Raw genomic sequence first — 208,585 nt, forward strand, 5'->3', positions numbered from 1 at the left:
GCTCGGCACGATGCGCTTCGCACTGTGCGCGTCGCCGGAATGGGCGGACGCACCGCCCGACACCTGGCCGTTCGTCGGCTACGACGACGCGCTCGCGCAAACGCCGCAGCACCAGTGGCTCGCCCGCTTCGCGGCCGGGCGCCGTTTCGCGTTCGTCACCAACGACCTGGCCGCGCAGCATCGCGCGTGCGCGGCCGGCGCCGGCGTCGCGCTGCTGCCGCGGTTTCTCGTCGACGATCCGGCCGCGCATGCCGGCGCGCCGCTCGTCGAACTGACGGCCGCACCGCGTTGCGACATCGAGCGCGAGATCTGGCTCGTGGTCCACCCGGACGTGCGCCGGTCGCCGCGCGTGCAGCGCGTTGCCGATGCGATCGCCGAGGCCGTTCACGCGGCGGACGGACGGCTGTAGGCGACCGCCTTCGCACACGGCTTTGCCATGCGCACGGGCGCCCGGCATAGTAGCGGTTTGCATTCCGAATTCGCCGGACCCGCCGCCATGCCAACCGCCCCCGCCTGCGTCGTTCGAGACGCGACCGACGCCGACCTCGATGCGATCCACGCGATCTATGCGCATCACGTTCACCACAGCGTCGCGTCGTTCGAGGAAACGCCGCCCGACGTCGCCGAACTGCGCGCGCGCCGCGACGCGGTGCTGCGCCACGGGCTGCCATACCTCGTCGCCGAATGCGACGGCCGCGTGGCCGGCTACGCGTACGCGACGCCGTACCGCACGCGCAGTGCGTACCGCTTCACGATCGAGGATTCGATCTACATCGACGATGCACAGCGCGGGCGCGGGATCGGCCGCGCGCTGCTCGCCGCGCTGATCGAACGTTGCGAGGCCGGCCCGTGGCGGCAGATGATCGCGGTGATCGCCGACGGCGGCACCGGCGGCTCGACGTCGCTGCATCGCGCGTTCGGCTTCGAGCCGGCCGGCGTGCTGAAGGCGGCCGGTTTCAAGCACGGCCGCTGGATCGATACGGCGCTGCTGCAACGCCCGCTGGGCGACGGTGCGAGCACGCTCCCCGTGTCGCCCTATCCCGTCACGTCGCGCTAGAATGGCCGCATGTCAAAACAGACTCATTCCACACCCGACGAAGCGACGCCGGACGCCCGCAACGAGTACACGGTCGACGAACTCGCGCGCGTGTCCGACACGACCGTGCGCAACGTCCGTGCGTACCAGGATCGCGGTTTGCTCGCGCCGCCGGAAAAGCGCGGCCGCGTCGGCATCTACGACGACACGCACGTCGCGCGCCTGAAGCTGATCAACCACCTGCTCGCGCGCGGCTACACGCTGTCGAACATCCAGGACCTGATCAAGGCGATCGACGAAGGACACGACCTGCGCTCGATCCTCGGCCTCGAAAACGCGATCGGCGGGCGCTGGTCGCACGAACTGCCGAAGACCTATTCGCTTGCCGCGCTCGCGCAGATGTTCGGCCCGCAGGCCACGACGCAGCTGTCACGCGTGACCGAACTCGGCCTGCTCGAACGGCGCGGCCTGTCGTTCGTCGCCAAGAGCCCCGCGCTGCTCGAAGCGGCGGCCGCGATGACGAAGGAAGGCATTCCGCCGCGCGAGTTGCTCGACGTGATCAGCCTCGCGCGGCCGCATTTCGATGCGATCGCGCGGCTGCTCGTCGATCTCGTCGTGAAGCGGCTCGACCGCTACGACGCGGGCACGCTGCCGCCCGCCACCGACGTGCCCGAACTGGTCGACGCGATCTGGCGCCTGCGCCCGCTCGCGGCCGTGTTCGTCGAAGGCGAGACGAACCGCGCACTGGAAGCCGCGGCGAGCGCCTATCTCGGCGGCCGCGTCGCGACGATCCTCGACAAGAAGCTCAGCGACGAGGCCGCGCGGCAGTCCGGCACGCCTTCACCGGAAAACGGCAGCGACGAAGCATAGGCGCGCCGCCGTCATATTGATATCGGCAATGCTTCGTTTGCGGGCGCGATCGCCCATGCGACGATTCTTCCAACCGAGCGGCACCGCCGCTCGCCCGAAGACGTTTTGCATGGAGTCCGTTCGATGATTCGTTTCACCCGCTGGATCGCCCGCACCGCCGCCGTCACCACGCTCGTCGCTCTGTCCGCCGCATCGGCCCTCGCGCAAGGCGGCGCCGACAAGGTCGTGCGCATCGGCTACCAGAAGGCCGGCCTGCTGTCGGTCATCAAGGCGCAAGGTTCGCTCGAAGCGCGGCTCAAGCCGCTCGGCTATGGCGTGCAGTGGTTCGAATTCCCGGCCGGCCCGCAGCTGCTCGAAGCGCTGAACGCGAACAGCATCGACTTCGGCTATACGGGTGCGCCGCCGCCCGTGTTCGCACAGGCGGCCGGCGTGCACTTCGTCTACGTCGGCGCGGAACCGCCGGCGCCGCACAACGAAGCCGTGGTCGTGAAGGCCGATTCGCCGATCCGTTCGGTCGCCGGCCTGCGCGGCAAGAAGATCGCGCTGCAGAAGGGCTCGAGCGCGAACTACCTGCTGCTCGAAGCGCTGAAGAAGGCCGGCGTGCGCTACGACGAAATCCGCCCCGTGTACCTTGCACCGGCAGACGCGCGCGCCGCATTCGAAAGCGGCAACGTCGATGCATGGGTCGTTTGGGATCCGTACTATGCAGCCGCGCAGAATGCGCTGAAGGTGCGCACGCTGTCCGACTACACGGGCCTCGCGGCGACCAACAACTTCTACGAAGCGACCCGGGACTTCGCGCAGCAGCATCCGGACGTGGTCGGCGCGATCCTGAAGCAGGCGCGCGAGACGGGCCAGTGGGTCAACACGCATCCGGCCGACACGGCCGCGTTGATCGCACCGAAGGTCGGCCTGCCGCAATCGCTCGTCGAGACGTGGATCAAGCGTGTCCCGTTTGGCGCGGTGCCGCTCGACGAAAAGATCGTCGCGGCCCAGCAAGGTGTCGCCGATGCGTTTTATGCGGCGAAGCTGATTCCGCAGAAGCTGAACGTGGCCGACAACACATGGGTCGACAAAAGCGCGCAGCGTGCGCTCGCGGCGGAGTAGCGGAAACGCAGCGCGCATAGCGCCGAAACGGCCGACGGGCATACGACTCGTCGGCCTTTTGGGTTCTTGTCGAATGGTCGGGAAACGCGGGACGAACCGCCGGCGTTCGACCCGAGCACGGGTCTCGCTTTCATGTTTATCGTGGACGCCCCTGCGCGCCATGCCGCGTAGCGTGCGCAGCCAGGCAGGGCCACATCGCTTCATCCGCAAAACGGGCCGCGTCGTGAAACAGTTACAAGTTAACGATTGACGCCACCGCTGCCTAGCGGTTAATGTTGCGGTCGAAGTTCAAGAAGTCCGATTGCTGTTCATCAATTGATCGCTCCTCAGCGGTATTCGTTGTCCACTCCCTCCTTGACGCTTCATGCGCTCTTTTCAGAGCAAATCTTCACATTTTTTTCTCAAGGAATCTTCATGGATACCGGTATCGTCAAGTGGTTCAACGACAGCAAAGGCTTTGGCTTCATCACGCCCGACAACGGCGGCGACGACCTCTTCGCACACTTCTCCGAAATTCGCGCCGACGGCTTCAAGACGCTGGCTGAAAATCAGAAAGTGAGCTTCGAAACGAAGCAAGGCCCGAAGGGTCTGCAAGCGGCCAACATCAAGCCGCTGTAAAGTTTGAAGAACCCGGCCTCCCGTAACGGGCGCCGGGTTGCAGCGACATCCTCGCGGAGCCTGGTCTCCCAAAGTTGGCGCGATTGCTCTTAGCTGCCTCTGTTCATTCAGCAGCTCGCCAAGCGCCACACGCCTCGTTGCACTTCATTCCCCCTCTGGCTGCCAAGCCCTTTTTCGCTTTACGACTGCGTCAGATTCAGCTCGCAATGGCTTTGAATCGGCATACTCGTGCACATTCCGCACGGCACGCGCGCACTCGAACATCATTAAAATTAAAATGCACAACCAACAAATTCATCAATACAACGGCTATGCCGTCCAACCCTCGGCGCATCGTTTGCCCGACGGTAGTTTTTCATCCAACCTGCTGCTTGAACGCGCCGGTAGCCCTCGCACCGAAGGCCGCTACCAGTTCTATTCGCTCGACTACTTCACGAGCGAGGAGCAGGCGTTGCAGCATTCGGCCCGCTGGGCACGCAACTGGGTCGACACGCGCGGTTAAACACAACGCCCGACCCTCGATCGAGCAACACGCAACGCGCCGGCGGTCTACGCCGGCCGACTTGCTTCACTAGCCCGCCCCCCCTCTCCGCCGAACGCGCTCCGTCCGATCAGGCATGCCCAGTCCGGCAATCAGGGCGCGGCGGGCGCACATCGGGAAACACGCCGCCGATCGCTTCGGCCGCGTGTTCCAGCACGTTCGCGCGCTGTCCGATGATGACCACCTGCGCATTGCGCTGAACGCAATGCATCGCCGTGGCCGAGTCGATTCCCGTCCTGCCGCCACTCACCGATACTTGCCGATTCATCGCACCGCCTCATAGATCGTCGTTCGAAGACAACCATTCGGGTTCGTACGCACCCAGTGCGCGCGCCGGATAAAACCATCGGAGCGATGCATCGTCGATCTGCACCGGTGGAAGGAGCCGGGATGCCGGCCCCCACGACGTCGGTTCGACGTGTTCCGCACGATCACGTTCGTCGTCGGCGACCAGTTCGACCACCTCGCTCATCGGCTCCGACCGCAGCTGCAACTCGGCCGCCGTACGCGCCAGCGAAGCGCGCACCTCGGTACCGACGCCCTCTTTCATTCGCGTCGTCAGTCCGCGGATGGCGGCCGTCGCCATCAGGTAGCCCGTCGCATGGTCGATCGCCTGAACGGGCAGGTTCACCGGCTCATCACTGCCCGTCACGCGCATACCCGCCTCGGCGATTCCCGTGCTCATTTGAATGAGGCTGTCGAAGCCGCGCCGGCAACGCCATTCACCACTCCAGCCATAAGCGTCGAGCGACACGTCGATGAGCGCAGGATTCAGCTCGCGCCGATGCGCAGCATCGAGTCCGAGTCGCGCGAGCGCGTCCGACCGGTAACCGTGCACGACGATATCCGCGCTGCGGAGCAACTGCTTGAGCGTATCGAGATCTGCTGCATCCTTCAGGTTCAGCCGCGCACACCGCTTGCCGAGGACGACTTCGGGTACCGTGCCCGGCTCTTCCCAGCCGTACGGATCGATGCGCAGCACGTCGGCGCCCAGGCCCGCCAGCAACCGTGTCGCCACGGGGCCCGCGAGAATGCGCGTCAGGTCGAGCACGCGAATGCCGCGCAACGGCCGGCCTTTCGAAGGCCGCCAGTCATGTGCGACGGCATCGGTCGCGGCATGAACATGCAGCAACGGTTCGACTGCGACCGCCTTGCCCTGCGGATGCCCGGCCCACTCCTGCGCCGAGTACATCGCCGCGGCACACCCGCCGCGCTCGACGATCGCATCTTCGAGCGCACCGGCCTCCCAGCGGTTCACCGCTTGCGCGACCGACTGCGCATCGGCGGCGCAGTCGAGCACCGACAACGCGGCCAGCCGATGATGCGGCGCGTTCGTGTGCAACCGGATCCAGCGATCGCGCGCCCGATAGTTGCCGGCCACCGGATCCCATTGAGGCGGCATCGTCCAGCCCTGCGGACGCAGCGACGTGCCGAACCACAGCGACGCCATGCGCCGGTCGACCCGAACCGCCGGCAACGTCCCGGTCGATACATGCAGCAATTCGGCAACGGCCGTTGCTGCCGCGCCGATCGCCGCCGTGGCCATGTCGGTTACACGAAATGCCGAAACCAGTTCGCCCGACCCGCTGAAGCTGCACGACTCGAGAAGAGCCTGAGACCCACCCGCCGCGCGCCAGAACGCCCGTAGATGACGCGACACCCGATCGTCATCGGCCGCGGCCCGTTCCCTCGACATTTGATCGACACCCATGTTCGCCTCGCATGAATTAGTGAGGCAAAGATCGTCTCGCTCGCATTTGCTGTCAACGTTGATTATCCTGATCAACCTGTCGAACGATTCCCCCTGCGCACGATGTCGAACTACCTGAATTCGACCGAAGCCGCGGCAAGGCTCGGTGTCTCGCGGCAAACCCTCTATGCGTACGTCAGCCGCGGCCTGCTTCGCGCGGAGCCAGGCAGCAGCCACCGTGAAAGCCGCTACCTCGCGGCCGACGTCGACCGGCTCGCGGATCAACGCGCACGCGGCCGCAAGCCGAAGGAAGTGGCGAAGGCCGCGCTGAACTGGGGGTCGCCCGTGCTCGAATCGAGCATCACGTTGATCGATGGCGGCCGGCTTTTCTATCGCGGTGTGGATGCACTCGATCTCGCTGCCCGCGCGAGTCTCGAGGAAGTCGCGGCGCTGCTGTGGCGATGCGACGAGCAGACCGCGTTCGGCCGTCACGTCCCCGCTACGCCGTCGGTACTGCGGACGCTCTTCAGGCACTACGCCGGTCAACGCACCGAGCAAGCGCTGCTGCCGCTCTTCACCGTCGCGAGCGAGGACGCGCCGACGGCGATCTGGCATCACTCTGCCGAGCGTCAGGCGCAGGGCTGCGGCGATCTCGTGCGGATTCTGGCGGCATGCCTGCTGCGCACCCGGATCGATACGGCACCCATCCACGAGCAATGCGCGCGGGCATGGGGCGTCGGGCCGGCGGGCGCCGAACTGATCAGGATGGCGCTCGTGCTGTGCGCGGACCACGAACTGAACGCGTCGAGCTTCACGGGGCGGTGCATCGCGTCGACGAACGCGAGCTTGCGAGCCGTCGTGGTCGGCGGCCTGGCCGGGTTGTCGGGCGAGCGGCACGGCGCCACCACCGCGCGTGGCGAAGCACTGTGGGACGAACTGGGTAATAAGGATGTCGAGCAAAAAATGGGCGCGCGCCTCACCCGGGGTGACGGCTTGCCGGGCTTCGGGCATGCACTCTATCCCGATGGCGACGTGCGCGCGACGTATCTGTTGTCGCGGATCCTGCCGCGCCATCCTCAATGGAAAAGGATGATCGATACCGGGAGCGCGCTCGTCGGCCAGAAGCCCTCGCTGGATCTCGCGCTGGTAGCGTTGCGCCGGCATTTGCGGCTTCCCGTCGGCGCCGCGTTCGGCCTGTTCGCGCTTGGCCGCTCGATCGGCTGGATCGCGCATGGGTTGGAGCAGCGCGAGCAATCCGATCTCATCAGGCCGCGTGCGGTTTATACGGGAACCTGGCCAGATGACGCCGGCGCCGGGGCGGATCACGCCCGATCGCGCGGACGCTCGGGAAAGCAGCAAACAACACAACCTGCAGCGCCGAAAGACGACATGCTTGCGGCTTTCTTCAGGAATAGATAGTTTTTTCGCTTGATGTGATGACGTCGGCGCACATCATCAGGACTACGCCGACGCCTCGTCGGCGTACGTGAGCAGCCATCCGATGACCTGCCACCGATATCGCCAACGGATCCGCAAGCTCGGTCTGGGGAAATCCGGGAAGGCGCTCTACCGGATTCACCGGATGCAATCGGCACCCGGCATCGCTCGGGCCATGCACGCACCGCGCCAGCGGCACGCGCATGCCCGGCATGCCGACTTACTTCAGCGCCCCCGCCACCTTCTTCTGCCGCCACAGACACAGCAGATCACACGCGACATGCGCGGCCGCGATTGCCGTGATGTCCGCGTGGTCGTAAGCGGGTGCGACCTCGACCACATCCGCGCCGACCAGGTTCACCGCGCCAAGCGCACGCACGATCGCGAGCGCCTGTGCGGACGACAGCCCGCCCGCGACCGGCGTGCCGGTGCCAGGCGCGAACGCCGGATCGAGGCAATCGATATCGAACGTCAGGTACGCGGGCCGGGCGCCCACGATATCGACGATCCGCTCGACCGCCGCGCGCGCGCCATGGTCATGCACCCACGCCGCATCGAGCCGCTCAATGCCGAGAAAGTCGTCGTTCCACGTGCGAATCCCCACCTGCACGGACGTCGCCGGATCGATCAGCCCTTCCTTCACGGCCTTGTAGAACATCGTCCCGTGATTGAGGCTGTCCGGATCGTCGTCGGCCCACGTATCGCAGTGCGCATCGAAATGGATCAGCGACAGCGGCTTGCCGTAGCGCTCCGCATGCGCGACCAGCAGCGGATACGTGATGTAGTGGTCGCCGCCGAGCGTCAGCATCTTCGCGCCGGAACCGAGGATCGTGCGCGCATGCTCGATGATCGCGGGCTTGATCGACAGCGGGTTGTGCGCGTCGAACCAGCAATCGCCGTAGTCGACGGCCGCGAGATCGTCGAACGGGTTGAAACCCCACGGATACGGATGAAGCTCCGCGAGCTGCACGCTGGCCGCACGGATCGCGGCCGGGCCGAGCCGCGCACCGGAGCGGTAGGTCGTCGCGAGGTCGAGCGGCACGCCGGAGATCGCGACGTCGACGCCGTCGAGCGCGCGCGAATAGTTGCGGCGCATGAACGACAGCACGCCCGCATAGGTGTTTTCGATCGACGAGCCATACGGCGTCGTGCGACGGATCGCGCCGTCGCCGTGGAGAAGTTCGGTCATGGTCGGACCTGTTTCGTGGGGAGGCCCGCCCGCCCCGCTTCGCATGTGCGCACGGGCCGGGCACGGCTGGGATTCATCGGGCACGCACCGGCTGCGCATCCAGTCGCGCGGCCGGGCGGAACAACGACAACGACACCAACAACCACATCGACAACGGCAATACCGCGGCGATCATAGCAAGCCGAATTGAAGTCGTTGCCCCGGTTCAACCGGGGCAACGTGCGGAGAAATCCGGCGGCCGCGCCCAAGCATCGGAGCCCGGGATCGCCGGATTGCTGCGCCGGCGGGCAATCCTTGGTGCATGGCGATCCCGGTCGCTTCCTAGAAGGATTCGCCGGTTTTCGCACGCCCTTTCTTCCGGATAATGGCCGGCAGCCGCGCCCTCGACCGCGCGCCGTCCACCGCAGACAACAACAAACCGGAGACACCCGCCTTGATCGCCACGCTTCCCGCCACCTACCGCCGGCTCTGGCCGCTCGCCGTCGTCGCCGCGCTGCTGTATGGACTGTCGCTCGCCGCGGCGCCCTATCCCGGCCAGGCCGCCGCGAAAGCCACGATGGGCATCCTGCTGCTCGCGGCGGGCAGCACCTGCGCCGCACCGCGCGAACGCGCGTGGCTGTGCGCGGCGCTCGTCACGGCCGTGCTCGGCGACGTACTGCTCGCGCTGCCCGACTGGCCGCTGTCGTTCGTCCTCGGCCTCGGCGCGTTCCTGCTCACGCACCTGTGCTACTGCGCGATCTTCATGCGCTGGCGCGCGCGGCCGCAAGGCTGGCGCATCGTCGCGCTCGTCGGGCTGTGGATCGCCGCGCCGGCGTTCTACGTGGCGTTCTTCCCGCACCTCGGCGAGTTAATGGCGCCGGTCGCCGTCTACATGCTCGTGCTGTGCGCGATGGCGAGCTTCGCGCTTGCCGCCCGTACACGCGGCCCGCTGGTGGCCATCGGCAGCCTGATCTTCGTCGGCTCCGATACGCTGATCGGCGTCGGCCGCTTCCTCGGCGGCTTTCCGGGCATCGATTACCTGATCTGGGGCCTCTACGCGCTCGCGCAGGTCACGATCGTGGCCGGGGTTTTCCATGAGACGGCCGGTCGATCGATCCGTCCCTGATACCGTTTCAAACAGACCGCCACGCACCGGCGGTTTCGCCAGCGTCTTCTCTCTCCCTGTCGACGGCCCTTTCCGCGTATCCCGCAATGCGGAAACGGGCCCGTTCCAAACTCCGCTCAGCCTTTTCCCGTCTGGCTTCCGGCCCTTAGAGCGCCGCTTCTAGCCTCTTGCGGTTTCCGGGTTCACCCACTATCGTTACATCAAACAATGTAACATTCTAAAATGAGCCAAATCGGAGACACCCGGATGAATGCTCGCACGTTGCCTTTCGGTCCGCCCGGCCACGACGGCCTGGACGAAACCATCGACATCGCCATCATCGGCACCGGCTTCGCCGGCCTCGGGATGGCGATCCGCCTGCGTCAAACAGGTGTGACCGATTTCGTCGTCCTCGAGAAGGCCGCGTCGGTCGGCGGCACGTGGCGCGACAATCATTACCCCGGGTGTGCATGCGACGTGCAATCGCACGTCTATTCGTTCTCGTTCGCACCGAACCCGCGCTGGACGCGCATGTTCGCGCCGCAGCCGGAGATCCGCGCCTATCTGGAAGACTGCGTGCAGCGCTTCGGCGTCGGCCCGCACCTGCGCCTGAACCACGAACTGCAGCGCGCCGAATACGACGAGGCCGCGCAACGCTGGCGCCTCACGTTCGCGAACGGCAAGCGGCTGTCCGCGCGCGTGCTGGTGTCGGGAATGGGCGGCCTGTCGCGGGCCGCGCTGCCGTCGATTCCCGGCGTCGAGCACTTCAAGGGCCGCGCGTTCCACTCGCAGCAGTGGGATCACGACTATGCGCTCGAAGGCAAGCGCGTCGCGGTGATCGGCACCGGCGCGAGCGCGATCCAGTTCGTGCCGCAGATCGCGCCGCGCGTGAAGGAACTCGCGCTGTTCCAGCGCACGCCGCCGTGGATCATGCCGAAGCCCGACCGCAACCTGACCGGTTTCGAGAAATGGCTGTTCCGCACGCTGCCGTTCACGCAGAAAGTCGTGCGCAGCGGCATCTACTGGATGCTCGAATCGCGCGTGCTCGGCTTCGCGATCCATCCGTCGCTGATGAAGAACGTGCAGAAGCTCGCGCTGCGCCACATCCGCAAGCAGATTCCCGATCCAGAGCTGCGCAAGACCGTCACGCCGAACTACACGCTCGGCTGCAAGCGCGTGCTGATCTCGAACGACTACTACCCGGCGCTGTCGCGCAAGAACGTCGACGTGATCACGACCGGCATCGACCACATCGAAGCCGACGCGGTCGTGACGACCGACGGCAAGCGCCATGAAGTCGACTGCCTGATCTACGGCACCGGCTTCCAGGTCGCCGATCCATTTCCGCGCGGCGCGATCGTCGGCCGCGGCGGCCTCGACATCGTCGATGCATGGCGCGACGGCGCACACGCGTATCTCGGCACGACGCTGCCCGGCTATCCGAACTTCTTCATGATCGTCGGCCCGAACACCGGCCTCGGCCACAACTCGATGGTGTTCATGATCGAGTCGCAGATCGAATACATCCTCGGCGCGCTGCAGGCGATGCACCGCGAGCGCGCGGATGCGATCGAGGTACGCCCGCTCGTCGAGGCGCAGTTCAACAGCGACCTGCAGGGCAAGCTCAAGAAGGCGATCTGGTCGACGGGCGGCTGCAAGAGCTGGTACCTCGATCCGCGCACCGGCAAGAACACGACGCTGTGGCCGGGCTTCACGTGGCGCTTCCGCCAGGCGACCGCGCACTTCTCGATCGCCGACTACCACGCGTACCGCGCGCCGCAGCACGACACGGCCGCGCGGCCCGCCGCCGCGCCCGCCGCTTCCGCTTCGACTTCCCCGTCCGCCGAAGCGGCCTGAGCCAGACAAGGAGCAACCGACATGAGAGATTTCGCCAACAAGGTCGCCGCGATCACGGGTGCAGGCTCGGGCATGGGCCGCTCGCTCGCGATCCAGCTCGCGCAGGCCGGCTGCCACGTATCGCTCGCCGACAAGAACGGCGTCGGCCTCGCCGAAACCGAACGGATCGTCCGCGCGATCGCGCCGAACGTGCGCGTGTCGACGCGCGTGCTGGACGTCGGCGACCGCGAAGCAATGTTCGCGTGGGCCGACGACACCGCGAAGGAACACGGCAAGGTCAACCTGATCTTCAACAACGCGGGCGTCGCGCTGTCGAGCACGATCGAAGGCATGGAATACAGCGATCTCGAGTGGATCGTGAACATCAACTTCTGGGGCGTCGTGCACGGCACGAAGGCGTTCCTGCCGCACCTGAAGGCATCGGGCGACGGCCACGTGATCAACACGTCGAGCCTTTTCGGGATCTTCGCGCAACCGGGCATGAGCGGCTACAACGCGACCAAATTCGCGGTGCGCGGCTTCACCGAATCGCTGCGCCAGGAACTCGACATGATGAAGTGCGGCGTGTCGGCGACCTGCGTGCATCCGGGCGGCATCCGCACGAACATCGCGCAGGCCAGCCGCGTCTCGAAGAACATGGTCGGCTTCATGGTCGCGAGCGAGCAACAAGGCCGGGACACCTTCGAGAAGTTTTTCATCACGACCGCCGACGACGCCGCGCGCACGATACTCGCCGGCGTTCGCCGGAACAAGCGCCGGGTGCTGATCGGCCGCGATGCAAAGGCCGGGGACTGGATGGCGCGCGTCCTGCCGTGTGCGTACCAGGCGCTCGTCGTGCTCGCGACGCGCCGCGAGGCCGCGAAGGCCTGCCGCCAGGCCGCACGCGGCACACCGGCGCCCGCGCCGCTGCACGCCACCTATAACAATGCAGGCAACCAGGGAGGTGAACAGTCATGACGACCCCGAACATGATGCCCGTGCGGCGCGACATCCGTTTCGCGCTGCCCCCCGAGCGCGCGCGCGACTGGCACGTGCAGGGCGTACCGGTCACGCACTTCATGAACGCGCTGTCGCTGCTGTTCCCGGCCGGCGAACGCTTCTTCATGGATTCGGTGCGCAACTATCGCGACCAGATCGAGGATCCCGAGCTGAAGAAGCAGGTGCTCGGCTTCATCGGGCAAGAAGCGATGCATACGCGCGAGCACATCGAATACAACGACCTGCTGCAGGCGTCCGGCCTGCCCGCGCACAAGCTCGACAAGCGCCTGTGGACGATCCTCGGCTGGTTCAAGAAGGTGCTGCCGCATTCGATGCAGCTCGCAATCACGATCGCGCTCGAGCACTACACGGCGATCCTCGCGAACCAGTTGCTGTCGGGCCACGAGCACCGCATCGACGGTTCGGTCGAAGGCTACCAGCAGATGTGGATGTGGCACGCGATGGAGGAAACCGAGCACAAGGCGGTGTCGTACGACGTATGGGCCACCGTGATGAAGCCGGGCCTCGGCAGCTACCTGTTGCGCACGGGCACGATGCTGACGACGACCGTGTTCTTCTGGACCATCGTGTTCGACTTCCATGTGCGCCTGATGCGTGCGCACCGTCGCGAGCACGGCAAGTTCGGCGGCATGTGGCGCCTCGTGAAGTACCTGTACAGCCCGAAGCACGGCGTGTTCCCGAGCATCGCGCGCGAATGGCTCGACTACTTCCGCCCGGGCTTCCACCCGTGGGACCACGACAACCACCAGTACCTGCAGGGGCTCGACACGCTGCTCGCGAACATCGACGCGACCAACGCGCGCTATGCGGCGCAGGCCGCCCCGCGCCGCGTGCCGCTGCACCCGGTTCCGCAGGCATGACGTCATGGCGCACGCCCACGAGATGCTGACCGTCCAGTCCGGCGACGTGAAACTCGCCGTCTACGTAAGCGGATCGCGGCGCGCGCCGCCGCTGATTCTCGTGCATGGCTATCCCGACTCGGCGGCCGTGTGGGCACCGATCCGCGCGCGGCTCGCAAAGCGCTACCGCGTGATCGCGTACGACGTGCGCGGCGCCGGCGCATCCGATGCGCCGCGCCGCCGCGCCGACTACACGCTCGAGCGTCTCGCCGGCGACCTGAAGGCGGTGGCCGACGCGACCTGCGGCGGCCGGCCGTTCCACCTGGTCGGCCACGACTGGGGCTCGATCCAGTGCTGGGAGGCCGTGACCGACCCCACGTTCCGCGGCCGCATCGCGTCCTACACGTCGATCTCGGGCCCGTGCCTCGATCACGTGTTCCGCGCGAAGATGCGGCTCAAGCAAAGCCTGAAGTCGTGGTACATCGCGTTCTTCCATCTGCCGCTTGTGCCGTCGCTGGTATGGCGGCTCGGCGGGGCCGCGCTGTGGCCGCGCTGGCTGCAGCTCACCGAACGCGTGCGCGCCGAGCGCGATCCGGTGCAACTGAAGAACGCGCTGAACGGGATGCAGATGTACCGTGCCAACTTTCTCGCGCGGGCGCGCAAGCCGCGTGAACGGTACGCGCAGGCGCCGGTGCAGATCCTCGTTCCGGTGCGGGACCGCTACGTGACGCCCGACATGTCGGTCGGCCTCGACCGCTGGCTCGGCGACCACGTGCGCGAGGAAATCGACGGCACGCACTGGATCGTGTTGCGCCACCCGGACATGATCGCGTCGCGAATCGACCGCTTCGCGTCCGCGCAGGAGCGGCTGGCGCTCGCCCCGGCCGCGGCCCGGGGTCAGCGCACCGCCGGCGCCGGCAGGCGTCTGAACAGCGTCTCGTAATCGACGACGAGCCCGTCGTCGTCGATGTCCATCTCGGCCGTGAAATCGCGGAAGATGCCTTCGTAGCGGTAGCGCCGGCCCGGCTCGATGCACGCGTAGGCCTGCTTGACCGGCGTGACCTTCAGGTCCGGTGTCGAGATGTACGCGACGTCGATCGGCCGCCGCTCGCCCCGCGCGAGCCCGAGGCGGCCGATCGGCAGCGAATTCGTGAACGGCGTCGCGGCGATGTCGATGTCGATGCAACCGTCGAGCTCAGGCAGTGCGCGGCCTGAACCGTCGTGCCAGTGGCCGGCGCCGTCGCCCCGCAATTCGAGCGTGCCGCCGCCCATCACCTTGAGCACTGCATAGGTCACGCGCCAGTGCGCGTCGCACTCGACGCGATACGCGAGCCCGTATGCACGGCCGTACCGCTGGCCGACCACCGCGCTTTCGACGACGATCCCGCCGTCGCTCCGGTCGAACGTCAGATGTTCGACCCCGTCGCCTTCGAGCGACGCCCAACGCACTTCGCGCATCTCTCCGTCTCCCGGTATGCCCGATGCGAGGCATCGTCGCACAAATCGCTCGACGAAAGTGCTGGCCACCGCGAGGATTCGAGTCCCGAACGGGCAACCCCGCCGAACGTGCCGACGACGCGGCGTTCGGGCACGAACCGACCTCCGGATTCACCGTTTCGGGGCATCGACCACAAATCCTGACTATCCAGAATTCCCTATTCCGGTGCATGAGATTGTGTCCTATGCTCGCGGCTCGTCCTGTTCCGCCGCCATCATGCCTACCGCCCGCCCCGTTTCGCCGTCGATCGACTTGCGTATCTTGCTGCGCGGCATCGGGCAGATCGTGCTGCAGGCGAATGCGCTCACGGGTGCGCTGCTGCTCGCCGCGCTGGCGCTGACCGACCTGCGGCTCGCGAGCGCGGCACTGGTCGGCTCCGCCGCCGCCAGCATGACGGCCGTGCTGACGGGCGCGGAGCGCCGCGACGTCGAACAGGGGCTGCACGGCTTCAATGGCGCACTCGCCGCGCTGATCGCCGTGCTGTTCGCGCCCCATCAACTCGTTGCCGTCGCATTGGTGCCGCTGGTTTCGATCGGCGCGGCGCTCGTGCAGCGTGCGATGCGCGTGCCGCTCGCGCGCTGGCGCCAGTGTCCGTATTCGAGCCCGTGCCTCGCCGTCACCGCGCTGTGGCTACCGTTTGTCGCGCTGCAACATGCTGGCGGCGCGACGACCGGCCCGGCGCTGACGCTGACTTCCGCCGCCGACGCCCTTCTGGCAGGCGTCGCGCAAACCACTTTCGCGCAAGGCACATGGGCCGGCGCGCTGATCGTCGTCGGCCTCGCCGTCGCGTCGCGTCGCGCGGCCGCATTCGCGCTCGGCGGCGCGCTGGTGTCGACCGTGCTGCTGGTCGGGTTCGGTGCCAGTGGCGCATCATTCGCCGACGGCCTGCTCGGCTTCAACGGCGCGCTCGCCGCGCTCGCGCTGATGCCGCGCGGCCCGCGCGCGGCGCTCACGGCCGCCGCACTCGCCGCGCTGATTCAGTGGCTCGCGACGCGCGCCGGCATTCCCGCGTTCACGGCCCCGTTCGCGCTCGCATCGTGGGTCACGGTGATCGTCGCGCGCCGCTTCACCTTCGGAGATCCCGATGTCGTCATTCGCACACCGTCCTGATGCCGTGAAACCCGGCGGCCCGATCTCGGACGCCGAACGCCGGATGCGCGTCGACCTCGCCGCCGCGTACCGGCTCGTCGCGCTGAACGGCTGGGACGACCTGATCTACACGCACCTGTCCGCGACCGTGCCCGGCGAGCCCGGCCACTTCCTGATCAACCCGTTCGGCCTCACGTTCGACGAAGTCCGCGCGTCGAATCTCGTGAAGATCGACCTGGCCGGCAACCGGATCGGCGACAGCGAGCACGCGGTCAACGTGACGGGCTTCGCGCTGCATGCGGCCGTGCACGCCGCGCGCGCCGACGCCGTGTGCGTGATGCATCTGCACAATACGGCCGGCATCGCCGTGTCGATCCAGCGCGACGGGCTGCTGCCCGCGTCGCAGCACGCGCTGCGGTTTCACGGGGACCTCGCGTACCACGACTACGAGGCGCTCGCGTTCTCGCCGGCCGAAGGCACGCGGCTGACCGCGAGCCTCGGCGCGAAATCCGCGATGCTGCTGCGCAACCACGGCACGCTGACGGTCGGCCGCACCGTGGCCGAAGCCTATGTGCTGATGGATACGCTGATCAAGGCATGCGACATTCAGGTACGCGCGCAGGCCGGCGGCGGGCCGCTCGTGCTGCCCGACCCGGCCGTCGCCGACCGGACCGCCGAACAACTGCGCGACGGCGGCGCGATCGAGGGCGAACTGGAATGGCCGGCACTGCTGCGCCGGCTCAACCGGATCGATCCGACGTATCGCGACTGACGCCGCCGGCGCCCCACGCATCATTCACCCCAACCATCGGAGCACTTCGTCATGCCGACTTTCAATATCCAGCTCTTCGAAGGCCGCACCGTCGACCAGAAGCGCGAATTCGTCGAAGCCATCACGCGCGTCACGTGCGAGACGCTCGGCTGCGAGCCGGGCTCGGTCGACATCATCCTGACCGACGTGAAGAAGGAGAACTGGGCGACCGCCGGCAAGCTGTGGAGCGACGAGCGCTGAGCGTCTCCGCATTTAGACTGCGCGCCGCCGGACCACGATAGCGCGCAGCCTTCTTTTCTCTGCCGCAGGTTCGCCGTCATCCTCATCTCGCCCCATCGCATCACTTAGTTATCCCAATATATTCGTATTGACGCTAAGAAAAATTGCAAATCCACATTCGACAAACTAGCCAGCCAATCACCGTTCATCGGTGTTACCGCCAGCAATGAATCCGGCAGTACGTCCATGCCGATACTCTTTTCATCATTGCAGGTAGACACCATGAAAATCAGGACCATCAAACGCTACTCCGCCGCCCTGCTGTTTTCGTTGATTTCATTCGCGAATCCGAGCGTTGGCAGCTCAGTTTCCACACAGCCCGACACCACATCGAATCCACACTCCGTCACACTTCATGAGGCATGGAAGGCTGACGAGAACGGGACGACGTACAAGATCGTCAAGATTGCTGCGAATCGCTTCCTGGTTGTATATGGAAGCAAGGAGAATATTTCCGGATACGTCATCTACGATCAACTAGCGGGCTCAACCGGTGTCGACTATGTTCCATGGACATCGACGTCGTCCAGCATCACGATAGGCGTTCAGGAGACGAGTCGCGGATCTATCGGCGTCATGCTGGGCAGCCATGGCGAAACAACCAGCTTCGTTGCACAACCTTATCGCTCCACCCATCAGGCTCGAGGGGCCATCCATGCGGGGAAGTGGCAGGCAACTATTTCCGATAGCCTTGTCCAGCTTCGCATCGACAAAAACCTCGTGGATGCATCAGTCGATATCGGCACATGCAGACTGACGGGAAAGATAGAGCCGTTTCGCTCGGAAGACGGGTTGCGCCTGACGCTCTCTCCAGGAACGGAAGCCTGCGCGGGCAGGTTCAACCACGAATTTGACGCAACCTTGCTTTTTTCGGAGGATCTCGCCGTCATCTATACGACGAAGCGAGAATCGACGAACTTCATTTTCGTTGCACCTCCCGCAGTCGACAACGCTCCAGGCATGACACCGCAACCCAGAAACACGTCCTGTGCGCAATGGAGAACAATGTGTCGAGCCAAGTGTTCCGCAATGACTTTGCCAACCGGGAACTTCGGCTTCAAATTCTGGAATTGCGTCAACAGTTGCAACGCGTTGGCAGGATGTTAACAAGGTGAGCACATGATTACAGACAAGCAAGTCGCAACCGCCCTGAACGATATGGTCTTACAAATGGGGGCTGATCTCGATCGCTCTCTACTGGCAGTCAAGGCATCCTGCCCGGATGCCGAATTCGTTGCCTATCGCGAATTCGTTTCGTCTCTGTTGAACACGATGCTGCTTGATTTCATGAACCCGCTCTACAAACGGCATCCCGACCTGAAGCCGCCAGAACTGACCTGACCCACACGCCGCAGCACCCGCGACGGGCGCTGCACGCGGCCTCCTCCGGCCCGCCTCTCGTTGTGCGCCCGCACATCGCTTTGTCACGCATTCGGCGCATAATGCCGGACAGACGCAGCAGCCGATGGCCACCCGACGAGGAGACCGCCATGGAAGCGAAGAACGAGGAAGTCGTCGCACACCTGCTCTCGGACGTCGTCGAATTCGCGCGCGGGCGCCTGCCCGATGCCACGTTCCGGATCGTCGAACCCTTCCTGCGTCATTACTACGATTTCGCCGATGCCGACGATCTGCAGAGCCGCAGCATCGCCGATCTCTACGGCGCCGCAATGGCGCACTGGCAGACCGCCCAGAAATTCGTGCCCGGCAGCGAACGGCTACGCGTGTACAACCCGATCCTCGAACAGCACGGCTGGCATTCCGATCACACGGTCATCGAGATCGTCAACGACGACATGCCATTCCTCGTCGATTCGGTGACGATGGCCGTCAACCGCCTCGGGCTCGCGATGCATTCGGCGCTGCATCCGGTGTTCCGCATCTGGCGCGGTCGCGACGGCGGCATCGAGCGAGTCGACGCGGGCGGCGCGACGCCCGGCGACGGCCAGTCGCAGCTCGCGTCGTTCATCCATTTCGAAGTCGATCGCTGCGGCGATGCCGCGCTGCTCAACACGTTGCGCAACGACATCGCGCACGTGCTCGGCGACGTGCGCGCGTCGGTGGAAGACTGGCCGAAGATCGTCGAGATCGCGCGCGCGACGATCAAGGAAATGAAGGCGCGCGAATCGACCGCGGAAGACATCGAGGCGCGCGCCTTCCTCGAATGGATGGTCGCCGATCACTTCACGTTCCTCGGCCAGCGCGACTACGCGCTGGTATCGCACGGCACGGGCTTCGGGCTGCGCGGCATCGAAGGCACCGGCTTCGGCATCCTGCGCGAATCGCTGCGCACGTCGGGCGCGCCCGACGTCACGCCACTGCCGCAGGCCGCCGCCGACATCATCACCGGCTCCTGGCCGATCTTCCTGACCAAGGCGAACTCGCGCGCGACCGTGCACCGGCCCGGCTATCTCGACTACGTCGGCGTGAAGCTCGTCGGGCCCGACGGCAAGGTCGCGGGCGAGCGCCGCTTCATCGGGCTCTACACGTCGACCGCCTACATGGTGTCGAGCGCCGAGATCCCGATCGTGCGCCGCAAGTGCGCGAACATCGTGCGGCGTGCGGGCTTCCTGCCGAAGGGACATCTCGGCAAGTCGCTCGTGACGGTGCTCGAAACCTATCCGCGCGACGAGCTGTTCCAGGCCGACGAAGACCAGCTCTACGACATCGCGCTCGGCATCCTGCGGCTGCAGGAGCACCAGCGCACGCGCCTGTTCGTGCGCCGCGACCGCTTCGACCGCTTTGTATCGTGCCTCGTGTTCGTGCCGCGCGACAAGTACAACACCGACCTGCGCCGGCGCATCGCGAAGCTGCTCATCGATGCGTACAACGGCGTGAACGTCGAGTTCACGCCGCTGCTGTCGGAATCGGCGATCGCACGGATTCATTTCGTCGTGCACGCGGAACCGGGCACGATGCCCGACGTCGACACGCGCGAGCTCGAAACGCGGCTCGTGCAGGTCACGCGCCGCTGGCAGGACGACCTCGCCGACGCGCTGCTCGACGCATTCGGCGAAGAGCAAGGCAACCGCCTGCTGCAGCGCTATGCCGACTCGTTCCCGGCCGGCTATCGCGACGACTATCCGGCGCGCACGGCCGTGCGCGACATCGAGCTGATCGAGCGCGTGAAGGATTCGGGGCAGCTCGCGATGAACCTGTACCGGCCGATCGAGGCCGAGGCGCGTGCGTTCCGCTTCAAGGTCTATCGCGCGGGCGACCCGATCGCGCTGTCGCGCAGCCTGCCGATGCTCGAGCATCTCGGCGTGCGCGTCGACGAGGAACGGCCGTACCGGATCCAGACGCAGGACGCCGCGCATGCGTGGGTACACGACTTCGGCCTCGAACTCGTCGACGATACGGAATTCGACATCGAGCGCGTGAAGGGCCTGTTCGAGGATGCGTTCGACCAGATCTGGAGCGGCCGGATCGAGAACGACGACTTCAACCGTCTCGTGCTGCGCGCCCATCTGAGCGCACGCGAAGTGACGATCCTGCGCGCGTATGCGAAGTACCTGCGGCAAGTCGGCTCGACCTTCAGCGACGCGTATATCGAGCGCGCGCTGACCGGCAACCCGGCGATCGCGCGGCAGCTCGTCGAGCTGTTCGTGCTGCGTTTCAACCCGGCCACCGGCGACACGCGCGACGTGCAGGCCGAGCGGCTGCTGAAAGCGATCGAAGGCGCGCTCGACCAGGTGCCGAACCTCGACGAGGACCGCATCCTGCGCCAGTTCCTCGGCGTCATCAACGCGACCGAGCGCACGAACTACTTCCTGTTCGATGCGAACGGCGGATCGAAACCGTACCTGTCGTTCAAGTTCAATCCGGCGAAAGTGCCGGGCCTGCCCGAACCGAAACCGATGTTCGAGATCTGGGTGTATTCGCCGCGTGTCGAGGGCGTACACCTGCGCGGCGGACGCGTCGCGCGCGGCGGCCTGCGCTGGTCGGATCGCCGCGAGGATTTCCGCACCGAAGTGCTCGGGCTGATGAAAGCGCAGATGGTGAAGAACGTCGTGATCGTGCCGGTCGGCTCGAAAGGCGGCTTCGTCGTGAAGAACCCGCCGCCGCCGAGCGATCGCGAAGCGTGGATGCGCGAAGGCATCGCGTGCTACCAGACCTTCCTGCGCGGCCTGCTCGACCTGACCGACAACCTGGTGAGCAACGCGATCGTGCCGCCGCCCGACGTCGTGCGTCACGATCCGGATGACCCATACCTGGTCGTCGCCGCCGACAAGGGCACGGCCACCTTCTCCGACTACGCGAACGCGATCTCGCACGAATACGGCTTCTGGCTCGACGATGCGTTCGCGTCCGGCGGCTCGGTCGGCTACGACCACAAGAAGATGGCAATCACCGCGCGCGGCGCGTGGGAATCGGTGAAGCGGCACTTCCGCGAGATGGGCATCGATACGCAGACGACCGACTTCACGGTGGTCGGTGTCGGCGACATGTCCGGCGACGTGTTCGGCAACGGGATGCTGCTGTCGCCGCATATCCGGCTGGTCGCCGCGTTCGATCACCGGCACGTGTTCCTCGACCCGAACCCCGATCCCGCGACGAGCTTCGCCGAGCGTGCGCGCATGTTCGCGCTCGAACGCTCCAGCTGGGCCGACTACGATCCGGCATCGATCTCGTCGGGCGGCGGCGTCTACCCGCGCACCGCGAAGACGATCCCGCTGTCGCCGGCCGTGCAGGCCGCGCTCGGCATCGACGCGCACGCGCTGCCGCCGACCGAGCTGATCCGCGCGATCCTGCAGGCGCCGGTCGACCTGCTGTACAACGGCGGCATCGGCACCTACGTGAAGGCCGCGCGCGAGACCCACCTGCAGGTCGGCGACCGCGCGAACGACGCGGTACGCGTGAACGGCGCGGACCTGCGTTGCAAGGTGGTCGGCGAAGGCGGCAACCTCGGCTGCACGCAGTTCGGCCGGATCGAGTTTGCGCAGCGCGGCGGCCGCATCAACACCGATGCGATCGACAACTCGGCCGGCGTCGATTGTTCGGATCACGAAGTCAACATCAAGATCCTGCTCGGGCTCGTCGTGTCCGACGGCGAGATGACCGAGAAGCAGCGCAATGCGCTGCTCGCGGAGATGACCGACGAAGTCGGGCTGCTCGTGCTGCGCGACAACTACTACCAGACGCAGGCGCTGTCGATCGCCGGCCGCTATGCGGTCGAGCTGCTCGATGCCGAGGCGCGCCTGATGCGCTGGCTCGAACGCGCGGGCCGCCTGAACCGCGTGATCGAATTCCTGCCGACCGACGATGAAGTCGCCGAACGGCAGGCCGCGAAGCTCGGCCTCACGTCGCCGGAACGCGCGGTGCTGCTCGCGTACAGCAAGATGTGGCTGTACGACGCGCTGCTCGAATCCGACGTGCCCGAGGATCCGCTGGTGGCCGCGATGCTCGTCGACTACTTCCCGAAGCCGCTGCAGCAGCGCTTCAGCGAACCGATGCGCCGCCATCCGCTGCGCCGCGAGATCCTCGCGACGCACCTGACCAACGCGCTCGTGAACCGCGTCGGCTGCGCGTTCGTGCATCGGCTGATGGAGGAAACCGACGCGAAACCCGGCGACATCGTGCGGGCGTGCATCATGGCGCGCGACGTGTTCGACCTCGATGCGGTGTGGCGCGATATCGACGCGCTCGACAACCGCGTCGCCGACGACGTGCAGGCGCGCATGTTCGTCGACGTCGCGCGGCTGCTGGAGCGCGCGGCGCTGTGGTTCCTGCGGCATCTGCAATCCGGCGCGGTGGCCAATGGCGGCGTCACCGAGCTGATCGCGCGCTGCCGCGACGCGGCGGAGCGGCTTGCGCCGCAACTGCCGTCGCTGCTGCCGGCCGACGATCTCGAGGCGCTGTCCGAACGGCAGCGCGTGCTGGTCGAAGCCGGCGTCGACAGCGCGCTTGCGGTGCGCGTCGCGAGCGGCGACATCTCGGCCGCGCTGCTCGATATCGCCGAAGTAGCCGCGACCAGCAACCGCAGCCTCGAGCTCGTCGCGGGCGTCTACTTCTCGCTCGGCACGCTGCTCAATTACAGCTGGATCGGCGAGCGCGCGGCGACGCTGCCGACACCGACGCACTGGGACATGCTGGCGCGCGCGGCCGCGCTCGCGGAAGTCGCGCGTCTCAAGCGCACGCTGGCGACGAGCGCACTCGCGGAATCGCCGGATTCGACCACGCCGGAGACGATCGTCGGCGCGTGGCGCGCGCGCCGCGAAGCCGCGCTCGCGCGCTACGAGCACCTGCTCGCGGACCTGCGCGCGTCCGGCGGCGCGAGCCTCGCGGTGCTGCTCGTGGTCGTGCGGGAAATGGCCGTGCTCGAACGGGCGTGAGGGTCGCTGCGGTCGCTTGGGTTGCGACGGCTCAGACCGTCGCGACCAGCAACTCTTCCGCGTTGTTCGGCGGCCGCAGGCCGTCGGTACGATCGGCGAAGTAACGGCGCGTCAGTTCGGCGGCCGAGACGTGCGCGGCCTCTGCGAAACCGGCTTCACGCGCGAGCGCCTGGATCTGCGCCGGCATGAAGAAGCTGATGAACGGCGTGCCGCTGGCGCGCGCGCCCTTTGCGGCCATTTCCAGCCCGGGGCGCACGTCCGGATCCGCATTCTCCAGCGGCAGCAGGAACGTCATCGCGAGCGTCGAGCCCGGCGCGAGGGAGGCGACTTCGCGCAACGCGGCCGCATTCGCTTCGTGCGTCAGGTACATGCTGACGCCGGTCGATACCACGACCGCCGGCTTGCCGGCATCGAAGCCCGCGCCGACCAGCGCAGCACGCCACGACTGTTTCGCCTCGAAATCGACCGGCACGAAACGCAGCCAGTCGGGCACGCCGAAACCCAGCTCGACCAGGCGGCGCTGCTTCCAGGCCTGCGGCGCGGGCGGATCGACTTCGAAGACGGTCACGCGCGACGCCATCTCCGGCCGGCGCTGCACGAAGCTGTCGAGGCCCGCGCCGAGGATCACGTACTGGCTCACGCCGCGCGTGGCCTGTTCGACTACGAGATCCTCGATGAAGCGCGCCCGCGCGACGATCGACGCACGGAACGGCCGCGTGAACTGCGGATCCATGTCGCCGCGCTGCTGCCAGCCGGGTTCCGGCGCGAGCAGCTGCAGCCCGACTTCGTCGGCGAGCACGTGCGGTGGTGCGTCGAGTTCGACGTGCAGCGCGCGCCACAGCGCGACGCGCGCGGCCGTGCTGTCGGGGGCGCTTTCGCGGAGTTCGGTCATGGCCGCCTCACGCGCCCTGCTTGCCCGGCGCCTGCAGGCGCCACACGCGGCCGTCCGGATCGCGCACGGTCATGTCGCGCGTGCCCCAGTGGGTATCCTCGAACGGTGTGACGACGTCGACGATCGGCTGCGGCTGCACCGCCTGCTCATCCGCCACCTTGAGCACGACCTGCATGTCCGGTGTCTCACTCGGCGGCACTTCGGCGATGAACAGAAAGGGGCCGTCGCCGCTGCGCAGTTGGCCCGAGTGGTGATCGGTTTCGAACTCCAGCGTGAAGCCCAGCGCCTGGAAGAACTTCGCCGACTTGCCCCAGTTGTGCGTCGTCAGGTACACGGCTTCGATTCGCTCGGATGACATGTCACTCCTCCTTGGTGGATGGCCCTGTGCCCGGCGGCGGCGCAGCCAGGTACGCGCGCAATGCGTCGGCCACCAGCGCGGACAGCGATTGCTCCGTTTCGATGGCGCGATGCTTGACCTGCCGGATCAGGCTGAGCGGCAGGTACACGTTGAACTGCTTCACTTCTTCGTCGGTCATGGAGCTAGTATGCTAGCAATCTAGCAAATGTCAACCGCAGCCGCGGCCCGTGTTTGCGGGCCGCCGTTGGCGATCGATCGTGAGTCCGGGTTACGTCGCGGCGCGCGCCGCCAGCCGCGCGAACAGCGCGTCGAGATCGAATCCCGTCGCGTCGATGCCGATCGTGTCGCGCAGGCACGCGCCCCATGCGGCCGCATCGTCGAACGTGACGGTGCGCCCGACGCCCGCCGCGTCGCGGATCGTCAGCGTGGTGTTGCGCAGCGCCGCACGGCCGTCCGGCAGCACGCGGCAGGCGATCAGGTTATGCAGGAAGATCGATTCGGGATACGTCGACGTGAACCAGTTCGCGGCGTCGTAATCGATCCACTCGACCCGCTTCGGCTGGAAGCGATAGGTGGTCTGCCAGCCGTCGGGCGTCTCGATCTGCATCTCGAATTCACCGTCGACCGGCGCGGCGACGACGCGGAACGCGCCGTGCGGCGTCAACTGCCGCTCGTCCGGCACGAAACGCAGCGGCGCGGTGAGCGTCGCGCTGCCGAAGCCGATGTCCGCGAGCCAGGCCGCGCCGTCGAGATCGATGCGCAGCAGCATGTGCGTATGCGCGGTGGCGACTTCCGGCGGCAGCATCCAGCGCACGCGCGCGATCATCGGCGTCACGCGAAAGCCGATCGCCGTGAGCGCGGTGTAGAACAGCTTGTTGAGTTCGAAGCAGTAGCCGCCGCGGCGATGCGCGAGCACCTTGTCGACGATCGACGGCAAGTCGAGCGCGACGCGCGCACCGGTCAGCGGATTGAGGTTTTCGAACGGAATCGCCTGCGGGTGCAGCAGATGCAGCCGGCGCAGCACGTCGAGCGTCGGCTCGACCGGGCCGTCGTAGCCGATGCGGGAGAAATAGCGCGAGAGGTCAAACGAGTCTGTCATGAACCTGCACCGAAAAAAGGGACACGCCACGATAGCATCGCGCGAAATCCCCATGTTGGGCGGGGTCATCTTCGTCGTCGCGCGCGATGCCGGCACCGCATCGCGCATGGCCCCGCGCAATCTTACGGCAGCAGCTTCAGCGCGGACGATGCGACCGACGGCACCGAAATGCCCTGGCTCGTCGCGAACTGGACGGCCTGGCTGAGCGTCGTCGCGAGCGACTGCAACTGGCCCGGCGCGCTTTGCGCGATGTACGACGCAGCCTGCATGTTCTGCGGATTCAGGCCCGACTGCAACAGCGACGCCGCGCTCGTCGAACCGAGATTGCCGAGCCCCGACTGCAGTTGCGAATACTGCGTGAGCCCCTGCCCGAGCGACGCGAGGCCGTTGCTGAACGCCTGCTTGTCGATCGGGCCGTGCGTCGCCCCGCCGCTCGCGAATGCCTGGCCGAGCGCCTGCGACACCGATTGCTGCGCGCCGCCCATCTGCGACAGCGCGGCCGGCGTCAGCGCATTGCCGCCGGTCAGCTGGCTCGCGGCCTGCTGCGCCTGCCCGGCAGCCCCGGTCAGCCCCATCGCCGACGCGAGCGACGACTGGCCGGTCAGCACCTGCTGGTTCGCGCCGACATAGGCCTGCAGCAATTGCGCGACGCCGCCCTGCGTGGGCGCCGCCTGCTGCTGCCCGCCGCCGAGCAGCGATGCGCCGAGCGACTGCAGGTCGAGCTGCGCGTGCGCGGCACCGCTTGCCAGGATGCCGAACGCGATGCCTGCCGAGGCCAGGTACCGGCCCGTCGTGCGAATCTGCTTCATGTGTTGTCCTCGTGCCCGAATTGTTGAGCCCGATATTGTCGAAGCGCGCCGCGCACCGCCGCAACGACTGAAACACATCGAAACGAAATCACGCCGCGCGGCCGCTTGCAATTCCGCGACCGGCGTACGTGCTTGAGGCGATTCGTCCGCGTTTGCCGGGCGATTTCCAGGCGTGTGCCGACATTCGTTCTCGCGCCGCATCAATCGATGACGGCGATTGCCGGCTGTCGCAGGTGATGCCAAAGGGGCTGTCAGCCTCCCGTATGTCGCACTGCACATCGAACGCTTCAGCGACACGAACGGTGGCGACGCGGAACGTGCTGTCCAGCGTCAGTGACATGACGCCAGACCGTCGCACAACACGCCTGTACGCGGCGCGACACGTACCGGCGAACAATACGCTTGCGTATCAACGCAAAACGGGCGGCTTTCCGCCGCCCGCCTCTCCATCTGTCACGCGCGATCCGCAACCGGCTTCTGGCTTCTGGCTTCTGGCTTCTGGCTTCTGGCTTCTGGCTTCTGGCTTCTGGCTATCGGCTATCGGCTATCGGCTTCCGGCTTCCGGCTAGCGGCCAACGCCGCGCTACGCAGCCATCCACACCGGCAATCGCCCGCCGACCCAGTCAGCCGCCTGCTCGTAGCCGCGCGCCAACTGCAACACGGCGAGATCGGCACGCGGACGCCCGATCAGCTGCATTCCCATCGGCAGCCCCGCGTCGTTGAAGCCGACCGGCACGCTGATCACCGGGCAGCCGGCCAGCGTCCACGGCACGACCGTTTCCATCCAGCGGTGGTAGGTATCCATCGCACGGCCCGCGATCTCCTTCGGCCAGCGCTGGTCGACGTCGAACGGGAACACCTGCGCGGTCGGCGCCGCGATGAAGTCGTAGCGGTCGAAGAAGCTCAGCACGGCCTGATGCCACGCGGTGCGCTCGACGCTCGCGTCGAACACGGCCGCGCCCTGCATCGCGAGCAGCCCCTCGACCTCGTAGATCGCCTCGGGCTTCAGCAGCGCACGCCGCGCCGGGTCGCGATAGTGCGCAAGCAGCCCGCCGCCGGACAGCAGGTGCCGGTGCGCGAGCCACAGGCGCCAGATCCGGTCGGGCGCGAACGCCGGCAACGCGGCATCGACGTCGCAGCCGATCTCGCGCAGCGTCGCCAGCCCCTGTTCGCACAGCGCGAGCACACCCGCCTCGGTCGCGAGATAACCGTTCCAGTCGCCGACCCATGCGATGCGCTTGCCGCGCAGGTCGGCGTCGAGCGGCTGTGCGAACACAGCCGGATTGTCCGCGAGCGACAGCGGATCGTTGCGGTCGTAGCCGGCCTGGATCGCGAGCAGTTGCGCGACGTCGCCGACCGTACGGCCCATCGGCCCTTCGATGCCGAGTTGCTGCACGAACACGTCGACGCCCGGCCAGCGCGGCACGCGGCCCTGCGACGGACGGAAGCCGTAGATATTGCAGAACGCGGCCGGATTGCGCAGCGAACCGCCGAAATCGCTGCCGTCCGCCACCGGCAGCATCCGCGACGCGAGCGCCGCCGCCGTGCCGCCGCTGCTGCCGCCCGCACTCTTGGTCAGGTCGTACGGGTTGCGCGTCGCGCCGTAGACCTCGTTGAACGTGTGCGAGCCGAGCCCGAATTCGGGCGTGTTGGTCTTGCCGATGAAGATCGCGCCGGCCGCGCGCATCCGCGCGACGCCCACGGAATCGGCCTGCGGCACGTTCTCGCGGAAGATCGGCGAGCCGTAGGTCGTCCGCAGCCCCTTCGTCATCGCCAGATCCTTCGGCGCCTGCGGCATCCCGTGCATCCAGCCGTGGTACTCGCCGCGCGCCAGCGAAGCATCCTTTTCCGCGGCCTCGGCGAGCAGCGCGTCGCGATCGCGCAGCGCGACGATCGCGTTGACCGCGCCGTTCACGCGCTCGACGTGATCGAGGTACGCGCGCATCGTCTCGACGCACGACACGGCCTTGCTGCGGATCGCCGACGCGAGCTCGCCCGCCGACAGGCGCACGATCGGGTCGACGGGGATGGAAGCGGGAGCGAGAAGCTGCGGGGCGCCGTGCGGCATGCGGAGTCTCCTGGAATCGGAATGGAATGGCGGGCCGCATGGCGGCGGTCGCACCCGAACCGGCCGGGAGCGGCCGCGCCGCGGCCGATGCACTACTCTACGCGACGCCGGATCGGCGACCTCCGATATTTTCCGCCGCGATTCATTGCGGTTCCGACTGAATCGGGGCGGCGGCCCACGCTTCGCGCGCGCCACAACGGACCGATGAAATCGTTTATGCGCATAAACTTAAATTTCTTATATTTCTATTAGGCGCGGCAGGAGGCGGCACGTGTTGACGACATTTTTACGCGGTCGCCCGTTCTCTTTAGATCGTTCGGTCCGGCGGCACGCTACGCTGGAATCATCTCGTTTTCTGGACAACGTCCATGCTCAAGCTGCTGGTTCCGGTCGGCCACTCTCCCCGCTCGCTTCAGGCGGTTCGCCACGCAACCTTCCTGTATCGCGAACGGTGCGCGTCGGAAATCGTGCTGATCAACGTCCAGGCGCCGCTCGAATCGACGCGGCTCGAGGCCTACTATCCGCTGTCGCGGCTGCGTTCGATCGAGGAGAAGTTCGCGTCCGACGATCTGGCCATGGCCGAGCGGATCCTGCGGGAAGCCGGCGTCAAGTACAGCGTCGTGATGAAGGTGGGCCCGGTGGCCGATACGATCGCGTCCGTGGCGGCCGAGACGGGTTGCGACGAAATCGTGGTCGTCGCGCCGCGGCACGATCCGTTTCATGCGCTGATGTCGGTGTTCCGCCGCAGCGTGATGAGCCGGCTGGTGCGGATTTCGAATGTGCCGGTGACGGCCGTGCAATGACGGGGATGACGCGCGGCAGCACGTCGAGGCGCGTTCGCCGCGGGTCCCAGGTTGGCAGTGCGCGGTGCGACACGCGTGCGCGTTGCCGCCCGCACGCGCACCGACCTTCACGCAGCGCTTAATCGATGACCTTGCGCCAGAACACGAAATAGGCCGCTGCCGACGATGCAACGAGCAGGATGGCCCACATCGGGGCGAGGCTGATCAGGACGGAAGAGACGTTAAGCATTTGGATTCCTCACTAATTCGATAGCGATGTTCAACACGCACCTGCTTGCCGGAACCGATGCATGCCTCCGCGATCGCGTTCCGTCAAATCATGTATTCATGCTATCGCTTTGAACGGCTGCGCGACCGCCCGCGCCCGTCCGCACCCTGACATTCGTCAAACTCCCGTGAATCGCGCGCCGGTCGTGCAGAAATCCGTCGCGCGCATGCGTCACCGCCGGTCCGATTTGGCCGGCCAGACGCACTGAAATCGCGCCTTCCCCCCGCGCGCCAGACTCGAAAAACGGGACAGGATCACCCGGCGCGCCCGCATTTCAGCAGACGTTTACCGGGGGAACCCCCAAGTGCTTCGTCAAACGGGTCCGCGTTACGCTTGAGCCACGAGGAGACGAACCATGAGACGAGCCGTACATATCGCTGTTTTCGCACTGCTGGCGTATCTCATTGGCGATCGCGCGATCCTGCATGCGCAGGGCCGCGACACCAGCCCGCTGGCGTGCGAACAAGGTGCCGCGCAGGTGAAGGTCGATGCGCTCGGCCGCGGTTTCGGCGAAGCCGCTGCCGGCAGCCAGAGCGAAGCCTTCATGTCGGGCTGCCTGGTGACGGGGCGCGGCAACCAGGACGTCGCGCTGGCGAGCCGCTGACGGGCGGCCGGTGACGCGCCGGCCGCGTTCGGGTCACGACGGCTGAACCGGAACCGCGCACGCCTGCATCAATTCCCGCTGTTGACGGTCATTTTCTCGATCGATGTCGCGACGGATGTCACGGTCCGGACGGTGGTCACACCGAACGTCTGCGCGTAACCTGCATCGCGGCGGGGAAGACGTGTCGACATCGAGTCGATCGGCGCATCCTTGCCGTATGGCACGCACCTGACGTTCAATCGGCCTAATTTCCGGCCACCGCGTCGAGACCCCGCTGCATCTCCAACGACAACACACCCCAAGATGAGCCACCCGCACACCGAGTTGATCCAGCGCTTCTACACGGCGTTCCAGCAGCGCGACATCGACGCGATGCTCGACTGCTATGCCGATGACGTCGTCTTCAGCGATCCCGCATTCGGCGAGCTGCGCGGCGACCTCGCACGCGACATGTGGCGCATGCTGGTGGCGCGTGCGCAGGATTTTTCATTGACGTTCGGCGACGTCGACGCGGATCAACAAGCCGGGCGCGCCGAGTGGATCGCCCAGTACCGCTTCACCGCGACCGGCCGGATGGTAGTCAACCGGATCGACGCACGGTTCCGGTTCCGCGACGGACGCATCGCCGAGCATCGCGACAGCTTCGACCTGTGGCGCTGGACGCGTCAGGCGCTGGGGCTGAAAGGCGCCCTGCTCGGCTGGACGCCTTTCGTGCAACGCGCAATCCGCGCGCAGGCGCGGAAGAACCTCGACGCGTATCGCGCCAAGCGGAAATAGCGCACACCGTCATGACGTCATCGGCATGTGCTCGATCGACTGGATTCAAGGGCTCGCGGCCTTCCAGGCCATTCCTTGACAGGCAAGCGGCACGCACCGATGCCCGCTCCGTCTTTTCAAATCTGATTGAAAGTCGCGTGAAATAGAGCGTAGGCGCGCGAACGCGGCCTATATGTGACGTTTCTTGCGTGCTTGTGCAGATATATGCGCCGCCGGCAACCGGGCTCCCGAGGCTGCGTTACCGGTAGCGCACCGCGCCGCCCTCCGCACCTCCCGCGGTCCTCGCCAGAACCACCCGGAACACCTTGCTCGCATCCGCACCCAGCCGAGCCTCCGGAACACGCCTCCAAACACAGCCGCCCCGTGCCACCGCGCTTCCCCGTGTCTCGACCATCAACTCTTATATAAGACATAAGACATTTGACGTTAAAGATCATTGAGATTAGAATCCCGCTGCAAAGCAGTGTCTGGAACAGCCCCGGAGTGCCGGCAAGGCCTTCCCCTCAAACGCAATATCAGCAGGTCTCCCCATGCTTGAAAACTTTCGTGCTCACGTGGCCGCCCGCGCCGCGCTCGGTATTCCTCCCCTGCCGCTGACAGCTCAGCAGACCGCCGAACTGGTGGAACTGCTGACGAACCCGCCCGCCGGCGAAGAGCAGACGCTGCTCGACCTGATCACCCATCGCGTGCCTGCCGGCGTCGACGAAGCCGCCCGCGTGAAGGCCGGCTTCCTGGCCGCCGTGGCCAAGGGCGAGACCGCCTGCCCGCTGATCTCGCGCGAACGCGCGACCGAACTGCTCGGCACGATGCTGGGCGGCTACAACATCCAGCCGCTGATCGAACTGCTGTCCGATGAAACCGTCGCTGCCGTGGCCGCCGACGCACTGAAGAAAACCCTGCTGATGTTCGACCAGTTCCATGACGTCAAGGAACTCGCCGACAAGGGCAACGCGCACGCGAAGGCCGTGCTGCAGAGCTGGGCCGACGCCGAATGGTTCACGAGCCGTCCGGAAGTGCCGCAAAGCCTGACCATCACCGTGTTCAAGGTGACGGGCGAAACCAACACCGACGACCTGTCGCCGGCCCCGGACGCCACCACCCGCCCGGACATCCCGATGCACGCACTGGCGATGCTGAAGAACGCACGCCCGGGCATCACGCCGGAAGAAGACGGCAAGCGCGGCCCGGTCAAGTTCATCGAATCGCTGAAGGAAAAGGGTCACCTGGTCGCCTACGTGGGCGACGTGGTCGGCACCGGCTCCTCGCGCAAGTCGGCCACCAACTCGGTGCTGTGGTTCACCGGCGAAGACATCCCGTTCGTGCCGAACAAGCGCTTCGGCGGCGTGTGCCTCGGCGGCAAGATCGCCCCGATCTTCTACAACACGATGGAAGACGCCGGCGCGCTGCCGATCGAGCTCGACGTGTCGCAGATGGAAATGGGCGACGTGGTCGAACTGCGTCCGTACGAAGGCAAGGCGCTGAAGGACGGCAAGGTCATCGCCGAATTCCAGGTCAAGTCCGACGTGCTGTTCGACGAAGTGCGCGCCGGCGGCCGCATTCCGCTGATCATCGGCCGCGGCCTGACCGCGAAGGCACGTGAAGCATTGGGCCTCGCGCCGTCGACGCTGTTCCGCCTGCCGCACCAGCCGGCCGACAGCGGCAAGGGCTTCTCGCTCGCGCAGAAGATGGTCGGCCGTGCATGCGGTCTGCCGGAAGGCCAAGGCGTGCGCCCGGGCACGTACTGCGAACCGAAGATGACCTCGGTCGGCTCGCAGGACACCACGGGCCCGATGACCCGCGACGAACTGAAGGATCTCGCGTGCCTCGGCTTCTCGGCCGACCTCGTGATGCAGTCGTTCTGCCACACCGCCGCTTATCCGAAGCCGGTCGACGTGAAGACGCACCAGACGCTGCCGAACTTCATCAGCACGCGCGGCGGCATCGCGCTGCGCCCGGGCGACGGCGTGATCCACTCGTGGCTGAACCGCATGCTGCTGCCCGACACCGTCGGCACCGGCGGCGATTCGCACACGCGCTTCCCGATCGGCATCAGCTTCCCGGCAGGTTCGGGCCTGGTCGCGTTCGCGGCCGCCACCGGCACGATGCCGCTGGACATGCCGGAATCGGTGCTGGTCCGCTTCAAGGGCAAGATGCAGCCGGGCGTCACGCTGCGTGACCTCGTCAACGCGATCCCGCTGTACGCGATCAAGCAAGGCATGCTGACGGTCGCCAAGCAAGGCAAGAAGAACATCTTCTCCGGCCGCATCCTCGAAATCGAAGGCCTGCCCGACCTGAAGGTCGAGCAAGCGTTCGAACTGTCGGATGCGTCGGCCGAGCGTTCGGCAGCCGGTTGCTCGGTGCGCCTGAACAAGGAACCGATCATCGAGTACCTCAACAGCAACATCACGCTGCTGAAGTGGATGATCGCGCAGGGCTACCAGGATCCGCGCAGCCTGCAGCGCCGCATCCAGGCAATGGAACAGTGGCTGGCCGACCCGCAACTGCTGTCGCCTGATGCGGACGCCGAGTACGCGGCCGTCATCGAGATCGACCTTGCCGACATCCACGAGCCGATCGTCGCATGCCCGAACGACCCGGACGACGTGAAGACGCTGTCCGACGTCGCAGGTGCGAAGATCGACGAAGTGTTCATCGGCTCGTGCATGACCAACATCGGTCACTTCCGTGCCGCGTCGAAGCTGCTCGAAGGCAAGCGCGACATCCCGGTCAAGCTGTGGGTCGCGCCGCCGACCAAGATGGACCAGAAGCAGCTGACCGAAGAAGGCCACTACGGCGTGTTCGGCACGGCCGGTGCGCGTACCGAAATGCCGGGCTGCTCGCTGTGCATGGGTAACCAGGCTCAGGTGCGCGAAGGCGCGACGGTCATGTCGACGTCGACCCGTAACTTCCCGAACCGTCTCGGCAAGAACACGAACGTGTATCTCGGCTCGGCGGAACTGGCGGCAATCTGCTCGCGTCTGGGCAAGATCCCGACCAAGGAAGAGTACATGGCCGACATGGGCGTGCTCAACGCGAACGGCGACCAGATCTACAAGTACATGAACTTCGACCAGATCGAAGACTTCAAGGAAGTGGCCGACACCGTGCAGATGTAAGCACGCGGAGCGGGCTGCGGCGGGTGGTCGACGTCGCAGCACACCACGCAATGGCGTCGCAGGCTGAATGCCCGCGGCGCCATTTTTTTATGCGGCGCCGGGTGGCCGTGCCGGCCTCGTCAGTCGTAAAGCGCGGAAATCCGATCGACGACGTCGAACGGCAAGCCTTCGTCGTACCCTTCCTCGTCGAGATCGACAATCTCGCGGCCGTTCGTCGGCTGCAGCATCAGCGCCGGCACCGGCCGCACGACCGGTACGTCCGGATAGTCGTTCGGACCCGCGCCTTCGAAGTCGTGTGGATCGAACCAGATCCCGTGATCGGCGTAATAGCCGTCGGCATAACGCCGCTCGACCTCACGCGCCAGCCGGAACGTGTCCAGTTGATACGACGCGTCTCCCAGGTCGCTTTCGTTCGCGTACTGCACGAACCACGCGGCGCCGAGATTCCAGTAGATCAGCAACGCCGTGGCGCGATCGATGTTGCGGTTGTCGAGCAGCCAGCGCAGCGCGCGGCCGTTGCCGTCGTAATTGGAACGCGCGGCGAACCGGTGCCATTGCTCGGGCGTCGCGCCCTCGAGCCAGGTGCGCACGATTTCCCACACCTTGTGTTCGATTTTGGAATCATCCATGGATGGCGGCCTCGCGGAAATGTGAATGGTGGCAATGCGTCCAATGACCGGCGATTCTAGCGCCGCTTCGCAGCATTCACGCGCCCTCGCCGCCCGGCTCGCGGCGGATCACCAGTTCGTTGAAGCCGGTGCCCGCATCGGCTTCGCGCGAGAAACGATGCGCGGGCAGCAGCACGAGCAGAATCTCGGCCGTCGTGCGCACCACGCAGCCGCTCGCGACGTGGCCGCCGGTCACGCGGCCGGCCGAATCCGAGATCGACATGTGCAGATGCGCGCCGTCCGGCGATACCGAGCCGGCCAGCGTCAGGATTTCGAGGTCGCCGCGCAGTTCGGTCGGCTGGTCCGCGCCGGCGAAACGCAACTGCGCGACGCTCAGGCTGCCGATGCCCTGGATCACGAACGCCGCGTGCGATGCGTGGCCGCGCAACGCGTGCTCGATCGCGCCGCGCAAATCGTCGCCGGGGGAAAGACGCAGAGGATGAGCTTGCATGGTCGAGAACCTGTGGGCGGACCGTGATATCGACCAAGCGTACGTTCACCCCGTGAATCCGGCAAGTCATCCACGCTCGAGAATCCCGCGCGCCGGCCGGCGCGGCGCACGCGTCACACGGCCAACCACTCGCCCGCGAACCGCGCAGCCGGCACGCCCGCGCACACGGGCCCCTGCGGCAGGATTTCGCACCGGCCGCAGCACATCGGCCAGGGTCTGCTTGCATACGGACCGCACATGCGTTCCGCATGTAAGCAGACCCTGACGTATGCAAGAATCCGTTTCTCGAAGCAACCCCTGCTTTCTCGCCCTCCCTTTCACCAAACGCCCGTCGAATGTCCCAATACGAGAATGATTACGAGCGGTTCCACACCCCGAGCGACGACATTGCCGCGCGGGAAATCGCGGCGATGAGCGATGAGGAGCGTGCGCGCGCCAAGTCGGCGGGGAGCGTGCATGTCCGAAACTGGCTCGCCATTCTGATGTTGCCGGTCGTATTCGGGCCTGTGATCCCGGTGCTCACGTATTTGCTGGGCATACTTGCATACCGCGGAATGGTCGATCCGGCCTTTGATATGGATCGTGCGGTTGACGGAACAGTCGTCACCGTCATATGGGTCACGGCGCTCTTCATCGCAGCGTGGATCGGCCTGAACTGGTGCGTCGCGACGTACGGTACCCGACAGCGGTACTGGCGAGAAATGCCGTCCAACGGGCATGTCGAATTGGAGCGCCATACGCTATGTTCGGCAATCATCGTGTGGTCGGACGACTACGATCCGGAACCCCTCTACGTCGAGGAATGGATCGACGGCGAGCTCAGATCCAGCAGGGCCCGAGTAAGGCAGTGGATCCTGGCCCGAACGTCCGTCGGTCATTGGCTGGTGCTGGATCAGCTAATTGCGGCAGACAGCTGGTACGGGCCGCCAACGTTCCCCTCGGAGACGAAACGGTTGATCCCGGGGCGAGAATTGGCAATCGCATTTGCGCCACGCACCCCTATCCGCATCGGATTGAGATGGAGTGGACCGGCGGCGCCATTGACCGTGACGTCCTATCTGCTGTCTCGCGCCGAATGCGAGCGCCTGACTGCGGCGGCTCACCACCATGCTTTTTTTCCGCCGGCCCAATATGGCGTCGTCGATCCCTCCGAGGCAGACTGGGTCGGGGAACTCGCCGCCAAAGCACTGGAGCGCGAAGTGCCTGTCGACGTGGCGGCCGGGCGAGCGTTGACGTAATCATCGCGGGTCGTTTCAACGACGACTGCGGCCGCCACCGCGCGAAGGCGCCCGGCGGATAGTCGGAAAAGTACGCCAATTGGCGGCGACTGCATAATGACGGGGCTCAGCTCAAGGTCTTGTACACGGTCTTCCACGACGCAAGCCGTCCCAACCCGAACTCCTTTCGATGACACCGATTCCGAACCGACGATCCCGCCTGCGCGGCGGCCTGCTTGGCCTGCTGATCGGCGACGCGCTCGGCGTGCCGTACGAATTCCACGACGCCGCTTCGATTCCGCCGCCTGCAGCGATCGACATGACCCCGCCGCCGGGCTTCGCCCGCGCGCACGACGGCGTACCGCCCGGCACCTGGAGCGATGACGGTGCGCAGGCGCTCGCGCTGCTCGACGCACTGCTGCGCGAGCACGACCTGAATCTCGATACGTTCGCCGGCAACCTGCTGGACTGGTTTCACCGCGGCGCATTCACGCCGGACGGCCGCGTATTCGACGTCGGCCTGCAGACGCAACGCGCATTCCATGCACTGGCGGCCGGCGCCGCGCCCGCAGCGGCCGGGCCCCGCGACGAGCGCGACAACGGCAACGGCTCGCTGATGCGCTGCTTGCCCGTCGTGATCGTCGCCGCGTCGTATGACGACGCGATCCGGCTCGCGCACAAGCAGAGCGTCGTCACGCATGGCCACGTGCGTTCGCAGCTTTGCTGCGCGCTCTATTGCCTGACGGCGCTGAGGATCGTCGATGGCCAGCCCGCGCCCGATGCGGTGCGCGCGGCAGAGGACGAACTGCTCGCGCGCTACGAAGGCACGGCCGACGAAATCGAACTGAAGATCGTGCTCGACGGCCGCTTCGACGCGCCGCAAGGATCGGGTTATGTGGTCGACAGTTTCTGGTCCGCGATCCATTGTCTGCTGTCCACGGGCAGCTATGAGGACTGCGTGAAGCGCGCGATCGCGCTCGGCAACGACACGGATACGACCGCGGCCATCGCAGGTGGCCTCGCCGGCGCGCTGTACGGCGAACAAGCGTTGCCCGATCGATGGGTTGCAACGCTGCGCGGGAAAGACAAGGTCGAGGGCTGGCTCGCGAAGTTGTGAATACACCCTCATCGGCCGGCCGCCAAGTCGAACCTGGCGGGCCGACCCCGATTGCCCCGCGTCGTTGCATCAACGCGTGCGCGATCGTTCCTGCCGCGCAATGATCCGCCGCTGCCGCCGCATCAGCGGCGATCGCTCGCCAGCAACCCGTACAGCGCGCTGTCCGACACTTCGTCGCCGACGATCCAGCGTTCGCGCAGCAGCCCTTCCCGCACGAAGCCCAGCCGTTCGAGCAGCCCCGCGGACGCGGCGTTGCGCGGATCGATATCGGCCTCGAGCCGGTTCAGCCGCAGCGTGCCGAAGGCATGGTCGATCATGGCCGACGCCGCTTCGCGCATATATCCGCCGCGCCAGAACGCGCGCCGCAGGCTGAAGCCGATCTCGGCGCGCCGGCATGGCGCGTTCGCGTGGAACAGCACGCATTCGCCGAGCGCTTCGCCGGTTTCCCGCAGTTCGAGCACGCAGGTCAGGCTCTCCCCGCTCGCGGACGTCTGCACGTTGCGTGCGACGCGCGCCTCGGCCTGTTCGATATGCGTCATCGGCGAGAACGAGAAATAGCGCATCGCTTCCGCATCGGACCAGATCTCGAAGAAAGTCGGCGCGTCGGCGTCGCGAAGCGGCCGCAGGACGAGGCGGGACGTATCCAGCGTGACGGGTTCGAACAAAGGCATGGCGACGGTCGGTCGAAAAACAGGATCGTGAATTAGAACACGCGAGCCGCAAGTCGGCCATTGCACGCGTTCGCACGCCCCGCCCCGGCGCGGCACCCCGATCGCCGCCAGACAAAAAAGCCCGAGCATCGCCCGGGCCGTTTCACTTCATCCGTTACCGCCGCCAGCGCTTACGCTTCAAGCGCTTCGAGCACCTTGCCCTTCGTCTCGATCCCGACGAAGTGCACGGTCAGGGCCGCGATCAGCGGCACGATGCCGATCAGGTAGAACGCCGGCGCGAGATTGCCGCCGATGATCGCGTGCGGCACCACCATCGGCGCGACGAACGACGCGATCTTCAGCCATGCGCTGCCGAGCCCGCAGCCCGACGCGCGGATACTCGTCGGATACTGCTCCGGCGTATAGACGTACGCGGTAATGAACCCCGACGCCATCAACCCGAGCGACAGCGAGCAGAAGATCGACACGACGTACACCGACGACGCGTGATAGAAGCCCGCAAACGCCAGCGACAGCGCGCACAGCACGAACGACCACACGATCACCGGCTTGCGGCCGAGCTTGTCGACGAGCAGCGCCGACGCCAGCGACCCGAGCACCCCCATCACCGAGCCGATCACCGCGAGGTTCAGCGCGAGCTGCAGCGGCGCGTGATAGAAGTTCTTGTAGATCGTCGGCAGCCACGTCGACAGCCCGTACTGGATGAATCCGCAGGTCGCCCACAACGTCGCCACCGCGAGCGTGCGCTTGCGATATGCGGCGCTGAACAGGTCGCTCATCTTGCGCTTCGGATGCTGGCGCACCATCTCGTCGAACGCCGCTGCCTGCGTGACCGGCGGCAGCTCGCCGCGCACCGATGCTTCGAACACGCCGACCGCCCGCCCGGCTTCCGGGAGCCGCCCGCGCGACGCGAGCCAGCGCGGCGATTCCGGCACGAGGCGCGTGAGCACGAGCGACAGGATCAGCGGCAGCCCGCCGACGAAGTACATGATTTCCCAGCCGAAGCGCGGCACGAGCCACGCACCGAGCGCCATCGACACGAGCAGGCCGATCGGGAACACGATCTCGTACAGCAGCACGAAGCGGCCGCGGCCATGCGCACGCGTGATCTCGTTGATGTACGTCGCCGCGACCGGCAACTCGCCGCCCAGGCCCAGGCCCTGCAGAATCCGCAGCAGCACGAAGATCTCGAAGGTCGGCGCGAAGCCGCACGCGATGCTCGTGATGCCGATCACGGCCGAGCTCCACGCGATCGCCTTCACGCGGCCGTGCTTCTCCGCCAGCGCGGGAAACAGGAAGGCGCCGATCAGCTGGCCGATCGCGCCGGACGCGATCAGCATGCCGATCTGCGTCGGCGACAGCCCCCATTTATGAATCAGCAGCGGCAGCGTCGCCGCGATCGTGATCACGTCGAAGCCGTCGAAGAACGTCGCGGTGCCGATCAGCACACGCGCGCGGATCTGCATCGCGTTGGCGGGAAGCCGCTCGAGCCGCGCGATGATCGCGCCGGGCGTGGAGGCGGCAGCTTCCATCGTGGCGCGACCGGCCACGACGTTGTCGAAAGTGCTCATGCGGGGTGTCTCCTGTGTCTCGTCGCCCGGTCAGGCCAGTGTCTTGCTCGTGTCTGCCAGGGCTTCCGTATCCACTGCCCGGCCCTGGTTCATCCACTTGCGCGCGAGTTTCAGCTCACGTGCGTTGTTGACGGCGATGACACCTCTCACATGTCCTTCGCCCACGAAAAACAGCGTCGCGCGGCGCGCGGCAAGATCGCCGCGCACGACGAGCTGCGCATCGGCCGGCAGATCACCGAGGATCTGCAGGTTCACGTCGTACTGATCGGACCAGAACCACGGAATCTCCGCGTACGGCGCTCGCACGCCGAGCACGGCTTTCGCGGCCGCGATCGCCTGGTTCTGCGCGTTGGCCCATGATTCGAGCCGCACGCGCCGCTTCAGCCAGCCGTTGTGATGGTTCGCGACGTCGCCGCACGCGAAGATCGCCGGGTCGCTCGTCGCGCCGAATTCGTCGACGACGATGCCGTCGTCGATCGCCAGCCCCGCATCGCTCGCGAGCGACGCGTTCAGCGCGAGGCCGATGCCGGCCACCGCGAAATCGGCGTCGATCGTCGTACCGTCGGCGAGCGTTGCACGCACCTTCGACGCGTCGTCCGGCTGCGCGTCGAGCGAAGCAAGCGCCGCGCCGAGGCGTACGTCGACGCCGTTCGAACGATGCAGGTCGAGCAGGAAGTCGGACACGATCTGCGGCACCGAGCGGCCGCACAGCCGCGGCGCGCCTTCGACGACCACCGCTTCGACGCCGAGCTTGCGCGCGGTCGCCGCGACCTCGAGGCCGATCCAGCCGCCGCCGATCACGAGCACGCGCCGGCTCGCACGCAGCTTCTCGCCGAGCGCGGCTGCTTCGTCGAGCGTGCGCAGGTAATGCAGGTTCGGGGTCCTCACGAGCGCGTCCGGCAAGCGGCGCGACGTGCCGCCGGTCGCGATCACGAGACGGTCGTATTCGATCTCGCGGCCGCTTTCGGTTGTCACGACGCGGCGCGCGCGGTCGATCGATGCGGCGCGTTCCGGCTGCCATGCTTCCACGTTCAGCGCGTCGAATTCGTCAGGACGCACGACGCGCACGGTTTCGATGTCGGCGTCGCCGGCCAGCACGGCCTTCGACAACGGCGGACGCTCGTACGGCAAATGCGGTTCATCCGCGATCATCACGAGGCGGCCCGCAAAGCCTTCCGCGCGCAGCGTCTTCAACACCCAGCCGGCGGCCTGGCCGCCGCCGATCACGACGACCGTGCCGGGCGCGGCCGGCTCCTGTGCGTTCTCTTCGCTCACGATTTTCGCTCCGTCATGAACTTGCCTTCCGGCGCCTTCGCGTTCTTCTGCCGGCGCGTGTTGCCGTCAAGGCCGCCGTCGACGGCCCATTCGGCGAACACGGTCGGGCCCGGCTCGAATTCGCGCGGCTGCCACTCGGGCGTCAGCACGTCTTCGTCCGCGTAGTACTCGATCAGGCCGCCGGCCGGGTTCTGGAAGTACCAGAAGTACGCGGACGACACCGGATGACGGCCCGGGCCGAGTTGCGTTTCCCAGCCGCAGCGGTCGATGTGCATGCCGCCGCCGAACACCTCGTGGATGTCACGCACGGTGAACGCGACGTGGTTCAAGCCGCGTTTGCCATTCGGCAGTGCGAGCAGGAACAGGTCGTGGTGGCCGCCGTGCGGCGCGCAGCGCATGAACGCGCCGCGGCCCGGGTAACGGTCGGACGTCTCGAAGCCCAGCAGCTCGTGGTAGAACTTTTCCTGCGCATCGAGGCAGTTCGTGAAGAACACGACATGCCCGACCTCGACCGGCTCCGCGCGCGCATAGATCGGGCTCGGCTGGTCGACGCGCAGCGTCTGGCCCCACACGTTCGACGGCGAGCCCGTGATATCGAGTGCGCGCTTGCGCGTGACTTCGATGCGGATCGCCATCCCGTTCGGGTCGATGCAGCCGACCGCGTCGTCCTGCGCGTAATAACCGGGCTGGCCGGCGAGCTTCGTGCGCAGCGCGTCGAGTTCCTGCTGCGTCGCGACGCCCCACGTGACTTCACGCAGCGTCGGGCCCGCCTCGAACGCAGGCGGCAGCGCCGGATCGTCGGCCTTGACCGCCAGCACGGTGCAGCCGTTCAGCGTCTCGAAGCGTGCGCGCGCGTCGTCGTGCGAGACTTCCTTCATCCCCCAGTCGGCGAAAAAGCGCCGGCAGGTCGCGAGGTCGTCGACGCCGTACGTGATCTGCTCGATTCCCAAAATGCTCATTGCGTCATTCCCCTTCGCTCAGTTCGCCCACGGCAGCGGCGCGTCGTTCAAGCCCCAGTAGAGGCTCTTCTGCTGCATGTACTCGCGGATGCCGAGACGCCCCTTCTCGCGCCCCATCCCGCTCTCCTTCCAGCCCGAAAACGGCGTGGAGATCGAAAACAGCTTGTACGTGTTGATCCAGACGGTGCCCGTTTCCAGCGCACGCGCGAGGCGCCAGGCGCGCTTGTAGTCGCGCGTCCAGATGCCGGCCGCCAGGCCGAACACGCTGTCGTTCGCCTGCGCGATCAGCGACGCTTCGTCGTCGAACGGCATCGCGACGAGCACTGGGCCAAAAATTTCTTCCTGGCAGATGCGCGCGCTGTTCGGCAGGCCTTCGAGAATCGTCGGCTGATAGAAGAAGCCGTGCTCGCGCCCGTCGCCCGATGGCCGTTCGCCGCCGCACAGCAGGCGGCCGCCTTCCTCGAGACCGAGCGCCACGTAGCGCTCCACCGATTCGCGATGCTTTGCGGTAATCAGCGGCCCCATCTGCGTGTCGGGCCGCGTCGGGTCGCCCACGCGCAGCTTGCGTGCGCCGGCCACCAAACGCTTCATGAATTCGTCGTACACCGAACGTTGCACGAACAGCCGCGAGCCCGCGATGCACGCTTCGCCCGACGAGCTGAAGATGCCGTACAGCACGCCGTTGACTGCGTGGTCGAGATCGGCGTCGTCGCATACGATCGTCGGCGACTTGCCGCCCAGTTCGAGTGACACCGGCATCAGCTTCTCGGCCGCGATGCGCGCGATGCCGCGGCCCACTTCGGTGCCGCCCGTGAACGACACCTTCTTCACCAGCGGATGACGCACGAGCACGTCGCCGATCACCGAACCCTTGCCCGGCAGCACGCTCAGCACGCCCTTCGGCACGCCCGCTTCCTCGCAGATGCGCGCCAGCGCGAGCGACACGAGCGGCGTGACTTCGGCCGGCTTCAGCACCACCGCGTTGCCGCCCGCCAGCGCCGGCGCGAGCTTCTGCGCATCGGACGCGATCGGCGAATTCCACGGCGTAATCGCCGCGATCACGCCGATCGGCTCGTACACGCTCATCGTCAGGTAATCGCCGCGCGACGGCGTCAGTTCCTCGTCGAGCGTCTCGAGGCACGCCGCGAAATAACGGAACGTGTTCGCGGCGCTCGCCACCAGCACGCGCGTCTCGCCGATCGGCTTGCCGTTGTCGCGGCGCTGCAGGTTCGCGAGCGCCTCGTGGCGCTGCATGATCAGATCGGCGATGCGATACAGCACCTGCGCGCGCAGGTGCGGCTTCAACCCGGCCCAGTCGGCGCGGCGCCACGCGGCGTCGGCAGCCACGACGGCTTCGGCCGCGTCGTCCGCATTCGCGGTCGACACTTCCATGTTCAGCGACTGGTCGGCCGGATAGATGCTCGCGTAAGGCGCGCCACGGCCGCGCCGCCATTCGCCGCCGATCAGGATGTTGCCGTCGGGTACGAGGCTCGTATCGAAAGGAGTCATGTCACAAGTCCCACAAATCTGTCTCTGCACGTCCGCCCTCGCCGTGGCGCGGGCGGACCTTCAAGGGCCCGGTCAGATCACGCAGCGGGCCGCGCGGTTGCGCAGCGCGCGGATCGCGCTGTATGCCGTCAGCGCGGACGTCTTCGGGTTGTCGGGCAGCGGCTTGCCGCTCATTTCCAGCGACATCTCGCCGAATGCGCCGCGCGCGGTGATGCGGTGCACGTTGCGCTCGACCGCCGGATCGGCGATTAGGCGCACATGCGTCGCGTCGAGGCCGAGGCCGGCGAGCGCAACGGTGGCCGCGACGTTCGCGTTCTTCGGATACAGGCGCGCGGCATCACGCGCGCTGCCTTCGAAGATCACCTTTTCCCCGGTCATCGCACGCAGGTCGCAGAGTGCCTCGGCGGGCGTGCCGAGCCAGCCGAGCGGCGGCTTGCGGCCCACGTACAGCACTTCGTCGAGGCCGCCCTGCTTCGCGGACGCCAGCGCGTCGATCCCGCCGATCGCACCGGACAGCAGCGTGACCGTCGCGTCGCCCTCGTCGGCCGCCTGTGCGAGCACGTCGAGCAGCGCGAGATCGGACAGCGCGCCGATCGACGCGACCGCGCAATCGGTGCCGGCCTTCAGCAACGGCACGACGTGATCGACGAGCGCGCTGTGGCCCGCGCATTCGAGCGCGAACTCCGGGCGGCGGGCCAGTGCGTCGACCGACGACACGACCTCCACCGTGCCGCCCAGCACGCCCTGCACCGCCGCGCGCTGGTGTTCCGGCACGATCACGTGCGCGACGCGCAGCGACGCGTCGTGCTCGACCGCGTGGTACACGGCCGCGCCGATCGCACCGAAGCCGATCATCGCGACGTCGACGGGTGCGTGAGCCCGCTTTTGGCCGTTAAGCATATTGGCGCTCCGACGGCTCTTCCTTCTTGACCGGCGGGCCTGCGAAGTTCGACGCGAACGCGCCGACCGACAGCATGTCGACCTCGACCATCACCGGGCCAGCCTTCGCCATCCCTTCGCGCACGATCGCTTCTGCCTGGTCGAGCGACGAGATCCGGTAGTGCGTGAGGCCGAAGCTCGCGCAGAACTGCGCGAAATCGGGCTGATGCAGCTGCACGAAGCAGCGGCGGCCACCGTAATGCGCGTCCTGGATGTTGCGGATCACGCCGTAGCACTGGTCGTTCATCAGCACGATCATCACGTTCGCGTTTTCCTGCACGGCCGTGACGAGCTCGCCCACGTTGACCATCAGGCCGCCGTCGCCGACGAGGCAGACCGTCTTCGCGGCCGCATCCGCCAGCGCCGCGCCGATGCCCATCTGGATGCCCTGGCCGATGCCGCCGCCGAGCGCATGCACGCCCGAGCGCGGCTCGAAGATCTTCAGCAGGCGGTTGCCCCACGTGCTGTTCGAGATCGTCACGTCGCGCACCCAGTTGTAGTCGCGGCCCACGGCGCCCTGCAGCGTGTCGACGAGCTGCTTGTACGGCCCGAGGCCCTTCGACACGTCGGCCACCGCCTGCTCGCGGGCGGCCGCGAGATCGGCCGCGAACTGCGGATCGACCGACAGGCGGCCTTCGAGCTGGTCGGCCAGCTCGGCCAGCACGCGCTTCGAATCGCCATGCACGAACAGCTCGTTGCGATAGCCGCGGTTGTCGGCGAGCGCATCGGCGTCGATGCGGAACAGCGGCTGCGGCAGCGCGAGCTTGTACTTCAGCGTTTCGTTGCCACGCAGGCGCGAGCCGACCACGACGAGCGCATCGCAGGTCTTGTAGAACGCTTCGACGGACGCATGCACGTTGAACGCGCCGAGCGTCGCCGGGTGATCTTCCGGCAGCACGCCGCGGCCCTGCACGCTCGTCACGACGCCGAAGCCGAGCTTCACGAGGCGTTCGACTTCCTCGCGTGCGTGGCGCGCGCCGCCGCCGAGCCACAGCAGCGGGCGGCGCTTGGCCGCCAGTGCGTCGGCGAGCTTCGCGACGCGGGCGGTGTCGTGCTCGCGCACCGCGACGTGTGCCGGTGCGAGGTCTTCCGGCCATTCGATTTCAGCGGCCTGGATGTCGATCGGAATCTCGACCGACACGGGGCCCGTCGGCGCCGTCTGCGCGACGCGCACGGCTTCGCGGATCGTCGGCAGCACGGTTTCGACGGTGCGCACGCGGAACGCGGCCTTCGAGATCGAATGCAGCATCGACAGCTGGTCCGGCGCTTCGTGGATATACGCGAGATCCTGGTCGAGGTACGGCGTCTCGATCTGCCCCGTGACGTGCAGCAGCGCGGTGCCGGCCGTCAGCGCCTCGACCATCGCGCCGGCCGCGTTGCCCGCCGCCGTGCCCGTGCTGGTGAACGCGACGCCGAGGCCGCCCGACACGCGGGCCAGGCCGTCGGCCATGTTCAAGGCGCCGGCTTCGCCGCGTGCACCGACATACCGGATGTTGCCGCGCGAGTTGATCGCGTCGAGGATCGGCATGTTGTGGATCGAGATGACACCGAATGCGGTCTTCACGCCGCACTGCTCGAGAAAGGCGGCAATCAGCTCGCCAACCGTGGTTTTTTTAGACATGGCGTGCAAAGCCTCCAGAAACGTCGATATGGCTGCCCGTCGTGTACGACGACAGATGCGTTGCGAGATAAAAGAGTGCCCAGGCGGCCTCGTCAGGCTTGCCGAAGCGGTTCAGCGGAATGTTCTTCGTGCGGGCGATCGCGCCCGTCCAGTCCTCCCAGCTTTCGCCGGACTGCGACTGCGTTTCGTAACGCCGGCGCCACTGGCCCGACTCGACGATGCCGATCAGGATCGAGTTCACGCGGATGCGCTGCGGCGCAAGTTCGGTCGCGAGCGACTTCACGAGGCTCAGCACGCCCGCGCGCGCCGACGACGTCGCGACCATGTGCGGCTCGGGCTGCAGCGCGAGCAGCGAGTTCACGCAGGTGATCGTCGGCGCCTGCGCGTCGCGCAGCAGCGGCAGGAACGCGCGCGTCGGGCGGATGATGCTGAAATACTTCAGTTCGAGTTCTTCGCGCCACGCGTCGTCGGTCGTGTCGGCGAAGGTCGACACGCGGCCCTGGCCGGCGTTGTTGACCAGCATGTCGGCACGGCCGAAGCGCGTCGATACGGCTTGCGCGAACGCAGCCACATCGGCTTCGTCGAGCACGTTGCAGCGCGCGGCGAGCAGTTGCGCGCCCGGATACTTTTCAACGAGCATCGCTTCGGCGCGCGCGAGGCGCTCGCTGTCGCGGCCGCAAATCGCGACCGACGCGCCCGCCTGCAGGAACCGTTCGGCGGTCGCGAGGCCGATGCCGGACGAACCGCCCGTCACCACCGCCACCTGCCCGGTCAGATCGATCTGGATCATCGGAGTCCTAAAGCCTTGAGAAACGTGTGCTCGTCATCCGAGCGGTAATTGAGCCGCCGCGACAGTTCCGCCGCCGCGCGCTGCACCTTGTCGATCAGGCCGTCCGCGATCAGCGCCGCGTCGATCTCCGGCCTCGGCACCGTCACCGTGATGCACGCGACGATCTTCTGCGTCTCGTTGCGCACCGGCGCGGTGACCACCGAGATGCCGCGCTCGAACGACGAATTGCTGACGCCGTAGCCGCGCAGCGCATCCTCGCGGATCACTTCATACAGCGCGTCGACCGTTTCCGGCGTTGCGTTCGTCATCCGGTTCAGCGCGCCTTCCGGATACAGCGCATGCAGTTCCTTCAGCGACAGGTCGCCCATCAGCACGTGGCCGTGTGTCGTCGCATGCGCGGGCAAGCGCGTGCCGACGTTCACGCGGATCGAGCTGAACACCGGCGCCTGGCTCTGCGCCTTCGCGACGAACACCACGTCGCGGCCGTCGCGGATCACGATGTGCGTCGTGAAGCCGGTCGCGTCGCGCAGGCTCTCGATCACCGGCAGGCCGAGATCGGTCAGCTCCAGCGAGCTCAGGTATTCGAAGCCGAGCCGCAGCACGGCGATGCCGAGCTTGTAGTTGCGATCCTTGTCCGCGCGCTCGAGGAAGCCGAGCGATTCGAGCGTCTGCAGCAGACGGAACACCGTCGTGCGCGGAATGCCGAGCCGTTTCGACAATTCGGGTGCGCCGAGCACGGGCTCGCGCGGCGAGAATTCGGCGAGAATCCGCAACCCGCGTTCGAGGCCGGGGACCACGTAGCTGGCTTCGGCCTTGCCGTTTTCCTGCTCGGGTTGTTGCAGCGGTTCGTTCATGCCAGTCCCCGCTGTAGGTCGCACTGACGGCAGAACGTGTCGATCAGTGCGGAATAGACGGCCGGTGCTTCCACGTAGCCGGCATGGCCTGCTTGCGGAATCACCTGCAGCTCGACGTGCGCGGCCGCGGCGATCCGCTCGCATGCAGCGGGCGGCGTGATCGCGTCGTTCGCACCGACGGCCACGGCCGTGCGGCCGCGAAAGCCGGCGAGATCCGTTGCGAGATCGGCATTCGCAAGCAGATGCGTGGCCTGCGCGTAGCCGGCCGGCACGATGCGCGCCATGTTCCAGCGCACCCACGCCCGCGCATCCTCGCTCGCGAAACCGGACAGCATGTTGCCGCTGCGCTGCTCGGCGAGCCCGGCCGGGCCGAGTTCGGCGAGCAGCGCGAGCCGCGCGTCGCGGCGCGATTCGCGCGTTTCAGCCGGTGCGCTGCCGTAGCCGCCCGCGGGCGACACCAGCAGCAGGCCGGCGATCCGCGCGGGCATCACGCGGGCGAGACCGCCCGCGACGATCGCGCCGAGCGAATGACCGACCAGCACGCAGCGTTCGATGCCGAGTGCCTCGAGCCACGCGTTCAGCGATGCCGCGTAATCGGCGGCGGCCGGCGACGCGCCTTGCACCGGCGTCGACACGCCGTAACCGGGCGCATCCCACGCGAGCACGCGCCGCGATGCGCCGAGCGCGTCGAGCTGGCGGACCCACGATGCGGCGCCCGAGCCGATGCCGTGCAGCAGCACGACGGGCAATGCACGGCCCGCATGCTGCGCGCCGGCTTCGCGATAACCGATCGTGCCCGCCGCGCCGGCCGCGCAACGCTGTTCGGGAAACTGCCCGAGCAGCGCGGCGAACGCCGCGGTGCGGTCGCGTTCACGTTTGTCGATGACACTCATTGCTTTACCCGCTCCGTCTCAGCGCTTGATCTTCGCGAGCGGCGAATCGGGCGGATAGGTCGGCGTGACCGGCTTCGGCGAACCGAGCATCACGCACATCAGCGCATCTTCCTCGCCGATGTTGATTTCCGTGCGATACACGCCCGGCGGCACCGAGATCAGGTCGCGCTCGCCGAGGATCGCTTCCCACGTCTCGCCGTCACGCTCGCAGATCACCTTCATCTTGCCGCGCAGCACGAAGAAGATTTCCTCGACATCCATGTGGATGTGGCTCGGGCCGATGTTGCCGGCCGGGATGACCATCGTCGAGAACGTGAAGCCGCCGGCCGGCACCGTGTTGACGTCCTTCGCGACGCCCGTGCCGCCCGTGCCGACGTAGCGCATCTGCGCACGGCGGTACTTCGGGTCGTAGTCGGCCTGGAACTTCAGTGCGTCCCAGTCGTAGCGACGGGTTGCGTAGCGCGCCACGCGCCCTTCCATCCAGTCGTTGAAGCTTGCGCCTTCCGGCTGGTCCCACGACTTGCGTTCGAGATCGGCGTCCGCCATCGTCCTCTCCTTCATCAGAGTGAAAACTTCAATTCAATCAATTCATCACGAAGCCGCCGTTCACCGGCAGCAGTTGACCCGTCACGAAGCGCGCGCCGTCCGACAGCAGGAACAGCACGGGGCCCGTCACGTCGTCGGGCACCTGCGCACGCGTCAGCGCGCGGCCCTGCATGTAGAACGCGTGGCGCTCGGCCGGCACGTAGGCCGTCGCCTCGACTTCGGTGAGCCCCGGCGCGATCGCGTTGACCGTCACGCCGTGCGCGCCGAACTCGCGTGCCTGCGCATGCGTCATCGCGATCACCGCGCCCTTGCTCGCGACGTACGCGAGCAGCTTCGGCGCGCCCCACAGCGCGGTGTCCGATGCAAGGTTCACGATCGCGCCGCGGCCCGACTGCGCGAGATACGGCAGCGCCGCATTGCTGACGAGCCACAGGCCGCGCACGTTCACGTTCATCACGGCGTCCCAGGTCGACACGTCGAGCTCGGTCGACAGCTTGCCGCCCGAGTTCGTGATCGCCGCGTTGTTGATCAGCGCATCGATGCCGCCGAGCGCCGCCGCGCCCTGCGCGACGAATGCGGTGACGCTCGCCGGATCGGCAAGATCGAGTGCGAAGCAATGCGCGACATGGCCGGCTGCGGAGAGTTGCGCGGCAAGCGCGCGGCCTTCATCGGCCAGCACGTCGCCAAACGCGACCTGCGCGCCCGCTTCGACGAGCGCCTTCACGAACGCCGCGCCAAGCCCGCGCGCGCCGCCCGTGACGAGCACGCGGCGCCCCGCGAGCGACACGACCGGAGCGCGCTCAGCCATTTGCCGGCTCCGATGCGGCCTGCGCCTGCGCCGCGCGATACGCGTCGAGCGCGGAGAGATGCTCCTGCGCACGCGTGCGCAGCATCCGGCGCACGCGCGTCATGCCGACGTCGTGCTGGTACAGGTATTCGTGATCGCGCGCATTCGGCGCGAGGCTTTCGAGGACATAGCGGTCCTGCTCGAGCACGTCCCAGTGCAGGCCCTCGAGGCGGTTGCGGTACATGAAGCGCCACACGTCGCGCTGCCAGCCGCTGACCTTGCGGGTGCGCCAGAAGTAGACCTGGCAGTTGTCGCCGTCGACCGGCGTCGCGAAGCCGATGATCCCGAAGTTGCCGCCCGGGCCGAACTTCTGCTTGTACGGGATCGCGAGGCGCATCCACAGGCAGCCCGTTTCACCGAGCTCGACCCAGTCGAAGTTCACGTCGCGCTGGCCGATCTTCTCGAACATCAGGCCCGTTTCCGTCTTGCGCACGCGCATGTCGGCCTGCTTGTCGCCTTCGGCCATCGAGTGCGACGTGGCATGCAGGTACGCGCCGTGCATCGGATCCATCACGTTGTCGATCGCGTACTGGTAATTGCACTTCCAGTTCGACACGCACAGGAAGTGGCCGTATGCGTCGTCGACCAGTTCCTCGGGCAGGTTCAGCGGCGCCGGCTCGCCGTGCGCTTCGTCGCCGAACCACAGGAAGATCGCGCCGGCCTTCTCCTCGACCGGATACGACTTCACGCACTTCGTGCCTTCGAGCGGACAGTTCGATACGGCCGGCACGCGGTTGACCGTGCCGCCGCCATCGACTTCGATGCCGTGATACCAGCAGGCGATGTTGCCGCCGAGGTTCCAGCCGAGCGACAGGCGTGCACCGCGGTGCGGGCAGCGATCCTCGAGCGCGTGGACCTTGCCGTCGTGATCGCGCCACAGCACGATCTGCTCGGACAGGCGCGTGAGGCCGACCGGTGCATTCGACACCTGCCAGCTCGGCGCGACGGGATACCAGTAGTTCTTGATGCCGCGGTCGAGATAGGCACGGACCGGGTCGTGTTGTGCTGCGTGTTGTTCGGGGGACGTCATCAGTGTGCTCCGGATGCGGTTGTCGTCGGTCGGCGGTCGGCGCTCAGGCGGTCATTCCGCGAGCGAGGCCATTTCGGCGCGGAAGCGCTCAGGTGTCCATACCGTGCCGTCCGGCGCGCGGAAGCCGATGCGGTTCAGGCCCGCGACGACCTCGTCCAGCTCGACCGCGCCGGCTTCGAACACGCGTTCGAGCGCATCGCCGAGGTCGTTTTCGTACTGGGTCGGTGCGGCCTTGCGGTTCTGCCAGACCAGGTTCTCGACCTGGCCGGGGATCTCGATCTGCCCCTTGCCCGCGACGTTGTTCGGCTGCGGCGCCACCCACGGCTTCAGGAAGGGATTGAAATTCACAGTCGCTTCTTTCATGTCACTCCACCTTGATCTGGATTTCCTCGCCGGCGAGCCGCACCGCGTACTGCTTCAGTGCGCGTCCGCCCGGACCCTTCAGGCATTCGCCCGTCTTGATGTCGAACACGGCCTCGTGCAGCGGGCACTCGACCGTGCCTTCGTCGACGAACCCCTGCGTCAGCAGCGCGTACGCATGCGGGCACACGTTCTCGAGCGCATACACGTCGTCGCCGACGCGGTAGATCCCGATTTCGACGCCGTCGGTCCGCTTGAACTCGATCGGCGTGTCTTCCGACAGCGCGCCGGCGTGCCCGGCGCAAACCCATTGTTCAGACATCTCACACCCTTCCTTCTGATCGACTCTCGGTTTGTTCCGATTTGTTCCATATTCGGAACAGCAGTTTATGGATGGTGATTATAAGAGTGACTTTCCACGAGTAAAACAAAAAGGTGTACGCCCTAGGGAAAACACCGACCGCCGGGTCGACGATCACGTTCGCCTATCTCATCAAATGAAATTTTTTGTTATCTGACGGGGATTTACCGGGTTTACACGGGCTTCGCGGCCCGACGCCGGGCATCGGCCAGAAACCCATCCGTCCCGAAAAAATTATTTTTGATACGCTTCGGGACGCCTCTATACTCCATTCCATCAGAGGCACATCGTTCCTTATATGGAACATACGAATGCCCGCTCGATGGCGAACGCGCGCGACGGCCGGCCGTTCCCGCGCGTGCCGCCACGGCACGTTTTCATCAGGTTGGAGATTCAGGAGATCAAATGGTCAAGCATGCGGTAGCAGCAGCAGTGATCGGATTGGGCGCCGCGTCGGGCGCGTGGGCGCAGAGCAGCGTGGTGCTGTACGGCAGCATGGATGCGGGTGTCGCCTACGTGAACAACGTCGGCGGCCATGCGAAGTGGGCGATGATCCAGGGCAATACGCAGCCCGACCGGTGGGGCCTGAAGGGCAAGGAAGACCTCGGCGACGGCCTGTCGGCGATCTTCCAGCTCGAAAACGGCTTCTATACGAACAATGGCCAGTTCGCGACCGCGAACACGATCTGGAACCGCGCGGCCTTCGTCGGCCTCGGCTCGGAACGCTACGGCACGCTGACGCTCGGCCGCCAGACGCCGCTGTCGTTCGACTATCTCGATCCGCTCAGCACGGCCTACCTCGCGATGAGCTGGTACGCGTTCCACCCCGGCAACATCGACGGGCTCGCCGCGACCGGCAACGTGCCGTACAACAATTCGGTCAAGTACCGGTCACCGACCTTCGCGGGATTCTCGGCCGCGGCGACGATGGCGCTCGGCAACACGACGAACTTCTCGACCGGCAAGTCGGTCGGCGTCGCGCTGAACTATGCGAACGGGCCGTTCAAGGCGTCGGCCGTGTACTCGAATGAACATGACCGCTCGATCCTGATCAGCACGACCGGCATCACGTCGTTCCAGGGGCAGAACACCGCGAACGGCTATACCGCGAGCAAGGTCGAGAACATCGGCGCGGGCGCGTCCTACCAGTTCGGCGACTTCCTCGTTCACGGCCTGTACACGCGCACGAAGATGCAGTCGAACGGCTTTTCGGACACGTTCCAGAGCTACGACGCGGGGGTGAACTACCGCAGCAGCGCGTTCAACACGATCGCGGGCGGCGCGGCGACCACGACGCTGGCCGGCCGCCGCTGGACGCAGGTCGAGCTCGGCGACATCTATGCGCTGTCGAAGCGCACGCAGCTTTATGCGAACGTGTTGTACGAGCACGGCTCGGGCGGTGCAAAAGCCGCGTTCTTCACGGCAGGTGTGTCGAGCACCGCGAACCAGGTAATCGTGCTCACCGGGATCCACCATTCGTTCTGAACGACGTCGGGCGTGCGTCGCCTGAAACGACAAGAGCGGCCCGCGGGCCGCTCTCTTTCTTTCGCGCATGGCATTTGCGCGGCCGCCGGCCGCGCATCGGAACACTCAGAACATCGCGACCTTGTGGCGCGCATGCGCGAATGTCGGATCGCTTTCGAGCGGACGATAGTTCAGCCGCTGTGACAGGTCGACCGCCGCGCCGCACACGGCTTCGACGAGCCGTTCCTTCTCGCGGGCCTCGCCGATCTCCGAGCGCGGCACGGTCGCGGTGATCGCCGCGACGATCGAGCCCGAATGATCGCGTACGGGTGCGGTCACGGCCGAAATGCCGCTCTCGAACGCCGCCTCGCTCATCGCGTAGCCGAGCCGCGCGTAATGGCGCACGCGTTCGTAAAGTTCGTCGACGGTGCCCGGCGTGCGCTCGGTGAACTGCTCGAGCCGCTTTTCCGGATACAGCTGGCGCAGTGCGTCGCGCGTCAGGTCGCCCATCAGCACGTGGCCATGCACGGTCGCATGCGCGGGCAGGCGCGTGCCCACGTGCACCTTCACCGAACCGAACATCGACGTGTTGCTCTGCGCCTTCGCGACGAACACGACGTCGCGCTGGTCGCGGATCAGCAGATGCGTCGACAGGCCGGTCGCGTCGCGCAGCCGTTCGAGCACGGGCGCGCCGAGATCGGTCAGTTCGAGCGAATTCAGGTATTCGAAGCCGAGCCGCAGCACGCCGACGCCGAGCCGGAAATAGCGGTCGCCGTTCACGCGCTCGAGGAAGCCGAGCGCTTCGAGCGTCTGCAGCAGGCGGAACGTGGTCGTGCGCGGAATGCCGATGCGCTTCGACAACTCGGGCGCGCCGAGCACCGGCTCGCGCGCGGAAAATTCGGCGAGGATCCGCAGCCCGCGTTCGAGCCCCGGCACCAGATAGGACGACGCGCCGCCGGACGGTTCGTCGTCGCCGGGCGCCGTGGTTTCAGGTGCGTCGCTCATCGTTGTCTTGACCATGTGGACATGGACGGTAGGAAATCAGTCACGTAACAGGTCACGGATCGTCGTGGATATTCAGTCATGCTACCTCAGCGCGCACGGGGTTCACACCCGCGTGCATCGCCGCACCGCAGCATGCGGATCGCGACGCCGTGGAGAATCAATCACGGTCGAGAGGATAGCAGCGATGGACAGCGCCACGCCATGCCGGCATCGCGGACATCGCGGGAAGGCAGCCGCGTGCGCGGCGCGCGGCCGACGCATAGCGGCCGGCGTGGCACGCAAGGCCGGGCCGGACCGCCTACAGGCGCGACAGGTGAACCCGGATGTTCGCGCGATCGTACGTGAAGCCACCGGCCGCATCCGGCTCGAGCACGCGCGCAAGGTCGACCGCATACATCCATCCGCTGCCCAGGCGGCCGCCGTTGATCGCCCGGATCCGGCTGCCGCCGACGGCGATCGCGGCATGAAAGACCGTGCCGCCGCGCGAGAAGCCGACCGCGGTTCCCGCCGGAATGCTCGCGCGCCCGTCCCATTCACCGCCGGTCTCGAAGTTGAAACGGGTTCGCCAGTGCTGGCCGATCGTGTCGAGCAGCGCGCCGGGCGCGATCATCGCATCGCCGCGCAGCAGGTACCGGACATAAGCCGCGGCGTCGTAGCAGACGCCGCCGGAAACATACTCGTTGATGTCGGCCATGCCGAACATCAGCGCCTGGGCGTGCTTCTGCCGTTCGGCGAAACCGGACTGGGCGATATGCCCGCCTAGCTGGGAGAGTTGCATGGGTGGCTCCTGGTGAAGAAGCAGGACGTCATCGTCCCGCCAACGCAATAACGTCATATGTTATTACGATATCGAACCACGTCCGCGCACGCGCTCGGACCTCACGGCATGCGCGCCGCCGAAGCCGGCGCGGCGGCGGCGGCCGCATCGGGATTCGGCGCGAGCCGCAGGCGCACGCGCAACGGCTGCAGCATGTCGGGCGGCGGCGGCTCCGCCAGCGGGCCGGCCGTGAGCAGTTGCCGCAGCGTCGCGTCCGCGTCGGTGTCGCCAAGTGACGCGAATTCGACGCGCGTGACCGCACCGTTCGCGCCGATCCACGCGCGCACGACGATCGCGGGCGGCGGCGCATCGGCGGTCGCGTTCAGCACGCGCGCTTCGAGATAGCGGTGCAGACGATCGGCCGCGTCGCCGTCGGCTTCGAGCCACGTCTGGAACTGCTGCCCTGCGAGCTGTCCGTAGCGGATCCACGTTTGCGGCACGTCGGCCGTCTGCGCAACGGCCGCCGGCACGACGCCCACGGCGAGCGCCCATGCGACGACGATCGCCCGCCCCCCTACGGATACGCCCCACTGCTGCATTCGCTTCATTCCACCTCCCGTTTCGACGATGCGCGGTCGTGCTGCGTTGCGTCGCCCGTTCGCCCTTCGCCCCTCAACCGATCTCGATCGGCACATACAGACGCGTGCCGCCGCGCTGGACGAGCAGCGCGACGTTGCCGTGCGCGGCGTCGATCTCGGTCATCAGCGCACCGATGTTCGCGACCGGCGTGCCGTTGACCGACAGCACGACATCGCCGGGCTGCAACCCCGCGCGTGCGGCCTGGCCGCTCGCCTGCTCGACGACGAGCGCCTGGCTGACGCCGAGCCGCTGGCGCTCCTGCTCCGTCGCCGCGCGCAGCGCGAGCCCGAACCGCGCGGGCCCTTGCTCGCCGCTTGCCGACGCCGTGCCGCTGTCGAACGCGCCAATCGTCGCGCTCACGTGCATCGCCCGTCCCGCGCGCCACACGAGCAGGTCGGCTTGCCGGCCGGCTCGCATGCCCGCGACGGTGCCGAGCAGGTCTGCCGATTCGGCGACCGGCTTGCCGTCGACCGCGAGCACGACGTCGCCCGGCTGCAGGCCCGCGTGCGCGGCCGGGCCATCCGGCTCGACCATCGTGATCAGCGCGCCGTCCGGGCTGGCGAGGCCGAACGAACGCGCAAGCGCCTGGCTCACTTCCTGGAGGGCCACGCCGAGCCGGCCGCGCGTGACCTTGCCGGTTCGCAGCAACTGGTCCTTCACGTCGAGCGCGATGTCGATCGGGATCGCGAACGCGAGCCCCTGATAGCCGCCCGTCTTCGAGAAGATCATCGAGTTGATCGCGATCACGCGGCCACTCAGGTCGAATAGCGGGCCGCCCGAATTGCCGGGATTGATCGGCACGTCGGTCTGGATGAACGGAATCGCGCGCTCGCCGGGCAACGAACGCGATTTCGCGCTGACGATGCCCTGCGTGACCGTGTTCGCGAACCCGTACGGCGAACCGATCGCCATCACCCAGTCGCCCACTTCGGTGCGCGCCGGGTCGCCGGTCGCGACGACCGGCAGGTTGTGCGCGTCGATGCGGATCACCGCCACGTCGGAGACGGGATCGCTGCCGATCACGCGTCCCTTGAACTGCCGCTTGTCGGTCAGCTTCACGTCGATCGCGACCGCATCGCCGACCACGTGCCGGTTGGTCAGGATCACGCCGTCCTCGCTGACGATGAAGCCGGAACCGAGGCTCACTTCCTCGCGGTTGCCGATCACGCGCCGCGCAAGAAACGGCGCGAGCGGATGATCGGGCGCGATGCCGGGCGGCAACTGGATGCCCATCTGTGTCACTTCGCGCGTGACGCTGATGTTGACGACGGCCGGGCCGACGCGCCGGACCAGTGCGGCGAAGTTCGGCAACACGACGGTCGGCGTTGGGGTGGCCGTTGGCGTCGGTGATGCGGCACCCGCTTGCGCGGGCCGCTCGGCAGCCGTAGCCGTTGAACAACCGCATACGCTTAAGCACGCGCAGGCCAACGCTAGCCCGCCGGCCATCGCTCGCAGCGCCACAGCCAGGTTCGTGTGCCCGCCCGCTTTCATCTCGCTGTTCCTCGTCGGTTCGCGCCGGAACGCAGCCGGCTCATCGATACCTGCTCCCCACGCTCGGCTGCGTGCATTACTTCGGCGGCACCGCGACCGGCACATCGGGCCGCTGCGGCGTCGTCGACCGGCCCCAGTTCGAGCCGAAACGGTTCCGCTCGGTCGACAGGTTGAACGTGCCGAGACGGTTCGACGGCTGCTTCGACAGCCGCTCCGAATCCGTTTGCGAGGCACCCGCCTGCGGGTCGGCCTTCGGCTTCAGTTGCTGGCTGAGACAGTCGTACGACAGCGCACGCTTGCCGTCGACTTCCGCATCGACGCACACCGGCTTCGTGGCCGAACCCGGGCTGGCCGGCGCAGGCGCGGCCGCACTCGCCGCCGCGCGGCCGCCCTGCGCGTGCGCACCGGTTGCCAGCAGCAGGCAGACGATCGTCGCGATGCCGCTTCGTCGCATCTTCATGCGCGCCTCCTTCGGAAAGGACTCCATTGCATCCACACGGCTGCCGTCACAGGTGCGTCCCCGGCGCCGACGTGCGCGCCAGGAAACGCGCGAACGCCGCGCGGTCAGACTCGTCGATGGCCGGTTCCTGCGCATCGACCCGCTGAGCCCACGCGTCGCGCATGCCGTCGACCGGCTGCCACGCCTGCACCTGCGCGCCGGTCGGATACGGCGTGACGATCGGTTCGCGGTAGTCGACGCGAAACAGCGGCGGCGCGCTGCCGCCCGCCGTCCACAGATCGCCGACGTCGCGCACGCTCGCGTCGAACCAGAACCGCACCCAGCGCGCCGTCGGCGCGCGCGTGTCCGTACCCGGCGCCTCGGTGCCCAACGCGTCCGGCACGCGCAGGAAGCCGGCCAGCACGAGCAGCACGGCCGCCAGATCGTCGTCGCGCAACATCCGGTACGACCAGAGATCCGCGACGTCGGCACAGGCAATCACCGCGATGAAACGGGCGATCGTGAGCGCGGGCCACGCGCGCCGCATCAGCGTGTAATGGCGCACCCAGTGCGCCACGAAGCGCTCGCGATGCCCGGCGGCGACCTGCACGTCGCGCGAGCCGCGAATCGTCAGTTCCTCCGGCTGATACTGGCGCGTCGTGAGCACACACTGCGCGGAGCAGCGTGCGCTCCGGTGCCGCGCATAGCCGCCCGCGCCGGGCAACGGTTCCAGCGCGCCGAAGCATAGCGGGCAATGCGTGGGCCACTCGCCGGGACGGCCCGGCCACGGGTTCGCTTTCGGCATGCGCGGGCGGTCGGCGGCCGCAGCGGGGCGGCGTCGCCCCGGCGTGCGTGCATCGGGCGCGCCGACGCGCGGCGTCGGACGGAGGGTTGCCATGCGCGCGCCTACCGGGCGGAGGCGAGCGCTTTCTTCAGCGCGTCTTCGTTGATCGGTGCGTTCGCGGCGAGCTTCGCGAGATACGCCTGCGCATTCTGCTGGGTGCGCTGCGCACGCAGCATCGCGCGCAGCTGCTCCTTCACGTCGGCCAGCGGACGCGGCGCGGCCGCGCGGACGTCGATCAGCTTCACGACGTGAAAGCCGGCCGGCGTCTGGATCGGCGCGGAGACCTGGCCCGGCTTCAGCGCGTCGGCCGCCTGACGGACCGCCGGCACCATCAATTGATCGGGCACGAAACCGAGATCGCCACCGTTCGCGGCACTCGCCTTGTCCTGCGAGTTCGCTTTTGCAAGCGCCGCGAAATCGCCACTGCGCGCGCGGCTCGCGAGATCGGCCGCCTGCTTGCGCGCCTTGTCGAGCGTCGCGGCATCCGCGTTCGGCGGCACCGCGATATAGATCTGCGCGACGTGCAGCGCGCGCGGCGCGGTGAACGCCACGCGGTTCTTGTCATACGCGGACTGCAGCTCCGCGTCCGACGGATAGTCGGCCGGCGGTGCATTCACCGACGCCAGATAGCTGCGCACGACGATTTCGCGCCGCGCCTGTTCGACGGCAGCCTGCACCTGCGCCTGCTTGTCCCAGCCCTTCGCTTTCGCCTCGGCCAGCACGGCTTTCTGCGCGAGCGTCGAACGCACGACCTGGTCGAGCGCCGCGGGATCGGCTGCGAGACGTTCGCGTCCTTCCGGGCTCACCGCCTTCAGCAGCCCCGCGATATCGTCCTGCGTAACCGACGCCTGAGCGGCGTTCGCGATCACGTCGTCCTGTGCGTGCACGGCGAACGGCGCGCCCAGCGCGAGACTGCCTGCCACGATCGCCAGCACCTTCATCTTCGTCATCATCGTTCGACTGCCCTCTCGATTGCTCTTGAAATGCGGACGCCGCATCAGCGCGCGTCCGTCAGCGTCATGCGCAGGACGAGCGGCTGCGCCATCCCGCGTGGCGGCGCCACACCGACCGCCCGGCCGACGAGTGCGGCGTGCAGCGCGGCGTCGAGCGTCGGTGGTGCGGCCGCACCGCTGTCGACGCGCGTCACGCGCCCGTACCGGTCGAGCCACGCGCGCACCGGCAGCACGGGACCGTCGTCGCCGGCATCGGCACGTTCGCCGGCCCAGTGCTCGATGCCGGTGCGCAGGCGGCACACCGCTGCGTCGCCGTCGTCGAGCGTCGCCTGCAGCCACAGCGCGATGCGCTGGGCATACGCGGCCCACGCGACAGGTGCGTCGCCCGCGGCTATCGCGTCCGCCTCGCGCCGCGCGCGGCCCGGCAGCAGCGCCCGCAGTGCGGCGCCGATCCTCACTTTGCGGTGGCCTCGACCGCGATCGTGGTCGCACCGACCGACGATGCGCCTGCCTGATCACCGGCCGCCGTGCGTGCCGCCGCTTCCTGCTCGGCCATCGCGGGACGGTTGCGCAGGTGCAGCAGGAATTCCTGGATCAGGCGATCCCACAGCTCGATCGTCGAGCGCAGGTAGCGCTCGGACACGCCGCCCGCGACGACCACGTCCATCTCCAGCGCCAGAAACTGTCCGTGGCTCGCAAGACGCGCGAAGCGCTTGGTCCGGTTCCAATCCGCGACGAGCTCGGCCGGCAATTCGCCCTGCACCTGCAGCACGCACGACAGCGTGTAGTCGATGTACAGCAGCGCGGCGAGCTGTGCATCGGCGCCCTGCGGCGCGAGCGCGGCGGCCGGGTTGCCGAAGCGCACCGCGAAGCCGACGCCCTGGCTTGCGCTCATCAGTTGCACCGCGCCGTTCTGCTCGGCCGCCGTCACGCGATAGCCCGCGCGGCGCAGCACGTCGGCGAGGTGGTCGGCGCTGATCGCTTCGATCGGCGCGTCGTGTGCCGCGCGTGCGTCGCCGGCGTTCGGTTGCTTGTCTTGCATGTCTGTCTTCCCCGTATTCAACGAATCGATCGGTTCATTCCCGGCCGCGGGTCGCGCGCTCACTGCGCATTCGCCGCGGCAGCCGACGCCGATGCCGGCGCCGGCGTTGCCGCAACCGGCCGCGCGGCCGGGTCGTACTTGCCCGCATACAGCGCATCGCCGTAGCGTTGCGCGATGTCGTCGTACTTCACGCGCGCCGACTGCGCGAACGGCTGACGCGACGAGAACAGCGTGCCGAGCCCGACATGCTCGTACGCGTCGAGAATCTCGTGCCCGACGCGATACAGCTCGGCATTGTGTGCCTGGCAGGTTTTCAGTTGCGTGTCACGCGCGGCGGCATCCTTCTGCAGTTGCGTTTGCTGCGCATCGCGGGCACGCGATACGGCGAGCAAGTCCTCATAGGACGACTTGTATTTCGCCAGCGACTTCGCGCCCTGCTCGCGGCCGGCGCGCTCCTGCGCGAGCGCACGCTTCGCGGCCGCCTCGGCGCCCGAGTCGCCGCGCGCGGCCGCCAGCTGCCCCTGCATCGCCTTCAGTTGCGCGAGCGCGTCGTCGCGCTGCTTCTCGGCCGCCGCCTTGTCGCTTTGCAACTGCGCCTGGTTGTCCTGCAACTGGCGCAGCTCCTGCACGGTCGAGCGCAACTGGCTGCGCAGCTTGTCCTCGATGCTCTGCGCATGCGCGCCGCCAGCCACGAGCAGCAGCGCGCCGGCCACGCCGGCCGCAAACATCGTGCGAGTGATCGTGTTCATCCGCGGCTCCGGTCAGAAGCGAGCATTGAGCTCGATCTGCAGCACGTCGATCGATACCGGCGGCCCGTACACTTCCTTCGAGCTCAGGTAACGGGCCGACACCCACGTATCGCGTGCGACCGCATACGCGGCGCCGAACACATAGCCGCGCGCGTTGGTGCCGCCGAGATGGAAGTCGGGATCGTTGAACGCATCGAGCACGGCGTCCGGCTGCAGGTACTTGTACGCGATCGAGAAGTTCCACTGGCCCTTCTCGCGCGGTTCCGGCTCGCCGAACGTCGCCTTCGCGAGGAAGCCGTTCGGGCCGCTGCGGTAGTCGGCGCGCGTCGCGTTCACCGACGTCGAATCGTAGTTGTTGACCGGCAGCGACGATGCTGCGAACGCCTTGTTGTCGTTGTACGCGAGGTTGCGCACGAATTCACCGTCGAGACGCAGCTTGAAGCGATCGGCCACCACCGTGTCCCACTGCGCCTTCAGGTCGAGCAGCCGGTAGTTGTAGGCCAGGCCGAACAGCTGCGGCTGCGGCGTCATGCCCGGCGCGAGGTTCGGGTTCTGCACGATGTTGCGCAGCGCGATCAGCGTGTTGCCGCCCTGCATGAATGCCGGCGCCTCGTTGTCGGTGCTGCAGCTCGTCGCGCCCGCATACAGCGCGCACGGCGACGACAGCGTGCCGCGCATGTTCTGGAAGTCGTAGTACGCGACCGCGCCGCGCAGCCGGTTCTTCGCGTCGATCTTCCAGTCCGCGCCGAACTGTGCGCCGAACATCCACTTCGTGTCGCTGCCGGCCTTCTCGGTGCTGTTCGACGGGAAGTTCTCGCTCGTGTACTGGATCGGGAACACGCCGAGCGTGCCGAACAGCGTGACATCAGGATTCCACGGCAGCGCGTGGCGCAGGTTCGCGGCGAGCCCGTCCATCATCAGGTCGTCGGAGAACACCAGGTCCGACTTGAAGAACGGATTGTCGAAACGGCCGGCCGTCAGGTTCAGCCACGGCGTCGGCCGGTACGCGAAGAACGCCTTGTTCAGCCAGATGTTCTTCTTCGCGAAACCGCCGCCCGCGGTGGCCGTGGTCGACACGGGCCCGTTGTCGTTGCCGCTCGCGAGCTGGATGCCGGCGATCATTTCGTCCGACAGTGTCGCCGTCACGCCGAGCCGCGCGCGGTAGCGCAGCAGGTTGTTGCGGTTCTCCCGCGTGTTCTGCGTGGGGATCTGCGTGTTGTTGGTGTTCGGGTTGACGTCGAACCCGCCGCCCTGGTTGATCGCCGCGAAATTCGTCACGCCGTTCGTGTTGTTGCCGCCGTAGAAGTGATACTCGTCACGCACGCGCAGGTCGCCGTCGAGCTTGATGCGCGACACCCAGTCGGGGAACGTGTTCGGCTGCGCCCAGTTCTCGGCCTTCGCCTGCGCGATCACTTCCTGCTTCACCTGGTCGCGGATCTGGTCGCGCACGAGTTGCGGCACGTACGGCACCGCGACGTCGCCCGGCTGCGTCGGCGGGTTGACCACGCCGCCCGCCACGACCGGCGCGCCCGATGCGCGGGCCGACCGCGCCTGCACGGCCTCGGTGCGGGCCTCGCTGATCAGCTCGTTCGCGTTCTGCTGCGTGAGCACGCCGCGCTTTACGAGCAGGTTGATCAGGTTGATCACCACGCTCTCGGTCGGCGCGGCTTTCCCCGACGCCGCCTGCGCCTCGAGCGACTGCCCGTGCGCAGCGGACGCGCAGGTCAGCCCGAGCGTCAGCACCGCCGCGCCGACGCGCGACAGGCGCGCGGGCAGCGCGCCGTTGCGGAGGACCCCACCCCGTCCGTTCATCTTCCCAATCATCGAAGTACTCCGAACAATTTTCGTTTCTTTTCCGGCAGCATCCGTACAACGGCGCCGCCCCATGATTCTTTCGTCGTTTCGCGCACGCATCGTCATGCCGGCTTGCGCCCCTGAAGCTTGACGAGCACCGGATACGAGGTCGCCGGCGGCGGCACCTCGTCGACCCGGCCGAGCGCCTCGACCGCCGCGACGACGGCCGCATCGATCTTCGCGTCGCCGGTGGACTGCGCGATCGTCACCTTCGTGATCCGTCCCGACGTATCCATCCACAGGTTCAGGCTGCCCGCGAACCGCGCGCCGCCGGCCTCCTGCACGCCCTTGTCCTGCTCGATCGCGCGCTGCAGCACGTACACCATGTATTGCGCATAACTCGCGTTGCCGAACTTGCCGCCCCCGCCGCTGCCCAGCATGCCCGAGCCGTCGCCCGCGCCGATGCCGAAGTTGTCGGTGCCCGCCTGCGCATCGGCATTCATCGTCATCTGCTTCGGCTGGTTGTCCGACGGCTTCGGCGCCTCCGACGGCTTCGGCGCGATCGTCGGCCGGTCGACCGGCGTCTTGACCTCTTCCTTCACCTTCTCGGGCGGCGGCTTCTGTTTCGGCGGCGGCGGGGGCGGCGGCAACGGAATCACCGTCGTCACCTGCGGCGCGCTCACGCGCTTCACGCCCGCGGTGTCGCCCGCGAAACGCCAGATCAGCGCGGCTACGCCCGCGAGCACCAGCGCGATCGCGACGGGCTTCACGTAGCGGCCGGGGCCCTTGTCCGGCGGGCCGCCGTTGTAGGTCATTTCCATCGCGTCAGCCGCCCTGCTTCGCCTTGCCGGTCACGAGACCGACCTGCGACAGATCGAGGCGGCGCAGCAGGTCCAGCACGTCCATCACCTTCTGGTACTGCACGCCCGCGTCGCCCTTCAGCACGATCGGAAATTCCGGATTCGTCGCCTTCTCGGTGCGCAGCCGGCTCTCGAGCTCGTCCATCGTCACCGGGTACGCGTCGAGGAACACCTGCCCCGAATCGGCCACCGTGATCGCCTTCGTCTTCGGTTTCGCGAGGCTCGCGGACGAGCTCGCCTTCGGCAAATCGACCTTGATGCCCTGCACCGACGCGGTCGTCATGATGATGAAGATGATCAGCAGCACGTACGCGAGGTCGAGCATCGGCGTGATGTTGATGTCGTCGTACGGCTTGTCGTCGTCCTGAACCTGCATGGTGGTCTCCTGCGTGCGTCAGTCGGCCAGCACCGCGTGATCGGGCGCGCGGTGGGCTTCGGCGAGGCGCGTGACGAATTCGTCGACGAACACCTGCATGTTCGCGGTCACGTTCTTGTTGCGGATCAGCAGGTAGTTGTAGCCAAACAGCGCGGGGATCGCGACGAACAGGCCCGTGACGGTGGCGAGCAGCGCGGCCGCGATACCCGGTGCGATCGCGTTCACGTTCACGTCGCCGGCCGCCGCGATCGCCGCGAACGTGATCATCACGCCCACCACCGTGCCCAGCAGCCCGAGGAACGGGCCGCCCGAGATCGCGATCGTCAGCAGCACCATCGACTTCGACAGCCGCTGGTTCTCGCGCACGAGCGTCGCGTCCATCGACGCGCGGATCGCCTCGATCGATTCCGAGGTGATCACCGTGCGGCCGTTGTCATCCACGCGGCTGTGGATTTCATGCACGCCGGCCTTGTACAGCCGGTACAGCGACGACTGGTACAGGCGGCGGCCGTCGGCGCTTGCTTCGTCGACGTGCGCGAGACCGACCAGGTGACGCCCGGCCACTTCGCGGAAGCGCTGCACGAAATACTGGTTCGCCTTGTCGACGGTGCCGACGTAGCGCGCCTTCGTCCACATCACGACCCACGACACGAGCGCCATGCCGAGCAGGATCGTGATCACGACCCACGCGTCGACGGTCACCGACTGCACGATCACGCCGAAGTAACCGAAGCCGAAACCCGACTGCTTCTCGTCGGCTCCGTACGCGACGAGCTTCGATTCCGAGCCTTGCGCGAGCGCGTCGACTGCGATTGCCGCCGGTGAGCGCGCGATCTTCGACAGGCGCAGTTCGTCGAGCGCGCCCGAATACGCGGCGAACCCGGCCGGCGCACCCGTTGCGTCCGCACCGATCGTCGCTGCGGCATTCAGCGCGGGCAGCGTCGCCGCGACCTGGGCGGCCTGCTTGCCGTTCACGTAGACGGTGAGGCTCTTGCCATCGGCCGTGACCGCGAGATATGTCCACTGGTTCGCGGCGACCGGCGACGCGGCCGGCGTGCGCACCGGTGCCGCGCCACCCGCGACTTCCGCGAACGGCACGCCGTTGTCCATGCCGATCAGCAGCGCGTTCGCGCCGTCGCGACGGCTGTACAGCAGCGTGTTCGGCGCGAGCGCCGACGGCTTCACCCACGCGCTGAACGTGAAGCTGCCGCCGGCCGGTACGTTCAGCGACGCACTCGCCGGCAGCGTCAGCGACCCGCTGCCGTCGAACCGTGCGCCCTTGCCGACGATGCCATCCTCGACCGTCCTGAACGACGCGTTCTGCGCGTGGTTGCCGTAGGCGGTCAGGTCCTTCGGCGGCGCACCCGCCGCGCCGTTGAAGTGGTAGACGAGCGTGTAGTCGGCATCGAACGTCTCGGCCGGCTTGCTGCCGTCCGGCGCCTTCTTGTTGCCGTAGTACATCCAGATCGACTCCGCGGCGCCAGCCGGCATCTTCGGAATGTCGACCCAGATCAGCGCGACGCCGAGCACCGGATCGTATTGCTCGACGTGGTAGTTCAGCGGCGTCTTGTCGTCGGCGGCGACGAAGCGGATGTCCGCGCCGTTGTCGGCCAGCCCGTCGAACTGGAAGTTGCCCGAGTGCAGGCGGATCAGCAGCGGCACGCGGCCGGCCGACTCCGCGAGATTCGCGCCTTTCGCGCTCGCGTCGATCGTGATCGCCTTCCGGTACGACCAGTCGTTCTGCCACCATGCGTTCGCGATGCCGGGCAGCACGCCGAGCATCACCGCCAACAGGAAAATCAAGACTCGCTTCACGATCCACTCCCCGAATGTGCGGGCACCGCGCTCGTCGCATCGCCCTGGCACGATCAAAAAAAATCCGTCAGAACCCCAGCCTTACGTAGAAATCGAACCGCGGGCTGTACTGCCGCGTATAGACGCCCGCCTTCAACGGCCACCCGGCCTCGAAATCCGCGCTCGCGTACTTCATGATCTGCACCCGTGTGCCGACGCCGACGCTCATCAGGTTGAAGCGCGACGTCTGCTCCGGCAGCGGGCTCAGAAGCCACAGGTGTGCCGCATCGAAGAACGCGTGGAATCGCCATTCGTTCACGCGGCTGCCGACCGCGCCGCCGAGCCACTTCGCGAGCGACGGGCTGCGCAGTTCGACCGATGCGATCACGCCACTGTCGGCCGTGTCCTCGGCCTGCATGTAGCCGCGTACGCTGTTCATCCCGCCCGCGGCGAACTGCTCGCTCGACACGAGCGGCGAGTTCGAGATCTGCGCGTTCACGTGCGCGTTGGCCTGCATGTCGTTCGCGAAGCGCTGCGTGTGGTTGACGTCGAACTTGCCGTACACGAAATCGGGCGTCGCGTTGTAGCGCTTGTTGTCCCATGCGCCCCAGTCGCTACCCAGGCCGCGGAGGTTCGTCGTCACCGATGCGGAGAACGACGTCTGCGAATTCTTCAGGCTCAGCTGGCCGTTGTACGACAGCGTCACCGGCACGTACGTCAGCGGCGCGGTCGAGCCCGTCTGGCCCGGTATCGACACGTTTTCGTCGAAGTGCTTGCGGTCGATCTCGACGCTGACCGAATGCGCGTAGGTTTCCGTTGCCGGCAGCGCATAGATCGCGGTGAAGCCGTACGTGGTGCCCTTGCCAAGCACGTTGGTGTTCGCGACCGACGCGACGTTGCTGTCCGAATGCACGACCGTCGCGAGGAAGCTCCAGCGCGAATCCCTGATCGGCGCGAGATACGAGAACGCGTAGACGCGCGCATCGTTCGGATGCTGCGGCGCGAGCACGTAGGTGCCGGAGATCACGTGGCCGAGCTGCCACAGATTCGAGTAGCTGAGGTTCGCGGTCGTGCGCAGCGTCGACGTGCCGGGGCTGTTGTCGTTGTTCAGTTCGAGCGAGCCGTGCAGCGGGCTGTGGTCGTCGACCTTCAGGTCGACGTCGACCGTCTGCGGCAACGCACCCGGCTTGAGGATCGGAATCACCTGCCGGTCCGCCGAGCGGTTCAGGTCGGTGAGCTGCTGCTGCGCCTGGTTGAAATCGGGCACCTGGCCCTCGCCCAGCGCGGGCACCGCATCGCGGATGTTCTGCGGCGAGTTGTATTTCGCGCCGTCGACACGCAAGCGCCCGACCTTCGCTTCCGTCACCTGCAGCAGGATCACGCCGTTCTTCACCTGCTGCTGCGGCAGCTCGACGACGACCGACTGGTAGCCGCGATCCTGGTACGCCTTCTGCAATGCGTCACGCGCCGCGTTCACGTCGGCGAGCGTGCGGCCCGGCCCTTCGAACGGATATACGGCCCTTTCGATCTCGAGCGTCGGCAACGTCGTGTTGCCGCGCACCACGAAGGCATTCACGTCGAACGACTGCGGGGCGGCCGGCGCCGCTTTCGCGGCGGGCGCGGCTTCCTGCGCATGAATCCCCGGCGCGAAACCCAGCCCACCGGCCAGCACGACACCCGCCAGGCATCGGCAGTTCAGCCGCCATCGTTCGCGTGACTTGCGGTCTACTCTCGGCGGCATGCGCCATTCCCCTTTGTTGTTCCGGATCGAAGCAAAGCGCACCGCGCCAGCCGTTCGCCCCGCTATCAAATGCCTGTTTCACTTTGATGACGATTTATTCGTCATCCTTAGCATGATCTGCGCAATGCCATTTCCACTCACCGAACCGGCCTTAGCCGTGATGCATCCGCGTCGCCCCCGCATCGGCCGCACCACCGAACTGCGCACATGCAAACTGCATCAGCGTATCGACGCACGTCGCAAGCGAAGCACGACCCGTATCGATCTCGAGGTCGGCTGCCACCGGCGGTTCGTACGGCGCCGACACACCCGTGAATTCCGGCAACGCACCACACCGCGCCTTCGCGTACAGCCCCTTCGGATCCCGCGCCTCGCAGCAGGCCAGCGCCGTGCTCACATACACTTCACGGAATGTCGGCCCCACGATCGCTCTCGCTTCGTCGCGCATCGCCGCGAGCGGCGAAATGACCGCGACGATCGCAAGCGCGCCGGATTCGCTCAACAGTGCCGCGATTTCGGCAATGCGCCGCACGTTCTCGAAACGATCCTGCACCGTAAAACCGAGATCCCGATTCAGCCCCGTCCGCAACCGGTCGCCATCGAGCACGACCGGATGCATGCATCGGTCGTCCAGTCGCGCGGCCACCGCGTCGGCCAGCGTCGTCTTGCCCGCGCCCGACAGCCCGGTGAGCCACAGCACCCCGCCGGCCCGCTGCGACGAGGCTCCCCACCCTGCGCGAGCCCCGTCTATCGATAAGGACGAAACGACGCCCGGAAACCCGCAACGATCGATCTTCATCACGCCCTCTCCCCCGTATTCGCGGGTTCGTCGTCCTCGCGCGGACGCGTCTGCCAGAAGCCGCCCTGCATCGTCACGATCGACGGTGTCTCGGCCCATTGATGCGGGCTCAGGATGTCGGCACGCCGCACGTTCGGGAGCACCTGCACGTCGAAGATCTCGTCGACGCCGTTGAAGAACTGAAGGATGCCGAGCACGTCACCGGTGTTCGCGTCGAGCGCGGCCACCCCCGCGACCAGCACATCCGATTCGCTTTCGATCGGCAACCCCTGCGGGCCGCGTTTGTCGCGCAGCTTCGACAGCCCGACGAACAGCACGCCGCCGTACTCGGCAAGACCGTGCGTAAAGCCCGGCAGCTTCGCGAGCACGCGCCGCGTACCGGACTGCGGATCGATCTGCAGCACGTGGCCGCGGCCGCCTTCGAGCACATGCAGCCGCCCGCCGATCACGCGCGGCGAATGCGGCATCGACAGCCCCGATGCAACGACCCGGCCGGACGGCACCTCCATCACGATGCCGCTGCCGGCCATCCCGCTCCGCCAGCCGAACGGCTCGTTGCTCATGCCGAGCACGGTCACGAAGCGCACCTTGCCGTCGGCAAACGCCATGCCGTTCAGGTGGCAGCGATCGTCCGGCGCGGTCTCCGTCACGAACGGCGGCTGCCAGATCGGCGTGAAGTTGAAATAGCCGTCGATCACGCTGATGCACGAATAGCGCGTGTTGACCGCGAGCAGGACGTGCTTGTCGAACGCCATGTCGTGCAGGTCGAGATCGCCGGTGTAGTAGGACATGCGCGGCACGAACATCGCGTCGTAGTGATCCGGGCGAGCCGGATAGCGCGGCGCGAGCGTCGACACGTTCGCGAACACCATCAGCTCGTGCATCGTCGCGACCGCGAGCCGGTTGCCCGACACGGCCATCCCCATCGAGCGCGGCAACAGGCACGCGGACAGCGTGGGAACGCCGTCGTCGACGCCGATCACGGCGACGCCCGACGGACGGCGGCTCACGGCCAGCGAGCACTTGAGCGCCTCGAGCACCTGCAGGAAGCGCCCCGTGTCGCGCAGGTTGATGACCGGCGACAGCGCTTCCGCCTGCCGTGCCGATGCGTCGTCCGTTGGCGCGCCGCTATCGCCGGTGGGCCTGGTTTCCTCGAACTGTTCCACTGTCATGCACCTGTTGGCTTCATGCCGCCTGATGAGAAAAAATGCGCGTATCCGCGTGCTCCCGCGCGCCGGCACGGCGCATCGGTGCCGCTTGCGGCACACCAAGTCGCAGCTCCCACCTACCTAGACGGAACGAAGCGCGCATTGCCGCAATGTTTTTTTTGCGTGACGTCGATCGATCCGCCGGCACGGGCAAACGATCGACGCAAGCGGCCTGCAATGCGCGCGCAGCCGCCCCTCGCGCAAGACTGGCGAGAGGCGGCGCATGACCTTGCGTGGCCCCCGTTTCGTGTACGTGTCGTCGCCTGGCCGGCGTGCGGCGCCCGGCGGTCCGCCGTTGCGCGCGGACGGCCGGCAAACGTGTCGCCGTCTGGCCGGCCGACGCGCAAAAAGCGCGACGTGCCGGCGAGCAGCCCGACAATCCTCCGGTTTCAACCGGGAAGTTTTTGTGACATTCCGCTGAAGATATTCACGAAACGCTCGCGAAACACGGCAAGCGATCGTCGAGACCGTTTACGCGGCGCCGCGCAATCGCGAGGTGCAGCGCGGCAAACCGCCGGCACGCGCGAAATCCTGCGGCTTGCGGCTGCCCGCTTCGTCCTAGCTATTGAGACCAGAACACGTCAACGACAGGACCCTCCATGTCATTCGCCACGATGCTCGTACGGTGGCTCGCCGGGCGATTGTCCGGCGCCGCCGGAACGCCGGGCCGGCCGCTTGCGCCCGCCGCTCATGCCGCGCATGCCGCGCTGATTCCGCCGCTGCGCTGGCGCGCGCCGTGGCTCGCGTGGCAACTGCTGTCGTGGTCCGTCCTCACCTTGCTCGCGCCGCCAATCTGGATGATCGGCACGCTGCTGCTGATCAATCCGGCGAGCGACCAGCCACTGTTCTGGGGGCTCGCGATGGCGATCGTGCCCGTGGCAAACGGGGTCGCGATCGTCGCGACGAACCAGCGGCATCACCGCATGCCGTTCACGCGGCGTCCGGTGGTCGCGGCGCACATGTTCGGCATCGCGATGGCCGTCGGCTGTGCGCTGTTCGTGCTGCTGCTGTGGCGTTCGCACGCGATCGCCAGCCTGGTCGGCCCGCTGGCAAACGACGGCATGCGTCCCGCGACGCTCGCATGCTGGGTCGCGGGGCTCGCCGCGCTGTTCGGCGTCACGTCATCTGCGCATGCGAGCATCGCGCATGCGTGGCTGGCGTTCGAGGTGTGAGCGCGCCGCGCCGACAGACACTGCGGAGGCACGCGGATGCATCGATACGGGACAGGCAGGACGGCGCGCGCACGGCGCGAACGCGGCATCGCGATCGTGACGGTGCTGCTCGTCGTCGCGCTGGCGGCCACGCTTGCCGCCAGCGTGCTGTGGCGCCAGCAGGTCGCGACGCGCGACGTCGAGAACCAGCGGCTCGCCACGCAGACGATGTGGATCGAGCGCGCCGCGGTCGAATGGGCACGCGCGACGCTGCGCGCGCAAAGCGCGACATCGAACGTCACGTTCGTCGGCCAGCCGTGGTCGGCACCGGTCGCCGACGTACCGCTCTCGGACCTGCTGCCGTCCGACGCGCTGGCGGTCAACGCCGAGCTGTCGCGCGCGTGGATCTCGGGCAGCGTCGAGGATGCGCAGGCGCGCTTCAACCTGACCAATCTCGTGTCGCGCATCGCGCCCGGCAAGCCGTGGCAGTCCAGCGGCGAAGGCGTGCTGGCCTACCGGCGCCTGCTCGGCCAGCTGTCGCTCGATCCCGCGCTCGCGCAATCGACGGCCGACTACATGCTGCGCTCGCTGCGCGACACGAACGGCCCGGAGGGCTGGCCGCTGCAGCTCGTGTCCATCGACGATCTCGCGCGCATTCCCGGCTATGACGCACGCGTGATCGAAGCAATCGCGCCATTCGTGACGATCCTGCCCGACCTGACCGTCGTCAACGCGAACACCGCGGCCGAACCCGTGCTCGTCGCAGCGATTCCGAGGCTGTCGCCGAGCCAGGCCAAGCGGCTCGTCGACCGGCGCACGACAGCCTATTTCGTCAGTACCGGCGACATCGCCGAATACCTGCTGCCGGCGCAGGGCGGCAACCCGACGCTGCCGGACGGCTCGGCCGTCGGCGTGAACAGCGGCTATTTCCTCGTGCATTGCCGCGTGCATTCGGCGCGGATCAACACGCGTATCGACACGCTGATCGCGCGCTACGGCAGCGGCAATTTCGCGTGGACGTCGGTCATCTGGGTGCGACGGCTCACGAGTTGAAGCCGACGGGCGGGTGGCCTCGATGCGCACTCGGGTCTCCGCGCTTCATGCCGGAATGCAGGAGTGCCGCAACGGACGCGCTCATCCGGCAATCGATCCCGAGCAGCCGGCGCGCCAACGACCCGCGACGGACGGGCGCCCCGTTCCTTCATGTTCGTGTATCGGCAGGTATCCCGATGCCGTCGCACCGACATCCGGCCAGCGCCTGGCGCGACCGGGCCGGCACGCTAGACCCGCGACAACTCGCCCAACCCGACCGCACGCACGCCCTGCGGCGTCACCGCCGCATCGAACGACAGCCGCGTGAAGCTCGTCTCGCGCACTTCGCCGAGCAGCCGGTTCCAGTCGTCGATCGACACGAGCAGCGCGATCGGCCGGTTGTACTTCGTCACCATCACGAGCGCCTCGCCCGCATGCCGCAGCGCCTTCGACGGATTGCTGCTGAAGTCGCGCGTCGCCATCGCGATCGTGCGCAGGCTGAACACGTTGGCGGCCGGATCGTCGGCGTCGTCGTGCATCAGGCGCTCGAGCGTCGCCGCGCGCAGCAACGCCTGCGACTTCGCGGACAGCCGGTTGTCGCGGCGTCGACGCCGCTCGCTGCGCGGGTCGACGTGCACGGCGAGCATCCGCACGATCTGGCCGAGCGTCGTCGCGGGCAGCTGGTCGTAACGCTGCCACCAGTCCGGCGGCAGCGCGATCATCATGCCCGCGTAGGTCGCCGTCACGCCGTCGGCGATCAGCGACGGCAAGCGGTCGACGTCACGCGCGTCGAGCGCGAGCGCCGCCCCGACAACGCGCGTCATCACGCTGAACGCGTTGTAGGCAAACGCGGCGATCCCGCTCGCCAGCAGCGCCGCGCGGGCGGGCACCGCGCCAAACGGCGCGCCGCCCGTGACGGGCTCGAGCGCCAGCGGCAGCGCGTCGCGCCAGCGCCGGCACGACAGCGCCACGACCTGCGGTGCGTCGAACCGCTCGGCCGGCAGATCGGTCAGCAGCGTGACGATTTCGCCGGGCGTCTCCGCGCTGTGCCATTCGATGCGCCGAAACGTGCCCGACACGCCGCCTTCGCCGACCATCCCGACGGATTGTTCGCGCACGCGTCCGTCGCCGAACCCGCCGCCCTCCTGCCAGTCGCCAAGCGGCCGGCACGCGGCCGAGCGGCCGTATTCACGCAACACGAACGCGCCGCCGCGGCGCGGCCAGCCGGAAAGGAGCGCGTCCGTATCGAAGCGCCCGTCGACGATCCACAGCTCGCCGGGCCGCACCGTTTCAAGCAGCGCGCCGACGAAGGCACGCTCGTGCGTCCGGCCACGCTCGCACGGCAGCAGGTCGACGATCATCCCGAGTTCCGGATCGTAGACCGGCAGGACGCGCGCACCGCCCGCCGCCGCATCGCGCGCAGGGTCATCACATGCGCGCCCGCAGTCGCATCCGCCGGCCTGCGGTGCGCAGGCCTCGCCGGTACCGTCCAGCACACGCAGCCGCATCCCGTCGACTGCATGCACGCCGTCGACGTTGTGCGCCGACGCAACCGGCAGCAGCAGTTCGACACTGTCCCTGGCCAGCGCACGCCCCCAGCCGGCACGCCACCGGCTCATGCAATCGTGCAGTGCCGTCACGGCGGAACCCCACCCCGGCGCAGCGGCCACGCCGGCATCCGGCGTCCGCTGCCACGCGGCAATCGATGCGATCGCGTCGACGGCGAGGGCAAACAGCGCCTCGCGGATCGACTCGCCGTCGGGCTCGTCGCCGGCGTCCGCCGCGGCGCCGATCCAGTCGTCGTGCAGCGCGCATTGCAGCGCGAGCCGCGCCATGATCGTCATCGGGCTCTGCTCGACAAAGCGTTCCACGATCGTGCGCATCATCGGATGCCCCCACACTGTCTGGTTGATCGCACGCGCCGCCGCAACGGCATGCGCACGCGTGCGTCGCGATACGTTCGCACTTGACGGGTGGCCCGCGACGCCGCAGCATCGTGGGCGACCGGACCCGCGCGACGGCGCGCCGCCGCGGCGGTCCGCCCGCAATCGATGCACGAGGCACCGGCATGTACGTAGATCCCCGCGTGGCCCATGGCCGCGCCCGGTTCGACCTGAGCGGCTCCCCGCGGCTCGTCGCCGACGAGCGCCGCTGGGAAATCAGCGACGTCGTCACGCGCGGCCTCGACGATTTCACGGGCATACGCAACCGCCGCAACCTGATGCGGCTGCTCGAACGCCAGATCGCGCCGAAGCTCGCGCGCCTCGGGCTCGAGCCGTACGTCGGCGCGCTCGGTCATGCCGAAGGGTTGTTCGTCAACTTCTCGACGATGAGCGCCGAGCACGGCCTGCGCGAATTCCAGCTTCAACTGACGGTGCCCGACCTCGTGCTGCGCAGCTTCGCGTCGAACGTGATCCGGCCGCACGCGGTCGCACGCTGCATGCAGCGCAACGGCGTGATGTCGCTGGCGGAAATCGAGCATGAAACGCGCATCGCGTTCGTCGCGGCGCGCGTGATGCGCTCGCTGGCCCTCGCGGAAGGCTGGCAGCAGATCGGCGTGCCGACGCCGCACGGGCTGTTCGTCGGCGCGCTGACCGACGCGCACGACGTCGCGATGAACACCTATTTCCGGCCCGGCGACAACGACCGTCCGTCGCGCTGGAGCGGCTTCTCGGCCCTCTTCTCGTCGATGCCGGACTGGCGGCCGGAACAGGTCCGGCACGGCGGCGATCTGCTGCAATGGATGGTCAACCATATCGTGGCCCTGCAAGAATCCGCACCGTTCGTCGAACGCTTTCCTTTTCTGCGCGAGCCGCTGCGCGATACCGGCGATCCGCTCGACGCCGCCTGGAACGGCGCACGCGCGGGCCTGCAGCCCGGGGGCGCCATCCTGAATCCGGAGTCGTGAATCCGGGCTTGCGTGACGCGGCCGGCACCTCAGCGCCACACGCCCGCCGCCCTGCGTGAACGGTGATCCGGGGGCCCGTTCAGGCCCCCGTTCCCCGGTCTCCGCGCTGCAGTCCCTCTGCACAGCCCCCTCGCTCTCTCATATACAAGGTCGAAGCGGGCCCGCATAACCCGCAGACTTTCTTTCAGCGCGTGCACCGCGACGCGAGCACGAGCGCGATTGCGCACCACTCCGGTGTGCGCGCGCAAAGCCGCCGCCTCAATGCGTACGCGTCGGCCCGCCCGGCTCCTGGCGGCCGACCGTCTCCAGCACGGCCCACATCCAGATCAGCTCGCGGACCGTGCGCGCATGCTCGTCGCTCTGCGCGCGCCAGCGCGCAAACGCGTCGAGTTCCTGTTCCGTCGTGTCACCGGTGCGCAACCACAGCAACCAGCGCACGGCGCCCTCGCGGATCGCATCGGCGCGCGTATTCGCGTCGCCGGGATCCTTGTCCCGTTGCGATTCGTTCATGATCACGCCACCGCCCGAAGCTCCATCGACACACATCCCCCGCACCGCGCATCGCTGCACGGCCGGGGCGCTTGCCACCCACGCCTCGGGTCCGACGACGTCACACCGGGCCGCCATGACGGACAGCCCGGCGTTTGCCGGCCCTCATTGATCAAGTCGTATCGGACGGCCGTAACCCGCAGTGCGCGGACAGCCGCAAGCGCCGCGAACGCATCGCCGGCGGGAGGAAGAACGGAAAGTAAAGCGAGGGAAGCCGGTCAGCTCAGCAGCACGATGTTGCCGGGCAGGCGCGTGATGTGCGCGCCATACAGGCGGCCGACCATGTCGATCACGTCGTCGAGCCGCGTGATCGGGAACTGCGCCTGCATCCGGTTCTCGCCGAGCGACGCGCTGCGCAGGATGACCTTGCCGCGCCGGTAGCGGTTTATCTCGTCGACTACATCGGCGAGCGGCACGCCGTTGAACACCAGCATCCCGCGCCGCCATGCGCTGACCGCGCCCGGATCGATTCGCGACACGGGCTGCACGCCGCGATCGTCGTAGACGACCTGATCGTCGGCCGTCAGCGTGCGCGCACCGCGCGGATGCTCGAGCGCGACCGTGCCGGACAGGCAGGTCACGCAGACCTGCGAGCCGGTGCGCCGCACGTTGAAGCGCGCGACGGCCGCCTGCATGCGGCCGCCGCCGGCCACCACGGTGACGGGCTGGATCGGCGTCGCGCGGCCGGCAGGCGGCGGCGCCGCATCGATCTCCGCCTCGCCGGCGACGACTTCGACGCCGTGCGCGGCGTTGCTCGCGGCCAGCACGTCCAGACGCGTCTGCGTATTCAATTCGACCGTCACGCGCGACGACAGCGCGACGCTGCGCTGCTCGCCGGTGCCCGTGTGGTAATCGGCCGCGATATCGCCGAGCGACGGCCACAACTGCATCGGCGGGCGCACGGCAAGCCACGACGCGCCGGCCGCCACCGCAAAGCCGATGAACGCGCGCCGTCCGGTGCGCATCGTGCGCTCGCGCTTGGCCACGTTTGCCCAGGCAGCGGCCGCGCGTTCCTCGTGGGCGAGTTCGGTCGCCGCCGTGCGCAGCGCGCTCCAGGTATCGCGCAGCAGATCGGCGGCTTGCGGACGATCGGCGCACCAGCGCTCGAACGCATCGGCTTCGGCCTGGCTCGCGTCTCCCGAGCGCAGACGCAGCAGCCACGCACTCGCTTCGTCGAGTTCGTCGTGGGCAGGTTCGGCCTGGGCTTTCGTCATCGTCCTGAAGCTCAAAATTTACGCGGGCCGCCTCGCGTGCCCGTGTACGGATCGCCGTCTTCCTGCATGCGCTGCAGGCAGTACTTCATTGCCGCACTCAGCTCGCTTTCCACGAGCCGCAGCGAAATGCCGAAATGCTCGGCGATCTCGCGGTTCAGCAGGCCGTCCACGCGGGCGGCCAGCAGGATCGCGCGGCGCCGCGGCGGCAGGCCGCGCAGCACGTCCTTCAGTGTCTCGACCTTGCGGCGCGCCGCGACGATGCGCTCGGGATCGGCAAGTTCGTCGGGCATCTCGAGCAGCGTCTCGACATCGTCGTCGTGCAGATGCCGGCGTTCGCGGCGATGCTGGTCGATCGCGACATTGTTCGCCATCCCGAGTATATAAGCGTCCGCATTCGTCACCTGCGTGGAGACGTTCGCATTCTCGAGACGCAGCCAGGTTTCGTGCAGCGCGTCGGCGGCGCCGTCCTTCGACCCGGTCACGCGTTCGAGCCGCCTGACCAGATACGCGTAGCGCGTCGCCAGCAGATGCCTGAGCCCGGAGCGGTTGCTGTCGGACATGACGGCCTAGCCCCGGACGGCCGGCTGCGGCGCCGGACAGCGGAAATGCACGCCGTTGCCGGCCGGCCGCAGCAGGATCGTGACCGGCTGCGGCAGGTCCGCCGGCGGCGCGTCGTCCAGCTTCAATGCGCGCAGCGCGCGCATCACCGCCGCGTCGCGGGCGGCCGAACCGCTCGATGCCACCATGTTGACCGCCACCACCGCCCCCCTGTTGTCGATGCGCACCTGCGCGACGAGTCGATAGCTGCCCGGCACGGCCCCCGGCTGCGCGCACAGCGCATCGATCAGATGCGCCTGCAGCAGGCCCGCGAACGCGCGCCGATCGCCGGAATCGCCGATCCCGTCGATCGGCAAGGCCGCATCCGCCGGCGTGTCGGCCGTCGCGGGCGCCTGCTCGGCGGCCGGCTGCGCGACGATGATCGCTTCGTCCGGGCGCGAGAATTCCGCACGCAACCCCGTTCCGGCCAGCATCCGCTCGAGCGCGGCGCGCGGCGCGAATTCGCCCTGGACCGGCGCACTCGTGCGCCCGTCAAGCAGCGGCGCGGGCGCCAGTACGATCAGCTCGGTGAGCCGCGCGAAGTCCTGCAAGCTCTTCGCGAGCGGCTGCGCGGGCAAATCGAAGCGCATCGCGCTGCCCGGCTGGCGGACGATGGAACCGGTCTCCTGCGCGTGTATGCCGTGCATGCACGGCACGACGAACGCCAGCCACGCGACGAGCGCCAGGACACCGGTCGGCGCCCGTGAACGAGTCATGAATCCCTGGACGGAAGTGGAGTTGCACGTTGCCGGCGAAACGCGCCCCCCCGTGAGCGGTTCCGCAGCAAACGAACGTCAGATTGTGAGCGGGCACTATGACAGTCCGGTGAAGCGTGCAGCGATGCGATTCAATCGCGGCGCGTTCCCGCATGGCGGGCATGCCGGGCGCCGAACGTCGCTCACGGCCGGCGCACGACGAAGTTGCCGATGCCCGTGCCGACGACGGCCATCCGCACGTCGCCGGACCACAGCGTGATCGTCACGGGTACGTCGATGCCTTCACTGCCGAGCACGACGCGCGACGGGACTTCGCCGCCGCCGGTGTACCGCACCGACACGCCCGTCACTTCGGCGCCCCAGCGGCGTGCGCGATACAGGTCGTCGGTCATTGGCGCCCAGCCGCCGCTTTCGGTGCGCTGCACGAAGCGATAGCCTCCACCGACCGTCTGCCACGCGATCGGGATCGACCGTACCTGCGCTTCGTCGCCGGCCGATTCAAGCAGGTTCGCCAGGCGCTGTGCCTCCTCCGCCAGATCGGTGCGGCGATTGCGCGACGGTGCGAGCGTCACGACCGCGACCAGCAGCCCCACGATCACGAGCACGACGAGCATCTCCAGCAGCGTGAAGCCCGCCGACGTACGACGCGCGACGCGCGTGTGTCGCATGCGGCGGCTCACGATGCGCACGCCGTCACTGCCACGAGCCGATATCCGCATCGTTCCCCTCGCCGCCCGGTTTGCCGTCCGCGCCGTAGCTGAACACGTCGATCGCGCCATGCGCACCCGGGTTCAGGTATTGATACGGGTTGCCCCACGGGTCCTTCGGCAACCGCTCCAGATAGCCGCCGTCCTTCCAGTTGTTCGGCACCGGATCGGTGGCCGGCTTCTGGACCAGCGCGGTCAGCCCCTGCTCCTGTGCCGGATAGCGGCCGTTGTCGAGGCGATACAGGTTCAGCGACTGCATCATCGTGCCGATGTCCTGCTTCGCCGCGATGCGGCGTGCCTCGTCCGGACGGCTCATGATCTTCGGCACGATCAGCGCCGCGAGAATCCCGAGGATCGCGACCACCACCATGATCTCGATCAGCGTGAAGCCGCGTTGCGGGTGTCCTCCCGCGTGACCGGCGAATCGCGTTCGGGTTTCATTGGGCCCCGTCATCATGCATTCACCCTCGCAACAAAGAATGGAAAACATCTTCTGTTCATCGCACCGACCTGTCGCCATGAAACCGTTCGACCTGCTTCGCATCGCGCCGTCGCGCGCCGATCTCGTTCCACTCGCCGCGACGCTCGCTGCCGCGGCCGCACTCATTGCCGTGTCGCTGTGGGCTGTGCGCGTATTGAGCGCTGCTGATGCGCCGGTCGCGACACCTGCGCCGCCGCCCGCGCCGATCGACATTGCTGCCGGCGCGCGGCTGTTCGGTGCGAAACCCGACGACGGCCGCGATGCCATCCAGCTGCTCGGCGTGCTCGCGTCCGATGCGCGCCGTGCGGCCGCGATCGTCAGCGTCGGCGGCGACGCCTCGCGCGTCGTGTCGCTCGGTGCGTCGATCGGCGAAGCCGCGAAACTGGCCGAGGTTCGTGCGCGCTCGATCGTCGTCGACCGTAACGGGCTGCATCGCGAGATCGCGCTGCCCGCCGCGGAGAAGGCCAACGCGTACGTGCGCTGAGCCGCGCATTACTGCACCATGTTGTTCAGCTCGATGATCGGCATCATCACCGCCAGCACGATCACGAGCACCACCCCGCCCATCGCGAGAATCAGCAACGGTTCGAGCAGGCTCGTCAGGAACATCGTGCGGCGCTCCAGCTCGCGCGATTCGCCTTCGGATGCGCGATCGAGCATCGTCGTCACGTCGCCCGTCGCCTCGCCCGAACGGATCAGGTGCACGAGGACCGGCGGAAACGTCTTCGTATGCGCCAGCGCGCGCGACAGTGCCGAGCCCTCGCGCACGCGGACGATCGCATCGTCGACGTTCGCACGCATCGCACGGTTCGACAAAGTCTCGCCGGCCGCCTGCAGCGCGCGCAGGATCGGCACGCCGGCCGCGGTGAGAATGCCGAGCGTGCTGGCGAAGCGCACCGTGTTGTAGCCGCGTACGAGCTTGCCCGCGAGCGGCGCGCTCAGCAGCCACGTGTCGAACCTGAGCCGCGGCGCATCGCGCGACAGCACCTTGCGGATCGCATGGACGAGCACAGCCGCCGCCGCGAACGACGCCCACCACCAGTGCCGCACGAAGTCCGACAGCGCGAGCATCACGACCGTCAGCGTCGGCAGCTGCTGCTTCGTGCTGGTGAACACGTTCGCGACCTGCGGCACCACGTAGCTCAGCAGGAACGTGACAATGCCGAACGCGATCAGCGTGACGATGCCCGGATACGTAAACGCCAGCAGGATCTTTTGCTTCAGTGCGTTGCTTTGTTCGATGTAGTCGGCCAGGCGCGACAACACGATGCCGAGCTTGCCGGTGTGCTCGCCGGCCGCGACGAGCGCGCGATAGATCTCGGGGAAATCGCGCGGATGCTGGCTCAGCGCGTTCGCGAACGAATGGCCGCCGACGACTTCCGCGCGGATCGACGCCATCAACTCGCGCACGTAGTCGCGCTCGGCTTGCTCGCTCAACACCGACAGCGATTCGTCGAGCGGCAGCCCTGCGACCAGCAGGCTCGCGAGCTGGCGCGTGATGATCGCCTGCTCGCGCTGCGACAGCTTGCGGCCGAGCGACAGGCGCTGATGACGTTCGCCGTGCAGGCGTTGCGCGGCCAGCTCGACGATCAGCGGCGTGAGACCTTGCGTGCGCAGATGGCTGCGGCCTGCGCGCGCGCTGTCGGCTTCGAGCACGCCTTTCAGCGTGCGGCCGGTGGGATCGATCGCTTCGTAGCGGAATGCCGACATGTCAGTGCCCTCGTGTCACGCGTACGACTTTTTTCGGCGACGGCGCGCAATGTGCCGGACGGAGTCGCCGGGGAAGACTACGGAGCGAACCAGCGCAGATTTGTGACGGATGTTGGGCTACCTTTTTGGGCGGGGTTTATTACATTGAGTCGTTATTCTTATAACGCAAAAACGATTTCATGTTTATTTCTCCGATTGGTCTATCACACATTAACTACAGGATCTTTTGTCGGCCTTACATTTACGGAATAACACATCCAATGGAAGGGTTTCATCAAAAGAGCGGATATTCGTCGATGCACTGAATGTTCCGTAACATCCGCCACAAAACCGTCGTGAAATTGGGATAGCACCGCTTAGGTTCGCGTGCGACGTGGTGGTCCGAACCATGCCGGATGCGGGCTCTGGCGCGCGGTTCGTCGGAGCATCGTCCGGCCGAATCCCAATATCTGGAAGCTCCGACCTGTACCGAATAACGCTCCAATCCGCGCTTTATCAATTCGAATAACGCAATGGCTTATTCGATAAAAATGTTACGCACCATTCGTTATGAAAAATTCACACGCGTCACTCGTATTTCCCCCTACATTTAGCCGGCGGTCCACAAGCATTCCAACCGCAGTAGCAGGGGTTCCCGTTTATCTTCGTTCAAGGAAATTTCTCATGAAATCCAGCAAGCGCAAGATCTGTCAAGTCCTCGCTCTCGTTGTTTCGGGCATGGGCGCATCGCTCGCGATGGCCGCAGGCCCCGTGATTCAAGGTGGCGGTTCGTCGCTCGTCGCTCCGACCATCGGCGCCAATTCGCCGGCTTCCGGCGAAATCGGCCTGTACAGCACCGCCAACGCCACGTTCACGTACTACTCGGTCGGCTCGGGCGCCGGCCAGAACGCATTCCTGAACAACCAGCCGACGTTCTTCGGCGCGGGTGTCACGGGCACGGTCCACTTCGCGAACAGCGACGCGGCACTGGCGGCTACGCAGATCTCGACGTACAAAGCTGGCCTCGGCACGACCAACGGCCCGCTGATCCAGATCCCGTACATCGTCACGCCGATCACGGTGCCGGTCGTCAACGGCCCGGCAGTGACGAGCACGACGACTCCGCAAACGACGCCGGGTCAAGCGCATAGCATCGCGCTGAACGACGACGATCTGTGCGGCATCTTCTCGGGCAAGCTGACGAACTGGAACCAGGTCATCAACCCTGAAACGAACGCGGCTTATACGACGAGTGCACCGATCAAGGTCATCTATCGCTCGGACGGCAGCGGCACGACCGAACTGCTGACCCGCCATCTGGCTGCTGTCTGTACGACCGGCAACACGGCCTCGGGCGTATCGTTCGTCGATTCGCTGACGTTCACCGCTTCGTTCCCGGGTGGCGTGCCGGCGAACTTCACGGCGGCCTCGGGTAGCGGCGGCGTGCGCACGCAACTGGTGAGCCTCCAGTCGGCCGGTACGGCTGCTGTCGCTTACCTGAGCCCTGACTACACGAACACGTTCCTGGCTCCGCAAAGCACGGTCGTGACGTCGGCCGGCGCATTCCAGCTGCCGATTGCGAGCCTCGTGAACAAGGTCGACAGCAAGTACTACGCGCCGACATATGCGAATGCGTCGACGGCCCTCGGCACGGTTGCTCCGCCGTCAAACAAGCTCGCGGCGTCGAATCAGGCCAACTGGGTGCCGAACGCGGGTAACCCGGCATCCGGCTATCCGGTTTCGGGCACGAGCCAGATCATCCTGAGCCAGTGCTACGCCAACGCGGCCGTCAAGACGAACGTTCATGACTTCCTGAACAATCACTTCACGAACGCCAGCTACGCGTCGGTCGTTCACGGCAACGGCTTCGACACGGTTCCGTCGTCGTACCAGACGGCCATCTCGAACGACTTCCTGAGCAACGCAAGCGGCTACAACCTCGACATCGGCAACACGAGCGTCTGTACGGGTACGGTGGTCGGCCGCTAAGCGGTCGGCAACCTTTTCGACTGACGTCCAAGCGACTGCGCCCCTGGGACTCCAGGGGCGCAGTTTTTATTTGTGTCCACCGTCCGCACTATGCGCGACTCCGAAATTTCCAACTTGCCGTGACACTACGTTAACGCATCAACAGGAACATCTCATGGGACTGCATCAGCGCAAACTCCACCAACTCATACGCTCGCATTTTCCAGCGTGAGTGCCACGGCCGTGATGGCTACTCCCAATATACAAGGCGGCGGCTCGTCACTAGTCGCTCCAGCAATCGGCGCGATCAGCAACGCCGCGACCGAAATAGGCCTGTTCGGCACCGTCGAAGGCCGCCAATACTGCAGGGGGTGTCACCTTCGTCGATTGGCTGACGTTCACCAGTTCGTTCCCAAGCGGGGTACCGTCGAACTTCATTGCTGCCTACCGAGACGGGGGCGTGCGAAATTCACTTTCCTCGCTCGCATCCGCCGGCATAGCTGCGATCGGATCCCAGCAAAAAATTACGCCCTTGAGAAATCTGGGACGTAGTTCTTCGAGATAACTTTCCTGCCTATCTGGCATAAAATTTCCGAACGCATCTGCCCTAACCTGGACCGAAACTCGATCTGTAAGAATCTTCCTAATTCTCAATCAAGTGACAAGAAACCGCCAAAGCGACCTCTGTCACGGCAGCCATTCATTTCGGTTTGCCAATCAATTGTGGCCTAGTTGCTTGCAGCCACACGCCCTTGCCGCATTACTTGAATCGATCCGTAATAAGCAGGACGCCTCTAGGTAACCCAGCGCCCTGCAATTTCCTCGTCGTACCCCGCCTCATATCTTGCCCAGTTTTTCACGCTCATCCGTCGTCAGCACCGCACGCTGCGTAACGCCTGCAGAACCGAAACCAATCACTGACACCGCATTCGACGGGTCATAACCGACCTGCCTGTGCTTCTTCAGGTTGTCGTCACCAGCGTTGCCGAATCCCTCGACCTGCACCGAGATCGTCCAGCGCCGTACCGTCCCGCCGGATGCATTGCTCTTCGCCATGTCCTGCGCGACCTGAGTCGCAGCCGATGCAGCCGCACTCGCAGCGGTCAACGCACCGGTGTTCACCGCCTGCACCAGCGGGATGCCGGATGCTTTACCCGTCACCTGTATGTTGTCCGCGTTCACCACGCGCAGCGCCGCAACGTTAAGGTTGCCCGCGCGAATACCCGCATCGCCGGCGTCGACAGTGCCACGAGGCGCGATCAGGTTGATCGTGCCCAGTGGAATGCCGGGCACACTCTGCAGCGTCGCAATACCTGCACCCGTGACTTGCCCGCGCGCATCGACCGTACAGTAGTGGTTCGGATCGCAAACATACTGAGGTGCCGGCGTATCGGCCGACGATTTCGCGCCCTTGCCGGCGTTGATGTCGCCGTTCGAGCTCCATATCGTCATGTCGCCACCCTGCTCGGTAAATATCCGGCTTTGCGCGAGCAACACGCTGCGGTCCGTGAAAATATTCACGTTGCCCTTCTCGAGCGTCAGGATACCCATTGCGCCGGGACCGACGATTACGTTGCCGCTTGTATCCGCAATCTGCGGGGGCGCCGATGCGCTGCCGACCAGAGCCTGTCCGCCGGGGCCCAGGATCGAGATGCTTCCGCCTTGTTGCGTCTGGATCGTCGTGTTCCGGATATCGAGATCACCGGTATCGATTGCCTTGTTCGTACCGTTTCCACCGCCCCCAAGATTGTTCGCCGTATAGCCGAACGACGCAGGGAACAATGTATTGATTGCCTCGTAGCCGCGTGCGTACTTCTGGAAATAGGGACTCGCCGCATTGTTGTAATCTTCGCCGACCCGAGTCAACACGTTGAACAACACCTGTTCCGCAAAGATCTGCTGAACGTACGTGGGCAGGTTCTTGAATTTCGACCACGCCTGCATCGCATCCAGTGGTTCGATCGCACGTTGGTCCTTGACTAATCCCGTATCTACCACGCTGCCTGCTTCGTACTGTTGTACGAAGGCAATGAGATCGGACGCCGCACCCGGCACGCCCGCGATCGACGCGGCTGGATCGATGTACTTCGAGATAAACGTGCCGGTATCGACTCCCGGACTGACGCCGAACAGGATATTTACGTTCGCACTGTCGTGCGGCAGGTTCGGGTTCGACGCATTTCCGGTCGCGTTAATGCCCGTCAACAACCCGGTCTTGGGATACGCACTCGTCAACGCGGCGTAGGCCTCGGACTGGCTAGTCAGCGGACCGATGTTTCGGCCGGCCTCGATATCGAAGTATCCCGGTCCGCCCAGCGTCAGCGCAGGCACCACGGCTGCATTGTGAACCAACGGCGTATCGTAGATGTCGCGTCCGGCCACGATGCGGGTGACATCCGATTTGCGCAGATTCTGCCCCTGGAACGACAAGTTCACGATGTCCTGCCCCGCCTGGATCATCGCCGGCTTGTCGATCACGACCTGCATGAGCTTGTCGTAGAAGCCTGCCCCTCCTCCGCTCGACTGCAGTGCACCACTGACGATATCGCCATTCAGGCTGTAGATGCGTGCCGGTACCGGATCGTCTGCATGCAACGCATTGGCGGCGTGAGCAGCCGTCGTCAGGTCGGTGAGCGACGCTATCGTTGCAAACGGATTCGTGGCGGAGGGCATCGCCGATGGATCACTGTCCGACATCCCGAATACTGGGCCCGTCTCCCCACCCCCGGCCACATTCGCAAGATTGATAGAGCGATCGGCAATGAGACTCAAATTACCTGATGTCGACGGGAAAAGCGCCCCGCCTGACGCAACATCGATGCCTCCCGAAAACGCCGTCACATTCACGGTCGCAGGCAATACGGACGAGGGATCGATAGCCGCTCCGCCTTGAAAGCTCCCCCTGAGCACTTGTTTCGACGCCAGCGAGTTCAGCACCACATTGCCCGTAGTAGCCATGACGTTCACGACCGAATCGGACGAATAGGCCTGTGCGTCGGCATATTGCTTGTACTGACTTTGAAGGTTATTGCGTCCGATCTGAAGATAGGATGGGTTGAATACGCCGCCGATATCCGCTCCTTGCCGTGCAAAGACGTCGATGATGCCGTCCTGAGTGGCCAGCAAGGTCGAGACCGACACCGGGACTTGCCCCGACGTCAACCACGGCTGCACGACAACGTCCGAGCCTATGCGCCCCCCTGCCGCGATCGCACCCGTTCCTTTCGCGACGAAATAGTTGCCGCTCAAGATGTCGCCGCCCGCCCTCACAGTCAAATTTCCACCACCGGTCGTGACAGGTGTACCACTGGCGTCCTTGTACCACGTGGTCGGCAATGACACGCCCAGATCAGCGATATTGCCGCCAGCATTGATCATGACGTTACCGCCAGCACTCATCACCCCCTGATCGAATGCACCGAAATCGATGGACGTCCGGTCGAGCGCCACGAATTTTCCGCCGTCCAATAACGTCGGCTTGGCCGTCACCTGCATCCATTGCCACCAGAACTGCCCGATTGGAGTCCCGGCCTGCCCTGTAATCGCACCGTCTGCATCAACGACATTTTCAATGCCGGTGATATTGCCTCGAGCACGAATCGAAATATCACCGGCGGCTTCCGGATTGACAACTGCCGTGACAAGGATGTTGCCGCGTGTACTGCTGCCCCCCTGCACTATCGTGGTGTTGTTTGGCGCAAGTGGCCCTCCCGACGACGGAACGCCCGCCGTATAGATGGCGCCGGGGACAATCGTAACGCCCGAATCCTGCTGCTTCGACGGGTCGAACAGCGACACGTTGCCCGCAGCCGATACATCGATGGCCCCACTGCCTGTCCGAATCAGCGTAGGCGCAATCACGGCCAGACCATTCGGAGTATCGAGATTGGGATTCGTTGCGTTGTTGTATTCGAAGTGACCATCGAGCGTCACATTTCCGCCACTCCCGGTGGGCGACGACGACAAAAATGCCTGAGCGGGCCTCAGAGCCTGAGGATCGGTACTCGAAAAATCAGCGCCAGCCACGATCCGATACGAGGAACTGGCGCCCGCGACTAGCGATGCCGAGGCCAATGGCAATGCATTGCCTGCCATGGCTACCGGCGCAGGCGTGTTGTCGGTCACAGGCGGCGAGACGACAACGGATGTCGTCGTCAGCACTGGGCCAAGCACGGAAGGTGGGGGTAATAGCGCCTCCAGATGCGGAGCGATGCCTGTTGACTTGTAGAACTGGATCTCGCTGTCCACATAGCCGTTATAGGCGGCCAGGTACCGGAGATAGGCTGCCGCGTCGGACTGTGCGTCACCCGTTGGGTATGGAACAGCCAGTGTCGGCTGATTCGGCGCCATCGGACGGGTCGCCCACGTGCGCATGTTGTTGCCGTAATACGCAAACAGATTGAGTACCTTGCCGACGACTACGCCCGGGAAACTTTTTTGAACCGCATCTGCCGGCGATAACAGATAGTCGAGATACGCGCTGTAGAGGCCGTAGTACTGCCCAATCTCCGCGGGGTCGCCTGATGTGAAGTTATGTGGTCTCTGCGCAGGCGACGGTAATCCCTGGTTGAGGTAATACCCGAAGTAGTAGTAATTCGCCGGCCCCAGCAGCACACCGTTTTGCACCGCATATGTCGACGACGCAGGCACGTTGATCGAAATACCCGTACCCGTCGGATTCGCGATCTGGAAAAATCCATCCGACAAACTCGCCCTGACATCAACGTCATTCTCCGCCCGCAGCGTAACGATCGGCGCCTGCCCATTGAACCGGAACGCCTGATTTGTCGCCGACGTCCCCGCTCCGAGGTTCCAGTTTGTCAGTACTTCGATGTTCCCGCCGTTGATCGCCGGACTCGGATTGTCCAGCTCGATACCCGGAACGATGCGCGCATTCGCGATTCCCGTACCATCGAACGGATTCTTCAACGCATCCAGCCCGTGCTGCACGAAACCCATCAGCGTTCCGGGCGCAGCCGTCGTCGCATTTCCGTCCTGATACCCGTAGAACGTCTGGTGATCCGTGTTCGAACCACCCGAAACCGGCGCAAAGAACATGCTCTGCAGCCCGCCGAAGCCGATCGTGCTGGATCCACTCTGTAGTTGCGCCTGCGTCACCGTCGACGTTGCGCCCGTCGTATTGTTCGTCACGGTGCCGCCACCGCTTCCATCCGGCGTGAACGTAAAGGTCGTCGGCGTGCTGGACGTGCTCTGTGCGGTAAAGGTGCCAGCCAGCAAGTGACCGCTGGCGTCGTACCAGCCCGCAGGGTCGACGATGCCGTCGAAATGCTTCGCGCCCGTCGTCGCATCCGTGGTGCTCCACGTCGCATATGCCTCGAGCGTCGTCGCGCGTGCACCCGCGATGCCTTTGCCCGCTGCGAACCCCGCAGACGGCAACGCCACGTTCACGGTGCCGTCCGACAACAGCGGCGCACGGAAATTCACCGTGCCGCCCGACAGCCCGCCGGCTGTTCCGCCCGAAACGTCGATCAACGCGTTCGCGCCGACCCGGATCAGCCCGGCGCGCGACGGATCGATGTTTTCGTAGCCGTAAGTGGCATTGTACGGATCGGCCACGCCTGGATCGAACACGCCGCTCGTCCCGATATCGACCCTGCCGCCGCGCTGTTTCGAATCCGAGCCGCGTGCCAGCAGCGTGCCCTCGACGTCGACACCGCTACGCCCGTACAGCGCGATCGCACCACCGGCCTTGCCGGATGCATCGATCGTGCCCGACACGTTGACGTTGCCGTTCGCCGTGTCCAGTGCGTTACCCGCGCCGCCATCCGCTGTCAGCGACACCGCATGCGCGGTGAGTGTGTTGCCGGCCGACAGCGCAAGATTGCCCGACCGGGTGTGGATCGCGATGGCCTGGTTCACGCCGCTCGATGCGAGTGTCTTCGCGAGGGCGTCGAGATCGGCGGCGCTGCCCGTGTCGAGCGACAACGAACCACCCGCATAACCGCTCGCCGCCCCTCCCTTGATCGTGCCGTTCAGGTTCACGACCTGCTTGGGCGCCGACAACGTCAGGCTGCCCGCCGCGCCACCACCCTTCGCACCCGAAAAGTCGAGCGTCGAACCGGCCTGCACGTCGACCGTGCCGACATCGGCCGTCAGCGTAATCGCACCGGCCGGTGCGTATTGCACGACGTCGAAGAATTGCTTCGACACGCCGGCTGCGCTCACGGTCGAACCGCTGCCGATCGTCAGGTTGCCGCTCGTCGCCTCGAGGCTCACGTTGCCCGCCGGTGCGGCGATCGTCGCGCCGTTGTCGGCGATCATCCCGCCGATGAAATGCCACGCGCCACCTACTGGTGTCGTAGCCAACGCGGTGCCCGACGCACCATTCAACGTCAGTGCGCCGGTCGTTTTCATGGTCGATGCCGAACTCGTATCGGCAAGATAGACGGGTGCATTCAGCGTCACCGGCAGTGCACCGAAGTCGAACGTGCCCGTGCCCTGCCCGACGATGCCGCCCGACGCGGTCATGCTCGCGGAGCCGAAACCGCTCGCCGTCTTCGTTCCCGAGCCGAAATCGATCTCCTTTGCAGTGACCGTCAGCGTACCGCTGCCCGATCCCGCCGTACCGTTCGGCGCCCCCGTTTCGTTCGAGAACGCGATCCGCTGCGCATTCAGCGTCACGCGACCGCCGTCGCTCGTGAATGTCCCGGCGCTCAGGTTCACGCTGTTGCCAAACGTCGCATTCACGTCGCCGACGAAACCGATGGCGCCGTAGCTGCGCAGCGTCACCTGTTGCGCGCTGCCAAATTGCGCCAGCCCGGCCGGATCGATCACGAAGCCCGGCAATGCGGCGGCAGCCGCGCCGTTCGCACCGGTGAACGTGATCGCCGAGCCGTCCGCCGTGATTGCCGTCGCCGACAGTACGGCGCTCGGATCGACCTTCAGGTTCCCCGACGAATCCAGCGTCAACGCCTGCCCGCCAGCCAGCCTCGCGCCGGCGCCGACGGTCAGTGCGCCACTGCCGGTCGAGCCCGTGCGCGTGAGCGGTGCCATCGCGCCGTTCGACACGCGCAGCAGCGCACCGTCGCCTGCGATTGCAATCGGCTGGTCCTTCGCCGCCGGATAGTCGCCGGACGCCGCGATCGATGCGCCTGCGTCGATGCGCAGGCCATTCACGGCATTCGGATCCGTGCCGCTCGCGTCGGCTTTCGTGACGAGAAGGATCTCCGGGCCCTTGAGCGCCGTGTTGCCATCGTTCGATACGATCACGCTGTTCGCGATCGGCGTGATCGTCACGCCGTTCGTCGTTGCCGCACGCGTGCCGCCGATCAGCAGGCTGCCTGCATTCAGCGAATCGAGTGCATCACTGCCGATCTGCAGATAGCCCTGCAACGCGGTCCCGCCATTGCCGACGACCTGAATATCCCGGGACGCAATATCGACTTCCGCCGGCGCCCCCCCGCTGCCGGCAGCCGTATTCAGCGTAGCGCCGAGCGTCAATGCCTTGGTCGCGGCCAGCACGAGTTGACCGCCGTCCACCGGCGACGGCGGCGTCACGTTGCCTTTCTTCGCGGCCTGCGCGGCAAAGAAGGCGTTCGCGCCCGTCAGGGTGTACTGAGAGTACTGCTGCCACACCGGCCCGGACTGCACGTTGAATAGCGTCGGCGTCGCGCTGCGGCCGCCCGTCAGTGCATCCGCGAAATAACCTGCCGTCATCACAGTGCCATCCGGCAGCACCTGGCTCGCCCCCGGTGCGACATTACCCGGCGCGCTCGCGAGCGTGACGCGATACGCCCCTGGCAGGGTCGCGTACTTGCCTGGAAGCAGCGTGTAGTAGCCGGCCGCCAGCCCCGGCACCCCGGAGAGATAGACGGCCTTGCCGACCGGGTCCTTCAGGCCTGCTTGACCCAAGCCGAGCGATACGGTCGTGCTGACCGTCGAACCGTCCACCGACGGCTGCACCGAGTGCGCGAACACCGGATCGTAGGCCGCCACCGGCGATTGCGCGCCAGGTACGATCGCATAGACATTCGTCGCACCTGGGTTGACCGGTACCGTCGCCCCGGCGGGGTTGTTCGCATAGCTGACGTTGTATTGCGACAGCACGTCGCGCGTACCCCCCGTACCCGGCACCCACTCGACCGCCTGCAGGTCGCCGCCGCCCGAGAGGTCAATCTTCGCGCCCTTGTCGAGCGCAACGCGGGTGCCATTGACGCCGATGTATTTCGCGGATGGCGCAGTCAGATCCGGCGCCGTCGCGCCCGTGGTCGGATTGAACTGCCACTCGACGCCATCGACCGTCGTGCCATAAGGGATCACGAGACCGCCGTTCGATACCGACGTCGTACTGCCATTCGCGAATGTCACCGAATCGGTCGCGACCAGCGGCTGGCCGGCGAACTGCGCCTGGGTCGCGGCGTTCGACGGATCGCCGACGCCGAAGACGATCGTACCCGACGGTGCGCGCACCGTACCGCCCTGCACGATATCGGTCGCATCGACGAGCAAGGTGCCGCCTGCCGACAAGGGTGTGCCTGATGCTCCGTTCGACGCGAACGTGACGGTCGTCGGCGCCGGCTTTCCCGTCGCCGGATCGATCGGTCCGACGGCATCGACGATGAACGTGCTGCCGGTGGCCGGATACAGGTCTGCGGCCCTGAACGACACGTTGCCAGGCGTGTAAAGAATGCCGGGGCTCAGTGCCGTGCCCAAGGAATTCGCATTGGACGAGCTCATCCGAATATCGCCTGCACTGACGAAGTTCGCATGTCCGATGTTGTTCAGCTGAAACTGATTACGCAGATCGATGAATGACCCGTTCACGTTCAGCGTCGCATCGGACAGGGTCGCGACCGGCGCAAATGCCAGCGACTGCGCCGTCAGCGTCGGCCCGATCAGGGCGACGTATGGCACATCGATCTCGATCGTAGTGCCGGACGGCCGCTGCGGCGGCTGCGACAGCAAGGTCTGAAGAACCGAGACCGGATTCGTACTGCCGTTCGATTGCGTTGCAGGCGTCGACAGCAGGGTCGCGAATTGATCCATGCCCAGCGCCGCGACGCGCCCGGTATTCAACGTAACCGATTCAGGCAGCGCCAGTTTGACGTCGCCTGCGAACACAATTGGTGGCACTTCCATGGCTGCCGTCAACGGCGTGGCGTCGCCGAGCACGAGATTCGCGACACCCGACCCGTCAAGGCGGTCAACAGAGAATTGAATCACGCCGGTCGGCTTGCCGATCGGCAAGCCGGTCGTCGCGTCGATGGCGGTCGCGAAACTTTGGCCGGCCCCGAGGCCCACCGGCGTCAGTTCGCCACTTTGCCGGATGACCAGCGCGGTCGCGCCGGTTGCGCCATTGTTCTGATGCGGCAGGATCGCCAGCGTGCCGCCGCGCCCCTGCGGAGCGCCCGCGTGCGCAGCGAGCGTCGCGTCCGCAAAGAGGCCGTACGCGGCAGACAGTGTGATCGAGCCCGCGTCGCTCCAGACCGGCTGCGACGCGTAAGTGCCGTTCGCCTGCAACTGATCGAAGTTCGCCGATGCACCGGACACGTCGATCCGCGATCCCGGCTGGGCAACCACATAACCCGCATCGCTCGACAGCGTGACCGAGCCGCCCGGCAGGACCTTGCCGGTGTTCGGCACGACGGTCGTCGTCCCGATCCTGACCGGCGGCGCGGCGAGCGGATTGGCAAGCGGGGTGCCCGACACATCGAGCGCCGCGTCCGCACCGAGCCAGACCGATCGGCTATCGCTCGGTGTGAATATGCCGTACTGGCCCGTCTGACCGAACGTGCCGCCCGAATCCGCACTGAGCGTGATCGACCCGCCTGGCGCGACGATTGAGCCAAGCACGGTCACCTGTGTGGGCGAGCCGAACCCGACGCTCGCACCGGCATCCGCGTGAATCGATGCGCCGGACGACAGCGTGACCGCCCCCGTCACGCCCGGATACGACGGCGCCGTATTCCCCGCGGTCAGCCATGAAACATAGTTGCCGCCCGTCAACACGAGGCTGGTCGACTGCCGGTGGTAGTCGTCGAGTCGACCGGAGGTCGTCAGCCCCGCCGTCGACAGGTTGGTACCGGTGGTCGCCTGCTGCAGCGCAAGCGCATCCGGAATCAGATTGCGCTGAGTCAGCGCGACAGTCGCACCGGGCGCGACCGTCGTGTCGTAGTAGGCGTTCAGTACATACTTTCCGAAGCCCTGCTGCGCGAAGAAGCTCTCCGGCAGATAGACATCCCACGGTGCGGCGCCCTTCTGATCGCCGCCGATCCTGAAGCCGAGCGCCTGCAACGTCAGCGTGCCGCCGCCCGAAAAGCCATCGCTGAGAATCGTGCCACCGAGCGCAATGGTGCCGTTCGCGGGTTGCGTCGTAGGCAGGTTCGGGCCGCCATCGCCTATATGGCCGAACTGCTTTGACTGAGGAGCGACATAGGTCTGCAACGATACGTTGCCGCCACGCCCGACCGGAATACTGTTCTGCATCAGCAACTGGCCGCCGGACAGCAATTCGCCGCCGCTCGACACATCCAGCACACTGCCGGGACGCAACAGAATCGCTCCTGTCGTATCCGTGAAACTTTCACCCACGTGTCCGATCGACTGCTCGCTGGTCGCCAGCGAAATGTTGCCGCCATTGACGAACTGGGTATTGCCCGGCGTCGTACCCGGCGCAGCCTGCACGTCGTTGTTGACCCATTGGCCGGCGGCACTGAGCACGGCTTGCGGGCCGACGACGATATTGCCACCGCTCGTGATGGAGATCGATCCACCCGGTGCGGACAAACTGCCCGCCACATTGACGTCCGCACCGCCGGTCGCGCTGTTGAGCGCGATGGAGCCGCCCGGCTGCACGTTGAGGCGGGTATCCTGCGCGACGACAATTCCCTTGCCGCCGTGCGTATCCTGCGTCACGTTGACGTTCGAGAAGCCGCCGGCGTTCAGCGCGTCGACCGGCACCACCATCGTGGTCAGCACGTTGTGCGGATCGGTCGCGGCGACATTCTGCAGCGATGTCTTGTCGATCGGTGTATTGCTTGAGAAGCCCGGCGCGAGGTCGTCGAGCTGCGGCGCCTGGCCTTGCAGAATCGTCAATCCCGTGACGCCGGTGGGCGCCGCATTCGAATTGTTCCACGTCAGGCTGGCGAGCGTGCCGCCGGTGAGCTTCGCATCTGCACCGAGATTGAACGTCCCGCCTGCAGGCAGGCTGTTGCCCTGCATCTGTTTCGCGCCGCCGAACGACTGCGCACTGATGTCCCCATCGAGCACGAGCGCAGAGGTCGCGAACAGATCGAGCGTGCCTGCGTTGCCACCCACGATATAGTCGCCCTGATACGAACCACCCGTCAGCAGCGGGTTGTACCACGTCTTCGTTACGCCCCAGCGCGGATGGTTTTCGACGAACTGGCCGGCAATTCCGACGTAGGTTTCGTACTGGCTCGCCTGCCCGATCGGCACGATCGCACCGTTTGCATCGACGAGTCGCGTCGTATTGACGATCCCGCCGTCGACATGCACGTACCCGCCGTTCAGGTTCAGTGACGAACCGCGTGCAGTCATCACCTCGTTGCCGGACAGCGTGATCGTCCCACCGTTGGTCAACAACTGATCGACACTGCGGGGAATCAGGTTCACATAGCCCGACAGATTCAGGATCGGGCTGCCGACCCACGACACGCCATCGCTGCGCGTACCCGTCAGCGTGCTGTCCACGACGACGTTCTTCAGCCCCGCGAGGAAACTGTCGCGCAGCAGCGGCGAATCGGCCAGTTCATTCTGGCCGATTCGATCGACCGTCACGAGCGTCTGCGCGATCGGGATTTCGACGTTCGCAAGCCCGGACACGTCGATCGTCGATCCCGCATCCTGATAAATGCGACCGGGCGCCGAACCCTGCTTGACGTCGGGCGTATAGGCCGTCACCGACGGCGAAAGCGCGGTCACCGACACGTTCGAACCCGGCGCCTCGATCAATGAACCGCCCTGGAACCACACTGCACCGGCCGTCATCGCGATGCCGCCCGGCGTGAACGTCGTGCCGGGCGTCGATGTCGCCGTCTGCCCGCTGTTGTCCGGTAGCACGGTCGTCGCCGAGCCCGGACCGAACGTAAGCAAGCCCGACCGTTTGGCGTTGTCGGCATCGCCTCCGCCCGTTACAAGCGTTGTCCCCGGATACGCGTTGCCGAGCGGATCGTTCGACGTGTATTCGTCGGCCGTCGAAATCGTGATCCGGCCCGGCGTATTGACGCTCGTCGTCACGCCTACCACGCCATTCTGCGCGACGCGGCCGCCGAGGAGGTTCACGCTGCCGCGCGAGGCTTGCACGATGCCCGTGTTCGTCAGCGTGCCCACCGGCGTGAGGTCGACCGTCGTACCATTCTGCGTCGTGACGATCTGACCGCTTAGCTCGGGCAACAGCAGTTGCGGATTGTTTTTCAGGCCACTGTTCGGCCGCAAGCTCACGCCGACACCCGCGGCCAGCACGACCTGGCCGTCGGTCGCCGTGATGCTGCCGCCATTCGTCACGTTCGGCGCTGCAACGAGCACGAATCCGCCGTCGCTGACCGTGCCGTTCGTATGCGTCACAATTGACGCACCCTGTTCGATCGTGATGTCGCCCGGGGCCTGATAGCTTCCATTCGTTTTCGCGACGTTGCCGAGCCCGAGTATCTCGTTGGGGCGACTCGACGATCCCGCCACACCGCTTGAACTCCCGGACTCCGGATACGCCAGCCCGCCGGTCGTGCCGGCAGGCAAGCTGAGGAACTGCTGATTGCTCGCAACGATGCCGTCGGGCGTCGGTACGATCTGGTTCCTCATGTCCAGCAGGTTCAGCGACGACGCCACCAGCGAATGCACATTCACCTGCGACCCGGCACCAAACAGCACCCCATTCCGGTTGATCACATACACCGCCCCTTGCGCGGTGATGTTCCCCAGAATCTGGCTCGGCCTGCCGCTCGGATCGTTGATCCGGTTCAGCACGGCCCAGTTGTTCGCGCCGTTCGTCTGCGTGCCGCCCGACTGGTCGAAGTTCAGCGTCGTCTGCCGGCCGACGTTCATCGTCTCCCACGTCAGCACCGCATTCTGCCCAGTCTGCTTGACATCGACGTTCACGTGGCCATTCGCGTCGGTATTCTGCGTCGGCGCGTTCGCGTTGACCCACAGCACCGGATTGTTCGTATCGCCCGACGCGCCCGCCGCGACCTGCAGCCCGCCCGGCGCCAGCCCGTTCGGCACGGTCGACGGCAGCTTTGCCGCGGCCGCCGCCGCATTCTGCTGCGCGGCGATCTGCGCGGCGATCGCGTGCGCCGCATAGCCGAGGTTGCGGATCGACGGCTGGCTCGCCTGCAGCGCCTGCTGCGGCGACACGCCGAGATTCGGCAGGCCCGGCACGCCGCCGGCACCGCCCGCGCCGCCGCCCGCCGGGCTCGCGGCCACGTGACCGAGGTTCATGATGCCCGCCGCATGCGCGTGGGCGGACACGCCCGCCGCGAGCATCAGCACGACCGCCCGGTAAAGCGGGCTCAGCTCCGATTTCAGGACCGACCGCGAGGCCGTTGCGCGAAGTTGTCGTTCCGTACGTGCGCGTGCTGCCATTCTTGCCACCCCGATGCTAGGAATTTGCGTGCGGCGCCGGTCCGGCACCGTACAAGTCGTTGCGCCTGAAGCAGGCCGCTGGAATCCGAAGACCATACGAAGTGCAAATGGCAGCGACATGGCGACTGTTACGGACCATTCCGGCCGCCGCGAAAAGGTCCGTAGCTTTTGTCATGGAAGGCCGGTCACGCCGCCACGGCGGGCGTGCGGCGCACCGCGTCGAGTGCGTCGGCCACCCGGCCGATCACGGCCGGCCAGTCTCCGGGCCGCGCTTGCCGGAACAGCCGCGCGGACGGATACCACGGACAGTCGTCGCGCTCGAGCAACCAGCGCCAATCCGGTACGCGCGGCAGCAGCATCCACACGGGCCGCCCGAGCGCGCCAGCCAGGTGCGCAACCGACGTGTCGACGCTGATCACGAGATCCAGCGTGTCGACCAGCGCAGCCGTTTCGGCGAAATCCGTGAGCGTGTCCGCGAACGACAGCACGCCGCTCGCGGCAAACGCGTCGGCGTCGCGTGCGCGTATCTGCGGTTGCAGGCTCACGAACGTCGCGTCGTGCGCTGCAACAAGCGATAAAAGCGCGGCAAACGGTATTGAACGGCTTTCGTCGTTCGCGTGACGCGGGTTGCCCGACCATACGAGCCCGACTCGCAACCGGCCCGACGGCGAAATCGCATCGAGACGTTGTGCCCACGCGTCTCGCCGCGACGCATCGGCGCGCAGGTACGGCACGTCGGCCGGCACCGTATCGAGCGTCGTACGGAATGCATACGGCAAGCTCATCAGTGGGCACTGCAGGTCGAACGCCGGTAGCGGCTGCCCCTCCGTGACGACCCGACTCACGCCGCGCAGCGTGCCGAGCAGTTCACCGAGCGCGGTCGGCACCTCGACGATCACGGTCGCGCCGGCATCGTGCGCGAGGTTCGCGTAACGGCCGAACTGCAGCGTGTCGCCGTAACCCTGCTCCGCATGCAGCAGCAGCGTGCGCCCGGCGAGCGGTTCGTCACCGGTCCACAGCGGCCGGTCCGCATGACGCCGGTGCAGCATCACGTCGGCCGCATCCCAGCGCGCCTCGTGCTGCCGCCACCCCGTGTCGAAATCGCCCATTAACAGCCGGCAGAACGCCTCCGAACGGCGCGCGGCGCCGTGGTTCGGGTCGCGCCGGCGTGCGTCGGCGTAATCGGCCAGCGCTGCGTCGTCGTCGCCGAGATGCTGGCGCGCGAGCGCACGCGTGAACAATGCCTGCGCGGTGTCCGCCGGCGCGGCCGCCGCGGCGGCATGGCTCGCGAGCGCGTCGTCGTAGCGGCCGAGCTGCTGCAGCGCGAGCGCGCGGTTGTAATGCAGTTCCGCATGCGGGCCCGTCAGTGCCAGCGCCGCGTCGTAATCGGCGAGCGCATCGTCGAACCGGCCGAGCGCACGCAGCGCAGCCGCGCTGTTGCGACGCGCGTCGATATCGTCGGGATTGCGCGCCAGCGCTTGCGCGTAGGCCTCGGCAGCTTCCGCATGACGTTCGAGCCCGAGCAGCGCATTGCCGCGCCCGACCCACGCCGCGACGTTGCCGCGATTCAGCGCAAGCAGCCGGTCGCAGCGCTTCAGCAATTCGTCGCGGGCGTGCAGCAGATCCAGCGCGACGCAACTCGCGTACAGCAACTGCTCGTCTTTCGGCTGTCGTGCGAGCCCTTCGTCGAGACACGCGAGCGCGTCGGCCGGGCGGCCCAGTTCGGTCATCACGACGCCGCACGCGTAGACGAGTTCGGGCGTCTTGCCACGCACGACCATCGCGAGTTGATAGCTGTGCAACGCCTGCTCGCGATGGCCGAGTGCGCGCAACGCATGCCCGCGTTCGATGTTCGCGGCCGCATCGCCCGGGTCGAGCCGCAACGCACGCTCGACGCTGATCAGTGCGTCCGCGGGTCGTTCAAGCCAGCGCAACGTCTCGCCACGCTTGCGCCACGCCGCGACATGGGCCGGCTCCCGCACGAGTGCCCGATCGTAGGCCGTCAGCGCCGCGTCGTATTGCCCGAGCGCGAGCAGCGCATCGCCGCGCGCCGCATGCGACGGCGCATGGTCCGGATCGGCTGCGAGTGCGCGATCGGCAAGCGCGAGCGCGTCGCGATGGCGGCCGACGCCCGTCAGCGCGGCCGCATGGTTCGCCAGATTCCACGGCTGGCTCAGCCCGAACCCCATCGACCGCGCGATCAGCGGCTCCGCCCGTGCAGGATCGCCCAGCTGCAGATACACGAGACCGAGCAAATGCAGCGCCTCGACATGGTCGGGCGCCATCGTCAGCACGCCTTCGTAGAGCCGTCCCGCCCCGGCGAAATCGCGCAGTTCGAGCCGTGCGCGCGCATTGCGCAGCGCATCGTCGAGCACCGCGCGCAATGGCGCGGCCGTTGCGCCGGGTCCGCCGCCGGTCAACGGTGCACCCTCGCGGCGCGCACTCATGGCGCGCCGCCGACGAGCGTCGGCAACCCGGACGCGATCCGCTCGACGACGGGTGCCCACTGCCCGCCCTCGGGCTGGCGGAACAGCCGCGCGGATGGATACCACGGGCTGTCGTCCCGCTCGAGCAGCCAGCGGAAATCGGGCGTATGCGGAATCATCAGCGCAAGCGGTCGGCCGAGCGCGCCGGCGAGGTGCGCGACGGACGTATCGACGCTGACGATGCCGTCCATCAGCGCAGTCAGCGCCGCCGTATCGGCGAAATCCGCGAGGTCGTCGCCGACAAAGCGGATCGCGCTCGCGTCCAGCACCGGGCGATCCTCGTCACGGACCACCTTCTGCAGGCTGATCCACTCGTAACGGTCGTCGAACAGCGGCAGCAGATCCGCAAGCGTCATCGAGCGGTTGCGGTCGTTCAGGTGCAGCGGATTGCCGGACCACACGAGACCGATCCGCGGCCGCGTGGCCGCGCCGAGCCGTTCGCGCCACTGCGCGACACGCACGGGGTCGGCAGCGAGATACGGTACGCCGGCGGGAATCGACGCCAGGTCCGTGCGGAATTCGAGCGGCAGGCTCAGCAGCGGGCAATGCAGGTCGAACGGCGGCAGCGGCTCGCCACGCGCGACGAGCGTATCGACGCCGTCGAGCGTCGCGAACAGCGCCTTCAGCTCGACCGGCGCTTCGAGCACGACGCGTGCGCCGAGCGCTTTCACGAGCGGGACATAGCGGCAGAACTGCAGCGTGTCGCCGAGCCCCTGCTCCGGGTACAGCAGGATCGTCTTGCCGTCGAGCGGCATCCCGTGTGTCCAGCGCGGCTGGGCGAACGTGCGCCGGCTCGCATCGAGCTGCGTATCGCGCCAACGCCATTCATACTCCGCCCACCCCGCTTCGAAATCACCGATCGACAGGCACAGGAACGCACGCATGCAGTGTGCGAGCACGTAGTCGGGATCGATCTCGATCGCGTCCGCATAGGCCTGCCGCGCGGCGTCGTGCTGCCGCAGCGCACGCAGGGCGTTGGCTTTATGAAAATGCGCGAGCTTGTCGTGCGGCGTCGCGTCGATCACGCGCGCGAAATCGTCGAGCGCGGCCTCGTAGCGGTGCGTCTCGAGCTGCACCCGGCCGCGCGTGAACCAGGCGGGCACGTAGCCCGCATCGAGCGCGAGCGCACGGTCGCACATGTCGCGCGCATCGTCGTGGCGTTCGATGCGCATCAGTGCGCTCGCGTAGTTGCACAGCACGCCGGTGCTGCGCGGTTCCACGTCGAGCGCACGCGCATAACTGTCGGCCGCGTCGCGATAGCGTTCCAGGTGGCTGGCCGCGTTGCCGCGGTTCGCCAGTGCCCGCGCGTGGCGCGGATCGATCGCGAGCACGCGGTCGCAGCGCATGAGCGCTTCGTCGTGCCGATCGAGCTGCTCGAGCGCGATCGAGCTGTTGAAGATCGCATCGATGAAAGTCGGGCTCGCCGCGATCGCCGCATTGAAATCCGCGAGCGCGCGCTCAGGATCGTGCAGATCGAGATACGCGACACCGCGCAGGAACAGCACTTCGGCGCTGCCGGGCGTCTGCGCGAGCGCGTAGCCATAGCTGTCGACTGCCTCGCGGAAACGGCCGAGTTCGCGCAGCGCGAGACCGCGCCCGCGCATCGCATCGAACGAACGCCCGGCCAGCGCGATCGACCGATCGCAATCGGCAAGCGCTTCGTCATGACGGCCGAGCGCGCGCAGCATGTCGCTGCGCTTCACATAGCCGTCGGCAAAACCGGGCGTCAGCTCGAGCAGCCGATCGTAGACCGTACATGCGTCTTCGTACCGGGCGAGCTGCCCGAGCAGGCCCGCGCGCTGAAACAGCACGCGCTGATGCACCGGGTTGATCGCGAGTGCTTCGTCGAGACGCGCGAGTGCGTCGTGCTCCCGCCCGAGCCCGGTCAGCACCGCCGCGTAATTCGCGAGCGCGAGCGGCACCGGCCGGCGCTCGATCGAGCGCCGCATCAGCGGCTCGGCCTCGCCGAGCCGCCCTTGCTGAAAGCGCACCGCGCCGAGCAGGTGCAGCGCCTCCGGATGCTCGGGATCGAGTGTCAGCAATTCGGTATACGCGTGTTCCGCATGCTGCAACGCGCCCTCGTGGTGCGCCTTGCGCGCGCGCAAGAGCAGCCGTTCGAGTTGCGCGGTATCGGGCGGACGGCGATCCGGCGCGACCGGCGCGCTCGCGAGTGTCGTCCCTTCCCCGTTCGGTGTCATCGTGTGGCCCCCACTTGTCGCTGTTGGTATCGCGTGTCGTGTCTAACGTGTCATCGGCGCGATCGCGGCACGCACCGCATCGATCGCGCCCGTCCAGTCCCCCGGCGCCGCCTGCCGGAACAGCCGCGCGGACGGATACCACGGGCTGTCGCCGCGCGTGCGCATCCAGCGCCACTCCGCCGGATCGGGCAGCAGCACCCAGACCGCGTGGCCCAGCGCACCCGCCAGATGCGCGACGGCGGAATCGACCGCAATCACGAGATCCAGCGCGCCGATCAGCGCGGCCGTGTCCGCGAAGTCGCCGAGTTCGTCGTCGACGCGCAGCACCGGCGCAGCCGAGAGCAGCGCCGCGTCGCGTTCGCGCACGGGCTTTTGCAGACTGATCCAGTCGACATCGAGATCGAACAGCGGCGCGAGCCGCGAGAAATCGATCGACCGGTTGTGATCGTTCCGATGCTCCGGATTGCCGGCCCATGCGATCCCGATCCGCGGCCGGCGCCGCTCGCCGAGCAGCGCTTCCCACTGGCGCGTGCGCTGCGGGTCGGCATGCAGATAAGCGCCGGATTGCGGAATCGTGGCTTCTTCCGTGCGAAACGCGTGCGGCAGGCTCAACAGCGGGGCCTGGCAGTCGAACGCCGGCAACGGTTCGCCGCGCGCGATCACGTGGGCCGCGCCGGACAGCGACGCCATCAGCGCGCGCAACTGCGGCTGCACCTCGAACACGACCCGCGCGCCACGTTCAGCCACCAGGGGCACATAGCGGCAGAACTGCAACGTGTCGCCGAACCCCTGTTCCGCATGAATCAGCACGGTCCGGCCGTCGAGCGGCGTGTCGCCCTGCCACGCCGGCTGCATGAACGGCCGGTAGTGCCGCGCAAGCTGCGCATCGCGCAGCCGCCATTCGTACTCGGGCCAGCCGCGCGCGAAATCGCCTTCGATCAGATACAACGACGCAAGTGCGAAATGCGCTTCGGCGTAGTCGGGTTGCAGCGCGATCGCGCGATCGTATGCGGCAAGCGCATCGTCCGTGCGCGCCGTTTCGAAATGCAGGTTGCCGCGGTTGAGCCAGTTCGTCGCGTGATCGGGACGCAGCGCGAGCGCACGGTCGAGCGACGTCATCGCTTCGTCGTAGCGATGCAGGTCCTGCAGCACGCTGCTGCGGTTGGTCCACGCTTCGGCGAACCGCGCGTCGCGCGCAAGCGCGGCGTCGTAGCTGGCCAGCGCTTCCTCGTAACGCTTCAGGTAGCGCAACGCGGTGCCGCGATTGCACAACGTCTCCGCCGAGTGCGGATCGAGCGCCAGCGCACGCGCATAGGCAGCCAGCGCGTCATCGTGGCGCTTGAGCTGCAGCAATGCGTTGCCGCGGCTCGCATGGGCGCGGACATGATCCGGATCGAAACCCAGCACGCGCTCGCATCGGGCAAGCGCTTCGTCCGCGCGGCCGAGCCGCTCGAGCGCGACCGCGCTGTTGTACAGCACGTCGATCCGCGCGGGATCGGCGGCGATCGCTTCGTTGAACGCGTCGAGCGCCTCGCCCGGCCGATCGAGATCGATCAGCGTGCGGCCGCGCTCGGCCATGATCGCGGCCATGCCGGGCCGGATCGCGTTGGCGCGCTCGAAGCACTGCAGCGCATCGGCCGGCCGCTGCAGTTCGCGCAGCACGAGGCCGCGGTTGAACCACGATTCGAACGAACGCGGATCGACCATCAGCGCGCGATCGTAGGTATCGAGCGCCTCGTCGAAGCGACGCAACGCACGCAGCGCGCTGCCGCGATTGCACAGCGCATCGAGCACCAGCGGCGACACCGCGAGCGCGCGGTCGAACGACGCCAGCGCGTCGTCATGGCGGCGCAGCCCGAGCAGCGTGTTGCCGCGGCGCACGAGCGTCTGCACGTCGTCGGGCGTGGTTCGCAGCGCGGCCGCGAAATGCTCGAGCGCCTCGCCGATGCGGCCGCGCTCGCCGGCGATCGCGCCGAGATCCGACAGCACGCGCGTGCCGGGTGCGATCGCGATCGACTGGCGCAGCAACGCTTCGGCGTCATCGACCGCACCGCGCTGGAACTGCAGGATGCCGTACAGGTGCAATGCCTGGGGATTGTCCGGCTCCTTCTCGAGCACCGCGAGATATTCGCGCGCTGCGTCGTCGAATCGTCCGGCGCTGTGCCAGTTTTGTGCGCGGCTCAGGATCGCCGCCGATTGCCGTTGTCCGCGCGCGTCGAGTCCCGACGCGCCCGCGTGTGCATCATGCCGGTGCTCGACCGTCACGTTCGCCCCCTTCCCGTTTGCCGATGCCGCCGCTGATCCGGTTCGATGGAACCGGTCGCGGCGGCCATGCTCGTCACGAGACTAACGGACGGGCAATAACAGACGTATGACGAAAGTTACGGACCATTTTGTCCGGGGGACGGAACACACGCCGTGCCGGGGCAGCGCACACCGCCGTCACTGGCCGATCGGAATCGTCCGCACGTATTCGACCGCGGGCGCGCCCATCGTGACCGAGAAGCGCACGCCGCGCGGCACCGGCACGCCGATCGACGTGAAGTTGCTGATGCCATGCTGCGCGAGAAACTGCGCATAGGACTGTTCGATGGCGGCCTGGCTCGTCGTCCATCCGCCGGGCGGGATCCACACGGAAAGCTGCATCGAGCGCGCATCATTGCTGACCACCACGCGCGCGAACGCATCCATGTGATGCAGCGCGTCGTCGACCTCGGCCAGCGACGCGAGCGGCTGCGATGCGCTGCGCACGAGCTCGCGCCCCTTGAGCTGGTAGCGCACGACCTGCATCTGCGTCGGCCCGCCACCGACGCCGAGATGGCGCACCATCACGAGTTCGCCCGGACGGATACGCAGCGGCGGCCCGAACACTTCGTCGGGCGTGACGAGGTTCGTCAGGTCGAACTGCAGTTGGGAGAAGTAGCGGCCGAGCAGACGCGTTTGCGCCAGATTCGACGCGATATCGTCGCGGCCGCGGATCGTCGCATCGAGGCCGCGCCACGACAGCAGCGCGATCACGGCGAGCAGCGCGATCGCGACCAGCATCTCGATCAGCGTGAAGCCGCGGGCACGGGCGCGCGCCGCCACGCACGGGTCAGTGGCGCGCTTCATTCTGGATCACCGTGACGACTTCGGCCAGCACGTTGCGGCTCGACGCGGACGAATACACGCTCACCGTCACGCGACGCACGAGCGGGCTCGGCAGCGCGGCCACCGACTGGCGGCACACGAACCGGTAGCGCCCCTGCGGGCAGGCAAATGTGTTGGAGCCGACGGACGGCCAGGTCGATGCAATGCGGATCTCGCCGAGCGCGTTGTCGGCGCTCCACAACGCGAGCAGGCGCATGCGCGCCATGTCGGTATCCGACGCGAGCGCGCCGATCGCGCGCATCACGGCGCCCAGCGCCACGGCGACGATCGCCAGCGCGATCAGCACCTCGATCAGCGTGAATCCCCGTTCCGGCGCCCGCGCCGTGCGCGATCCGCCGCGCGCGTGGCGGTGGTAGTCGGTTCTGTCGTCGCACATGACCTGCATTCTTGTCGATGGGTCGGCGTCCGGCGTTCGAGTCGCGGCGCGAAGCCGCATCGCCGGCGCGACGGACGCCGTGCAGGGACGTTAAGCGTGGCGTATGGCACACACGTGTCGAATGGTACGGACCATTTGGCGCGGCGAGCTCGGGCGAATGGGCGAACGGGCGCGCAAGCGCGCCGCACGCACGGTCGCGCGAAGCGCGACAGGCGACGGAAAACGGAAAACGATCGGAAAAGCCACCCGGCGGCGGGCGGCAAGCGATGAAGACGATCCTCGGGCGGCGGGATCGACGCGACGGCGTCAGGCCGTCACGGCGGCGTCATACGCGGCGCGGGCAAGCTGGCCGGCGGCGTAGGCCTCGGCTTCGCCGCGAAAGCCTTCACGGCTGAACGCAACGACTTTCACGCCAACGCCGGTCGCCCGCTTCACCGTCAGCGCCCATTGCCATCCGCCGTCTTGTTCAAAGACGTGCAGCGAGGGTTCGAAGGAAGGGTCGAATACGGTCACGCGTTTTGCTCCTGCCCCCTTGCGCGCCGCATCGGCAACGCTTGGGGCATGTCGAAAGGATCGCGCCGGGATGCGACGCGTTTCTGCCATTCGACAGTCTAGTCAAGGATTGTTGCGACGCACCATCAGAGGTTTCACTCATCTATCGAAACCGGGCGGTCGATCAAATTTTCCAGAAACCCTTATGGCACGGGCCTCAGCGCCGTTTCAGCGCGCACGGTTCAGCGCTCGTGCGGCAACGTGCCGCACACGCGACGGCTTGCCTGCGTCGATCACCCATGGATCGCAAAAACGGGGCGCGAATCGCCCGGCGAGCCAGGCACGTCGGTGATGGGCGTGGTTACCGGCCCGTACCCGCCGGCATCACTCGCCGAAACGTCAGGTTCACACGCTCGCCCTGCACGCCCGGCGCCTTCGGCACGCGATGCTGCCATTCAGCCTGTGTGCGGCCTCGCATCACGAGCAGGCTGCCATGCCCGAGGCGATACGCATGCGTGACACCGGTCTTGCGATGGCGAAGGTCGAACACGCGCATCGCCCCGAGGCTCACCGATGCGATCACCGGCGCATCGCCAAGCTCGGGCTCGTTGTCCGCATGCCAGCCGAGGCTGTCCTGCCCGTTGCGGTAGCGATTGAGCAGCACGCTGTTGAAGCCCGCGCCGCACGTCGCCTCGACCGCGCGCTTCAGGTCGAGCACGGCCGGCGTCCACGGCGCCGGCACGTTGCGGATCCCCGAATACACGTAGACGGCATCCGGCTCGCCCTGCCATGCGGTCAGCCGCGGCAATGGAATGCGTCCGCGCGGCGTGCGGATCGTGTCCTGCTGCCACGCGACCTCGCCGATCAACGCGGCCAGCGCGCGATCGGCATCGGACGGCGCCAGCCAGTCCGGGTACCAGTCCACGTCGGGGGCGGGCGTGTCAGCGAAGAGATCGGGTGTCGACATGGCGGGAGGAACGGGCGAAGAACAGGGCGAACGGTGCATGCCTGCATACTAGCCAACGGCGTCGCACACTGCCATGCGCTGTCATTCGCGGATAAAAGGTAGCCGCGCGCGCACTCGGCCTCGACGCGGGCCCGATGTCCGGCTTCGACGGCGCGAAGGTCGATGCCGCGCTCTTCGCGGGCATCGCGATCAAAAGCAACTTCCTCGTGAATCTCGGCGACGGCGATCCGGCCGGCCTGTTCCCGCGCAGCCCGCGCTTCGATTTCGACGACATCGCCGCATCGAGTGACGGCCGATGGCCGGCGCCGGCGCCCGTTGATCTCGGGCTGGCGCCGGCCTTTTCCAGACGAGGGAACGTGCGCTACCCGCCGCGCGTCAGCCGGATCAGCGTGATCTCGGACGGCACGCCGAAGCGGTTCGGCGGCCCCCAGTATCCGGTGCCGCGGCTCGTATAGAGCCACAGATCGCCGAAGCGGCTCAGCCCGCCGATCACCGGCTGCTGCAGCCGCACGAACGGTGGCCATGGCAGAAACTGGCCGCCGTGCGTATGCCCCGACAACTGCACGGTAAAGCCGGCCCGATTCGCCGCTTCCGCGCTGCGCGGCTGGTGCGCGAGCAGGATCTTCGTGCCGACGTCGCGCGGCGCACCCGCCAGCGCCTGCACGGGGTCGCTGCGATGGGCGGGATCGAACCCGCCCGCCGTGAAATCGGTGACGCCCGCGAGCACCGCGTGCGCACCGTCATGTTCAATGAGCACGTGCTCGTTGAGCAGCACTGTCAGCCCGATGCGCCGGAACTCGTCGATCCACGCATGCGCGCCCGCGTAATACTCGTGGTTGCCCGTCACCAGGAAGCTGCCATGCCGCGACTGCATGCGGCCGAGCGGCGCCGTGTGGTCACGCAGGCGCTGGACCGAGCCGTCGACCACGTCGCCCGTCACGACGACGAGGTCGGCATCGAGCGCGTTGACCGCGCGCACGATCCGTTCGACGTAGGGCCGCTTGATCGTCGGCCCGACGTGGATGTCGGACAGTTGCACGATCGTCAGCCCGTCGAGCCCGGCCGGCAGCCCCGCGACCGGGATGGACACGCGCTTGACCGCCGCCGTACGACGCGCACCGACGAATCCGATCACGGTGACGAACACCGCACCGGCCAGCACGCCGATCGCCGTGTCGGTCGCCGCGCCGGGCCACGCGCCGTCGTGCCCGAGATGCCGCCATCCGAGCACGCCGAACAGCACGAATTCGCGGAGGAACGTCAGCAGGAGCAGCGACGAGAAGAAGCCCATCACGAGCGAGCCGGCCCAGCCGACCAGCGTCGCGGCCCAGCCTTCGTCGAAGCGGCGCGAGAACATGCCGACCGGGATCAGCACGACGAAGCTCGCCAGCACGAGCGCCGCGATCGTGCGCGCGACCGGCGACGTGAATGCATCGGGAATGATCCGAATCCCGACGTACAGATGGAACAGCACGCCGATTGCAATGAACCGGACAAAGAAACTTCGCATGGAACACTCACCTTCGTTGCGATACCGCCTGACCGCTTCCGCGCCGCCATCGCACGAGGCCGTGAGGCTCCGTGCCGCGCGTCGCGCCATACGTACGATGGTACACAGATCGCGGCTGTGACGACCGGTCGCCAGCGAGGCTTCGACGCCGCTCGGCGCACCGCTCGACCATGGTTTCGTCGGCCTGCCCGATGCGAGCGACGTACAAGCTTTCCCGAAGCCCGTCGTTACCGACACGCAGCGCACGCCGCGCTTGCCCATCCCGGTCAGCCACTTCGAGAACGGCGGCCGGATGATCAATGCGAACGTCCGCGTCGTGCCCGAAGGCACTGCGCGTCGTCGCCCTCGCGGGCGAGCAAACGAGCAGACAACTCAGGCCGAACGCCCGCCGCAGATCTGCGTCACCGATCGCGACACGCTGCCGCGCTTCATACGCAATCCGGTCGGCCCTCTCGTCAACATCGCTCCCGATCCGCCGGATCGACCCACATTCCTCTGCGTTCGAACGGCAATCGGCCGTTTCCGCCCCGATTCCGCGCTGTCGACAGGACAAATCGGCCGCCCTTCGTTCGTCTGACGATCCTTTACAGTCCGTTAGCAACCCTACGTGAGCTTGCGCTGGCAGAATCGCGACGGTCCGACCATCATTGCAGAAACGCGGTGCCGAACGTGCGGACACGCCCCCCCCGACCGGTAATACCCCCCCACGGTGCACGGGGCGGGTGGCTGGCGGTCCGCATCGCGCTGATTTATTATCGGCTCCGTATCCCGGAATCGTCGTCGCGGCCCGGCCGGTCGCGACGATCCACATTGCGCCGCGCCCGGCACCCACCCCCACCGTCGAGCTCGTCACACCATGAGAAAAACAATGCCGCGCGCGCCCTTGCGCGTCGCCGCCGTCCTGGCGCCAGCCCTGCCGCTCGCGGGCTGCGCATCGCGCGGCGCTCCGTCGTACGTCCTGTTCGGCGCATATTTCCCGCTTTGGCTCGTCAGCGCGATCGTCGGCGTCGTCGGCGCGATCGTCGCGCACCGCGTATTCGTCGCGACCGGCTGGGCCGCCACGGTCCCCTACCAGTTGGCCGTCTGCACCGCGATCGGGCTTGTGGTCGCGGTGATCGTGTGGCTCACCGGCACGGGGCCGTTCGCATGAAGGCCGCCGGTATCGCCCGCCCCTCCGTCAAAGGCCGCGTGATCGCACTGGCGATCGTCGCGCTCGGCATCGCGGCACTCGTGTACGCGTACTACCGCACGACGGCCTACCCGTCCACCGACGACGCATCGATCGACGCGGACGTCGTGCACGTCGCGTCGCCGGTCGGCGGCCGCATCGTGCAGCTCGCGGTGCATGAAAACCAGCGCGTCGCGAAAGGCGACCTGCTGTACGTCATCGATCCCGTGCCGTACCGGCTGACGGTTGCGCAGGCGCAGGCCGACCTCGAACTCGCGCGCGCATCGCTCGACACCCGCCGCCGCTCGCTGATCGGCGAGCGCTCGAACGCGGCCGTGGCCGCCGAGCAGGTCAAGCGGGCGACCCAGAACAGCGACCTTGCCACGCGCGACGTGAACCGGCTCGCGCCGCTCGCCGCGCAGGGCTACGTCAGCGCGCAGCAGTTCGACCAGGCGAAGGTCCGCCAGCGCGACGCGGCCGTGTCGCTCGCGCAGGCACAGGAACAGCAGCGCGCGTCCGCGCAAACGATCGGCGACGAGGCCGACGCGATCGCGACGCTGCATGCGCGCGAGGCCGCGCTGGCCCGCGCGCAGCATGCGCTCGAAGACACCGTCGTGCGCGCGCCGCACGATGGGCTCGTCACGGGCCTGAGCGTGCTCGCCGGCGAAACCCTTGCGCCGAACCAGTCGATCTTCACGCTGATCGACGCAAGCGAATGGTTCGCCGTCGGCAACTTCCGCGAGACGTCGCTGAGCCGCATCGAGGTCGGCGACTGCGCGACCGTCTATTCGATGATCGACCGCAGCCGTCCGCTGACCGGCAAGGTCGTCGGCGTCGGCGCAGGCATTGCCGACAGCGCCCGCATCAACCTGCCGCGCACGCTGCCGATCGTGCAGAACTCGGTGAACTGGGTGCACGTCGCGCAGCGCTTTCCCGTACGCGTGAAGCTCGACGAACCCGACGGCAAGCTCGTGCGCGTCGGCGCCAGCGCGATCGTCGAGGTCCGGCATGGCACTGCCTGCCGCTGAGGTTCGCTCGCCGGGCCCGCGCGAAGTCCTGCGACTGCTCGCGCCGTTTCCGGGGCGCACGTCGATTGCCGTCCGGGTTGCGCTGATCTGCGCGCTGACCGCGCTCGTGACGGCCGCCTACGGCACGCCCGAAGCCGCGCTGTCCGCGTACGTCGTGTTCTTCATGATCCGGGCCGACCGCGTGACGAGCGTCGTGCTCGCGGCCGCGCTGCTCGTGATCGTCACGATCGTGATCGGGCTCGTGCTCGGCATCGCGATCTTCAGCATCGACTATTCGATCCTGCGGGTCGCGTGCATGGCCGTGCTGTCGGTCGGCCTCCTCTATCTGACGTCGGCCAGCAAGCTGCGCCCGGTCGGCGCGATCCTCGCGATGATCGTCGGCTTCGGGCTCGACCAGCTCGGCCTCGCGCCGTTCGGCGAAGCCGCGACCCGCGCACTGCTGTACATCTGGCTGACGATCGCGATCCCGGTCGGTGTCGCGATCGTCGTCAACCTGCTGATCGCGCCGTCGCCGCGCAAGCTCGCGCAAGCGCAACTCGCGAAACGCTTGCGGCTTGCCGCGCAGCGGCTGCGCGGTAACGATGCCGCGCGCGACGCATTCAATGCCAGCCTGCACGAAGGCGACAAGCAGCTGCTCACGTGGCTCAAGCTGTCGAAACTCGAAGGCTCGTCGTCCGCCGCCGACTTCGCGGCGTTGCGGCAGGCCGTGACATCGAGCACCGCGCTGCTCGTCGGCGTCGCGCTGGCCGATCGCGAACCAGGCGCGCGGCTGCCCGACGCATACGCCACCCCGATCGCCGCGACGCTCGACGAGATGGCCGACATCCTCGACCAGGGCGGCTACCCGGTCGACGTGACACTCGCGCTACCGCCGACCGACACACTGCCGCCGCTCGCGCGTGTTGCTGCGACGGATCTCCATGCGGCGATCACGCATTTCGCGGAACCGGCCGCAACGACCGATGTCGCTTCGACGGCTTCGACGGCTTCGACGGCTTCGACGGCTTCGACGGCTTCGACGGCTTCGACGGCTTCGACGGCTTCGACGGCTTCGACGGCTTCGACGGCTTCGACGGCTTCGACGGCTTCGACGGCTTCGGCACCTGCCCCCGACGCCCCCGCAGCCGCCCCGCGCGGCGGCTTCTTCCTGCCCGACGCGCGCACCAATCCCGACCACATCCGCTACGCGCTGAAGACGACCGCCGCGGCGATCTTCTGCTACCTGCTGTATTCGCAGCTCGACTGGTCGGGCATCCATACCTGCGTCGTCACCTGCTACATCGTGTCGCTCGGCTCGACGGCCGAGACGGTCGAGAAGCTCACGCTGCGGATCTTCGGCTGCATTGTCGGCGCGCTGCTCGGCACGGCGGCACTGGTCTTCGTCGTGCCGTCGCTATCGTCGGTCGGCCACCTGATGGCGCTGGTGTTCGCCGGCGGGTGGCTCGCCGCGTGGGTCGCATTCGGCTCGCCGCGCATCGCGTATGCCGGCTTCCAGATCGCGTTCGCGTTTTTCCTGTGCGTGATCCAGGGCGCCGGTCCCGGCTTCGACCTGACGATCGCGCGCGATCGCACGATCGGCATCCTGCTCGGCAATGTCGTCGTGTATCTCGTGTTCACGCGCATCTGGCCCGTCAGCATCGGCAAGCAGATCGACGCCGGGCTCGCCGCGCTGATCGACCAGTGGCGGCGCCTCGTGCAGGTCGCGCAGCCGACCGAGCGGCGCGCGCTCGCGGCGGAGGCGTTCGCCCGCCACGGCGCGATCACGCAGGAACTCGGGTTGGTCCACTACGAACCGTCGTGGGTACGGCCAGCCGCAACGTGGCTCGCCACCCGACGGCGCGCGCTCGCGGAACTCGGCGCGCTTGAAGGCCCGCTGTTCCTGCTCGCCGAGCGCCAGCCCGGTGACGCGGCGATCGGCGCGCAGCTCGCCCGCGTGACCGAACCGCGCGACGACGATACCGCGCCCCATCGAGAACCCTCCGCGCCGCCGGCCACCCCGCCGCGCGCAGCCCCCACCGATCCCGCACGCGACGCGCTGCTGAACCTGATCGACACGCGGCTCGCACACATCGCCGATGCCGCCCGTCAAGCCACACCGAAGGAGCCTGTTCCCCATGCGCGTACCTGAACCGCCGGCCGCCTCGATCGCCGCCGCAGCCCTCGCGACCGCCGTCGCGCTGGCCGGCTGCGCGACGTCGTCGATCGATCTGGCGCCGGAGGCGTCCGAACGCCCGTGGCAGCCGCAAACGTCGGCCGCAGGCGATATCGTGCCGGGCCCGCCGCGCGCGTCCGCGCAAGGTTCGCACGACTACACGCTGCCCGCGTCGCCGGCGCTCGCGTCCGTCTCGCCGCCGGCCGCGCTCGATGCCGCGCACGCGTACACGCTGCCCGAGCTGATCGATCTCGCCGAATCGGCGAACCCGCTGACCCGTATCGCATGGAACGACGCGCGCAACGCCGCGCTCGCGGTCGGCCTCGCCAAGACCGCCTACCTGCCGAAGCTGTCCGCGACGGCCATGGGCGGGTACCAGGCAAACCACGGCTCGACGTCGTCGTTCCTCGGCGACTCGTCGAGCAACTCCACCGTGCACGGCACCATCTCGGCGCTGTCGCTGCAATGGCTGCTGTTCGATTTCGGTGGCCGCGCGGCGCGCGTCGAAGCGGCCGAACAGGCGTCGATCGCGTCGAATGTCGCGTTCACGGCCGTCCACCAGCAGGTGATCCACGACGTGACCGTCGCGTACTACCGCTACGAAGCCGCACGCGCGCGCGCGCTCAGTGCCCAGCAGGGCCTCGCGAACGCGGACGCGATCCTCGCGGCCTCCCGCGCGCGACTCAAGCACGGCGTCGGCACGGTCGTCGAACTCGCGCAGGCGACGCAGAACCGCGCACAGGTCAACCTCGCGCTCGTTCAGGCGAACGGCACGGAGAGCGACGGCTACCTCGCCCTCGTCTCCGCGCTCGGCATCTCGCCGCTGTCGAAGCCGACGATCGCCGCGCTGCCGAAGCGGCCGCTGCCGCCCGCGCTCGGCTCGTCGGTCGACGCGATCGTGTCGGATGCGATCGCGCGCCGCCCCGACCTGCAGGGCGCGTTCGCGCTCGAAAAGGCCAATCGCGCGAAGATCAAGGCCGCGGAAGCCGCGTTCATGCCGAAGATTTTCCTGTCCGCGTCGACGTCGTACGCGAGCGGCGGCACGTCCATCTCCGCGCTCCCCGCGATCGGCGACCAGGCGCCGACCGTCAACCTGAACGGCAGCCGCTACGGCGGCGGCGTGTTCCTCGGCGTGACGATTCCGCTGTACGACGGCGGCCTGCGCTCGGCGGTGCTGATGCAGGCGCGCAACGACGCGGAAAGCGCCTCCGCGCGCCTCACGCGGTCCAAGGAGGAAGCGGTCCGCCAGGTCGTCGCCGCGCAGAACGCGGTACAGACGAGCCTTGCGTCGCACGATGCCGCGAAGGCGCTCGTCGATGCCGCGCAGACGAGTTACGACGCGGCGTTGACCGCGTACCGGAACGGCGTCGGTTCGGTCACCGATGCGACGATCGCGCAAAGCCAGTTGCTCGCCGCCCGCAACGCGGAGGTCGACAGCTATGCCGGGGCGCTGTCGGCCGCCGCCGCACTCGCGCTCGCGACGGGGACGATCGGCTCGGCGCAGTAGCGCGGCCGCCGCGAGGCGGTTGACGCATGCGCTCGCCGCCCACTAGAATGCCGCCCATTCTTCCTTCAGGAACCATCGTGGACAGTTGCAGCACTCCGTTGCGTGCGCCGCTTGCCGCCTGAACGCCTGTCCGACGCAGTTCCCCTGCCCGGCTCGCGTTCCGCGAGCCGCACGCCTCCCGTTTCACACTGAATGACGCATTCGCGCGGTACAGTACCGCGCGATGACGGCTATCTTCGTGTCGCCTTCGGCCTTGCGCCGCCGCGACGCGAAACGGCACGCGCTTCTTGCACGGCAGGACAACCATGACTTTCGATTTCGCACTCCGTCTTTTCACCGCGTTCGCCTGCGGCGTCGCCATCGGCATCGAGCGCCAGATGCGCCAGCGCACGGCCGGCCTGCGCACGATCACGCTCGTCGCGAGCGGCGCGTGCCTGTTCGTCACGCTCGGCGTGCTGACCGGCAACGGCGTCGCGGGCGTCACGCAGATCGCCGCCTACGTCGTGTCGGGCGTCGGCTTCCTCGGCGGCGGCGTGATCATGCGCGACAAGGGCTCGATCCAGGGCATCAACACCGCCGCGACCCTGTGGTGCTCGGCCGCCGTCGGCGTGCTGTCCGGTTCCGGTCATTACGTGCCGGCGCTCGCCGGCACCGGCGTCGTGCTGCTCACCAATACGCTGTTGCGCAGCGTCAGCCAGGCGATCAACGCGACGCCGGTATCGAATGCCGATCTCGTGCGCGAATACCAGATCACCGTGATCTGCCTGGCCTCCGACGAAGTGCACATCCGCACGCTGCTGTCGAACTCGATGTATGCGAAGCCGCTGTCGTTCCAGAGCCTCACGAGCGAGGACGTGCCCGACCAGCCGGACCGGCTGAAGGTGACCGCGACACTGAAGCTGCATCCGAAGGATCAGCAGAAGCTCGAGCAGATCGCAAGCCGGATGAGCATGGAGAAGAGCATTTCCAGCGTGAGCTGGACCGCGAAGGAAGCGGAGCCGATGATGGAGTGAGCGGCCTGGCGGCAGCACCATCTCGCGCCGCCGCCTTCACGCCCTGTCAGGGCGTCTCGATCAGGCCGGCCGAGATGGCCTTGACGACCGCCTGGACCTTGTTCGTCGCGCCCAGCTTCTCGAGGATGTTGTTGACGTGGAAGTTGACCGTCCGCTCAGAGATGCTGAGGATCTGGCCGATTTCGCACGCGGTCTTGCCCTCGGCCGTCCAGCACAGCACCTCGCGCTCGCGCGCGGTCAGCGTGACGCCCGCCGCCGGCGCCAGCTTCGGCACCATGAAGCGGCTCATCAGCGAATGCGACAGGTTCGCGAGCCAGTTGGTCTGCAACGTCAGCATGTTGATCTCGGCCGGCGTCAGCGGGTCGGCATGGCGGGCGATGCTCAGCAGGCCGAACGCGCCGCGGGGTGCCCAGCTCGACTGCGCGACGCCCACCGACAACCCGAAATCACGTGCGTCCTGCCAAAGCGGGCACGGTTCGATCCGGTCGACGTCCGGCCAGACGATCATGTTGGTGCTGAGCGCGCCGTCGCGAACCGTCGAGTCGATCTCGATGTAGTTCTGCGCCTGGTAGTGCGCCATCCAGCCGTCCGGATAGGTATTGAAGATCGCGACCGCGGGCTTCGAAACAGGCAGCGGGACGCGAATGCCGTAACAGCAGTATTCGAATCCCAGCCGTTTGGAATAGGCGGCGATCCGCTGGAAGAGCTGCTGCTCGTCTTCCGCGGCGCTGAATTGTTGATAGGCATCCTGCCAGCGCAGTTCCATTCATTCTCCGACAACGTCACGCTGTCATACTTGTCAGGTTCCAGCACCCGTTCGAGGCTGATACATTCCGCGCATGACTTCACCTTTGCTGCACTCGGTCCCCGGCCCGTCCCCGGACGGCTACGTACGCCTGTCAGAAGGCGCACTGGCCGTGCTTGCGCTCGACCATGTCGCAAGCGGCCTCGACGCATCGCTGCTCGAGGAATTGCGCGACAGCGCCATCAACGCACGCCTCGCCGGCTACACCGAATGGCATCGCCCGGCCAGTGCCGGCGTCGCTTACCTGACGATCGGCTGGGACTGGTACCTCGAACGCGCGACCGGCACGTTCGTGATCGCGGGCGGCGACGTCCGCAGCAACGTGATGGTCACCGACGCCACGGGCGCCGACATCGGCATGTTCCGCACGGCCGCCGCGCTCGCCGCACGGCTCGCGTGCATCGACTGGCCCGCCGCGGTCGCGTCGGCCCTGCTCGGGCACAACGACGCCTATCATGCCGGTCCGACGCTCCAGTGACAACTGGCTGTGCGTCTATTCCTCTGACAATTTCCGTGATGCTGGCGCTCTTTATAAGCAAAAGCGCCACGCTTTTCAATCCCGTTGATCAAGAAACCGTTACCACGTCCTAAACGGCATCTTTCCGGCGTCACCCTGTAAGAGTTACCAGTTACAGCCCCCTCGTGCTGCGCGATGTAATGCATGCATACAAAAGCACAGATCCGAGGACACCATGCGGACCTTCGTTCACGAGGAAGGGCGGTTGCCACACGAACTTGCGGCGGATCTTGGGCGCTATCGGCGCCGTGTGTTCGTCGAGCAGCTCGGCTGGGCACTCCCGTCGGCGAACGAAAGCTTCGAGCGCGATCAGTTCGATCGCGACGATACCGTGTACGTGTTCGCGCGGAACGCCGGCGGCGACATGTGCGGATGTGCGCGCCTGCTGCCGACGACGCGCCCGTATCTGCTGAAGTCGCTGTTCGCCGACCTGATCGCCGAAGACATGCCGCTGCCGCAATCGGCCGCCGTCTGGGAGTTGTCCCGGTTCGCGGCAACCGATGACGAAGGCGGGCCGGGCAATGCCGAATGGGCCGTGCGCCCGATGCTCGCGGCAGTCGTCGAATGCGCGGCGCAGCTTGGCGCGCGGCAGTTGATCGGCGTGACGTTCGCGAGCATGGAGCGGCTGTTCCGCCGGATCGGCATACACGCGCACCGCGCAGGCCCGCCCAAGCAGGTGGACGGACGTCTGGTGGTCGCATGTTGGATCGACATCGATCCGCAAACGTTTGCCGCACTAGGAATCGAGCCGGGGCAAGCCGCCCGGCAAGCCATCGCCGCCTGAACCGGAACGCGCGTTTCTGTCCGGGCGGCCTCGTAACGAAGGAGAATCAACGTGGACCAGTCTCAGGTCTTTCGCGCGATGATGCCCGGGTTGACGAGCGCCAACGGCGCCCGTATCGCGGTCGCCTACCCGTCGTTTCCCCGGCCGCTGCCGCTCGTGCGGCTCGACCGCCGCGGGCTCGTGTTCCGTGCGGCCGGCGCCGCGCCGCTCGTCTGCGGGCTGCCGCGCGCGGCGACGCTGCTGGTCGCGGACGAGCCGCTCTGCTCGCTGCGCCTCGTGATCCGCGACATCGCGCCGGCCGGCGAAGGCCGGCATGACCTGACGATGCAGCCGTCCGGCGCCGCCGGCGACGAATTGCTGTGGCACGCGTTGCGTGATCGCGAGCCCTACCGCCAGATCCAGCAGCCGCTCTCGCCCGTCGACGCGTCCATCGCCACCGGTGGCGAACCGCACGCGTCGGCCGGCGAAGCCGGGCCGCGCCCGTCGCGCAGCGCGGCCTTCCGGCTGCCGTGCCACAGCGACGCGCTGTTCTTTGCCGACTGGCTCGAATATCACTTCGACGAACTGCGCGCGCTGTCGCAACAGCATGGGCCGCAACTGCAGCTCAACCAGCTCGAGCGGCAGGTGGCCGACGACGAGGTCGGCGTGCGCTTCGTCTACGACATCGATGGCCATGCGACGCGGCACGCGCTGACCGACTGCGCGCGCGAGGCCTGTGCATGGATCGAGACGGAGATGCGCGACAAGTACGCGTTACCGGTCGCGCAGGAGCGTTTCAGCGCGTTTGCGGCGCACGCCCGGGCAGGCGGCATGTGAGTGCGATGCAACAGGAAGTTGTATCGATACAACTAGGGCTTGCCATGCCTCGGGTTTTCCCTTAAATTTACGTCTGTCTCCTCCATGTCTCCAAACATGGATTCAGCCCGCTCAATGTAGCGGGCTTTTTCTTGCCTGCGCGAATTGCGGGGACACATCTCCTTCCGCCGCACCTAGCCTGCCGGGCGCGCATCAGGCGGCCACGGCCAGAAGTGGTGCACCGCAAATATCAGCGCCACCACCCCGATCATTACCAGCAGCAGGTACAACCAGCCCTTCTTGGTCGTTGGCAAGTCCGCCAGCGCACTCACGTCGCCCGTCAGGGCCGCCAACGCGACCATGCAGAATCCGACCAGTATCATCGTCCCCTTGGCCACCCATCCAAAGGCAACCTCCAGCACGACCATCCATCGCGACTGGCGATAAGGGCCGGTAACCGGCCGACGGAGATCGGGCTTACTCATTTGCGCCCTCTCGTCCGGGATAGGCGCGTACGCTCATCACTCGACAGGCTGAGGCGAAAACAGGACGTCGAAGGTTGTCCTGACAAGCACCGGCTGCAATGGGGTGCGCGCATTTGATCGGGAGCGTCATGTTTTTTCTTTCACGAGACGAGGTTTGACGGTTCGATTCGTTTGGCCGGAAGGCGCCCATATCGTTCGATACGATGGGCCCGCGCCGAAACACGCTCCGTTCGTCACACGCAATCCGGATTGGCCGGCTTATCATTGACCGGCCCGCCACTCGCCTCCGAGGCCATCTTGCACGCCCATCTGCGCATTGCCCGCCCGGTCAGCAACCTCGCCCGTACCGAGCGCATGTATCGCGACGCCCTCGAGTTGTCCGTTCTCGCGCGCTTTGAAGATCACGACGGGTTTTCCGGCGTGATGCTCGGGCGCGACGGCCTCAACTATCACTTCGAATTCACGCACTGCCCCGACCACCCGATCGCGCCGTCACCGACGCCCGAAGACCTGATCGTGTTCTACCTGCCCGATCGGCCGGAATGGGAAGCCGCCTGCGCGCGCGCCACGGAACATGGCTTCATGCCGGTGACGTCGTTCAATCCGTTCTGGGAAATATCCGGCCAGACTTTCGAGGATGCCGACGGTTACCGGATCGTGTTGCAGAACGGCACGTGGCGCTGACGAGCGATCACGCGTGAGCCGTTACGCGCCGGCCAGAGCGGCGGCACGGGCGGCATACACGACGTGCCGACGCAGCGCGTGCCCTTCCGGCAACGCAGGGTGGTCGAAATCGCGCGCGGGCTGATGCTGCATGCCGAGCCGCTGCATCACGTGCCGTGATCGCAGGTTGGTGTCGGCCGTCCAAGCGAAGATCTCGCCGAGTCCGATCCGGTCGAACCCGTCGGCCAATGCGGCGGCGGCCGCCTCGACAGCGTAGCCGTGCCCCCAGGCGTGACGCGCCTGCCGCCACATGATCTCGACGCACGGCGCCATCGGATGCGTTGCACGCACTTCGTTCGACAGGCCGCACACCGCGATCAGCATCGCGTCGGAACGACGCTCGACCGCCCATGGGCCGAAACCGTGTGCCTCGAAATGCGCGTCGTAGCGCGCGATGACGTCGCTCGCCTCGTCAACGGACATCGGGCCGCGCGCGAGCCATGCGGTCACGTCGGGATCCTCATGCATCGCCGACAACGCGCCCGCATCCGCCGGCCGCCAGCGACGCAGCGTCAGGCGCTCGGTTTCGATCTTCGACGGTGTGAACATAGGGAAGACGGATCGTTCAGGCCGCATAACGCAAGTGCCGTCACAAACCTGAAAGCGGAACGGATGGAGGGGAAATGGAAATCGTCGCCTTTGTCGGCGACGCTCCAGGGAGCGGATGATGAGAAACGGGCGCAGGTGCGCCCGCGGAGATTACTCGTTTTCTTCGAAGTAATGCCCAAACTTCGTCTGCTTCGTGCGGATATAACGCTCGTTTTCCTCACGCACGGGCACCGCAAGCGCAACGCGTTCGCAGACGGGAATACCGTGCTTCGCGAGCGTATCGAACTTCGCCGGATTGTTGCTCATCAGCCGCACCGACGTCACGCCGAGGATCCGGAGAATCGCCGCGGCCGAGTCGTATTCGCGGGCGTCGTCGGGCAGGCCGAGGTCGAGGTTCGCCTCGACGGTGTCGCGCCCCTGCTCCTGCAGCGCGTACGCGCGGATCTTGTTGCTCAGGCCGATCCCGCGCCCTTCATGGCCGCGCAGATACAGCAGCACGCCGCGGTCTTCCGCCGCGATGTAGCGCAATGCGAGATCGAGCTGCTCGCCGCAGTCGCAGCGGTACGAGCCGAATACATCACCGGTCAGGCATTCGGAATGAAGGCGCGTCAGCACGGACTGCTCGCCGGCGACGTCGCCCATCACGAGCGCGAGATGTTCGGCATCGCTGCCCGATACGCGGAAAGCATACGACGTGAACGTACCGTAGCGCGTGGGCAGCGACGCGGTAGCGACGAGCGTCACGCACTCGTCGGCCTGGCCATTGCCCGGCTTGGGCGATTGGGGACGCGAAGACATCATGAATTCAATCGAAACGTTCAGGAATGTAGGAGTTGTGTGGATAGTGCGTGACCGGAGTTTACCGCTAATCTGGAATCGTCACGCGACTGCCGCCACCTGCGCGGCTATACTGGGCTCATCGGGTGACAAGCATCACACCCTGCCTGCCCAGCATCGACCTGCAAACGGAGAGAGCGAATGAGCACGACTGTCGCGCAGCTTCTCAAGGCCAAGCCGGATTCGGGCCGCACCATCTACACCGTCACGAAGAGCGATCTCGTCTACGACGCCATCAAGTTGATGGCGGAAAAAGGCATCGGCGCGCTACTGGTCGTGGACGGCGACGACATCGCGGGCATCGTCACCGAGCGCGACTACGCGCGCAAGGTCGTCCTGCAGGACCGCTCGTCGAAAGCCACCCGCGTCGAGGAAATCATGACGGCGAAGGTGCGCTACGTCGAACCGTCGCAATCCACCGACGAGTGCATGGCGCTGATGACCGAGCACCGGATGCGCCACCTGCCCGTCCTCGACGGCGGCAAGCTGGTCGGCCTCATCTCGATCGGCGACCTCGTCAAGAGCGTGATTGCCGATCAGCAGTTCACGATCAGCCAGCTCGAACACTATATCCACGGCACGCCCGCGGTCACGTCCGCCTGACCCGCCCCAGCAAAAAAGGCCCAAACGCGCGAGCGTCTGGGCGGAAAGCCGCCGGAATGCGGCGACGGAGGTTCTGCTCCTGCGGGCGAATGACGCGCACAACCGGTGCGCGTCTCGTCGATTAAGCGGTGCGCTCGCAGACCCGGGGACGTTCAGTTGCCGAAGTAGACCGAGTTCACGGGATTCGGTGCTTCGCGCGTCGTGCGACGGCCGGCCTGGCCGGCACCCGCTGCCACGGCACCGTAGCCGCTCGTATCGGCCTGCGCGAGCATCGGCTGGTTCGGTTGAATGCGTTGTTCCGCGGCCTGGATGTTGTCCGGATACTGCGGATCGCTCGCCAGTGGCTTGTAGCCGTTCTGTTCGAGTTGCACGAGCTCGGCCTTGACCTGGTCGCGGGTCAGCCCCTGCTCGGACTGTGCAAACGATGCGATCGGGGTGGCAAGGACGGATGCGGCGATAGCTGCGTAGATGACCGACTTCATGATTTACCTCCGGTATATGTTCTCTTTTGGCGTCGCCTCGGCAGGACTGTCTGAAGCGATTGGATCCAGTGTAGTTCTCGCCCACCCAAGGGGAAACCCTTAGTTTGAACATACAGCGTTGCGATTTTGACAAAAATCGCCGGCACATCCCGAACGATATCGTGGTAACTTGCTTCATCCGTACAACAATCACTGACAAAATGCCGACAGCCAAATCACATATGTCGAAAGTTGTGTTGTAGAATCGTAAGGTTATATTCGTCAGTCGATCTTCCATCCACCATGTACGCGCTCACGCCCCTTTCGGTTTCGCCGTCCGGCCCGGCCGGCGTGCGCGCGCGCGCCGGTCATCCGGCGCATCCCCTCGCTCGACGCACGGCCCAGGCGCCGCTCGCCCCTGCCCGGCGCCTGATCTGACGGCTCGGTCTCCTCCCGGAGCCAGGTCAGACAGGCTCCGGGCGATCCCATAGGCATGCCACGCCTGCCCCTGCCGATCATTTGGAGAACTGCCATGAAACAACGCCTTTACCAGTTGACCGAACTCGACGTTGCTCGCCTAGAGAAGCACGCCGAACACAACCCGCGCTTCCAGACGATGCTTGATACGCTTCTCGAGTGCGCCGACATCGTCCAGCCCGACGCCATCAAGGCGAACGTCGTCACGATGAACTCGCAGATCACGCTGCTCGACGAAGCGACCCAGGAACAAGCCACCTGGACGATTGTTTATCCGGATGCCGCCAATCTCGAACTCGGCCGCCTGAACGTCTTCTCGCCCGTCGGCATGGCATTGCTGGGCACCCAGCGCGGCCAGATGGTCAAGGTGATGCAACCGAGCGGCGCCGAAAAGCAGATGAAGGTCGCCGCGATCGTGTTCCAGCCGGAAGCCAACGGCGAATACACGCGCTGAGCCACTGCCGCCGGCACCGCGCCGCACAACGGAAAAAGCGAGGCACAGGCCTCGCTTTTTTGCGTCCGGACGATGTGAATCGTCGACATCGCATTCCGCAGACGAAAAAAAGGCGCCCGAAGGCGCCTTTTTCAATGCTGCGTAGCGGGTTACCCCGCCGTCACGCTTAGAAGCGGTGACGCAGACCAACCGTTGCTGCGGTTTGGTTGATCGACGAGCTCGGCAGGTTGTCGTTGAAGCTGTTGCCGTTGTAGATCGATGCGCCAACGCCGTTCTTCGCTGCACGCTGGTACACAGCTTGTGCGTAGACGTCCGTGCGCTTCGACAGTGCGTAGTCAGCTTGCAGACCGAACTGGTTCCAGTGCGTGCTGCCGTTGTTGATCTTCGCGTTCGTGTACGTGTAAGCAGCACCCAGGCCGAGAGCCGGCGTCAGGTTGTACTTTGCGTTGACTTCGTAGTTATCGGTGCGGACCGAGCCCAGAGCGCCGACTGCGTTGTTGTCGAGGCGAGCTTGCGTCCATGCAGCGCCGACTTGTGCCGGGCCGAATGCGTAACCAGCAGCAGCACCGTACGTGCGGACGCGGCCTTGGCTAGCGATGCCACCGATCGCCGACGACGTTGCGCCGTTTGCGTTCGTACCGTCACCCAGGTTTGCTTGCGAGTATGCACCAGCCAGCTTCAGGCCTTGGAACTGGTATGCAACGCCTGCGCTGTACGCACGGTTGTTGCCGAAGTTCGTGTTGTTCGAGAACGAGTACGTGCCGCCGAATTGCAGGCCAGCGTAGTTCGCGCTCGTGAACTTGATCGTGTTGTTCTGAGCGACATCACCGTTCGTGCTCAGACGGTCGAGGTTCAGCGGGTGCGCGAAGTACGTGCCGCCCCACGAGCCCGTTGCCGTCAGCGGCGCCAGGTAGTCTTGCGTTGCGTCATACTGCTTACCCAGCGTGACCGTGCCGTACTGGCTCGACAGGCCGACGAAAGCTTGACGGTTGAACATGCCGCCGTTGCCGTTCGCGAACTTGCCGTTACCGATGTTGAAGCCGCTTTCCAACGTGAAGATTGCCTTCAGGCCGCCACCCAGGTCTTCCGAGCCACGCAGGCCGAAACGGCTCTGGTCAATGCCCGAACCCATCGCCCAACGCGACTTGCCAGCTTGGCCGAGTGCCGGCTGGACGTTGCTCGTGTAGGTGATGCCTGCGTCCAGCACGCCGTACAGCGTGACGCTGCTTTGTGCGTGAGCGACGGTAGCAAACGATGCTGCAGCTGCTGCAACGATCAGAGTCTTGTTCATTCGTGGAGCTCCCTTCTAAAAAGAGGCAGGTCTCGCGACCTTGTTCATAAACGGTCTGCAACCGCCCGGGAGCGCCATCGATCCTGCTGGCCGCGCCCGGATAGTTGCCCGTTTGGGAACCGTGAGTTTAGGGGTGTACCCTAGGGGAGCGATCCGCAAATAAAGAAATAAGCTTTTCCAGAACTAGAAATAATGAAAGTGGGGCCGAGTTATAAGTATTTGTTTTGACGTTTGTTTTTGACTTCTTGACGGGGTCTTTTTGGAGGCTTTCATCGCACCATTCTTACATGTCATCGTCTTGACGGTTGCATAGAAACAACAAACGGATTCGGCGCGACACCCCGAAATAGGTAAATTTTACCCATCCGGATCTCGAATTTCAGGCTCCGGGCACCTAAAACGCATCCGTCAGCCAGTAAACAGCGCTCGACGCTTGTCAGCGGGTCACATCCGCCCGCCCGCCATCCTTACAGAAAGGCCCGCTTCCCCTCGCCGACGGTTCGGCCGCCCACCGTGACACACGGTAACAGCCTTAACTGCTCGCGTAACCCGGCCGACGGACTGGCAGGCTAATGTAAGGCGGCCTCGAATACAGAACAGGACACGCCATGAATCGACGCTCGTTGTTGCGCGCCATCGGATTGACCGCTGCCTTCGTCAGCACCGGCGGCTGGCTCCGCGGCGCCTCGGCCCAGCCCGCGCCGCCCGTGTACCGGCCCTCCGGCCCGAATCGCGTACCCGGCGGCCCGCCCTATCCGGACCGCCCGGGCTTCGCACCGCCGGCCGCCCGGCACGACCGCCGACCGCCGCCGCCTCGGCCGCACGGCTATATATGGACGGACGGCTACTGGCGCTGGCAGCGGGGCCGCTATATATGGGTGCCCGGCCGCTGGGTCGCACGGCGCCCCGGGCGTCGGTGGGTGCCCGGCTACTGGCGTCGCCAGGGGCAAGTGTGGATGTACGTCGACGGTACGTGGCGATAGGCAGCCATCCGGCGTCCGGCCGATGGCAGGCCCCGGGGCCGGACGGCGCGGGCGAATCCGTGCCGTTCGGCCCCGACAATCATGATGCCCGGCAGCCCCCCGAATCCTGCCCCACCCCGCCCCGATGCCGGCGCGCAAACCGGGGGCGAGGCTTCTGATCACGCCACCTCGAATCGACGTGCTCGCCGATCTACGGCACGCCACCATCCCGCCTCGACCGGACCGTGCCGCACCCTTCGTACGCCATGCCGAGAAAGACCGCCGTCTCGGTCGCCCCGTACTGCCCTTGTAAACGGAGCACCGCCAGCGCATTGCCGCATACGAGACGAATGGAATACACCGCCGCATCGGCGCCCTCGCTCGACCCGCCGAAATCATTCGGATAACGAAATCATGCAATGGCGATGCACCGGCAACCATGCCACGCGTCGTCGCATCACACCCGATCCGCAGCACGACGCCCAGCGACAAGGCGGCGCAAGCGCCCCGCTCAGCGCCCGCCGCCCTCCAGTTCCCGTGCCCGGCGTCGCGCGACGCAGATCGCGCGATGATGTTCGTCGGCCCACCGGATCATCGCCTGCATCGGCGTCAGGAACGAACGCCCGAGGTCGGTCAGCGCATATTCGACACGCGGCGGCACTTCTGCGTACAGCGTGCGACTGACGAAGCCGTCCTGCTCGAGCCGCTTGAGCGTGCGCGACAGCATCTGGTTCGACACATCGCCGATCGTACGGCCGAGTTCGTTGAAACGCATCGTCCCGCCGGACAGCGTCTCGAGCACGAGCAGGCTCCACTGGTCGCCGATGCGGTCGAGCACATCGCGAATCGGGCACGGCTGATCGAGTTCGACGGGTTCATCGGCGGGCGGGAACGGCATGACTGGATTCTCTTTCAAGGGCAACGCATGGTCAGCGCGGCGTGACCTGTTCACATCGCGCTGACTTCTTGTGACGGGTTCGCGGCAACTGTACCATTCGATCGACCCGACAGCCGCGCGAATTCGCCAGTTCAACGAAGCATGACGACGGCGCGCCGCCTCGCCCAGTCCGGATCGTGACGCTTCGGACCGGGCGGCGAATCCCTCGCGGCGACAAGGCGCGTACATCCGCAACCATGCGCCGCCGCCCGCTGATCGCCGCGGCAGGCTCGACCGGCCGTCGCGCATCACGCACCCACCCACGCTTCGTCAGACAAGGAACGCGCTACATGTCATCGCTCCGCTCCCCCGTTCGCGCCGTTGCCGCGCTCGTCCTGCTGGCCGCGTCGACGGCCGCGCTGGCCGCCGGTCCGGCCCCGCGCGACCTGGCCGCCGAGGAAGCCAACCGCCAGCTCGTGCTGACGTTCTACGACCGCTTCTTCAACAAGCACGAAGCCGCCGAAGCCGCCGCCGTGGTCGCGGACGACTACAAGCAGCACAACCCGCACGTACCGGACGGCAAGAAGCCGTTCGTGTCGTACTTCGTCGGCGCGTTCCAGAAGAACCCGGCATCGCGTGCACGCATCGTGCGTAGCGCAACCGACGGTGACCTCGTCTACCTGCACGTGCATGCGACCGAGCGTCCGGGCGACCGCGGCGAAGCGGTCGTCGACATCTTCCGCGTGAAGGACGGCAAGATCGTCGAGCACTGGGACGTGATCCAGTCGGTACCCGAGAAGTCCGCGAACGCGAACACGATGTTCTGACGCGTGGAGCCGGCACGTGGTGCGCCACGATGCGCACCGCCCGTCCAAGGACGATCGGCCGCGCGCCCGGCAAGCGCGCATGCCCGGCGGCGGCGAAGTCCCCTACAATCGAGCTTCGCCGCCGCGCCGGCCTCCGTCCCGCATGACCGCACCGCCTGCCGACGCGCCGCCGGTGCGCCGTCATACGCGAAGCACGGCCGACACGGGCGGCCGTTCGCGAAGACGGTGTCAACGATGAGCCCCGCCCATATTTCCCTCAGCAATGCCGGCGACCTGGTCGCCAGCCTCGGCAGTCCGCAGTTTCCCGCCCGGCTCTGGGCGTGGCTGCGCGAAACCGTCGATCCGCAGTCCCACTACAGCGTCGCGACGCGCTACCGTCGCGATGCGCCGTCGCAGTCGGTCGACAGTGTCGACGTGCTGTTCTTCGCGGGCGGCGACGATCCCGACGGCACACGCCACGCGCTCGATCTGTATACGCAAGGCGACTGGCGCACCGACACGCTGCTCCCGCATATCGAGCGCGCCACCGATTCGCAGCTCGTGTTCTCGTGCAACGAGGACATCGATACGGCAACCGAATACGGCCGCCATTTCGCGCTCGGCGAACTGGGCGAAGACTGCACGCTGCTCGGCAGCGAGCGCGACTATGTCTATGCGTTCTCGCTGTTCCGCCGGCGCGGCCAGCCGTCCTATACGCTGGCCGAACTGGCGCTGCTGCGGCAGCTCGGCGATTTCGTGCTGCCGCTCCTGATCCAGCATGCACGGCTCGCCCGCCTGACGCCGCGCTCGGACGACGGCGCGCTGCTGCAGCGGTTCGAACAGCGCCTGTCGGCCTGCGGCGCGGCGCTGTCGCAGCGCGAACGGCTCGTATGCCGCGCGGTGCTGCAAGGCCAGCCCGTCCCGCAGATCGCCGATACCCTCGCACTCAAGCCCAGCAGCGTGCGCACCTATCTCGGGCGCGCGCTCGCGAAGCTCGGCGTGGCGAACCGCGCCGGACTGTTCGCGTGGTGCGTGACCGAAGAAGAACCGCCGGCGGACCGCGGTCAATAGATGGCACCTCTGCATCGCTGCACGCCCACTCGCCCCCGCCTTCTTTGTCGCGTCTTGTCCTCAAAACGATGACAGACAGCCGGCCGCCCCGCTCCTAGTATCTGACTCACCCGACGACCGGAACGCGTCGGATATCACGGAGACACGGCATGCCGAATACCGGATGGACGCCGGCCTGCACGGCCGCGCGCGCGTCGCCCATCGATTCGCCGACCCAGACCTGGCAGCGCGATCGGCGTAACGCTCCGGCGGCGGCCGGCCTTCACCACGACGTATCGCCGCGCCTGCCGCGCAGCACCGGCACCTAGCCGACCCGCTTCTCATTCCAACCCGACCGGGTTCACGCGACCGGACGAGCCACACGGCCCGCCCGCCGGACACGTGCGCCCGTCGAACCTTCCCCCATCCGGAGGAGACACATGCAACACGCCGATACCGTCTATCTGAACGGCCTGCTTTACACGGGCGATGCGCAGCGCCGCTTCGCGCAGGCGCTCGCCACCCAGGACGGCAAGATCGTCGCCGTCGGCCGCGACGACGACATCCGCCCGCTGGCCGGCCCCGCGACGCGCATCGTCGACCTGGCCGGCAGGCTGATGCTGCCGGGCCTCATCGACGGCCACGTGCACCCGCTCGAAGGCCACCAGATCCTCGGTGACTTCGATCTGTCCGGCATCAACGATCCCGACACGATCCTGCAGCGCATTCGCGCATGCGCCGATGCGACGCCGAACGCGCCGTGGGTCTATCTCGGCGGCGCCAACCTGGCCGCATTCGGCGCGTATCCGACCCGCGAGCTGCTCGACCGGATCGTGCCCGACCGGCCGCTGCTCGTGGTCGGCTTCGACGTGCACAGCGGCTGCCTCAACACGAAAGGGCTCGAAGCGGCCGGCATCCACGCCGATACGCCCGACCCGGCCGGCGGCGTGTACGAGCGCGATGCGTCCGGCGCGCCGAATGGCGTCGTGCACGAAGCCGCGTTCTACCGCGTGTGCCCGATCATTCCGCAACTGAGCCCGGCCGGCTACCCGAAGTCCCTCGCGAAAGCGCACGCGATGGCGCACGGTTACGGCATCACCGGCTGGTTCGACGCGCGCGTCGAGGAGGCCGAACTCAAGGCTTACGCCGACGCGCAGCGCGCGGGCACGCTGAAGGTGTATATGAGCGCGGGCCTCTATGCGAACCCGCGCCGCGATCCGCGCGAGCAGATCGAGCGCTTCGCCAGATGGCGTCGCGAATACGAATGCGACAACCTGCGCCTGCATACTGTGAAGATCTTCGTCGACGGCGTGCCCGAATCGAGGACCGCCGCGCTGCTCGAGCCGTACGCCGGCACCGACGACTGCGGCCTCGCGCTGTGGAGCCAGGACGCGCTGAACGAGATCTGCCTGCTCGCCGACACGGCCGGTTTCGACCTGCACTTCCACACGCTCGCCGACCGCGCGGTGCGCATGACGCTCGACGCGCTCGAATACGTCCAGATCCGCAACGGCATGCGCGACCGGCGCGCGCAGCTCGCGCACCTGCAGCTCGTCGATCCGGCCGACATGAGCCGCTTCAACCGGCTCGGCGCGATCGCCAGCGTGCAGACGCTGTGGACGGCCGCGCGCGAGGAGCAGCAGCAGCTCTATCGCGACCTGCTCGGCGCGGAACGCACCGCGCGCAACTATCCGTTCCGCAGCCTGCGCAACGCGGGCGCGATGCTCGCAGCCGGCTCCGACTGGTCGGTCAGCACGATGGACCCGATGCAGATCATCCAGACGGGCGTCACGCACCTGCTGATCGACCAGCCCGACAGCCCGCCGTGGAATCCGCACGAACGCCTCGATCTGCTCACGATGCTCGAGGCCTATACGGTGAACACCACGTATGCGCTGCGCTTCGACGACTGCACGGGTTCGCTCGAAGCGGGCAAGGACGCGAGCTTCGCGATCCTCGACCGCAATCCGTTCGCGCACCCGGTCGAGACGTTCGCGCAAACCCGTGTGATCGAGACGTGCTTCCGCGGCGAAGTCGTATACGCCGCACCGGGCTGGGCCGACTGAAGCACGCATCCGGCGACCGTCAGGCGACGGCCAGCGCCAGCACCTGCCCGGTCGTCAGCACGTCGCCGAACGTGTCCGACAGCGCGGCCAGCGTCGCGCGATGGAGGTCGCGGTGCGATACCGTGCCACCGTCCGCGAGGTCGAGGTCGCGCGTCGCGCATGCGTCGTCGACGACGATCACCGCGTAGCCGAGCGGCACCGCATCGCGTGCCGCGCCAGCGACGCATGCATGCGTCATCAGGCCCGTGACGATCAGCGTGTCGACACCGGCCGCCTTCAGGCGCGCATCGATGTCCGTCGTCGGGAACACGCTCACCGACGTCTTTTTCACCACCGTGTGATGCGCCGCCGGCTGCAAGTCCGCGTGAAAGCGGAAGCCGTCGCTGCCGTCGGCGAGGATCGGGCCGTCGGCCGCATCGACGTGCTGGACGTGAAACACCGGAATGCCCGCGCGGTCGGCGAACGCGATCACGCGCTGCGCGTTGGCCAGCGCGCGCGGCCCCTCCGGAATCGGCAGGCGGCCGCTGAAGTATTCATTCTGGAAATCGATCACCAGCAGCGCGGTGCGGGCGGCAGCGATCGATGTCGGCGCGGTCGCGCCCGCCAGGGTACGGATGGTCGGATGTTGCATGGGTCGCTCTCTCGGTTGGCATGTCGAAGGAACGGCGCGCCGGACCAGCCGGCGCCGCCGGACGCGGCCCGGATACGCCCGGGACGCGAGGCGCCAGTGTCGGGCCACGCGGCCAGGCGCGACAGCGGTGCGCGGGACAACGTCCGACAGGATCGGGCCAACGTGCAAACCGTCTACGACAGCGCGGCTGTTCGCGCGCCCGGCTGCGTGCGACCATACGCGACCATCATCGCGAAGCTGAGCAGGAAGCCCGCGCCACCGATCAGCAGCAGGCCGATCTCGCCGAACACGGGCAGCAGGTTCGTGAGCGCGCCCGTCACGACCCACGCAACGGCCATCACCGAGCCCGCGACGCCGAGCGCCCAGCCTTGCCGGTCCTCGCTGACCGCGTCGGAGAACGCCGTATACATCGTCGTGTACGCGACCATGTCGAAGCAGCCGACGACCATCGCGAGCGCCCACAGCACCGGCTCGTGCGGGAACAGCGCGGACAGGACCTGGCCGACGCCCGCGACGAGCAGGCCCGTCTTCGCGATGTCGACCACACGCCACACACGCAGCATCCGCCGCACGACGAACAGCAGCCCGAACACGAAGCAGAGCCCGATCACGCCGCTGAACAGTCCGAGCCGCGCGCTCGTGTAGCCGAATCTCGCCTGCAGCAGCAGCATGATGGTCTGCAGGTAGAGCCCGTAGCCGACCTGCATCAGGAAGAACACCACCGACAGGAACGCGACGTTGCGCTGGCGCGCGGCCTCCCCGATGATTCGCAGCGGCAGCAGCGGATCGATGCGCGTGTCGCCGCGCGGCGCGGCCGAATCGCGATACGACGCCCAGGTCCAGCACGCGCAGATCAGCGACAGCGCGGCGACCAGCACGAACGGCGTACCGTAGTCGAACAGCGGTGAAATCGTGCGGTCGGACGTGACGCCACCGAGCACGGGGCCGACGATCACGCCCGCGCTGAACGCGAGCGACATGATGCTCATGTTGTACGCCTTGTTCTCCGGCGTGCTCAGGTCGGTGATCGCGGCCTGCGCGATGCCCTGGCAACCGGCCAGCAGCCCGGTGAGCCCGCGGCCGGCCAGCAGCAGCGCGACGCTCGCGTGCCACGCGCCGGCCGCCATCATCGCGTAGCCGCCCGCGAGGCCGAGCACGCACAGCAGCAGGATCCGGCGGCGGCCGTAGCGATCGGACAGGTCGCCCATCAGCGACGAGCCGAAGAACATGCACAACGGGTAGATCCCGTAGCCTAGGCCGAGGTAGAAATTGCGCGCATGCGCGCCGGCGTCGGCCGGCAGGATGCCCGCGTGCGGATCGCTGAAGATCGCGGACATCATCGGATAGACGAGCCCGAAGCCCATCGCGTCGATCGCGATGGCGAGCAGGCAGGGGCCGAGCAACGTGTAGTCGAGCCGGGACATGGCGACCTTCCGGACAGAGTGGATGATCGCCCAAGCGTAACGATGGGGCGGCCGCCGCGGTAGGCCGCCGCCAGCGATGCTAAGCATCGGCAGGACCGCTACCCTGCCTGCCGCCCGCGCCGATGGCTCGCCGGTGCGGGCGGCAGGCCACGGCCGCTACTTGGCGCTCAACGGCTCGCCCTGAAACTGCCGACGCGCGAGCACGCATGGCGCGCCGTCGTGCATGAACACGCTCGCGAGCAGCCCGAACGACGCGGCGAACAACACGTACCACGCGGGCGCGACAGGTGACCCGCTCGTGTGCGTCAGCCACGTGACGATGAACGGCGCGAAGCCGCCGAACACCATCACCGCGACGTTGTACGCGAGCGCGATGCCAGTGGAGCGCGAACGCGTCGCGAACTGCTCGGCGAGCGTGGTCGGCGCGGGCCCGTAGCAGATGCCGATGATCGTGCAGATCACGAGCTGCATCACGAGCAGGCGCCCGATGCCCGGCGCGGCCGCCAGCCACGTGAACAGCGGATACGTGACCGTCAGCAGCGCCAGCGAACCGGCGATCAGCACGGGCCGCCGGCCGATGCGGTCGGACACGAGCGCCGCAACCGGGATCGTCACCGTCAGCAGCGCAACCGCCGCCATCTGCACCTTGAACACCTGGTCGAGCGGCAGCCCGAACGTCTTGTGCACGAACGTCGGCATGTTGACGAGCATCACGTAGAACACGGCCGTGCCGGTGATCGTCTGCCCCATCGACACCAGCACGCCGCGCAGGTTGTCGCGCAGCACGCCCGACACGCTCGCCGGCGGCTCGACGGTCGACTTGCTCGCGGCGACGAACGCCTCGGTCTCCTCCATGTGCCGTCGGATCCACAGTCCGACCGGCCCGATCAGCAGCCCGAGCGCGAACGGCACGCGCCAGCCCCAGCTATGCAGCGCCGCGTCCGACAGCGACTGCGTGGCCCACGCGCCCATCGCGGCGCCCGAGAACACCGCGAGACACTGGCCGATCAGTTGCCACGATCCGTACAGCCCGCGCCGGTTCTCCGGCGCGCTTTCCACGAGGAACGCGGTCGCGCTCGCGTATTCGCCGCCCGCCGCGAACCCCTGCAGCAGCCGCGCGACGACGATCAGGACGGGCGCCGCCGGGCCGATCACGGCGTACGACGGCGCGAACGTGATCAGCGCGATCGACAGCGTCATCAGGAAGATGATGAGCTGCATCGCGGCCTTGCGGCCCTTGCGGTCCGCATAGAGCCCGAGCAGGATGCCGCCCACCGGGCGCATGAAGAAGCCGACGCCGAAGGTCGCAAGCGACATCAGCAGCGACGCGTACTGGCTCTCGGCGGGAAAAAACAGCCGCGCGATGATGCCGGAGAAGAAACCGTAAACGATGAAGTCGTACCACTCGAGGGTGTTGCCGACGACAGCGGCAACCACCTGCCGATGCCGCGCGTTCCGACGTGAGTCGCGCATGCTAGTCTCCTGCAGTCTCATGGCGCCGCGCCGCATGCGTGCCGTGTTGCGTGGCACGCATGGGCGAACCGGCTGTTCGTAGCGCCGGCCGGCAACGCGCGGGCGCAGGCACGGGCCCGCACCATCGGAACCTCACGGCCTGCCCGTACGACCGGCGTGAAACGATCATAGGGACGCCGAAAACCCGCATCAATTAATACCCGCGGCAGATGATTAGCCGGAGATTAAATGTTGCCCCGCCGGGCGCCGCCACGCGGAAACCCCGGAAATCCGCGCATTGTTGCAGCCCCGGTTCTGCGGCAGAATCGTCGGCCGCCCTTCCCGTCGCCCGCACCATGCGCAACCGCATCAACGAAGAGATCACGTTCCGCAAGCTCGAGGTGCTGCTCGCCTTCATGGAAGCGGGCAGCCTCGCGAAAGCCGCCGAGGCGCTGGGCGTCAGCACGGTCAGCGTGCACCGCGCGCTGCACACGCTCGAGGAAGGGATGCACTGCGCGCTGTTTCGCCACGAGGGGCGGAACCTGATTCCGACCGACGCCGCGCAGGTGCTCGCCGACGTCGCCGGCGAAGTGCTCAAGACGATGACGGACGGGATCCGCTCGACGCGCGAGGCGGCCGGCTACGGCGCCGGCCAGTTGAAGATCGGTTCGCTCTACTCGCTGACGATCCGCACCGTGCCCGAAGTCGTGATCGCGTTGATGGAGCGCCGCCCCGAACTGCAGGCCGAGCTCGTGCTCGGCTCGAACGCCGACCTGCTCGACAAGCTCCGGCAAGGCGCGATCGACGCGACGCTGATGGCGCTGCCCGAACCGGATGCCGAGATCGAATCGATCGCGCTGTTCGAGGACGAGATGTTCTTCGCCGCGCCGATCGACTCGCCGTACGTGCGGCACGACGCCATCGATCTGTGCTCGTGCGGCGACGCGCCGTTCGTGTCGCTCGGCGAAGGCTTCGCGACACATCATGGCTTCACGGAAGCGTTTCGTTCGGCCGGCGTCACGCCGAACGTCGTGATGCGGGTGGGCGACATCTTCTCGCTGATCAATCTCGTGTCGGGCGGCGTCGGCTGCGCGCTGCTGCCCGGCCGCGTGCGCGACCTGTTCGCGCACAAGATCGCGCTCGTGCCGCTCGCCGGGCCGACGATCCGCCAGACGATCGGCTTGAGCTTCCTGCACCGGCGCGAACGCGACCCGAACCTGCTTGCGCTGGCAACCGTGTGCCGGCTGACGGTCAAGGGGCCGAACGCGCGGTAACGCGCTGATCGCCCGGCCGGAAGCGCGCCTTCTCCGATCCGCTTCGCATTCCTGCATCGTCGCGCCCTGGCGCACCCACCCGCCCACCACGCCACGACGAAGCGCGCGGGCTCATCCGTTTGGACGGCACGCCGCGCACGCTTTGTTGCGATCATGGCCGTCATTCATCGCGCGGCACGCCCACGTGTGTCCGCCACGGAGACGCCATGAACGATCCCATGCTCGGCCCCATCGACCAGATCGGCTACGTGGTCGCGGATCTCGACCGCAGCATCGCGCGCTGGCGCGAACGCCACGACGTCGGCCCGTGGACCGTATTCCGCAACGTGCGCCTCGACGGCCATCACTTCGGCGAACCCGTGACGGTCACGATGGACATCGGGTTCGCGTATCGCGCCGATCTGCAGATCGAACTGATTCACGTGACGAACGAGGCGCGCTCGCCATACCGCGATGCGCACGGCCAGCCGCTCGTCGGGCTGCACCACGTCGCGTGGGTCGTCGACGATCTCGATGCCGCGCTGGCGCAGCTCACGGCTCGCGGCCTGCGTGTCGTGTTCGACGCGCGCAACGCGGCCACGCGTGTCGCCTATCTCGACGACGCCGACGATCCCGGCGTGCGCGTCGAAGTGATCGAAGGCGCCGGCATGCGCGACATGATCGCGCGCGGCATCGCCGAGGCCCGTGCATGGGACGGTGCCGATCCGGTTCGCATCATCGACGCGGCGGCCGCCTCCGCGTAATTGGCCCCGCGCGCCCCTCTCACTCACAGGAGAAAGCAGCATGAAACGACTCGAAGGCAAGGTGGCGCTGATCACGGGCGGTGCCCGCGGCCAGGGCGAAGCGGAAGCGCGCAGATTCGTCGCCGAAGGCGCACGCGTGGTGATCGCCGACGTGCTGGACGAAGCCGGCCAGCGCGTCGCGGCCGAACTCGGCGACGCCGCACGTTTCCAGCATCTCGACGTGACCCGCGAAGCCGACTGGCAGACTGCCGTCGATGCGACGCTCACGCATTTCGGCCGCCTCGACATCCTCGTGAACAACGCGGCGATCCTGAAGCTCGTGCCGATCGAAGCGTGCTCGCTCGACGACTATCGCAAGGTGATCGACGTGAACCAGGTCGGCTGCTGGCTCGGCATGAAGTCGGCGCTGGGCGCGCTGAAGGCGGCGGGCGGTGGCTCGATCGTCAACGTGTCGTCGACGGCCGGGATGGAAGGCGTCGCGGGCGGCAGCGCATACGTATCGAGCAAGTTCGCGGTGCGCGGAATGACGAAGGCCGCCGCGCTCGAATTCGGCCGCTACGGCATTCGCGTGAACTCGGTGCATCCGGGCGGTATCGATACGGTGATGGCACGTCCGCCCGAGTTCGCGGATTTCGATCCGTCGTCGATCTACAGCGGCCTGCCGATCGCGCGCATCGGCAAGCCCGATGAGGTGGCCAATCTCGTGCTGTTCCTCGCGTCCGACGAATCCGCGTATTGCACCGGGTCGGAATACATCGTCGACGGCGGGATGCTCGCCGGCAGTTCGTTCCACTGAACCGCATCCAGGTCGACGCACTCCGACCAACCTGGTGGGCGTTTTCGTTTGCATTTTCGAGGCGCTGCGTGGAGCGTACAGCCGCCCCCTCTGGCAACCACACGCCCGAAAACGACGATGCCGCCGGCAGCTCTCCCGCGCGGCGGCATCGTCATTTGCGTAGCGACACACCACGCGCCGCTCTTACCCCTTCGGCTGGATCGCCGGTACGCCAGTGCCGCGCGCCGCCGGCCCACCACCACGCACGAAGCATCGCCCGTGCGGACCGTACACGCCATCCGGTTCCGGATACAGCGTCAGCAGCACGAAGTACAGCACGCCGCCCACCACCAGCGACACCGGCACGCTGAGATCGAGCCCGCCCGCGAGATTGCCGAGCGGCCCGACGAACTGCCCCGGCAGGTTCACGAACGACAGCCCGACGAACGCGGCCGGCAGCCACGCACCCATCGCGCGCACGTTCCAGCCGTGCGTGAACCAGTAGTGGCCGCCGCGCAGCCCGCGGTTGAACACCTGCAGGTCGTCCGCGAGATAGTAGCCGCGCCGCGTCACGTAGCCGATCACCATGATCGCCATCCACGGGCAACTGAACGTATCGATCAGTGTCGAGAACGTCGCGACGCTTTCGACGAGGTCGAACCAGAAGCGGCCGACGAAGATGAACGCGATCGCGATCGTGCCGATCAGCAGCGTCGCACGCACGCGGTTCAGCAGGCGCGGGAACATGCTCGACACGTCGAGGCCGGTGCCGTACAGCGCGGTCGTGCCGGTCGACATCCCGCCGATGATCGCGATGAGGCACATCGGCAGCAGGAACCAGCGCGGCGAGATCGCGAGCAGCCCGCCGACGTAGTCGTTCGACGCGATGAACGCGGGCGCCTTCGTCGCAATGATCGTCGCGGTCGCGAGGCCGAAGAAGAACGGTACGAAGGTCGCGATCTGCGCGGCGAACACGGCGCCCATCACGCGATGCTTCGGTGTGCTCTGCGGGATGTAGCGCGCCCAGTCGCCGAGCGTCGACGCGAACGAAACCGGGTTGCTCAGCGCCACCAGCACCGCGCCGACGAACGCGGCCCAGAAGCCCGCGCTGCCCTGCTGCACCGTGCCGGCATAGCTCACGTCGAACAGGCCGGCGAACGCGAACAGGCCCGCGACGAACAGCACGCTCGCGGCCCACACGGCGATCTTGTTGACCCACAGCATGAAGCGGAAGCCGTAGATGCAGACGATCAGCACGAGCACCGCGAACACCATGTACGCCGCGCCGAGCGTGAAGCCGTTGACCGGCACGCCGACCATGTCGTGCGCGCCGCCGACGAGCGCGTCGCCCGAGCTCCACACCGCGAGCGAGAAGAACGCGATCGACGTGAGCAGCGCGAGGAACGAGCCGACGATCCGGCCGTGGATGCCGAAATGCGCGCCGGACGACACCGGGTCGCTCGTCCCGTTGCGCGGGCCGAACAGGCTCATCGGCGCGAGGATGCAGGTGCCGGCGAGCACGCCGATCACGATCGCGCAGACACCCGCCTTGAACGACAGCCCGACCAGCACGGGAAAACTGCCGAGCACCGATGTTGAAAACGTATTGCAGCCGCCGAACAGCAACCTGAACAGATCGATCGGCCGCGCATAGCGCGATGCATCGGGAATGCGCTCGAAACCGAACGACTCGACCTGCGTAATCCTGCCTTCACTCATTTGTCTCCCACTCCTCTGGTGCGTCTGTACCGCCCGGTGCTGCGGCGATACGACACATCGTCATCGATTCGCGGCCACTCTAAACCGGATCGCGCGGCGCAAATATCACGCATTCGAGACGTTTACGACGAAGGAGAACAATGTTTCCCGGCAGGCCAGCGGCCGGCGCCCGCGCCATCCGTACGGCGCGGGCGATGCGAGGTCAGTGCGCGCCCTCCGCCGCCGGCGCGCGGCATGCGATCAGGCCCCGCTGAACGGCTTGCCGCGCCTCGATGCCGGCGAGCCAGCGCTCGACGTGCGGATAGTCGGCCAGATCGAGATCGAGTTCGGGCGCCGCGCGCAGCCACGGAAACGCGGCGATGTCGGCGATCGAGTAGCGCGGCGACGCGAGATACGCCGATTCCGCCAAGCGGCCGTTCACGACCCCATAGAGACGCCGCGCCTCGTTCCGGTAGCGCTCAAGCGCTTGCGCATTGACCGTCTTCGATGCATGCAGGAACCACCAGAGCTGGCCGAGCATTGGCCCGATCCCGCCGATCTGGAAATGCAGCCATTGCTGGACGGCCGTGCGCTCGGCCAGCGTGTCGGGATGCAGAACGCCCGTCTTCGCGGCGAGATAGCTCAGGATCGCGCCGGATTCGAACACGGTCAGCCCGGCGTCGTGGTCGACGATGGCCGGGATCTTGCCGTTCGGGTTGATCGCGAGAAACGCCGCGCTGCGCTGCTCGCCGGCGGAAAGATTCACATGCACGCAGTCGTATGCGAGCCCGGCCTCTTCCAGGTAAATGGCGATCTTGTGCCCATTCGGCGTGTTGGCCGTATAAAACGTGAGGGGATGCGTCGAGATCATGTCGGTCCTTGTTTTCCGGTTATCGTTGCAACTACAATCGTTGCAATTGCAATCCTATGCCGAAACCGATAGCCCCGACGACATGCCAGTACTCGAAGGAGGGACATGCAGACTTTGCGATCCGGGCCGCCCGTGCGGACACCCGACACCCGCCGCGCCGCGGCGGCCTGCCTCGACAGGCTGATCACGCAGCGGCTCGCGCCGCGTGGCCGTTCGGTGTCGCCGCTCGGCGCGATGCGCGCGGCCGCCGATTGCCTCGAACGCGATGCGGCGACATCGGAACGTGTCTGGATCGTGCGTGCCGATGCGCGGGAGCCGTCTGCGGACGCGGACGCACATCGCCGCATCAGTGCATGGCCGCTACGGTTTCTCGATGCGCGCAAGCGGTTCGAGAAGCCGCTGCTGTACCTGCTGCATGCGCGCGCGACCGACCGGCTGCGGCTGGCGTCGGTCGAAACCATCGATCGCGGGATCTTCGTCAACGATGCGGAAACGATCGCGTCGTCCTGGCCGAAAGGCGTGACGCCCGACGTCCCGCACTGGCTGGCCGCGAACCCGCGTGCACGCCGTACGATCCGGCGTCGGGCCATGAGGCGATCGCGATCCTGCGCCACGCGCTGCGCACGCTTTATGTCGCCGGTCAGCCGGGATTCTGTATCTCGCAAGCCACGACGACCCCTTACCCGACGCGAATCCGCTATCGGCCACGGCGGCCCGCGATGCATTCAGCGGCATGGTGCGGGCCGGCCGGCGCGCGGCAGCCGGCGCGGCTGCGCAGATCCGGCTGTGCGGCGCGGGCAGCACGCTCGTGCAGGTGATGGAGGCGGCCGACCTGCTGCACGACGAATGGCGCATCGATTCGATGATCTGGAGCTGCCCGAGCTACACGCAGCTCGCCCGCGACGGTCATGTAGCCGACCGGTGGAACCTGCTGCATCCGCACGACGAACCGCAGATCGCGCATGTGCGCCGATGCTTCGGCGACAGCCGCACGCCAGTGCTCGCGGTGACGGGCTATGCGAGGCACGTCGCCGCGCAGATCGGCGCGTTCGTACCGGCCCGCTTCGCGGCGCTCGGCGCGGATCTGGCCGGCCCGGGCTCCGGCCCACGCGTGCCGAGTGCGCGCTGGATTGCCGCGGTCGCGCATCGCCTGCTGGCCGACTGGGCCGCGCAGGCGATGCGCCGCTGTGCGAGCGGCTGACGCGCGGGCCGATCGCCGCTACTTCGCGTCGGCTCCCGCCTCGCGCGCCGCGGCGGTCGCACGATCGAGCGCGGCGGCTATCGCCGCCTGATCCTTGCCGCCGAACTGATCGAGGAAGAGTTCCGCGACCGTCGACTGGTACACCTTCCACATCTTCTTGCGCAGCGTCCGCCCCTTGTCGGTGATGCTCGCATAGGCGGCGCGGCCGTCGTCCGCCGAACGGGCACGCGTGACGAGCCCCTCCTGTTCGAGCCGGTCGACGAGCCGCGTGAGGTTGTAGCGCTCGATCGCGAGCACGTCGGCCAGCTCGTGCATGCGGCGCGTGCCGTCGGGCCCGCTTTCGAGCCCCCACAACGCGTCGTACCACGCATAGGCCGGCAGGCCGGCCGCCGCGAGGCGGCGCTCGATCTCGCGAATCATCGTCCGGTGCGCGCGGACGAACGAGAACCACAGATCGGGTTCGAGTGCGCTCATGTCAGGTCGTTCCTCTCGTTGAATTGCAGTTGCAATTAAATTTTACCTCGATAACAATTGCCTTCATACGATTGCAATTGCAACTATATGTCCGTCGATCGGCAGGCGTTCCGTCGCGCGACGCGGCGCCACGACCGTCGCCCCGCGCAGCCTTATGCTTCTGGAGACGCTGCATGACAGCACCTCTCGCGCTACCCGACATCGATCCGGAGGAAACCCGCGAATGGCTCGATGCGCTCGAATCCGTGATCGCGCTCGAAGGCCGCCCGCGCGCGCACTACCTGCTCGACCAGCTTTCCGACCTCGACGCGGCACGCCACGGCGACCTGCACGGCCGCGTAACGACCGCGTACGTGAACACGGTGCCGCGTGAACGGCAACCGGCCTATCCGGGCGATCTTGCGCTCGAGCGGCGCCTGAACGCGATGATCCGCTGGAACGCGATGGTGATGGTGCTCCGCGCCGGACGGCATTCGAACGTCGGCGGGCACATCGCGACCTATCAGTCGGCCGCGGTGCGGTAGAAGATCGTCGGCGACCAGATCCGCGCGTTCGTCGACGGCCGGCGCTTCGTGTCGCTCGGCACCGACGGCTTCGGCCGCTCGGATACGCGCGACGCGCTGCGCACGTTCTTCGAGACCGATCGGCACTTCATCGTGATCGCCGCGCTGAAGGCGCTCGCCGACGACGGCGTGATACCGCGTGCACGCGTCGGCGAAGCCATCCGGCGCTACGGCATCGACATCGACAAGGTCGATCCGGCCAGCGTGTAGTCACGCGGTGCGCGGCAGGCGGGATGGCCCGGCCTGCCGCGCCACCGTCCCGCCCGCGTTACTGCCCCGCCTGCGCGAGCGGGCCTTGCTGCGGGCCCTGCCCCGTTCCCGACGGCCAGCCGCCCGCCAGCGCCTTGTACAGCGCCACCGTCGACGCCGCGCTGCGCATCTGCCCGTCGGCCGCCGCATCCTGCGCCTGCAGCAGCGTGCGTTGCGCGTCGAGCACTTCGTAGTAGTCGATCGCGCCCGCCGAAAACCGCGCCTGCGCCAGTTGCGCGGCACGCGCGCTGTCGGTCGCGGCCTGCATGAGATGGCCCGTCTCGTCACGCGTGCGGGCAGCGCGCAGCAGCGCGTTCTCCGTTTCCTCCAGCGCCCCGAGCACGGTCTGCCGGTACTGCGCGAGCTGCCCGGCCGCTTCCGCATCGCTCGCGGCGATCCGTGCACGCACGCGGCCGACGTCGAGGAACGACCAGTCGATGCCGAGCGCAATCAGATTCGTGTCGCTGCCCGCGCGGAAGAACCCATAGCTGCTCGTCGCACTGCCCAGCAGCCCCGACAGCGTGAAGCGAGGGAACAGGTCGGCCGTCGCGACGCCGACGCGTGCGGTCGCCGCGTGCAGCCGCGCCTCGGCGGCGGCGACGTCGGGCCGCCGCCGCAGCAGGTCGCCCGGCGCACCGGGATCGATGTCGGCGGCCAGCGCCGGCAGCGGCACCGGTGTGCCCGCCGACACGGCTGCCTTCGGGAGATCGAAGCGGCCGATCAGCGCGTCCGGCGTCTGCCCCGTCAGCACCGCGAGCCGGTGCTCGTCGACGCCGATCGCCGCTTCGTACACGGCGATCCGCGACGTCGTCGATTCGTACTGCGCGCGCGCTCGCGCCGCATCGAGTTCGGAGCCGCGCCCCGCGCCGACGCGTGCATTGATCAGCGCGAGCGTCTGCTTCTGGTTGTCGGCGTTCTCGCGCGCGATCCGCAGCCGCTCCTGCGAGCCGCGCAGGTCGACGTACGTGCTCGCCACCTCGCCGGCGATCGCGACGCGCACCGCGCGTACGTCCGCCGCGCTGGCGACCGTTTCCGCACGCTGCGACTCGATCGAACGACGCACGCGGCCGAACAGGTCGAGTTCCCACGCCGCATTGATCCCGACGCTGGACGTCGGCGTATCGCGCTGGCTGCGCGGCGCACCGAACGCCTGGTCCTTGCTCATCAGCTGATGGCCGATCTGCCCGCTCGCGGTGATCGTCGGGTAACGATCGAACGTGGCCTGCGACAGCAGCGCATTCGATGCGTCGTAGCGCGACACGGCGACCTGCAGATCCTGGTTCGCCGCGAGCGCCGTGTCGATCAACTGCGTCAGCACCGGATCGCCGAAACCGCGCCAGAACGCGGCATCGGCATCGGCCGACGCGTCGGGCGGCGTCTCCGGCGTCGTACCGGACGGCGGCGCCGAACGCGCATCGCGCGCGAACTGCGCGGCCGTAGCCGTGTCGGGTCGCTTGAAATCGGGGCCGACCGCGCACGCGGCGAGCGTCACCGACATCGCGAGCGCGGAAAGACGAAAAGCGGCGCTCATCGGTTTTCTCCTTCGAGGGTGCCGTGGTGTTCGCTCCACACGGCCGGCGTGCCGCCCGCGAGCTTGCGGATCGCCACATAGAACACGGGCGTCAGGAACAGCCCGAACAGCGTGACGCCCAGCATCCCCGCGAACACGGTGATGCCGGTGGCCGCGCGCACTTCGCTGCCCGCGCCGCCGCCGATCAGCAGCGGCACCGAGCCCGCGATGAACGCGACCGACGTCATCACGATCGGGCGCAGCCGCAGCTTGCACGCTTCGAGCGCGGCTTCGATCACGCCCTTGCCCTGGATTTCGAGCTCGCGCGCGAACTCGACGATCAGGATCGCGTTCTTGCACGCCAGCCCCATCAGCACGACGAGACCGACCTGCACGAACACGTTGTTGTCGCCGCCCGACAGCCACACGCCGAACAGCGCGGCGCAAATGCACACGGGCACGATCAGGATCACCGCGAGCGGCAGCGTCCAGCTCTCGTACAGCGACGCGAGCACCAGAAACACGAGCATCACCGCGAGCGGGAACACGACGATCGCCGCGTTGCTCTGCGTGACCTGCTGGTAGCTGAGATCGGTCCATTCGAGCGTGATGCCCGGCGGCAGCACGTCCTTCGCGATCTGCTGCAGTTTCTCGATCGCCTGCGACGACGACATCACCTTCGGATCGGCATCGCCGATCAGGTTCGCGGCCGGATAGCCGTTGTAGCGAACGACCGGGTCGGGCCCATACGCAGGCGCCACCGTCACCATCGAGCCGATCGGCACCATCTCGCCCTTCGCGTTGCGCGTGCGCAGGTTCGCGATGTCGGCGGCCGTCTGCCGGTGGCCGGCATCCGCCTGCGCCATCACGCGGTACACGCGGCCGAACAGGTTGAAGTCGTTCACGTACATCGAGCCGAGATAGACCTGCAGCGTGCTGAACAGGTCGGTCAGCGCGACACCCTGCGCCTTCGCCTTCAACCGGTCGACCTTCACCTCGAGCTGCGGGATGTTCGCCTGGTACGAGCTGACCGGGTAGCTCATCCCCGGCGTCTTCGCGACCGCGCCCTGGAACGCGGTGAGCGCGTTCTGCAAGGCCCCGTAGCCGAGCCCGCCGCGGTCCTCCAGGTACAGCGAGTAGCCCGAGCCGTTGCCGAGGCCCTGGATCGGCGGCGGCATCAGCGCATAGGTGATGCCGCCGCCGATGGCCGCGAAGCGCGCGTTCAGGTCCACGTTGATCTGCGCGGCGCTGCGGTGGCGCTGGTCGAACGGCTTCAGGATCACGTACGAGTTCGTGATGTTCGGCGTATTCACGCCCTGCAGCGCATTCAGCCCGGCAAACGCCGGCATCATTTCGACACCGTCGGTGCCGAGCGCGATCTTCGTCATCTGCTCGGTCACCTCGCTGGTGCGCGCGAGCGACGCGCCTTCCGGCAGCTTCGCGCCCGCGAACAGGTACAGCTTGTCCTGCACGGGGATGAAGCCGCCCGGCACCGCGTTGAGCAGCAGCGCGGTGGCCGCGAGCAGCGCCGCATAGACCGCGAACACCACGCCGCGCCGCTTCAGCGTGCGGCCGACGAAGCCGTGATAGCGATCGGAACTGCGGTCGAAGAAGCGGTTGAACGGATGGAACAGCCAGCCGAACGCGCGATCGAGCCCGCGCGTGAGCGCATCCTTCGGCGCATCGTGCGGACGGAGCAGCTTCGCGGCGAGTGCGGGCGACAGCGTCAGCGAGTTGATCGCGGAGATCACCGTCGAGATCGCGATCGTCACCGCGAACTGCCGGTAGAACTGGCCCGTGACGCCGGACATGAACGCCATCGGCACGAACACCGCGCACAGCACGAGCGCGATCGCGACGATCGGCCCCGACACCTCGCGCATCGCCTGGTGCGCGGCGTCGCGCGGGCTCAGGCCCTGCGCGATGTTGCGCTCGACGTTCTCGACGACCACGATCGCATCGTCGACGACGATCCCGATCGCCAGCACGAGCCCGAACAGCGTCAGCGTGTTGATCGAATAGCCGAGCAGGTAGAGCCACGCGAACGTGCCGACCACCGACACGGGCACGGCGACGAGCGGAATGATCGACGCGCGCCACGTCTGCAGGAACAGGATCACGACGAGCACGACCAGCACGACGGCCTCGATCAGCGTGTGCTGCACCGCGCGGATCGATTCGCGCACGAACACCGTCGGATCCCACACGGGCCGGTACGCGACGCCGGGCGGGAAGCGCTTCGACAGTTCGTCGAACTTCGCATACACGGCCTTCGCGACCTCGAGCGCGTTCGCGCCCGGCGACAGGAAGATGCCGACCACCGCCGATGGCTTGTCGTTGAAATACGAGCGCAGCGTGTAGTCGCCTGCGCCGAGCTCGATGCGCGCGACGTCGGACAGCTTCACGACCTGCCCGTCGTCGCCGGTGCGCAGCACGATGTCGCCGAACTCCTGCGCCGTGCGCAACCGGCCGCGCACGTTGATCGACAGCAGGAAGTCGTTCTTCTTCGGCGACGGCTCCGCGCCGAGCTGGCCGGCCGACACCTGCACGTTCTGCTCGCGCACGGCGGCAATCACGTCGCTCGCGGTCAGCCCGCGCGACGCGAGCCGGTTCGGGTCGAGCCACAGCCGCATCGCATAGTCGCCGGAACCGGACAGGCCGACGTCGCCGACACCCGTGAGCCGCGACAGCTCGTCCTTCACGTGCAGCGTCAGGTAGTTGCGCAGGTACAGCGAATCGCGGCTGTTGTCCGGCGAATAGAGGCTCACGTACATCAGCGGCGTGGGTGACTGCTTCTGCGTGGTTACGCCGTACTGGCGCACCTCGTCGGGCAGGCGCGACAGCGCCTGGCTCACGCGGTTCTGCACGCGCACGGCGGCCGTGTCGGGATCGACGCCCTGCAGGAACGTGACGACCACCTGCAGGCTGCCGTCGGAACCGGCGACCGACTTCATGTACATGATGCCTTCGACGCCGTTGATCGCCTCTTCCAGCGGTTCGGCGACCGATTCGGCGATCTCCTTCGGGTTCGCGCCCGGATACGTCGCGCGCACGACGACGCTCGGCGGCACGACTTCCGGGTATTCGCCGGCGGGCAGCATCGGGATCGAGATCAGGCCGATCGCGAAGATGACGATCGACAGGACGACCGCGAAGATCGGCCGGTCGATGAAGAATCGGGAGAAATCCATTGGCTGTCTCCCGTCACTGCGCGGCCGGCGCGCCGGCATCGGCATCGGCATCGGCGACGGCCTGCGTGCCGTTGCCCGGCCCGTTGCCCGCGCCATTGCCGGTACCGGCATCGGCGCGTGCGGGCAGCACCTTCGGCTTCACCTGCGCGCCCGGATAGTAGATCCGCTGCATGCCGTCGACGACCACGCGGTCGCCCGCCTGGATCCCCTTCTCGATGATCCGCTCGCCCTCCACCCCGCGGCCGATCGTCACGTCGCGGCGCAGCGCCTTGTCGCCGGGCCCGATCACATACACGTACTTGCGGTCCTGGTCGGTGAGCACGGCCTTGTCGTCGACGAGCAGCGCATCCTGATCGCGGCCGCTGACGAGTTGCACGCGCGCATACAGGCCCGGCGTAAACGCATGGTCCGCATTCGGCAGCCGCACGCGCGCGCGGATCGTGCCGGTCTGCGGATCGAGCCGGTTGTCGAGGAAGTCGACGGTGCCCGCATGCGGGAAACCCGTCTCGTTCGCGAGGCCCACGCGCACCGGATCGGCGCCGATCGCGCGATGTTTCGGATCGGCGCGCCGCGCGTTGTAGCGCAGGTAGCTCTGTTCGTCGCAGTCGAAATACACGTAGACGGGGTTCTGCGACACGACCGTCGTCAGCAGTGTGTCGTCCGCGCGCGCGAGGTTGCCGACGGTGGCGACCGCGCGGCCGACGCGCCCCGCGATCGGCGCGCGCACTTCGGTGAAGCCGAGATTGAGCTTCGCGTCGGCGACGGCCGCGTCGGCCGCCTGCAGGTCCGCACGCGCCTGCTCGGCCGTGGCGCGCGCGTTGTCGAGTTCTTCCTGCGACGTCGCATGCGCATCGATCAGCGTCTGCACGCGCTTGAGCTGCACGTTCGCGAGGCTCGCGGCCGCACGGGCCCGTTGCAGCTGCGCGTTCGCGCGATCGAGCGCGATCCGGTAAGGGCGCGGGTCGATCTCGAACAGCAGCGCGCCCTGCGCGACCAGGTCACCTTCCTTGTAGGCAACGCGCTGCAGGTAGCCGCTCACGCGCGGCCGCAGTTCGACCGCGTCGACCGCTTCGACGCGTCCGTTGAATTCGTCCGCGAGGCGGATCGTGCGCGGCGCGATGGTGGCGACGCCGACTTCCGGAAGGGATTGGGCCGACGATGCGCCTTTGCCGTCGTGACAGCCCGACAACGCCAGCAGCAGTGCACAGGCCGCGCCCAAAGGCGACGTCCTGCGTAGGGAAAAGGAGAGCATGATGCCTCGCGACGGGTTAAACTGCCGCGTAGCATAAAAGTTGAAGTTAACTTAAAGTCAAGTTTTCCCGGAGGGGCGACATGGGTATCCAGGAAACACCGAAATGGCCGCTGATGTCGATCCGCGAAGTGGCCGCACGCAGCGGCGTGCCGGCGTCGACACTACGGTTCTACGAGACGCGCGGGCTCATCAAGTCGCACCGCAACGGCTCGAGCCATCGCCACTATTCGCGCGCGGTGCTGCGGCTGATCGCGTTCATCGTATTCGCGCAGAAGATCGGCTATTCGCTCGACGAGATCGCCGAGCAGCTCGTCAGCCTCCCCGAGGACACCGCGCCGAGCAACAAGGACTGGCAACGGCTGTCGCGCGGCTGGAAGCAGCGCGTCGCGAGCCGGATCGAGGAGTTGCAGCGCCTGTACATCAACCTCGACGAATGCATCGGCTGCGGCTGCCTGTCGCTGAAGCGCTGCAAGCTGACGAACCCGGAAGACCGCGCGGGCCGCAACGGGCCCGGCGCGCGGCGCTGGCTCGGCGACAAGCCTCCCGTGGATATCGAATGACCGGCGGGCCGGGCGTGGCGCGCGATGCCACCGCATCCGGCCACCTGGGTAGATTGCGTCACCCGACCCGCCAGCCGCCGTTCACCGCGATCGTCGCACCGGTGACGAACGATGCACGCGGCCCGGCGAGCCACGCAACCGCATCCGCGATATCGTCCGGATGCCCGGCGCGGCCGGCCGGCGTCTGCTCGCGGATCGTCGCGGCAATGGCCGGCGCGACGCCGCTTTCGCCGAAGAAGCGCGTGTCGGCGATATAGCCGGGCGCAACCGTATTGACCGTTGCGCCGCGCGGCCCGAGTTCGCGCGCCAATGCGACGGTGAACCCTTCGACGCCGGCCTTCGCCGCCGCGTACGCCAGGCCACCCGGCAGCAGGCTGCCGGCGCGCGCCGCGATCGAACCGATGTTGACGATCCTCGCGGCGCGCTCGGCCAGGTGCGGCAGCACGGCCAGGGTCGTCACGAACAGGCTTTTCAGGTTCGCGTCGAGCACGGCGTCCCACACGCGCTCGGCCTCGCCCGCCTCGGTATCCGCGCCGACGCGGCCGGTCAGCCCCGCGTTGTTGACCAGCACATCGATGCAAGACCACTGCTCGATGATCGCGGCCACCGCCGCCTCCGCCTCCCGTCTCACGCTCAGGTCGGCGGTCTGCCCGATCGCCGCGCCGCCAAGCCGCGCGACGGCCGCTTCCAGCCGTGCCGCGTCGCGCCCGACGATCGCGACGCGATACCCGTCTTCCACCAGCCGGCGCGCGATCGCAAAGCCCATCCCGCTCGACCCGCCCGTGACGATTGCCGTTCGCTCCTGTTCCCTCACTGGCATGACCTGCCCTCCCCAATGTCGACCGTTGATGACAAGACCATTCTGGGCAGCGCAGTGTGATAGATAAAATACAAATTCGATGATCCACTGATACGCGAAAGGTATCGCATGATCGATCTACGCCAGTTCAGGCAATTCATCGCGATCGCCGAGACGCTCAGCTTCCGGCGCGCGGCCGAGCGGCTGCACATGGCGCAGCCGCCGCTCAGCGCGGCGATCCGCAAGCTCGAGGACGAGCTGGGCGTCGTGCTGTTCGAGCGCGACAACCGCGGCACGGCGCTCACGCCGGCCGGCGACGCGTTCCTGCTCGAAGCGCGGCGCGCGCTCGAACAGGCCGAGCGCGCGGTGGCCGTCGCCCGCCGCGCGGGCGCCGGCCTCGGCGGCACGCTGCGGCTGCGCTTCGTTGACAGCACGGTCAACGCGCTGCTGCCGCTGATCCTCCGCGCGTTCCAGGAACGCCATCCGGACGTCGATTTCCAGCTCGAGGAAGGCACGACCGCCGAGCAGGTGCTCGCGCTGCGCCAGGACCGCACGGACGTCGGCCTCGTCGTGCTGCCGGTGGCCGATGCGGGCGACGTGCGCGTCGAGCCGCTGCTGCGCGACCGGATGGTCGCCGCGCTGCCCGAAGGTCACCGGCTCGCACACCGCCGGCGCATTGCGCTTGCCGAACTGGCGGACGAACCGTGGGTCATGTTTGCCGCGCACCACGGGCCCGGCATGCACGCGCTGATCGTGACCGCATGCGCGCAAGCCGGCTTCGCGCCGCGCATCGTCCAGCAGCCGCGCCAAATGCAGACGACGGCCGGGCTCGTCGCGGGCGGCATCGGCGTCGCGCTGATGCCGCGCCTGTTCGTGCCGATGCAGCCGCAAGGCATTACGTTCTGCGAACTGAAGGATGCGGGCAGCCCGCTCGCGTACGAGCTGGCGATCGCGTACCGGACGCCCTCGCCGCTCGTCGATGCGTTGTGCGAGACCGCACGAAGCGCGGTGCGCGAACTGGGGCTGGAGCTGGCGACGTGACCGCGCGCGTCACGCGCGCCGTGCTCAACCGCCGACGACGTTGAACGCAATGTCCACCACGGCCTGCCGGAACGCGTCCTGCTGCGTGGGCAGCGACGTGTACTCCAGCATCATGTGACTGTATGACACAGTCGTGCCGATCGCGCTCGCGATCATGAAGAACAGCACCGTCGGCTCGACCGGGCGAATCACACCGGCCTCTACCGCCTCCGACAGCAGCGGGAACATCACGTCGTAATACGGACGCACGAGCCGCGCCTGCAGCCGGTCGAGCCGCCCGCCCACCTCGGTCGCCGCCGTCGAGAAGAACATGCCCAGGTCGGGCTCGTCGAACTCGTGGTCGACACACAGCTCGATCGCGCGCCGTACACGGTCGCGTTGCGGCAGCGACGACGTGCGCAACGCGCGCAGCGCGTCGAACATCGGCTCGGCCAGCTCAGCGATCTGCTCGACGACCGCCAGCCACAACGTTTCCTTGGTACCGAAATGGTGCGCGATCAGCGCCGCGTCGACGCCCAGCTCGCGCGCGACTTCGCGCACGCTCGTGGCGTCGTAGCCGCGCTTCGCGAACGTGCGGCGCGCGGCCCGCAATATCACATCCGGCCCCACGGACGCCCCGGCCAGCGGCCGCCCTCGCATACGCCGCTTGGCCGGCGCGCGCTCAGTGACTTCAGCCACGTCTTCCTGCTCTCCTTGAATGATTCGAATACCCCTGTTCCGGCCCCGCTCGAGCGACGCCGAACACCGGGTGACCTGCCCCGCTCCGTTGACACGCGAAGCCGGGAAGCGCTAGGATCATACCTTATTCATCACGTGATGATTTATCCATGACAACCCCTACACGCATCGTCATCGTCGGCGGCGGGATCGCCGGACTGCAGCTCGCCACCCGCCTGGGCGAACGCCTCGGCCAGTCCGGGCGCGCGCAGGTGACCGTCGTCGACCGTAGCCCGACCCACATCTGGAAGCCGATGCTGCACACGATCGCGGCCGGTACGCGCGACGTGCAGCAGCAGCAGGTGATCTTCCTCGCCCATGCGCGTGATCACGGCTACTCGTACCAGCCCGGCGAACTGACGGGGCTCGATCGCGTGCGCCGCCGCGTGCAGCTCGGCGAGATCCGCTCGCAGGACGGCGAACTCGTGCTCGAGGCACGCGAACTCGAATACGACGTGCTGATCCTCGCGCTCGGCAGCCAGGCCAACGATTTCGGCGTGCCGGGCGTGCGCGAGCACTGCTATTTCATCGACAGCCAGAAGCAGGCCGAGACCTTCAACGAGGCGTTGCGGGTGCGCGTATTTCGCAGCATCGCGCGCGACGAGCCGTTCCGCGTCGCGATCGTCGGCGCGGGCGCGACCGGCGTGGAACTCGCGGCGGAGCTGAGCCGCTTGCTGGAAGTGGCACAGGCGTACGGCGACGCGACGGTGCGCGAGCGGCTGCAGCTCACGCTGCTCGAGAGCGGCCCGCGCATCCTCGCCGCGTTTCCGCCGCGGATTTCCGCATCGGCGCAGCGGCGGCTCGAACAGATCGGCTTTCATGTGCTGACGTCCACCCGCGTCACGTCGGCCGACGCAAACGGCTTTCACTACGGCGACGGTTCGTTTGCGGAAGCGGACCTGATGGTGTGGGCGGCTGGTGTGAAGGCGCCCGATTTCATGCAGGCGCTAGACGGGCTCGACACGAATCGCGCGAACCAGATCGTCGTCGGGCCGACGCTGCAGGCCACGGGCGACGAGCACGTGTTCGCGATCGGCGACTGCGCGAGCCTGCTGCCCGACGGCCAGGAACGGCCGCTGCCGCCCACCGCGCAAGTCGCGACGCAGCAGGCCGAGCATCTCGCGAAGCACCTGCCCGCATGGCTCGACGGCACGCCGATTCCGCCGTTCGCGTTCCACGATTTCGGCGCGCTCGTGTCGATCAGCGACTACGACGCGTTCGGCACGCTCGGGCAGTTCGGGTTCTTTCGCGGCGGCTTCATCCAGGGGCGTTTCGCGCAGTTCAGCCACCTGATGCTCTACCGGCGGCACCAGCAGGCGCTGCACGGCTTCTCCAAGGCGACCCTGCTGTGGATCGCCGAACGGATCAACGGCTGCGTGCAGCCGCGCATCCGGCTCTCGTGATACCGCGCGTGGCGGTGTTGCATAACGTTTCGAGGAAAACTGACATGAACAACCGTTTAGCGCCCTGGCTCATGACCGTCGCCGCGATCAGCAGCTTCGACATGCCGTCCGTCTCGTGGGGCGTGCCGCGGCGGCGCAGCGTCACGCGCGACCGGCTGCCGTCGTGGGACGCGACGAGCAAGCCGTCCATCAGCGTGCTCGAGCGGCCCACGGCCGACACCGTGATGATTTCATGGCGCGACGCGTGCACCGGGCACTACGGTTATCAGAAGTGGCGGCTGTTCACCACGCGCAAGCGCGGCGTGTGCGCGCTGTCGGGGCAGCCGATCGAGATCGGCGACAGCGTCTACGCGCCGCAATTGCTCGGCTCGACGCCGGGCAACGCCGCCGCGATGGTGCTGGCCGCGTGCATCGACGCGGCTCGCCCCGCCGAGGCGGCCTGAAAGCCCGGGATTCGACCCGAGGCTCCGCTTCAGCCAGAGGTGACGCGATCCGTATCGCGAACCGCCTCGTTCATGCGTGCTTCGGCTTCCGCATCCAGCCGCGCCGCATTCGCTTCGGCTTCTGCTTCCGGCATCAGCTCGCCTTCCCATTTCGCGACCACCGCGCTGGCGATCGAGTTGCCCACCGCGTTCGTGGCCGAACGGCCCATGTCGAGGAACGTATCGACGCCGAGAATCAGCAGCAGCCCGGCTTCCGGGATGTTGAACTGGTGCAGCGTCGCGGCGATCACGACGAGCGACGCGCGCGGCACGCCGGCCATGCCTTTCGACGTCAGCATCAGGATCAGCAGCATCGTGACCTGCGTGCCGAGCGACAGGTGTATGCCATAGGCCTGCGCGATGAACAGCGACGCGAACGTGCAGTACATCATCGAGCCGTCGAGGTTGAACGAATACCCCATCGGCATCACGAAGCTCGAGATCTTGCGGCGCACGCCGAAACGGTCGAGCGCATCGAGAATCTTCGGATACGCGGCTTCCGAACTCGCGGTCGCGAACGACAGCATGAACGCTTCCTTGATCAGCGCCAGCAGCTTGAATACGCGGCGGCCGAGGAACAACAGGCCGGCCACGACCAGCGTGCCCCACAGCAGGAACAGGCTCAGGTAGAAGTCGCCCATGAACACCGCGAACTTCAGCAGGATCGACAGGCCGTTGATCGCGACGGTCGACGCCATCGCCGCCAGCACTGCGAGCGGCGCGAGCTTCATCACGTAGCCGGTGATCTTCAGCATCACGTGCGCGAGCTGGTCGATCGCCGCGACGAGGATCTTGCCGCGTTCGCCAAGCGACGCAAGCGCCACGCCGAAAAACATCGAGAACACGACGATCTGCAGGATCTCGTTGTTCGCCATCGCCTCGGCGATCGACTTCGGCACCATGTGGCCGACGAAATCCTTCAGCGTGAACTTGGACGTCGCGAGATGCGCGGACGCGCCGATATCCGGCAGCGGCAGCCCGAGGTTCTCGCCGGGGCGCAGCAGGTTCGCCATCAGCAGGCCGAGCAGCAGCGAGATCAGCGACGCGGTGACGAACCAGCCGAGCGCCTTCACGAACACGCGGCCCACCGACGACGCGTCGCCCATGTGCGCGATGCCGACGACCAGCGTCGAGAACACCAGCGGGCCGATCACCATCTTGATCAGCCGCAGGAACACGTCGGACACCAGCGAGATGTAGCCGGCGATTTCCGCCGCCGACTGTTTGTCCGGCAGCTGCGTAAAGATCATGTAGCCGATCAGGATCCCGGCCGCCATCGCGAGCAGGATCCAGCCTGCCGCGGACATTCGTTTGTTCATATCGGAATTGGACGCACGGGAAGAAGTTGACGGATAAAAGGCGCGCTCCCGTGCCGTGCCGGGGCGCGCGCGTGGCGAGCCGGTCGTGCCCGGTATATCGGGCACGGGTGCCTGCGCCGGTCAGGCTCGCGGATCTCCGCGAACTGACGTGCTGCCGTCGCGACGGCATTCGCGCGGAGGCGAACGCCGTTGCGGGGCAGCGATTCAGCTGAAGCGATCAGGTCGGATCAGGTCAGTAACCGATTGCCGAGCCGGCCGGACGGCGCGGATCGTTGTAGCCGTAGATGAAGCCGACGCGCACGTTCCCGGACACGGACGAATCGTTCCCGGAACTCTGGCGGCTCGCCGCCTCGGTGCCCGCCAGGCCGACCATGATCAGCTCGGCGGCGCCCCACGGCGTCTGCTCGACCATCTTGTAGCCCATGTTGCGCAGGATCGCGAGCGTGTCGGGCGACAGGCCGTAGGTTTCGTAATAGACCTCGTCGGGCAGCCACTGGTGGTGGATGCGCGGCGCGGTGACCGCGTCCTGCGGCGTCATCCCGTAGTCGATCACGTTCAGCACCGTCTGCAGCGTGATCGTGATGATGCGCGAGCCGCCCGGCGAGCCGACCACCATGAACACCTTGCCGTCCTTCTTCACGATGGTCGGCGCCATCGACGACAGCGGACGCTTGCCCGGCGCGATCGAGTTGCGCGTGCCCTGCACGAGACCGAACAGGTTCTGCGCGCCGACCTTCACGGTGAAGTCGTCCATCTCGTCGTTCAGGAAGAAGCCCGTGCCCGGCGCGATGACCACGGCGCCGAAGCGGCCGTTGACCGTATAGGTCGTCGACACCGCGTTGCCGTCCTTGTCGATGATCGAGTAATGCGTCGTCTCCGGCTTCTCGTGCACGCCGACGCCCGGCTGCACGTCGACCGACGGCGTCGCCGTATCCGAATGGATGCTCTTGCGGATCTGCGCCGCGTATTCCTTGCTCGTCAGCTTCGCGACCGGGTTGTCGATGAAGTTCGGGTCGCCGAGCAGCGTGTTGCGATCTTCGTATGCATGGCGCATCGCTTCGGTCATGTAGTGCACCGCCGCGGCCGAATGGTAGCCAAGCTTGCGCATGTCATACCCTTCGAGGATGTTCAGCGTCTCGCACATCGTCACGCCACCCGAGCTCGGCGGCGGCGCCGACACGAACTCGTAGCCGCGATACGTGCACGTCAGCGGCGCTATGTCCTGCGCACGGTACGACGCGAAATCGGCCGCCGTGATCAGGCCGCCGCCCTTCTTGGCCGCCGCCTCGACGATCTTCGGGATCTCGCCGTGATAGAACGCGTCGGGGCCCTGCTCCGCGATACGTTCAAGCGTGCGCGCCAGGTCCTTCTGCACCAGGCGATCGCCCGGCTGCAGCGGCGAGCCGTCCGGCCGCAGGAAGATGCGGGCCGCATCCGGGTCCTTCTTGAAGCGGTCGATCGTCGTGTCGAGGATGTCCGTATCGCCACGCGTCAGCACGAAGCCGTCGCGCGCGAGCCGGATCGCCGGCGCCATGACCTGCTTGCGCGTCAGCTTGCCGTACTTGCGCTGTGCGAGATCGAGGCCCGCGACCGTGCCCGGCACGCCGACCGCGCGATAGCCGTACAGGCTGTCGTCCGGAATGACGTTGCCCTTCGCATCGAGATACATGTTCGCGGAAGCCGCAGCCGGCGCGGTTTCGCGGAAATTGATGAAGCGGTCGCGGCCGTCGGCCAGGTGGACGGTCATGAAACCGCCGCCGCCGATGTTGCCGCAGCACGGATTGGTCACGGCCTGCGCGTAGCCGACCGCCACTGCGGCGTCCACCGCGTTGCCGCCTTCCTTCAGGATGTCGACGCCGATTTGCGACGCGAAGTGCTGCGACGACACGACCATGCCGTTCTTCGCTTCGACCGCGGGGTCCGATGCGGCGAACGCGCACACGCTCATGGCCGACAACAGGGTGAGTACTACGAGCCGCCTCATGACGGGATCCTCCAGACAAATAAAACCGTGGCATGCCGGAACGCGACGCCGCATCGGGGTGTGCCGACGCGCCAATCGATCATGTAATAAACAATACATTCCAGCGAGGCCGCGATCATAGCACTCACTTTTTTGCGTCAAAACCTAGGGTTATCACTGAATAAAGAACGAATATCCATCGAATGGGTCATTTGCCAATGTTTGTTTCATTACAATGGTGAGTGAGCCGGTCCACCGTGCGATGCGTCCCTCTAATTTCGGAGCGTGCACGGCCTGCCTGACGTCGATCGGCTAACATGCGTGGAGTCGCCGGCAGACACCCGTCTGCCGTTTGTTATTCAGATACGAGAGTTGGAGTGCCCGATGGGGACGAGCATCAGGGCGTTGCTGCTATCCCAGATGGATAGCTTCACGCCGTCGGAACAGAAGGTCGCGCAGGCGTTGCTGGACCGCTACCCGAGCCTCGGGCTCGGGCCGATTGCGAGCTTCGCCAAACAGGCGGAAGTGAGCGATCCGACCGTGTTTCGCTTCGTCGTCCGAATCGGGTTTCCGAATTACTCGTCGTTCCAGCAGGCGCTGTACGGCGAGATCGACACGGCGATGAATTCGCCGCTCGCGCGGATGGATGCGTTCCACTCACCCGCGGGCATGCGCGACAGTCATTCGGCAATTTTCCAGCGGCTGTCCGAGTCGCTGGCGACCACGATCGAAGGGCTCGATGCGGCGGCGTTCGACGCCGCGGTGGCGCTGCTGGCCAATCCGGATGTGCGTGTCTTTTGCGGCGGCGGGCGTTACACCGCGCCGCTCGCGTCGCTGTTTTCGTTTACGCTGACCTACGCGCGGCCCCATGTTCAGTATGTCGAACCGAATGTGAATCTCGCGTCGGTCGCGTTGGCGGACATGGGGCCCGGTGACGTGCTCGTTATTTTCGATTTCCGTCGTTATCAGCGGGACAGCATCCGGTTCGCGCAGGCCGCTCACCAACTTGGCACACGCGTGCTGCTGATCACGGACGAATGGCACTCACCGATCGGCGAATTTGCCGAGATCGTGCTGCGGATCCGGGGGCAGCCGTTCGCGATGCTGCAGACCAACGTGCCCGCGCTCGCGCTCGCCGAAGCGCTCGTGATCTGTGTGACGAACCAGCTGCCGGAGATGGCAAGGCAGCGGATGGAGAAGATCGAGCATCTCAATTCCGGCGGTGGCGGACAGGACACCAACCAGCGGGATTTGCCGGAGTGACGACTCATCGCCATTCAGGCATCGGCGTCAGCGCTCGACACCGTCGGGTTTGCAACCTGAATCAACAACTGCAATCCATAACATTGAATGAGTGACTCCAACAATCTTCTCGATAACTCGTTCAGGGCACCAGTTCCATCCGGTTGCCCGTCACGACCAGCCTGACGGGATCCGTCTTTTTCCACTGCGACTTCGGAATCGTCAGTTGCCACTCGGCACCGCCGTGATCACGAAAGAACCCTGCAATGCCAACGATTCGCGCATCCTCCGCCAATGGCGCAGACAGCCTCACGGTGGCGCCAGGCGCAAGCGTGACCTCCTGACTGCCGAGCAGATCGGCGCTCAGTAGCGCTTTGTCGTCATCAAGCAACTGGACGTAAGCTGCGTTCTCGAAACCCTTCGCATCCTTTAACTGGTAGACGCGCATCACAACCGGTAGCGACTCTCCTTGGTCGGTCTGGTTGAGTGCGGAACGGCTCTCGATCACGAGATTCATCTGCTTGATCTTCGCGACGAAAATCGCTCGCGTCACGTCGGCAGTCGTCTCCTTCACCGATTGCCACGTGCCACAGCCGGCCAACGACGCCACCGTCAGCGCAACGGCACTCGCCAAACGAACGCTTCGCATCATCCGATATGTTCGTGGTGTCACAACCAATCTCCCGTTTTGATCGAGCATGGATAGCGCCGGATCGGACCACCCACGCCTTCATACAGAACGAGCCGCACCGCAAAATGGAAACTCGCGTAGCGGCCTACGAAGCGGCTGAGTACGTCCCCGAACAGTGCAACGTCGCCCGGCCCGGCGAAACCCGCCGGCTCGATTCCCACGTTCACATTCACGATGCGGTCGACACGCGCGCCTGCCAGTTCCGTTTCCTCGTCAAGCCAGACGTAATGAATCGCCTCGATACGTCGCCGGTTATCGTCCTGTCGCGTCCAGTCGTACAACGACAGTGCGCCACGCAGCACGTTCGCGTCCATCATGTTCAGCTCGGTCGCGCCGGCACCATTGAAGTGAGAAATCACCTGCCAGTGATAGTCCCCGCCGCGCGGGGGATACAGCGGCATCGTCGGGGCCGTCAGATTGCGCACGCGTTCGACACCATTGAAATTCGAAGCAGGCGTGTTGATCATCGATTCACGCAGCGCCATCCGCGGCAAGCGCCCGTTGTTTGCCAACACCCGAACCGTTACGTACGCATCGGGCAAGCTGCCGGGTTCGTCCCAGAGATGCCCGCCCAACGTCACGACCATCTCGCGCCGGCCCGTCACGCCCTGCCGAACCAATGAGTGGTAATACCGATCCGGCGACTCGTATCGGACCATCCCGCCCCGGTGCCGGAATTCCTTGATCGACTGATAGGTGTATTGCCTGGCGGTGCGTGGATCGTTTGCCACTACCGACAGTACGTCGTAGGGCTCGACGTGCTCGCCCGCTGACGCCGGGGCGCACACGGGATAGTCGCGGTCGTGGACGTTGGGTCGGATTGCCTGCGCATCCAGTTCGAACAGATTGATCACCGGCGTGCAGAATAGCCGGATGTTGTCCGCGCCGAACGTGACGTCACCAGGTATCCGATCCCGGATCACGATATCGAATTCAAGACGCGTTTCGCCCGGTGGCACACTGGCCGCGTCGAAACCGCACAAGTCGACGAAGTGAAACTTCTCGGGGAACGCGAAATATTCGAGCATCGTCTGCTCACGGTCGAGATTGGCGTCGCGTACATCGAGATCGATCGGCCATAGTCGCGCCTGCGTGCCAAAACCAGCCGCCTCGATAGACATTGCCGGCCGTGGTTGCAGTTGACCATCGAGTATGCGCGGCATGCGCACGCCGATCGACTCGACTTGGCGCGTGAACGCTCCGTACAGCGCCGATGCAGTCGGTCGGTCCCCATGCAGGTATAGACGGATACGCGACAGGTCGTCCAGCAACCGCTGCTCGCGGTGCAGGAGGTCAAACGCGAGTCGGATCACCGTACGACCGTCCTCGCGCATGCGCACGCCTGCCTCGCGCACGTTGAGCGCCAGCAGACGTATTGCCTGAGTGGTTCGATAGACACATATCGTTCCGCCCCGTCCAACCGGTGTCGAACGTACCTGCAACCCCGGCGGCAATGTATCGAGAATCCGCGCCTCGCCGGTGCGCGGCATACACTCGAGGATTGCCAGCGACGGAATCGTGCGGCCGGCATGTGGCCACAGGTGATCAACCAGCGGATCGGTGATTTCCGGTAGCGCGTCGTCGAGCTTCATTCGCAGCCGGCTCGTGAGGAACGCGAAACCCTCGTAAGTCTGCTCCACGCTGTCGCGGCGCGCGCCGAGCATCGACATCCCCACACGGCGCGCGACATGCGGCTGGGATTTCGCAAATTCCCTCCCCGCTTCGCGCAGGTAACGCATCTCCGCATCGAAGTAGCGCAGGTACGGCTCGTCGTCCTCACCGAAACCGCCCCCTTCAGGCATCGTCGGTTCGTTTTTTTCTTCACTCATGGTTGGAGATCCGGTGGCAGCGGTGGCAGGAGCGACATCTTCGAAGCGGCGCTCGCCTTGCCGACGACGAAAATTCGATCAGGTATGCGGAATCCACGTAGTTTCAGCAGGTCGACCGGCCCTGCACCGATCTGCGTTCGCAATACGTACGACAGCGGCTCATCGTTCCCGGTATTCCACGTGAGCCGATAGCGCGTGCTATCGAGCTGCTTGATGTCAGCCTTGCTCAGCAGCCGTAGGAATGCCCAATCTCCTGTCGAATCGAATGCCTGTCGCAGACCAGCGTCGAGCGTCTGCCATGTGAGCCCCGCGTGCCCGTTCAGGCCGTTGCCGGGCCACGCCAGTGGCGTCCAGCGCTCCTGCTGATTGAAATAGACGATCTGCTTGCCGTCGACCGACAGTTCCGAGCGGGTCACTTTCGGTGTCGGCAGCGCCATCATTTCGAATTTCTCCCCCGCGTCGCCCTGCAGGTAGAGCTGCGCGCCAACCGTCGACAATTGCCGGACGGCGCTCAGGAATTTCGGGTCGAACTGCAATGCCTGCGGTGCCAGCTCGTTTGGCGCCCAATGGTCGCCCTCGAGTTTCATCACGCCAGCCAGCTGTGTCGTGACGAAACGCGAAATCAATCCGGTATCGGGCCGCACATAGCGGCCAAGCTCCGCGAAGGACGCATCGGCCTGCGTATCGAAGAATGGATAGCGGCCGTTCATCGCCGCGTTGAACGGCGCGGCAACACTGGCTCGCCACGCGTCATTCAGACTAGCTGCGGCCGGTTGCAGGATCGTCTGCCATGCGGCCTCGAGCGGCTGCGCAAACATCGCATCGCCGAACCCTGCCCATGCCGTACCTAGACTTGCGGCAGTGAGTGCCGCGTCATCGCGTGCCTGGGACAATTCCGACAACTTGCCTTGGAACACTGCCTGCGCGAGCGTGCGCGCCATTGCCTGCGCGTCAGGACTGCTCGCGATCTGTTGGAGCTTCAGCCGCATCATCGTGACCGCCGTCAGGTAACGCGACAGGCTCACGCCGTTCAGCGCGATGTTGGCTGGTGCGCTGCCCTTCCCGTTTGCAGCGGCAGGTGACTCGTTCGTGTCGCCCATCAGCACCAGCAGTGGTCCAAACGGCTTGTCGAGCGGATAGACGACGGTCGACGCATCCTCGTCCGTCCCGATCAGATTTTGTGCCTTTCTCACCAGCGTATCGGCCAGCGCCTGCGACGGCCGCCCCGCCTGCGCCTGATACTGCACGGATTTCATCAATGCGATCAACGGCGAAGTCTGCGCATCCGCCAGTCGAGAAAGCTGTTCTATCGCGCCACTAAGATTGGACGTCGGTTGCCACTGCATACTGTTGAGCATGCGCTGCCATGCAGCCGTGTACTCACCAAAATAGCGTGCCGTCAATCGGTGCTTCAGTTCCTCGGCTGCGCATTTCTCATCCACGACCGTCCTGGTCTGGATCGTACCGTGCGCGAGCGGGATATCGATTGCATGCTGCGGCTGCTTGCCCGTCAGCACCCAATCGCTGCTGAGCTGGCGCTCGCCGGAAGCCTTGTCGATCGCCGCAGCAATCATGCCGTCCCACGCCGCGCGCGTGTAAATCCCGGGCACGGTCTGCGAAGCCAGGAACATCCCTCGCGCATCGGCGCCATTCAGGAGCGTTTCGAGCGACACGTCGGCGTATTTGTTTCTGACGTCGTCGAGGATGCGTTGGTACACCGTGTCGTCAGCCGACGCGAGCCCAATCTGCGTGACCAGCATGTTGCGAGTCGCTGTCACGATGCGATCGTCCGTCGCAATTCGCCACTCGGGATGCGCTTTCAGGTGATCGGCGTAAAACCCTGCGAGCCGTTGGCCGGTATCGTCACGCTCACCCAGCGGCATCTCCACGGGGCGCGGCCAGAGGGCTACGAGCAAGCGCTTCAGAAACGCCGAATCTGCCCGCGACGGATCGCCGAGCATCAGGTAGGTCTTGAGCGCGTTGTAGGTACTGCCCCGCGTGTCCTGCGATTGAAGGCTGTCGGCCCGCGCCTGATCCGCAGCCTGCAACAGCTTGCCGATCGTTTGCACGACAGGCGTCTGCAGGTTGCGCGTCGCAGCAACCCGATACGGTTGCCAGAGACCGTCAAGGATATCGTCATTACGCGACAAACCCGCCCTCAGGTACCACGGTACGCCATGCTGCTGCCGGTATTCGAGCGTTTCCATCACCTGTTGCAGCGCCAGTTGCGCGCGCCACGCGGCGGCCGTCTGCGGCCGCGCATCGACCGCCGCGCTCGCTGCTGCCCGCGCATCTCGCATGAGCCGCTGGTTGGCGATGAACGACACGGACATCCATGCGCACCACGCGATGGCCGCAACGATCAAGCACATCGCCAGCGCGTTCGGCCAGTAGAATCCCACGCGCCGGCCAATGCGCCTCCGACTGGCGATTGCGTGCCATGCTGGCAGCAGAGCGGCCGGTTGCGGCGGGAGCTCGATCGGGACGTTCGGAACTGTCGCGCTCCCGTCCACGGTGACCGGCACTGGCGTCGGCATTGCCGCCGTTATCGCAAATACGGGGGCGAACATCACGCCCGCCAGCGGCGTGCGCAGCCAGGGTGAACCAAGGAGCGTTTGCCAGCCGGCGACGATATCTTCGTGCTGCTTCCCGATGTATTGTGAGATTTCGGCTAGGCAGGTGATGCGTATGGGCGCTGTACACAGGCGAACGCCTGCATCCGCCGTTCCACGCTCGATCTCCGCAAGCTGATCGCGTAATGCCGGCGCCGGCTGCCCCCCCTTGTACGCCAGCCCGGGAAATGCACCGATCGCCTCGAACATTTCGGGTCGATCGCCCTGTGTGGGCACTGCGTGCAGGAGCGTGACAGGCGCGGCGCAGCCGATATCGGTCACAAGCGCGGCAAGTGCGCGCGGCAGTTCGGTATCGCGATCGTCGGAATGCGTAACCTGCACAATGCTGTCGACCGGCCGCCGGCGCCGCAGCTTACGGATTTGTCGGCGCCATGCGCCAGCCTCGATGCCGTCCGGTGCCACGTGCACGAGAATCGCGTTGCCGACGGGTATCGCGCCCGCTCGCTTCAGGCCCGGCGCGACCTGGTCGATCAATGTATCAGCGCCGCTCACCATCAGCCACGGTGATCGGTATCGCCAGAGCCTGCCCCGCGAGGCGCGTAGTTCCTCGGCCACGCGTTGCAGACGGGCGTCGAATTTCAACGGCTTCTGCGCCTTCGTCGCGTCGCCGATATCCCTGCGAAACGTCTGTCCAGCAATGGTGTACGCACCGATAAAAAACAGGCAGAGATGTATGGCGACGAAGACGATCAGCGCGATGACGATGACGATCACTACTTGCATACGTGCTACACCGGGTGCGAGATCGAACAGGTCGCCCCGGCTCCATACGAGGCCAATTGCGCATGCCGCGACAATCAGCGCGGCGACAACCACGCCCCAGAGTGCGAGGCGTCCGGAGGGCGCAGACGCTGCAGCAGGTGCTGCGTCAAGTGATCGCAAGGTCAGTTTCGGATCGGTCATGCTGAGCGTGTCCAGGCAATGAAGAATCCTTCCCGCGTGGACCGGGAAGCACATGAATGACGGCGGACTGCACGCCATCGATGATCAGTTGTGGCGCATCCGCAGCACCACATTCGGTAGCGGCTACGACGGACAGCCATCCGCTCGCACTACCAAAATCGCCCACGATGTAGGCGAGGTCACATTGGGCCTCGCTGTTCGCAAGCGCCTCCAGGTTTGCGATCCGCAGCCCCTGATTGCAACGCTTGACGGCACGCGTGACCCAGGCACGCGTCACAGCAGCGACATCTGCCCTGCCCCAGATCACGGCATTCGCGAAACCGTATTCGATTTCGTCGGCGTTGCCCTCGACGGGGCGATGCAGGGTCGCCATCGCGTGTACACCTTCGGGTAGAGCGTAAAAGCCGGCGTCGAGCAGCATCGCGACGCATCCCTCCGTGCTGCCGGTCGGTGGCCGCTCCTCGTGCCATGCCGTTGCGATCACGAGCAGCGGACATGCCTCGCGGGCGTCGAGCCACGCGTCCGCCAACAGCAATCCGTCCGAAGCGGGTATGGGCAGCACAGTGAGAGGCGGCAGACCAACCAATTGCAGCGCATCGCGCACCTCGTCCTCACGCAAGGCTTCTTCGCCGGGTTCAGCCAGTACGCGCACTTTTGGCCAGTGGGCGGCTTCGTAGTGCGTGAGCACGTGGAGGCTCGCAGCAAGCGGTTCGAGCGCTTCGGCGATCCTGAGTGTGAGCTGGGTAACGGGTCGCTTTGGAGGCGTATCCGCTACGGCGTCGCTCTCCTCGGTCGGGTCGGCCACGTCCGCTTCGTCGGCTTCGTCGGATAGTTCCAACGGGTCGTCAAAGCGGCAATGCTCAACGACACCCGCGCCCAAACGGGGCTGCTGCTGTCGCGGCAAACGCACCCCCGCATCGATCGCCTGTGCAAGCGTCTGGTCGTTCAAGGGCAAGCAATAGCCGACGCCCAGCACCCGAAGCGGCTGCTGCGCGACACGGATGCGCTCCGCCAGCCATCGGTCACGATGGAGGTTGCGGTGGTATGCCTGGTACCACATGGCCTCATAGCGAACGCGCTCGATCGCGAACAGAAAGCCGAAGAAGCCGTTCGGGATACCGAAGACGCAGAACCAGAACCACGGGCCGCCAGCCCGCTCACCCTTTGGCCAAATCAGCAGAGTGGTCGCCGCTCCGAGCACCGCGCAGGCCAACCAGACGCAGAACCACCACGGCCAGAAGCGCGGGCGGCTCGGATAGGTGCTCGGGAGCCCCGCCTGTGAGAGGTCGACGGGCATTATTCGAAGTGGACGTTCGGCAGCGACGCGATCAACCGACAACCGCACGCGCAGCGATGGCCGTCCAGCGCGAATGGCTTGTTGTCGCGATCGGGAAACTTGTTGGCACCTTCGTCGATGACGGTCTGGCCATGCAGATTGCAAGTCGCCTCATCGCCCTTGCGGGCAAGCGGCATACCCATGAATGTCGTCCATGGTGAGCCACCGGTGACTTCGCCGCCGTGTTCGAGTTTGTCGCCTTGTCGGATGGGGGATTTCATAACCACCTCAAAGTCAGTTGCCAAGCTTACATTTCTGCCTTGAAAACCGCGGCTCCGAAATTGGGTCATACGATTTTATTTTTATATTCCTTATATCTACGACACTAAACCCAAAACGACTAGAAACAAATATTGTTTTTTTACCAGAACCAATTGCCACCTCATATACCCCACCACCATACGTCCTCCTAAAAATCATACGCAAATTTGGATTTAAATCATAAACATAAACAAGTTGAGCCTGAGGATCACGAAGATCTATCTTATTCGGCATTCCATAAACAACCAAACTTCTCCCATCCAACGAAAATACCCCCCCATTAATATGATGATTGATTTTAACCACCCCAATCACCCTACCACCCCGCTTAACTAGCAAATCGGACCGGCCGAAAATTTGCGCCGAATACCTCCCGTCACAAGATATAACCATCTTCGCACGCGCATCCGACATGAAAATTATCAAAGGAAAAATGAACGCAACACACCTCCTCACACCTTACCCCCAAGATCCAATACACTCTTCGTGTTTTCGCCCAACGTACTGACCGACCATTCATGTCACATGGATCGGCAGATCCTTCTTAAAACAAATCATTCCATTCTGATTTTCAGTCAAAAATCGGCACCACCCTATTACGAGATGACCGTATGCGACCAACAGATGATATGGGCGCCAACCCCATACTACCGCCAGCACTGGGGTTTTTCACCGAAAATAGTACAGCAGCGTATTCGTCAGATATGGAAAGCCATTGTCTCCTGCAACATATACAAAATCATCACCAGACAACAAAGGGATTTGTCTTACACCTTCCACAGAAAGGCCCTTATATCAAAAATAGCCGCTATACTCAAAAACATTATCAGCAGGATTTTTATAAAATCATATGAAGGCAGTTACACTTAGTCCATCCACGTCCACGCACACAGAGTCATCCGAATTGAGCCGCCTTTTTATAATCCAGCAAGTAGACCCAAATCTCACCATCAAATGCTTCCCGCGCATACAAAGTGAGCACAACCCAAGAGAGATCGATAAAAAACACAAGCACGCTAAAAAAATTTCACGAAAAACTCATCAACCATAAAAAACCGCCAACACCCAACAAAATTACCTTTCCCAATTGAACAACTCAGCGCACTTTTTGCCATCGATTTCAACTGACCTCCCACTCCTTATTTCAATAACGTTAATTTTTGATCCCACCTCACACTGACGCCAATCCAATGATACATATCTCCCATCAAGCGATATAACAGGAAACATATTTGAAGATGCATCCCCTTTCAGCTTAGATTTGCTTACGGTAGTCCTATAGAAACCCGGAATTTTCACCAAATTCCTATCACTCCCGAGCCTCCCAACAACCGCCAAAAAACTCATAGGAGAGACAGCAACCGGTATCATTGACGCATAAATGCCCGCTTTAAGATTTACGTCTGACAAGAAGCTCACATGTGGAGCAGCACGTCTCACATGAATCGGCGTATTAGCTGCACAATGATTTAACTCATCGACAGGAACGTAATCGGTGCCAGACATGATAACTACCGCACCATCCGAACTCAGTGTCGCGCCAACGGGTTCTTTGTCAATTAAGCAATAAAATTCGCCAGCAATCGTCCGCCCGGAGAAAATAAAATACCCGGAAGCACCCGCGGCACCAATAGGCCCACAGTAACCCAGAGTTGATGCGGCTACCAGACCAATTAATATGAACTGATTTACTTTCAAAGAAGAACCTTCTTGATCATGCGAGTATACTTGACTCGATCGCCAATCCCGCCGTCCCCTCCATTAATTCCCATAGTGATATCCATTATCACTTTCTTCTCTCTCGCGAGTTCTGCCGCCGTCTTCGCGAGACGAAAATCATCCCGGTCAATAGCGCGCAGAACCTTCGATCTGAGACAGGTTATATACCAAGCCCCCGAATCCAAGCAATTTTCCGGCTCAGTGGCAACAATCTGAGGATTTTCAATGTGAGCAGGAATTTTTTTCATTAACGCGCGGTTTTTCAACCCATATTGAGGATCACTCCACCACGAGGCGGAAAAATTAGCTTGTGCAATCCATCCACGATACAACCAATAGTCAGAATAATTGCTTCGGAATGTAAGCTGCTTAAACCCGCGACCACGGAATTTTTGAGCATCCTCGCTATCACAGTTCCCAAATCTCCAGCTATACGACGATGCTATGAAGCCGCCTTTTGAACCGTATTTGGTCAATCTGAAATATGGATCGTCTTCAGAGGAAATTTCACCGTACCAGTGCCCAAGATCTTTTTCAGATTTTTCCGAAATTGGATTTATGCGCTCTCCGTAAACCGCAACCTCAGTCACTTTACCAACCATACTCGTCTCCTGCATGCCACATAGAAATTTTGATTCCACTGCGCCTTGGCCTAGGAAATGGGATTGTTTCAGACTACTCGTCAATCCATATTTTCTAAGCGATAAATTCAAAGGTTTTCTGTATTTTTCCCGGATAGCACTCGCGTTACCAGACATGTGACTGTTTGAGTAAATTAACGCGAACTCATCTTTACTGAACCATGCAGATTTTCGGAAATGCCGAATAAACTCGAGCGGATGGAAAAACCACAACCTCTTCCCCGCCGGAAGCCCCGTTTTGTCCCAAAACTGAACTTCCTTCAGATACTTCATGAAATCGTTGTAGCCCTTGTCATTACCATGATAAAAACCTCCCTCGTCAAGCAGCCTCGCATAGCGCTCCTCGTTGTTTGTACTGTCCCATTCACTCGGCGCGTTGCAGACGAACCCGCGTAGCTGTTGCCGTACCTGGGTGTTGTCCTTTACATAGGCCCAGAGCACTCTCTCCTTGTGAATTTCCGGCGTTTCAACCGTCACCGCTGCTACCTTGTGCGGAGCGGCATCGTTCAATATTTCCCTCAGCGCATCCACATCACACATTCCGTCACTATCGAACGGCGTATTACCCTCAGTTATTTTTTGCCAGCCCATCAATGACAGGAAGTCCGCGTCGGAGAATTTTTGGATACTTGAATCATTAATGTCAATGTAGCCCACCTTGTCTGCCGCCCAATTGACCTGCATCCACGTCGCGCGCGCGTCTGCCGCCAGTGTTTGAGACGGAGACAGGATGCGACCGAAACGCAGCAACTCGTAGCCGTCGCTCGGACATGACGAATAAAGCGCCGTCGCGCGCTTGTACAGGTCGTATTCGTAGTCCTTTTCCTCGACGGGTTGCGGCGTGAGCAGCGTGCGGCTGCCGTCTTGCGCAACGCTCCATACTCTGGTGTATTTCGAGCCGAGGTTGAAGTAGGTCTCGACAAGCAACGGCAATGTGTTCGAGCCCTCTTGACCCGGCTTGAATTCGATCCCGTGCAGCTTGTTTCGAGCATCGGCCTTCTCAGGCAATCGACGAAAGTTGCCGCCCGCCGGAATGACGAAATACGCGTGCCCCCACCAGTCCGTTCCATTCGGCGGGGTCGGCGCGCTCCTACCCAGTTGCGTGCTCCCAAAATAAGTGTCGAAATCCGCCGGCAACATGAAGATTTCTAAATGCAAATGCGGCATACCCTCATATTGCCCACGCCACCCCAGTACATCCTTGCGCCGGACCTTCTTGCCCTCCCCCGAGACCGCCGGCGTCACCTGCCCCTTGCTCACTCGGCCAGTCGGTATGCGCAGGAATTCCGGCACCACCTCTTTGTCCGCACCGTGCTCCACATATTCCACCAGCGGCAACAGATGCATATAAAGCGAATAGAAAGTCAGCGTACGACCTTCACCCGTCTCGGTCGTATGCTTGAGCAATACAAATCCGGTATGGCTCGTGCCGCTATCAACGGCATGCTGGCAGACGCGATAGGCAACGACTTCCCCGTCGGCAATCGCGTACACCTCTCCTTTCGTATCGGACTGAAGATGCACGCCACAATGCCAGCGCCGATCGTGGGCGATGGGATAGATGCCGTGATCACCTTCGAACTTGTCTACCGCGTCCATCATCGGATCGGGGTTCGTCCCGGTCGGGGCCACGAGACCGGCTTCGGGCAGAAATGGCGGGCTGATGATCATGATCGTTACCGTGTGTGGCTGTATTTGTCGCTGGGCTGGTAGTCGCTCACCGGCAGTTGCGGCAAGCTGATGGACGTATTGCGTGGCCCTTCGAACGTGAACGAGGCAGCTCTGATACGAAACTCGCCCGGACAGTTGAATACGACATTGCCTTTCTCGATGGCCATCGACGCGCCGCCACTGGCCACCATCGCCCCGGTCTTGGCGCTCACGAGCACATTCGCGCTGGCACTCGACACATGTAATTGCTCGTCAGAGAAGAGATCCATCGAAGCACGTTGTGCCTGCAGCTCGATTTTCCCTTTCGAAAAAATCTTGATACCGAGCTTGTGCGCACACAGGGAGATCAGGTCACCCGCCACCATGCGCAGCCGCCTGACGACACTCACGTCCAGGTCCTGACCTGCGGTGACGATCACGTTCTCGCCCGCCGAGTGCTGCACCGATTTCGGTGTCACGAATGCCATGCCGCCGGGGGCACTCGCAAGCAACCCCGCGTCGCGGAGCTGATTCAGGCCGTCTAGCAGCGCCGCCTGCGTCGCGCGGTCCGCAGGATCGGCCTTGACCTGCGTCGCCGCAACCGCAAGGTCCGTTACACGCTGCAATGCAGCCTTGAGTTGCGCGACAGCGGCGGGCATATCGAGGTGCGGCTTCCCGGACCCGCCTGCCGCGTCTGCCGAGACGAACAACCCCTTCGGCGCACGCATCGTGCCCCAGTCCTGCGTGGTCAGCTCGAAGCCCTCGCCGCGCTTGTTCTTTTCACTGTCGACGAGACAACCCATGTTGAGCGACGACTGCCCGAACACCGTCGCCAGGCGGATGCCTTCGCGGTCTTTCAGATCCTCGAAACGCAGCTTGTTGCCGAGCAGCGGGGAGCGGAACACAGCGCGGCTGTACCAGCCCTCCTTGCCATGCACGAGGTCCCTATGGGCATAGTCATGCAAGGCCCCAGCGATAAGCAGCCGATCGCAATTTCCTTGAGTCGCGACAATGCGCACCTCCGACCGTGGAAGCAAAGGGACGTGCAGGCCGCCGCGATATGATGCAGACGTACGTAACAGGCGCAACGGAATGCTGTTCGTGCCACACTTTCCGCTGTGCCGAGTGAACAAGAGCCTGACGCGATAGCGGCCGTACTCATCCATCCACGCGTACGGCTCGTCGTCGCCGGATTCGACCACACCGATCAGCATGCCGGTGACCCATCGCCAGTGCTTTTCAGGAACATATTCCGGCCGATAGGTCTGGTGCGCGGGGATCGCTTCGAAGGTGTTGATCACCGACTGGCTGCGGCTGCCGGTCGTGACGAGTTTCGTGATCACCATCCCGTGCGGCGCCTCCGGCACCACGTCATTGGTAATCCTCACCACCATGCCGGGCGTCATGCCAATGACGTTACTCGTGCCCGAGAGCCGCATCTGCCGCGTGAGCAGTTCGTCACGCCGCGCGTCAGCCAGCGCCTGCCCTTCTTCGACCGAATGGAAATGGTCGATGCTGCGGTTCACGCTCCCATACACCGAGCGGTCGTCCTGGGCCACGACCGCCTCGACCTGTAGCGGATCGTCGGGTATGCGGTAGTTGTGATCCCATTCGCACACCTTCTGCGGCACCAGCACGCGCGTGGCTTCCAGCGTCAGAATTGCCTCGTGCCAGCTCACCAGACCGGAATGCGGCAGCAACGGCACCTCGAGTGCCCGCATATAGCCGCGCGGCGTATTGCTGAGCACCAATGTGTCGCGTTGCGGGCCGTCCTCCTTCCTGGCCTGCTTGAAGTAGTAATAGACGCCCGCGCGCCGGCAATGCCGGTCGATAAAGTTCGCGACCGTCTCCTCGTACATCACGGTTTGTTCCAACTTCCCGTCGAGCCCCTCCAGCTCGAACTCGACATCGAAGGATTGGAACAAACTGCGATCGACGATCACGTCGGCCAGCAGCTCATGCAACGACCTGTCCAGAAATACGGCCGAATCATGCACCTCTTCAAGCAGCGAGAGGCGGGGCTTCAGGTGCAACTGATAGGTCGCCTCGTCGCGAGACACTTTGACTCGAGTCCATTGCGTGACAACGCCGTGCACGGTACGCGCCGCATGCTGAACCGGCGCGATCATCCCCGCCATCGACGGCACGGACGCGTGTTCCTCGATCGTGAAGATCGCCGGCCGACCGACGATCGCCGCACCGTCGATCCGTTTGTCCTTCGACGTCACGGTGATGTCCGCGAGGAATCGCGTATTCATCTCCTCGGTCAGGACGAAGGACACAACGGAGATCGGTGCATCCAGCGTCGCGATCTCCAGATGCAATGGTTGGGTAACGACCGAACCAGGGTGTTTCAGCACATCCTGAATGGTTAGCATGGCTGCTGTTGAACGAGAGGTTGTACACCGGCACGTCCGTCCACTCATGCATTCGGGGACGCAGTGCCACTACGCTCTCGCCAGTGAAGCATAGGCTCATGGAAATGAACACACACTGCCCCAGACCTGATAAGCCGTTATCTTTTACGATATTCCAAAAGAACAGCGTCGCATTTTATTAAATTAATTTTTATTTTTCTCGACCAGGAACATCTCGACATCTTCCCGCTCATGGCTCCGACAGAGCCGAATCCTTGGTGAAGCAATGGCCCCGCAAGCCTCACCGCCTCAGAGGTACGCGGCAGCCACCCTCCAGTGCCATTCCCTATAAGAGAAAATCAATCTTTCAAAAAAATCGATTTAATGAGCACTCGACAATCATTCAATAAAGCATCCTCGCAATCCATACCCCCATACGACATCGATCGATTAGCCCCGCAAATAATCGAATCGAACAATGTAGAAAATTGTCACGCGATAGTTGTGATTCGAACTTGCCATTTTTGATATGGCTAATCGAGGCCGTCAGACCGGCAGTGCGGTCAGAGAGTGGCATGACAGGGTGTTGCACCCATGCCGGAATGACGCTCGGATTCGTCGCCGAACTGATCGGCTCGCTCTTCCGTCGGCAGGCTGGAACCGTCACGGTCAAGCCCGTCGGCAACCCTGCCGGCTATGCAGCAGGCTCCAACGTAGGTGCGACATCGATGACGGATGGATGTCGCACCACACGAATCAACTTCCAGACTTCACGACTCGACATCCTCAAGACTGAACACCTCAGTCTTGTCGTTATACGAGAACACCTCCCCGTAACGCCCCCAGTCGATCACTGCATCCAGCGTTTCCTCAGCCGCTTCGTCCGACAGGAAATCCTCCAGCTCCTGCTCGAACCGCACGCGCGGCGCCCTATGGCCCGGGCGCTCGTTCAACACCTTCCGAATACGCGCAGCAAGCGGCACGTGCTTCAGCAAATGATCCGCGAACATCAGCTTGCGTTCCTGCGTGCCGAATTCCGCGAACACGCGTGCCGGCGGCGTCAGGAACACGTCCCCTTCCCGCACGTCCGCGAAGCCGAGGTACTGCAGCACTTCGGCGATCGGGAACAGTTCGTCGACTTCCAGATGCAGCGTCCGCGCGATTTCCGGCATGTCCGCGCGGCCGTGGTACGGCGCCATCGCGAGCGTTTCGATCAGGCCGGCCATCAGGTTGGTCGACACGCGCGGCATCCAGCTGCCGAGCTCCAGCCCCTTCTTGGTCGCCTCGTTGGTCTGGCGCGCGGTCATCTTCGCGTAGATGTCGTCGACGAGCTTGCGGAAATCGGTATCCAGCCGGTTGCGCGGATGCTTGAACGGAACCTTGATCTCGGCGATCACGCGGCCCGGGTTCGACGACAGCACGAGGATCCGGTCGCACATGAACACCGCTTCCTCGATGTTGTGCGTGACGATCAGCACCGACTTGATCGGCATCCGGCCCTGCGTCCACAGATCGAGCAGGTCGGTACGCAGCGTCTCGGCCGTCAGCACGTCGAGCGCGGAGAACGGTTCATCCATCAGCAGGATCGTCGGGTCGACGACGAGCGCGCGCGCAAAGCCCACGCGCTGGCGCATGCCGCCCGACAGCTCGCGCGGATACGCGTTCTCGAAGCCGTCGAGACCGATCAGGTCGATCGCGGCCAGCGCCCGCTCGCGCCGCTCACGTGCGCCGACGCCGAGCGCCTCGAGGCCGGCTTCCACGTTCTGCAGCACGGTGAGCCACGGGAACAGCGCGAAGGTCTGGAACACCATCGCGACGCCTTCGGCCGGCCCGCGCAGCGGCTGGCCGAGATAGGTCACCTCGCCACCGGTCGGTTCGATCAGCCCGGCGATGATGCGCAGCAGCGTCGACTTGCCCGAGCCGGAACGGCCGAGCAGCCCGACGATCTCGCCTTCGCGCAGCGACAGGTTCGCATCGTCGAGCACGAGCAATTCGCCCTGCGACTTGTTGAAGCCGCGGTTCACGTGCTCGACGCGCAGGATTTCGTCGCCGAGGCGCGGCGGCTGCAGCGGCTGGGACGTCTTGGCGGGGGCGTTGATAACGGTCGAATTTTGCATCGCGCTTACTCTCAATCGAGACGGAGCCGGGATTCCGCATAGGCGTACATCGGACGCCACAGCAGACGGTTGAACAGGGTAACGAACAGGGACATCACGGCGATGCCCAGGATGATCTTCGGAAAATCGCCGGCGGCGGTCGTTTGCGCGATATACGAGCCAAGGCCGTGAGCAACGACCTTCGTGTCGCCCCACTGCACGAACTCGGACACGATGCTCGCGTTCCACGCGCCGCCCGATGCGGTGATGGCACCCGTCACGTAGTACGGGAAGATGCCGGGCAGGATCGCCTGCCGCCACCACTGCCAGCCGCGGATGCGGAAGTTCTTCGTCGCTTCCTTGTAGTCGTTCGGATACGACATCGCGCCGGCGATCACGTTGAACAGGATGTACCACTGCGTACCGAGCACGATCAGCGGCGACAGCCAGATGTCCGCGTTCAGGTGGAAGTGGACGATCACGATCACGAACACCGGGAACAGCAGGTTCGCCGGGAACGCGGCGAGAAACTGCGCGAGCGGCTGGATCTTCTCGGCCAGCGCCGGGCGCAACCCGATCAGCACGCCGAGCGGCACCCAGATCACCGACGCGATCGCGATCAGCACCAGCACGCGCAGCAGCGTGATGAGACCGAGCACGAGCACGTGCCCGACTTCGCCCATCGTCACGCCGGTCGCGACGAACGTGACGACACGCCACACGACGTACACCGTCAGCAGGATCACGAACGCGCCCCACACGATGTCGCCGATGCGCGACGAGCCGCGCGACGATGCACCGCGCGCACGCGTGCTTTTCAGCGACGGAAAGCGCAGCGGAATCCGCGCGGCCTGCGACAGCAGCCAGCCGGCCGGCACGAGCAGCTGATGGATCAGGTGCGTGCGGCGCATCATGTCGAGCAGCCAGGATTGCGGCGCATCGCCCGACGCGGTGTTCTCCATCCGGAACTTGTCGGCCCACGCGACGAGCGGGCGAAACAGGAACTGGTCATAGGCGAGGATCACGACCGACATCGCGACGATCACCCAGCCCACCGCGCCGAGGTTCTTGTCGGAGATCGCCTGCGCGAGATATGCGCCGATGCCCGGCAGCGTGATGGTCTGGTTGCCGACGGTGATGGCCTCCGACGCAACGACGAAGAACCAGCCACCCGACATCGACATCATCATGTTCCAGATCAGCCCCGGCATCGAGAACGGCACTTCGAGCTTCCAGAAGCGCTGCCACGTCGTCAGGTGAAAGCCACGCGACACTTCGCTCAGGTCGCGCGGCACCGTGCGCAGCGACTGGTAGAAGCTGAACGTCATGTTCCACGCCTGGCTCGTGAAGATCGCGAAGATCGCGGCCAGCTCCGCACCGAGCACGCGGCCCGGAAACAGCGCGAGGAAGAACGTAACGGTAAACGAGATGTAGCCGAGCACCGGCACCGACTGCAGGATATCGAGGACCGGGATCAGCACCATGCCGGCACGCCGGCTTTTCGCGGCGAGCGTGCCGTAGACGAGCGTGAACACAAGCGATGCGATCATCGCGGCGAGCATCCGCAGCGTGGTGCGCAACGCGTACTCGGGCAAATTCGACGGATCGAGCGAGATCTTCTGCGTCTGCAGCACGCCGATCGGCGCCATCGTCTGGTGGAAGCCGACGATCGCCATCGCGAGTATGCCGATGATCAGCGGAAACGCGACCACGTCCCAGCGGTTGGGCAGCACGCGCCACGCGGACGCGTTGGCGGTGCGATTCGGATCGAAGAAACTGATATCCATCGGTAGCGTCTTGTGTGGAATTGAAAATCGATGGGACCGGACGCGCAACACGCGGCCGGACGTCGCGCTCCCCGGCGCGGGTCAGAACAATCCGTGCAGCACCCAGTACAGGGCGGCGGACAGCGCGATCGAAGCGGGCAGCGTCAGCACCCACGCGAGCACGAGGTTGCGCACCGTATCCCAGCGCAGGCCCGCGCCGCTGGCCGTCATCGTGCCGGCCACGCCCGACGCGAGCACGTGCGTCGTCGACACCGGCAGCCCGTAGGCGTCGGCCATCCCGATCGTCAGCATCGCGACGGCCTCGGCCGATGCGCCCTGCCCGTAGGTGAGATGCGACTTGCCGATCTTCTCGCCGACCGTCACGACGATCCGCTTCCACCCGACCATCGTGCCGAGGCCGAGCGCGATCGCGACCGCGACCTTCACCCAGGTCGGGATGAATTTCGTCGCGCGGTCCATCTGCTTCTTGAACGCTTCGAGCGCGCTCGCGTCCTCGACCGAGAACGCCGGCGCCTTCGCCTTCTCCATCAACCGGATCGCCTCGGACGCGACGTACATGTTGTTGCGCACGTTGTCGACGAGGTTCTGCGGCACGCTCGAGATGCCGCCGGCCTGCGCGACCTGGTCGGCGATGGTGTCGGTGAGCTTGCCCAGTGCGGGAATCGTCGCCGGCGTCAGCTTGTGCGTGCGGACGTATGCCTCGACATCGGCGCGCGGGTCGGCCGTCTGTGCGGCCGGGTCTACGTATTTGACGAGCGTCGTCGACGCGTGGCGCGCCACCGCGACGAACGTGCTCGTCTGATCGGGCGTCACGGCCTTGTTCAGCGCATACGCGGTCGGCATCACGCCGATCAGGATCAGCATGATCAGCCCCATGCCCTTCTGCCCGTCGTTCGAGCCGTGCGCGAACGACACGCCCGTGCAGGTGAGGATCAGCAGCAGGCGGATCCAGAACGGCGGCGGCTTGTTGCCCTTCGGCTCCTGGTACAGCGCCGGCACGCGCACGAGCGCCTTCAGCAGCAGCAGCACGAGCGCGGACAGCACGAAGCCGATCAGCGGCGAGAACAGCAGCGCCTTGCCGACGCCGAGCGCCTGGTTCCAGTCGACGCCGCTCGTACCCGACGGGCCGCTGACGATCTGGTTCATCAAACCGACGCCGATGATCGAACCGACGAGCGTGTGCGAACTCGACGACGGCAATCCGAAATACCAGGTCGCGAGGTTCCACGTGACGGCCGCGATCAACAGCGAGAACACCATCGCGAAGCCCGAGCCGCTGCCCACCTGCAGGATCAGCTCGACAGGCAGCAACTGCAGGATGCCGAACGCAACCGCGCCACTCGACACGAGCACGCCGAACAGGTTCCAGAGGCCCGACCACACGACGGCGAGGTGCGGGTCGAGCGAGTGCGTATAGATGACGGTGGCGACCGCGTTCGCGGTGTCGTGGAAGCCGTTCACGAACTCGAAGCCGAGCGCGATCAGCAGCGCGACGATCAGCAGCAGAAACGGGAGGACCGAGCTTTCCTTGACGGGACTGAGGTCGGCGCTCAGATGGATTCCGACGTAGACGATGCCGCAGGCAATGATCAGAAAGAACAGCGCGAGGCTGATGATCCGCGTGCGGTTACTGACCGCACCACTGGTTTCCGTTGCCGCGAGATTCGGCATGAAAGGGCTCCGGAGAGGTGACTCGGAGTGGCAGGCTATCGATCGGTCGTGACGCAAATGTGACGTGTCACTTACAAGACATTGACAGGTCATCCGACAAGAATCCCGGATCGCCGCGCAAGCCGCAAACACGGGCGTTCGACCTTGTAACTTGCGGGAATAAATTCGCCGCTGCGCCGGTATGGCACGCGAAGGCGCCGGTTTATTCCAGGACGATCCGGCCGTCCGGTTTCGTCACACGAATGCGAGGCTCACATGTCTTCATCGATCCCCACCAACCCGTCGCGCCGCAAGGCACTGCAGTGCATGGCCTTCGGCGGCCTCGGCACGTTGTTTACGCTGTCGGGCGGCATCCTGACGCCGTTCGACCTCGCGCTCGCGCAGACCGGCGACGCGCTCCCGGCCAACGCGGGCCGCCCGCTGTTCGTGCAGATCAGCGACACGCACATCGGCTTCAACAAGGAGGCGAACCCCGACGTATCGGCCACGCTGAAGCAGACGATCGACCTCGTCAACGGCATGCCGGCGATGCCCGCGCTGGCCATCCATACCGGCGACATCACGCACCTGTCCAAGCCCGAGGAGTTCGACCACGCGTCGCAACTGCTCTCCGCGCTGCGCGTGCCGGAACTGCATACGGTGCCCGGCGAGCACGACGTCACCGACGGTTCGGGCGCCGAATATTTCGGCCGGTTCGGCAAGGCGTCGGACAACCGCGGCTATTACAGCTTCGATCACGCGGGCGTGCACTTCATCGGCCTCGTCAACGTGATGCACTTCAAGCCGAACGGGCTCGGCAGCTTCGGCGACGACCAGCTCGCGTGGCTCGCACAGGATCTCAAGGGCCGCTCGTCGAGCACGCCGATCGTCGTGTTCTCGCACATGCCGATGTGGACCATCTACGAGCCGTGGGGCTGGGGCACCGGCGACGCGCCGCAGACGATGGCGCTGCTGCGCCGCTTCGGTTCGGTCACCGTATTGAACGGGCACATCCACCAGATCGTGTCGAAGGTCGAGGGCAACGTGACGTTCCACACCGCGCGCTCCACCGCGTTCCCGCAACCGACGGCCGGCAACGGCCCGGGCCCCGTGCCGCTCACCGTGCCGCGCGACCGGCTGCCGTCGATGCTCGGCGTGACGACCGTCGAATTCGCGGGCCATCCGGTCGCGTCGTCGCTGCACGATGCGACGCTGGCCTGACGCACTGAACCCAAGGGAGACCGACATGACCCGCCTCAAGCCATCCAGCCTCGTCGCGGCGCTGCTCCTGTGCGCCACCGCCCCGCTCACCGCGTTCGCCCAGGGCCCCGACGGCACGCTCGTGACGATCCACAACTTCATGTTTTCGCCGATGTCGACGACGATCAAGGCCGGCACGACGATCACGTGGAAGAACCTCGACGCGGAACCGCACACCGTCGTCAACGACGCAGGCATCTTTCATTCGAAGGCGCTCGACCAGGACGAGACGTACGCGTTCCGCTTCGACAAGCCGGGCGTCTACAAGGTGTTCTGCGGGATTCACCCGTACATGAAGGAGACCATCACGGTCGAATGACGCGGCGCATCACGACACGCGCTCGAGGGTCGGAAGCGACTGCCGCCGAATCAACCGCGGCCGCCCGTTGCACTGCGGGCGGCCCTGCGCCGCCGATCGCCTAAACTGAATCGAACCGTTCAGACCCGACCCACTATCACACGCAGCGAGGCCAGCCATGACCGCGAGCCAGCCGGCACGCATGGATCTCCCCGGGCAAGTGGTGCTCGTGCTCCAGGGCGGCGGCGCCCTGGGCGCTTTCCAGCTCGGCGTCTTTCAGGCGATGGACGAAGCCGGTATCCGGCCCGACTGGGTGGTCGGGACGTCGATCGGCGCGATCAACGCGGCGCTGATCGCCGGGAACCCGCCGGCGCAGCGTTACGAGAAGCTGTCGGCATTCTGGCGCCGCGTGACCGAACGGACCCGTTTCGACACTGCACCGCTGCTGCCCGGCTGGAACCGGACGCTGGCCGAGCTGATGATCATCGGCGGCGGTATCGCGGGATTCTTCCAGCCCAATCCGGCCTCGTGGCTCGGGCCGATGGTCCGCCTCGGCGTCGATCGCGCGTCGTATTACCGGATCGCGCCGCTGCGCGACACACTTGCGTCGCTGATCGATCCCGACCTGCTGAACGCGGGCCGCCCACGCCTGACCGTCAGCGCGGTCAATGCGTGCTCGGGCGCGATGCGCTATTTCGATTCACGCGATACGCGACTGGCGCTCGAGCACATCATGAGTTCCGGCGCGCTGCCGCCCGCGTTCCCGGCGATCAGGATCGACGGCGAGCCGTACTGGGATGGTGGCGTGTATTCGAACACGCCGGTCGAGGTCGTGCTCGACGACAATCCACGCCGCAGCTCGATCATCTTCTCCGTGCAGATGTGGAACCCGGCCGGCCCCGAGCCCGAGAGCATCTGGCAGGTGTCGGAGCGGCAGAAGGACATCCAGTACGCGAGCCGCACCGACAGCCACATCGCGCGCCAGCAGCAGATCCACCGGCTGCGCCACGTGATCCGTGAGCTGGCCCGGCACGTGCCGGAAGCCGAACGCGCGTCGCCGGCCGTGCGCCGGCTCGCCGCGTGGGGATGCGAAACCACGATGCATCTGATCAAGCTCGCGGCGCCGCGACTCGCCGACGACAATCAGTTCAAGGACATCGATTTCACGCCGGCCGGCATCGAGGCCCGCCGGCAGGCCGGCTACGAGGCCGCGCAACGGGCCATCGCGGCGCGTCCGTGGGAGACACCGACGGACCCGACGGAAGGCCTGACGGTATTCGACGCCAGCGGGCCGCCGATCACGGAAGATCCGGCATGACACGCGGCGCCCCTATCGCGCGCCGACGGCACCGGCACGATCACACGCGGCCGGCCTGAAGGCGGGCCCGGCCGGCTGCGTTCACCTCGACCATCGCCACGCCGTCATGCGCGGGGGGCCGGACCACGTAGCCGCGCGCGCAGGCTTCCTCCCACACCGGCAGGCGCGGGCACGACGTGCGCCACGCATCGATCACCTCGTCATAGGGCCGCCCGGCCGGCCCGATCCATTCGAGCAGGTCGAGGATCAGCGGCTCGATCGACGCCGTTTCGCGCTCGAGCACGTCCGGGTTGACCACGTGGATCGGCTGCCCGGCCGCATACGACACGATCTGGTCGAACACATCCGCGAACTGCGTCTCGTATTCGTCCTCCGTCACGTACCCGATGTGCGGCGTGCATACGACATTCGGCAAACGCAGCAGCGGATGCCGCGCGTCGCGCAACGGCTCCGTCTCGTAGACGTCCACCGCCGCCATCCCGGGCCGGCCGGCCTGCAACGCCGCTTCGAGCGCGCCCGGTGCGACGAGGCCCGCACGGCTCGTGTTCACCAGTAGCGCCCCCGGTTTCATCCGGCCCAGATCCTCGGCCGTCACGATGCCGCGCGTGGCCGGCACAAGTCGCATATGCAGCGAAAGCACATCGCAGGATTCGAAGAAGGTGGGCTTGTCCGGTGCCGTGCTCCACCCGTCGTCGCGCGCACGCTGCAGCGACGCTTCGCGCGCCCAGACCCGCACGTTCATCCCGAATGCCGCGCCGTACCGGGCAACCTCCGCACCGATCCGGCCATAGCCGTAAATCCCCAGCGTGCGCCCGCGCAGCGTCCGCCCGACACCGATCTGCCAGTTACCGGCCTGCAGCGCGCGCATCTGCTGCGGAATCTGGCGCATCGCGGCGAGCACGAGGCCCCACGTGAGCTCGGCGGCCGCATATGAGGGCGTGCCAGCATGCGGGTTCGACGACACGATCACGCCGTGCGCGGTACACGCATCGATGTCGATGTGCGGATAGACGCTGCGCTGGCTGATCAGCCGCAGCTTCGGCAGCCGCGCGATGAGCGGCGCGCGGATCTGCGTGCGTTCGCGGATCAGCACCAGCACTTCCGTGTCGCGCAGGCGCTCGGCCAGCGCGTCGACGTCCTGCACGTGATCGTTCCAGATCGTGACCGCGTGCCCGTCCAGCTTCCGAAAGCACGGCAGCGTGCGCAGCGTGTCGAAATAGTCATCGAGGATCGTGATGTTCATGGGGAGCGCTCCTGGCAACGCCGTCATCCTGAACCGCAAGTGCTTCGCAGGGAAATGAATTTATCTTGCCGATTTCTGCATTTTTCTGATCGATCGATTTTTGCCGTGCGTGGACCTCGCACGCACGCTCACTGCCCTGCCGCGCGCATGTCCCGCGCCGTACCGGCGACGACCGGACACGATTGCGGCAACGCCTGCCCGAACAGCACGGCCAGCCCGCAAGCGGACGTGAACATCCCGAGGCCGTCATGCCCGACGCCCGGCACTTCGACGACCTGCTGCGCGAGATCGTCAGGATGCCGTTTCTTCAGATAGTCGAAATACGCGAGCCCGCGTGCGAGCCGGTACGGGCCTTGCGCAATGGCCGCGCATGAGCGGTCGATGAAGTGGGTGTAAGGGTTCGTGTCGGCCTGGCCGAGCAGGTACACGACATGACGCGCGACATAGCGTGTTTCAAGATCGCGCACGTCCTGCGACGCGACATAAGGCGGCGCCGACTTCAGCCCGTATTTCCACTCCGTCGCGCGCGGGCAGGTTCCGCCGGCGATCGCCTGGCCATCCGGCCGTTCGTCGTCGAAATACAGGTAGCTCGACGGGTTCGCGACCACATAGCGCACCGCGATGCCGGCCCGCTCCAGCGCATCGCCTTCGTGCCCGGCCACCGCATAACGCTGCAACAACTGCGCGCCGGCGGAGTGGCCGATCACGACGACCGTCGACAACGCGGGATACCGGCTGCGGTCGGCGAAATGCGCGAGCAATGCATCGAGCGCGGTGAACGAGCTGATCGGCGCTGGCTGGCGGGCCGGTTCGCCGCCCTTCCATCCTTCCTGGGTCCAGGCCAGCGTCGGCGCGGGCAGCGAGAACGCTCGCGTATCGGCGCGTGTCAGGAATTGCGGCGCGACGACCATCGTGCCCTGGCCCGCTGCACCGGCCTTCTCGACGACCTTGAGCCCCGATGCGTAATAAGCGTCGGCGTTGCGCAGCGTGCCGTGAATCACGATGAACACACGCGTGACGTCGGGTGCCGCCTCGTCGACGGGATGGTCGGCGTAGACGGGCAACATCGCGCTGCCCTGCGGCGTGTCGACGGTCAAGCGCTGGTCGGCGACTGCCTTCACCGGTGCCTCGAGACGTGCGCGCTGCGTGGGCGTGGCGGCTTCGGCCGGATGCGCGCCGCCCAGGACGCCGATGGCTGCCGCGAGCGAAATCGCGAACGCCAGGGTTCGGGCGGCCGGCAACACGCGTGGGTGCCGGATGCTTGCAAAGGCAACGGAAATGAGTGACATGGCAACGGATCGAGTGGCGGATGTGACTTTAACGGCGATGGTCGCAGAATCCGTCGCGCGCTGCCCGGCCGTTACGGGAAGCGCGTCAGCCCACCGGTTCTGCGCCGCGTTCGCGCCGCCCGCCCATCCCCGGCATCACCGCGCGTCGATCGTCGGGACACCCGGCCAACGACCGAATGCCAACGTTACGCAACAGTGCTCTCTTTAAATTGCAAATTCGGCATATTTAAAATGAAAATCAGAATAAATTATTTACCCCGGATCACAATTTAAAAATCCATCACATACAATACAACCGCCGATCCAGATGATTAATGCGACGCCGAATCGGCATCCCGTTTCAATTATCGATATTGTTTCAACAATAGATAAGGAGAAGCGATCATGGCTCAAGTTACGCTTTGGGGCAGTGTGCAGGGCAACGGCACGGTCGTGGATGGCTCGGGCGGATTCACGGTGAAACGTGAAAGCACGGGGACGTATCAGCTCTCGTTCAGCACCGCATTCATCAAGACGCCGGCGGCTACCGCGTCGCAATGGGGATACGGCGGCGGGCAGAACACGCTGGACAACGTGATCTTCCCGGCGCTTTCCGGCAGTGGCGCCACGATTCAGACTGGCGACGCGAATGGTAAATATACCGACCGGAATTTCAGTTTCGTCATTATCGGCACGATCAGCTGATATCCGATCGAATCTGCATTCACGCCGAAATCCGGGATTTCCTGAAAATACCATTTCGTCAATCCCGAGCGAAATGCAGCCGCCATGGGTTGGTCAGTTTGACGAACCCGGGATGCCGGGATGAATCCCGCGAAATCGCCATTTCGCGGACACCGATTCCCGGCATCCGTCACCGGACCCGCCAGCCGCCGGTGGGGCGATCGCGCTGACCTGGAAGCGGATCGTCAGGATGGTCGACATCCCGACGATCGACGGGCTGGGACGCGTCAGCCCGACGCTTCGGACGGATCGCGCTGCATCCGTTGCACGATCGCGTCCAGTTCGCCGATATGCGCCGCCACCGCCAGCTTGCCCGCGCGCGCCCATCCATCGAACGACGTCATCCCGCTCACCGCGCCGACGAACGCCACGCCGGCACGCTCGGCCGCCTGCGCATCCACCGCGTGGTCGCCCACGTAGATCGCCGAACGGGCCGGCAAGCCCAGTCGCGCCAGCGCCAGCACGAGCCCTTCGGGATCGGGCTTGTGACGCTGCACGTCCTCCCCGCCGATCAGCACGTCGACGAGCGGCTGCAAACCGTTACGTTCGAGAATCGCCTCGATCCGGTAGCGAAACTTGGACGACACGATCGCGACGGCGAGTCCTTGCGCACGCAACCCGGCAAGCAGCGACGGCACCTCGGGATAGATTCGGGTGCCGGGCACCATGATCTCGTCGGCACGCGCCACGAAATGCCGCGCGAACGCGTCAGCCCGCGCCGGTTCGGTTTCACCTGTCAGCGAGCGGAACATCTCGTGCAGCGGCAGCCCGATCACGGCACCGATCTGCGCCGGCGTCGCGCCGACGGCATCCAGTTGATGCAACGCGTACTCCGTGCATTCGATGATCGCCTCGGACGAATCCGCCAGTGTCAGATCGAAATCGAAGATGACGGCCCGAACAGGCATGAAAGGACTCTCCGCAAAAAATCGGCTCGCACGCGATGCGCGAACCGGCATGACGTTGCGATGCGCACTCGCGTGTCGATCGATCAGCGTTCCTGACCGGATTGCTCGCGATCGGCCGAGTCGAACCCGTCCGGGTCGCGCTTCGCCCATTGTTTTGCCCACCCGAGCAACGGCTGCAGCGCCGCCTCGAGCCGCCGGCCTTCGGCCGTCATGCAGTAGCCACCCTCGCCGTGCTCGACGAGGCCCGAAGCCTTGAGCTCGGCCAGCCGCGTATTGAGCAGGCGCGCATTCGTTTCGCAGGCTTCCTGCAGTGCCCGGAATGTGAGCGGCTCGCCGCGCAGTTCCCACAGAATGCGCAGCGTAGTACGCCGCCCGAGCAGATCCAGCACGACCATGATGGGTCGTCCCGTCTTCGATCCGCGAACGCGCTGTCCGATTTTGGGTGTGGTCATGCTGTACTTTTTAAAGCAATCGCCACGTAGAGTCAATCGCTTGAATCGCGCCTCGCGTTTGCTTTACTTTTTAAAGCATGACGCCTACGCTTCCACGCATGCATCGTCTCAGGCACGGGGCTCACATGACTCAGCGTATTGCATCCGCATCACCGCCGTTCGAACCCGACATCGCAGCGTCGATCGACCGGATCATGCAGGGCCGTCCACCGTTGCGACTCTTCACCACGCTCGCGCGCGATCCGCGCCTGTTCACGAAATTCTTTGCCGCCGGCCTGCTGGACAAAGGCCATCTCGACATCCGGCAACGCGAGATCGTCATTGATCGCACTACCGCGCTTTGCGGGTGCGAATACGAATGGGGCGTGCATGTCGCCGTGTTCGCCCGGACGGCGAAGCTGACCAGCGAACACATCCGGTGGTTGGCGCTCGGCTCGGCCGACGATGCATGCTGGAACGATGACGACCGGGTGCTGATCCGGATGTGCGATGCGCTGCATCGGCACTGCGATATCGACGATGACCTGTGGCACGCGCTGTGCCGGCATTTCAGCGACGAGGCACGGCTCGAACTGCTGATGCTCGCGGGCTTCTATCGGACGGTCAGTTATCTCGCGAATGCACTGCGCCTGCCGCTTGAAACGCGTGCGGCACGGTTTCCTCCTCGTACGCCGGCACGTGCGTTTCATTCCCGTGATTTGCCAACCGAGGATCGACCGTGATTACCGAAATCGTCTTCTTCAAGCTGCCACCCGACGTCGATGTCGCCACGCTGAAGGCGCGCTATGAAAGCACCGCGTCGCAGTGGGCGCAAAACCCGGATCTGCTGCACAAGTGGTACTTCTACGACGCGGCAGCACACGAAGGCGGCGGCGTGTACGTGTGGCGTACGCGCGAAGCCGCGGCGCGCTGGCACGGCGACGAACACAAGGCGATGGTCGAGCGGGTGTATGGCCACCCGCCCGTGATACGCGTGCTCGATACGCTCGCGCATGTCGATGCGACACAGGGCCGGTACACGTTCGTGGACCTGTCCGACTGAGGGCCGGATCGCGCCGTTGCGGTGCGACCCGACTCGCACCCCCAGATTCGCCACGATCCTCCCCGTTATCGCGTTTCCCTATCAACCCCATTGCCAGCAATGCTTTCAAACATATCGTCAAGTTCCGATATAAGATTCGCCCATCGACGATACCTTGTTGCCCGACCGAAACGCCACACCCATCCATGCCGACCGAACTCGACATCGACGCGATCCTGAAAGCGCTCTCGAACCCCGTGCGCCGGGAAATCCTCAACTGGCTGAAAACGCCGGGCGAGCATTTCCCGAACCAGACGCTGCCGTATGAACACGGCGTCTGCGCGGGCCAGATCGACGCGCGCTGCGGGCTGTCGCAGTCGACCGTCTCCGCGCACCTCGCGACGCTCCAGCGCGCGGGGCTCGTGACGTCGACACGGATCGGCCAGTGGGCGTTCTTTCAGCGCAACGAGGCCGTCATCGACGCATTTCACGACGCCCTGCGCCGCGAACTCTAGTCAACACGGCCGAACCGGCCATGCGGAGCGCCGTCGCCCATGACGCGACGGTTTCCCGCCTTTCGTGAAGAGGTTATTTGCCATGCCCACCCTGTTCGATCCCGTCACCCTCGGCGACCTGACCCTGCCGAACCGCATCGTGATGGCGCCGCTTACCCGCTCCCGTGCGGGTGCGACGCGCGTGCCGAACGCGCTGATGGCCCGCTACTACGCCGAGCGTGCAACGGCCGGCCTGATCATTACCGAGGCAACGTCGGTCACGCCGCAGGGCGTCGGCTACGCGGATACCCCCGGCATCTGGTCCGATGAACAGGTCGAGGGCTGGAAACAGGTGACGCAGGCCGTGCATGCGGCCGGTGGGCGCATCGTGCTGCAACTGTGGCACGTCGGCCGGATCTCCGACCCGGTGTTCCTGAACGGCGACCTGCCGGTCGCGCCGAGCGCGATCGCCGCGGGCGGCCACGTGAGCCTCGTGCGTCCGCAGCGCCCGTACGTGACGCCGCGCGCACTCGAGCTCGACGAAATCCCGGGCATCGTCGCCGCGTACCGCAAGGGTGCGGAGAACGCGAAAGCGGCCGGCTTCGACGGTGTCGAGATCCACGGCGCGAACGGCTACCTGCTCGACCAGTTCCTGCAGGACAGCACCAACCACCGCACCGACGCGTACGGCGGCCCGATCGAGAACCGCGCACGCCTGCTGCTCGAAGTGGTCGATGCGGCAATCGACGTGTGGGGCGCCGGCCGCGTCGGCGTGCACCTCGCCCCGCGCGGCGACGCGCACACGATGGGCGATTCCGATCCGGCGGCAACGTTCGGCTATGTCGCGCGCGAACTCGGCCGTCGCAAGATCGCGTTCATCTTCACGCGTGAGTCGTATTCGGGCGACCACTTGAGCCCGCGCCTGAAGGAAGCGTTCGGCGGCCCGCTGATCGCGAACGAGCAGTTCACGCTCGACACCGCACAGGCCGCGCTCGCAAGCGGCAGCGCCGACGCGATCGCATGGGGCAAGCTGTTCATCGCGAACCCCGACCTGCCGCGCCGCCTCGAACTCGGCGCACCGCTCAACAAGCCGGTGCCGGAAACGTTCTACGCGGAAGGCGAAACGGGTTATACCGATTACCCGGCGCTGAGCGACGCAGCCTGATCGCGCAGCGAGCCATGCGCGACGAATGGACCGGCCTCGCCCGTCCGTTCGTCGCGCACACCACCGGGCGGGCGTGCAACGCGCTCGCCCTTCCCGCTCACCGCCTGCCGTCCACCGCGGGCGCGTCCACGAACAACGCGAGACCGACCAGGCTCGCCGCGCTGCATCCCAGCACATACCACGCAGGCGCGTAAAAACTGCCGGTCGCGCGCCACATCGCACCGACGATCAGTTGTGCGAACCCGCCGAAAATCGTCACGCCGAGCGCATAGATCATCCCGAGCGACATCGCCCGCACTTCGGGCCGGAATGCATCGAGAATCATCACGAAACCGGCGGGACTCGACAGCGTCATCAAGCCGATCAACACGATCACGACCGCGACCGCGGTGACCACCGACGGCCACACGCTCATCGCGTAAAACGCCGGCAGCACGAGCACGGCCGACGCGACGCACGTCACACTCACCAGCCGCTTGCGATGACGCACGCGATCCGCGAGCCGCCCCGCGAACGGCGAACCGACCAGCAGCACGGCGCCCGCCGCGCAGCCCGACAGCAGCGACACCGACGCCGGCATGCCGACGGTCAGCGTCAGGAACGACGGCAGGAAAAACACGATCGTATAGGTGGTCGACGTGCCGCCGATCACGAGCAGCGTGCCGGCCACGACCTGCCGCCACGGAATGCGCGCACGCTCGCGCGGTGCGCCGGCCGCCGCGTGCGGCAGCGTATCGTCGAGGTGACGCCGCAGATAGAAGCCGACCGGGCCGATCAGCAGACCGAGCACGAACGGTACGCGCCACCCCCATGCGTTCAGCGCGTCGGGCGGCAGTGCGCGCGACAGCGTCAGCGCGACGAACGCACCGGCCAGCGTCGCGCCGCCCTGGCTCGCCATCTGCCAGCTCACCCGCTCGCCGCGCCGGCCGGTGTCGCCCGACTCCATCAGCAGGGTCGTCGCGGCGCCGACTTCGCCACCCGCCGAAAAGCCCTGCAGCAGACGCCCGACGACGATCAGCAGCGGCGCGGCGATGCCGATCTGCGCATAGGTTGGCGCGAAGCCGATGATCCCGGTGCCGAGCGCCATCAGTGCGACCGTCAGCACGAGTGCGGGCTTGCGCCCGGCACGGTCCGCATAGGCGCCGATCGCGACGCTGCCGAGCGGCCGCGCGACGAAGCCGACACCGAACGTCGCGAGCGACAGCATCAGCGCGCCCACGTCGCTCGACGCGGGAAAGAACAGCTTGCCGATCAGTGCGGCGAAGAAACTGTAGACGGTGAAGTCGAAGAACTCGAGCCCGTTGCCGAGCGCGGCCGCAACGACCGTGCGGCGCGTCACGCGCGGCTCGGCCTCGACCGGCGCAGCGGCCGTTCGATTCAGGGTATGCATCGGAAAATCCCGTTCAGAAGTTGTGATACATGCCGAGCGACAGCGTCACGGGAGTCGTCCCGGTGCGCGGTACGGTGCCGCCCGGTTCGGTCGGCAGCGGATTGCCGTTCAGCAACACGGTCGAGATGCCGTAGTTGCGGATGAATCCCGCGCGCGCATAGAGGCCCGTGCGTTTCGACAGCAGGTAGTCGTAGCCGAGCATCGCACCGAGCGCCGAGTCCTTGGCCGGCTGGCCGGCCGCGTCGCGTACGCCCGACGTATCGCGATAGACGACCGACGCGCGAATCGCATTGACACCGAACGGCACGATCGCGCCGACCGTGTAGACGCGCGCGATGCCGTCGCCGGCCAGCTTCGGCGCGTACTGGTTGAACGATGCGGACAGCACGATCCGCCCCGTGTCATAGACGGCGCCGAGCCCGTACAGGTCGTTGCGCACGGTGCTCGCCCCGTTGACGCCCCACACCTGGTTGTAGCTCGCGGCCAGATAGGTCGTGCCGTTGTACCACTGCAGCAGCGCGCCTTGCGCGGACGCGGCGGGTGCGCGCCCGGCCACGTTGCTCGGCGCAACCATCAGCATCAGCGACGTGGTGCCCGCGACGATCGGCGTACGGTACGTGATGGCGTTGTCGACGCGCGCCGGCAATTGCGTCGCCCCTGGTCCGAGGTCCGAGTTGTAGCCGACGCCGTGGCTCGTCTGCACGGCTGCCGCGCCCAGCCACGTATAGACCGAGTTCGTGCCCACCGTGCCGAACACGTCGATGAACAGCGGCAGCGCCGTGCCGATCTGCTTGCCAAGACGCAGCCGCCCGTAGCTGTCCGACGACAGGCCGACCCACGACTGCCGGTTGTAGGTCGACTGCTTGTCCTGCTGCGCGCCGTTGTTCGCGAGAAAACCGCTTTCGAGGTTGAACTCGGCGCGCCAGCCGCCACCTAGGTTCTCGCGGCCGAAGAAGCCGAATTTGGAGGTCCACTCGCCGCCGCTCTGCGTCTGCCACAGCGAATGGCCGCCGACCGTCTGGTAGTTGATCCCCATGTCGACCGAGCCGTACAACGCGACACCCTCCGTCAGTCGACCGTTGTACTCGGGCACCGCCGCCAGCAACACGTCCTGATAGGGCACGGCGCGCGCGTTGCCGGCGCCCAGCGCGAGACAGGCCACGCCAAATGCAAATCGCTTCTTCATTCGTTATCCTTATCGTCAATTCAATCCAGGTCCGGCCGGCGCGTCTCCTGTGCGCCGTCGTCAGTCCGCCTTCAGGAAGCGTTCGGCGATACCGGCGAAATAGGCTGCCCCCCAGCTCAGCGCGGTGTCGTTGAAGTCGTAACCCGGGTTGTGCACCGAACACCCGCCCCGGGAATCGACGCCGTTACCGATCAGCACGTAGCAGCCCGGTACGCATTCGGTCATCCACGAGAAATCCTCGCTGCCCATCACGCCGTCGGGCAACAGCATGAGCGCGCCCTCGCCGGCCAGCGCCGCGATCGTCTCGACCGCGAGATCCGTCGCCGCACGGTCGTTGTCCACGACACGCGAGATCGATTGGTATTCGATCTGCGCGGTCATCCCGAACGCCTGCGCCTGCGCGTCGACGATCCGGTGGATCCGCGCCTCGATTTCGTCGCGCGTGGCCGCATCGAGCGCACGCACAGACAACTGCAGCGTCGCGGTTTCTGGAATCACGTTCGGGGCGGTGCCCGCATGGAAGGTGCCGACGGTCACGACGGCCGGTTTCAGCGGATCGACGTTGCGGGAGACGATCGATTGCAGCGCGGCCACGATTTGCGCGCCCGCGACGATCGGGTCGCTCGCGAGCTGCGGCATCGCGCCGTGCCCGCCTTTGCCCGTCACGGTGATCGTCACCGAATCGGACGACGCCATCATCGGTCCGTAGCGCAACGCGAAATGGCCGACCGGCACGCCCGGCGCGTTGTGCAACGCATACACGCGTTCACACGGAAAACGTTCGAACAGGCCGTCGTCGATCATCCGCTTTGCGCCACCGAGCCCTTCCTCGGCGGGCTGGAAAATCACGTTGAGCGTGCCGTCGAACCGGCCCTGTTCAGCGAGATAGTGAGCGGCGGCCAGCAGGATCGCCGTATGGCCGTCGTGTCCGCACGCGTGCATCGTGCGCGCCACCGTGCTCGCATACGGCAGCCCCGTCGCCTCCTCGATTGGCAGCGCGTCCATGTCGGCGCGCAGGCCGAGCGTGCGCGCCGACGCGCCGCGCCGCAATTGGCCGACGACCCCCGTGCCGCCCACGCCCGTCGTCACGTCGTAACCCCATGCGGCCAGCTGTTCGGCGACGAGCTGCGCGGTTCGGGTCTCGGCGAAACCGAGTTCGGGATGGGCGTGGATGTCGCGGCGGATCGCGACGAATCGGGACTCCGACTCGCGAATCGCCGCGAGTACGTGAGCAAGGTTCTGCGTCATGAATGGCTCCGTGGAATCGGCCGCGTCGCGACCGTCTCGGCCAAGCATAGAGACGCGTTTCGGGTCAAAAAACTCACGAATTTTGATGCGGATAACTTTTGGTAATATCTTCCGCATCATGAAAATCCATCAATTGCGCGCGCTCGTCGCGGTCGCGACGGCCGGCAGCATCAAGGCCGCGGCCAGGACCCTGCACGTCACGCAGCCGGCCATCAGCAAGGCGATCCAGGAACTGGAGAACGAGTTCGGCGTACCGCTTCTCGAGCGCAAGCCGTGGGGCGTCGCGCCGACGCCGGAAGGCGACGCGCTGCTGGGGCGCGCCCAGGCCGTCGTGCGCGAGCTCGAACGGGCGAGCGAGGACATGGCGCACATGAAGGGGTTGCGAGACGGGCGGCTCGTGATCGGTTTCACGCCGATTGTCGCGGTGACCGGCTTTGCCGAGGCCTACGCCGCGTTCCGCCGCCACTGGCCGAACGTCGAGTGCGAACTGCGTGAACTGACGTTCAACCTGCTCTCGGAACAGCTGCGCAATCGCACACTCGATCTCGCGTTCGTCGCCGTCACGGGCCCCATTGCCGAGTCGGTCGACATCAAGGCGATCCGCACGTTCGACACCGCGTTCGTCACCCGCGAGAACGGGCGCTTCGCGGGCGCGACATCGCTCGAGGCGCTGCGCGACGCGGAATGGATCCACGCCGATGCAAGCGACAACTTCCCCGCGTATATCCGCGACCTGCATGCGCACGCGGGCCTGCCCCCGCCGCGCTGCATCACGCGCTGCACGTCGTATGCGCTGTTCTACAGCCTGATGATGACCAACGATGCGATTTTCTCGTGGACCCGGCTCTCGCTCGCGGAAACCGTGTTCGGCCAGAAGCTGACGCCGCTGCCGCTACCGATGTCGCCGCCACCACTGCAGTTGTACCGGCTCACGCCGCCGGGGCTGCAACTGACGCGGGCCGCGTCCGACTTTCTTGCGCACGTGGAAGCCGCGTTCGCGTCGCTGCCGCTGACCGGGAATCAGGCATTGCGCTGACACCGGATCGTGCCGCAGCCGGCACGACCACTCACCGGGCCTGCGTCAACCTGGAACGCGCAACCGCATGAACACGCGCTGCGTTTCGTCGAGCCCGAGCGCGACGTGGTGCGCACGGATCGCACGCAGCGTGTCGTCGAGCGCGGCGTCGTCGACGATGCTGAAACCCAGGCGCGCGTAGTACGGCGCATTCCACGGCGCGTCGCGGAACGTCGACAGCACGACCTCCGCGATCCCTTCCTGCGCCGCCCGCGCCGTCACCTGTTCGATCAGGCGCGCGCCGATCCGCTGTCCGGCATGCGACGGCGCGACATCCAGCTCTTCCAGATAAAGCCGCTGCGCATCGAGCAGCCGGTAGAACGCAAATCCGACGCACGTGCCCTCCGGATCGACCGCGACATACGCGCGACCGTCGTCGATGCGCACGAGCACGGCAGCCGCATCGGTCGGCTCGGCTTCGGCGATGTGGGTCATGCCGATTGCGCGAAACCGCTGCGCGGCAGCGACTTCCACGGCGGCCATCGCGGCCGCGTCTTCCCGCGTGGCGGGACGGATCAGGATCGATGCAGTCATCACGGCAATTCAGTCACGCAGTCTGGAACGGCCGTCACTATAATCGAAACCTCATACGTTTCGAACGCCCCCCACCCACGAGGTTCGTCATGACGTTGTCCGCGCTCGCCGTCTTCGCTGCCACCCTGCTCGTCACCGCCGGCACACCCGGGCCGAGCGTCGCCGCGCTGGTCGCGCGCGTGCTGACGAACGGCGTGCGGGACGTGCTGCCGTTCCTCGCGGCCATGTGGCTCGGCGAAGCGCTGTGGCTCACGCTCGCGGTCGCGGGGCTGTCCGCGTTCGCGCGCACGTTCGCGGCCGGGCTGATCGTGCTGAAGCTGCTCGGCGTCGCGTACCTGCTGTTCCTCGCGTGGAAGATGTGGACCGCGCCGACCGGGACGGGCGCCGACGACCTGCCGCGCGGCCAGTCGCCGTGGCGCATGTTCGTCGCGGGCATGCTCGTCACGCTCGGCAACCCGAAGATCATGGTGTTCTATCTCGCGCTGCTGCCGACCATCGTCGATCTCACGCACGTCGGTGTGACCGCGTGGGCCGAACTCGTCGGCACGATGCTCGCGGTCCTGATTCTTGCCGACTGCTTCTGGTCGCTGCTTGCGTCACGCGCACGGGCTTTCCTGACGTCGGCGCGCGCGAAGCGGTTCGCCAACCGCACGAGCGCGACCGCGATGGCCGGTGCGGCGGTGGCGATCGCGACGCGCTGAGCGGCACCCCGTCGCACGCCACGCCGCGCCCCCTCCACTGCCCCGGGAATCGACATGAAGACCTGGCTCTCGGTTGTCCTGCTCTGCCTGTCCGCCACGGTCGCGCAAGCAGCTGGCGTCAAGTTCGTCAGCATCCCGGCCGACGCAGCCGGCCCCGAGCTGCGCGCCGTCATCTGGACGCCGTGCGCATCCCCCGCGCAGCCGCTCACGATCGGCCCGTTCGTGGTGAAAGGGCAACGCAACTGCCCGACCGTCGGCGACAAGCTGCCGCTCGTCGTGATTTCGCACGGCCACGCCGGGACGTACTTCGGGCATCACGACCTCGCCGAAACGCTCGCGGATGCGGGCTACGTCGTCGCGGCGATCAACCATCCCGGCGACACGCATACCGACATGAGCCGCGCGGCCGACCTGCGGGAGCTGGTCGAGCGACCGGAGGACATCAAGCGCCTGGTCGACTACATGCTGGCCGACGGGCCCGACGCCACGCATATCGACGCTGCCCGGATCGGCTTCTTCGGCTTTTCGCGCGGCGGCTATACGGGCCTCGTGCTGGCCGGCGCCAATCCGGATTTCGTACACGCGCACGTGGCCTGCCCGGACCCGACCTGGCTGATCTGCAAGCAGATTCGCGACCACGACCTGCCGCGCCAGCCGCTGACGCACGACCCGCGGATCAAGGCCTACGTGATCGCCGACCCGATGAACGAATTCCCGAGCGCCGATACGCTGAAGGACGTGCACGCGCCGATCCAGCTCTGGGGATCCGAAGCAGGCGGCGACGGCGTGGAGCCGGAAACGGTCCCCGCGCTGGCCGACATGCTGCCGAAACGGCCGGAATTCCACGTCGTACCGAATTCCGCACATTTCGCGTTTCTCGCGCCGTGCCCCGAACAACTGGCGCAGGTCTCGCCCGAGGTCTGTACCGATGCGAAGGGATTCGATCGCGCGGCCTTCCACGAAACGCTCGATGCAAAGGCGCTCGCGTTCTTCAGCGCGAATCTCCGCTAACAGCGAAGCGTCTTGCGCCACACCCCCGGCGCCGGCGCATGGTCGTTGCACGCGATCAGCGCGCGCACCAGCGCCCAGTCGTCGTCATCGCAGAAGTCGAGCAGCATCGCGCCATACGGGCCGGGCTGCTCATGCAGTCGTTCAGTCAGCCGCGCATGAATGCCCCGCACCCTGCCGTCGCCGTGCGCGACCACCGACGGATTCGCGCCCATCCCGGTTCCGCTGCAGAAGTTGATCGCCCAGCGGCCGCTGTCCGGCGACGGCAGGTCCGTCAGCAGTGCGTCGATCGCACGCCACTTCCAGCCGATCGACGCGGCGACCGGTACGCGATATTCGTCCTGGATCACGAATGCGCCATCGGGGTGATCGATCGTGAACGTCGCATTGTCGGGCCACGCGGTCAAATCGATGCCGAGCGGCCGGCTGCTGCGAAAGCGGCGCAGCAGCACGATCGCGCCGCGCACGTCGCCGAGCGCGGGCAGCGGGCCGCCGGCATGCCAGCGCAGCCGCGGATGCCGCGCACGATGCGCGTCGAACGTCGCATCGAAACTGCGCGTGCACGCGTGCGCCGGCCATTCGTCCTTCACCGACATCACGATGCATTCGCGCGGATGCGCTTCGAGAAAACGCGCACAGGTTTGCAGTACGTCGTCGAATGTCATGCCGAGCGCGATGCCGCCGTGATGGATGTCGAATGCATCGCGCACGTGCCGGCAGCGGACGTCGAGCAGCCGCACGCCATGCGCGAGCTGGGCATCGAGCGGCGCACGCTGGGTGCGCACGAGCCGATCGTCGACGGTATACGCACAGGTGTCATGGCTGCCCGGTAGGGTCAGCGTATGCAGCAGCCGCGCATCGTCGAGCGCCGACATCCAGTCGGCGAGCGGCATGCACGTATCGTGGCTCGAAGGGATCATGAATCGATGAATGACAAGGAAAGAAAACCGTGGGTCACGGCGTCGGATGTCGCGGCGCGCGCAGGCGTGTCGCGCTCCGCGGTGTCGCGTGCATTCTCGCCGACGGCGAGCATTGCCCCGCAGACGCGTGAGCGCGTGATGGTCGCCGCGCGCGCGCTCGGCTATCAGGTCAACCTGATCGCACGCGACATGATCACGCAGCGCAGCAGCATGATCGGCGTCGTGACGGCCGGGTTCGAGAATCCGTTTCGCGCACGGCTGCTGTCGGACCTGATGGCCGCGCTCGGGCAGCGCGCGCTCACGCCGCTCGTGACCAATGCGGAAGATCCGCGCCAGGTCCGGCAATCGCTCGAGCAATTGCTCAGCTACCGGATCGCGGGCCTCGTGATGACGTCCGCGTCGCCGCCGCTGTCGGTGGCGCAGCAGTATCTCGAACACCGGATCCCGGTCGTGATGATCAATCGCGAGGCGAACCTGCCGGGCGCGGACATCGTTATTAGCGACAACGCGGCGGGCGCCGTCCACGCAGCGCAGCGGCTCGTGCGGGCCGGCGCGCGCCGGCTCGCGTTCGTCGGGCCGCGCGGCGCGAGCTACAGCGCGCAGTCGCGTGCTGCCGCGTTCGAACACGCGATCGGGCGCGGCGATGCGTTCGATGCAACGCTCGCGCACGTGCTCGACACGCCGTCCGACACGCATGCAAGCGGCGTCGAAGCCGCACGGCAACTGTTCGCGAACGGCAAGCGGCCCGACGGCGTGTTCTGCTCGTCCGACCTGCTCGCGCTCGGCGTGATCGACGTCGCGCGCAGCGAATTCGGGTTGCGCGTGCCGGACGACGTGCGCGTGATCGGCTTCGACGACATCCCGGCCGCCGAATACGACGCGTACCGGCTCACGACGCTGCGGCAGGACACGCGCGGCCTCGCGCAGGCGGCGGTCGACCTGCTCGCCGACCGGATGCAGACGTTCGACGGCCCGTCGCGCACGCGCATCGTGCCGGTCACGCAGGTGGTGCGGGCCAGCTGCGCATAACCAGGTGAGATTGGGCGCGGCGACGCCGCGCGTCACTTCAGCCCGCCCGCGAACCCGCGCAACAGGTAGCGCTGCACATAGCCGGCCACGGCCAGCGTGGGCAGCGACGCCATCAACCCCGCGCTCATCAGGTCGCCCCAGTCGATGCCGTTCTCCGTCACGTAGCCGGCAATCGCGAGCGGCAGCGTGAAGCGGCTCGGCGTCGACACGAACAGCAGCGCGATCAGGAATTCGTTCCACGCGGCGATGAACACGAAGATCGCGGTCGCGATCAGCCCCGGCGCGCACAGCGGCAGCACGATCTGCACGAGTCGTCGTGCGAGCCCCGCGCCGTCGATGCAGGCGGCTTCCTCGTATTCGATCGGGACGTCGCGCACGAACGCGAGCAGCATCCAGATCGCCATCGGCAACGCGTAGATCTGGTACGCGAGCATCAGGCCGAGCGTCGAATCGAGCAGGTGCAACCGCTTCGCGAGCGCGAACAGCGGCACCGCGATCGTGATCGGCGGCATCAGCTTCAACGCGAGCACGAGCACCAGGAACAGCAGGTCGAGCCGCGCCGGAAACCGCAGCCGCACGAGCGCGTACGCGGCCGGAAACGCGAGCGCCAGCGCGAGCAGCGTCGTGCCGAAACCGACCAGCAGCGAATTGAACAGCGGCGCACCGATGCCGTTGGACCAGACCGACGCGAAATGCTCGAAAGTCGGCGCGGCCGGCCAGATCCGCAACGGATGATCGAGGCGTTCGAGTGTCGGCATGAACGCCGCGCCGGCCATCCACAGGCACGGCAGCAGCAACAGCGCGAGCGCGGCGATGCGCAGTGCCCACGGCATCGCGCGACCGAATGCGACGCCCGTTCGTGCGCCCATGATGCGGGCGGGTTGCGCCGTCATGCGCGCCGCTTGCGAACCGTCTGCCATACGTACCCCGAGACCAGCAGCGCGGACGCCGCGAGCATCAGCACCGACGCGGCGCTCGCCGGCCCGACGTTGAAGAAGCGGAAGCCCGAGTCGTAGATATAGGTCGACAGCGTCTGCGTCGCGTTGCCGGGGCCGCCGCCCGTCAGCGCATAGACCTTGTCGAACAGCTTGAACGTGTCGATCGAGCGCAGCAGCAGCGCGAGGCCGATCTGCGGCGCCGCGAGCGGCAGCGTGATGTCGCGCAGGCACTGCCACTCGCTCGCGCCGTCGGTGCGCGCGGCTTCGTACAGCTCCTGCGGGATCGACTGCAGCCCGGCGAGCACGATCAGGAACGCCATCGGCGTCCACTGCCACACGTCGACGAGCGCGAGCGACCACAGCGCGAGATGCGGATCGGACAGCCAGCGCACGCCTTCGATGCCGAACGCCGCGAGCAGCGCGTTCAGGAAGCCGTCGAAGTTCAGCCAGTTGCGCCAGATCGCCGAGCACACGAGCGTGGACAGCATCATCGGCAGGATCGCGAGCGGCAGCGCGATGCGCCGCCCCGGAAACGCGCGCACGAACAACAGCGCAAGGCCGAAGCCCAGCGCGACTTCGGCGAGCGACGCGACGATCGTGAAGCGCAGCGTGTTGCCGAAGCCGGCCGTGAACGCATCGTCGCCGAGCACCGCGCGATAGTTCGCGAGCCCGGCGAATGCGCGGCGGCCGGCCGAGTAGTCGACCTGGCAGAACGAATCGATCAGCACCTGCGCGACCGGATACAGCGCGAGCGCGGCGAGCACCAGCAGCGCGGGCCCGAGCAGCGCGACGAACGGCAGGCTGCGGCCGAAGGCTTTCATGCGCGACCTCCGGCCGGTTGATGAATGTGCGCCGTCACTTGCCTGCCGCGGCCGTCGCCTGCGCGATCTTCTGCTGCGCCTGGCGCAGCGCGGCGTCAGGCGCGGCCTGCCCGGTCAGCGCGAGCTGAAGCTGGTCGCCGAGAATGCTCTCGACCTGCTGCCAGTCGTTCACGCGCGGCCGCGCACGGCCGGCTTCGAGCGCCTTCAGCTGATCCGGATACCAGCGGTACTGGCGCACCAGCGCCGGATCGTTGAACACGCTGCGGCGGGTCGGCGGAATGCCGATGCCGGCGAGGCGCGTCTGCGTGTCGCGCGCGGTCAGGTACGCGAGGAAATCCTGCGCGAGCTTCGCGTGCGGCGCGTCCTTCGGGATGCCCATCTGCCAGATGCCGAGCATCGGCGCCGGGCCGGCGGTCTGCCCGGGCGGCGGCTGCAGCGCGATCTGGCCGACCACGCGCGACTGCTTCGGATCGTCGAGCGCCGGCACCCACGCCGGCCACACCTCGATCGACTGCGCGGCCGTGCCGCGCTGCAGCGCATCGCGCACTTCCGCCGCGCCGTACACGTCGACGTCCTTCGGCGCGGACGCCTTCAGCGCGAGGAAGGTCTTCAGCGCGGCCTGCGCTTCGCGCGAATCGATCGTCACGTTGCCGGCACGGTCGAACACGTCGCCGCCGTAGGCCCACAGAATCGGCAGGAAGCCGGTCACGACCGGGTTGCCCTTCGTGCCGCGGAACACGACGCCCGACACGCTCTTGTCCGCGCCGCCGACGGTCTGCGCGATCTTCAGCACGTCGTCCCAGTTGCGCGGCGGCTGCAGCTTGTACTTCGCGAGCAGATCCTTTCGGTACGCGAACATCTCGACGTTGCCGACGATCGGCAGCGCGTACAGTGCACCGGCCGCGTTGCGGCCGAGCGCGACGGCGGACGGCACGAGATCGGCGTCCGCGAGCGACGCGGGCAGCGGCTTCAGCCAGCCGTTGCCGATGAATTCGGGCGCCCACGTGTCGTCCATCATCACGAGGTCGTATGCACCGGTGCCTTCGCGCATCGACAGCTTGAGCTTCTGGTACAGGTTCGCGTTCGGCAGCTTGAGCAGCTCGATCTCCGTGCCCGGATGCAGCTTGTTGAAGCCGGCGACGGCGTCGGCCAGCCCCTTGCCGTAGATATCGTCGCGGCCTGCGATGACGAGATCCGCGGCAACGGCGTGCGTGGCGGCGAAGGACAGCGCAAGGGCGGCGGACAGCGCGCGCAGGCGGCTCAGCAAGGTCATGAGGTCTCTCTCGTTCGGCGTGGTGGCGGGACGGCCGGGCGTTGCACACGTGTGCAACGCGGGAGATGCTTCCGGCCGCCTGTAGCGAACGCCATTGTTCACGCCGATCGTTAAGAATTTATGGCACGCGGCGGGAGAGGCGGACGCCACACCCGGCCGCCTCGCCCGTCGGGCCTCCCCGGCCAGACCTCCCCGGCCGGACCTTCCCGGCCAGATCAGAAGTTCACGCGGATCCCGGCCATCACCGCCAGTTGCCGGCTCGAGTTGCTGTTCGCGAGCACCGGGATCTGCGCGTAGTTCACCGCGTTGCCGTCCGCGTCGGTGCCGAGCCCCTTCCCGCTCGCGATCTGGCCGATCGCGACCGCATACAGCGCCGTGCGCTTCGACAGGCTGTAGTTCGTGCCGACGTTCACCTGGTGGAACCGCGTCGTGCCGCGCCCGTCGGTATGCGCGGCGTTGAAGATGTAGGCGACACCGCCCTGCAGCGCGGGCGTGAACATGTACGTGGCGTTCACCTCGCCGATATCGAACGTGAACGCCTGCGTGCGCGGCTGCGCGGTGGTCGAGAAATAGCGGCTGTCGCCGAGGCGCGTATGCGTATAGGTGAGCGCGATCGTCGCGTCGCCGAACGTGACCGACCCGCCCGCGCCGAACGCGCGCATCGAGCCGGCGTCCTGCAGCAGGCAGTACATCGCGCCCGGGTTGCTGCACGCGAAATCGCCGATATAGCCGCTCGCGCCGCCGAGCGCCGCGTCGAGCGGCTGGTGCAGGTCAAGGTAGCCGACCGAGAATGCGACCGGCGCGCGCGTGTAGGTCGCGGCCACCGCATAGCCGCGCTTCGCGGAGAAATCGCCGGCCTGCCCGCCGAAGCTGAACGTGCCGCCGAACGTGAGGCCGTTGAAATCGGCGCTGGTGAACTTCACCGCGTTGTTGAAGTTGAACGCGGCGTTCAGGTTGTCGACGTCGCCGAGATGCGAGCCGTACGGCGTCGCCCAGTTGTTGCTCGACACGTACGCGCCGAGCATGTCGGTGTACGAGTCGTACTGGCGGCCGAGGCCGAGCGTGCCGATCCCGTCCTGGCGCAGCCCGACCCACGCCTGCCGGCTGAAGGCCGTGCCGCCCTGCAGCGCCTGCCCGTTCGCGGACAGGAACTGCTGTTCGAGCGTGAACACCGCATTGAGCCCGCCGCCGAGCGGCTCGGCGCCCTGGAAGCCGAAGCGCGACGGCACGAGGTTGCCGCCGCCCATCTGCCACGCATGGCCGCCGCCCGTGCTGCCGTCGGCGCGCGTGAACTGCTGGTTCGTCGAATAGATGATGCCGGTATCCACGGTGCCGTACAGCGTCACGCTGCCCGAGGTCTGCGCCTGTGCGTGCATGCAACCCAGCGTAGCCGCGGCCGCGGCCAGTCGTCGTCCGATCTTCATGTCCCGCCCCTCTGTTGTCATCGATTCGCAGTGCAGATCGATGGGGTTATCGATATGGGTGACAGGACTCTATCCAGCGAAAATTCAGGACCTCTATCGCAAATCGGCAAACAGTCGCACGCATTGCCCGCGACGATGCCCGGCGGCGCCGTCGCGGTGCGCGTGCGTCATTCGGGGCGCGACGTCTGGGACGGCAGCTCGCCGAACAGGTCGCGATACTCGCGCGCGAAATAGCCGAGGTGGGTGAACCCCCAGCTGGCGGCGGCCTCGCCGACGCCGAGCTGCTGCACGGACGTCGTGCGCAGCATGCGGCGCACCGCATTCAGCCGGATCGTGCGCAGATAGCCGACCGGCGTGACGTCGGCCACGCGTTGAAAACTCGTTTGCAGCGTGCGGCGGCTGCAGCGCAGCGCGCGGCACAGTTCGAGCACGGTGACGGGTTCTTCGGGCCGGTCGCGCAGATGCTTCTCGCAACGGCTCACGATGTCGCTGTAGGTGGCGTGCGTGATGTCGCGGCGCTCGACGCCGATGCCCTGCTCGAGCGCATCGAGGAACATGCCGAGCATCGCGTCGCGGAACATCTTGCGGGTGGCCGCGTATTCGAGGTGGCCCGGGTTGCGCTGCGCATCGTCGATCAGCGACGACAGCCGCACGCCGAGCGCGACGCCCTGCTCGTCGGACAATCGCGTCACGTGGCGCAGCTTGCGCGCGCCGGATGCGCCGAATTCGGCTTCACACAACTCGTCGACCATGTCGGACGCCGCGCTGATCCCGACGAGCCCCATCCCTTCCGGCGTGTGGAATTCGAAATCCTCGCCGGCGCGCAGCGCGAGCAGCGCATAGCCGTCGACGGGCTGGCCCTGGAACGTGCCCGCGAGCGGCACGGACAGCGGCACCGCGAGCGACGTGCGCCCGGCCGGCGCGAGCCCGGTTTGCGCGACCCGCCGGTTGGTCGTTTCGCGGAAGAAGTGGAAATCGTCGTACAGCACCTGCGTGACGGTGCCCTTGAAGCGGCCCGGCGTCATCTGGCGGTAGACCTGATGCCAGCCCGCGATCGCGAGCCCGTGATCGTGCACGTCTTCGTGTGAGCGTGACTGGAACAGCATCGGCATCTCCGGTAAAACCCCCTAAACGCGGCCGCCGGGTTCCCCCGGCGCGCAACGCCACAGCTTACCCGTGCAAAATCCTGCGTAGTGCGGTTTCGAACGCAAGACAGACCGCCGACAGCGCGGCGGCCTGCTCGCCCGTCAGGCGGACGTAGCGGCGGAACGACGGCATCCGGTTCACGACCTCGCTGCCGCCGTACGGCACGATCGCGAGCGTCCAGCGGCCGTCGCGCGCGTCGATCGTGCAGTCGGTCAGGTGCAGCGGCCGCAGCGCATCGGACAACGACGGCTCGGCAACCAGCGCGGCCACCGCATCGACGAATCCGGGGTCGCATCCCGGCACGGCCGCCGCATCGATGCCCGTGCAGCGCAGCCAGCCGGTCTGGCGCACACGCGCGCTGCCCTGCACGGCCGGGCCGGTTGCGGTTACCGCCACCTTCACGCTGACCGTATGCATCAGGAACTGGCGGTCGACACGCTCGTCGATGCTCACGCGCACGCCGTTCGGCAGCCGGGCCGTCAGGCTGCCGGCGCCATCGGCATCGCGCTCGGCGCGCAGGTCGGCCAGCACGCGCGCGGCGATCGCGCCGGGCCGATGGCCGGGCGGCGGCGCATCGGGCGCCGCGCGCCAGCGGGCGAGCGCGACCTTCACGATGCGACGTGCTCGTTGCGCAGCACGTCCTCGACCGGCACCGGCTTGAACGGATGCCGGCGCTGCACGACGAGCGTCCAGAACAGCGCGTACAGCGCGGTGAGCCCGAGCATCGCGCCGAACGGCACGTAGATGTCGCGCGCGTTCATGCCCGGCGGCGTGATGTACCAGATCGCCAGGATGATGCCGACGCTCGATACGATCTGCGGCAGCGGGAACAGCGGCGAACGGTACGGGCGCGGCAAGTCCGGGCGGCGAATCCGCAGCATCACGACCGACGCGGTGACGAGCAGGTACGCGGTGCCCCACGCGCAGGTCGCGGCGAGCACGAGGTGCAGGATGCTGTCGAGATTGCCGTTGATCAGCCACGCATGGAAGATCGGCACGATTGCCGCGGCGACGATACCCACCACCGGCGTCTTGAAGCGCGGATGCAGGTACGCGAAGCAGCGCGGCAGCGCGCCGTCGATCGCCATCCCGTACAGGATGCGCGGCAGCCCGGCCATCAGCGTGTTGATCGTCGCGGCGCCTGCGCACAGGAACGCGATGCCGAACCAGATGCGGCCGAACGGCCCGAGCACCTGCAGCGCGAACGCGGGAATCGCGCCCGGCGTGTCGAGCAGGTGCGTGAGGCCGTCGGGGCTCACCGGCACGTTCGCGACCTGGCGGCGGATCGCCGCGCCGTACAGGAACATGCAGATCGCGACGCCGACGAGGCCCAGCGCCATCGCACGCGGAATCGTCTTGCCCGGCGACTTCATTTCCGGCGCGAGCGGCGTGACGAACTCGCAGCCGACGAACATGAACATCGCCATCCCGACCAGCGACAGCACGGCCGGCACCGACGTGCCGACTTCCGAGCCGCCGAACCAGCCGTCGAGATGCACCGCAGGCGCGGCCGCGAGCCCGAGGATCCCGAAGATCATCAGCGACAGCCACATGCCGGCCGTCAGCACGATCTCGAGCTTGCTGAACACCTTGATGCCGATGATGTTGGTGATCGCGAACGTGACGACGAGGCCGACACCGACGAGCCACGAACTGTTGTGCTTCTCGAACGCGGCATTCAGCGATTCGAAATTGACGAGCGCCATGATGCCGCTCAGGATCGTCTCGGCCGTGCCGGCGAACACGTGCACGAGGAAATAAGCGGAGATCGTGCCGGTGATCGCCCAGAAGCGGCCGAGCCCGCACGACAGGTAATCGTAAACCGAGCCGGCCGTCGGCAGCATCGCGGCGGCTTCGGAGAAAGTGGTCGCCTGCGCCTGCATCATCACGAACGCGATGATCATCGCGACCGCGAACGCCCAGCCGCCCATCCCGAAGCCCGACGTCGCGGTGAGAATCACCGGGCTTGCCATGATGAGGCCGACGGCGCTCGCCAGCGCGGTCGGAAAGCCGACCGCACCCGCCTTCAGCGCCGTGCCGCCACCCGCTTCAGCCGGCGTGCCGGCGGGCGTGTCGCCCGCTGCGCCGGTAACTCCAGACCATCCCGACATCCCTGTCTCCTTCCTGTGTCGACCCCGGCCGCCGCTTCGTCGGCGGCCGGGGTTCCATGGCTATGCGGTCGGCCCGGGCGGCGCTTCAGCGCTTCGATACCCGGGCCCCTTGTCGATCACACCTTGATCCGATGTCGAAAAAATACGCAGGCAAAATAATCCGGTCATAGCGCAAATTGGCAAACCGGCGGCGGCCACACTGCCCGCCGCCGGTTTGCCGTCACGGGGTCACGCCATCACGCGAACGGCACGGCCTCGAAGCCCGCCGCGAGCGCGTCGACGATCCGGTCGAGCTGCTCGCGCTGGATCACGAGCGGCGGCGACAGGATGATCTTCGTACCGACCGGACGCACCAGCACGCCGTTCTCGCGCGCGACTTCCGCGACCGCGTTCGCATAGCCTGAGAGCGGGTCGATCGGCTCGCGCGTGTCCTTGTTCGCGACCAGGTCGAGCGCGAGCATCAGCCCCTTGCCGCGCACCTCGCCGACCGCCGCGAAGCGTTCCGCGAACGGCTTCAACGCTTCGAGCAGATACGCGCCCTGCTTCGCCGCGTTCGCCGGCAGGTCTTCCTTCACGACGATGTCGAGGCTCGCGATCGCGGCCGCGCAGGCGACCGGGTGGCCCGCATACGTGTAGCCGTGCATGATCGCGCCGCCGAAATCGGCATTCGCGGCGAACGCGTCCTCGATCCGCGCGTTCACGACCGTCGCGCCGAGCGGCACGTAGCCCGACGAGATGCCCTTCGCGAGACACATGATGTCCGGGCGCACACCCCAGCCGCGGCTGCCGAACAGGCTGCCGCTACGGCCGAAGCCCGTCACGACCTCGTCGGCGATCAGCAGGACGCCGTAGCGGTCGCACACCTCGCGCACCAGCGGCCAGTAGTTGGCCGGCGGCACGATCACGCCGCCCGCGCCCTGGATCGGCTCCGCGATGAACGCGGCCACCGTGTCGGGGCTCTGGAACTGGATCTCGCGCTCGAGCATTTCCGCGCAGATCCGGCCGAGCTCTTCGGGATCCTGCGTGAACGGGTTGCGATACAGCCACGGCGTCTCGACGTGGAAGCAGCCGGGCAGGTTCGGCTCGTAGTTGCGGCGGAACACCGTGTTGCCGTTCACCGACGCACCGCCGAAGTGCGTGCCGTGATAGCCCTGCTTCAGCGAGATGAACTTCGTGCGGTCGGCCTGGCCGCGCACCTTCCAGTACTGGCGCGCGATCTTCAGCGCGGTCTCGATCGAATCGGAACCGCCCGAGCTGTACAGCACGCGGCGCATCCCTTCCGGTTCGAGCATGTCGATCACCTTCTTCGACAGTTCTTCCGCGCGCGGATGCGAAATGCCGTCGAACAGCTGGAAGTATTCGAGCTCGTCGAGCTGGCGCACGATCGCGTCCTTCACTTCCTGGCGGTTGTGGCCGACGTTCACGTTCCACAGGCCCGCGACGCCGTCGACGAGCTTGCGGCCCTCCTCGTCGAACACATGGCAGCCGTCGCCGCGCACGATGCGGATCGGCTTGCGCTGTTTCATCTCGTTCGGGTGCAGCATCGGGTGCCAGAATTTCGCTTCGTTGTAGCTCATTGCAGTCTCCACTGTCGGATCGGTTGAACCTCGATCGCCGAGGTTCACGGTTTTCGTCGTTGGCGCAGCGCGTCAGTGCGCAATGCAGACGGATTTGGTTTCGGTGAAGCCTTCGATCGCGTACTGGCCGAATTCGCGGCCGATGCCCGATTGCTTGTAGCCGCCGAACGGCATCGACGGGTCGAGCGGGATATGGCAGTTCACCCACACGGTGCCGGCCTCGATCTGCGGCACGAGGTTCATCACGCGCTTCAGGTCGTTGCTCCAGAGGCTCGCGGCGAGGCCGTACGGCGACGCGTTCGCGAGGCGCACCGCGTCGGCCGCGTCGTCGAACGGCACGACGACGATCACCGGGCCGAACACTTCGTCGCGCACGATCGCGCTGTCCGGATGCGGATCGGCGATCACGGCCGGCTTCACGTAGTAGCCGGGCAGGTCGTCGGCCGGCGTGCCGCCCGCGAGGAACGTCAGGCCCGCGCGGCGCGCGCCTTCGATGTGCTGGACGACCTTGTCGCGGTGGTGCGCGGAGACCAGCGGGTTGATCTGCGCGGTCGTGTCGAGGCCCGCGCCGAGCTTCATCGACTGCGCGACGCCCGCGAGGCCGTCCGCGAGCTGCGCGAACTTGCTGCGATGCACATAGATGCGCGACGCGGCCGCGCACACCTGCCCCTGGTTGAAGAACGCACCGGCCGCGACACCGTCGAGCGCCTGCGCGACGTCGATGTCGTCGAGCATCACGATCGGGTTCTTGCCGCCGAGCTCGAGCGAGAAGCGCGTCATGTTCTGCACGGCTGCCGCGCCGACCAGCTTGCCGGTCGCGGTCGAGCCCGTGAACGAGATCTTCGCGATCGACGGGTGGCCCGCGAGCGCGGCGCCGCACACGCGGCCGCCGGTGACGACGTTGAACACGCCGGGCGGCACGCCGGCGTCGCGTGCGAGCTCGGCCAGGCGCAGCGCGGTGAGCGGCGTTTCCGGCGACGGCTTCAGCACGATCGTGCAGCCGGCCGCGAGCGCGGGAATCAGCTTCCACACCGCGATCATCAACGGGAAATTCCACGGCACGATCGCGGCGACCACGCCGACCGGCTCCTTGCGCGTATAGGCCGTATAGCGCGCGCCGGGCGGGAACGGGATCGACACGTCGAGCGTCTGGCCGGTGATCTTGGTCGCCCAGCCGGCCATGTAGCGTACGTATTCGACGCTCGCGCCGACTTCGACCGCGCGCGACACGTGGATCGACTTGCCCTGGTTCAGCGTTTCGAGCTGCGCGAGCGTTTCGGCATCGGCTTCGATCAGGTCGGCGAGTTTCAGCAGGATGCGTTCGCGGTCGGCCGGGCGCAGGCCGCTCCACACGTGGGTGTCGAATGCGCGCTTCGCGCTGGCGACCGCGCGGTCGACGTCGTGTGCGTCGGCGTCGGCGACGGTCGCAAGCCGCTCGCCCGTCGCGGGGTCGTACACGTCGAGCCGCTCGGCCGCGTGGGCAGGCTGCATTTCACCGTCGATGAAGAGGCCGAAGTCGCGCGCAACGAAGGTGCGCACGGTGTCGCTGACGGCGACGAAATTCGTGGTGCTCATGGGCGTCTCGAGGATTGTCGTGGCTGGACCGCGGGCGCACGGGCACGCGGGCGTCGTTCCACTGTATCGACGAGGGTTCGCGCCCGGTGAGCGCAAATTGGCAGCGCGTGGGCGCTGAGGGGGAGGCGCGTTCGAACCCCGCGGGATGGCGGGCGGTCGACGCGGAAAGCCGGCCGGGGGCAGCGTCGGTCAGCCGCTGACGTACATGCAGCCGGCGCCCCCGACCAGTTCGTTTTCCTTCGCACTCCCCGATGTGAACAGGCAGAAGCTGGCGCCGAGGTCGCTTTCGAATTCCATCAGGAAGTCCGGTCGGCCGTCACGATCGAGGTCGCCCGCCCAGATCAGCGATGCGCTGAACGGCGGCGAGCCGCCACCAAAATCATGCAGGACCGACCGCTTGCCATCACCTTCGGCAATCACCGCACCGGACGCCGTGTGACGCAGTGCGTACCGGCGGCCGTGGAAATCGAAGCGCAGCGGGTCGGCACCGGGCTCGATCGCCCTTCCGTTTTTCGGGAACGCCAGGTTCACCGCGTCGACCTTGCCCTGCCTGAGCAACTTGCAGCGGAACAGCGCCACGGCTTTGCTCGGGTCGGATTTGATGTCGACGATGTCGCCGCTCGGCTGCGACGGTTCGAACCGGACGCGTGCCGGTGCGAGCGTCCAGCGGTGCCCTTCCGGAATCAGCCCGAGCCATCCGCCACCGGGATAGTCTCCGGCCTCGCCGACGTCGTCCGGGGCAATTTGGGTCGGTCGCAGCACGAGGCAAGGATCAGGCTCACTCTCTTGCGCAAAGGCCGTCACGGCCGTGGAAACACCCAGCAAGACAAGCAGCACGGCCAGCAGCGCTTTGGTTTTCATGAATCGGCAATCGCGAAGGTTCGAAGTCCGGATCGCAATTATCCGATGAATTACAGGAACAGCGCCCCGACCAGTTCCGTGCGGTTCGACACCCCGAGCTTGCGATACATCCGCATCAGGTGCGTCTTGACGGTCGGCTGGCCGAGCGCGAGATCGCGCGCGATCTCCTTGTTCGAGCGGCCGTCGCGCACGAGGCGCGCGATCTGCTCCTCGCGATAGGTCAGCCGCTCCTCGCAGCCGATCCGGTGGATCCCGCGCCGCGCGCGCAGCAGCGGGCTCAGCGCGGCTTCGGCCACGGGCTGCAGCCGCGCGAGCGCATCGATCTCGCCGGGCGCGAACCGCCCGGCCGTGCTGTTGCCGGCCACGCCGCCGCGCGTGTCGCCCGACCCGAAGCGCAGCAGCGAGAACGCGCCGACCGTCCGGCCCGCGTCGCGCAGCCAGATCTCGACGACGTCGGCCACGTCGTGCCGCCGCAGGAAACGGGTCCAGTATGCGGACGCGTCGCGCCTTTCGTCAGGCAATTGGGACGCAAGCGTGACGACCGCGCGCTCGCCGGCCGCGCAGCGCGACGGATGCAGCGGATCGAGCATCCGGTAGCGCGCGACATAGGTGCGATGCATCGATTCCGGCATCCCGAACAGCTCGAAATCGGCCGGTTCGCCGCTCTGGTCGAGCCGGTAGAACACGATCGCGGACGGGCTCGCGAACGCGTCGAACGCGTCCACGCACGCGCGCAGCGCGCGTGGCCAGTCGGCGGCGGCCGGGTCGGCGGGAACGGATGAGGTCGGCATGGTGGAATCGGCTGGCAGGCGAACGTCACGAAGATCGAAGTTCGGGCCAGCCTACCGGCGCCGAAAAGCGCCGGTGAGCCCAAATCGGCAAATCGTCCCGGCCCGGGCGGCCTCGCGGGTCCGGCCGGGACGAAGCGCTCGCGCGACGGTGCGCGCCGCTTTCAGCGTGCGTTCGCGGCGAACGTGTCGCAGGCGCTCAGTTCGCCCGACTCCATCCCGCGCCGCAGCCAGTACACGCGCTGGTCGCTGGTGCCGTGCGTGAAGCTTTCCGGCACGACGTAGCCCTGCCCTTGCTGCTGCAGCCGGTCGTCGCCGATCGCGGCCGCCGCCTTCAGCCCCTGCTCGAAATCGCCGGGTTCCATCAGCCGCTGGTTCGCGCGCTGCGCGTTGTTCGCCCACACGCCGGCAAAGCAGTCGGCCTGCAGTTCCATCCGCACCGACAGCGCATTCGAGTGCGCCTGGCTCGCCCGCCGGCGCGCGGCGTCGACCTTGTCGGAGATGCCGAGCAGGTTCTGCACGTGGTGGCCGACTTCGTGCGCGATCACGTAAGCCTGCGCAAAATCGCCGCCCGCGCCGAAACGCTGGCGCAGTTCGTCGTAGAAACCGAGATCGATGTACACCTTGCGGTCGCCCGGGCAGTAGAACGGCCCCATCGCGGTCTGGCCCGTGCCGCATGCGGTCGGCGTCGAGTTCTTGAACATCACGAGCGTCGGCGGCTGGTACTGCGCGTGCAGTTGGGTGTTGAACACGCCCGTCCACGTGCGCTCGATATTGCCGAGCACCTTGCGCGTGAACACAACGCTCGGTTCGTTCGCCGCCGCGCCCTGCCGCTGCGCGGGCGCGGGCTGCGCCTGCTGCTGGCGGCCCTGCAGCGCCGAGGCGCCTTCGAGTATCACGCGCGGGTCGATCCCGAAGAAATACGACGCGGCGAACGCGACCACGATCGTGCCGATGCCGATCGTCGCACCGCGCCCGCCGCCGAACCCGCCGGCGCCGCGGCGATCCTCGACGTTCGTGCTTTCCCTTTCGTCGTCCAGCCTCATAGCCGGCCCTCCCTGTTCTTGTCGATGGTCCGGCACGCGAGCGCGCACCGGGCGATAAATTGTCGTGGCACGCGCCTCGGCCGATGCAGCGCGCACGTGGGGTGCGCGCTCATGCCGGGATCGCCGGCCTGCCGTTCCGCTCGCACGACGGAATCGGCCGGCCGATGCGCCGCGCGTCGATGCGCGGCCCGCCCGCGCTATTCTGCCGGGCTTTCGTGACTTATCGCAAAAATGTGGAGGATAGAGCGATTCGGCGCCGGACATCGTCAGCCTTTGCAAAATGGCCCGCGACCGCGCCGGCCGCCCGGATGCCGCCCGCGTTCATCCTTTCGGCTGATACCGGCGCTCGCCGGCGCCGCCTAAAGTGACCGGAAACGACACCTTTCCGGAGCACGACATGACCCACCCGCCACCCCGCACGATCGCGATCACCGGCGCGGGCACCGGTATCGGCGCCGCATGCGCACGCCGCTTCGCCCGCCGCGGCGACCGCGTCGTGCTGATCGGGCGGCGCCAGGCGCCGCTCGACGCGCTGGCCGCCGAAACGGGC

The 208,585-nt window shown here is 66.4% G+C and carries 187 protein-coding genes and 2 pseudogenes; 73 read left to right on the forward strand and 116 right to left on the reverse strand.

Features of this window, described 5'->3' with window-relative positions:
- From F3J15_RS04335 to F3J15_RS04360, 6 genes are all read left to right on the forward strand, one after another.
- A partial coding sequence (locus F3J15_RS04335; RefSeq protein ID WP_240161504.1) for a LysR substrate-binding domain-containing protein occupies window positions 1-409 on the forward strand: 409 nt, incomplete at its 5' end.
- A gap of 87 nt (window positions 410-496) precedes the next feature.
- Window positions 497-1,057 (forward strand): GNAT family N-acetyltransferase, encoded by a 561-nt coding sequence (locus tag F3J15_RS04340; protein ID WP_166888133.1) that lies wholly within the window; start codon window positions 497-499, stop codon window positions 1,055-1,057.
- 9 nt (window positions 1,058-1,066) lie between these two features.
- Window positions 1,067-1,906 (forward strand): MerR family transcriptional regulator, encoded by an 840-nt coding sequence (locus F3J15_RS04345; protein WP_166888136.1) that lies wholly within the window; start codon window positions 1,067-1,069, stop codon window positions 1,904-1,906.
- Between the two features lie 123 nt (window positions 1,907-2,029).
- A complete protein-coding gene (locus F3J15_RS04350) occupies window positions 2,030-3,013 on the forward strand; it encodes a sulfonate ABC transporter substrate-binding protein (RefSeq protein ID WP_166888139.1) in 984 nt (327 codons plus the stop codon).
- Window positions 3,014-3,427: 414 nt separating this feature from the next.
- Window positions 3,428-3,631 carry a cold-shock protein gene (locus F3J15_RS04355; RefSeq protein WP_006485974.1) on the forward strand — a complete coding sequence of 68 codons (204 nt, stop codon included), beginning with the start codon at window positions 3,428-3,430 and terminating at the stop codon, window positions 3,629-3,631.
- 277 nt (window positions 3,632-3,908) lie between these two features.
- A complete protein-coding gene (locus F3J15_RS04360; RefSeq protein WP_069251863.1) occupies window positions 3,909-4,133 on the forward strand; it encodes a hypothetical protein in 225 nt (74 codons plus the stop codon).
- A gap of 316 nt (window positions 4,134-4,449) precedes the next feature.
- Here F3J15_RS04360 and F3J15_RS04365 read toward each other — a convergent pair whose 3' ends face one another.
- Entirely contained in the window at window positions 4,450-5,883 is a 1,434-nt protein-coding gene (locus tag F3J15_RS04365; protein ID WP_166888518.1) for a CoA transferase, read from the reverse strand.
- Between the two features lie 102 nt (window positions 5,884-5,985).
- Here F3J15_RS04365 and F3J15_RS04370 point away from each other — a divergent pair, with 102 nt between their 5' ends.
- Window positions 5,986-7,281 (forward strand): citrate synthase family protein, encoded by a 1,296-nt coding sequence (locus F3J15_RS04370; RefSeq protein ID WP_166888142.1) that lies wholly within the window; start codon window positions 5,986-5,988, stop codon window positions 7,279-7,281.
- 238 nt (window positions 7,282-7,519) lie between these two features.
- Here the strand turns inward: F3J15_RS04370 and speB are convergent, their stop codons facing one another.
- Entirely contained in the window at window positions 7,520-8,488 is a 969-nt protein-coding gene (gene speB / locus F3J15_RS04375; RefSeq protein ID WP_122476213.1) for an agmatinase, read from the reverse strand.
- A 433-nt stretch (window positions 8,489-8,921) separates the two neighbouring features.
- On the opposite strand from speB, the gene F3J15_RS04380 reads away from it, so the two are divergent.
- From F3J15_RS04380 to F3J15_RS04400, 5 genes are all read left to right on the forward strand, one after another.
- Entirely contained in the window at window positions 8,922-9,593 is a 672-nt protein-coding gene (locus tag F3J15_RS04380; protein WP_166888145.1) for a lysoplasmalogenase, read from the forward strand.
- 246 nt (window positions 9,594-9,839) lie between these two features.
- Window positions 9,840-11,429: an NAD(P)/FAD-dependent oxidoreductase gene (locus tag F3J15_RS04385; RefSeq protein WP_166888148.1), complete on the forward strand. Its 1,590-nt coding sequence runs from the start codon at window positions 9,840-9,842 to the stop codon at window positions 11,427-11,429.
- 21 nt (window positions 11,430-11,450) lie between these two features.
- Window positions 11,451-12,386: an SDR family NAD(P)-dependent oxidoreductase gene (locus F3J15_RS04390; RefSeq protein ID WP_089447928.1), complete on the forward strand. Its 936-nt coding sequence runs from the start codon at window positions 11,451-11,453 to the stop codon at window positions 12,384-12,386.
- Entirely contained in the window at window positions 12,383-13,288 is a 906-nt protein-coding gene (locus F3J15_RS04395) for a metal-dependent hydrolase (protein WP_166888151.1), read from the forward strand. The genes F3J15_RS04390 and F3J15_RS04395 overlap by 4 nt, the downstream gene beginning before the upstream one ends.
- A 4-nt stretch (window positions 13,289-13,292) precedes the next feature.
- On the forward strand, window positions 13,293-14,210 hold the full coding sequence (locus F3J15_RS04400) for an alpha/beta fold hydrolase (protein WP_166888153.1): 918 nt from the start codon (window positions 13,293-13,295) through the stop codon (window positions 14,208-14,210).
- Here the strand turns inward: F3J15_RS04400 and F3J15_RS04405 are convergent.
- Complete coding sequence (locus tag F3J15_RS04405) at window positions 14,165-14,725, reverse strand: putative glycolipid-binding domain-containing protein (RefSeq protein WP_166888155.1); 561 nt, start codon at window positions 14,723-14,725, stop codon at window positions 14,165-14,167. The genes F3J15_RS04400 and F3J15_RS04405 overlap by 46 nt on opposite strands.
- Before the next feature lie 256 nt (window positions 14,726-14,981).
- Here F3J15_RS04405 and F3J15_RS04410 point away from each other — a divergent pair, with 256 nt between their 5' ends.
- The 6 genes from F3J15_RS04410 (at window position 14,982) to F3J15_RS04435 (ending at window position 23,237) form a co-directional block, all read left to right on the forward strand.
- Window positions 14,982-15,875, forward strand: coding sequence for an urea transporter (locus F3J15_RS04410; protein ID WP_166888158.1), 894 nt, complete (start codon window positions 14,982-14,984; stop codon window positions 15,873-15,875).
- Window positions 15,850-16,626 (forward strand): class II aldolase/adducin family protein, encoded by a 777-nt coding sequence (locus F3J15_RS04415; RefSeq protein WP_166888161.1) that lies wholly within the window; start codon window positions 15,850-15,852, stop codon window positions 16,624-16,626. The genes F3J15_RS04410 and F3J15_RS04415 overlap by 26 nt, the downstream gene beginning before the upstream one ends.
- A 51-nt stretch (window positions 16,627-16,677) precedes the next feature.
- Window positions 16,678-16,866: a 4-oxalocrotonate tautomerase gene (locus F3J15_RS04420; RefSeq protein WP_069251875.1), complete on the forward strand. Its 189-nt coding sequence runs from the start codon at window positions 16,678-16,680 to the stop codon at window positions 16,864-16,866.
- Window positions 16,867-17,127: 261 nt separating this feature from the next.
- Window positions 17,128-18,012 (forward strand): hypothetical protein, encoded by an 885-nt coding sequence (locus F3J15_RS04425; protein WP_166888164.1) that lies wholly within the window; start codon window positions 17,128-17,130, stop codon window positions 18,010-18,012.
- A 12-nt stretch (window positions 18,013-18,024) separates the two neighbouring features.
- Window positions 18,025-18,246 carry a hypothetical protein gene (locus tag F3J15_RS04430; protein ID WP_089496659.1) on the forward strand — a complete coding sequence of 74 codons (222 nt, stop codon included), beginning with the start codon at window positions 18,025-18,027 and terminating at the stop codon, window positions 18,244-18,246.
- 149 nt (window positions 18,247-18,395) lie between these two features.
- Entirely contained in the window at window positions 18,396-23,237 is a 4,842-nt protein-coding gene (locus F3J15_RS04435; protein WP_166888167.1) for an NAD-glutamate dehydrogenase, read from the forward strand.
- Between the two features lie 31 nt (window positions 23,238-23,268).
- Here the strand turns inward: F3J15_RS04435 and F3J15_RS04440 are convergent, their stop codons facing one another.
- From F3J15_RS04440 to F3J15_RS04470, 7 genes are all read right to left on the reverse strand, one after another.
- A complete protein-coding gene (locus F3J15_RS04440; RefSeq protein ID WP_166888170.1) occupies window positions 23,269-24,129 on the reverse strand; it encodes a class I SAM-dependent methyltransferase in 861 nt (286 codons plus the stop codon).
- A gap of 7 nt (window positions 24,130-24,136) precedes the next feature.
- Window positions 24,137-24,487, reverse strand: a complete 351-nt coding sequence (locus F3J15_RS04445) for a glyoxalase (RefSeq protein ID WP_089485495.1) — start codon at window positions 24,485-24,487, stop codon at window positions 24,137-24,139.
- Between the two features lies 1 nt (window position 24,488).
- Entirely contained in the window at window positions 24,489-24,665 is a 177-nt protein-coding gene (locus tag F3J15_RS04450; protein ID WP_089452540.1) for a ribbon-helix-helix domain-containing protein, read from the reverse strand.
- A gap of 90 nt (window positions 24,666-24,755) precedes the next feature.
- Window positions 24,756-25,586 (reverse strand): arylamine N-acetyltransferase, encoded by an 831-nt coding sequence (locus F3J15_RS04455; protein WP_166888176.1) that lies wholly within the window; start codon window positions 25,584-25,586, stop codon window positions 24,756-24,758.
- A gap of 122 nt (window positions 25,587-25,708) precedes the next feature.
- Window positions 25,709-26,395: a hypothetical protein gene (locus F3J15_RS04460; protein WP_166888181.1), complete on the reverse strand. Its 687-nt coding sequence runs from the start codon at window positions 26,393-26,395 to the stop codon at window positions 25,709-25,711.
- A gap of 88 nt (window positions 26,396-26,483) precedes the next feature.
- Window positions 26,484-26,735 (reverse strand): hypothetical protein, encoded by a 252-nt coding sequence (locus F3J15_RS04465; protein WP_166888185.1) that lies wholly within the window; start codon window positions 26,733-26,735, stop codon window positions 26,484-26,486.
- A gap of 243 nt (window positions 26,736-26,978) precedes the next feature.
- Window positions 26,979-28,463, reverse strand: coding sequence for an amidase (locus F3J15_RS04470; RefSeq protein ID WP_166888189.1), 1,485 nt, complete (start codon window positions 28,461-28,463; stop codon window positions 26,979-26,981).
- 368 nt (window positions 28,464-28,831) lie between these two features.
- Between F3J15_RS04470 and F3J15_RS04475 the strand changes: the two genes are divergently transcribed.
- The 4 genes from F3J15_RS04475 (at window position 28,832) to acnB (ending at window position 34,031) form a co-directional block, all read left to right on the forward strand.
- Window positions 28,832-29,266 (forward strand): universal stress protein, encoded by a 435-nt coding sequence (locus F3J15_RS04475; protein ID WP_069251883.1) that lies wholly within the window; start codon window positions 28,832-28,834, stop codon window positions 29,264-29,266.
- 623 nt (window positions 29,267-29,889) lie between these two features.
- On the forward strand, window positions 29,890-30,138 hold the full coding sequence (locus F3J15_RS04480) for an adhesin (RefSeq protein WP_166888192.1): 249 nt from the start codon (window positions 29,890-29,892) through the stop codon (window positions 30,136-30,138).
- A gap of 303 nt (window positions 30,139-30,441) precedes the next feature.
- The gene (locus tag F3J15_RS04485) at window positions 30,442-30,915 is read left to right on the forward strand and encodes a nuclear transport factor 2 family protein (protein WP_166888195.1); all 474 of its coding nucleotides are present in this window, start codon (window positions 30,442-30,444) and stop codon (window positions 30,913-30,915) included.
- Window positions 30,916-31,445: 530 nt separating this feature from the next.
- Complete coding sequence (gene acnB, locus F3J15_RS04490) at window positions 31,446-34,031, forward strand: bifunctional aconitate hydratase 2/2-methylisocitrate dehydratase (protein ID WP_166888198.1); 2,586 nt, start codon at window positions 31,446-31,448, stop codon at window positions 34,029-34,031.
- Between the two features lie 119 nt (window positions 34,032-34,150).
- Here acnB and F3J15_RS04495 read toward each other — a convergent pair whose 3' ends face one another.
- Together F3J15_RS04495 and F3J15_RS04500 are read right to left on the reverse strand one after the other, a co-directional pair.
- Window positions 34,151-34,660 carry a DUF4274 domain-containing protein gene (locus F3J15_RS04495; protein WP_166888201.1) on the reverse strand — a complete coding sequence of 170 codons (510 nt, stop codon included), beginning with the start codon at window positions 34,658-34,660 and terminating at the stop codon, window positions 34,151-34,153.
- Window positions 34,661-34,736: 76 nt separating this feature from the next.
- On the reverse strand, window positions 34,737-35,150 hold the full coding sequence (locus F3J15_RS04500) for a PPC domain-containing DNA-binding protein (RefSeq protein ID WP_166888204.1): 414 nt from the start codon (window positions 35,148-35,150) through the stop codon (window positions 34,737-34,739).
- Window positions 35,151-35,485: 335 nt separating this feature from the next.
- Between F3J15_RS04500 and F3J15_RS04505 the strand changes: the two genes are divergently transcribed.
- Window positions 35,486-36,388 carry a hypothetical protein gene (locus F3J15_RS04505; RefSeq protein WP_166888206.1) on the forward strand — a complete coding sequence of 301 codons (903 nt, stop codon included), beginning with the start codon at window positions 35,486-35,488 and terminating at the stop codon, window positions 36,386-36,388.
- Window positions 36,389-36,557: 169 nt separating this feature from the next.
- A complete protein-coding gene (locus F3J15_RS04510) occupies window positions 36,558-37,484 on the forward strand; it encodes an ADP-ribosylglycohydrolase family protein (protein WP_166888208.1) in 927 nt (308 codons plus the stop codon).
- A 122-nt stretch (window positions 37,485-37,606) separates the two neighbouring features.
- Here the strand turns inward: F3J15_RS04510 and F3J15_RS04515 are convergent, their stop codons facing one another.
- The 15 genes from F3J15_RS04515 to F3J15_RS04585 all read right to left on the reverse strand — a co-directional run bounded on the left by F3J15_RS04515 (window position 37,607) and on the right by F3J15_RS04585 (window position 51,671).
- Window positions 37,607-38,155, reverse strand: a complete 549-nt coding sequence (locus F3J15_RS04515; protein ID WP_166888521.1) for a GNAT family N-acetyltransferase — start codon at window positions 38,153-38,155, stop codon at window positions 37,607-37,609.
- A gap of 170 nt (window positions 38,156-38,325) precedes the next feature.
- Window positions 38,326-39,726 carry an MFS transporter gene (locus F3J15_RS04520; RefSeq protein WP_166888211.1) on the reverse strand — a complete coding sequence of 467 codons (1,401 nt, stop codon included), beginning with the start codon at window positions 39,724-39,726 and terminating at the stop codon, window positions 38,326-38,328.
- Window positions 39,727-39,756: 30 nt separating this feature from the next.
- Entirely contained in the window at window positions 39,757-41,001 is a 1,245-nt protein-coding gene (locus tag F3J15_RS04525; RefSeq protein ID WP_166888215.1) for an FAD-dependent oxidoreductase, read from the reverse strand.
- The gene (locus F3J15_RS04530) at window positions 40,998-41,960 is read right to left on the reverse strand and encodes a VOC family protein (RefSeq protein ID WP_089485483.1); all 963 of its coding nucleotides are present in this window, start codon (window positions 41,958-41,960) and stop codon (window positions 40,998-41,000) included. Before F3J15_RS04530 ends, F3J15_RS04525 begins: the two co-directional genes overlap by 4 nt.
- A gap of 18 nt (window positions 41,961-41,978) precedes the next feature.
- Window positions 41,979-43,469 carry an aldehyde dehydrogenase gene (locus F3J15_RS04535; protein ID WP_166888218.1) on the reverse strand — a complete coding sequence of 497 codons (1,491 nt, stop codon included), beginning with the start codon at window positions 43,467-43,469 and terminating at the stop codon, window positions 41,979-41,981.
- 72 nt (window positions 43,470-43,541) lie between these two features.
- Window positions 43,542-44,369, reverse strand: coding sequence for an aspartate dehydrogenase (locus F3J15_RS04540; RefSeq protein ID WP_166888221.1), 828 nt, complete (start codon window positions 44,367-44,369; stop codon window positions 43,542-43,544).
- Window positions 44,362-46,029 (reverse strand): thiamine pyrophosphate-binding protein, encoded by a 1,668-nt coding sequence (locus tag F3J15_RS04545; protein WP_089447951.1) that lies wholly within the window; start codon window positions 46,027-46,029, stop codon window positions 44,362-44,364. The genes F3J15_RS04540 and F3J15_RS04545 overlap by 8 nt, the downstream gene beginning before the upstream one ends.
- The gene (locus tag F3J15_RS04550; protein ID WP_069251895.1) at window positions 46,022-46,819 is read right to left on the reverse strand and encodes an SDR family oxidoreductase; all 798 of its coding nucleotides are present in this window, start codon (window positions 46,817-46,819) and stop codon (window positions 46,022-46,024) included. The genes F3J15_RS04545 and F3J15_RS04550 overlap by 8 nt, the downstream gene beginning before the upstream one ends.
- Window positions 46,816-47,673, reverse strand: coding sequence for an IclR family transcriptional regulator (locus F3J15_RS04555; protein ID WP_043177340.1), 858 nt, complete (start codon window positions 47,671-47,673; stop codon window positions 46,816-46,818). Before F3J15_RS04555 ends, F3J15_RS04550 begins: the two co-directional genes overlap by 4 nt.
- Entirely contained in the window at window positions 47,670-48,566 is an 897-nt protein-coding gene (locus tag F3J15_RS04560) for an alpha/beta fold hydrolase (RefSeq protein WP_166888224.1), read from the reverse strand. The genes F3J15_RS04555 and F3J15_RS04560 overlap by 4 nt, the downstream gene beginning before the upstream one ends.
- Before the next feature lie 18 nt (window positions 48,567-48,584).
- Window positions 48,585-49,112, reverse strand: a complete 528-nt coding sequence (locus tag F3J15_RS04565) for a cupin domain-containing protein (protein ID WP_039344094.1) — start codon at window positions 49,110-49,112, stop codon at window positions 48,585-48,587.
- Between the two features lie 37 nt (window positions 49,113-49,149).
- Window positions 49,150-49,920 (reverse strand): SDR family oxidoreductase, encoded by a 771-nt coding sequence (locus tag F3J15_RS04570; protein WP_069251898.1) that lies wholly within the window; start codon window positions 49,918-49,920, stop codon window positions 49,150-49,152.
- Window positions 49,913-50,989 carry an aromatic ring-hydroxylating dioxygenase subunit alpha gene (locus F3J15_RS04575; RefSeq protein WP_166888226.1) on the reverse strand — a complete coding sequence of 359 codons (1,077 nt, stop codon included), beginning with the start codon at window positions 50,987-50,989 and terminating at the stop codon, window positions 49,913-49,915. The genes F3J15_RS04570 and F3J15_RS04575 overlap by 8 nt, the downstream gene beginning before the upstream one ends.
- Before the next feature lie 51 nt (window positions 50,990-51,040).
- Window positions 51,041-51,352: a recombinase-like helix-turn-helix domain-containing protein gene (locus F3J15_RS04580; protein ID WP_089447956.1), complete on the reverse strand. Its 312-nt coding sequence runs from the start codon at window positions 51,350-51,352 to the stop codon at window positions 51,041-51,043.
- A gap of 1 nt (window position 51,353) precedes the next feature.
- Window positions 51,354-51,671, reverse strand: coding sequence for a non-heme iron oxygenase ferredoxin subunit (locus F3J15_RS04585; RefSeq protein WP_011354710.1), 318 nt, complete (start codon window positions 51,669-51,671; stop codon window positions 51,354-51,356).
- Window positions 51,672-52,115: 444 nt separating this feature from the next.
- On the opposite strand from F3J15_RS04585, the gene F3J15_RS04590 reads away from it, so the two are divergent.
- Window positions 52,116-53,195: a porin gene (locus F3J15_RS04590; RefSeq protein WP_089447957.1), complete on the forward strand. Its 1,080-nt coding sequence runs from the start codon at window positions 52,116-52,118 to the stop codon at window positions 53,193-53,195.
- A gap of 105 nt (window positions 53,196-53,300) precedes the next feature.
- Here F3J15_RS04590 and F3J15_RS04595 read toward each other — a convergent pair whose 3' ends face one another.
- The 17 genes from F3J15_RS04595 to F3J15_RS04675 all read right to left on the reverse strand — a co-directional run bounded on the left by F3J15_RS04595 (window position 53,301) and on the right by F3J15_RS04675 (window position 69,629).
- A complete protein-coding gene (locus tag F3J15_RS04595; protein WP_089447958.1) occupies window positions 53,301-54,194 on the reverse strand; it encodes an IclR family transcriptional regulator in 894 nt (297 codons plus the stop codon).
- Between the two features lie 283 nt (window positions 54,195-54,477).
- Window positions 54,478-54,957, reverse strand: a complete 480-nt coding sequence (gene tecA / locus F3J15_RS04600) for a type 6 secretion system effector deamidase TecA (RefSeq protein WP_166888229.1) — start codon at window positions 54,955-54,957, stop codon at window positions 54,478-54,480.
- A 101-nt stretch (window positions 54,958-55,058) separates the two neighbouring features.
- Window positions 55,059-55,544 (reverse strand): YbaB/EbfC family DNA-binding protein, encoded by a 486-nt coding sequence (locus F3J15_RS04605; protein ID WP_166888232.1) that lies wholly within the window; start codon window positions 55,542-55,544, stop codon window positions 55,059-55,061.
- 64 nt (window positions 55,545-55,608) lie between these two features.
- Entirely contained in the window at window positions 55,609-57,066 is a 1,458-nt protein-coding gene (locus F3J15_RS04610) for a Do family serine endopeptidase (protein WP_166888235.1), read from the reverse strand.
- Between the two features lie 76 nt (window positions 57,067-57,142).
- Window positions 57,143-57,526, reverse strand: a complete 384-nt coding sequence (locus F3J15_RS04615) for a hypothetical protein (RefSeq protein ID WP_166888240.1) — start codon at window positions 57,524-57,526, stop codon at window positions 57,143-57,145.
- 46 nt (window positions 57,527-57,572) lie between these two features.
- The gene (locus F3J15_RS04620) at window positions 57,573-58,403 is read right to left on the reverse strand and encodes a hypothetical protein (RefSeq protein ID WP_166888243.1); all 831 of its coding nucleotides are present in this window, start codon (window positions 58,401-58,403) and stop codon (window positions 57,573-57,575) included.
- A gap of 8 nt (window positions 58,404-58,411) precedes the next feature.
- On the reverse strand, window positions 58,412-59,302 hold the full coding sequence (locus tag F3J15_RS04625) for a peptidylprolyl isomerase (RefSeq protein ID WP_166888246.1): 891 nt from the start codon (window positions 59,300-59,302) through the stop codon (window positions 58,412-58,414).
- Between the two features lie 44 nt (window positions 59,303-59,346).
- Complete coding sequence (locus tag F3J15_RS04630) at window positions 59,347-59,760, reverse strand: hypothetical protein (protein WP_166888249.1); 414 nt, start codon at window positions 59,758-59,760, stop codon at window positions 59,347-59,349.
- The gene (locus F3J15_RS04635; protein WP_166888252.1) at window positions 59,757-60,344 is read right to left on the reverse strand and encodes a YbjN domain-containing protein; all 588 of its coding nucleotides are present in this window, start codon (window positions 60,342-60,344) and stop codon (window positions 59,757-59,759) included. Before F3J15_RS04635 ends, F3J15_RS04630 begins: the two co-directional genes overlap by 4 nt.
- Before the next feature lie 59 nt (window positions 60,345-60,403).
- Window positions 60,404-61,093 carry a hypothetical protein gene (locus tag F3J15_RS04640; protein ID WP_166888259.1) on the reverse strand — a complete coding sequence of 230 codons (690 nt, stop codon included), beginning with the start codon at window positions 61,091-61,093 and terminating at the stop codon, window positions 60,404-60,406.
- Between the two features lie 12 nt (window positions 61,094-61,105).
- Window positions 61,106-62,917 (reverse strand): putative porin, encoded by a 1,812-nt coding sequence (locus F3J15_RS04645; protein WP_166888265.1) that lies wholly within the window; start codon window positions 62,915-62,917, stop codon window positions 61,106-61,108.
- A gap of 92 nt (window positions 62,918-63,009) precedes the next feature.
- Entirely contained in the window at window positions 63,010-63,708 is a 699-nt protein-coding gene (locus F3J15_RS04650) for a TonB family protein (protein WP_089447969.1), read from the reverse strand.
- Window positions 63,709-63,712: 4 nt separating this feature from the next.
- Window positions 63,713-64,123 carry a biopolymer transporter ExbD gene (locus F3J15_RS04655; protein WP_043177386.1) on the reverse strand — a complete coding sequence of 137 codons (411 nt, stop codon included), beginning with the start codon at window positions 64,121-64,123 and terminating at the stop codon, window positions 63,713-63,715.
- 18 nt (window positions 64,124-64,141) lie between these two features.
- Window positions 64,142-65,938, reverse strand: a complete 1,797-nt coding sequence (locus F3J15_RS04660; RefSeq protein WP_166888283.1) for a MotA/TolQ/ExbB proton channel family protein — start codon at window positions 65,936-65,938, stop codon at window positions 64,142-64,144.
- Window positions 65,939-66,005: 67 nt separating this feature from the next.
- Window positions 66,006-67,658 carry a ShlB/FhaC/HecB family hemolysin secretion/activation protein gene (locus tag F3J15_RS04665; RefSeq protein ID WP_240159115.1) on the reverse strand — a complete coding sequence of 551 codons (1,653 nt, stop codon included), beginning with the start codon at window positions 67,656-67,658 and terminating at the stop codon, window positions 66,006-66,008.
- Between the two features lie 151 nt (window positions 67,659-67,809).
- Window positions 67,810-68,457 (reverse strand): adenylyl-sulfate kinase, encoded by a 648-nt coding sequence (cysC, locus tag F3J15_RS04670; RefSeq protein WP_205190683.1) that lies wholly within the window; start codon window positions 68,455-68,457, stop codon window positions 67,810-67,812.
- On the reverse strand, window positions 68,457-69,629 hold the full coding sequence (locus F3J15_RS04675; protein ID WP_166888296.1) for a TIGR03032 family protein: 1,173 nt from the start codon (window positions 69,627-69,629) through the stop codon (window positions 68,457-68,459). The genes cysC and F3J15_RS04675 overlap by 1 nt, the downstream gene beginning before the upstream one ends.
- A 635-nt stretch (window positions 69,630-70,264) precedes the next feature.
- Here F3J15_RS04675 and F3J15_RS04680 point away from each other — a divergent pair.
- Both F3J15_RS04680 and gspK read left to right on the forward strand, forming a co-directional pair.
- The gene (locus F3J15_RS04680; protein WP_166888299.1) at window positions 70,265-70,837 is read left to right on the forward strand and encodes a hypothetical protein; all 573 of its coding nucleotides are present in this window, start codon (window positions 70,265-70,267) and stop codon (window positions 70,835-70,837) included.
- 36 nt (window positions 70,838-70,873) lie between these two features.
- Window positions 70,874-71,869, forward strand: a complete 996-nt coding sequence (gspK, locus tag F3J15_RS04685) for a type II secretion system minor pseudopilin GspK (protein WP_166888302.1) — start codon at window positions 70,874-70,876, stop codon at window positions 71,867-71,869.
- Window positions 71,870-72,096: 227 nt separating this feature from the next.
- Here gspK and F3J15_RS04690 read toward each other — a convergent pair whose 3' ends face one another.
- Entirely contained in the window at window positions 72,097-73,734 is a 1,638-nt protein-coding gene (locus F3J15_RS04690; RefSeq protein ID WP_166888307.1) for a transposase, read from the reverse strand.
- A gap of 182 nt (window positions 73,735-73,916) precedes the next feature.
- On the opposite strand from F3J15_RS04690, the gene F3J15_RS04695 reads away from it, so the two are divergent.
- Window positions 73,917-74,756: a hypothetical protein gene (locus tag F3J15_RS04695; RefSeq protein WP_166888310.1), complete on the forward strand. Its 840-nt coding sequence runs from the start codon at window positions 73,917-73,919 to the stop codon at window positions 74,754-74,756.
- Window positions 74,757-75,014: 258 nt separating this feature from the next.
- Here the strand turns inward: F3J15_RS04695 and F3J15_RS04700 are convergent, their stop codons facing one another.
- The 6 genes from F3J15_RS04700 to gspG form a co-directional block, all read right to left on the reverse strand.
- A complete protein-coding gene (locus F3J15_RS04700) occupies window positions 75,015-75,266 on the reverse strand; it encodes a DUF4880 domain-containing protein (RefSeq protein ID WP_240159113.1) in 252 nt (83 codons plus the stop codon).
- 257 nt (window positions 75,267-75,523) lie between these two features.
- On the reverse strand, window positions 75,524-76,519 hold the full coding sequence (locus F3J15_RS04705) for a FecR domain-containing protein (protein ID WP_166888313.1): 996 nt from the start codon (window positions 76,517-76,519) through the stop codon (window positions 75,524-75,526).
- An 11-nt stretch (window positions 76,520-76,530) separates the two neighbouring features.
- A complete protein-coding gene (locus tag F3J15_RS04710; RefSeq protein WP_059577451.1) occupies window positions 76,531-77,079 on the reverse strand; it encodes an RNA polymerase sigma factor in 549 nt (182 codons plus the stop codon).
- Window positions 77,080-77,085: 6 nt separating this feature from the next.
- Window positions 77,086-77,832 carry a secretin and TonB N-terminal domain-containing protein gene (locus F3J15_RS04715; RefSeq protein ID WP_166888316.1) on the reverse strand — a complete coding sequence of 249 codons (747 nt, stop codon included), beginning with the start codon at window positions 77,830-77,832 and terminating at the stop codon, window positions 77,086-77,088.
- Window positions 77,833-78,014: 182 nt separating this feature from the next.
- Complete coding sequence (locus tag F3J15_RS04720) at window positions 78,015-78,500, reverse strand: GspH/FimT family pseudopilin (protein WP_166888319.1); 486 nt, start codon at window positions 78,498-78,500, stop codon at window positions 78,015-78,017.
- Between the two features lie 25 nt (window positions 78,501-78,525).
- Entirely contained in the window at window positions 78,526-78,996 is a 471-nt protein-coding gene (gspG, locus tag F3J15_RS04725) for a type II secretion system major pseudopilin GspG (RefSeq protein ID WP_166888527.1), read from the reverse strand.
- Between the two features lie 61 nt (window positions 78,997-79,057).
- On the opposite strand from gspG, the gene F3J15_RS04730 reads away from it, so the two are divergent.
- Window positions 79,058-79,504, forward strand: coding sequence for a type II secretion system protein N (locus F3J15_RS04730; protein ID WP_166888322.1), 447 nt, complete (start codon window positions 79,058-79,060; stop codon window positions 79,502-79,504).
- An 8-nt stretch (window positions 79,505-79,512) separates the two neighbouring features.
- On the opposite strand, the gene gspF is transcribed toward F3J15_RS04730, so the two are convergent.
- Window positions 79,513-80,730 carry a type II secretion system inner membrane protein GspF gene (gspF, locus tag F3J15_RS04735; protein WP_166888325.1) on the reverse strand — a complete coding sequence of 406 codons (1,218 nt, stop codon included), beginning with the start codon at window positions 80,728-80,730 and terminating at the stop codon, window positions 79,513-79,515.
- A gap of 663 nt (window positions 80,731-81,393) precedes the next feature.
- Here gspF and F3J15_RS04740 point away from each other — a divergent pair.
- Window positions 81,394-82,698 (forward strand): substrate-binding domain-containing protein, encoded by a 1,305-nt coding sequence (locus F3J15_RS04740; protein ID WP_166888328.1) that lies wholly within the window; start codon window positions 81,394-81,396, stop codon window positions 82,696-82,698.
- Between the two features lie 261 nt (window positions 82,699-82,959).
- Here F3J15_RS04740 and F3J15_RS04745 read toward each other — a convergent pair whose 3' ends face one another.
- The 9 genes from F3J15_RS04745 to F3J15_RS04785 form a co-directional block, all read right to left on the reverse strand.
- Complete coding sequence (locus F3J15_RS04745; RefSeq protein WP_166888331.1) at window positions 82,960-83,115, reverse strand: hypothetical protein; 156 nt, start codon at window positions 83,113-83,115, stop codon at window positions 82,960-82,962.
- Window positions 83,116-83,514: 399 nt separating this feature from the next.
- Entirely contained in the window at window positions 83,515-96,237 is a 12,723-nt protein-coding gene (locus tag F3J15_RS04750) for a filamentous haemagglutinin family protein (protein WP_240161505.1), read from the reverse strand.
- A gap of 185 nt (window positions 96,238-96,422) precedes the next feature.
- On the reverse strand, window positions 96,423-98,684 hold the full coding sequence (locus F3J15_RS04755) for a tetratricopeptide repeat protein (RefSeq protein WP_166888338.1): 2,262 nt from the start codon (window positions 98,682-98,684) through the stop codon (window positions 96,423-96,425).
- Complete coding sequence (locus F3J15_RS04760) at window positions 98,681-100,921, reverse strand: tetratricopeptide repeat protein (RefSeq protein ID WP_166888342.1); 2,241 nt, start codon at window positions 100,919-100,921, stop codon at window positions 98,681-98,683. The genes F3J15_RS04755 and F3J15_RS04760 overlap by 4 nt, the downstream gene beginning before the upstream one ends.
- A gap of 42 nt (window positions 100,922-100,963) precedes the next feature.
- The gene (locus F3J15_RS04765) at window positions 100,964-103,186 is read right to left on the reverse strand and encodes a tetratricopeptide repeat protein (RefSeq protein ID WP_166888345.1); all 2,223 of its coding nucleotides are present in this window, start codon (window positions 103,184-103,186) and stop codon (window positions 100,964-100,966) included.
- Between the two features lie 177 nt (window positions 103,187-103,363).
- Window positions 103,364-104,032, reverse strand: a complete 669-nt coding sequence (locus F3J15_RS04770) for a prepilin-type N-terminal cleavage/methylation domain-containing protein (RefSeq protein WP_166888348.1) — start codon at window positions 104,030-104,032, stop codon at window positions 103,364-103,366.
- Window positions 104,016-104,447: a type II secretion system minor pseudopilin GspI gene (gene gspI / locus F3J15_RS04775; protein ID WP_205190685.1), complete on the reverse strand. Its 432-nt coding sequence runs from the start codon at window positions 104,445-104,447 to the stop codon at window positions 104,016-104,018. The genes F3J15_RS04770 and gspI overlap by 17 nt, the downstream gene beginning before the upstream one ends.
- A gap of 306 nt (window positions 104,448-104,753) precedes the next feature.
- Window positions 104,754-104,960: a hypothetical protein gene (locus tag F3J15_RS04780; protein ID WP_069252981.1), complete on the reverse strand. Its 207-nt coding sequence runs from the start codon at window positions 104,958-104,960 to the stop codon at window positions 104,754-104,756.
- Window positions 104,961-105,300: 340 nt separating this feature from the next.
- Window positions 105,301-105,906, reverse strand: coding sequence for an alpha-ketoglutarate-dependent dioxygenase AlkB (locus F3J15_RS04785; RefSeq protein ID WP_166888354.1), 606 nt, complete (start codon window positions 105,904-105,906; stop codon window positions 105,301-105,303).
- A gap of 98 nt (window positions 105,907-106,004) precedes the next feature.
- Between F3J15_RS04785 and F3J15_RS04790 the strand changes: the two are divergent.
- A pseudogene (locus F3J15_RS04790) lies at window positions 106,005-106,184 on the forward strand (nitroreductase family protein); the annotation flags it as partial.
- Window positions 106,185-106,267: 83 nt separating this feature from the next.
- On the opposite strand, the gene F3J15_RS04795 reads toward F3J15_RS04790, so the two are convergent.
- Entirely contained in the window at window positions 106,268-107,416 is a 1,149-nt protein-coding gene (locus F3J15_RS04795; protein ID WP_166888357.1) for a metallophosphoesterase, read from the reverse strand.
- A gap of 253 nt (window positions 107,417-107,669) precedes the next feature.
- On the opposite strand from F3J15_RS04795, the gene F3J15_RS04800 reads away from it, so the two are divergent.
- The 6 genes from F3J15_RS04800 to F3J15_RS04825 all read left to right on the forward strand — a co-directional run bounded on the left by F3J15_RS04800 (window position 107,670) and on the right by F3J15_RS04825 (window position 114,284).
- On the forward strand, window positions 107,670-107,993 hold the full coding sequence (locus tag F3J15_RS04800; protein WP_166888360.1) for a hypothetical protein: 324 nt from the start codon (window positions 107,670-107,672) through the stop codon (window positions 107,991-107,993).
- 279 nt (window positions 107,994-108,272) lie between these two features.
- Entirely contained in the window at window positions 108,273-108,566 is a 294-nt protein-coding gene (locus F3J15_RS04805) for a hypothetical protein (RefSeq protein ID WP_069260271.1), read from the forward strand.
- Window positions 108,563-109,612 (forward strand): multidrug transporter subunit MdtN, encoded by a 1,050-nt coding sequence (gene mdtN / locus F3J15_RS04810; protein ID WP_069251932.1) that lies wholly within the window; start codon window positions 108,563-108,565, stop codon window positions 109,610-109,612. Before F3J15_RS04805 ends, mdtN begins: the two co-directional genes overlap by 4 nt.
- Window positions 109,593-111,740 carry an FUSC family protein gene (locus tag F3J15_RS04815; protein ID WP_166888363.1) on the forward strand — a complete coding sequence of 716 codons (2,148 nt, stop codon included), beginning with the start codon at window positions 109,593-109,595 and terminating at the stop codon, window positions 111,738-111,740. Before mdtN ends, F3J15_RS04815 begins: the two co-directional genes overlap by 20 nt.
- Window positions 111,727-113,271 (forward strand): TolC family protein, encoded by a 1,545-nt coding sequence (locus F3J15_RS04820; RefSeq protein WP_166888366.1) that lies wholly within the window; start codon window positions 111,727-111,729, stop codon window positions 113,269-113,271. The genes F3J15_RS04815 and F3J15_RS04820 overlap by 14 nt, the downstream gene beginning before the upstream one ends.
- 305 nt (window positions 113,272-113,576) lie before the next feature.
- Window positions 113,577-114,284: an MgtC/SapB family protein gene (locus F3J15_RS04825; protein ID WP_011354660.1), complete on the forward strand. Its 708-nt coding sequence runs from the start codon at window positions 113,577-113,579 to the stop codon at window positions 114,282-114,284.
- A gap of 46 nt (window positions 114,285-114,330) precedes the next feature.
- Here F3J15_RS04825 and F3J15_RS04830 read toward each other — a convergent pair whose 3' ends face one another.
- Window positions 114,331-115,050, reverse strand: coding sequence for an autoinducer binding domain-containing protein (locus tag F3J15_RS04830; RefSeq protein ID WP_069251936.1), 720 nt, complete (start codon window positions 115,048-115,050; stop codon window positions 114,331-114,333).
- 73 nt (window positions 115,051-115,123) lie between these two features.
- Here F3J15_RS04830 and F3J15_RS04835 point away from each other — a divergent pair, with 73 nt between their 5' ends.
- The 3 genes from F3J15_RS04835 to F3J15_RS04845 all read left to right on the forward strand — a co-directional run bounded on the left by F3J15_RS04835 (window position 115,124) and on the right by F3J15_RS04845 (window position 117,206).
- A complete protein-coding gene (locus tag F3J15_RS04835; protein WP_166888369.1) occupies window positions 115,124-115,567 on the forward strand; it encodes a DUF4902 domain-containing protein in 444 nt (147 codons plus the stop codon).
- 214 nt (window positions 115,568-115,781) lie between these two features.
- A complete protein-coding gene (locus F3J15_RS04840; RefSeq protein WP_027789397.1) occupies window positions 115,782-116,390 on the forward strand; it encodes an acyl-homoserine-lactone synthase in 609 nt (202 codons plus the stop codon).
- Window positions 116,391-116,441: 51 nt separating this feature from the next.
- Entirely contained in the window at window positions 116,442-117,206 is a 765-nt protein-coding gene (locus tag F3J15_RS04845) for a hypothetical protein (protein WP_166888372.1), read from the forward strand.
- Between the two features lie 173 nt (window positions 117,207-117,379).
- Here F3J15_RS04845 and F3J15_RS04850 read toward each other — a convergent pair whose 3' ends face one another.
- Window positions 117,380-117,670, reverse strand: a complete 291-nt coding sequence (locus tag F3J15_RS04850) for a hypothetical protein (RefSeq protein ID WP_089448000.1) — start codon at window positions 117,668-117,670, stop codon at window positions 117,380-117,382.
- A 297-nt stretch (window positions 117,671-117,967) separates the two neighbouring features.
- Here F3J15_RS04850 and F3J15_RS04855 point away from each other — a divergent pair, with 297 nt between their 5' ends.
- Window positions 117,968-118,354: a VOC family protein gene (locus tag F3J15_RS04855; protein WP_089448001.1), complete on the forward strand. Its 387-nt coding sequence runs from the start codon at window positions 117,968-117,970 to the stop codon at window positions 118,352-118,354.
- A 21-nt stretch (window positions 118,355-118,375) separates the two neighbouring features.
- Here F3J15_RS04855 and F3J15_RS04860 read toward each other — a convergent pair whose 3' ends face one another.
- Both F3J15_RS04860 and ribA read right to left on the reverse strand, forming a co-directional pair.
- Window positions 118,376-118,942, reverse strand: a complete 567-nt coding sequence (locus F3J15_RS04860) for a GNAT family N-acetyltransferase (RefSeq protein WP_089448002.1) — start codon at window positions 118,940-118,942, stop codon at window positions 118,376-118,378.
- 150 nt (window positions 118,943-119,092) lie between these two features.
- A complete protein-coding gene (gene ribA / locus F3J15_RS04865; RefSeq protein WP_089485462.1) occupies window positions 119,093-119,743 on the reverse strand; it encodes a GTP cyclohydrolase II in 651 nt (216 codons plus the stop codon).
- Between the two features lie 177 nt (window positions 119,744-119,920).
- Between ribA and F3J15_RS04870 the strand changes: the two genes are divergently transcribed.
- Window positions 119,921-120,382, forward strand: a complete 462-nt coding sequence (locus tag F3J15_RS04870; protein ID WP_069252006.1) for a CBS domain-containing protein — start codon at window positions 119,921-119,923, stop codon at window positions 120,380-120,382.
- 152 nt (window positions 120,383-120,534) lie between these two features.
- On the opposite strand, the gene F3J15_RS04875 is transcribed toward F3J15_RS04870, so the two are convergent.
- Entirely contained in the window at window positions 120,535-120,864 is a 330-nt protein-coding gene (locus F3J15_RS04875) for a DUF4148 domain-containing protein (protein ID WP_166888375.1), read from the reverse strand.
- A gap of 511 nt (window positions 120,865-121,375) precedes the next feature.
- Between F3J15_RS04875 and F3J15_RS04880 the strand changes: the two genes are divergently transcribed.
- Window positions 121,376-121,774, forward strand: a complete 399-nt coding sequence (locus F3J15_RS04880; RefSeq protein ID WP_166888378.1) for a GreA/GreB family elongation factor — start codon at window positions 121,376-121,378, stop codon at window positions 121,772-121,774.
- Between the two features lie 166 nt (window positions 121,775-121,940).
- Here the strand turns inward: F3J15_RS04880 and F3J15_RS04885 are convergent, their stop codons facing one another.
- The gene (locus F3J15_RS04885) at window positions 121,941-123,065 is read right to left on the reverse strand and encodes a porin (protein WP_069252009.1); all 1,125 of its coding nucleotides are present in this window, start codon (window positions 123,063-123,065) and stop codon (window positions 121,941-121,943) included.
- Between the two features lie 608 nt (window positions 123,066-123,673).
- Between F3J15_RS04885 and F3J15_RS04890 the strand changes: the two genes are divergently transcribed.
- Window positions 123,674-124,048: a YXWGXW repeat-containing protein gene (locus F3J15_RS04890; RefSeq protein ID WP_089448004.1), complete on the forward strand. Its 375-nt coding sequence runs from the start codon at window positions 123,674-123,676 to the stop codon at window positions 124,046-124,048.
- 490 nt (window positions 124,049-124,538) lie between these two features.
- Here F3J15_RS04890 and F3J15_RS04895 read toward each other — a convergent pair whose 3' ends face one another.
- The gene (locus F3J15_RS04895; protein WP_089448005.1) at window positions 124,539-124,925 is read right to left on the reverse strand and encodes a helix-turn-helix domain-containing protein; all 387 of its coding nucleotides are present in this window, start codon (window positions 124,923-124,925) and stop codon (window positions 124,539-124,541) included.
- Window positions 124,926-125,254: 329 nt separating this feature from the next.
- Here F3J15_RS04895 and F3J15_RS04900 point away from each other — a divergent pair, with 329 nt between their 5' ends.
- The 4 genes from F3J15_RS04900 (at window position 125,255) to F3J15_RS04915 (ending at window position 128,826) form a co-directional block, all read left to right on the forward strand.
- Window positions 125,255-125,731, forward strand: coding sequence for a nuclear transport factor 2 family protein (locus tag F3J15_RS04900; RefSeq protein WP_089448006.1), 477 nt, complete (start codon window positions 125,255-125,257; stop codon window positions 125,729-125,731).
- Window positions 125,732-125,965: 234 nt separating this feature from the next.
- Entirely contained in the window at window positions 125,966-126,781 is an 816-nt protein-coding gene (locus F3J15_RS04905; protein ID WP_089448007.1) for a helix-turn-helix transcriptional regulator, read from the forward strand.
- A 149-nt stretch (window positions 126,782-126,930) separates the two neighbouring features.
- The gene (locus F3J15_RS04910) at window positions 126,931-127,089 is read left to right on the forward strand and encodes a hypothetical protein (RefSeq protein WP_166888381.1); all 159 of its coding nucleotides are present in this window, start codon (window positions 126,931-126,933) and stop codon (window positions 127,087-127,089) included.
- Window positions 127,090-127,200: 111 nt separating this feature from the next.
- A complete protein-coding gene (locus F3J15_RS04915) occupies window positions 127,201-128,826 on the forward strand; it encodes an amidohydrolase (protein WP_089448008.1) in 1,626 nt (541 codons plus the stop codon).
- A gap of 19 nt (window positions 128,827-128,845) precedes the next feature.
- Here F3J15_RS04915 and F3J15_RS04920 read toward each other — a convergent pair whose 3' ends face one another.
- The 3 genes from F3J15_RS04920 to F3J15_RS04930 form a co-directional block, all read right to left on the reverse strand.
- Window positions 128,846-129,457, reverse strand: coding sequence for a cysteine hydrolase family protein (locus F3J15_RS04920; protein WP_089448009.1), 612 nt, complete (start codon window positions 129,455-129,457; stop codon window positions 128,846-128,848).
- A 173-nt stretch (window positions 129,458-129,630) separates the two neighbouring features.
- Window positions 129,631-130,881 carry an MFS transporter gene (locus tag F3J15_RS04925; protein WP_166888384.1) on the reverse strand — a complete coding sequence of 417 codons (1,251 nt, stop codon included), beginning with the start codon at window positions 130,879-130,881 and terminating at the stop codon, window positions 129,631-129,633.
- 156 nt (window positions 130,882-131,037) lie between these two features.
- Entirely contained in the window at window positions 131,038-132,354 is a 1,317-nt protein-coding gene (locus F3J15_RS04930) for an MFS transporter (RefSeq protein WP_166888387.1), read from the reverse strand.
- A gap of 335 nt (window positions 132,355-132,689) precedes the next feature.
- Here F3J15_RS04930 and F3J15_RS04935 point away from each other — a divergent pair, with 335 nt between their 5' ends.
- The 3 genes from F3J15_RS04935 (at window position 132,690) to F3J15_RS04945 (ending at window position 135,146) form a co-directional block, all read left to right on the forward strand.
- The gene (locus tag F3J15_RS04935) at window positions 132,690-133,607 is read left to right on the forward strand and encodes a LysR family transcriptional regulator (RefSeq protein WP_166888389.1); all 918 of its coding nucleotides are present in this window, start codon (window positions 132,690-132,692) and stop codon (window positions 133,605-133,607) included.
- A gap of 206 nt (window positions 133,608-133,813) precedes the next feature.
- Complete coding sequence (locus tag F3J15_RS04940; RefSeq protein WP_166888392.1) at window positions 133,814-134,350, forward strand: VOC family protein; 537 nt, start codon at window positions 133,814-133,816, stop codon at window positions 134,348-134,350.
- A gap of 40 nt (window positions 134,351-134,390) precedes the next feature.
- Window positions 134,391-135,146, forward strand: a complete 756-nt coding sequence (locus F3J15_RS04945) for a glucose 1-dehydrogenase (protein ID WP_166888394.1) — start codon at window positions 134,391-134,393, stop codon at window positions 135,144-135,146.
- A 183-nt stretch (window positions 135,147-135,329) separates the two neighbouring features.
- On the opposite strand, the gene F3J15_RS04950 is transcribed toward F3J15_RS04945, so the two are convergent.
- Together F3J15_RS04950 and F3J15_RS04955 are read right to left on the reverse strand one after the other, a co-directional pair.
- Complete coding sequence (locus F3J15_RS04950; RefSeq protein ID WP_166888396.1) at window positions 135,330-136,844, reverse strand: cytosine permease; 1,515 nt, start codon at window positions 136,842-136,844, stop codon at window positions 135,330-135,332.
- A gap of 202 nt (window positions 136,845-137,046) precedes the next feature.
- The gene (locus F3J15_RS04955; RefSeq protein ID WP_069252020.1) at window positions 137,047-137,694 is read right to left on the reverse strand and encodes a glutathione binding-like protein; all 648 of its coding nucleotides are present in this window, start codon (window positions 137,692-137,694) and stop codon (window positions 137,047-137,049) included.
- Window positions 137,695-138,427: 733 nt separating this feature from the next.
- Between F3J15_RS04955 and F3J15_RS37690 the strand changes: the two genes are divergently transcribed.
- Window positions 138,428-138,895, forward strand: coding sequence for a hypothetical protein (locus F3J15_RS37690; RefSeq protein WP_240159010.1), 468 nt, complete (start codon window positions 138,428-138,430; stop codon window positions 138,893-138,895).
- An 18-nt stretch (window positions 138,896-138,913) separates the two neighbouring features.
- On the opposite strand, the gene F3J15_RS04965 is transcribed toward F3J15_RS37690, so the two are convergent.
- Window positions 138,914-139,369: a MarR family transcriptional regulator gene (locus F3J15_RS04965; RefSeq protein ID WP_166888398.1), complete on the reverse strand. Its 456-nt coding sequence runs from the start codon at window positions 139,367-139,369 to the stop codon at window positions 138,914-138,916.
- 173 nt (window positions 139,370-139,542) lie between these two features.
- Between F3J15_RS04965 and F3J15_RS04970 the strand changes: the two genes are divergently transcribed.
- A complete protein-coding gene (locus F3J15_RS04970; protein WP_240159008.1) occupies window positions 139,543-139,893 on the forward strand; it encodes a hypothetical protein in 351 nt (116 codons plus the stop codon).
- A gap of 48 nt (window positions 139,894-139,941) precedes the next feature.
- On the forward strand, window positions 139,942-140,142 hold the full coding sequence (locus F3J15_RS04975) for a hypothetical protein (RefSeq protein WP_166888401.1): 201 nt from the start codon (window positions 139,942-139,944) through the stop codon (window positions 140,140-140,142).
- A gap of 58 nt (window positions 140,143-140,200) precedes the next feature.
- On the opposite strand, the gene F3J15_RS04980 is transcribed toward F3J15_RS04975, so the two are convergent.
- The 3 genes from F3J15_RS04980 to F3J15_RS04990 are packed head-to-tail and all read right to left on the reverse strand — an operon-like array spanning window position 140,201 to window position 146,134.
- The gene (locus F3J15_RS04980; protein WP_166888403.1) at window positions 140,201-141,712 is read right to left on the reverse strand and encodes an efflux transporter outer membrane subunit; all 1,512 of its coding nucleotides are present in this window, start codon (window positions 141,710-141,712) and stop codon (window positions 140,201-140,203) included.
- A complete protein-coding gene (locus F3J15_RS04985) occupies window positions 141,709-144,882 on the reverse strand; it encodes a multidrug efflux RND transporter permease subunit (RefSeq protein ID WP_166888406.1) in 3,174 nt (1,057 codons plus the stop codon). Before F3J15_RS04985 ends, F3J15_RS04980 begins: the two co-directional genes overlap by 4 nt.
- Window positions 144,883-144,895: 13 nt before the next feature.
- Window positions 144,896-146,134, reverse strand: a complete 1,239-nt coding sequence (locus F3J15_RS04990) for an efflux RND transporter periplasmic adaptor subunit (protein ID WP_166888409.1) — start codon at window positions 146,132-146,134, stop codon at window positions 144,896-144,898.
- A gap of 80 nt (window positions 146,135-146,214) precedes the next feature.
- On the opposite strand from F3J15_RS04990, the gene soxR reads away from it, so the two are divergent.
- On the forward strand, window positions 146,215-146,694 hold the full coding sequence (soxR, locus tag F3J15_RS04995; protein ID WP_069252028.1) for a redox-sensitive transcriptional activator SoxR: 480 nt from the start codon (window positions 146,215-146,217) through the stop codon (window positions 146,692-146,694).
- Between the two features lie 58 nt (window positions 146,695-146,752).
- Here the strand turns inward: soxR and F3J15_RS05000 are convergent, their stop codons facing one another.
- A complete protein-coding gene (locus tag F3J15_RS05000) occupies window positions 146,753-147,514 on the reverse strand; it encodes an SDR family oxidoreductase (RefSeq protein WP_166888412.1) in 762 nt (253 codons plus the stop codon).
- 108 nt (window positions 147,515-147,622) lie between these two features.
- Between F3J15_RS05000 and F3J15_RS05005 the strand changes: the two genes are divergently transcribed.
- Complete coding sequence (locus tag F3J15_RS05005; protein WP_166888415.1) at window positions 147,623-148,534, forward strand: LysR family transcriptional regulator; 912 nt, start codon at window positions 147,623-147,625, stop codon at window positions 148,532-148,534.
- Between the two features lie 24 nt (window positions 148,535-148,558).
- Here F3J15_RS05005 and F3J15_RS05010 read toward each other — a convergent pair whose 3' ends face one another.
- Entirely contained in the window at window positions 148,559-149,212 is a 654-nt protein-coding gene (locus tag F3J15_RS05010) for a TetR/AcrR family transcriptional regulator (RefSeq protein ID WP_166888418.1), read from the reverse strand.
- Window positions 149,213-149,361: 149 nt separating this feature from the next.
- On the opposite strand from F3J15_RS05010, the gene F3J15_RS05015 reads away from it, so the two are divergent.
- Both F3J15_RS05015 and F3J15_RS05020 read left to right on the forward strand, forming a co-directional pair.
- Window positions 149,362-150,654 carry an NAD(P)/FAD-dependent oxidoreductase gene (locus F3J15_RS05015; RefSeq protein WP_166888421.1) on the forward strand — a complete coding sequence of 431 codons (1,293 nt, stop codon included), beginning with the start codon at window positions 149,362-149,364 and terminating at the stop codon, window positions 150,652-150,654.
- A 44-nt stretch (window positions 150,655-150,698) separates the two neighbouring features.
- Window positions 150,699-151,097 carry a DUF3331 domain-containing protein gene (locus F3J15_RS05020; protein ID WP_089448026.1) on the forward strand — a complete coding sequence of 133 codons (399 nt, stop codon included), beginning with the start codon at window positions 150,699-150,701 and terminating at the stop codon, window positions 151,095-151,097.
- Between the two features lie 29 nt (window positions 151,098-151,126).
- Here the strand turns inward: F3J15_RS05020 and F3J15_RS05025 are convergent, their stop codons facing one another.
- Both F3J15_RS05025 and ggt read right to left on the reverse strand, forming a co-directional pair.
- A complete protein-coding gene (locus tag F3J15_RS05025) occupies window positions 151,127-152,455 on the reverse strand; it encodes a dicarboxylate/amino acid:cation symporter (protein ID WP_166888424.1) in 1,329 nt (442 codons plus the stop codon).
- Between the two features lie 232 nt (window positions 152,456-152,687).
- Window positions 152,688-154,439 carry a gamma-glutamyltransferase gene (gene ggt, locus F3J15_RS05030; RefSeq protein WP_166888428.1) on the reverse strand — a complete coding sequence of 584 codons (1,752 nt, stop codon included), beginning with the start codon at window positions 154,437-154,439 and terminating at the stop codon, window positions 152,688-152,690.
- A gap of 363 nt (window positions 154,440-154,802) precedes the next feature.
- On the opposite strand from ggt, the gene F3J15_RS05035 reads away from it, so the two are divergent.
- The gene (locus F3J15_RS05035) at window positions 154,803-155,681 is read left to right on the forward strand and encodes a MurR/RpiR family transcriptional regulator (protein WP_166888530.1); all 879 of its coding nucleotides are present in this window, start codon (window positions 154,803-154,805) and stop codon (window positions 155,679-155,681) included.
- Between the two features lie 121 nt (window positions 155,682-155,802).
- Here the strand turns inward: F3J15_RS05035 and tssJ are convergent, their stop codons facing one another.
- Genes tssJ through F3J15_RS05065 form a run of 6 tightly spaced genes read right to left on the reverse strand, consistent with a single transcriptional unit; the run spans window position 155,803 to window position 163,619 of the window.
- Window positions 155,803-156,360: a type VI secretion system lipoprotein TssJ gene (gene tssJ, locus F3J15_RS05040; RefSeq protein ID WP_240159002.1), complete on the reverse strand. Its 558-nt coding sequence runs from the start codon at window positions 156,358-156,360 to the stop codon at window positions 155,803-155,805.
- On the reverse strand, window positions 156,330-158,180 hold the full coding sequence (gene tssF / locus F3J15_RS05045) for a type VI secretion system baseplate subunit TssF (RefSeq protein ID WP_166888431.1): 1,851 nt from the start codon (window positions 158,178-158,180) through the stop codon (window positions 156,330-156,332). The genes tssJ and tssF overlap by 31 nt, the downstream gene beginning before the upstream one ends.
- On the reverse strand, window positions 158,177-161,716 hold the full coding sequence (locus F3J15_RS05050) for an ImcF-related family protein (RefSeq protein WP_089448032.1): 3,540 nt from the start codon (window positions 161,714-161,716) through the stop codon (window positions 158,177-158,179). The genes tssF and F3J15_RS05050 overlap by 4 nt, the downstream gene beginning before the upstream one ends.
- Window positions 161,682-163,013, reverse strand: a complete 1,332-nt coding sequence (locus F3J15_RS05055) for a hypothetical protein (RefSeq protein ID WP_089448033.1) — start codon at window positions 163,011-163,013, stop codon at window positions 161,682-161,684. The genes F3J15_RS05050 and F3J15_RS05055 overlap by 35 nt, the downstream gene beginning before the upstream one ends.
- A complete protein-coding gene (locus F3J15_RS05060) occupies window positions 163,013-163,273 on the reverse strand; it encodes a PAAR domain-containing protein (RefSeq protein WP_089448034.1) in 261 nt (86 codons plus the stop codon). The genes F3J15_RS05055 and F3J15_RS05060 overlap by 1 nt, the downstream gene beginning before the upstream one ends.
- A gap of 13 nt (window positions 163,274-163,286) precedes the next feature.
- Entirely contained in the window at window positions 163,287-163,619 is a 333-nt protein-coding gene (locus F3J15_RS05065; protein ID WP_166888435.1) for a hypothetical protein, read from the reverse strand.
- Between the two features lie 305 nt (window positions 163,620-163,924).
- Between F3J15_RS05065 and F3J15_RS05070 the strand changes: the two genes are divergently transcribed.
- Complete coding sequence (locus tag F3J15_RS05070) at window positions 163,925-164,167, forward strand: hypothetical protein (protein ID WP_144020703.1); 243 nt, start codon at window positions 163,925-163,927, stop codon at window positions 164,165-164,167.
- A 220-nt stretch (window positions 164,168-164,387) separates the two neighbouring features.
- On the opposite strand, the gene F3J15_RS05075 is transcribed toward F3J15_RS05070, so the two are convergent.
- The 6 genes from F3J15_RS05075 to F3J15_RS05100 all read right to left on the reverse strand — a co-directional run bounded on the left by F3J15_RS05075 (window position 164,388) and on the right by F3J15_RS05100 (window position 175,234).
- The gene (locus F3J15_RS05075) at window positions 164,388-165,011 is read right to left on the reverse strand and encodes a hypothetical protein (protein ID WP_166888438.1); all 624 of its coding nucleotides are present in this window, start codon (window positions 165,009-165,011) and stop codon (window positions 164,388-164,390) included.
- Window positions 165,008-167,344 carry a M23 family metallopeptidase gene (locus tag F3J15_RS05080; protein WP_166888441.1) on the reverse strand — a complete coding sequence of 779 codons (2,337 nt, stop codon included), beginning with the start codon at window positions 167,342-167,344 and terminating at the stop codon, window positions 165,008-165,010. Before F3J15_RS05080 ends, F3J15_RS05075 begins: the two co-directional genes overlap by 4 nt.
- Window positions 167,345-167,349: 5 nt before the next feature.
- Window positions 167,350-169,701, reverse strand: coding sequence for a type VI secretion system tip protein VgrG (locus tag F3J15_RS05085; RefSeq protein WP_089448036.1), 2,352 nt, complete (start codon window positions 169,699-169,701; stop codon window positions 167,350-167,352).
- A 749-nt stretch (window positions 169,702-170,450) separates the two neighbouring features.
- A complete protein-coding gene (locus tag F3J15_RS05090) occupies window positions 170,451-171,797 on the reverse strand; it encodes a nitrate/sulfonate/bicarbonate ABC transporter ATP-binding protein (protein WP_069252037.1) in 1,347 nt (448 codons plus the stop codon).
- An 11-nt stretch (window positions 171,798-171,808) separates the two neighbouring features.
- Window positions 171,809-173,563, reverse strand: a complete 1,755-nt coding sequence (locus F3J15_RS05095) for an ABC transporter permease subunit (RefSeq protein WP_166888445.1) — start codon at window positions 173,561-173,563, stop codon at window positions 171,809-171,811.
- An 81-nt stretch (window positions 173,564-173,644) separates the two neighbouring features.
- On the reverse strand, window positions 173,645-175,234 hold the full coding sequence (locus F3J15_RS05100) for an inorganic phosphate transporter (protein ID WP_089485428.1): 1,590 nt from the start codon (window positions 175,232-175,234) through the stop codon (window positions 173,645-173,647).
- A 255-nt stretch (window positions 175,235-175,489) separates the two neighbouring features.
- Between F3J15_RS05100 and F3J15_RS05105 the strand changes: the two genes are divergently transcribed.
- The 3 genes from F3J15_RS05105 (at window position 175,490) to F3J15_RS05115 (ending at window position 178,089) form a co-directional block, all read left to right on the forward strand.
- Window positions 175,490-176,434, forward strand: coding sequence for a metallophosphoesterase (locus F3J15_RS05105; RefSeq protein WP_069252040.1), 945 nt, complete (start codon window positions 175,490-175,492; stop codon window positions 176,432-176,434).
- A gap of 25 nt (window positions 176,435-176,459) precedes the next feature.
- Entirely contained in the window at window positions 176,460-176,792 is a 333-nt protein-coding gene (locus tag F3J15_RS05110) for a cupredoxin family copper-binding protein (RefSeq protein ID WP_089448041.1), read from the forward strand.
- A 157-nt stretch (window positions 176,793-176,949) separates the two neighbouring features.
- Complete coding sequence (locus tag F3J15_RS05115) at window positions 176,950-178,089, forward strand: patatin-like phospholipase family protein (RefSeq protein ID WP_089448042.1); 1,140 nt, start codon at window positions 176,950-176,952, stop codon at window positions 178,087-178,089.
- A 277-nt stretch (window positions 178,090-178,366) separates the two neighbouring features.
- On the opposite strand, the pseudogene F3J15_RS05120 reads toward F3J15_RS05115, so the two are convergent.
- A pseudogene (locus tag F3J15_RS05120) lies at window positions 178,367-179,332 on the reverse strand (D-2-hydroxyacid dehydrogenase family protein); the annotation flags it as partial.
- A gap of 128 nt (window positions 179,333-179,460) precedes the next feature.
- Window positions 179,461-180,621, reverse strand: coding sequence for an alpha/beta fold hydrolase (locus F3J15_RS05125; RefSeq protein WP_166888451.1), 1,161 nt, complete (start codon window positions 180,619-180,621; stop codon window positions 179,461-179,463).
- 384 nt (window positions 180,622-181,005) lie between these two features.
- Here F3J15_RS05125 and F3J15_RS05130 point away from each other — a divergent pair, with 384 nt between their 5' ends.
- Entirely contained in the window at window positions 181,006-181,305 is a 300-nt protein-coding gene (locus F3J15_RS05130) for a hypothetical protein (RefSeq protein ID WP_205190686.1), read from the forward strand.
- Between the two features lie 93 nt (window positions 181,306-181,398).
- Here the strand turns inward: F3J15_RS05130 and F3J15_RS05135 are convergent, their stop codons facing one another.
- The 3 genes from F3J15_RS05135 to F3J15_RS05145 all read right to left on the reverse strand — a co-directional run bounded on the left by F3J15_RS05135 (window position 181,399) and on the right by F3J15_RS05145 (window position 182,647).
- On the reverse strand, window positions 181,399-181,545 hold the full coding sequence (locus F3J15_RS05135; RefSeq protein WP_166888454.1) for a hypothetical protein: 147 nt from the start codon (window positions 181,543-181,545) through the stop codon (window positions 181,399-181,401).
- A gap of 26 nt (window positions 181,546-181,571) precedes the next feature.
- Window positions 181,572-182,252: an HAD family hydrolase gene (locus F3J15_RS05140; protein WP_166888457.1), complete on the reverse strand. Its 681-nt coding sequence runs from the start codon at window positions 182,250-182,252 to the stop codon at window positions 181,572-181,574.
- A gap of 83 nt (window positions 182,253-182,335) precedes the next feature.
- The gene (locus F3J15_RS05145; protein ID WP_240159004.1) at window positions 182,336-182,647 is read right to left on the reverse strand and encodes a winged helix-turn-helix transcriptional regulator; all 312 of its coding nucleotides are present in this window, start codon (window positions 182,645-182,647) and stop codon (window positions 182,336-182,338) included.
- A 182-nt stretch (window positions 182,648-182,829) separates the two neighbouring features.
- Between F3J15_RS05145 and F3J15_RS05150 the strand changes: the two genes are divergently transcribed.
- The 4 genes from F3J15_RS05150 (at window position 182,830) to F3J15_RS05165 (ending at window position 185,384) form a co-directional block, all read left to right on the forward strand.
- Window positions 182,830-183,426, forward strand: a complete 597-nt coding sequence (locus F3J15_RS05150) for a carboxymuconolactone decarboxylase family protein (RefSeq protein ID WP_166888463.1) — start codon at window positions 182,830-182,832, stop codon at window positions 183,424-183,426.
- Window positions 183,423-183,746: a YdhR family protein gene (locus F3J15_RS05155; protein ID WP_166888466.1), complete on the forward strand. Its 324-nt coding sequence runs from the start codon at window positions 183,423-183,425 to the stop codon at window positions 183,744-183,746. The genes F3J15_RS05150 and F3J15_RS05155 overlap by 4 nt, the downstream gene beginning before the upstream one ends.
- 185 nt (window positions 183,747-183,931) lie before the next feature.
- On the forward strand, window positions 183,932-184,240 hold the full coding sequence (locus F3J15_RS05160) for a helix-turn-helix transcriptional regulator (protein WP_011354559.1): 309 nt from the start codon (window positions 183,932-183,934) through the stop codon (window positions 184,238-184,240).
- Window positions 184,241-184,322: 82 nt separating this feature from the next.
- Window positions 184,323-185,384, forward strand: a complete 1,062-nt coding sequence (locus tag F3J15_RS05165) for an alkene reductase (protein WP_089448048.1) — start codon at window positions 184,323-184,325, stop codon at window positions 185,382-185,384.
- 97 nt (window positions 185,385-185,481) lie between these two features.
- Here the strand turns inward: F3J15_RS05165 and F3J15_RS05170 are convergent, their stop codons facing one another.
- From F3J15_RS05170 to F3J15_RS05180, 3 genes are read right to left on the reverse strand one after another with little or no spacing between them, the layout of a single operon-like run.
- On the reverse strand, window positions 185,482-186,774 hold the full coding sequence (locus F3J15_RS05170) for an MFS transporter (RefSeq protein ID WP_166888469.1): 1,293 nt from the start codon (window positions 186,772-186,774) through the stop codon (window positions 185,482-185,484).
- Window positions 186,775-186,787: 13 nt separating this feature from the next.
- Window positions 186,788-187,960, reverse strand: coding sequence for a porin (locus tag F3J15_RS05175; RefSeq protein WP_166888472.1), 1,173 nt, complete (start codon window positions 187,958-187,960; stop codon window positions 186,788-186,790).
- 60 nt (window positions 187,961-188,020) lie between these two features.
- Window positions 188,021-189,208 (reverse strand): M20 aminoacylase family protein, encoded by a 1,188-nt coding sequence (locus tag F3J15_RS05180; protein ID WP_166888539.1) that lies wholly within the window; start codon window positions 189,206-189,208, stop codon window positions 188,021-188,023.
- 118 nt (window positions 189,209-189,326) lie between these two features.
- On the opposite strand from F3J15_RS05180, the gene F3J15_RS05185 reads away from it, so the two are divergent.
- A complete protein-coding gene (locus F3J15_RS05185; RefSeq protein ID WP_166888475.1) occupies window positions 189,327-190,244 on the forward strand; it encodes a LysR family transcriptional regulator in 918 nt (305 codons plus the stop codon).
- 45 nt (window positions 190,245-190,289) lie between these two features.
- Here F3J15_RS05185 and F3J15_RS05190 read toward each other — a convergent pair whose 3' ends face one another.
- A complete protein-coding gene (locus tag F3J15_RS05190; protein WP_166888478.1) occupies window positions 190,290-190,817 on the reverse strand; it encodes a GNAT family N-acetyltransferase in 528 nt (175 codons plus the stop codon).
- Between the two features lie 89 nt (window positions 190,818-190,906).
- Between F3J15_RS05190 and F3J15_RS05195 the strand changes: the two genes are divergently transcribed.
- A complete protein-coding gene (locus F3J15_RS05195; RefSeq protein WP_166888481.1) occupies window positions 190,907-191,518 on the forward strand; it encodes a LysE family translocator in 612 nt (203 codons plus the stop codon).
- Window positions 191,519-191,572: 54 nt separating this feature from the next.
- Window positions 191,573-192,529 carry an alpha/beta hydrolase gene (locus tag F3J15_RS05200; protein WP_166888484.1) on the forward strand — a complete coding sequence of 319 codons (957 nt, stop codon included), beginning with the start codon at window positions 191,573-191,575 and terminating at the stop codon, window positions 192,527-192,529.
- Here the strand turns inward: F3J15_RS05200 and F3J15_RS05205 are convergent.
- Window positions 192,526-193,446 (reverse strand): phosphatidylinositol-specific phospholipase C, encoded by a 921-nt coding sequence (locus F3J15_RS05205; RefSeq protein ID WP_166888487.1) that lies wholly within the window; start codon window positions 193,444-193,446, stop codon window positions 192,526-192,528. The genes F3J15_RS05200 and F3J15_RS05205 overlap by 4 nt on opposite strands.
- Before the next feature lie 6 nt (window positions 193,447-193,452).
- On the opposite strand from F3J15_RS05205, the gene F3J15_RS05210 reads away from it, so the two are divergent.
- A complete protein-coding gene (locus F3J15_RS05210) occupies window positions 193,453-194,475 on the forward strand; it encodes a LacI family DNA-binding transcriptional regulator (protein WP_166888490.1) in 1,023 nt (340 codons plus the stop codon).
- 32 nt (window positions 194,476-194,507) lie between these two features.
- On the opposite strand, the gene F3J15_RS05215 is transcribed toward F3J15_RS05210, so the two are convergent.
- The 12 genes from F3J15_RS05215 to F3J15_RS05270 all read right to left on the reverse strand — a co-directional run bounded on the left by F3J15_RS05215 (window position 194,508) and on the right by F3J15_RS05270 (window position 208,035).
- Window positions 194,508-195,368, reverse strand: coding sequence for a carbohydrate ABC transporter permease (locus tag F3J15_RS05215; protein ID WP_166888492.1), 861 nt, complete (start codon window positions 195,366-195,368; stop codon window positions 194,508-194,510).
- Window positions 195,365-196,234 carry a sugar ABC transporter permease gene (locus F3J15_RS05220; protein ID WP_166888495.1) on the reverse strand — a complete coding sequence of 290 codons (870 nt, stop codon included), beginning with the start codon at window positions 196,232-196,234 and terminating at the stop codon, window positions 195,365-195,367. The genes F3J15_RS05215 and F3J15_RS05220 overlap by 4 nt, the downstream gene beginning before the upstream one ends.
- Window positions 196,235-196,268: 34 nt before the next feature.
- Window positions 196,269-197,507 (reverse strand): ABC transporter substrate-binding protein, encoded by a 1,239-nt coding sequence (locus tag F3J15_RS05225; RefSeq protein ID WP_039343900.1) that lies wholly within the window; start codon window positions 197,505-197,507, stop codon window positions 196,269-196,271.
- Window positions 197,508-197,722: 215 nt separating this feature from the next.
- Window positions 197,723-198,931 (reverse strand): porin, encoded by a 1,209-nt coding sequence (locus F3J15_RS05230; protein ID WP_166888498.1) that lies wholly within the window; start codon window positions 198,929-198,931, stop codon window positions 197,723-197,725.
- A gap of 167 nt (window positions 198,932-199,098) precedes the next feature.
- Entirely contained in the window at window positions 199,099-200,037 is a 939-nt protein-coding gene (locus F3J15_RS05235) for a helix-turn-helix domain-containing protein (RefSeq protein WP_069252997.1), read from the reverse strand.
- Window positions 200,038-200,101: 64 nt separating this feature from the next.
- Window positions 200,102-200,689 (reverse strand): DUF3156 family protein, encoded by a 588-nt coding sequence (locus F3J15_RS05240; RefSeq protein ID WP_166888501.1) that lies wholly within the window; start codon window positions 200,687-200,689, stop codon window positions 200,102-200,104.
- Window positions 200,686-202,188 (reverse strand): APC family permease, encoded by a 1,503-nt coding sequence (locus tag F3J15_RS05245; protein ID WP_089485409.1) that lies wholly within the window; start codon window positions 202,186-202,188, stop codon window positions 200,686-200,688. The genes F3J15_RS05240 and F3J15_RS05245 overlap by 4 nt, the downstream gene beginning before the upstream one ends.
- A gap of 236 nt (window positions 202,189-202,424) precedes the next feature.
- Window positions 202,425-203,765, reverse strand: coding sequence for an aspartate aminotransferase family protein (locus F3J15_RS05250; RefSeq protein ID WP_166888504.1), 1,341 nt, complete (start codon window positions 203,763-203,765; stop codon window positions 202,425-202,427).
- Between the two features lie 72 nt (window positions 203,766-203,837).
- Window positions 203,838-205,340 carry an aldehyde dehydrogenase family protein gene (locus tag F3J15_RS05255; RefSeq protein ID WP_166888506.1) on the reverse strand — a complete coding sequence of 501 codons (1,503 nt, stop codon included), beginning with the start codon at window positions 205,338-205,340 and terminating at the stop codon, window positions 203,838-203,840.
- Between the two features lie 189 nt (window positions 205,341-205,529).
- Window positions 205,530-206,201, reverse strand: a complete 672-nt coding sequence (locus F3J15_RS05260) for a hypothetical protein (protein WP_166888509.1) — start codon at window positions 206,199-206,201, stop codon at window positions 205,530-205,532.
- Window positions 206,202-206,251: 50 nt separating this feature from the next.
- Complete coding sequence (locus F3J15_RS05265) at window positions 206,252-206,992, reverse strand: LuxR C-terminal-related transcriptional regulator (RefSeq protein ID WP_089485404.1); 741 nt, start codon at window positions 206,990-206,992, stop codon at window positions 206,252-206,254.
- Window positions 206,993-207,153: 161 nt separating this feature from the next.
- On the reverse strand, window positions 207,154-208,035 hold the full coding sequence (locus F3J15_RS05270) for a neutral zinc metallopeptidase (protein WP_166888512.1): 882 nt from the start codon (window positions 208,033-208,035) through the stop codon (window positions 207,154-207,156).
- 397 nt (window positions 208,036-208,432) lie between these two features.
- On the opposite strand from F3J15_RS05270, the gene F3J15_RS05275 reads away from it, so the two are divergent.
- A partial coding sequence (locus F3J15_RS05275; protein WP_166888515.1) for an SDR family NAD(P)-dependent oxidoreductase occupies window positions 208,433-208,585 on the forward strand: 153 nt, incomplete at its 3' end.

This window comes from Burkholderia sp. Ap-955, assembly GCF_011753045.1.
In the GTDB taxonomy this organism is placed as follows: domain Bacteria; phylum Pseudomonadota; class Gammaproteobacteria; order Burkholderiales; family Burkholderiaceae; genus Burkholderia; species Burkholderia lata_D.

Excerpts from the sequence above, each read along its gene's own strand:
- mdtN (WP_069251932.1), top strand. The coding sequence starts at position 108,563 with ATGAAGGCCGCCGGTATCGCCCGCCCCTCCGTCAAAGGCCGCGTGATC.
- F3J15_RS04740 (WP_166888328.1), top strand. The coding sequence starts at position 81,394 with ATGAAATCCAGCAAGCGCAAGATCTGTCAAGTCCTCGCTCTCGTTGTT.
- F3J15_RS04990 (WP_166888409.1), bottom strand. The coding sequence starts at position 146,134 with ATGCTCTCCTTTTCCCTACGCAGGACGTCGCCTTTGGGCGCGGCCTGT.
- F3J15_RS04510 (WP_166888208.1), top strand. The coding sequence starts at position 36,558 with ATGACACCGATTCCGAACCGACGATCCCGCCTGCGCGGCGGCCTGCTT.
- F3J15_RS04770 (WP_166888348.1), bottom strand. The coding sequence starts at position 104,032 with ATGAAGCGCGCCACTGACCCGTGCGTGGCGGCGCGCGCCCGTGCCCGC.
- F3J15_RS04530 (WP_089485483.1), bottom strand. The coding sequence starts at position 41,960 with ATGAGCATTTTGGGAATCGAGCAGATCACGTACGGCGTCGACGACCTC.
- F3J15_RS05225 (WP_039343900.1), bottom strand. The coding sequence starts at position 197,507 with ATGACCTTGCTGAGCCGCCTGCGCGCGCTGTCCGCCGCCCTTGCGCTG.
- F3J15_RS04415 (WP_166888161.1), top strand. The coding sequence starts at position 15,850 with ATGTCGTCATTCGCACACCGTCCTGATGCCGTGAAACCCGGCGGCCCG.
- F3J15_RS05160 (WP_011354559.1), top strand. The coding sequence starts at position 183,932 with ATGCCGACCGAACTCGACATCGACGCGATCCTGAAAGCGCTCTCGAAC.
- F3J15_RS04565 (WP_039344094.1), bottom strand. The coding sequence starts at position 49,112 with ATGGCGGACGCCGATCTCGAACGCAAGTCGTGGGACCAGCCGGAAGGC.
- F3J15_RS04915 (WP_089448008.1), top strand. The coding sequence starts at position 127,201 with ATGCAACACGCCGATACCGTCTATCTGAACGGCCTGCTTTACACGGGC.
- tssF (WP_166888431.1), bottom strand. The coding sequence starts at position 158,180 with ATGAGTGAAGAAAAAAACGAACCGACGATGCCTGAAGGGGGCGGTTTC.
- F3J15_RS04965 (WP_166888398.1), bottom strand. The coding sequence starts at position 139,369 with ATGAGCGCACTCGAACCCGATCTGTGGTTCTCGTTCGTCCGCGCGCAC.
- F3J15_RS04730 (WP_166888322.1), top strand. The coding sequence starts at position 79,058 with ATGAAACCGTTCGACCTGCTTCGCATCGCGCCGTCGCGCGCCGATCTC.
- F3J15_RS05270 (WP_166888512.1), bottom strand. The coding sequence starts at position 208,035 with ATGAGGCTGGACGACGAAAGGGAAAGCACGAACGTCGAGGATCGCCGC.
- F3J15_RS05175 (WP_166888472.1), bottom strand. The coding sequence starts at position 187,960 with ATGAAGAAGCGATTTGCATTTGGCGTGGCCTGTCTCGCGCTGGGCGCC.
- F3J15_RS05165 (WP_089448048.1), top strand. The coding sequence starts at position 184,323 with ATGCCCACCCTGTTCGATCCCGTCACCCTCGGCGACCTGACCCTGCCG.
- F3J15_RS04920 (WP_089448009.1), bottom strand. The coding sequence starts at position 129,457 with ATGCAACATCCGACCATCCGTACCCTGGCGGGCGCGACCGCGCCGACA.
- F3J15_RS04515 (WP_166888521.1), bottom strand. The coding sequence starts at position 38,155 with ATGCCTTTGTTCGAACCCGTCACGCTGGATACGTCCCGCCTCGTCCTG.
- ggt (WP_166888428.1), bottom strand. The coding sequence starts at position 154,439 with ATGAGGCGGCTCGTAGTACTCACCCTGTTGTCGGCCATGAGCGTGTGC.
- F3J15_RS04945 (WP_166888394.1), top strand. The coding sequence starts at position 134,391 with ATGAAACGACTCGAAGGCAAGGTGGCGCTGATCACGGGCGGTGCCCGC.
- F3J15_RS04755 (WP_166888338.1), bottom strand. The coding sequence starts at position 98,684 with ATGAGTGCGCGCCGCGAGGGTGCACCGTTGACCGGCGGCGGACCCGGC.
- F3J15_RS04605 (WP_166888232.1), bottom strand. The coding sequence starts at position 55,544 with ATGAAGCGAATGCAGCAGTGGGGCGTATCCGTAGGGGGGCGGGCGATC.
- F3J15_RS04425 (WP_166888164.1), top strand. The coding sequence starts at position 17,128 with ATGAAAATCAGGACCATCAAACGCTACTCCGCCGCCCTGCTGTTTTCG.
- F3J15_RS05135 (WP_166888454.1), bottom strand. The coding sequence starts at position 181,545 with ATGTCGACCATCCTGACGATCCGCTTCCAGGTCAGCGCGATCGCCCCA.
- F3J15_RS05050 (WP_089448032.1), bottom strand. The coding sequence starts at position 161,716 with ATGACCGATCCGAAACTGACCTTGCGATCACTTGACGCAGCACCTGCT.
- F3J15_RS04430 (WP_089496659.1), top strand. The coding sequence starts at position 18,025 with ATGATTACAGACAAGCAAGTCGCAACCGCCCTGAACGATATGGTCTTA.
- F3J15_RS04545 (WP_089447951.1), bottom strand. The coding sequence starts at position 46,029 with ATGTCTAAAAAAACCACGGTTGGCGAGCTGATTGCCGCCTTTCTCGAG.
- F3J15_RS04370 (WP_166888142.1), top strand. The coding sequence starts at position 5,986 with ATGTCGAACTACCTGAATTCGACCGAAGCCGCGGCAAGGCTCGGTGTC.
- F3J15_RS05005 (WP_166888415.1), top strand. The coding sequence starts at position 147,623 with ATGATCGATCTACGCCAGTTCAGGCAATTCATCGCGATCGCCGAGACG.
- F3J15_RS04615 (WP_166888240.1), bottom strand. The coding sequence starts at position 57,526 with ATGAAGATGCGACGAAGCGGCATCGCGACGATCGTCTGCCTGCTGCTG.
- F3J15_RS04485 (WP_166888195.1), top strand. The coding sequence starts at position 30,442 with ATGAGCCACCCGCACACCGAGTTGATCCAGCGCTTCTACACGGCGTTC.
- F3J15_RS04580 (WP_089447956.1), bottom strand. The coding sequence starts at position 51,352 with ATGAAAGAAGCGACTGTGAATTTCAATCCCTTCCTGAAGCCGTGGGTG.
- F3J15_RS04590 (WP_089447957.1), top strand. The coding sequence starts at position 52,116 with ATGGTCAAGCATGCGGTAGCAGCAGCAGTGATCGGATTGGGCGCCGCG.
- F3J15_RS04665 (WP_240159115.1), bottom strand. The coding sequence starts at position 67,658 with ATGCCGCCGAGAGTAGACCGCAAGTCACGCGAACGATGGCGGCTGAAC.
- F3J15_RS04405 (WP_166888155.1), bottom strand. The coding sequence starts at position 14,725 with ATGCGCGAAGTGCGTTGGGCGTCGCTCGAAGGCGACGGGGTCGAACAT.
- F3J15_RS04745 (WP_166888331.1), bottom strand. The coding sequence starts at position 83,115 with ATGAAGTTCGACGGTACCCCGCTTGGGAACGAACTGGTGAACGTCAGC.
- F3J15_RS04625 (WP_166888246.1), bottom strand. The coding sequence starts at position 59,302 with ATGATGACGAAGATGAAGGTGCTGGCGATCGTGGCAGGCAGTCTCGCG.
- F3J15_RS04935 (WP_166888389.1), top strand. The coding sequence starts at position 132,690 with ATGCGCAACCGCATCAACGAAGAGATCACGTTCCGCAAGCTCGAGGTG.
- F3J15_RS04880 (WP_166888378.1), top strand. The coding sequence starts at position 121,376 with ATGAAACAACGCCTTTACCAGTTGACCGAACTCGACGTTGCTCGCCTA.
- F3J15_RS05130 (WP_205190686.1), top strand. The coding sequence starts at position 181,006 with ATGGCTCAAGTTACGCTTTGGGGCAGTGTGCAGGGCAACGGCACGGTC.
- F3J15_RS05080 (WP_166888441.1), bottom strand. The coding sequence starts at position 167,344 with ATGATCATCAGCCCGCCATTTCTGCCCGAAGCCGGTCTCGTGGCCCCG.
- F3J15_RS04400 (WP_166888153.1), top strand. The coding sequence starts at position 13,293 with ATGGCGCACGCCCACGAGATGCTGACCGTCCAGTCCGGCGACGTGAAA.
- F3J15_RS04940 (WP_166888392.1), top strand. The coding sequence starts at position 133,814 with ATGAACGATCCCATGCTCGGCCCCATCGACCAGATCGGCTACGTGGTC.
- F3J15_RS04700 (WP_240159113.1), bottom strand. The coding sequence starts at position 75,266 with ATGAACGAATCGCAACGGGACAAGGATCCCGGCGACGCGAATACGCGC.
- F3J15_RS04535 (WP_166888218.1), bottom strand. The coding sequence starts at position 43,469 with ATGACTCCTTTCGATACGAGCCTCGTACCCGACGGCAACATCCTGATC.
- F3J15_RS05190 (WP_166888478.1), bottom strand. The coding sequence starts at position 190,817 with ATGACTGCATCGATCCTGATCCGTCCCGCCACGCGGGAAGACGCGGCC.
- F3J15_RS05100 (WP_089485428.1), bottom strand. The coding sequence starts at position 175,234 with ATGCCGAATCTCGCGGCAACGGAAACCAGTGGTGCGGTCAGTAACCGC.
- soxR (WP_069252028.1), top strand. The coding sequence starts at position 146,215 with ATGGGTATCCAGGAAACACCGAAATGGCCGCTGATGTCGATCCGCGAA.
- gspG (WP_166888527.1), bottom strand. The coding sequence starts at position 78,996 with ATGATGACGGGGCCCAATGAAACCCGAACGCGATTCGCCGGTCACGCG.
- F3J15_RS05105 (WP_069252040.1), top strand. The coding sequence starts at position 175,490 with ATGTCTTCATCGATCCCCACCAACCCGTCGCGCCGCAAGGCACTGCAG.
- F3J15_RS04455 (WP_166888176.1), bottom strand. The coding sequence starts at position 25,586 with ATGACAGACTCGTTTGACCTCTCGCGCTATTTCTCCCGCATCGGCTAC.
- F3J15_RS04695 (WP_166888310.1), top strand. The coding sequence starts at position 73,917 with ATGTACGTAGATCCCCGCGTGGCCCATGGCCGCGCCCGGTTCGACCTG.
- F3J15_RS05215 (WP_166888492.1), bottom strand. The coding sequence starts at position 195,368 with ATGACGGCGCAACCCGCCCGCATCATGGGCGCACGAACGGGCGTCGCA.
- F3J15_RS04610 (WP_166888235.1), bottom strand. The coding sequence starts at position 57,066 with ATGAAAGCGGGCGGGCACACGAACCTGGCTGTGGCGCTGCGAGCGATG.
- F3J15_RS04970 (WP_240159008.1), top strand. The coding sequence starts at position 139,543 with ATGACAGCACCTCTCGCGCTACCCGACATCGATCCGGAGGAAACCCGC.
- F3J15_RS05000 (WP_166888412.1), bottom strand. The coding sequence starts at position 147,514 with ATGCCAGTGAGGGAACAGGAGCGAACGGCAATCGTCACGGGCGGGTCG.
- F3J15_RS04840 (WP_027789397.1), top strand. The coding sequence starts at position 115,782 with ATGCGGACCTTCGTTCACGAGGAAGGGCGGTTGCCACACGAACTTGCG.
- F3J15_RS04910 (WP_166888381.1), top strand. The coding sequence starts at position 126,931 with ATGCCGAATACCGGATGGACGCCGGCCTGCACGGCCGCGCGCGCGTCG.
- F3J15_RS05110 (WP_089448041.1), top strand. The coding sequence starts at position 176,460 with ATGACCCGCCTCAAGCCATCCAGCCTCGTCGCGGCGCTGCTCCTGTGC.
- gspF (WP_166888325.1), bottom strand. The coding sequence starts at position 80,730 with ATGTCGGCATTCCGCTACGAAGCGATCGATCCCACCGGCCGCACGCTG.
- F3J15_RS04345 (WP_166888136.1), top strand. The coding sequence starts at position 1,067 with ATGTCAAAACAGACTCATTCCACACCCGACGAAGCGACGCCGGACGCC.
- F3J15_RS05205 (WP_166888487.1), bottom strand. The coding sequence starts at position 193,446 with ATGATCCCTTCGAGCCACGATACGTGCATGCCGCTCGCCGACTGGATG.
- F3J15_RS04925 (WP_166888384.1), bottom strand. The coding sequence starts at position 130,881 with ATGTCCCGGCTCGACTACACGTTGCTCGGCCCCTGCCTGCTCGCCATC.
- F3J15_RS04395 (WP_166888151.1), top strand. The coding sequence starts at position 12,383 with ATGACGACCCCGAACATGATGCCCGTGCGGCGCGACATCCGTTTCGCG.
- F3J15_RS05245 (WP_089485409.1), bottom strand. The coding sequence starts at position 202,188 with ATGTCGGGATGGTCTGGAGTTACCGGCGCAGCGGGCGACACGCCCGCC.
- F3J15_RS04500 (WP_166888204.1), bottom strand. The coding sequence starts at position 35,150 with ATGCAAGCTCATCCTCTGCGTCTTTCCCCCGGCGACGATTTGCGCGGC.
- F3J15_RS04835 (WP_166888369.1), top strand. The coding sequence starts at position 115,124 with ATGACTTCACCTTTGCTGCACTCGGTCCCCGGCCCGTCCCCGGACGGC.
- F3J15_RS04895 (WP_089448005.1), bottom strand. The coding sequence starts at position 124,925 with ATGCCGTTCCCGCCCGCCGATGAACCCGTCGAACTCGATCAGCCGTGC.
- F3J15_RS05020 (WP_089448026.1), top strand. The coding sequence starts at position 150,699 with ATGAACAACCGTTTAGCGCCCTGGCTCATGACCGTCGCCGCGATCAGC.
- tecA (WP_166888229.1), bottom strand. The coding sequence starts at position 54,957 with ATGCAACTCTCCCAGCTAGGCGGGCATATCGCCCAGTCCGGTTTCGCC.
- F3J15_RS04710 (WP_059577451.1), bottom strand. The coding sequence starts at position 77,079 with ATGTCCGACAGCAACCGCTCCGGGCTCAGGCATCTGCTGGCGACGCGC.
- F3J15_RS04980 (WP_166888403.1), bottom strand. The coding sequence starts at position 141,712 with ATGAGCGCCGCTTTTCGTCTTTCCGCGCTCGCGATGTCGGTGACGCTC.
- F3J15_RS04805 (WP_069260271.1), top strand. The coding sequence starts at position 108,273 with ATGAGAAAAACAATGCCGCGCGCGCCCTTGCGCGTCGCCGCCGTCCTG.
- F3J15_RS04440 (WP_166888170.1), bottom strand. The coding sequence starts at position 24,129 with ATGACCGAACTCCGCGAAAGCGCCCCCGACAGCACGGCCGCGCGCGTC.
- acnB (WP_166888198.1), top strand. The coding sequence starts at position 31,446 with ATGCTTGAAAACTTTCGTGCTCACGTGGCCGCCCGCGCCGCGCTCGGT.
- F3J15_RS05055 (WP_089448033.1), bottom strand. The coding sequence starts at position 163,013 with ATGCCCGTCGACCTCTCACAGGCGGGGCTCCCGAGCACCTATCCGAGC.
- F3J15_RS05125 (WP_166888451.1), bottom strand. The coding sequence starts at position 180,621 with ATGTCACTCATTTCCGTTGCCTTTGCAAGCATCCGGCACCCACGCGTG.
- F3J15_RS05255 (WP_166888506.1), bottom strand. The coding sequence starts at position 205,340 with ATGAGCACCACGAATTTCGTCGCCGTCAGCGACACCGTGCGCACCTTC.
- F3J15_RS04875 (WP_166888375.1), bottom strand. The coding sequence starts at position 120,864 with ATGAAGTCGGTCATCTACGCAGCTATCGCCGCATCCGTCCTTGCCACC.
- F3J15_RS04620 (WP_166888243.1), bottom strand. The coding sequence starts at position 58,403 with ATGGCAACCCTCCGTCCGACGCCGCGCGTCGGCGCGCCCGATGCACGC.
- F3J15_RS04470 (WP_166888189.1), bottom strand. The coding sequence starts at position 28,463 with ATGCCGCACGGCGCCCCGCAGCTTCTCGCTCCCGCTTCCATCCCCGTC.
- F3J15_RS04795 (WP_166888357.1), bottom strand. The coding sequence starts at position 107,416 with ATGCGAAGTTTCTTTGTCCGGTTCATTGCAATCGGCGTGCTGTTCCAT.
- F3J15_RS04520 (WP_166888211.1), bottom strand. The coding sequence starts at position 39,726 with ATGAGCACTTTCGACAACGTCGTGGCCGGTCGCGCCACGATGGAAGCT.
- F3J15_RS05095 (WP_166888445.1), bottom strand. The coding sequence starts at position 173,563 with ATGGATATCAGTTTCTTCGATCCGAATCGCACCGCCAACGCGTCCGCG.
- F3J15_RS05060 (WP_089448034.1), bottom strand. The coding sequence starts at position 163,273 with ATGAAATCCCCCATCCGACAAGGCGACAAACTCGAACACGGCGGCGAA.
- F3J15_RS04360 (WP_069251863.1), top strand. The coding sequence starts at position 3,909 with ATGCACAACCAACAAATTCATCAATACAACGGCTATGCCGTCCAACCC.
- F3J15_RS04820 (WP_166888366.1), top strand. The coding sequence starts at position 111,727 with ATGCGCGTACCTGAACCGCCGGCCGCCTCGATCGCCGCCGCAGCCCTC.
- ribA (WP_089485462.1), bottom strand. The coding sequence starts at position 119,743 with ATGATGTCTTCGCGTCCCCAATCGCCCAAGCCGGGCAATGGCCAGGCC.
- F3J15_RS05140 (WP_166888457.1), bottom strand. The coding sequence starts at position 182,252 with ATGCCTGTTCGGGCCGTCATCTTCGATTTCGATCTGACACTGGCGGAT.
- F3J15_RS04505 (WP_166888206.1), top strand. The coding sequence starts at position 35,486 with ATGTCCCAATACGAGAATGATTACGAGCGGTTCCACACCCCGAGCGAC.
- F3J15_RS04680 (WP_166888299.1), top strand. The coding sequence starts at position 70,265 with ATGTCATTCGCCACGATGCTCGTACGGTGGCTCGCCGGGCGATTGTCC.
- F3J15_RS04385 (WP_166888148.1), top strand. The coding sequence starts at position 9,840 with ATGAATGCTCGCACGTTGCCTTTCGGTCCGCCCGGCCACGACGGCCTG.
- F3J15_RS04355 (WP_006485974.1), top strand. The coding sequence starts at position 3,428 with ATGGATACCGGTATCGTCAAGTGGTTCAACGACAGCAAAGGCTTTGGC.
- F3J15_RS04760 (WP_166888342.1), bottom strand. The coding sequence starts at position 100,921 with ATGACACCGAACGGGGAAGGGACGACACTCGCGAGCGCGCCGGTCGCG.
- F3J15_RS04955 (WP_069252020.1), bottom strand. The coding sequence starts at position 137,694 with ATGATCTCGACGCATCCCCTCACGTTTTATACGGCCAACACGCCGAAT.
- F3J15_RS04830 (WP_069251936.1), bottom strand. The coding sequence starts at position 115,050 with ATGGAACTGCGCTGGCAGGATGCCTATCAACAATTCAGCGCCGCGGAA.
- F3J15_RS04495 (WP_166888201.1), bottom strand. The coding sequence starts at position 34,660 with ATGGATGATTCCAAAATCGAACACAAGGTGTGGGAAATCGTGCGCACC.
- F3J15_RS04635 (WP_166888252.1), bottom strand. The coding sequence starts at position 60,344 with ATGCAAGACAAGCAACCGAACGCCGGCGACGCACGCGCGGCACACGAC.
- F3J15_RS04560 (WP_166888224.1), bottom strand. The coding sequence starts at position 48,566 with ATGAGTGTCATCGACAAACGTGAACGCGACCGCACCGCGGCGTTCGCC.
- F3J15_RS05230 (WP_166888498.1), bottom strand. The coding sequence starts at position 198,931 with ATGAAGATCGGACGACGACTGGCCGCGGCCGCGGCTACGCTGGGTTGC.
- F3J15_RS04985 (WP_166888406.1), bottom strand. The coding sequence starts at position 144,882 with ATGGATTTCTCCCGATTCTTCATCGACCGGCCGATCTTCGCGGTCGTC.
- F3J15_RS05265 (WP_089485404.1), bottom strand. The coding sequence starts at position 206,992 with ATGCCGACCTCATCCGTTCCCGCCGACCCGGCCGCCGCCGACTGGCCA.
- F3J15_RS04905 (WP_089448007.1), top strand. The coding sequence starts at position 125,966 with ATGAGCCCCGCCCATATTTCCCTCAGCAATGCCGGCGACCTGGTCGCC.
- F3J15_RS04555 (WP_043177340.1), bottom strand. The coding sequence starts at position 47,673 with ATGAACGAACCGCTGCAACAACCCGAGCAGGAAAACGGCAAGGCCGAA.
- F3J15_RS04350 (WP_166888139.1), top strand. The coding sequence starts at position 2,030 with ATGATTCGTTTCACCCGCTGGATCGCCCGCACCGCCGCCGTCACCACG.
- F3J15_RS05090 (WP_069252037.1), bottom strand. The coding sequence starts at position 171,797 with ATGCAAAATTCGACCGTTATCAACGCCCCCGCCAAGACGTCCCAGCCG.
- F3J15_RS05035 (WP_166888530.1), top strand. The coding sequence starts at position 154,803 with ATGGGGACGAGCATCAGGGCGTTGCTGCTATCCCAGATGGATAGCTTC.
- F3J15_RS05260 (WP_166888509.1), bottom strand. The coding sequence starts at position 206,201 with ATGAAAACCAAAGCGCTGCTGGCCGTGCTGCTTGTCTTGCTGGGTGTT.
- F3J15_RS05025 (WP_166888424.1), bottom strand. The coding sequence starts at position 152,455 with ATGAACAAACGAATGTCCGCGGCAGGCTGGATCCTGCTCGCGATGGCG.
- F3J15_RS04785 (WP_166888354.1), bottom strand. The coding sequence starts at position 105,906 with ATGTCGACACCCGATCTCTTCGCTGACACGCCCGCCCCCGACGTGGAC.
- F3J15_RS05250 (WP_166888504.1), bottom strand. The coding sequence starts at position 203,765 with ATGAGCTACAACGAAGCGAAATTCTGGCACCCGATGCTGCACCCGAAC.
- F3J15_RS04815 (WP_166888363.1), top strand. The coding sequence starts at position 109,593 with ATGGCACTGCCTGCCGCTGAGGTTCGCTCGCCGGGCCCGCGCGAAGTC.
- gspK (WP_166888302.1), top strand. The coding sequence starts at position 70,874 with ATGCATCGATACGGGACAGGCAGGACGGCGCGCGCACGGCGCGAACGC.
- cysC (WP_205190683.1), bottom strand. The coding sequence starts at position 68,457 with ATGAAGATCGATCGTTGCGGGTTTCCGGGCGTCGTTTCGTCCTTATCG.
- F3J15_RS04860 (WP_089448002.1), bottom strand. The coding sequence starts at position 118,942 with ATGTTCACACCGTCGAAGATCGAAACCGAGCGCCTGACGCTGCGTCGC.
- gspI (WP_205190685.1), bottom strand. The coding sequence starts at position 104,447 with ATGTGCGACGACAGAACCGACTACCACCGCCACGCGCGCGGCGGATCG.
- F3J15_RS04585 (WP_011354710.1), bottom strand. The coding sequence starts at position 51,671 with ATGTCTGAACAATGGGTTTGCGCCGGGCACGCCGGCGCGCTGTCGGAA.
- F3J15_RS05015 (WP_166888421.1), top strand. The coding sequence starts at position 149,362 with ATGACAACCCCTACACGCATCGTCATCGTCGGCGGCGGGATCGCCGGA.
- tssJ (WP_240159002.1), bottom strand. The coding sequence starts at position 156,360 with ATGCTCGATCAAAACGGGAGATTGGTTGTGACACCACGAACATATCGG.
- F3J15_RS04465 (WP_166888185.1), bottom strand. The coding sequence starts at position 26,735 with ATGTCACTGACGCTGGACAGCACGTTCCGCGTCGCCACCGTTCGTGTC.
- F3J15_RS04715 (WP_166888316.1), bottom strand. The coding sequence starts at position 77,832 with ATGACTCGTTCACGGGCGCCGACCGGTGTCCTGGCGCTCGTCGCGTGG.
- F3J15_RS04655 (WP_043177386.1), bottom strand. The coding sequence starts at position 64,123 with ATGCAGGTTCAGGACGACGACAAGCCGTACGACGACATCAACATCACG.
- F3J15_RS04595 (WP_089447958.1), bottom strand. The coding sequence starts at position 54,194 with ATGGTCAAGACAACGATGAGCGACGCACCTGAAACCACGGCGCCCGGC.
- F3J15_RS04340 (WP_166888133.1), top strand. The coding sequence starts at position 497 with ATGCCAACCGCCCCCGCCTGCGTCGTTCGAGACGCGACCGACGCCGAC.
- F3J15_RS05195 (WP_166888481.1), top strand. The coding sequence starts at position 190,907 with ATGACGTTGTCCGCGCTCGCCGTCTTCGCTGCCACCCTGCTCGTCACC.
- F3J15_RS04675 (WP_166888296.1), bottom strand. The coding sequence starts at position 69,629 with ATGACAGTGGAACAGTTCGAGGAAACCAGGCCCACCGGCGATAGCGGC.
- F3J15_RS04460 (WP_166888181.1), bottom strand. The coding sequence starts at position 26,395 with ATGAAGCAGATTCGCACGACGGGCCGGTACCTGGCCTCGGCAGGCATC.
- F3J15_RS04640 (WP_166888259.1), bottom strand. The coding sequence starts at position 61,093 with ATGAACACGATCACTCGCACGATGTTTGCGGCCGGCGTGGCCGGCGCG.
- F3J15_RS05150 (WP_166888463.1), top strand. The coding sequence starts at position 182,830 with ATGACTCAGCGTATTGCATCCGCATCACCGCCGTTCGAACCCGACATC.
- F3J15_RS05180 (WP_166888539.1), bottom strand. The coding sequence starts at position 189,208 with ATGACGCAGAACCTTGCTCACGTACTCGCGGCGATTCGCGAGTCGGAG.
- F3J15_RS04575 (WP_166888226.1), bottom strand. The coding sequence starts at position 50,989 with ATGACGTCCCCCGAACAACACGCAGCACAACACGACCCGGTCCGTGCC.
- F3J15_RS04750 (WP_240161505.1), bottom strand. The coding sequence starts at position 96,237 with ATGGCAGCACGCGCACGTACGGAACGACAACTTCGCGCAACGGCCTCG.
- F3J15_RS05185 (WP_166888475.1), top strand. The coding sequence starts at position 189,327 with ATGAAAATCCATCAATTGCGCGCGCTCGTCGCGGTCGCGACGGCCGGC.
- F3J15_RS04570 (WP_069251898.1), bottom strand. The coding sequence starts at position 49,920 with ATGGCTGAGCGCGCTCCGGTCGTGTCGCTCGCGGGGCGCCGCGTGCTC.
- F3J15_RS04420 (WP_069251875.1), top strand. The coding sequence starts at position 16,678 with ATGCCGACTTTCAATATCCAGCTCTTCGAAGGCCGCACCGTCGACCAG.
- F3J15_RS04435 (WP_166888167.1), top strand. The coding sequence starts at position 18,396 with ATGGAAGCGAAGAACGAGGAAGTCGTCGCACACCTGCTCTCGGACGTC.
- F3J15_RS04885 (WP_069252009.1), bottom strand. The coding sequence starts at position 123,065 with ATGAACAAGACTCTGATCGTTGCAGCAGCTGCAGCATCGTTTGCTACC.
- F3J15_RS04450 (WP_089452540.1), bottom strand. The coding sequence starts at position 24,665 with ATGACCGACGAAGAAGTGAAGCAGTTCAACGTGTACCTGCCGCTCAGC.
- F3J15_RS05070 (WP_144020703.1), top strand. The coding sequence starts at position 163,925 with ATGCGACCAACAGATGATATGGGCGCCAACCCCATACTACCGCCAGCA.
- F3J15_RS04690 (WP_166888307.1), bottom strand. The coding sequence starts at position 73,734 with ATGATGCGCACGATCGTGGAACGCTTTGTCGAGCAGAGCCCGATGACG.
- F3J15_RS04475 (WP_069251883.1), top strand. The coding sequence starts at position 28,832 with ATGCTCAAGCTGCTGGTTCCGGTCGGCCACTCTCCCCGCTCGCTTCAG.
- F3J15_RS04705 (WP_166888313.1), bottom strand. The coding sequence starts at position 76,519 with ATGACGAAAGCCCAGGCCGAACCTGCCCACGACGAACTCGACGAAGCG.
- F3J15_RS04410 (WP_166888158.1), top strand. The coding sequence starts at position 14,982 with ATGCCTACCGCCCGCCCCGTTTCGCCGTCGATCGACTTGCGTATCTTG.
- F3J15_RS05085 (WP_089448036.1), bottom strand. The coding sequence starts at position 169,701 with ATGCTAACCATTCAGGATGTGCTGAAACACCCTGGTTCGGTCGTTACC.
- F3J15_RS04825 (WP_011354660.1), top strand. The coding sequence starts at position 113,577 with ATGACTTTCGATTTCGCACTCCGTCTTTTCACCGCGTTCGCCTGCGGC.
- F3J15_RS04445 (WP_089485495.1), bottom strand. The coding sequence starts at position 24,487 with ATGTCATCCGAGCGAATCGAAGCCGTGTACCTGACGACGCACAACTGG.
- F3J15_RS04870 (WP_069252006.1), top strand. The coding sequence starts at position 119,921 with ATGAGCACGACTGTCGCGCAGCTTCTCAAGGCCAAGCCGGATTCGGGC.
- F3J15_RS04950 (WP_166888396.1), bottom strand. The coding sequence starts at position 136,844 with ATGAGTGAAGGCAGGATTACGCAGGTCGAGTCGTTCGGTTTCGAGCGC.
- F3J15_RS04720 (WP_166888319.1), bottom strand. The coding sequence starts at position 78,500 with ATGCGACACACGCGCGTCGCGCGTCGTACGTCGGCGGGCTTCACGCTG.
- F3J15_RS05210 (WP_166888490.1), top strand. The coding sequence starts at position 193,453 with ATGAATGACAAGGAAAGAAAACCGTGGGTCACGGCGTCGGATGTCGCG.
- F3J15_RS05200 (WP_166888484.1), top strand. The coding sequence starts at position 191,573 with ATGAAGACCTGGCTCTCGGTTGTCCTGCTCTGCCTGTCCGCCACGGTC.
- F3J15_RS04650 (WP_089447969.1), bottom strand. The coding sequence starts at position 63,708 with ATGGAAATGACCTACAACGGCGGCCCGCCGGACAAGGGCCCCGGCCGC.
- F3J15_RS04365 (WP_166888518.1), bottom strand. The coding sequence starts at position 5,883 with ATGGGTGTCGATCAAATGTCGAGGGAACGGGCCGCGGCCGATGACGAT.
- F3J15_RS05145 (WP_240159004.1), bottom strand. The coding sequence starts at position 182,647 with ATGGTCGTGCTGGATCTGCTCGGGCGGCGTACTACGCTGCGCATTCTG.
- F3J15_RS04850 (WP_089448000.1), bottom strand. The coding sequence starts at position 117,670 with ATGAGTAAGCCCGATCTCCGTCGGCCGGTTACCGGCCCTTATCGCCAG.
- speB (WP_122476213.1), bottom strand. The coding sequence starts at position 8,488 with ATGACCGAACTTCTCCACGGCGACGGCGCGATCCGTCGCACGACGCCG.
- F3J15_RS04930 (WP_166888387.1), bottom strand. The coding sequence starts at position 132,354 with ATGCGCGACTCACGTCGGAACGCGCGGCATCGGCAGGTGGTTGCCGCT.
- F3J15_RS04890 (WP_089448004.1), top strand. The coding sequence starts at position 123,674 with ATGAATCGACGCTCGTTGTTGCGCGCCATCGGATTGACCGCTGCCTTC.
- F3J15_RS04900 (WP_089448006.1), top strand. The coding sequence starts at position 125,255 with ATGTCATCGCTCCGCTCCCCCGTTCGCGCCGTTGCCGCGCTCGTCCTG.
- F3J15_RS05220 (WP_166888495.1), bottom strand. The coding sequence starts at position 196,234 with ATGAAAGCCTTCGGCCGCAGCCTGCCGTTCGTCGCGCTGCTCGGGCCC.
- F3J15_RS04550 (WP_069251895.1), bottom strand. The coding sequence starts at position 46,819 with ATGATCCAGATCGATCTGACCGGGCAGGTGGCGGTGGTGACGGGCGGT.
- F3J15_RS04540 (WP_166888221.1), bottom strand. The coding sequence starts at position 44,369 with ATGCTTAACGGCCAAAAGCGGGCTCACGCACCCGTCGACGTCGCGATG.
- F3J15_RS05170 (WP_166888469.1), bottom strand. The coding sequence starts at position 186,774 with ATGCATACCCTGAATCGAACGGCCGCTGCGCCGGTCGAGGCCGAGCCG.
- F3J15_RS37690 (WP_240159010.1), top strand. The coding sequence starts at position 138,428 with ATGGTGCGGGCCGGCCGGCGCGCGGCAGCCGGCGCGGCTGCGCAGATC.
- F3J15_RS04645 (WP_166888265.1), bottom strand. The coding sequence starts at position 62,917 with ATGATTGGGAAGATGAACGGACGGGGTGGGGTCCTCCGCAACGGCGCG.
- F3J15_RS05235 (WP_069252997.1), bottom strand. The coding sequence starts at position 200,037 with ATGCTGTTCCAGTCACGCTCACACGAAGACGTGCACGATCACGGGCTC.
- F3J15_RS04480 (WP_166888192.1), top strand. The coding sequence starts at position 29,890 with ATGAGACGAGCCGTACATATCGCTGTTTTCGCACTGCTGGCGTATCTC.
- F3J15_RS04390 (WP_089447928.1), top strand. The coding sequence starts at position 11,451 with ATGAGAGATTTCGCCAACAAGGTCGCCGCGATCACGGGTGCAGGCTCG.
- F3J15_RS05115 (WP_089448042.1), top strand. The coding sequence starts at position 176,950 with ATGACCGCGAGCCAGCCGGCACGCATGGATCTCCCCGGGCAAGTGGTG.